Consider the following 224,261-nt stretch of genomic DNA (forward strand, 5'->3'; position numbering starts at 1 on the left):
GAATGCGTGTGCACCACACCACCGACCTCCGGCATGTTCCGGTACACGTAGGCGTGCGCCGCCGTGTCACTCGACGGGGAACGATCACTGCCGGGCGTGCCGGGGACCACGTTGCCGTCCAGGTCGCACAGGATCATGTTCTCCGGCGCCAGCTCGTCGTAGGACACCCCCGACGGCTTGATCACGAACAGATCCGCCCCCGGCACCCGGCCCGACACGTTCCCACCCGTCCACACGACCAGCCCGTACCGCACCAGCTCCGCATGCAGCCGCGCCACCTCCTCACGCACCCGCGCGATGGCGACCTCGGTCTTCACACCGTCGACGTAGGCGTCGCGCTGGGTGGCGTTCTGGGACCGGTTCAAGATGAGACCTCGTTGTCGTGCAGCTCGTGTGATGGTCGATGTGACCGTTCACATTGCGACACTATAGCCAGGCGCCGGGCGCCGGTGTCAACTCGGATTGATCTCGGATCGGTAACGGCACTCAGCGCAGCGCGGGCGCGGTGGACCCCCGCACGATCAGCTCGGGCGCGATCGTGCCCGGCACCGGGTCCGCCCCGTCCTCCGGTCCGAGCAGCAGCGCGACGCAGCGGCGCCCGAGCTCCGTGAAGTCCTGCCGGACGGTCGTCAGCGGCGGCCAGTAGTGCGCGGCCTCGGGCACGTCGTCGAAGCCGACGACGCTGATGTCGCGCGGGACGTCGAGCCCCTCGTCGCGGATCGCGTGCATGAGCCCGAGCGCCATCTGGTCGTTCGAGGAGAACACCGCGGTGAAGTCCCGCACGCGCAGCAGCTCGCGGCCGGCGTAGTAGCCGAACTCCGCCGTCCAGTCGCCGAGGATGGGGGCGGTGGTGGGGATGTCGTGCGCCCCCATCTCCTCCAGGAACCCGCGCATCCGCGCCTCGGCCTCGATCCAGTCCTGCGGACCCGCCAGGTGATAGATCCCCCGGTGACCGTGGGAAATAAGGTGACGGGTGGCGAGCCGCGCGCCGGCCACCTGGTCGACCGAGAGGGTGTGCTGCTCGTCGAGCACGGTCGACTGCAGCGTCACGTACGGGACATCGAGCTGCTGCGAGGCGAGGGCGCGGAACACCCGCACCTGCGGCGCGATCACGACGAGCCCCTCGACCGACTGCGCCATGAGGTGCGCGATCCCGGCGGCGATCGACTCGGGCTCCCGCGGCTCGATGTTCGCCGTGCTCACCCAGTACCCGCGGGCGCGGGCCGCCGCCTCGATCGCCGCGATGCTCGAGGCCGGCCCGTACTGGGTGCTCGACGACGACAGGATGCCGATGGTCTGCGACCGGCTCGTGACGAGGGCGCGCGCGGCCCGGTTCGGGCGGTACGACAGGTCGTTCATGACCTGCAGCACCCGGTCCTTCGTCTCCGGCCGGATGCTGGGGTGGTTGTTGATCACGCGCGACACGGTCTGGTGCGAGACCCCCGCGAGCCGCGCGACATCGCGGATGCTAGGTCGCCTGCCCGTCGCGTCGTCGCTCATGCCACCGACCCCTTCGTGATGCGCACGGTCACACGTGTTCTTCGGAAATTATGCACTGCGCGGGATCGGAACGGGATGTGACGTCACATTCCGGGTCGCGCGCGGGCCACCGCCGTGTGACACGTCACATCGCGGCCCCGGGGTCCCCGCGGCCAGCATCCCGGACCGCCCGCGCTCGCACGCGCTGCGACACGCAGGGCGGATGCCGGCGGTACGCTCTGCGCATGGCGGATTTCGCCCGTTTCCTCCCCCTGTCCCAGCGACGCGCCGACGACGAGTCCGAGGTCACCGCCGACCGGCGCGCCCAGGTGGCCGCGCTGCTCGACGAGGCCGCGCGGATCCTCGGCGACGCCGATCCGGGTCGCGCCGCCGAGTTCCTCGATGCCACCGGCCTCCGACAGGGCGGAGACCTGACCGCGGCCGCGGCGGCGGTCCGGGCCGGGCGGCGCCGCAGCATCCGCGACCTCGTCCGGACCACCCGCGCGCTCCTCGTCCTCGCCGACGGGCTCGGAACCACCGCGCAGCTCCCGCCCGCGGTCTCCGGCGCCGTCGCGCTCTATCAGGCGACGAGCGGCCCGTTCGACCGCCGCACGGTCGTCCGCGGCCACACCGTCCGGGCGAGCGACCAGGACTGGGCGTTCGGGCGCGGCCCCGTCCTGGAGGGCAGCGCCGACGCCGTGCTCCGGTTCCTGCTGGCGCTGTCGGACGATCCGCCGCGACCGGCTGTCGCCGCGTCGGACCCCGAGACTACGGTGGAGGGATGAGCGACTCCTCGCCCGGCCTGCGCTGGGGCATCCTCGCCACGGGCGGCATCGCCCAGGCGTTCACCTCCGACCTCCGCGTCGCCGGGCTCGACGTGCGCGCCGTGGGTTCCCGCCGCGCGGGCGCCGCCCGCGCGTTCGCCGACGAGTTCGGCATCCCGAACGTCCACGCCTCCTATGAGTCGCTCGTCGCCGACGCCGAGGTCGACATCGTCTACGTGGCGACACCGCATCCGATGCACGCCGAGAACGCGCTGGCCGCGATCGCGCACGGCAAGCACGTGCTCGTCGAGAAGCCGTTCACCCTGACCGGCGACGAGGCGGCGAAGGTGCGCGACGCGGCGCGCGAGGCCGGAGTGCTCGCCATGGAGGCCATGTGGACGCGCTACCTGCCGCACATGGTCCGCATCCGCGAGCTCGTCGGGTCGGGCGCGCTCGGCGAGGTGCGCACGGTGTTCGCCGACCACACGCAGCGCCTCCCCAGCGACCCGGCACACCGGTTGAACGCCCTCGAGCTCGGCGGCGGGGCGCTGCTCGACCTCGGGATCTACCCGATCTCCTTCGCGTGCGACCTGCTCGGCCTGCCGGTCGAGGTGACCGCCCGCGGCCGTCTCTCGGAGACCGGCGCCGACACCGAGGCGGCGACGATCATGCTGCACGACGGCGGTGCACTGTCCACCTCGATCTCCTCGTCGCGGGCGGCCGGTCCCACGACCGCGCACATCGTCGGCACCGAGGGGCGCATCGACGTCGACCGCACCTGGTACACGCCGACCTCGTTCCGGCTGACGGCGCCGGACGGCACCGTGCTCGAGGAGTACGTGTCGCGCGTCGAGGGTCGCGGCATGCAGTACCAGGCCCTCGCGGCGGAGTCCTACGTCGCCGCAGGCCTCACCGACTCCCCCGTGCTCCCGATCGACGACTCGGTCGCGATCATGCGCACGCTCGACGACGTCCGGGCGCAGCTCGGCGTCCGCTACCCGCAGGAGGCCTGATGGCGGGCACCGCCGATCCGCGCGTCGCCGTCTACCTGGACTTCGACAACATCGTCATGAGCTGGTACGACCGGGTGCACGGCCGCAACAGCTACTCCCGCGACCGGCAGAAGATCGCCGAGCAGCCGGTCGACCCCGAGATCGCGCAGAAACTCACGGCCGCGACCGTCGACGTCGGCGCGATCATCGACTACGCCGCGTCGTTCGGCACGCTCGTGCTCACCCGCGCCTACGCGGACTGGTCGTCGCCGGTGAACGCCGAGTACCGCACCCAGCTGGTCGCGCGCGCCGTCGACCTCGTGCAGCTGTTCCCCGCCGCCGCGTACGCCAAGAACGGGGCGGACATCCGGCTCGCGGTCGACGCGGTCGAGGACATGTTCCGCCTGCCCGATCTCACCCACGTCGTCATCGTCGCGGGCGACTCGGACTACGTCCCGCTCGCACAGCGCTGCAAGCGGCTCGGACGCTTCGTGGTCGGGGTCGGCGTGGCCGGCTCCACCGCGAAGTCGCTGGCCGCCGCGTGCGACCGGTTCGACACCTACGACTCCCTCCCCGGCGTCGCCTCGCCGGAGAAGGCCAAGAAGGAGAGCACCGGCACCCGGCCCCGCGCCCGCAAGCGGTCGGTCGACCCGGCGGCCGACCTGCTCGAGCGGGCGCTGCGGCTCGAGAACGACAAGGACCCGTCGCAGTGGCAGCACGCCTCGGCGGTGAAGAGCCTCATCACCCGGCTCGACTCGTCGTTCAGCGAGAAGGCGCTCGGCCACCGCAGCTTCACCGACTTCGTCGCTGCGCACCCCGACATCGCCGAGATGGACGAGACCGACAACATCGTCCGCGTGCGGCTCGTCGCCGACAAGCGCTGACGCCCGTCCGCGCAGGGACTGGTGCGCAGCATCCGCGTGTCCGACCATGGGGTGCATGCGACGTCTCGTCTACGGCATGAACGTCTCGCTCGACGGGTACGTCAGCGCCGCCGGTGGCGGGCTCGACTGGAGCGCGCCGAGCGACGAGCTCTTCCGGTGGTGGCTGCAGGAGGAGCAGGCGGTGACGCTGTTCGTCTACGGCCGCGGGCTGTGGGAGACCATGAGCTCGTACTGGCCCACCGGCGATCTGCAGCCGGGGGCGACGCCCGACGAGATCGCGTTCGCCGAGAACTGGCGCGAGACGCCCAAGGTCGTGTGCTCGTCGACCCTCGGCGCGGTCGGCTGGAACGCCCGCCTGCACACCGGTGACGCCGTGGCCGAGATCGCGCGGCTGAAGGCCGGTGAGGGCGGACGGATGCGGGTGGGCGGCGCGACGATCGCCGCCGCCGCGATCCGGGCCGGGCTCGTGGACGAGTACGAGATCGTCACGCACCCGGCGTTCACGGGCGGCGGCGGCATCCCGTTCCTCCCGCCGGAGCTCGATCCGGCCCGCCTGCGGCTCATCGAGACGCGGACGTTCCCCGGCGACGCGGTGCTCTCCCGCTACGAGACGGTGCGCTGAGGGGTCAGCGGCGGGTCGACCAGAACGCCCATGCCATGAGCACGGGCTGGAAGAACAGGCGCACCAGGCGCTTCACGTCGGTGTCGAGCCCGAACCCGTCCCGTCGGTGCGTGTACTGCGACCAGTTGCCGGGGAACACGGCGGCGAAGAAGAGCGCCAGCACGGTGCCGACCCGGGGTCGGAGCGACGCGGGCGCGGCGGCGAGCGCCGTCCCCAGCGCGATCTCGGCGACGCCGGAGGCGAGCACCACCTGGTCCTTGTCGAGCGGCGTGCGCTCGACGGTCCAGTCCGGCACCTGCGCCTGGAACTCCTTGCGCGCCCAGAACAGGTGGCTGACACCGGCGAACACCATGTTGGCGGCCAGCAGCCACCGTGCGAACGTCCTCATCGGCCCATTCCACCCGGGCGGGCGGGCGGATGCGGACGGCTTGACGCCGCGGCGATCAGCTGATCATGCCGCGCGAAGCATCGCCCCCGCCGCCTCGACGAACGTGCGGTAGGCGTCGGCGGTGTCCTCGGCGACGATCGCCCGCAGCACCACCTCGTCCACCGCGTCGCGGTAGGCGTCGAGCCCCGACTCGACCCCGGGACCGGTGAGCACCGTGTCCGTCACGTCCGCTCCGATGCGGGCGAGGTTCGCGCCGTACTGCGGCAGGGCGGCGTAGCGCTCGGCCTCCCGCCGCAGCCGCTCCGATCCGGCGTCGTCCAGCGCGGTCCGCACGTACAGTGCGGCGTGCGCGCCGTCCGCGACCTCGTGCGCCTCCTGCGCCTGGGCCGCGGCGTCCGCGGGCGGCAGCCAGCTGAGCAGCACGCCGTCGGCGTGCGCCGCGCCGAGCCGCCGCATCCGCGGTCCGAGCGCGCCGACGAGCACGCGGCATCCGGTCTCCGCCCGGAGCACGCGGACGCCGTCGCCGACGAGGCGGAGGGCGCCCACGCGGGTCTGCCCCGATCCGACGCCGAGCGTGGTGCGGCCCGCCGGGAGCGCAGCCGCCGCGGCGGCGATCTCGGCTGCCGGGCGCCGGTCGAGCGGCAGGACGCCGGTGGCCAGCCCCAGCGTCGTGGTCGCGTCGGCGGCCGCGGCGAGCGCCGTCAACGCATCGCCGGTCGGGGTGTCGTTCACCCACAGCGCGTGGAATCCGGCGGCCTCGGCCGCGACGGCGATCTCGGCGATGAGCCCGGGGCCGAGTGCGCCGGCGACGCCGAGGGAAACGGGGGCGGATGCTGCGGTCACACCCCGAGCCTGCCCGTTCCGCGACGCCGACGCCACCCGGGGTCCGTGTCGGCGTGCGAAGACAGGCCTCACCTGGGTATTCGGGCATCGGGTACAGTGGCGCCTGTGGCACGTCGCACCCCACCGCCGGGATCGCAGACCTCGCTCCGCGAGGCCAATCGCGCGCGCGTGGTCGACGCCCTGAAGCGGCACGGCCGACTCACCCAGGTCGAACTCGCCGGCAGCACCGGCCTCTCCCCCGCCACGGTGTCGAACATCGTGAAGGAGCTCACCGCCTCCGGGCTCCTGCACACCTCGGTGACCTCCCGCAGCGGCCGCCGCGCGACCCTCGTGTCGCTGGCCCGCCGGCTCGGCCTCGTCGCCGGTGCGCACTTCAGTTCGCGCCAGCTCCACATCGCGATCGCCGACACCGCGCGCGCGGTCGTCGCGGAGACCTCGCTCCCCCTCGCCCTGGACCACCGCCACGACGCCGAGCTCGACCGGCTCGCGCTCCTCCTCGGCGACATGATGGAGTCGCTCGGCGGCACGCTCGACGGCCTCCTCGCCGTCGGGCTCGCGCTGCCCGCACCCATCGACCCGCGCACCGGGATGATCTCCACCCCCGGCCTCCTCCCCGGCTGGGAGGGGGTGGACGTGGCCGCGCGGCTGTCGGAGCGCATCGGGCGGCCGGTGTTCCTCGACAGCGAGGCGAACCTCGGCGGCCTCGCGGAGGCGCGGGAGGGCAACGGCCGCGGCGCATCGGCGTCGGTCTACATCCGCGCCGGGCACACGATCAGCGCCGGACTCGTCGTCGGCGGCGACCTGTTCCGCGGCGTGAACGGCAAGGCCGGGCAGATCGGGCACGTCACGATCGACGAGAACGGCCCCCTCTGCCGGTGCAGCAACCGCGGCTGCCTGGAGACCTACGCCGGCGGCCCCGCCCTGCTCTCGCTGTTCCCGCATGCGGAGGGCATGCGACGGCTCAGCGACCTCCTCCACGCCGCAGAGCGCGGCGACGGCAGTGCCCGCCGGGTGATCGCCGACGCCGGCCGCCACATCGGCATCGCCGCCGCGAGCCTGTGCAACCTCGTCGACCCGGAGCTCATCGTCATCGGCGGTGAACTGGCCCAGGCCGGCGAGATCCTGTTCTCCCCCATGCGGCACTCGCTCGAGCGATCCGCGCTGCCCGCGGCCGGCGGCCTGCCCGAGATCGTGGGTGCGGCGTTCGGCGAGTGGGCCGAGTCCCGCGGCGCCATCGCCATGGCGCTCGACCACGTCACCGTCGACGGACAGGCGCTCGCCGTCCCCGCCTAGGAGCCCCATGCCCCACCGCGTCCGTCGTCCCCGACCGCTCCGGCGGATGCGGATGCGGGCGGTCGCGCTCGGCGCCGCGGCCGCGCTCGCGCTCCCCGCGTGCGCACCGCAGACGGCGGCGCCGTCCGAGACCGTGGCGCTGCTGCTGCCCGACGTGCTGACGGCCCGGTACGAGACGTTCGACCGGCCGATCTTCGAGGAGCGCATCGCGGAGCTCGGCGACATCCGGGTGCTCTACGCCAACGCCGACCAGGACGCGGCCAAGCAGCAGCAGCAGGCCGAGTCCGCGCTGGCCTCGGGGGCCGGGGTGCTCGTGCTCGATCCGGTGGACGCCGATGCCGCGGTGGCGATCGTGGCCTCCGCGAACGCGAAGGGCGTGCCGGTGATCTCCTACGACCGGCTCGTCGCGGGCGGTGACCTCGCCTACCACGTGTCGTTCGACAACGAGAAGGTCGGCGAGCTGCAGGCGGCTGCGATGGTCGAGGGGCTGCGGGACGCCCGCCCCGGCCAGGGGGTCCTCATGGTGAACGGGTCACCGACCGACGGCAACGCGGAACAGTTCCGCACGGGCGCCCGCCGCATCCTGGCCGACGCCGGCATCGAGGTGCTCGCCGAGTACCGCACCCCCGACTGGAGTCCGGACAAGGCGCAGGACTGGGTCGCGGGACAGATCGCGCTGCACCGCGACCGCATCGCCGGCGTCTACGCGGCGAACGACGCGACCGCCGGCGGCGCGGTCGCGGCGCTCCGAGCGGCCGGGGTGACGCCGTTCCCGATCGTGACCGGGCAGGATGCGGAGCTCGCGGCCCTGCAGCGCCTGGTCACCGGCGACCAGTACATGACCGTGTACAAGGCGATCCGGCCGCAGGCCGAGCTCGCCGCCGACGTGGCGGTCGCGCTGCTGCGCGGTGAGGAGGTCACCGCCCCCACCGAGGTCGACGGCGTGCCGACCACGCTCCTCGACCCGGTCGCGGTCACGGTCGACGACATCATGTCCACCGTCGTCGCCGACGGCTTCTGGAGCGTCGCCGACATCTGCACGCCGCAGTACGAACAGGCGTGCGCCGCGGCGGGGATCGGGTAGGGTCGCCATCCTGGCCGGGAGAGTGTGACGAGGATGTCGACGACAGAGGCGGTGGGCGGGCGCCCCCACGAGCGGGTGCTGACGATGCGCGGCATCGGGAAGCGCTTCGGCGCCGTGAAGGCGCTCACCGACGTCGAGTTCTGGGTCGACGCGGGCGAGGTCGTCGCCCTCATCGGCGACAACGGCGCCGGCAAGTCGACGCTCGTGAAGGTGCTCGCCGGGGTGCACCAGCCGGATGCGGGCACGATCGAGTTCGACGGCGGCCCGGTGCACATCGGCAGCCCCGCCGACGCGCAGGAGCTCGGGATCGCGACCGTGTTCCAGGACCTCGCGCTGTGCGACAACCTCGACGTGGTCGGCAACCTCTGGCTCGGGCGGGAACTGCGCGCCGGCCGGGTGCTCGACGAGGTCGCCATGGAGCAGCGCACCTGGGCGCTCCTGCGCGAGCTGGCCGCGAAGATCCCGTCCGTCCGCACACCGGTCGCGTCGCTCTCCGGCGGGCAGCGGCAGACCGTCGCCATCGCCCGATCCCTCATCGGCGACCCGCGCGTCGTCATCCTCGACGAACCCACCGCGGCGCTCGGCGTCGCCCAGACGGCGGAGGTGCTCAACCTCATCGAGCGGCTGCGCGAGCGCGGACACGGCGTCGTGCTCATCAGTCACAACATGGCCGACGTGCTCGCCGTCGCCGATCGGGCGGTCGTGCTGCGGCTCGGGCGCAACAACGGCGTCTACGACATCGCCGACGTCACGAGCGAGACCCTCATCGCCGCCATCACCGGCGCCGTCGGCACGGGGCGCCAGGCCCCCGCGCCGCAGCCGCCGCATCCGGAACCGGCGCCCGAGACGCCGCCGCACGAAGCGCCGATCATCCCGCTGCAGCCGCGCCGACCCGGACGGCGCCGGTGAGGCCGGCATGAGCGTGTCCGAGCAGGCCGACACCGGTGCCGCGCCGGTGACACCCGGACGTGCCGGTCCGCGCGAGCTGCTGGCCCTGGGCCTGGCGAGGGTGCGCAGCGGCGACCTCGGGCCGGTCCCGGTGGTGCTGGGGCTGGCGGTGGTGTGGATCGTGTTCCAGCTCCTGAACCCGGTGTTCCTCTCGAGCGAGAACCTCGTGAACCTCACGATGCAGTGCGCGGGGACCGGCACGATCGCGCTCGGCGTCGTGCTCGTGCTGCTCCTGGGCGAGATCGACCTGTCGGTCGGATCGGTGTCGGGCCTGGCCGCGGCCGTGCTCGCCGTCGGGTTCGTGCGGCTGCAGTGGCCACCGGTGCTCGCGATCGCCGCGGCCGTCGGCGTCGGCGTCGCGGCGGGGCTCCTGTACGGGGTGCTGCGCACGCGGTTCGGGCTGCCGAGCTTCGTGGTCACGCTCGCGGGACTCCTCGGGTTCCTCGGGCTGCAGCTCTGGGTGCTCGGCGACGACGGCACCATCGCGATCCCCTTCGACTCCTGGATCGTGCAGTTCGCGCAGCAGCTGTTCCTGCCGTGGTGGGCGTCGTACCTCGTCGTCGTGCTCGCCGTCGGCGCCGCCACCGTGGTCGCGGTGCGTCGGGCGAGGCGGCGGGCGGCCGCCGACCTCGACAGCGAGTCGTACCTGCGCATCGGGCTGCGCTCCGCCGCGCTCCTGCTGGCGCTCCTCGCCGGCGCCTGGTACCTGAACCTGCAGCGCGGTGTCGGCGTCATGTTCCTGCTGTTCGTGATGCTCGTGGTCGGGATGCACCTCCTCCTCACGCGCACCCGCTGGGGCCGGGCGGTGTACGCCGTCGGCGGTTCCGTGGAAGCGGCAAGGCGCGCCGGCATCCGGGTCGACCGCATCTACCTGTCGGTGTTCGCGCTGTGTTCGGGTCTCGCAGCCCTGGGCGGCGTGCTCGCCGCGGCGCGCCTGGCCTCGGCCGGCCAGGCGTCCGGCGGCGGCGACACGAACCTCGTCGCGATCGCCGCCGCCGTCATCGGGGGTGCGAGCCTGTTCGGCGGGCGGGGCACCGCCTTCTCCGCGCTGCTCGGCATCCTGGTGATCCAGTCGATCTCCTCCGGTCTCACCCTGCTGAACCTCGACTCCTCGGTGCGGTTCATGATCACCGGGGTGGTGCTCGTGCTCGCGGTCATCGTGGACTCCGTCTCGCGCCGTGCACGGGCCGCCGCAGGCCGCGCCTGAGTTCACGTTCGGAACCGGGAACCCGCCGCAACCAAAGCGTTACGTTCAACTCTTGACGCCAAGCATGGATGCGGTCAGGATCGCTGCAAGGCGCGACGGCTGCAGCGACGCTCCTGACATCACGTGTTTCAGCGACGAAAGGCGAACGATGAAGAAGACATCACTCCTCGCTGTGGCGGCCCTCTCCGGCGCCGCGGCGATGATCCTGTCCGGGTGCGCCGGGGGCGGCGGCGGGGGCGACGAATCCGGTGGCGGGGGCGGCGAGGCCGCGGACCGCGCGTGCGTCATCCTCCCCGACGCGGCCTCCTCCCCCCGCTGGGAGAACTTCGACCGCAAGTACCTGCAGGAGGGACTCGAGGCCGCCGGTTTCGAGGTCGACATCCAGAACGCGCAGGGCGACAAGGACAAGTACGCCACGATCGCCGACCAGCAGCTCACCCAGGGCTGCGGCGTCATGCTGCTCGTGGACTATCAGGGCGCCGCGGAGACGGTCGCCACCAAGGCGAAGAGCGAGGGCATCCCGGTCATCGCCTACGACCGGCCGTTCGCCGGCGCCGACTACTACGTCTCGTTCGACAACACCGAGGTCGGCCGGCTCCAGGGCCAGACCGTCCTCGACGGCCTCGAGGCCGCCGGCAAGGACCCGGCGAGCGCCGTGGTCGTCTACATGGGCGGCGACCCGACCGACGGCAACGCGAAGATGTTCCACGACGGGGCCGTCGAGGTCATGGAGGCGGCCGGGATCGTCGCGGCCGCCGAGCCTCCCGGGATCTGGGACCAGGCGAAGTCGCAGACGAACTTCGAGCAGGCGCTCACCTCGCTCGGGGGCACCGTGGACGGCGTGTGGGCCGCGAACGACACGAACGCCGCCGGCGTCATCAAGGTGCTGCAGGACAACAACCTCACCGGCGTCGCCGTGTCCGGCCAGGACGCGAACGTCGCGGGGCTGCAGAACATCCTGCTCGGCTGGCAGACCGCGACGGTGTACAAGCCCGTGAAGGACGAGGCCGACGCCGCCGTCGAGGTCGCGATCGCGCTGCTGCAGGGCGAGAGCGTCGAGACGGATGCCGAGCTCGACGACGGCACGCCGTACATCCAGGTCACGCCGATCCTGGTCGGCCCGGACGAGGTGAAGACCGTCATCGAAGCGGGCGACGCCGCCTACGACGACGTCTGCACCCCGGACGTGATGGCCGCCTGCGAGCAGTTCGGAGTGACGAAGTAGCCCGGCCGGAGGGCGCCGCGTCAGCCGGCGCGGCGCCCTCCGCGCGTCACCACCTCCGCCCACGCCGCAAGGAAGCGAGCATGTCAGAGACCATCACCGCATCCGAGCCGATCATCGAACTGGTCGGCGTGAAGAAGTCGTTCGGCCCGGTCAGCGTCCTCAAGGGCGTCGACCTCAAGGTGTACCCCGGCAGGGTGACGGCCCTCGTCGGCGACAACGGCGCCGGCAAGTCGACGCTCATCAAGGGGCTCGCCGGCGTCCAGCCCTACGACGAGGGCGAGGTACGCATCGACGGGGTGCACCACGATCTGCACACCCCGCGCGAGGCGGCGGCGCTCGGCATCGAGGTCGTCTATCAGGACCTCGCACTGTGCGACAACCTCGACATCGTCCAGAACATGTTCCTCGGCCGGGAGGAGCTCTCGGTCGGCACCTTCGACGAGGGGCGGATGGAGAAGGAGGCGTCCGAGACGCTCCGGTCCCTGTCCGTGCGCACCGTGAAGTCGGTGCGGCAGAAGGTCTCGTCCCTGTCCGGCGGGCAGCGGCAGACGGTCGCGATCGCCCGTGCCGTGCTGAAGAAGGCGCGGGTGGTCATCCTCGACGAGCCGACCGCCGCCCTCGGCGTCGCGCAGACCGAACAGGTGCTGAACCTCGTCGAGCGACTCGCGGCGCAGGGCGTCGCCGTCATCCTCATCAGTCACAACCTCGTCGACGTGTTCCAGGTCGCCGACGACATCGCCGTGCTCTATCTCGGTCAGCTGGTCGCCCAGATCCCCACGGCCGAGACCACCCGCGACGACGTCGTCGGCTACATCACCGGCACGAGGACCCTCGGCGGTGTCGAGATCATCAACACGTCCACCATCCGCACCGAGGAGGGAACGGCATGACCACCGACGCACCCCGCACCGAGGCCGCGCCCGACCCGGTCACGAGCGACCTCATCGGCAGCGGCGTCGAGGGCGGGCTCACGGAACAGATCCGGGCCTGGTGGCAGCGGGTGCGCAGCGGCGACATGGGGGCGCTCCCCGCCGTCGGCGGGCTCGTCGTCCTGGGCGGGCTGTTCGCATCCCTCAGCCCCTTCTTCCTCACCGAACGCAACTTCGCGAACCTGCTGAACCAGGCCGCGTTCCTCGTCATCCTCGGGATGGCGCTCGTCTTCGTGCTGCTGCTCGGCGAGATCGACCTGTCCGCGGGTGTCACCGGCGGCGTCGGCATGGCGCTGTTCGTCGTGCTGCACGCGCAGTTCGACGTACCGTGGCCGCTGGCGCTGCTGGCGGGCTTCGGCTTCGGCGCCCTCACCGGGGCGTTCATCGGCTTCTTCGTGGCGAGGATCGGCATCCCGTCGTTCGTGGTCACCCTCGGGCTCTTCCTCGGGTTCCAGGGGCTCGCGCTCGTGATCATCGGGCCGGGCGGGCTCTTCCGGATCGAGGTGCCGGAGCTCATCGCGCTGCAGAACGGCAACCTGCCGGTGTGGGCGGGCTGGACGATGCTCGCGGTCATGCTGCTCGTCTCGGCGGGCACGTCGTTCTGGGACCGCAGCCGCCGCGCGCGGGCGGGGGTGCCGAACCGCACCATCTCCCTCGTGTTCATCAAGCTCGCGGCGATCGCGGTCGTCGGCGGGATCGTGGTGTTCATCCTCAACCAGGACCGCGGCCAGTCGGTGGTCGCCGTGCAGGGCGTGCCCGTCGTCGTCCCGGTCGTGCTCCTCATCCTGTGGATCGGCACGTTCGTGCTGGACCGCACGAAGTTCGGCCGCTACATCTACGCGATCGGCGGCAACGCCGAGGCCGCGCGCCGCTCCGGGATCAAGGTGCGCTGGGTGAAGTGGTGGGCGTTCGTGATCGCCTCGAGCCTCGCCGTGTTCTCGGCCCTGCTGAGCGTGGCGCGCGTCGGCACGGTCGACGCGACGGTCGGCCGCGACATCGTGCTGAGCGGCGTCGCCGCGGCGGTGGTCGGCGGGGTGAGCCTGTTCGGCGGTCGCGGGCGGCTCATGCACGCGGCCATCGGCGCGCTCGTCATCGCGGTCATCACGAACGGGCTCGGCCTGCTGCGGCTCCCCGCCGGCATCAACCTCCTCGTCACCGGCGGCGTGCTCATCCTCGCAGCGACGGTCGACGCGCTCTCCCGCCTCCGGTCGAACGGCGCCAGGACCTAGCCGGCGGGTGTCCCGGACTCGGCGACGGGATGCGGGGCGTCACGGGATGCGGGGCGTCACCGGATTCGGGAGGTCACCGGGTTCGGAGATGTCACCGGATTCGGGCGGATCCCCCGCATCCGCTCCGATGCCCGTGACATCCCCGAATCCCGTCACCGCCCGAACGCCGTGACGGCCCGAAACCGGTCGGATGCGGCGGGCCGGGGCGGCGCTCAGGCGTGGCGGAGTGCGCGCAGGGCGTCGATCGTGTCGGCGTCCTGCGGTGCCTTGTCGGGCCGATAGCCCTTCACCCGTGCGAACCGCAGCGCGACCCCGCCCGGGTACCGCGACGAGCGCTGCACCCCGTCGATCGCGATCTCCACCACCGTGACCGGGCGCACGTGCACGGCGTACGCCGAGCGGCCCGTCTCGATCGTCGGGAAGTACCCGGTCTGCCAGCGCAGCGTCTCGTCGGTGAGCCCCTTGAAGGTCTTCCCCACCATGACGAACCCGCCCGGCTCGCCGTACGCGCCCTCGGGGTCACGGGCACCGAGATGGAGGTTCGACAGCATCCCGGTGCGCCTGCCCGAGCCCCACTCCACGGCGAGCACGACGAGGTCGAACGTGAGCACCGGCTTCACCTTCAGCCAGCTCTTGCCGCGCCTGCCCGCGGCGTAGGGCGCGTCGAGCGCCTTCACCATGACGCCCTCGTGTCCCGCGGCGAGCGCGTCCCGGGCGAACGCCTCCGCCGCAGCCGGGTCGCCGGTGACGAGGCCCGGGATGAGGGCGGGGCCGACCGCCGCCGCAAGCGCCTCGCGCCGCACCGCGAGCGGTTCGTCGAGCAGGTCGCGACCGTCGAGGTGGAGGATGTCGAAGAACCACGGCCGCAGCAGCTCGGCCGTGGGCGCGCCGGCACCGAAGCGCGCCATCGTGTCCTGGAACGGCCGCGGCCCGCCGTCCTCGTCGAGCGCGAGCGTCTCGCCGTCGAGGATGACCCGCCTGGCCGGCAGTTCGCGGACGGCGGCGACGATCTCGGGCACGCGCGCGGTGATGTCGGCGAGGGTGCGGGTGTGGATCCGCACGTCGTCGCCGTCGCGGTGCACCTGGATGCGGGCGCCGTCGAGCTTGTACTCCACGGATGCGGTGGTGCCGAGGGTCGCGAGCGCCTCGGCGACCGAGCCCGCGGTCGACGCGAGCATGGGCAGCACGGGCCGCCCGACCTCGAGCCCGACGGCGGCGAGCTCGTCGGGGGTGCCGGTGAGGGCGAGCACCGCGGTCGCGCCGAGGTCGCCGCCGAGCATGGCCGCGCGGCGGACGAGCGCGGCGGGCGATCCGGATGCTGCGGCGAGCGCGTCGAGGAGCACGCCCTCGAGCGCGCCGGTGCGCAGCTCACCGCGAAGCACTCGGGCGAGGAAGTCCCACTCCGCGTCGGTCGCGCGTGCGGCGAGCGCCGTGAGCTCGTCGCGGCGGACGGCGGCCGACCCCGCGCCGGCTGCGACGGAGAGCCGCGTGAACGCCGCGTCGACGGCGGCGACCGTCAGCGTCGGCTCGGATGCGTGCGGCACCTCCAGGGCGAGGAGGCTCCGCCAACCGACGCCGACCCGCCCCTGCCGCGGCTTCGCGAGCAGGAACCCGGCCGCCGGCGCGATCTCCTCCGGGGGGAGCCGTCGCAGCACGGCGGCGAGCGCCGCGATCTTCTGCAGCCGCGACCTGGTGGCGGCGACCGTGTCGGCGGCCTCGACGATCTCGCGCAGCAGCATGTCCCGCATCCTGCCACCGCCCGCCGACCCCGCACCCGGGCTTGCGCCGCCCCAGCCGCGGTGCGTTCAGAACTCAGGACATTTCGCCACGGTCTCCCCGCGACCCGCGAGATCCGGCATCCGTCGCCGGAATGTCCTGAGTTCTGCGCACATGAGGCCGGGTCAGGATGCGGCGGAGGCCGCCACCCGGGTGGGGTGACGGCCTCCAGGTGCCAGCCGCGAAGGGTCGCGGCGCGGGGCCGCGCAGGTCAGGCGGCGTCGGCCACCACGACGGCTGCGCGCACCGCGAGCTCGCCGCCCTCGACGTCGACGACGACGCGGCCGCCGTCGGCGAGGTCGCCGCGCACGAGCAGCTCGGCGACGCGGTCGTCGACCCGGCGCTGGATGAGCCGGCGGAGCGGACGGGCGCCGTACTCCGGCTCGTACCCGGTCTCGGCGAGCCACGCCACGGCGGCGTCCGAGACCTCGAGCGCGATCTCGCGGCGGGCGAGCCGCGCGCGGGTCGCCCGCAGCAGCAGGCCGACGATGTCGCGCAGCTGCGCCTTCTCGAGCTTGCGGAACAGCACGATCTCGTCGATCCGGTTCAGGAACTCCGGCCGCATGGCCTCGCGGAGGCGCCCCATGACGCGGTCGCGCAGGTCCTTCTCCGAACCGAACCCGGTCTCGCCGCCGCCGTCGGCCACGAAGCCGATCGCGCCGGAGCGGGATGCCAGGAACTCGCCGCCGATGTTGCTCGTCATGATGACCACCGTGTTGCGGAAGTCGACCGTGCGGCCCTGCCCGTCGGTGAGCCGGCCGTCGTCGAGCACCTGCAGCAGCAGGTTGAACACGTCGGGGTGCGCCTTCTCGATCTCGTCGAACAGGAGCACGGCGTACGGGTTCCGCCGCACCCGCTCGGTGAGCTGCCCGGCCTCGTCGTAGCCGACGTAGCCGGGAGGGGCGCCGACGAGCCGCGACACGGTGTGCCGTTCGCCGAACTCGCTCATGTCGAAGCGGATGACCGCGCCCTCGTCGTCGAACAGCGACTGCGCGAGCGCCTTGGCCAGCTCCGTCTTGCCCACGCCGGTGGGTCCGAGGAAGAGGAACGACCCGACCGGGCGACCCTCGTCGCCGAGGCCGGTGCGGTTCCGCCGGACGGCGGTGGCGACGGCGGTGACGGCGTCGTGCTGCCCGACCACGCGGGCGTGCAGCTCGTCCTCCAGGTGCGCGAGGCGCTCCCGCTCGGTCGCGGTGAGCCGGGTGACCGGGATGCCGGTGGCACGGCTGACGACCGCGGCGATCTCGGCCTCGTCGACGACGGCGGACGTGCGGCCGGTGGCCTGCGTCGTCGCGTCGGCGATGCGCGCCTGCACCTCCTGGATGCGGTCGCGCAGCCGGGATGCGTCCTCGTACCGCTCCGCGGCGACGGCCGCGTTCTTGTCGGCCTCGAGGGTCGCGAGCTCGGCCATGAGGGCCTGTACGTCGACCGCGACGCCGAGCCGCAGCCGCAGCCGGGCCCCCGCCTGGTCGATGAGGTCGATGGCCTTGTCCGGCAGCACCCGGTCGGTGAGGTAGCGGTCGCCGAGCTCGACGGCGGCGCGGAGCGCGGCATCCGTGAAGCTCACGCCGTGGTGGTCCTCGTAGGCACCGCGGAGGCCCTGCAGGATGCGGACGGCGTCCTCGACGGAGGGCTCGCCGACCTTGACCGGCTGGAAGCGGCGTTCGAGCGCCGGGTCCTTCTCGATCGTGCGGTACTCGGCGAGCGTGGTCGCGCCGACGAGGTGGAGCTCGCCACGGGCGAGCCGGGGCTTCAGGATGTTGCCGGCGTCCATGGCGCCGTCACCGCCCGCACCGGCACCGACCACGGTGTGCACCTCGTCGATGAAGACGATGAGCTCGTCGGTGTGCTCGGCGATCTCGCCCATGGTCTGGGTGAGCCGCTCCTCGAAGTCGCCGCGGTACCGGGCGCCGGCGACCATGGCGGGCAGGTCGAGCGAGACCACGCGCTTGCCGCGCAGCTGCTCGGGCACCGCGTCCGCGACGATCGCCTGTGCAAGGCCCTCGACGATGGCGGTCTTGCCGACACCGGCCTCGCCGATGAGTACGGGGTTGTTCTTCGTGCGCCGGCTGAGGATCTCGATGACCTGCTCGATCTCGTCGTCGCGCCCGATGACCGGGTCGAGCCGGCCGTCGCGGGCGCGGGCGGTGAGGTCGGTGCCGAACCGCTCGAGCATGGGGGTGTCGGAGGACGACTCGCCCGCCGCCTCGGCGGTCGCACCCTCCTCGGTGCCGACGGTCTCGCGGATGCCCTGGGTCAGCGCCTCGGCGGTGACGCCGGCGTCGGCGAGCACCTGCCCGGCCGGGGTGTCCTGGGCGAGCACGAGCGCGAAGAAGAGGTGCTCCGGGCCGACGTAGGTCGATCCCGACGAGCGTGCGACCTGGAAGCCGTGGAACAGCGCCCGCTGTGCGGAGGGCATGATGACCGCCCCGTCGACGTCGGCGGTGCCGGATGCGGCGGGCAGCCGCTCCTCGACGGCGCGCACGATCCGCGCGGGGTCCGCGCCGATGCGCGTGACGGCCTCCCGGACGGGCGAGGCGCCCACGAGCTCGTGGAGGATGTGGAGCGCGTCGAGCTCGCGCTGACCCCGCTCGATCGCGTAACGGCCGGCGGCCTGCAGGATCTCCTGCGTACGCGCGGCGAGGAACCGGCTGAGGTCGATCGACCGCGCAGCGCGGGCGCGCTCACCTTCGAGATAGCGCGCCAGGAACTCGTCGAACGCGCCACGACCGTCGAACCCCGAGTCGGGGGTCATGTCTTCGGGCATGAAGTCTCCTGTATCTGAGTCGATGTGCCTCAAGGTTACAAAGTTGAGGCGATACGTATCAAGGTAAACGTCACCCGCGGCCGGGTATTCCCACCGGATACGCTCGACGCAGCCGACCCGGGAGAATCACGCATGTCGCCCACGCCCCTCGTCCCCGACGCCCCACCCCCGCTCGACGACGAGTCGGCCGCGCGGATCGCCGCCGCGGTCTTCGGCGTCACCGCATCCGCCCGGTCGCTCGGCAGCCACCAGGACCGGAACGTGCTGCTGACCCCGGCCGACGGCGGCCCGCGGATGCTGCTGAAGATCGCGAATCAGGCGGTGCGCGAGGCCGAGCTCGAGGCGCAGTCCGACGCGGCGTCGCTCATCCACGCGCGGGGCGGCATCCGGGTGCCGCTCGCGCGCCGCGCGGCGGACGGCACGAGCGTCCGGCCCGTCGGGATCGGCGGCGTCACCGCCCGCGCGCGGCTGCTCGACTTCCTCGAGGGCGACACGCTCTCCGGAGACCGGTACCTGCGGCCCGCGGTCGTCCGGGCGCTCGGCCGGCTCGCGGCCCAGACCGACCTCGCCCTCGTGGAGTTCTCGCACCCGGGCGTGGAGCGCGCCCAGCAGTGGGACCTCCGCCACGCGACGGCCGCGCTCGACGAGCTGCTGCCGTCGGTGACGGACGGGACGCTCCGCAGCCGCATCGCCGACGCGGCGACCCTCGCCCGCGCGCACCTCGACGAGGTGGCGGCGGACCTGCCGATGCAGCCCATCCACGGCGACCTCACCGACGACAACGTGGTCACGGGCCCCGACGGACTGCCGGACGGCCTCATCGACCTCGGCGACCTCACCCGCACCTGGACGGTGGGCGAGATCGTCATCACCTGCTCGTCCCTCCTCCACCACGACGGCGCGACCCTGCCCAGTGTCATGGCGGCGGTGCAGGCCTACGCCGACCTGCGTCCGCTCAGCGACGCCGAGGTCGCCGCGTTCTGGCCGCTGCTCGTCCTCCGCGGCGCGACGCTCGTCGCGAGCGCGCACCAGGTGATCGCGGCCGACCCCGGCAACGCCTACGCGGCGGGCAACCTCGCCGGCGAACTGCGCATCCTCGAGCAGGCGCTGTCGGTGCCGATCGAGGTGGGCACGGCGCTCGTCGCCGCCGCGGTGGGCCGGCCGCGGCACCCGCTGCACCTCCCGCCGGCCGGGCGGCTCCTCGCGGATGCGACCGGCCGCGGCATCCGGGTGCTCGACCTGTCCGCATCCTCGCCCGCGCTCGACGAGGGCCACTGGCTCGATCCGGATGCGGAGGACGCGCTCGTCGCCGAGGCGCTGGCAGACGGCGCCGACCTCGTGCTGACGCGGTTCGGCGAGAGCCGGCTCACCCGCTCCCCCGCCCCGTCGCCGGAGGAGCCGGCCAACACCGCGCTCGACGTCACGATGCACGTCGCGGCCCCGGTGGCACTGCAGGCACCGTGGGACGGCGCCCTCACGTTCGACGACGACGGCGCCCTGCTCGTCGGCGGACCGGTGCCGCTGCACGTGGCGGGCCTCGCCGACCAGGCGCACGGTCCGGTGCGCGCAGGCGACCGCATCGGCACCGTGAGCCGTGCGGCCCGCGTGCGGGCGGGAGCCGTCGACGCCCCGGCGTTCGTCGAGCGGTCGATGTTCGACGCCTGGCGCACGGTCGTCGCCGACCCCACCGCGCTCGTCGCCGATGTGCCGCCCGCACCCGGCCCGGTCGACGCCGCAGACCTCCTCCGCCGCCGCGACGCCGTGTTCGCCACGGTGCAGGAGCACTACTACGACGACCCGCCGGTCATCGTGCGCGGCTGGCGCGAGTACCTCGTCGACCAGCACGGCCGCGTCTACCTCGACACCCTCAACAACGTCACCGCGGTCGGCCACGCCCATCCCGGCGTGGTCGCGGCGAGCACCGCGCAGTGGCGGATGCTGAACACGAACTCCCGCTTCCACTACCCCGCCGTCGTGGAGTACGCCGAGCGGCTGGCGGCGCTCCTCCCCGACCCCCTCGACACCGTGTTCCTCGTCAACAGCGGCTCCGAGGCGGTCGACCTGGCGCTCCGGCTCGCGCAGGCGGCCACCGGTCGGCGCGACGTCGTGGCCGTCCGCGAGGCCTACCACGGGTGGACGTACCTCTCGGATGCGGTGTCCACCTCGATCGCCGACAATCCTGCGGCGCTGGAGACCCGGCCCGCCTGGGTGCACACGGTCGACGTGCCGAACGCCTTCCGCGGGGCGCACCGCGGCGCCGACGCCCACCGGTACGCGACCGAGGCGGCCGACGCGATCGTCCGCCTCGCCGCGGACGGCACGCCGCCGGCCGCCTTCATCACCGAGGCCGTCATGGGCAACGCCGGCGGCATCGCGCTCCCGGACGGCTACCTGCGGGAGGTGTACGACGCGGTCCGCACGGTCGGCGGCCTCGCGGTCGCCGACGAGGTGCAGGTCGGCTTCGGGCGCCTGGGCGAGGTTTTCTGGGGCTTCGAGCAGCAGGGCGTCGTCCCCGACATCGTCGCGACGGCGAAGGCAATGGGCAACGGGCACCCGATCGGTGCCGTCGTCACGACCCGCCGGATCGCGGACGCGTACCGCGCGGGCGGGTACTTCTTCTCCTCCGCCGGCGGCAGTCCCGTCTCCTGCGCGGTGGGCCTGGCCGTGCTCGACGCGATCCGCGACGAACGGCTGCAGGAGAACGCGGCCGCGGTGGGCGCGTACCTCGTCGCGCGGTTCGCGGAACTCGCCGCCGAGCATCCGCTGATCGGCACGGTGCACGGATCGGGCTTCTACCTCGGACCCGAGCTCGTGACCGACCGCGACGCGTGGACGCCCGCGACCGCCGAGACCGCGGCGATCTGCACCCGCCTGCGCGAGCGCGGCATCCTCGCGCAGCCGACCGGCGACCACCAGAACATCCTCAAGGTGAAGCCGCCGATGTGCTTCAGCCGGGCGAGCGCCGACGCGTTCATCGCGCAGCTGCGGCACGTGCTGGAGACGGGATGGTGACGCCCGCGGCCCCGCGTCGCCCGTGGACGCGGGAGTTCGCGGCCGGCGCGGCGTTGCTCGGACGGGGTTTCGGCTGGTGGCGGCGGCGCCCGGGTCTCATGCTCCTCGGTCTCGTGCCGGCGGCGATCGTGAGCGTCGCCCTCGGCGCGGCGCTCCTCGCGCTCGCGCTGCAACTGCCCGCGCTCGCCGAGACGCTCACCCCGTTCGCCGCCGGCTGGCCGGACGTGTGGAGCGTGCTCCTGCGCGTCGCGGTCGGCGCCGCGGTGTTCGGCGCGGCCCTCGCGATCACGGCGGTCACGTTCACCGCACTGACCCTCATCGTGGGCGAGCCGTTCTACGACCGCATCTGGCGGGCGGTGGAGAGCGAGGGCGCAGGTGCCGTGCCCGATGCCGGTCCCGGCTTCTGGCGGTCCGTCGGCGACGGGGTCGACCTCATCGTCCGCGGCGCGGGGGTCGGCGTGCTCGCGTTCCTCATCGGCCTCGTCCCGGTCGTCGGCGGCGTCGCCGCGACCGTGGTGGGCGTCATCCTCACCGGGCGCCTCCTCGCGGACGAACTCGCCTCGCGCGCCCTGGCCGCCCGCGGGCTCGGCCGACGGGCCCGTCGCGCGCTCCTGCGGGCCCGCGGCGGCCGCACCCTCGGGTTCGGCGTGGCCACCCAGCTGTGCTTCCTCGTCCCGCTCGGCGCCGTGATCACGATGCCCGCCGCGGTGGTCGGGGCGACCCTGCTCGCGCGGGATGCGGCGGCCTCCGGCGCGGCGAGCACGTGAGTGTCGCGACCAGCCCTCCGGTACCGGTATCCTTGAGGCAATCTTCTCTGAAGGAGCGCCATGCTGTTCGTCGTCTCGCTGCTGTTGTTCCTGGCCGGGATGGCCGCCATGGGCATCGCCTTCTCGCTCGACACCATCTGGTCGGCCCTGCCCGCCATCTCGTTCATCGGCGGCATCCTGCTGATCTCGCTGGCGATGGCCCTTCCGATCCACGTCAAGGCGAAGTAACCACAGACATCCACGAAGGCCCCGTCGAGTCCGCTCGGCGGGGCCTTCGGAGTGTCTGACCTTCAGTCGAGCTGAAGGTTCTCCCCGAACGGCTCCTCGTGCAGGCCGCGGAGGGCGGCGGTGAGCTCCGGGACGCCGGAACTCAGGATCCCGTCGAGTCGGGCGAGCTGCGCGTCCGCCTCCTCCAGTGCACGCTCCCCTGCCGGGGTGACCGTGAGGTCGGATGCGGCGCCGGCGTGCGCCGTGCCGTCCTTCACGAGCCCGTCGACCACGAGCGAGCGCACCGCGGTGTGCGCGGTCTGCACGGTGATCTGCGAGCGCCGCGCGAGTTCGGAGAAGGAGATCCCGGGCGTCGCCTTGATGTGCGCGAGCAGCGCGTACTTGCGCGTGGTCAGGCCGATGCGCTTCAGCGCCGCCGCCAGCTGCCCCTCCCAGACGCCGGAGACGGTCAACAGCGAGATGACCGGGCTGAACGGTGGCCGACGGGTGCCTGCCGGACGTGCCGCCTCGTGCTCCATCACCCCATCGTATCGACGGGGGCGCTCAGCGCCCGAGCGCCGCGGCGACGACCTCGGCGATCCGCGGCGGCACCGTCTCGTCCTGCAGCGACGTGGTGTCGCCGAGGGGGCGCCCGTCGACGATGTCGACGAGCAGGCGCCGCATGATCTTGCCGCTGCGGGTCTTCGGCAGATCGGGCACGAGGAAGACGTGCTTGGGCTGGGCGACCGGGCCGATCACCTCGCGCACGTGGCGGCGGAGGGCCGCCGCATCCGCATCCCCGGTCACGAACGCGGCGATCGCCTGCCCCGTGACGGCGTCGGTGACCCCGACGACCGCTGCCTCGCCGACCGCCGGGTGGGCCACGAGCGCGGACTCGATCTCGATCGTGGACAGCCGGTGGCCGGAGACGTTGATGACGTCGTCGACCCGGCCGAGCACCCACACGTCACCGTCGGCGTCGAGCTTCGCGCCGTCGCCGGCGAGGAAGTAGCCCTGCTCGGCGAAGCGCTTCCAGTAGGAGTCGCGGTAGCGCTCGGGGTTCCCCCACACGGTCCGCGACATGCCCGGCCAGGTGCCGGCGACGACGAGGAGGCCGCCGCCACCGGGACCGACCTCGCGGCCCTCCGCGTCGACGACCTTGATGGACAGTCCCGGCAGGGCGGTGAGCGCCGAGCCGGGCTTCAGCGTGGAGACGCCCGGGAGGGGCGCGGCGATGGACGCACCGGTCTCGGACTGCCACCAGGTGTCCACGATCGGGCACTCGCCGCGGCCGAGGTTCGCGTGGAACCACACCCACGCCTCGGGGTTGATCGCCTCCCCCACCGTGCCGAGCAGGCGCAGCGTGGACAGGTCGTACCGGGCGGGCGGGCCGTCGGGGAACCGGCTCATGAGCGAGCGGATGAGGGTGGGCGCCGTGTAGTAGGTCGTGACGCCGTAGCGCTCGATGATCTCGAAGTGCCGTTCCCACGTCGGGGTGTCGGGCGTGCCCTCGTAGATGACGCTCGTCATGCCGTTCAGGAGCGGGCCGTAGGTCTCGTAGCTGTGCGCGGTGACCCAGGCGAGGTCGGCGGTGCACCAGTAGACGTCGGTCTCGGGCTTCGCGTCGAACACCGCCCAGTAGCTCCACGCGACGTGGGTGAGCCAGCCGCCGGTGGTGTGGACGAGGCCCTTCGGCTTCCCGGTGGTGCCGCTCGTGTAGATGATGAACAGCGGCGTCTCGGCGTCGAAGAACTCCGGCTCGTGCACGTCGGGGGCGACGTCGACGGTGTCGTGCCACCAGACGTCGCGGCCCTCGGTCCAGGCGATGTCCGAGCCCGTGCGCCGGATCACCAGCACGTGCTCGATCGTGTCGACACCCTCGACGGCGGCGTCGGCCTGCGCCTTCACCGGCACGGCGGTACCGCGGCGGAACTGCCCGTCGGTGGTGACGAGCAGCTTGGCGCCGGTGTCCTCGACGCGGAACCGCACCGCATCCGCGGAGAAGCCGCCGAAGACGAGCGAGTGGATGGCGCCGATGCGGGCGGCGGCGAGCTGGATGATGATCGTCTCGAGCAGCACGGGCAGGTACACGACGATGCGGTCGCCCTTGCCGATGCCGAGGGCGAGCAGGGCGTTCGCGGCCTTCGCCACCTCGCGCTGCAGCTCGGCGTACGTGAGGGTGCGGCGGTCGCCCGGCTCCCCCTCGAAGTGGAACGCGACCCGGTCGCCGTGGCCGGCGGCGACGTGCCGGTCGACGGCGTTGACCGACGCGTTGAGCGTGCCGCCCTCGAACCACGTGGCCCGCGGGATGGACTCGCCGTCGGTGGGCGCCCAGGTGTGCGCGGTGTGCCACGGCTCGTGCCAGTCCAGCACCTCGGCGGCGCGGTGGGTCCAGAAGGCCTCGGGGTCGGCGCCGGCGCGCTGGATCCATTCGCGCTCGATCCACGCGGGCGTCACGTTGGCCTGCGCCGCGAACGCCGGCGGCGGCGGGAAGGCGCGCCGTTCGTCGAGGAGGCTGTGGATGGTGTCGTCGTGCGCGATCGTGCTCATGGGGTTTCCGTGTCCGGGGGCGTGGTGCTCCCAGCATCCGTTCCCGCGCCGCCCGCGCAAAAACGGGTGACGCACTGTGACGCTCAGCGCCCGCGCTGCCGCCCCGGGTGCTGCGCCGCGGCTGCACCGGATCAGGTGATTCGGCGGGATCAGGTGGTTCGGGCGCCGCATCCGCCTGCATCCGCCGAATCACCTGTCCCGGTTCGGGATGCGGCGGCGGCCAGCGCCCCGCGCGAGTACCGTGAACAGGTGGATTTCCCCTTCGATGCGCTGCGCCGGTCCCCCGATGTCGAGGGGCCCGGCCTCGTCGCCTCGGATGCGGCCGACCGGCTGCTCCTGGACGAGTCGCTCGACGCGCGCACGCTCGCAGGCCCTGGCGAGCTGGTCGTCATCGGCGACGGCTACGGCGCGCTGACCCTCGCGGCGGCCCACGCCGGCGCCCGCGACATCCGGGTCCATCAGGACCCGCTGACCGGCGAGCGCGCGCTGGCACGGAACGCCGCCGCGCTCGGACTCACCGACGCGTTCACCTCGTCACCGCTGTCGGCCGGGCTCGTGCAGGACGCGCGGCTCGTCCTGCTCCGCCTCCCCCGCTCGCTCGACGCGCTCGACGACGTCGCCGGGCTCGTCGCCGCGTATGCCGCATCCGACGCGGTCGTGTACGCCGGCGGCCGGATCAAGCACATGACCCTCGCGATGAACGACGTGCTCCGGCGCCACTTCGGCCGGGTCGATGTCACGCACGCACGACAGAAGTCCCGCGTGCTCATCGCGTCCGACCCGCAGGAGGGTGCGGAGCCGCGGCCCCGCCGCGCCGAGGTCGACGGCATCACGGTGTGCGCGTACGGCGGGGTGTTCGCGGGCGCCGGCATCGACATCGGCACCCGGATGCTGCTCGCGAACCTGCCCGCCCAGGTCCCGGCCGACGGGCCCCTGGTCGACTATGCCTGCGGCACGGGTGTCGTGGCGACGGCGTTGGCGCTCCGGCATCCGGGACGCGCGGTGCACGCGTCGGATCAGTCTGCGGCGGCGGTCGCGTCGGCACAGGCCACCGCGGCGGCGAACCACGTGGACGACCGGGTGCGGGTGGTCCGCGACGACCTCCTCGGGAGCCTGCACGACGGCAGCGCGGCGTTCATCGCCTTGAACCCGCCGTTCCACTCCGGCGCGGCGGTGACCGATTCGGTGGCGCCGCGGATGTTCGAGGACGCCGCGCGCGTGCTCCGCGAGGGCGGCGAGCTGTGGACGGTGTGGAACTCGCACCTGCGCTACCGGCCGCTGCTGGAGCGGATCGTCGGCCCGACGCGGCAGGTCGCCCGCGACGCGAAGTTCACGGTGACCGCGTCGGTGCGCCGGGCCTGAGACGGAGACCGCCCCCGGCGCTTCTGGAGGAAAGGCCGGGGGCGGTGTGGGGGAATCCGTTGCAAGACCGATGCCATCACGTCGGCGGATGCCGCCGCGTCCCCCAAACGGGTGGTCCGTCACTCTATGAGAGAAGTCTCATGACAGGATCGGGCTTCGGCGTCGCGCCAGGAGTGCTGCGGCTCGTAGCCGAGGAGCCGGCGCGCCTTGTCGATCGAGAGCAACGTCGTGTGCTCGCCCAGGTCGCCGCGGGTCTCGACGCCGGGGAACACCTCGGCGACCAGCTCGGCGTTGGGCCGGGTCATGACGGTGTCGGCGGCCGCGATGATGAAGGTGTCGAAGCCCGCGGCCGCGTGCTCGAGCGCGCGCTGCACCGCCTGGGCACCGTCGCGCGCGTCGAGGTAGCCCCACAGGTTCCACTTGCGGGTGCGGGCGTCCGCGTCGAACGGGAAGTCGGCGTAGTCCTCGGGCACCATGACGTTCGAGAACCGCAGCGCCGTGATCGACAGCGCCGGGTTCCACCGCACGAGCTCCCGCGCGAGCTGCTCCTCGAGGGTCTTCACCAGCGAGTACACCGACTCGGGCCGCGGCGCGTACGCCTCGTCGACGGGGATGTACGGCGGCGGCACGTCGAAGGGCAGCCCCAGCACGGTCTCGCTCGACGCGTACACGATCTTCTCGATGCCGAGGCGGGTGGCGGCCCAGAAGACGTTGAACGTGCTCGTCATGTTGTTGTGGAACGTGGCGACGTCCGAGCGGATGCCGGGCGCCGGGATGGCCGCGAGGTGCACGAGTGCGTCGACGCCGTCGTGCTGGTCGTTCACCCCCGCGAGTGCGTCGACGACCTGGCCGTAGTCGGTCAGGTCGACCTGCACGAACCCGGGACCCCGGGTGCCGTGGATGTCCAGGCCGATGACGTCGTGGCCGGCGGCGCGCAGCTCGCGCGCGACCACCGAACCCAGCTTGCCGGACGAACCGGTGAGGGCGAGCTTCATGGGGGTGTCCTTCTCGGTCGGCTCGAACCGCGATCGTCGATCGCGGCGGCGCGGGTCGAGTGTAGCCGCGGCCGGTGACGCCGAGGCCGCACTCGGCGCGCCGGTGGAGCGCCACTACGATGCGGAGCATGCCGCTGCTGCGATCCGTGGTCCTCCCGGCGCTCGGCGCGGTCACCGTGCTGGTCGCGGCGGGGCGGCCGCTCCGGCTGCTGGGCGGCGACGCCCCACGCGAGGACGCGGTCGTGCGCGCCCTCCAGCGCATGACGGGGCACCTCCCGGACGAGGATGTCGGCACCGTCGGCGACGCCTCGCGTCCACGGCGCGAGCCCGTCGACCGGGTGACCGCGCCGCTCTCCTGGTACTCGGGTGTGCCGCAGACCATCGCGAACGGTGCGATCTGGTGCGGCGTCACCTGGGTGCTGACGCGACGGCCGCGTTCGGCGATCGCCCCCGCTGCGGCACTCGCCCTCGAGACCGCGTGCTTCACCTGCGCCGCCGCGCTCGTGGGGCGCCCGAGACCCCTCGGCGTCTGGCGGCCCGAACGGCCGCACGCGACGTCGTCGTTCCCGTCCGGGCACACGGCGGCCGCGTTCGCGCTGCACGGCACGCTCGCCGACCTCCTCGAGCGCCACGGGGTCGGCGGGGCACGGGGTTTCGGCCCCGTCCTGCGATTCGTCCTTCCCGGCGCGATCGCGTTCTCCCGGGTGTTCCGCGGTCAGCACCACCTCTCCGACACGGTGGCGGGCGCCGTGCTCGGACGCTGGAGCGCCGCCGTGGTGCGGCGCGGGCTCCTGGCATCCGAGTGAGCGGAGGCCGCCCGCGGTGTGAAAGCCGGGTGAGCCTTCGGGTGAGGTGCGGGAGGAGCAGCCGGGCGATTTCTCGACGACGCCCGGCAACCGCCTCGGCACGCGCCCTAGTCTCGCGGCCATGACGCACCGTCGGTGCGGGACCGGCGCACGGTGAGAACCGAGAGAGGACACTGACACGATGTGCACACGAGTTGTTTGGCCCGACGCGAACGGGACGGTCATCGTCGGCCGGAACATGGACTTCCACATGGATCTCCTCACCAACCTCTGGAAGCTCCCCCGCGGCGTCGAGCGCACCGACGGCGCCAACGGCACGCTCACGTGGCAGGCGAAGTACGGCAGCATCGTCGCGACCGCGTTCGACCTCATCGCCACCGACGGCATGAACGAGGAGGGGTTCGCCGGCCACATCCTCTGGCTCGCCGAGTCGGACTACGGCAAGCCGGACGCCGACGCCGTACAGCTCAGCCAGGCCGTCTGGCTGCAGTACTACCTCGACAACTTCGCCACCGTCGCGGAGGCCGTCGCGTGGACCGAGTCCACACAGGTGCAGATCGCGCAGCTGTTCGACCCGACCGGACACCTCGTGCCGACGCTGCACCTCGCCATCGACGACGCCACCGGTGACTCGGCGATCATCGAGTACACCGACGGCAAGCCGAAGGTGTACCACGGGCGGGAGTACCAGGTGATGACGAACTCCCCCACCTTCGACAAGCAGCTCGAGCTGGTGAAGCAGATCGACGGCCTCGGCGGCGACAAGCCGCTCCCCGGTTCGACGCTGGCCAGCGACCGGTTCGCCCGCGCGTCCTACTACGTCACGCACCAGGTGCAGCCGAAGACGCAGATCGACGCGATGTCGGCCATGTTCAGCATCATCCGCAACGCCGCCCAGCCGTTCCGCACCCCCGAGCCCGGCAAGCCCGACGCCTCGCAGACCATCTGGCAGGTCGTCCTCGACCTCACCAACAAGCGGTACGCATTCGAGTCGACCACCCGGCCGAACATCGTCTGGGTCGACCTGGACGAGCTGGACTTCTCCGAAGGCGCCACGGTGCAGAAGCTCGACCTCATCGGACGCCTCGCCCTCGAGGGCGGCCTCGTCGGCAACGCCGGCACGGAGTTCCGCGACGAGAGCAAGCTGCTCCACGCCTTCCGGACCACCGGCGTCGACGCCCTGGAATGGGTCGCCCGCGAGCAGGACGAGTTCACCGCCGTGAAGGAGGCCGTGCAGAAGGCCGTCGGCCACAAGAAGCAGGCGAGCTGACAGGCTGAGGAGCGCGCCGGCGGCCCCGTAGGATCGCTCCGACCCGCCACCCGGGAAGGAGACCCCGATGTCCCGTCGCCTCACCGCGACCGCGTTGCTGCTGGTCGCGCTCCTCGCAGGCTGCACACCGGCGCCGGCGGCCGACACCGCGGCGCCGGCGGAATCCGCCTCCGCATCCGTCTCCGCCTCCCCCGAGACGCTGCCCGAGGGGTTCGTGCACGTCGCCGACGCGGTCCCCGACGCCGTCCAGGAGATCCGGTACGCGAGCACGTACAACTTCGTCGGCGAGCGCATCGACGGGTACGACGTGCCGACCGCGATCCTCAGCGTGGAGGCCGCGGCGGCGCTCCGCGAGGCGGCCGAGGCGCTTGCCGCGCAGGGGTATGTGCTGAAGGTCTTCGACGCGTACCGCCCGCAGCGCGCCGTCGACCATTTCGTCCGGTGGGCGTCCGATCCCGGCGACGAGCGGATGAAGCAGGCGTTCTACCCGGAGGTCGACACCAGCCGGCTGTTCGCCGACGGGTACATCGCCGAGCAGTCGGGGCACTCGCGCGGCAGCACGGTCGACGTCACGCTCGTCGACGCCGCCACCGGCCGCGAGGTGCGGATGGGCACGCCGTTCGACTTCTTCGGCCCGCCCTCGCACCACGGCGCGGGCGCCGCCGAGGGGATCGATGCGGATGCGGCCGCGAACCGCCTCATCCTGCTCGACGCGATGACCGCCGCCGGCTTCGTGCCGTTGCCCGAGGAGTGGTGGCACTACCGGCTCGAGGACGAACCGCATCCCGACACGTACTTCGACTTCCCGGTGCGCTGAGGTCGCGCGCCCAGCGTGCACGCTGACCGGGGCGTCAGAACGGTGCGAGGTCGGCGTCGTCCGGGAGGAACCGTACGCCTGGGGCGGGAACGTCGTCGGGCGTGATGTCGCCGAGTGGCGAGGTCCATTCCAGGCGGCCCTCGCCGATGTGGCGCACGGTCCAGCCGGCGAATTGCTTCATGGAGTGGTGCCGCTGGCAGAGCATCTGGCAGTTGTCGAGGGTGGTGGGGCCGCCGAGGGCGTGGTCGATGATGTGGTCGGCTTCGCAGTTCTTGGCGGGGACCCGGCATCCGGGCCATCGACATCGTCGGTCGCGTGCCCGGAGGCGGTTGCGCAGTGGACCTTGCGCGAATCGGGTGTCGGTGTCGAGCACTGCGCCGGTGATCGGGTGGGTGAGCACGCGGATCCAGGCCTCGTCGGTGGCGCCGGCGATGGCGCGGGCCGTGTCGGCGTCGATGGGGATCATCCCGTCGAGTTCGGCGGGTTGTTCGTCGAGGCCCATCAGGGTGAGTGCCGAGACGACGACCTGCACCTTGGCGCGGATGGCACCGAGCGCACCGTGACCGTCGCCCGTCTTCGTCGGGTCGAGGGTGGGCCGGCCGGTGAGGACCATGTCCATGAGCAGGTCGGCCCGGAGTTGGTCCATCGTGCGGGTGTCGGATGCGACGAGCGCGTCCATGCAGCCGCACTCGCTGCCTTGGCAGTCCGGTGGACATACGTCGCCGGGTGCCTGCGCGGACTCGTCGCGCACGGCACGTGCCCGCATCCGGTCACGCGCCTGCGTTCGTGCGTCGACGGTGGCGACGGCTTGCCGGGTGAGCCGGTCGTACGCGGCTTCGATCTTCACGACGGTGTCGATGATGGTGAGTCCGCCCATCCCGTCGCGGGTGCGGAACGTTGAAACGGTGCGAGTCTGCACCGCTTCGGCGTGGCGTTCGGTGAGGGTGCGCGGATGCAGCCGCTGCGCGAGCTGCTCGAGCTCGCCGCGCAGCCGCCCCGGAACCTCTTGCTCGCACCGGTTCAGCGCTGCCGCCTCGAACCGCTCTCGTGTCTCGAGCGGGAGTCCGGTTCCGATGTCGGTGACCAGCAGCGTGTGCGCGCGGGTGATGTCGCCGCGTTCCCACGCCGCGAAGGTCGCCGGGAACTCCTCGACCAGCGTGACCGCGTCGCTGATGCGCCGCTGGACCGCGCGATCGGTGCTGCCGACCGCGCCGGCGATCTCTGCTGCGATGCTGCGGAGCGTCATGTCGCGACGTTTGACCGATGCGCTGACCCCGGCGTTCATCGACGTCGCGAGCGCATACGCCTTCGCGTGCGCGCGGGCGAGCCTCGCCTGCGCGGCTTCGACCTCGGCCTGCGCCGCCTGCACGTCGTGGACGATCTCAGCGAGTGTGGAGCGGTCTCCGTCACTGAATCCGACAACGCCGTTCGAATACATGCTCCAAGGCTAGCGACAGCCTCCGACATTCAGTTCGAACATATTGGCCCTCTGCGCATCGCGCTGCGAGCGAGAGTTTTCGGTTCACCATGCCTCTCCCTTCTCCCGCTCGAATTCGGTCAGCGGGTTCCATCGCTGGCCTGACATGTCGACGAAGAAGGGCATCAGCCAGTCGCCGAGCACCAAGAACGCACGGAGATCCAGCCGCTGCAATCGAGTTCGCCCCGACACGTGTTCCACGACCAACCCGGATTCGCGCAGGCAGCGAAGGTGGTGCGACGCCGTGAACCGGTTGACTTCGATCGCGGCGGCGATGTCGGAGATCGCCATGCCCCGGGGACGCGCTGCACGGGCCGCCACCATGACCTCGAGGATCTCTCGACGAAGCCCGTTCGCGAGGGCGGAGAACAGCGCGTCGAGGTCAGCGTCCATCTCGACTGACACCGCTCCGGGTTCAGCGGAACCGGATCCGGATCGGCAGCGCGGCCACGGCCGCCGCCGCGGCATCCTGCGCATCCGACGAGGCGAGCGTGATCTCGATGGCGAGCGCACCGTCGTCCGACACTGCGTCGACGGAGGCGACCCCCGCCACCTCGGCGAGTGCGTCGGCGTACGCCGCTTGCGCTTCACGCGCCCGCAGCGGGACCTTGTGCGGTTTGCCGACCGCAGTGACCGGGATCGCGTCGATGACGACGACACGCTTGGGCACTGCGGCGGGTTCGCCGACGTGGTCCTTGGCCCAGCGGACAAGGTCGTCCTCCGTGACCGCAACTGTCTCGCTCAGCGAGACGTAGACGACGGGGAGCTCGCCGGCATACGCGTCGGGGCGGCCGACCGCGGCGGCGCCCGTGACGGCGGGATGGGCGAGCATCGCATCCTCGATCGGTCCGGGATCGATGTTGTGGCCGCCGCGGATGATGATGTCGCTTGAGCGTCCGACGAGGGAGATGAACCCGTCTTCGTCGATCGTCGCAAGATCGCCGGTATTCAGCCATCCGCCGTCGACTTTCCCGAGCCCGTCGAGCATGAACCCACCGTCGTTCCGACCGACGACGTACCCGGGGAAGACCGTCGGTCCTTGCACGAGGAGCGTGCCCACCTGTCCGATCGGGGCATCCGACCACCCGCCGGCGTCATCGGCGATGGCGACGCGGACGCGTAGATACGGCATCGGGGTGCCGACGGCGCCTCGCCGGGTGGACTCCGGCAACGAGATCAGGGTCGCGCACGTTGCTTCGGTGAGGCCGTACCCCTGCAGCAGCTCGACACCGGTCCGCTCCTTGAATGCATGCTCGACCGCGACGGGCAGTGGCGCCGCGCCGACGATGGGGGCTTTCAGGCTGCTGATGTCGGCGGTGACGGGGATCGCGGCGAGCGCCTGGTACACGGTCGGCACCGCGCTCATTCCGGTGATGCGGAACCGCTCGATCAGGCGCCAGAGATTGCCGAGCAGGTGCGGGTCGCGATAGCCGAGGGGTGGTGCCCACACCACCCGCATCCCGCGCAGCAGCGGGCCGAGCACGGTGACGATGAGGGCGTTCACGTGGAAGAGGGGCAGCGCTGCGAGGAAGGTCGCGCCGTGATGGAAGAAGGACGGCGCCGTGACCATCCAGGCGTTTGCGACCTCATTCGCATGGGTGTGCGCGGCGAGCTTCGGCGCGCCGGTCGTTCCACCGGTGTGGAAGAACGAGGCGAGGTCGTTCGCGGACGGCGGGATGCCGTCGAAGCGATCGCTCGGCAGCCTCGACGCCGCGAGGAACAGGTCGGAGACCTCGACACCGCCCACCTCCCCCAGGTCGGTTGCCGATGATGCCGCGTCGACGAGCGAGGAGCGGAGCGCGAACAGCGTGGTGATCGTCGGTGAGGTGGCGGCCAGCGTCTTGGCCTTCTCCCACAGGTCACCGTCGAGGTCGGGGCCGGCTGCGATCAGGACGCTCGACCCGGTGGTGTCCATGAGCCGCCGGATGTGCTCTGTGCTGAGGCCGGGGTTGATCGGCGCGACGATGCCGGCGGCCTGCGAAGCGAGCGTCGCGACGATGAGTTCGTAGCAGTTCGAGGACATGAGCGTCACCGCATCCGTGCGTGCGACGCCGCTGCTGCGCAGGAGGTTCGCGACGCGGGTGACGTCACTCGCGAGTTCCGCGAACGTCGCCGAGCGGTGCTGCTCGGGATGTGCGGCGTCACCGAGGATGACGACGGCCTCCGTGTCCGGCCACTCCGCTGCGGCCCGGGTCAGTGCATCCCAGGTCGTTGCCGGCACACCGCGATCGCCGTAGTCGATCGCGGTGATCTCCTGGACGTCGGCCGGATGCAGGTATCGCTCGGGCCAGATCGGCGTCGTCGCCGATCCACCCTTGAGGTGAGGGGTGGTCGTGGTGGAGTTCATACTCTTCTCCTTCGAAGATCCGCCGGGTGTGCGGTCGCCCGGCCCTCCCGCACATGGATCGCAAGGGCACAGGATCCATGTGCAGGAGCGGCGGGCAGGTCGCTCGGGTGGCGCGGACCGGGCTGCGTCAGTGCAGCCCGTCAGAGTGCTTCGATGCGCGCCTTGAGATCGGCGACCGTCTCCGCCGGGAGCTCTGCGGACGCCAGGTTGATCACAGCCGCGGCGGGCATGCCCTTCACAAGCCCGATCATCGGCTTGTTGGGCAGATCGGGGACGAGCTCGAGGATGATCGCGCTCGCCTCCGGGTCGTTGAGCAGTTGTCGCAGCGTCGTCTTCTTCAGGTCGAACCTTCCGGCCATGAGGGCCTCCTTCGGTGATGGTGATGAACGGCGAATGGTGTTGGTGATGGGTGGGAAGGGCGTCTGGTCACACCAGATCCCGGGTGATCGCACTGTCGAGCCGACCGATGCCTTCGATCTCGACCGATACCGTGCGACCGATCCGCCCCAGGTCGAGGTGGCGGATCGTGGGGAACCGATCCGGCTGTGCCGGCCGGAAGGCGGTCCCGAAGTGGACGACGTCGCCGACGTCGAGCGTCATGTAGCTCGTGAGGTGGACGAGCACCTCGGCAACGGAGAACGTCAGGTTCGCGGTCGTGTCGACCAGGACGAGTTCGTCGTCGAGGTAGCAGTTGACTGCGAGCGCGTTCGGCTCGGGCACCTCATCCGCCGTCACGAGCCAGGGCCCGAGCGGCGCGAAGGTGTCCGTGCCCTTCGAGCGCGCGTGGTAGGTGAGGTACATCGAGTGGTCGTCGTCACCGCGCCGCTCACGCCAGTTGATGTCGGGATCGATGGCGCCGGGGATGACGAGCTCCATGCTGTCGCGGTCCTTCAGCCCCGGAGAGGTGATGTCGTTGATGATCGTGTAGCCGAACACCGAATCGAGCGCCTCCGCCGGTGTCAGGTGCTTCGAACGGCGACCGATCACCGCCGCCAGCTCCGGCTCCGGGTGCGTCAGCCCGTACTCCGACGGCACCACGATCGCCTCTTCATGCCCGATCAGCGCGGACGAGGGCTTGATGAAGTACGCGGGCTCCGTGGGAGGCCGGTGTGCGAATCGGTTTCCCATCGAGTTGTTGATGGCGACACCCACGATCTTCCCCGGCCGCGGCACGGGTGCCGCCCAGGTCGCCGTCCCCGCATCGAGGGTGCCCTGCTCCCCGACTTCTCGAATGCGTTCGCGGATGAGAGCGAGGATCCCCGGGGATTCCCGGATCACGCCCTCCATGCTCAATTCGGTTCGGCCGAGCAAGGCCGCGACGTCGATCAGCGAGCCGTCCGCGCCGGGCGCGACGATCCGGTCGCGCCCGGCGATGTGTACGGTTGCGAGTCTCACCCGCGCCCCTTAGAAGGTGCCTTCGGGAGCCGCGACGCCCGCGAACGCGGCGCCCGCCGTCTGGGCGGCGACGTCGTAGTCGGAGTAGGCGTGCGATGCACCCGTGTGCAGGTCCCGCCAGAAGCGCTGCATCGGGCTCTCGTCGCGGACGGCGCCGCCGCCCGATGCTTCGAAGAGCCGGTCAGCCGCCCGAACGATGGTGCGGGTGGCGAACGCCTGGTTCCCTCGCCAGTCGGTGATGTCCATCGGCCCGATCGGGCGGTTCGACTCGACGAAGTCGAGCATCGCTCGCCAGTCGTTCTGCAGGAGGAGTGCCGCTGCGCGGAGTTCATGGGTCGACTCCGCCAGCCGCATGATGGCCGGCGAGGACTCTGCGACCTTGGCTCCGGTGTAGGCACGGACGCGACCGGAGAGCCGCTCACGGTAGAGATCGCGAAGTCCTTCTGCCGCCCCGAGGCTGACCGCCGAGAACCCGAGCGAGAACACCGGCATGAAGGGCAGCTTGTAGATGGGGTTGGCATGCGTGCCGAAGCCCTGACCGAGGCCCAGGTTCAACGCGACGACGGTCTCGATGCGGTAGTCGGGGACGAACACGTCATCGACGACGATGTCATGGCTCCCCGTGCCACGCAGGCCCATCACGTTCCAGTGTTCTTCGATCTCGTAGTCCTCGCGCGGGACGACGGCGAACATCTGGATCGGCTCGCCGTCCAGGTCCTTCCCCTGGAAGCCGAGGATCGCCCAGGTGGCGTGCTCGCACCCGCTGGACCACTGGAAGCGGCCGCTGAGTCGGACTCCTCCTTCGACCTCGGTCGCCCGCCCGATGGGCGCGACGGAGGAGCTGACCAGCGTGTCGGGGTTCTCACCCCAGATCTCTTCCTGCAGCTGAGGGCTGAAGCTTGCGATCGCATGGTTGTGCGCTGCCAGCAGGGATGCAACCCAACCGGTCGACATGCACGCGGAGGCGAGCAGCCGCGCCGACTCGGCGACCTCCGCCGGGGACAGCTCGAGACCCCCGTACGCAGCGGGCTGGTAGGCGCGGAAGAAGCCGATCTCACGAAGTTCGGCGATCGTCTCGGCGGGGATGCGGCGCTCCGCCTCGGTGCGGCTCGCTCGCTCGCTGATCGCGGGAAGAAGCTCCCGCACACGGTCACGCAGGGCGCCGGTGTGCACAGCAGTGCTGGACATGGTTCTCTCCTTTGAGGATGGGGTGTGGCAGGTGGGGTTCGGTGGGCGGCGCGGAACGCCGCTCAGGAAGCGAAGATCAGGACCCAGGCGACGATGAGGACGACGCTCATGATGCTGAACGTCAGGACGTTGAGGTCGATCGGGAGCTTGTGTCGACCGACGGGGATCTCGAATCGCGGGTAGCCGTTGACGTCTTCGAGCGAGCCGCCGTACGCGGGCCGCGCGATCACCGCGGCGAAGAACCCGCCGTACGCGCACGCTGCGAGCACCGCCGCGATGTGGAGCGTCGTCTTCTCACCGTCGGCGGTCCAGATCAGGACGAGGGCGAGCACGGCCATACCGACGTAGCTCACGACCTGCCAGACGACGTGGAACCGTGCATGCGCGGTCCACAGCGGGTTCTTCGCATGCGTCTCGTTCAGGTCGGCTCCCACGGGTACCAGGCTGTAGCCGAGGGTGGCGACGGTCAGCAGGATCTGTGCGGTTAGGTACATGTCAGCCTCGCTTCACGATGGAGGGAACGTCGCCGAAGACGAGCGAGAGCTCGCGGCGCGCGAAGCGCAGGCTTCCGTCCGCCTCGGCACGGAACTCGTCGATGTAGTCGGCGACCATGAGCGGTGTCGCCGGAAGGGGCTCGTCGCCGTGCCCCGCGAAGAGGGTCAGGACGGAAGACCCGATGGTCGTGCCGGCAGGACTCTGCGTGACCCGGATGTTGCCGAAGAGATGACGCGAGGTGCGCGGACCACCGGCTCGGCGAGCGTCGTAGAACTCGCGGATCTGGTCGCGGCCGGTGATCGCACCCTGGTCCTGGAACGCGTAGACACCGTCCTCGGCGAAGAGTTCTTCGACGCCGACGCCGTCGCAGCGGTCTACGCGCCAGGCGAACTCCGCATGCAGTGCGGTGACAGCAAGCCGGAGGGCGTTCAGATCCACAGCGATTCCTCCGACATGTCGAAGCGTCCGAGCGACGTCCACCGCTTGGACGCGTGCAGCACCGAGTAGCGCCCGTCGTGGAAGCCGAGGGTGTCCCCGTCGCGCTGATCCAGCGCCACGACCTCGCCGAGGTACAGGGTGTGGTCCCCCGCATCGACCGCCTTGTACGGCATGCAGTGCATCCGCGCGACAGTGCCTCCCAGCGCGGGCCCGACAGCACCGTCGAGCCACTGCGGCGTTCCCGCGCCGGACTGCCCGGCGAAGTGTCGCGCGACCGGCTGCTGATCGCCGGCCAGGATGTTGATCGTGAACGGGGTACCGGCGAGATAGGCGTGACTCCGGGAGGTCTTCCCGATGCTCACCAGCACGAGTGCCGGTTCGAGTGAGACGGAGATGAAGGAGTTCAGGGTGATCCCGCGGGCGCCGTCAGCGGTGTCGTAGGTGACCACCACGACGCCGGAGCCGAAGCGGCCCGCGCACGACCTGAGGTCCCGATCCGAGAAGGTTCGTCTGCCTATCGTCCTCGACATTGAGGACTGTGATTCAGTCATGGAAGAAACTTTATGGAGTGCTCAAGTTTCTTGTCAATGCCTTGTCATAAATTACTCGGCGCGCCGAAGAGCCGCACGGCATCACGCCGCACGGAGACCATCCCACCACCGGGATTCGGGCCGACCGCTTCAGCCGGCAGCGGCGGAAGCCTCGCGGCGGATCTCGGTGATCCGTTCCACCACGAAGCTCGCAAGTCGATCGAAGAGGCTGAAGAAGGCAGCCGCATCGAGCTCGAGCTGCCGCGCGACGAACGCGCCGTCCCAGAAGCAGAGGAGCGTCAGCCCAAGATCATCGATCCGTGCCCGATGATCGGCTGTCAGGCCGGGCCCGGCGAGGTCGAGCAGCCACTGCTGCACCATCGCCCGTCCGTGAGTTCGCACCTGCTGCGCCGCTGCCATCAGGGCAGGACTGTCGTTCCCCCGCTCGAGGACCAGCATGATCAGCAACCGGAGGAAGCGCGGATGGGATTCGAAGGTCTCGGCCATACTGCGCATGGCCGAGTGGACGTCAGTCGAGACCCCCATGGCTTCGAGCAATCCGAAGAACTCCTCACCCGCGGCTTCGGCGACCGCTGCGAGCAACCCTTCCTTGCTTTCGAACGCGTGATAGATCGACGCAGGCTTGACCTCGGCCGCGACGGCGATGTCGTTGATGCTCGTCCCCGAATACCCCCGCTGGGCGAACAGTTCGGAGGCGGCCGCGAGCACGCGGGCTTTCGTCGCTTCGCCGCGCACCCGCCGGCCATCCGTTCGCGGCGGCACGTCCTCTTGCGGCATACCGGCCAGCATATCGCCGGGCAGCGAGCGCCCTGCGGGGCCCAGACACTGCAGCGACATTTGTGCATGCATCAAGGACCGGTCATGTCTCGCCTCGCAGTGCGGAGCCGTGCAGGCGCCCGAGCGCGATGAGGGTTCCCTGGTCATCGTGCACCTCGACGTCGACGACGATGTTGCGCCCGAACGCCGCGGTCACCGTGCCCCGCGCGTCGAGGAACGCGGCGTCCGTGACGGCGCTCACGAAAGTGAAGTCCGCGTGCCGCGTGACCGCGGGAAGTCCTGCCGCCATGCAGGTGTACGCGAAGGCGGTGTCAGCCAGCGCGAAGGTGTAACCGCCATGGAGGACCTCCCATGCATTGCGCATCCCGTGTCGTACGGTCAGGCGCATCGTCGCGCCGGTCGCATCCACGGTCACGAGGGACACCCCGAGGCCGACCAAGGAGGGGTCGTCGACGGCCCGACGCTGAAGCATCATCATCGTCCCGTCATCCGGGTGTTCGGGGGTTCCCGTCATGACCCGCTCCAGACCGGTCGGCGCTTTTCGACGAATGCCCGCGCACCCTCGACGGCATCCGCGGACGCCGCGATCTCGGCGAACATCTCGTCGGAGACCTGTTGCAGCCGCGTTTGCGCAGTGTCACCCGCTTCCATGAGATGCCGCGCGATCTGCTTCGTCGCAGTGACGGCGAGGGGCGCGTTCGCGGCGATCCGCTCTGCGATCTCCAATGCCTCCGGGATCGCCTCGCCCGGATCGACCAACCTGCTGAACAACCCGAGCGCCGCACCACGCTCTGCGGTGATCGGTTCACCGGTGCACAGCAGGTCGAGCGCGACGGCCGGTGGGATCGCCCGCGGGAGTCGGTACGCGCCGCCGGCGGCTGCGAAGATGCCGCGTTCGACCTCCGGCAACCCGAAGACCCTCCCCCGCTCGACCACGGTGATGTCGGCAGCCAGCAGGATCTCGAATCCTCCCCCGAACGCGGACCCGTTCGCCGCGACGATCAGCGGCACGCGGGAGGTCCTCCCCGTGCATCCCCCCAGCCCGTACGCCGCACGCTCCCCCTCGGTCGACACCACGCGTTCGCCACGCGCCAGCGCCTTGAGGTCGGCGCCGGCGCTGAACACCTTGTCGCCACTGCCGGTGAGCACGATCGCCCGCACGTCCATGTCGGTCTCGACCTCGATGAGCGCGTCCGCGATGGCATCGGACACCTCTCGGGTGATCGCGTTCATCGCGTCCGGACGATGGATCTCGATGACGAGGACGTGCGCACGTCGCTCGAGACGAACTGCATCACTCGTAGTCATGGAAGCCCTTCCCCGCCTTGCGCCCCAGACGCCCCGCCGCCACCATCTTCGACATCAGCTGCGGCGGCTTGTACCTCGCGTCGCCCGTCTGCTCGTACATCACTCGTCCGGCATTGAGCGCCACATCGAGTCCGGTCAGATCTGCGGTGGCGAGCGGCCCGAGCCTGTGGCCGAAGGCCAGCTCACACGCGCGGTCCACGTCCGACGGCGACGCGATCCCCTGCTCCACGATGCCGACGGCCTCCTGGATCAGCACGGTGATCAATCGTGAGGTGACGAAGCCGGCGTCGTCGCGGTTGACCACGATGGCCTCCTTGCCGAGCGCTTCCGCCAGCGCAACGGCGCGCGCCACGGCGGCATCGGACGTGAGCAACCCCCGCACGATCTCACACAACGACATGGCCGGCACCGGGGAGAAGAAGTGCATGCCGATGATCCGCTCCGGCCCACCGCTCGACGCCGCGATCGCCGTGATCGGCAGGGCGCTCGTGTTCGTCGCGAGGAGCGCGTCTGACGTGACCACACCGGCGAGCGTGGCGAAGATGCGCCGCTTCACGTCGAGATCCTCGACGACTGCTTCGATGACGGCATCCGCCTCGCGCAGCTCGCCCAGATCGCGGACTGGCCGGAGCCTCGCCAGCGCCGCATCCCGTTCTTCCTCTGTGATCCGTGCTCGTTCGACCTGCCCGGCCAGCCGCGCCGCGATCGCATCAATCGCCTTCCCCGCAGCGCTGGGCTCGGCATCGAAGATCCCGACCTCCATGCTTGCGCGCGCCGCGACCTGGGCGATCCCGCCGCCCATGAGTCCCGCACCGACGATGCCGAGCCGTGATGGTGGGCGCGTCGTCACCGACGCCCCGCCTGAGGTGATTCCGTCATCCATGCGTTGAACTATAGTCAATGCATTGACAATCGAGGAGGATGCAATGACGGAGCATGCCGTCGACGATGCGTTCATCGTCTCCTACGCCCGCACCCCCATCGCGCGGGCGTTCAAGGGATCCCTGGTCGGGGTCCGGCCGGATGATCTGCTCACAGCGGCGGCCGGCGCTGCGCTCGAACGTGCCGGCGACCTGCCGGTGGACGCGATCGAGGACTTCATCGCCGGCTGCGCCGTTCCGCAGGAGGAGCAGGGGCAGAACATCGCACGTCGGGTGAGTGTGATGCTGGGCCACGACGGCCTCCCGGGCGTCACCGTCAACCGGTTCTGCGCGTCGAGCATCCAGGCAGCTCGAATGGGGTTCCACGGGATCCGCGCGGGTGAGGGGCAGGCCTACCTCATCGGGGGTGTCGAGTCGACCACGCGCATCTCGCACCGCGACGAGTTCGTGCATCCCCTCTTCAGCGATCCCGCTGGGCGCACGTCCCGTCTCGCCGCCTCGGATCAGGATTGGTCCGACCCTCGCCAGCGTGGCGAGGTTCCCGACTACTACGTCGCCATGGGGATCACGGCGGAGTTCGTCGCGCGTCATCACGACGTCAGCCGCGCCGACCAGGACGCATGGGCCCTGCGTTCGCAGCAGCGCGCGGCGGCCGCTGCGCTCGACGGCTACTTCGCAGAGGAGGTCACGCCGGTGAGCGGCGCGGACGGCCAGCTGCTCGATCAGGACGAATCACCCCGAGCGGGGACGACGCTCGACGCCCTCGCTGGGCTGACGCCGGTCTTCAGCGAGCACGGCACGGTCACCGCCGGCAACGCGTGCCCGCTCAACGACGGAGCATCCGCTCTCCTGCTCGCCTCCGGTCGCGCCGTCGACGAGTACGGACTTGCGCCGCAGGCCCGCGTCGTCGCTTCGGCGGTCAGCGGGCTGTCTCCCGAGATCATGCAGCTCGGGCCGGTCGAAGCCAGCCGTCGCGCCCTGGATCGGGCGGGGCTCACGATCAATGACATCGACATCGTCGAGATGAACGAGGCGTTCGCCGCACAGGTCGTCCCGTCGATGCGGATGCTGGAGATCGACCCGGACAAGCTCAACCCCTTCGGCGGCGCGATCGCACTCGGCCATCCCTTCGGCGCCACCGGCGCACGCCTGCTCGGCACGCTGGCGCACGGTCTGAAGGTGAAGGACGGCCGGTTCGGGCTGGCGACGCTCTGCGTCGGCGGCGGCCAGGGCATGGCGGTCATCATCGAGCGGGTGGTGTGACGTGAGCGACATCGAACTCGCAGCCGACTACTTCCACGTCGCTCGGAGACTCAGCCCGCGCGAATCGGAGTCGATCGAAGCCCTGCGCACGTACCTCGAACGCGATGTGCGGCCGCAGGTGAATGCACTGTGGTCCGCGGAGGAGTTCCCGCGCGACGTCGTGAAGCCCCTCGCCGCTCTCGGCGTCTTCGGGCCCGCGTTCCCCGAGGTGCGCGCATTCGAGAGCTCTGCGCTCTACCGAGGATGGCTCATGCTCGAACTCGCACGGGTGGACGCGTCGCTTGCCACGTTCGCCGGTGTGCAGACCGGCCTCAGCATGGGCTCGATCGCGCACTGCGGCTCGGAGGAACAGGTCGCGCACTACCTTCCACGTATGGCTTCCGGCGACATCATCGGCTGCTTCGGCCTGACCGAACCGAAGAGCGGCTCGGACTCGGCCCGGGGCCTCACTGCAACCGCGGAACGCCGCGGTGACAACTGGGTACTCAACGGCGAGAAACGATGGATCGGCAACGGCACCTGGGCCGACATCTGCATCTTCTGGGCGAAGGATGTCGCAGACGGCGAGGTCAAGGGCTTCATCGTCCCGACCTCCACGCCGGGCTTCCACGCGACCAAGATCGTCGACAAGCTCAGTCTCCGGATCGTCCAGAACGCGGACCTGCGCCTCACCGACGTGCGGGTCTCCGAGGCCGACCGGCTGCAGCGGGCGGACTCGTTCCGTGACGTGTCACGGGTGCTGCGTCACACCCGCTCCGAGAACGGCTGGATCGCCGCCGGTCTGCAGATCGGCGCGTACGAGGCGGCGTTGGCCTACGCGAAGTCGCGGCATCAGTTCGGGCGTCCCATCGGCGGGTTCCAGCTGATGCAGGATCTGCTCGTGAAGTCGTTGTCGAACATCACTGCGACCCTCACGATGATGAGTCAGCTCGCCGACGTCACCGACCGCGGCGACCTCGCCGATGAGATGGCGTCGCTCGCGAAGGCGTTCACCACCTCCCGCGCCCGCGAGACGGTCTCATGGTGCCGCGAACTCGTCGGCGGCAACGGCGTCGACCTGGTATACGACGTGGCGAGGTACTTCGCGGATGCCGAAGCGGTTCACACGTATGAGGGCACTCGAGAGATGAACACCCTCATCGTGGGCCGCGACATCACCGGCATTCAGGCCTTCGTCTGATCACCGGCGCGAGGGCGGCACGTCATGTGACCGTCGTGCTGTCCTCGCGCTGCGATTCGGGAAGCCCCCGCTGCGCCATGAGCTTCGACAGCAGGCGGCTGAGTTCTCGTCGCTCCTCGGACGACAGGACGGAGAACCAGTCGTCGGCCAGCGCGAGCTGCTCCTGCAGCACTTCCTTCGCGACACGCTCCCCCGCATCCGACAGCGAGATCGGCACGATCCGCCGATCCTCCTCAGTCGGCGCATCGCGCAGGACATACCCATCCCGTTCGAGGGTCGCGAGGACGAGGGATGCCGCTTGGCGCGTGACGCCCGTGAGACGCGCGACCGTGCGGGTCTCCAGGCGGCGGTAGACCATGAGCAGGAACATGATCGTGAACCCCGCCCACCGCAATCCGCGCGGCCGGTGCACCTTCTTCTCCGATACCTGCGTGAACGCGTTCCCCGCGCGCACGACCTGGATGCCGAGGAACATCGAGGACTCGTCGTGGCCGGCACCGAGCGACCTCAGCGCCTGCTCCGTCGCCCTCCCGAAGTCATCGGTCTCGGCACTGACAGGCGGAGCGGGTTGCTGATCGTCCATGAGACGACGCTACGCGAGCGAGGCGCCCCACCGCACAATGCCGCATCGGCCGACGGATCCGTCAGCACGAACGGCGACTCGCGCCGCCGGTCAGCCGCGAGGATCGTCCGCGGCGCCGGTCGGCGCGAGTCGTTTGAAGTGAACTGCTGGTCTCAGAAGTCCCAGTCCTCGTCCTCGGTGGCGACCGCCTTGCCGATGACGTAGGACGAGCCGGAGCCCGAGAAGAAGTCGTGGTTCTCGTCCGCGTTGGGCGAGAGCGCCGACAGGATCGCCGGGTTCACGTTCGTGACCGAGGCGGGGAACATGGCCTCGTAGCCGAGGTTCATGAGCGCCTTGTTCGCGTTGTAGTGCAGGAACTTCTTGACGTCCTCGGTGAGGCCGACGGCGTCGTACAGGTCCTGCGTGTACTGCACCTCGTTGTCGTAGAGCTCGTACATCAGCGAGAACGTGTAGTCCTTGATGTCCTGCTGCTCCGCCTCGGAGACCTTCTCGAGGCCCTTCTGGAACTTGTAGCCGATGTAGTAGCCGTGCACGGCCTCGTCGCGGATGATGAGGCGGATGATGTCGGCGGTGTTGGTCAGCTTCGCCTTGCTGGACCAGTACATCGGCAGGTAGAAGCCCGAGTAGAACAGGAACGACTCCAGCAGGGTCGAGGCGACCTTGCGCTTGAGGGGCGAGTCGCCACGGTAGTAGTCCATGACGATCTGCGCCTTCTTCTGAAGGTTCTCGTTCTCCACCGACCAGCGGAACGCATCGTCGATCTCGGCGGTCGAGCACAGCGTCGAGAAGATCGACGAGTAGCTCTTCGCGTGCACCGACTCCATGAACGCGATGTTCGTGTAGACGGCCTCCTCGTGCGGGGTCACCGCATCCGGGATGAGCGAGACGGCGCCGACGGTGCCCTGGATGGTGTCCAGCAGGGTGAGGCCGGTGAACACGCGCATCGTGAGCTGCTGCTCGTCGGGGGTGAGCGTGTTCCACGACTGGACGTCGTTCGACAGCGGCACCTTCTCGGGCAGCCAGAAGTTCCCGGTCAGCCGGTTCCACACCTCGAGGTCCTTCTCGTCCTCGATGCGGTTCCAGTTGATGGCCTGGACGCGGTCCAGGAGCTTGAGCTTCTCGGTCATGGTTTCTTCCTCAACGTGGGGCGGTCGGCGTCACAGCGTGCAGCTGACGCAGCCCTCGACCTCGGTGCCTTCGAGCGCCATCTGACGCAGGCGGATGTAGTAGATCGTCTTGATGCCCTTCTTCCAGGCGTAGATCTGGGCCTTGTTGATGTCGCGCGTGGTGGCGGTGTCCTTGAAGAACAGCGTGAGCGACAGACCCTGGTCGACGTGCTGGGTGGCGGCGGCGTACGTGTCGATGACCTTCTCGTAGCCGATCTCGTACGCGTCCTGGTAGTACTCCAGGTTCTCGTTCGTCATGAACGGCGCCGGGTAGTAGACGCGGCCGAGCTTGCCTTCCTTGCGGATCTCGATCTTCGACGCGATCGGGTGGATCGACGACGTCGAGTTGTTGATGTACGAGATCGAGCCGGTCGGGGGCACCGCCTGCAGGTTCTGGTTGTAGATGCCGTGCTCCTGGATGGAGGCCTTCAGCTCGCGCCAGTCGTCCTGCGTGGGGATGTGGTGGCCGGCGAAGAGCTCCTTCACCCGCTCGGTCTGGGGCACCCACTCCTGGTCGATGTACTTGTCGAAGAACTCGCCGGTGGCGTACTTCGACTCGCGGAAGCCCTCGAAGGTCTGCCCGCGCTCGATCGCGATCCGGTTCGACGCGCGCAGGGCGTGGAACAGCACCGTGTAGAAGTAGATGTTCGTGAAGTCCAGGCCCTCTTCGGACCCGTAGTGGATGTGCTCGCGGGCGAGGAACCCGTGCAGGTTCATCTGGCCGAGGCCGATCGCGTGCGAGCGGTCGTTGCCGTCCTCCACCGAGCGGACCGAGCGGATGTGGCTCTGGTCGCTCACCGCGGTGAGGGCACGGATGCTGGTCTCCACGGTCTGCGCGAGGTCGCCGCCGTCCATCGCGAGCGCGATGTTGAGCGAGCCGAGGTTGCAGGAGATGTCCTTGCCGATCTCCTTGTAGGAGAGGTCCTCGTTGAGGGTGGTCGGCGTGTTCACCTGCAGGATCTCGCTGCAGAGGTTCGACATGTTGATCCGGCCCTTGATCGGGTTGGCCCGGTTCACCGTGTCCTCGAACATGATGTACGGGTAGCCCGATTCGAACTGGATCTCGGCGAGCGTCTGGAAGAACTGTCGCGCGTTGATCTTCGTCTTCTTGATGCGCGGGTCGTCGACCATCTCGCGGTACTTCTCGGTGACCGAGATGTCACCGAAGGGCACGCCGTAGACGCGCTCCACGTCGTAGGGCGAGAACAGGTACATGTCCTCGTCGTTCTTCGCGAGCTCGAACGTGATGTCGGGCACGACGACGCCGAGCGAGAGCGTCTTGATGCGGATCTTCTCGTCGGCGTTCTCACGCTTGGTGTCGAGGAACCGCATGATGTCGGGGTGGTGGGCCGACAGGTACACCGCGCCGGCGCCCTGACGCGCACCGAGCTGGTTGGCGTAGCTGAAGCTGTCTTCCAGGAGCTTCATGACCGGGATGATGCCCGACGACTGGTTCTCGATCTGCTTGATCGGGGCGCCCGCCTCGCGGATGTTCGAGAGGAGGAGGGCGACGCCGCCGCCGCGCTTGGAGAGCTGCAGCGCGGAGTTGATGCCGCGGGCGATCGACTCCATGTTGTCCTCGATGCGCAGTAGGAAGCAGGAGACGAGCTCGCCGCGCTGCGCCTTGCCGGCGTTGAGGAACGTCGGGGTCGCCGGCTGGAAGCGGCCGGTGATGATCTCGTCGACGAGCTTCTCGGCCAGGCCCTGGTCGCCGTCGGCGAGCGCGAGCGCGGTCATGACGACGCGGTCCTCGAACCGCTCCAGGTACCGCTTGCCGTCGAAGGTCTTCAGCGTGTAGCTCGTGTAGTACTTGAACGCACCGAGGAAGGTCGCGAACCGGAACTTCTTGTCGTACGCGCGCTGGTGCAGCCGCTCGACGAACTCGAACGGGTACTGCTCGATGACGGCGCCCTCGTAGTACTCCTTCTCGACCAGGTAGTCGAGCTTCTCCTTGAGGGAGTGGAAGAAGACGGTGTTCTGGTTGACGTGCTGCAGGAAGTACTCCCGCGCGGCACGCTTGTCTGCGTCGAACTGGATGTGTCCCTGCTCGTCGTACAGGTTCAGCATCGCGTTCAGCGCGTGATAGTCGAGCCCATCGAAGCGGGCGTCCGTCTTGAACGCCGTATCGGTCAGTGCTGCCTCCACCATCGTTCCAATCCGACGCCGATGCGTTCGACGTCCTCGGGCGTGCCGAACAGTTCGATCCGATCCAAGTGCGGCACGTGACACTTGCGGCTGATGATGTCCCCGGCGACGCAGTACGCGGTGCCGAAGTTCGTGTTGCCCGCGGAGATGACCCCGCGGATCCAACGCCGGTTTCGCTCATCGTTGAGGAACCGGATGACCTGCTTGGGTACCGCACCCTTCTCCTCGCCGCGTCCCTGGCCACCCCCGTAGGTGGGGGTGACCAGGACGAACGGTTCGTCGACGCGGAGTGGGGCGTCAGTGGCGTGCAGCGGGATGCGGATGCTGCGCATCCCGAGCTTCTCGATGAAGCGCGCCGTGTTGCCGGACACGCTGGAGAAGTAGACCAGCAGCGGAGCCGCGGTCCCGTTCTCCCCGACCGCGGTGCCCGAGGCCGTCGCGGTCGTCATGGCGGTCAGGCCAGACGGGCGGCGAGCTCGTCGATCTTGTCCGGACGGAAGCCGGACCAGTGGTCCTCGTCGGTGATGACGACGGGGGCCTGCAGGTAGCCGAGCGACTTGACCTGCTCGAGGGCTGCCGGGTCCTCGGAGAGGTCGTGGATCTCGTACTCGATGCCCTTGGAATCCAGCGCGCGGTACGTCGCCGTGCACTGGACGCAGGAAGGCTTGGTGTAAACGGTGATCGCCATGTTCGGGCCCGCTCCCCTCTCTCGTTTCGTCTGTTCCGGCCGCTCTCGCCGCCGGGATCTCAATACTACATATGGGGATGGACACTCGGAAGCACCACAAGGGGTAGTAGTTACATCCGTGTGATTTTTCCACCGTCCTCCCCATGTACAACACAGGTTGTCCACCGATTCATCCACAGACCTCCGACATTCCCGAAGCCTGGAAAACGGCTGGACGAGGGGCCATTCCGGCGTCGGCGGGACCGACTTCCCACAGGTCCGGCGCAGCGCGCGGTCTTCCCGTCCCGGATCTTCGTCCCGGCGTGTCGTCGGCGTGTCCCGCCGGGGCCGGCGGGACACCCTTCTGGTGCTCAGGAAGCGGAGCCTACGATTGATGTCCGTGGCGGCTTACGGCGATCTCCTTCGGACACCCGGTGTGGGTCGGATCATCGCCGCACAGTTGACGGCGCGCTTCCCGAGCGGGATGACGAGCCTCGCGCTCCTGCTCCACATCGAGCACCTGACCGGCTCCTACGGCGCCGCGGGCCTCGTGCTCGCCGCATACTCGATCGGGCAGGCCGTCGCCGGGCCCATCACGAGCCGCTGGATGGGCCGCTGGGGCATGCGGCAGGTGCTCACCCTCACGACCGCGGTGTGCGCGCTCGCACTCCTGGCGATCGCGCTCGTCCCCCTGACGCTGCCCGCGTACCTCGTGCTCGGCGCCCTGGCGGGGCTGTCGATGCCGCCGGTGCAGTCCGCGGTCCGCACCATCTACCCGAAGCTCGTCAACTCCCGGCAGCTCACGCCCCTGTACTCGCTCGACGCGTCGCTGCAGGAGATCATCTGGATCATCGCGCCGGTGGCCATCACGTTCGTCGCGACACAGGTCGGCACCTGGGAGGGCCTCCTCCTCGTCGTGGCGATCCTCATCGGCGGCGGCGCCTGGTTCATCCTCTCCCCCGAGGTGGGCCGCGTCCGCATCCCCCGCAGCAAGCGGCGGTTCGGCAAGGTCCTCACCCGGCCGCCGGTCATCCTCGCGACGGTCGTCGGCTTCCTCGTCGTGGGCGCCTGCGCCGCGGTCGAGGCGGGGGTCGTCGCGACCTTCGGCGAGTCCGGGCTCGAGGCAGGCATCGTGCTGGCCGTCTTCTCGGTCGGCAGTCTGGCCGGCGGCCTCGCGTTCGGCGGCATCCCCATGGGACGCGGTGCGATGGCCCGCCGGATGCTGATCGTCGCCGTCGGCCTCAGCCTCACGATCGTCTCGCTCAACGTCTGGTGGATCGGCGGCACCCTGCTCATCGCCGGCATCGGCGTCGCACCGGCGCTCGCGGTGCTGTTCGCGATGACCTCTGCGAGCGTGAAGTTCTCCGACACCGCCGAGGCCTACGGCTGGGTCGGCACCGGGCAGCTCATCGGGTCCGCGATGGGGTCGGCGATCGCCGGGTTCCTCATCGACGGCGTCGGCCCGACGGGCGCGTACATCGCGGCCGCCGGCTTCGCCGTGGTGGGCGTGCTCGTCGCCGTCGTGTTCCTCCGCGGCTTCCCCGACCTGCGGCACCGCGACCCGAGCCCCATCCCCGACACGGAGCCGACGCCGATCATCACGTGAGGCCGTCTGTGACGCGACCCGGCCACCCGGGGCCGCGGCGCTCCTAGGCTATGGGCCATGGTCACGACGGTCACCCTCCCCACCACGAGCTGGGGCTCCCCCGACGCCGGGCGTCACGCCCTCCTCATCCACGGCCTCGGCTCCACCGGCGCCCTGATGTGGCGGTACGCCACCGCGCTCGCGGAGGACGGATGGTACGCCGTCGCCGTCGACCTCCGCGGTCACGGCACCGCGCCGCGGACCCTCGACTACTCCATCGCCGCGTACGCCGCCGACGTCGCGGCGGTGCGCGCCGCATCCGGCCCCTGGGACCTCGTCGTCGGCCACTCGCTGGGCGGCGCCGCATCCACCCTCGCCGCGGCGGACGACCCGGCCTGGACGACGCGGCTCGTGCTCGTCGACCCGGCCCTCCACCTGCTCGACCACGACCGGGAGGTGGTGCGCCGCAGCCAGGAGGAGTCGTTCGCCGACACGTCGGTCGAGGCGGTGCGCCGCGCGCACCCGACCTGGCACCCGCAGGACGTGGAGCTGAAGGCGCTGTCCGCCCAGCAGGCCTCGCAGTGGGCGGTCGAGCAGACCAGCATCCAGAACCCGGAGTGGAACGTGGTGGAGGCGGTCGGTCGGCTGGCCGTGCCGACCCACGTCATCGCCTCCGACCCGGCCGTCTACAGCATCTACGCGGGCAAGATCGACGCCGACGTGCGTGCGGCCAACCCGACGATCACCGAGTCCGTCGTCGCCGGTGCCGGGCACTCGCCGCACCGCGACCTCCCCGACGAGACGATCCGCGTCTTCCGCGAGGCCCTCCGATGAGCTTCGACCCGGCGGCGCACCTGCCGGACGACCTGCTCGAGCGCATCCGGAGCCGCGCCGCCGGCTACGACGCCGAGAACCGGTTCCCCGAGGAGGACCTCGCCGAACTCCGTGAGGCCGGGTACCTGTCGGTGCTCGTCCCGGCCGACCGGGGCGGCGCCGGGCTCTCCCTCGCCGAGGTCTCGCTGCTGCAGCAGCGGCTCGCGGGCGCCGCGCCCGCCACGGCGCTCGCGGTGAACATGCACCTGGTGTGGACGGGCGTGGCGAAGGTGCTCCGGGACCGCGGCATCGACGACCTCGCCTTCGTGCAGACCGGCGCCGCGGCCGGCGAACTGTTCGCGTTCGGGATCAGCGAGGCGGGCAACGACCTCGTGCTGTTCGGCAGCGACACGGAGGCGCGGCCGCTGGAGGACGGCGGGTACGCCTTCACCGGCACGAAGATCTTCACCTCCCTCGCCCCGGCGTGGACGCAGCTCGGCCTCCACGGCCTCGACACGTCCTCCCCCGACGGGCCCGCACTCGTCTACGCGTTCATCCCGCGGACGGATGCGGTCACCACCCTCGACGACTGGGACACGGTCGGGATGCGGGCGACCCAGTCCCGCACCACGAGGCTCGACGGTGCGGTCGCCCCGGCGGACCGCGTCGTGCGCCGCGTCGCACCGGGACCGAACCCCGACCCGATCGTGTTCGGCATCTTCAGCGTGTTCGAGCTGCTGCTCGCATCCGTCTACACCGGCATCGCCCGCCGCGCACTCGACCTCGCGGTCGAGACCGCGCACCGGCGGCGGTCGAAGAAGACCGGGCAGCCGTACAGCCAGGACCCCGACATCCGGTGGCGGATCGCCGACATGGCGATCGCCTTCGACGCGCTCGGTCCGCAGCTGGCGTCGCTCGCCGCCGACGTCGACGCGCTCGTCGACCACGGTCCGCGCTGGTTCTCGCTCCTGTCCGGTGTGAAGCACCGCGCCGTGACCACGGCGAAGCACGTCGTCGACCAGGCGGTGCTCGTCGCCGGCGGCTCGTCCTACTTCGCCGGCGCCGAGCTCGGGCGCCTCTACCGCGACGTGCTCGCCGGCGTGTTCCACCCCTCCGACCCCGAGTCCGCGCACGCCACCGCGGCGACCGCGTGGCTCGGCCCGATCGACCCTGCGAGGACCCAGCAGTGACCGCACTCCCCACCGTCGCCCTCGGCGACGACCTCCGCGTCAGCGCCCTCGGCTACGGCGGCATGAGCCTGTCCGACGTGTACGGCTCCGTCGACGACGACACCGCCCTCGCCACCCTGACGCACGCCGTCGACGCCGGTGTCACCTTCGTCGACACCGCGAACATCTACGGCGCCGGCCGCAGCGAACGGATCATCTCCCGCTTCGTCGGGAGCCGCCGCGACGACATCGTGCTCGCCACGAAGTTCGGGATCGCCGGCGGCCCGATCGGCGCGCGCACCGTCTGCGGCCGCCCCGAGTACGTGCGCGAGCAGATCGACCTCAGCCTCGGCCGGCTCGGCACCGACCACGTCGACCTCTACTACCAGCACCGGGTCGACCCCGACGTGCCGATCGAGGAGACCGTCGGCGCCATGGCCGAACTCGTGCACGCGGGCAAGGTGCGCCACCTCGGGCTGTCCGAGGCGACGGCCGACGAGATCCGCCGCGCGAACGCCGTGCACCCCATCGCCGCGGTGCAGACCGAGTGGTCCGTCGTGAGCCGCGACGTGGAGGCATCCGTCGTGCCGACCGCTGCGGAGCTCGGCATCGGCTTCGTGCCCTACTCGCCCCTCAGCCGCGCCTGGCTCACCGACGCGTTCGCACCGGAACAGATCGGCGAGGGCGACGGACGGCCGAAGTTCCCCCGCTTCCGCCCCGAGAACCTCGCCGCGAACGCGGCACTGCGCGACGAGTACCTCGCGGTCGCCGCCGACGCGGGACTCACCGGCGCCCAGCTCGCGCTGGCATGGCTGTACACGCGAGCCGAGGCCCTCGGCATCCGTATCGCCCCGATCCCCGGGTCGCGGTTCGCCGCGCACGTCGACGAGTGGCTGCCCGGCGTGGGCGTCCGGCTGGATGCGGAGACGATGGCGCGGCTGGAGCCGGTCGCCGCGCGCATCAGCGGCGACCGCAGCTTCGACCGGGGATGGACGAGCCAGCGCGGCGAGGCCGCTGCCTGAGACTCACGTGCCGCCCGGGGCTACTTGCCGTCGAAGTCGAACGCCTTCAGGAGTTCGGCGACGGCCTGTTCGCGGTCGTCGCCGCCGTGCTCGAACATGTGCGTGACGTGCGTGCGCAGGTGGTTCTCCAGCAGCAGCCGGTTGAGGGATTCGAGGGACCGCTGGATCGCGCGGGACTGCGTGATGATGTCCATGCAGTAGTCCTCGGACTCGATCATCTTGGTCAAGCCGCGCAGCTGCCCCTCGAGGATCCGCGCCCGGTGCAGTGAACGCTTCTTGATGTCGTCGATCACCGGTTCAGCGTACGCCCCGGGACATGCGAGGATGGCCGCATGTCCCGCATCCCGCCGGCTCTGCTCTCCGCCGCGGACCGGGAGCGGCTGCGCGGACTTCGCGTGATGAAGTCGATCGCGCTGGGCGCCCTGGTGCTGCTCGCCGTGGTGTTCCTCGTCGCGTTCGCCCTGCAGGACCGCTACCCGTGGCTGGCGTACGTGCGTGCCGCCGCCGAGGGCGGCATGGTCGGCGCCCTGGCGGACTGGTTCGCGGTCACCGCGCTCTTCCGCCGGCCGATGGGACTGCCCATCCCCCACACCGCGATCATCCCGCAGCGGAAGGACGAGATCGGGCGCACCCTCGGGGAGTTCGTGGAGACGAACTTCCTCTCCGCCGAGGTGGTGCGCACGAAGCTCGCGAGCACGCCGATCGCGGCCAGGCTCGGCGAGTGGCTGCGCGAGCCCGTCCACGCCGACCGCGTCGCGACCGAGGGCGCGGCGATGGCCGCCGGCGTGCTGCGGGCGCTCAGCGACGACGAGGTGCGGGAGCTCCTCGCCGACCTCGCCCGCGAGCACCTCATCGTCCCCGAGTGGGGACCGCCGCTCGGCGGCTGGCTGGAGCGGCTCGTCGGAACGGGCGCCCACCACCAGGCCGTCGACCTCGCCGCCGACAGCATCGCCGGCTGGCTCGCCGCGAACCGTGCATCGTTCAGCGGGCTCGTCTCCGGGCGTCTCCCCTCGTGGGTGCCGTCGATGGTGAGCGGGCTCATCGACGAAGCCGCGTACCACGAGGCCGTGAAGTTCGTCGACGCCGTCCGCGCCGACCCGCAGCATCCCGCCCGGCACGCGGTCGACCGGTACCTCGCCAAGCTCGCCGACAACCTGCAGCACGACCCGGCGACGATCGGGCGGTTCGAGGACGCGAAGGCGAACGTGTTCGACTCGCCCCGGGTGCGGGAGCTCGCCGGGGAGGCGTGGGACACCGCGAAGAACGGGCTCGTCCGCACGCTCGAGGACCCGACGAGCCCGCTCCGGGTGCGCGCCGTCGAGGCGCTGCAGCAGGTGGGCGAGCGGCTCGGCACCGACGACACGCTGCGGCGCCGCATGGACGAGTGGGTGACGGATGCGGCGGTGTTCCTCGTCGACCGGTACCGGCACGACATCGCGTCGGTCATCACCGACACGGTCGAGCGATGGGACCCCGAGGAGACCTCGCAGAAGATCGAGCTCATGGTGGGCCGCGACCTGCAGTACATCCGCCTGAACGGCACCGTCGTCGGGTCGCTCGCCGGACTCGCGATCTTCACCGTCGCGCATCTGCTGCTGGGGCGCTAACCGGGGGTACGGTGTCGCCATGACCGAGGCGACCGAGCTGCTCTTCGTGTACGCGATGCTGCTGCGACCCGACCTGCAGGCCGACACGTTCGGGCGCCGCGTGGTCTCCGAGCCCGATGTGCTCCCCGGCTACCGCCTGGGCTACGCCGAGTTCGCGCTGCCGCAGGTGGCGGCGCTGAGCACGTCGCGGCAGCATCCGGTCGCACTTCGCACCGGCGACCCGCGCGACAAGATCGTCGGCGAGGTGCTGCAGGTCACCCTCGCCGAACTCGAGGCCGCCGACGAGTACGCCTCCCCCGGCTACCGGCGGGCTGCGGCGACCCTCGCGAGCGGTGCCCGTGCGTGGGTGTACGTGCACGAGACGCCGCACGGCGTCGCGGACTGAGCGGCCTCAGTCGACCTTCATCACGGTGCCGCCGGTGAGGGCGACGAGCTGGTCGAACGTGAGCGGGAACACGGTCTGCGGCGTGCCGCCCGCGGCCCACAGCTGCGGGTGGGCGGCGAGCGCCTCATCGACGATCGTCTCCAGCGGAGCCGGGTGCCCGGTGGGCGCGACGCCGCCGATGACCTGCCCGGTGGCCTCGCGCACGAGGTCCGCCGACGCCCGGGTGATCTTGCCGCGGCCGAGTCGCTGGGCGAGGGCCGCGGTGTCGACGCGGTGCGCGCCGCTCGTCATGACCAGCAGCGGTGCGCCGTCGCATTCGAACACGAGGCTGTTCGCGATCGCTCCCACCTCGACGCCCACGGCCTCGGCCGCGGCGACGGCGGTGTGCGCGGCATCCGGGAGCACGACGATGTCGCCGGTGATCCCGACGGCACGGATCGCGTCGTGCACGAGTCTGCTCTTGGCCGGGAGGTGCGCGGGGGCGGTCACGGTCTGCGCTGCGTCGTTCACGGCCGCCAGCATAGCGATCCGCCGCCGCGCTGCGCGTTGCGCCCTGCGCGCGCAGGCGCCCTGCGCGCGCCGCCACGGGTGCGCCCGGCCGCCGAGCTCGGTGCGCCCGTGCGCTGCGCAAAACTCAGGACGGATGCTCCGCCGAACCGGAACCCCGCGGCCGGCGGCGTCACTCCCCCGGAATGTCCTGAGTTCTGAACGTGGGACGCGGTGCGCGCCGGAAGGACCGTTCAGCGGCGGTGTCGCAACAGTCCGCGGATCGCGGCGAGCACATCGTCGTGGTGCCAGAGGATGTCCTCTGCGATAGGACGATAGGTGACCAGGCCGAGCGCCGCCGCGTGCTGGTCCCGCCGGAGGTCGCGCCTGCGGTGCTCCCATGTGCCGTGGAACGCCTCGCTGTCGCACTCGATGATGAGCCACCCCTCGACCAGGAAGTCGACGACGCCCACCCCGTCGATGCGCACCTGCACGTCGAAGCTGCACCCGAGCGTCCGGAGCAACAGCCGCACGAGCGACTCGGGACCTGAATCCGCCCGCGGATCCAGCAGCCGACGCAGCACACCGTATCGCCGCGGGAGCGCGGCGAAGATCGCATCGAGGTCGATCTCGTCGATCAGCCGCTCGTGCAGACCGGAATCGAGTGTCGCGACCGCCGCACGCGGACCCTGGCACCGGACCGCGTCGATGAACGCCTGGCGGATGTCGACCGAAGCATCGCGGGAGTCCTTCCGCCCCTGCCGCGAACGGTGACGACGCACACTCCGTGGGAGCTCGCGGAAGCGGCCGTCGCCGCGGTCACACCGCAGATGCAGCGTGGAACGGTCGAGCACGAAGACGCCCCACCGCGCGAGTTCCGAGACGCACGCCAACCTTCCTCCCGCCCGGCATGCGTCGACGCAGTCTTGATCCGCATCCGGATGCAGGTACTCGCCGTTGCGGGCGCGGACGATCCGGCCGGCACGGACCTCGACGGTGATCTCCCTGGGTGCAAGTCCCGCACCGAGCAGGTCGTGGCGCGTGAACACGCGCCAGCGCTCGGGCACAGGGTGCCCACGCCCCGCCCGGCGCCGAATGTACGCGGGTGGTACGTCCCGGGGAAGCGTCGGCCACAGCATCCTTCGACCGTGCCGCCGCCCACGGTTTGAGGGGAACGGTCGCCGCGAACGGTGTATCACCGCGTCCCCCGGTGGCGCTGGGGAGGAGACGCCGCACCGGTTCAGAACTCAGGACATTTCGGCCTCGCCCCCGCCACAGCCGCGAGACCGCGGTGGGCGCCGGAGAATGTCCTGAGTTCTGAACGCGGGACGCCGGATGCGGGGTCAGCCGCGGGCGAGGATCTCGGCGTGCGGCATGAGCAGCCAGCCGTCGTCGGCGGCGGCCCACTCGCGCCAGCCGTCGGAGATCCGCTCCAGCGCGGCGCGGTCGGCGAAGCCGAGCTCGAGCGCGTGCGTCGCGAACGACGACGCGACCGCGCGCTCGGCCCACGCCCCGCCCCACCACTCGCGGTCCTCGGGCGTCTCGAACAGCCACACCGAGGCGGATGCGGTCACTTCGGTGAACCCGGCCTGCAGCGCCCACGACTTCAGCTGCCGTCCCGCGCTCGGGACGCCGGCGACGGCACGGTGCACCCGCAGGTACACGTCGCGCCACTCGTCGAGTCCGGGCACCTGCGGGTACCAGATCGCCCCTTCGTAGTCGACGTCGCGGGCGGCGACGACCCCTGCGGAGACACGGCGGAACTCCCGCAGCGCGTCGATCGGCCGCGCGAGATGCTGCAGCACCTGGTGCGCGTGCACGACGTCGAACGAGCCGTCGGCGAAGTCGAGTGCGTACGCGTCGCCGGTGCGGAACTCGAGGTTCCCGATGTGCTCCGCCGCGGCGTTCGCGGCGGCGATGGCGTCCTCCGACGCGTCGATGCCGATGACGGGGGCCGGCGCGACGAGCCGCGCGATGTCGGCGGTGATGGTGCCGGGACCCGCACCCACGTCGAGCACCGAACACCCCGGCACCAGCTCGGGGAGCAGGTACGCGGCGGAGTTCTCGACGGTGCGCCAGCTGTGCGTGCGCAGCACGCTCGCGTGGTGTCCGTGGGTGTAGCTGTCGGCCATGTCGAAGACTGTAAGCATCCGCCCCCGCCCTCCCGCCGAATATGACGATCGGGGCCTCGGCGGGGCCTCTGGAAGCCCCTGTCGTCATATGACGACGACGCCCGGATGCGGCGTTCCGGCCGGAGCGTGCTAGGCTGGCCCTTCGACTCGAACCGAGTCCCTTCGTCATCAGGCCACCGATCCTCCAATGTCGGAGCAGATCGATCGGCCCCGTCCCGAACCGTCACATCGTTCGCGGACCGTCAGCACCCGGACCACCACGGTCCATCGAAAGTAGTCTTGTCTTCTCATCACCCCGCGCACACCTGTGCGCGCCCCGTCGACTGGCGCCAGGCGGACGACGACGTCTTCGTCGCCACCCGCGCCGGCGAGTACGCGGGTTTCGTCCACGGCACCCTCCGCGGGTACGCCGCGCAGAGCGCCACCGGCGCCGACCTCGGCGTGTTCGCCACGCTGTCCGAGGCGCAGGATGCGGTCGCCGACCGTCCCGCGCCCGCCCATGATCCCGACCGCCCCCGCGGTCTGACCACACGTCCGTCGCGCAGCCTGCGCGTCGGATCACCCGGCCGCTCCCGCGGCCCGAAACACCGAAGGAAAGACACGATGGCCACTGGCACCGTGAAATGGTTCAACTCCGAGAAGGGCTACGGCTTCATCGCTCCCGACGACGGCTCCGCCGACCTGTTCGCGCACTACAGCGCGATCGCTGGTAACGGCTTCAAGGAGCTCCGCGAGGAGCAGAAGGTGGAGTTCGACGCCGAGCGTGGCCCCAAGGGCATGCAGGCCGCGAACATCCGCGCTCTCTGACGCTTCCCGGAACGCCCTCGGCCCTCGTGGTCGGGGGCGTTCCGCGTGTCCGGGCTCAGTCGGCGCCCGCGTAGACGGTCGCCGTGAGGCGGGATGCCACTTCCCGCCGTGACGAGACGCCGAACTTCGCGAAGATCGACTTGAAGTGGTCCTGCACCGTGTACGGCGACAGGTGCAGCGCCTGCGCGATGGCGTGGGTGGCCTCGCCGCGCATCATGGCCTGCACGATGCGCGTCTCCCGCTCGGTGAGTCCGTAGGCCATCATCAGCAGCGGCACGATGTCGGGCGGGGCTGCCGGCTCGATCGTGACGGCGTACTGCGACACCCGTCCGTCGGCGTCGCGGAACCGGGCCGCCTGGAACACGTACCACTCGCCGTCGCGGTGCTGCGCCCGCAGCCGTGGCGCGCACTCCTCGCCGTGCCGGAGCCGCGAGAGGACCGCCGCGACCGGGGTGGCGAGATCGGCGTCGAGGTCGCCGTCGAACCCCGCGACCCGGGCTCTGGCCGTGTCCGTGGCGAACTGCAGCCGCCCGTCGCGGTCGAAGACGAGGATCGCCGGCCCCTGGTCGTTCCGTGCCGTCTCCGCCGTCGAGGTCGCCATGCCGGCGCGGAGGCCGTCGGCGAGCGTCCGCTCGAGCCGGTGCATGAACTCCGCCTCGGCGGCGTTGAACGGCGGGCTCCCGGCGGTCCGGTAGAGCGCGAACGCACCCCACGTGGTGCCGCCCCGGCGCGCGACGCCGCGCAGTTCGTGCTCGGCGCCGATGACCGGACGCACGAGGTTGCTGTAGCGGGTGCTCCGCGCCGGATCGCCGCCGGTCTCGTCCCGCAGGATCCCGACGCCGAACGTGCGCCGGGCGAGGTCGGCGAAGAGTGCGACGTCCTCCCCCACGGCGTACTCGTAGAAGAAGAAGTCCGCGCCGCCCGAGTTCTCCAGGTCGTGGCGGTGCGAGGCGCTGAGCATGACGGTCGAGGGGTCGACCGTCGCGAAGCAGGCCGCGTCCGCGGGGACGGCACGACGGATGAGGACCAGCGCCTCGTCCATGTACTCGTCGAGCGCGAGCCCGGCGCCGGTCAGCGACTCCAACCCGGCGCGTGCACTCTCGGCCCGATACTCCCGCATGCTGCGATTGTGGCCCCGCATCCCGCGCGTGTCACCCCCAGATTGTTGGGGAGGTCGGGCACCGGGCCCGTGGGGCGATGATCCACCAGCGCTGCGGGATGGTGGCGCTTCCCGCCACGCACGACGGTGGTGTGGTCATCCCACCGAAGGAGAACCCCATGACCACCGTCATCACCCCCGTCCGTGCCCCGTTCGGCGGCACGCCGCTGGCCGAGCTGCGTGCAGCGGTCCGCGGCGAGGTCCGCATCCCGATGGATCCCGACTGGGATGCCGCGCGCGCCGCCTGGGCGCTCGCGGTCGACCAGCGCCCGGCGATCGTCGTGCGTCCGGCGGATGCGGCCGACGTGCAGCACGCGATGCGCTTCGCCGTCGCGCACGGTCTCCGTGTCGCGGCGCAGGGCACCGGCCACAACGCCGCGCCGCTGGGCGATCTGTCCCGCACGATGCTCGTGCGCACCGACCTGATGCGGGGCGTCCGCATCGATCCGGCGACGAAGTCGGCCCGCGTGGAGGCGGGCGTCTGCTGGGTCGAGGTGACCCGGCCGGCCGCCGGCCACGGTCTCGCCGCCCTCGCCGGTTCGTCCGCCGACGTCGGCGTCGTCGGGTACACGCTCGGCGGCGGGGTGAGCTGGCTCGCGCGTTCGCACGGGCTGGCCGCCAACAGCGTGACGGCGATCGAGCTCGTCACCCCGGACGGCGAGCTGCGCCGCGTCGACGGCGCCCACGATCCCGACCTGTTCTGGGCGCTGCGCGGCGGCGGCGGGTCGTTCGGCGTCGTCACTGCGATCGAGTTCCGCCTGTACCCGATCACGTCCGTCCACGCCGGCGCGCTGTTCTGGCCGCTCGAGCATGCTGCCGACGTCATGCACGCCTGGCGCGAGTGGACCGAGGGACTGCCCGCATCCGTCATGACGGCGGCGCGGGTGCTGCGCTTCCCGCCGCTGCCCGATGTGCCCGAGCCCATGCGCGGCCGCGCGTTCGTCGTGGTCGAGGCGGTGATCCAGGATGCGGCGCCGGTCGCCGATGCGCTGCTCGCGGAACTGCGGCGGCTCGAGCCCGAGATCGACACGTTCGCGGCGACGCCGATGCCGGCGCTGAGCCTGTTGCACATGGACCCGCCCGGGCCGGTGCCGGGGATCGGGGACGGCGCGGTGCTCGGCCCGCTCGACCCGACCGGTGTCGACGCCTTCGTGGCGGCGGCCGTCCGCGGCGAGGCGCTGATGTCCGCCGAGCTGCGGTGCCTCGGCGGGGCGCTCGCACCCGGGTGCGTCGAAGGCGGCGCCGTGTCGGGGATCGAGGGCGCGTACCTGCTGTTCGCGGGCGGGATGGCGCCGGACCGCGAGGCCGCGGCCGTGACGACGGCGGCGCTCGACGACCTGCTCGACGCGGTCGCGCCCTGGCGTGCCCCGGTGGACTACCTCAACTTCTCCGAGCGGCCGGCCGCCCCCGAGCGCGTGTTCGGCCCGGCACTGGAGCGGCTCCGCACGGTCGCCGCCGCCGTGGACCCGAACGGCGTCATGCACGCCAACCACCCCGTGCGCCGCCGCACGTAACCCCGCCCCCACCGGTCGAGTTGCCTCAGATGTACGCGAACCACCCGCTCACGCGTACATCTGCGGCGACTCGATCAGTGGATGCAGCTCACATGAGCTTCGTGGAGTGCAGCATGGCCTCCATCTTCTCGTTGAACCCGACGAGCGGCTTCCGGAGCGCGAGCCCCAGGAGCGCCATCGGCACGAGGAACGCGAGCAGCCACCCCAGCGAGATCCAGTAGTCGGCGTGGTAGATGCCGGCCAGGGCCGCACGGAAGGCGTCGATCGCGTGCGTCGCGGGCAGGAACGGGCTCACGTTCTGGAACCACTCCGGCAGCAGCGACAGCGGATACGCGCCGCCCGCGCCCGCCACCTGGATCACGAGCACGAACACCGCGAGCGCCTTGCCCGCGTCGCTGAACGAGACCACGAGCGTGTAGATGATGAAGGTGAACACGAGCGAGGTGCACCAGCCGAGCAGCATGAACAGGAACGGATGCACGGGGTCGAGGCCGACGAGCAGGATGTTCCCGAGGAACACGAGCGTGCTCTGGGCGAGGCCGAGCGTCGCGAAGATGAGGTACCGGCCGAGGAACTGCTGGTGCAATGCGAGCTCCGGCCCGCCCTCGGACGCACGCTTGGGCGGATCGACGCGCAGGGTCACGGCCATGAGGAGCGCCCCGACCCAGAGCGACAGGATCGTGTAGAGCGGGGCCATGCCCGCCCCGAAGCTCACCACCGGGTAGACCGCGATCCGGTCCACGCCGATCGGCTGTGCGAGGGCCTTGGCGAGCACATCCGGGTTCGACCCGATGATCCGCCCGATCTGGGTGAGGTCGCCGGACGAGATCGCCTCCGACAGCATCCCGTGCACCCGTTCGACCTCGTCCGCGGCGGTGGCCAGCGAGTCGGCCAGTTCCCGGTTCTGCGCGGCGGCGCCGTCGAGCAGGGAACCGGCGCCGGCCGCCGCACCGGAGAGCCTGCCGACCTCCGCGCCGATGCCGTCGAGGGTCCCTGCGACGCCGCCGAGCACGACGCCGAGCTCGTCGAGCACGGGCTTCAGGTCGTTCGCGTAGATGCTGTCGGCGTTCGACAACGACGACATCGCGGCGTCGATGCGGCTCTCGATCTGCCCGCGCGACTGCTGCGCCCGCTCGTTGCCGTTCGCGATGTCCGCGGCGGTGCGGTCGAGCACCGACTGCACCGACTGCTCGTTGGCGATCGCGCGGTCGAGGTCGTCGAGCACGGCGTCGAAGACCGGCAGCCGGTCGTCGGGCACGTGGGGCTTCACGTCGTTCACGAGCCGGTCGCGCAGCGCCTGGTGCTTCGCGATGAGCTCGCCCAGGTCGCCGCTCATCCGCTCGAGCACCACGACGCTCTCGTTCGCGTCGTCGCCGATGCGCGAGAAGATCCGGTCGACCTCCGTCTGGAACCTCGCCAGCTGCTCGGTGCTCGCACGGAACCCGGCCGAGAGCGACTCGGTCGCGCGCGCGATCGCGCCCTCGGCGGCCTCCGCGGCGGAGATCCCCTCACGCACCTGACCGGCCGCGGCGTCGAACTCCTGCTCGACGGAGCCGAGGAGGCCCTGCGCGGAGTCGACGAGCGGCACCGTCCCCTCCAGCAGCGAGGTGAACATCCCGGCGGTCCCCGATGCCGCGCGCAGCTGCACCGCGAGCTCGCCGATGTGGTCCTCGAGACGGGTGAACGTGGCCTGCGCCTCCGGGTCGCTCAGCGAGTCCGCGAGCGAGGAGACGAGGCTGAGCGCGACGTTGCTGAGCTCCTCGGTGAAGGTGGCGTTGATCTTCGCCGACAGGTCGTCGGCGCCCTCGCTGGTGATGAGCGGGGCGAGCGGGTTCGACTTGTCGTTCATGTAGAAGTCGACCTTGGTGCGTTTCGAGCCGTCCATGTAGAACGTCAGCATCCGCTGGCTGAAGTCCTTCGGCAGCACCATGGCCGCGTAGTACTCGCCGGAGGTGGTGCCGGCGATCGCGTCGTCCTTGTCGGTGATCACCCAGTCGAGCTTGTCGTTCGCCCGGAGGGTCGATTCGACCATGCTGCCGATGTTCACGTGGATCGGGATCATGGGGCTCGTGTAGCCCTCGTCGACGCTCGCGACCGCGACCTTGAGGTTCTTGGTGTTGTCGAACGGTTCCCAGCTGCCGATGACGTTGAACCAGGTGAACGCCGACGGGATGACGATGAGGCCGCAGAGCACGATCATCGACATCACGTTGCTGGTGGCACGCCGCAGGTCGGCGCGGTACAGCTCCCAGATGCCCCTCACCGGTGCGCCTCCAGTTCTTCGATCTCACGGCGTAGCTCCGCCTCGGGCATCTTCCCCACCTCGCTGGAGAGCCGGAGGCTGTACCGGATGTACTCGAGCGTGATGAGCGCGGCGAAGACGATGACGAGCCAGAGGATCCACCAGCCGACGAACGTGGTCTTCTCGTCGGGGAAGATCATCGCGAGCGCCGCGAGGAAGAGGATGCCGGCGAGCCCGATCGTGACGACGGCTGCGCGGACCTTCCGGTAGGAGCGCGCGAACGGCAGCGCCCGCCTCGAGAGCCGCTCGTTGTAGCGCGCCCGGTCCGCGAGGGCGCGCAGCAGGTGGCTGAGCCGGTAGCCGGGACCGGAGGGCGCGCCCTCCTCCGAGGTGAACAGGTCGGTCGCCCCGACCTGCTGCGTGAACAGCCGGGTGAGGTTGGAGACCGCCCGGCGGAGCACCAGCCCGAGGAAGAACGCGCCGGCGACGAACAGCAGCAGCGTCCCGAAGTAGCGCCAGTAGGCGAATCCGTCGAAGCCGCTGACGACCTCGCGCATCATGTCGATGCCGTAGGTGAACGGGAAGAACGGGTACAGCGACTGGAAGAACTCCGGCATGAGCTGGATCGGGTAGATGCCCGACGCTCCGGGGATCTGCATGATCACGAGGATCACCGCGAGGCCCTTGCCGATGTAGCCGAACGTCACCGAGAGCGCGTAGATGATGCTGAGGTAACTGAGGCCGATGAGGATCGGCGTGAGGATGAACACGAACGCGTTCACGTGCTGCACCCCGATGACGAGGTTGCCGATGCTGAGCGTCACCGCCTGCGCCACCGCGATGCAGGCGAAGAGGAGCCAGCGGCCCAGGTACGCCTGCCGGTCGGTGAGATCGGGGATCTCCTCCCGGTCGACCTCGATCTTGAGGATCACGACGAGCACGAACGCGCCGATCCAGAGGGACAGGTTGATGAACAGCGACCCCATGAGGGAGCCGTACGAGTCGGTCGGGAAGATCGTGTGCTGGTCCACCTCGACCGGCGTCGCCATGAACTCGGCGATCTGCGTCGGGTCGAGCGTGATGAGCGTCTCCAGCTCCTGCCACGCCGCCGCGCTGCCGATGGTGCGCAGGTCGTTGATCGCGACGTCCATGTCGCCCTCGAGCGCCGCCAGGTCGCCGTCCAGGCTGCCGAGCGCGTCCGAGGTCAGCGCGAGCTGGCGGTCGAGGCCCTGCAGCAGCTCCGCCGCCTGCCCGAGGATCGTGACCTGGCCGTCCACCGCGGCCGACAGCGCCTCGGTCGCGGCAGTGACCCGGGCGATCGCCGCGATGGCCGCGGCGGCGCCCTCGGCGACCTCCGCGGAACCGATGACGTGCCCCGTGGTGGCGGCGTCCGCCAGCCGCACGAGCTCGTCCTGCGCGCGTTGCGCGAGCCCTCTCGCCTCGCCGAGGGTGCCCTGCACGCCGCTCAGTGCGGCCTCGACGTCCCCGACGGCCGCGATGTCACCCGAGATGCCCTCGCGCGTCTGCGCGATGCCCTGCTGCAGCTCTGCGAGGTGCGCGCGTGTCTCGGCGATGACCGTCGCGGCCCGTTCCAGGTCACCGATGATCCGGGCCTCCGCCTCGACCAGGTCCTCCTCGGCGGTGCCGGCGCCGGACTTGATCGCGGTGGCGACCGCATCCGCCACCTGCTGCGTGAAGGCGTCGGTCATCTGCGTCTGGACGGTGGTGGCACCGGTGTCGGTGATCTCCGGTGCGACCCCGTTCAGCTTCTCGTTGACGTAGTACTTCAGCTTCGGCTGCGTGAAGTCGCCGGTCGTGATGCTGAGCAGGTTCCTCGTGAAGTCGGCGGGCACCACGAACGCCGCGTATGCCTGGCCACTCTTGACCGCATCCAGCGCCGCGTCCTCGGACAGGAACTCCCATCCGAGATCGTCGTTGTCCTTCAGCTGCGCGACGAGCTGGTCACCCACGTTCACGTCGCCGGTGAGCGGGGTGGATCCGCCTTCGTCCTCGTTGACGACCGCGATCGAGAGGTTCTTCGTGTTGTCGAACGGGTTCCAGAACGCCGCGATGTTGAACCAGGCGTAGAGGGACGGCGTGATGAGCGCACCGCCGATGATCACCCACGCGAGCGGGACACGACCGAGTCGTTTCAGATCGCGGGTGAAGACGCGCCAGACGTTTCGCATACCCCAGTTGCCTCTCGCGAAGAGCTGTTCTGTTGCACCCGGTCACGAGTCCCGAGGAGCGGCGAACGGCACGGCCGGGCCCGCTGCGGCCCACGATAGCGGCGCCTCCGCCCCGGGGAAGTCCGGGGTCGGCGACCGCTGCGCGGCGACCCCGCCGATCCCGCTCCACGACTGGGATCGCGGCCCGGGTGAGGGGCGGGTGAGGCGGGGATGAATTTCCCCGTCACCCACCCCGACCGCCACCGGTAATCGAGTCGCCTCAGCTGTACGCGGAACGCCCCCTGCGGCGTACATCCGAGGCAACTCGACCGGGGTTCACGCACAAACGAATCAAGCCCCCGACGAGCGGGGGCTTGATGATTTCGGTGGACCTGAGGGGATTCGAACCCCTGACCTCTTCATTGCGAACGAAGCGCGCTACCAACTGCGCCACAGGCCCTTGAACGACATCTAACTTAGCATGCCGCGAGGGGTGCTGCTGTCACCCGGCCGCCCGGCGACGGGTCAGCAGGTCGCGCACGTGCGCCTCGATCTCGGCGTCGTCGACGTAGCCCATGGCGGCGAACGGGGATGCCGCGGCGGGCCGCTGCTCCTGCTCGCGCTCGGCACGGGCGACCGCGATGGACGGCGGGGCCGTGCGGGCCGCGCGCTCGCGCTTGGCCTCCTCCAGCGCCGCGTCCCGGAGCGCCTGCCGTGCGGCGGCGCCGTCGAGGACCGCAGCGGCCCGGGAGCCGGCGGACGCCGTGAGGGGACGCGGAAGGCGACGGGGTTCCCACGTGGGCCGGGCGGGCGTGACCGGGAGCTCGACGTCCTGCACCTCGGCGACGCGGACCGTGCGCTGCACGGGCACGGCACCCGCACGGGCGGCGACCCGCGACATCCGGTGCAGCACGACGAGGCCGAGGAGCGCGAAGGCCCCACCGGCCCAGACCAGTGGCTGCGAGCCGGTCGCCAGCAGCATCCAGGTTCCGAACCCGGCGGTGACGAGCCCGGTGAGCAGCACCAGGGTCGCTGCGAGCCGCACCCGGCGGCGGGCACGGGCACGCCGTGCGGCCGGTTCCGCGCGGGCGGCCGCGGCGGCCCGCTCGGCGGCCTCACGGTCTGCCGCAGCCTTCGCCCGGACGGCCGCGAGTTCCGCGCGCGCCTGGGCGAGCTCGGCCTGCTCGCGCTCGGCGAGCGTCTGCTTGGCGAGGCGCTGCTGGGCGAGGGCGGTGCGGGCGTTGAGCTCGAGCCGCACCTCCTCGGGCGTCTCGCTCGTCTCGGCGAGCACCCGCAGCGCCTGGTTCAGCCGCACGGCGTTGCGCTCGGCGGCGTTGAACTGGTGGCGGCTGTGCCAGGACGGGAGCAGGTACAGCATCCACAGCGCGACGGCGACCAGTACGATCAGCCCGCCACCCCAGATCTGCCCACCCATGGGGACCACGGTAGGCGACCGGAGCGGGTTCGACCCAACCGGCGCCCGCGTGTCGCGCGCGGATGTGGGTCGAGCGGGCGTATCAGGACGGTCCGGCCGCCGCGCCGCCCGGCTCGGGCACGTCCGCGGCGTGCCGCGGCACCTGCCCGGTCACCCATCGGGCGAGCACGCCGTGCGGCACGTCCTCGCGCACGAGCGCGAACGCGTGATGGTCGCGCCAGTCGCCGTCGATGTGGATGTACCGGCGCCGGAGCCCCTCGTACTGGAACCCGAGCTTCTGCACCACGCGGAGGCTCGCGTGGTTCTCCGGGCGGATGCAGATCTCCACCCGGTGCAGCCGGAGGTCGGTGAAGCACAGGTCGGTCGCGAGGGCGACGGCCGTCGGGGTGATGTCGCGGCCGGCGTACTCCTGGGCGATCCAGTAGCCGATCGTCGCCGACGAAAGCGACCCGCGGGCGATCCCCCACACGTTCAGCTGCCCGACGACGGTGCCCTGGTATTCCATGACGAACGGCACGCCGCCGCCGTCACGGTACTGCTGGAGCAGGCGGCGGATGCCGAGTCGCATGTCGAGCGAGACCGGACCGTCGGGGCTCGTCGCCTCCCACCGCTCAAGCCACGCGCGGTTGGCCATGAGGTGGTCCTGCAGCGCACGCGCGTCGCGGTTGCGGACCAGTCGGATGCCGACCGGCCCGTGCTCTCGCGGAACGCTGAGGTCCATGCGATTCCTCAGAGGCCGGCGGCGAAGTCCTTCAGCCAGGGCCGCAGATCCGGACCGAGGTCGTCGCGATCACTGGCGAGCTGCACGATCGCCTTGATGTAGTCGAGCTTGTCGCCGGTGTCGTAGCGGCGGCCGCGGAACACGACGCCGTAGACGCCCTTCTCCGGGTCGGCTGCGAGCTCCTGCAGCGCGTCGGTGAGCTGGATCTCACCGCCCTTGCCGGGTTCGGTCCGCTCCAGCACCGGGAACACGTCGGGCCCGAGCACGTACCGGCCGATGATGGCGAGGTTCGAGGGGGCGTCCTCGCGCCGGGGCTTCTCGACCAGGCCGGTCACCTTCACGACGCCGTCGGTGTCGGTCTGCTCGACCTCGGCCACCCCGTACAGGTGGATCTGCTCCGGGTCGACCTCCATGAGGGCGATGACGGCCGCGCCGCGCTTGTCGTACTCGGCGAGCATCGCCGGCAGCAGCGGGTCGCGCTCGTCGATGAGGTCGTCGCCGAGGAGCACCGCGAACGGGTGGTCGCCGACATGCGCCTCGGCGCGGAGCACGGCGTGCCCGAGCCCCTTGGGCTCGCCCTGACGCACCATGTGCACGTCGGCGAGCTCGGAGGCGCGCTCGACTTTGGAGAGCTTGTCGTCGTCGCCCTTCTCCCGCAGCTTCTGCTCGAGCTCGGGCATGGCGTCGAAGTGGTTCGCGATGTTGTTCTTGTTGCGGCCGAGGATGATCAGCACGTCCTGGATGCCGGCCTTCGCGGCTTCCTCGACGACGTACTGGATCGCCGGCTTGTCGACGACGGGCAACATCTCCTTCGGCATCGCCTTCGTGGCGGGGAGGAACCGGGTTCCGAGACCTGCAGCAGGGATGACGGCCTTGAAGGGCTTGTGCGACATGCGCCGATCCTATCCGGCACGGAAACTACAATCGTCCACATGGCCGACCTCGTAGATAATGCGAAGCGCGCCCTGCGCGCCGACCTGCGCGAACGCCGCGCGATGCTCGCCGGCCCTGCGCGGGAGGCGGCGACCCGGGGGCTGACGGCGCAGCTCGACGCCCTGGTGGACGAACTCGGCGCCCGCTCGGTGTCCTGCTACGTGTCCACCTCGGCCGAACCCGACACGCGCGAGTTCATCCGCGGGGCCGTTGCCCGCGGCATCCGGGTCCTCCTTCCGGTGACCCGGGTGGACGGCCTGCTCGACTGGGCGGTCGCGACGCCCGACGGCGACTTCGAGGAGGGGCTGTTCGGCCTGCCCGAACCCGTCGGCGAGCTGCTCGGCCCGATCGCCGTGAACGACGTGGACCTCATGCTCATCCCGGCGGCCGCGGTCGACCGGGCCGGGATGCGGCTCGGCTGGGGTCGCGGGTACTTCGACAAGACCCTGGGTTCGATGGAGAACTGCCCGCCCGTGTACGCCGTCATCTACGACTCCGAGCTGCTCGACGACATCCCATCCGAACCGCACGATCAGCCGGTCTCCGGCGTCGTGACACCCACCCAGACGATCCCGCTCGCTTCGGCGAAGCGCTGACCCACCGGGAGCACCATGCCCACCTACGCCTATGCCTGCAAGCAGTGCGCGCACCGCTTCGAGACGGTGCAGTCCTTCTCCGAGCCCGCACTCACCGAGTGCCCCGAGTGCAAGGGCACGTTGCGCAAGGAGTACGGCTCGATCGGCGTGACCTTCAACGGGTCCGGTTTCTACCGCACCGACTCGCGCGGCGGCTCCGCCGGTGGTGGCGCCTCGTCCGAGTCGGCGTCATCATCGAAGAGCGCGACCGCGTCGGCCGCCTCCTGACCACCCCCCAAGCGAACAGGATCACGCTCATGCTCAAGGGCTTCAAAGACTTCATCATGCGCGGCAACGTCATCGACCTTGCCGTCGCGGTCGTCATCGGCTCCGCCTTCACCGCGATCGTCACCGCCGTGGTCGACAGCATCATCACGCCGCTGATCGCGATCTTCTGGAAGGCGGATGCCGCCGGCATCCCCGGCATCCAGGTGCCCGACCTGTACGGCGGCTCCGTGACCTTCCCGATCGGCACGCTCATCAGCGCCGTCGTGAGCTTCCTCGCGGTCGCGGTGGTCGTCTACTTCGTGTTCGTCATGCCGATGAACACCTGGAAGGCCCGCCAGGCGGCGAAGGCCGGCGTCCAGGAGCCCGAGGAGGAGAAGCTCCCCACCGAGCAGGAGCTGCTCATCCAGATCCGCGACCTGCTCGAGAAGCAGCAGCAGACCCCGCGCATCTGACGCGCACCCGCAGCGCCCGGCCGGTCCCCGACCGCCGGGCGCTGTCGCGTTCCCGGGCGCCGGACGTTCCGGAGCGCCGAATCGCCCCGGTCAGTAGTGCGGGGGCTTCTCGCGCCGCATCCGGTCGTCGTTCGGGCCGCGCTCGCCCGACGGGGCGGATGCGGGCTCGTCGGCGTCGACCGGAAGCTCCGGCGCCGTGTCGGTGCCGGGGACGGGGGTCAGTCGGGCGCGGCGCGAACCCGGGACCTTCTCGACGTGCTGGCGCTCAGACATCGAGCGGCTGCGTGGTCACCTCGACGGTCGAACCGCCGGCGGCACCGAGCATCCCGGCCACGCGTGCGGCCACGGCCGCCGGGTCGCTGTACAGATCGAACGAGTGCACCCGGAGGTAGTGCCACCCGAGGCGTCGGAGGATCTGGGGCCGCAGCCGCAGCGACTCCCGGAGCGACTCGTGGCGCGTCTCTGGGTCGCTCTCCACCACGATCGCCTTGCCCTCGTGGCGAGCCACCAGCGGCAGCAGGCCGCGGTAGTCGAGTTCCACCTCGACCCCGAGCCGGCGCAGCTCGCGGGCGAGGGCGCGCGTCAGCGGGTCGGAGAGGTCTTCCAGGTGCGAGTCGCGGGCGCGGGCGGCCACGCCGCCGAGGATGCCCATGAGCGTCGCCGCGCCGTGCTCGAGCCGGCCGTCCTCGAACGCCGTGGGCCGGATCGACGACACGATCACCATCGAGCGACGCGCGCGGGTCATCCCGACGGTCAGCAGCCGCTCGCCGTCGGGAGTGGACAGGTCGCCGAAGTCCGAGAGCACCCGGCCGTGCTTGGTGAGCCCGAAGCCGAGCGAGAAGATCACCCGGTCGCGGCTCTCCGCCACCGACTCCTCGAGGGTGAGCACGGCGAACGGCTCGGCGGTGTCGCGCGAGATGAACCCGGCGACGTCGGAGCGTCCGGCGAAGGCGGCGCCCACGGCGGCGCGCACACGCTCCGCGTGGCGGCGGCTCGCGGTGACGACCATGAGCGACTCGGTTCCGCGGTTGACCGCGTGCTCGATGACGAGCGTCACGACGCGCTGCAGTTCCGCATCCGGGCTCTCCACCGCACCGCTGACCGGGTCGGGATTGCCCGTGCCGCCCTCGACGTAGTCCACACTGAGGCTGCCGCGTCCGAGGTACGAACCGGCCCACGGCAGCGAGGCGATCTCGCCGCCGTAGAACGCGTCGTTCACGAGCTCGGCGAGGTCCTCGCCGCCCGCACGGTAGCTCCGGGTCAGCGTGGCGACGTCGATGAGGTCGCGTGCGCGTTCGAAGACGCTCGTCTCGTCGAACGGCTCGTCGAACTCGTCCTGTTCGGGTGCGGCTCCTGCGGCGACGGCGAACGGCGTCGGCTTCTGCGTGACCGGATCGCCGAACAGCACGATCTGCCGGGCCCGGCGGAGCGCGGGCGCGGCCTCGGCGACGCACAGCGACCCGGCGTCGGCGATGATGACGACGTCGAACTCGGGCCAGTCGGGGATGTCGGGCACCTCGTACGGCGACGCGATCCACACCGGTGCCAGCACGCCCATGAGCGTGGGCGCGGCGCGCAGCAGCTGCTCGGGGTCGTCGACCCCGGCACGCATGGCCTGCTTCAGCGCGTCGGACTCGTCGGCGTGGTCGACGATGCCGATGCGCCAGCGGGTGGCGAGCTCGTGGGCGAGCAGGGGCCCGGATGCGGCGGCGTGCGCCTCGTCGACGAGGCGGAAGTCGCGTTCGAGCCGGTCGAGGACGGCCGTGTTCGCGCCGAGGAGCGCGCGGTCCGTGCGCAGCAGGTGCTCGAGCGCCGACTGCCACCAGGCGAACTCGAGCTCGGCCCCCACCTGCGACTCCGGCACGTGCCGGACGGAGAGGTCCGTCAGCAACGACTCGAGTCCGAGGCCGGCCAGTTCGCCGCGCAGCTCGGTGCGCTCGACGAGGTTCTCGAAGTAGGAGGACTCCGCGGCGAGCGCGGCCAGCGTCCGCACGAGCGCCTGGATCGGCATCGCCGAGAGCCGCCCTGCCTCGCTGCGGTGGAGGATCGTGTCGAGTTCGGCGAGTTGCGCGTGCACCCGCTGCCAGGCGACCAGCACGTCAGCCAGCCCGACCGGCACCTCGGGGATGATCCCGACCTCGACGAGCCGCTGCCAGTCGGCGCGCTGCTGGTGGATGCGCACGAGCGACTCGTACATGTCGGGTACGTGCACGCCGGGGCGCACGTACTCCCGCGAGAGCCGCTTCAGGCGACGCCGGTTGGCGCTCGACATGGTGCCGGCGTCCTTCTTCGGCGCATGCGCCTGGATGAGTTCGACCAGCGGGCGCTCGAAGACGCTCGGGCTGAACCGGTCCAACGTCTCCCGGATGCCCTGCAGCAGGCGCAGGTACTCCCCCAGCTCGTCGATCGTGCGGAACGGCCGCATGCGGGTCTGCGCGATGAGCTCGTACCCCCGCTCGAGCAGGCCCGGGACGTCCTGCGCGTTGAGGCGTCCGGCCAGTGCGTGCGCCGAGCGGGCCGCATCCGTCGAGTCGAACGCCACGCCGTACCAGGGCGAGTCGTCGGGGCCGAAGCGGAACTCGCCCAGGCGCGCCGCGTCGGCGAGCCTGCGCGCCGCAGCGGGACGGCGGTCGCGCAGCACCTCGAGCGTCGCGATGTCGAAGCGGGCCGTGGTGGAGGGCGCTGGCGACGCCGCGGCGAGTTCGGTGAGCTTGCGGACCACGTCGAGTGCGGAGGCGCCGAGCGTCGGATGCTGCACGGTCAACGCGCCACGGTAATCCCGGAGGACGGTGCGCAGCCGCACGAGCGCGTCGTCGATGTCGGCGACCTTGGGCGCCGTCGCCTTCTCGTTGCGTCCGATCGCGCGGATGAGATCGCGGCGCAGGTGGCGGGGCGTCACGGCGAGGGCCTCGAGGCCGATGCCGGCGAGACGGTGCCGGATGCCGTCGAGCGTGGAACGGCGGGCGCTGACGACGAGCACGCGCTTGCCTGCCGCGACGAGCGCGCCCATCGCGTTGATGACGGTCTGCGTGCCGCCCGTGCCGGGCAGCGTGTGCACGGCGAGGGAGTGCCCGGCCGCGATGCGGGCCAGCACGGCCTCCTGCTCCGCGTCGGCGTCGAGCAGCAGCGTGTCGGCCGCCGGGGTGCGGTCGTCGGGGCTCGTGACGGTCGGGAGCGCGGGGCGGGTCGAGACCCGCTCGCGGTCGGCCGGGTGGCCGGCGAGGGCGTTCAGGAACGGCCGGTCGAGATCGGCGGTGTCACGGGTCATCCCCGAACCGACGTCGACGAAGTTCGACACGACGAGGCGAGGCACCACCGTGAAGGTGGGGATGTGCGTGGTGAGCGCCCGGAGGTGGTCGATCACGGGCTGCGGCTTGAAGACGTTGCCGTCGTAGGCCAGGCCCGCGAGTGCGGCGCTGTCGAGGTCGATGCCGAAGTGAGTGGACAGCGCACGCAGCAGCTCGGGGTTCACCCGGAACCCGCCGTGGAGCTTCAGCTCGAAGTCGGTGTGGTGCCGGCGGATGCCGAGCGGTCGCAGCAGCACCGGTGCGGTGAACGGGACGCCACCGATCTTCCACGACGCCATGCCGACGGCCAGGTGCACGGATTCCAGGCCGCGGGCGGTGCGGAGCTCGACGTTCTTCGCGGTGATCCGCTCGGCCGCGATGCGCGCCGTGCGCAGTGCGACCTCGTCGCGGTACAGGTTCGACAGCAGGGTGGAGCGCCCGGTGAGGAACTGCGGGAGGCTGCCCGGGTGCGCCTTGTTGATGTCGATCCCACGCTCCGGCGTGTCGTCGTAGGAGAGGAGCGTCGAGCGCCCGCCGAGGAGCGCCGCCTGCGCGCGGATGCGGGCGCGCTCGGCGTCGGCGATGTGTCCGACGTCGACGCCCGGCTCGGCGACGTTCAGATCGCCGGGACGCACAGCCGTCTCCGACTCGTCTGCACCGGCCACCGCCGTTCCGTCTCCACGCCACACACCAGTCACTGTAGGTGCGGAAGCTGTGCATTCCGGGCAGCGCGGGCCGAGTTTCGCATGATCGGCGGACACGCGCGTGATCGGCCGTTCCTCCCCAGGCCCCGGCGAAGGCGGCTTCGTACACAGTGCGAGGCCGCCGAGGACCGTCCTGGACCCCGCCCGCCAGGATGGGGGGCATGATCCGCTCCCGCTTCACCGTCCACCCCACGCCCGTCGGCGACGCGCTCCTGCTCCGCTCCGACGAGGGCCTCATCGGCCTCGAGCTGCTGCACGATCCGCTGGGTGCGGCGCTGGAGCGTTGGGCACGGCGGCTCGGCGCCGCATCCGAACCCGACGACGCGGGGTTCGAGCAGGTGACGACCGAGCTCGACGAGTACTTCGAGGGCGCGCGCAGGGCGTTCGAGGTGCCGCTCGATTGGCGGCTGACCCGGGGCTTCCCGCGCGAGGCGCTGCAGGCGACAGTGGGGATCCCCTACGGCGAGACCGCCGGATACGGCGAGGTCGCGCTGCTGGCCGGTCACCCCCGCGCCGCTCGCGCGGTGGGCACCGCCTGCGCGACGACGCCGTTCTCGATCGTGGTCCCGGTGCATCGCGTGGTGCGGGCGGACGGGTCGATCGGCGAGTACGGCGGGCATCCCGAGGTCAAGCGGTTCCTGCTCGACCTCGAGGCACAGGCCGTCGCCGGCGTGTAGGCCGCCGGCGACGATCGGGCCGCCCCGCAGGAGTGCCGGGGCGGCCCGATGTTCGATCAGTGCTCCGTCGCCTTCTCGGCGCCGAACCCGGTGAGCGAGCGGACCTCCATCTCCGCGGCCTTGCGCGGATCCTCCTTGCGGCTGCTCGTGACCGTGCCCAGCCAGCCGAGGAAGAACCCGAGCGGGATCGAGATGATCCCGGGGTTGTTCAGCGGCCAGATCGCGACGCCCACGTTCTTGAAGACGCTCGTCTCGGTGCCCCAGAACACGGGCGAGAGCACGATGAGGATGATCGCCGCGGCGAGTCCCCCGTACATGCTCCACACCGCGCCGCGGGTGCTGAACTTCCGCCAGAACAGCGAGTACAGGATCGTCGGCAGGTTCGCCGAGGCGGCGACCGCGAAGGCGAGCGCCACGAGGAACGCGACGTTCTGCCCCTGCACCCCGATCCCGCCGATGATCGCGAGGATGCCGATCACGATGACCGTCCGGCGGGCGACCTTCACCTCGCCGTCCGGCGGCACGTCACCCTTCTTCACGACGTTCGCGTAGATGTCGTGGGCGAAGGACGCCGCAGCCGTGATGGTGAGGCCGGCGACCACCGCGAGGATGGTCGCGAACGCCACCGCCGAGATGAACCCGAGCAGCACCGGGCCGCCCAGGTACAGCGCGAGCAGCGGTGCCGCGGAGTTCACACCTCCTGGTGCGGCGGCGATCGTCTCGGGACCGACCAGGGCACCCGCGCCGTAGCCGAGCACGAGGGTGAGCAGGTAGAAGATGCCGATGAGCCAGATGGCCCACACCACCGAGCGACGCGCCTCCTTGGCCGTGGGGACGGTGTAGAAGCGCATCAGCACGTGCGGCAGACCCGCGGTGCCCAGCACGAGTGCGAGTGCGAGGGAGATGAAGTCCCACGGGTTCGCGCCGTACTGCAGCCCCGGTCCGAGCACCGCTTCGCCCTGCGGCGAGGCCGCGACCGCGCCCTCGAGCAGCGTGTTCAGGTTGAACCCGTTGATCGCGAGCACCCAGATCGTCATGACGACGGCGCCGCCGATGAGCAGGAACGCCTTCACGATCTGCACCCACGTCGTGCCCTTCATGCCGCCGACGAGCACGTAGACGATCATGAGGACGCCGACGACGGCGACGACGATGGACTGCCCGATCTGGTCGCCGATGCCGAGCAGCAGCGAGACGAGTCCGCCGGCACCCGCCATCTGCGCGAGCAAGTAGAAGAAGCAGACCGCGAGCGTCGTGATGGCCGCCGCCATCCGCACCGGACGCTGCTGCAGCCGGAACGACAGCACGTCGGCCATCGTGAACCGGCCGGTGTTGCGCATGAGCTCGGCCACGAGCAGCAGCGCGACGAGCCAGGCGACGAGGAATCCGATGGAGTAGAGGAACCCGTCGTACCCGTTGATCGCGATCGCGCCGCAGATCCCGAGGAACGACGCCGCCGACAGGTAGTCGCCGGCGATGGCGAACCCGTTCTGCGGACCGGTGAACGACCGCCCGGCCGCGTAGTAGTCGGCGGCCGTCTTGTTGTTGCGGCTGGCGCGGATGACGATGAACAGCGTCACCGCGACGAACGCCCCGAAGATCGAGATGTTCAGGACGGGGTTGTTCTCGACCGTCTGGACGGCGGCATGGATGGCACCGAAGACCTCGTTCATGCGGCACCTCGTTCGCGTCGCTCGAGCTCTTCCCGGATCGCCTCGGCCTGCGGATCGAGCCGCCGGTTCGCGAACGAGACGTACGCCATCGTGATGGCGAACGTCGTCACGAACTGGCCGAGCCCGAACAGCAGCCCGACCGTGATGTCACCCCAGACGCGCTGGGACATGAAGTCCGCCGCGAACGACGAGAGCAGCACGTAGACGAAGTACCAGATCAGGAACGCGGCGGCGAGCGGGAAGACGAACCCGCGCCGCGACCGCTTCAGTCTCCGGAACGCTGCGGTGTCCTCCACCGCGATGTAATCGATCCCGCTGGATGCAGGATCCCGTTGCACATTGGTCATGTGGCCTCCTCGCCTCATGCCTGGCGCGTCCTCGCGCCGTCGGGGGGATAACGCGTGCCGCTGGATGCGGCGGTGTTATCCTCGACGCTACGAAGGCGGCGAGGACGCCGTCACCCCCGGAAGTAGGTAGGCGGATCGTGGTGCACTCCACATCTCCGAGCGACCTGACATTGCTCTCGCGAGCGGTGCAAGACCTTGCGCGCCGTTCGCGGTTCCCGGTCGCCTTCGGCGGGATCGCGGATGAGGGTGCGATCCACGTCTCCGCGATCGTCGGCGCCCGCAGCCGCAGCATCGAGGGACTCGTCGTGCGCCCCCAGCGCGGCCTCGGCGGTCGCGCGTTCGTCGAGAACCGCCCGCAGCTCGCGCTGGACTACCGCACCGCCCGCGGCATCACGCACGACTACGACCGCGCGATCCTCGGCGAGGGCATCGTGACGCTGTTCGCCGTCCCGGTCGTCACCGCCGGCCGCACCCGCGGCATGCTCTACTGCGGCTCCTGGTCGCAGTCTGCGGTCGATGCGGAGGTGGCCAAGCCCGCGCTGAAGATTGCGGAGGACCTGGCCACCGAGTTCCGCATCCGCGACGAGGTCGAGCGCCGTCTCGCGGTCGCCCGCCCGCAGGTCGCAGCGCCCATGCTCGACCCGTCCGCCAGGGAGGAGCTGCGCGAGAGCTTCGCGCAGCTGCGAGCGATCGCCGCATCCATCACCGACCCGGCCCTGCGCTCCCGGATCGGCGCCGTCGAGCAGCGGCTCGCCGCCATCGGCTCCCCTGCGGACGACGGCGATCGGCTGGACGTGCGGCTCTCTCCCCGGGAGCTCGACGTGCTCTCGTGCGCTGCGCTGGGGGCGACGAACGCGGAGATCTCCGAGAGCCTCGCGCTCCGGGAGACCACGGTGAAGTCGTACCTCGCGACTGCGATGTCGAAGCTCGGCGCCTCGACGCGTCACGCCGCGGTCGCGAACGCGCGTCGCGCCGGCCTCCTGCCCTGACGCACGGGGCCCCCGTCACAGCCCGAGCTGAGCCCGGAGGGCGTGCCCGTCGACGAGGCCCGTCGCCTCGACGATCCGACCACCGGCGACGCGGTACAGGGCGAATTCGGCGACGTTCACGTGGCGGCGGGTGGGCGCGACGCCGAGGTAGGGGCCGGCGTGGGTGCCGCTCCCCCGCAGGTGCACCGCGATGCGGTCGTCCTCGGCGACGAGGTGGATGCGGCGCCACTTCCAGTCCGGGAAGCCGGTGAAGAGCATGGCGAGGTCGTCGAGCCAGGCGTCCGCGCCCGCGGGCAGGTGGGCGCGGCGCACGTCGGGAGCGATGAACGACGCGAGGTCTGCGAGGTCGTGCCGGTTGGCTGCGTCGAGGAAGTCCGCGTACCACTCGTGCAGTTCCCACGGCTCCATGCACCGATTATCCGTCGCCGATGGTGGGGGTTGTCGCGTGCGGGCGCCGGGTCGACACTGAGGCCATGACCGGTCGGTTCGTGTACTGGATGAACGTCTCGGTCGACCTGCGCATCGAGCAGACCGCCGGCGAGGACGGCGGCGGCTCGTGGATGCGGATCGGCGAGTCGCTCCACCGCGAGTTCAACGCGCGCGCGGCGGCGCTGACCCTCATGGTCCAGGGCCGGACGGTGTACGAGATCATGGAGTCGTTCTGGCCGGCGGCCCGGGAGAACCCGTCGTATCCGGCGTACATCCGCGAGTACGGGGAGATCTGGACGACCAAGCCGAAGGTGCTCGTCTCCCGCAGCCGCACCGAAGCAGGCCACAACACGCGGGTGGTGACCGCGGACGATGCGGTGCCGGAACTCCGCCGCATCCGGGACGAGACCGACGGTGACATCGGCGTCGGCGGGGCGACGGTCGCGACCGCGCTGCTGCATGCCGGCCTGCTCGACGAGCTGTTGCTGTTCACGCATCCGGCGATCCTCGGCGAGGGACGCCCGCTGTTCGACGGCGACCACCATCCGCTCGACCTGGAGCTCCTGGAGTCCGCGGTCTACGAGGGCGGGGTCGTGCTGGGTCGCTACGCGGTGCGCGGGTGAGCGTCATCGAGCGTCGACGCGGCTTGGGGATGGCGGCGTCGCTACACCCTGGGCGTCGTGCGCAGTCCTCTCGGTCGTCGTGGCGCCCCGGTTAAGGCTCACACGAGCGGCGGAGCGGATGCCTCGAACCGCCCTGCGGACTCCGTCACCGGTGCCGCCAGCATCCCGACGACGGCATCGATGAGGAACGAGCCGACGCCGCTCCAGCTGCCGCTCGCGGTGCCGGCGTTGCGTTGCACCTCGTACTCCGCGAAGACCCCCAACACCATGTGGCCCAGGATCCAGGATCGACCCCGGATGACGCTGCGTGAGATGCCCTCGAGTTCCGGGGACGCGAAATCCTCCGCTCCGAGCGAGCCTGCGACGCTGTCTGTCAGCACCGACACCACCGATGGCGTGGAGCGGACCTGATTGAGGAACTGCGCGCGCCAGCTCGGCCGCGGGAGCGAGTCCATCAACTCGACCAGCGGCAGCAACCTGCAGCGCACGACGTCGTGCAGCGTCGGGGTGCCATCCAGCTCGTCCAGGAGCTGTCGGCGTCGTGCGGTGAGCGGCTCAGCGTAGCGGGTGACGAGCGCCTGCAGCAGCTCGGGGCGCCCGCCGAAGTGGTACGCGACCGCCGAATGGTTCGCGGAGCCGGCCTGCTCGGCGATCCCACGATTGGACACGGCATCGATGCCGTGGCGCGCGAAGAGTTCCTCGGCAGCATCCATGAGCGCTTCGCGCACCCGATCGCTCTGCTTGCCCATGCCGTCTCCGTTTGTTGTGGATTCACTGTGACATGACCGTCGTGATTTCGCTCATCTAAGTCACGTGACTTAAATTGTAGCCAACCCCGATCGACGGTGATCGGCCGCCCAGCCATCGATCAGGAGCGCACCCGTGAGCACGACCCCACCTCCGACCCGTCGGGCGACGCGCAACGACCGCCCCGAGGCCGACGCGGCATCCACGCCGTCGCCCGACCTCGACGACGTCGCCGCGAAGGCCGCGAAGCGCGCCAAGGCGGAGAAGATCGGCCGGACGGTCGCCGTGTTCGTGATGCCGCTCATCATCGTCGGCATGATGATCACCGGCTACCTCGCGACCATGCACTCCCCGACCGCGAACCACATGCCGGTCGCGGTCGCCGGCCCGGATGCGGCGACCACCGCGGACGCACTCGCCGACGCGGAGCCCGACGCGCTGGAGGTGACGACGGCGGACAGCGCGTACGACGCGAAGCAGCAGGTCGTGGACCGCGACGTGGTGGCGGCCGTCGTGCTCGAGGGCGACACCGCCGTGCTGTACACGGCATCGGCGGCCGGCCTCACGCAGGCGACGCTGGTGAGCGGCCTGGTGACCCCCGCGCTCCTCGACGACGGGTACTCGGTCAGCGCCGAGGACCTGGTGCCCCTGCCGGACTACGACCCTTCCGGTCTCGCGGCGGTGTTCCTCGCGACCGCGCTGGTCATGGCCGGATATCTGCCGTTCAGCGTGCTGCGCTCGAACTCGCCCGAGCTGCTGAAGTTCCGCCGCATCGTGCCGCTCATCGCGGGGTGGGCGGCGCTGATCGCCGCCCTCGTCTGGGTCGTGACCGGTCCGATCATGGGCGTCGTCTCGAGTGAGCACTACCTTGCCGTCGCCGCGGTCGCGTGGCTCGGCGTGTTCGCGATCTCGTGTGTCCAGCTGTTCATCACCAGGCTCATCGGCCCGCTCGGCGTGATCGTCGGGATGGGGCTGCTGATGGTGCTCGGCATGCCCGCGTCCAACATGAGCATGTCGGTGTACACGATGCCGTCGTTCTACCGGTTCCTGCACGAGATCCTGCCGATGCCCGCGATCGGCGAGGCGATGCGGTCGGTGCTCTACTTCGACGGCATCGGCGTGACGCGGCACCTGTTGGTGCTCGCGATCGGCGCGGTCGCCGGGCTCCTCGCGACCGCGCTCTACGACAAGCTCCGCGGGCACAAGTACCCCGAGGGCGTCGCCATGGATGTCAACATCCCGTCCCTTCACGGCGGTCCGCGGCCGAAGAACGACATGTGGCGGTACGTCTCACTGGTGTTCTTCCCGCTCGCGATGGTGACCATGATGCTGAGCTGCCTGCTCGGCGCCATGCACCAGCCGACGCCGCGTGACATGCCGGTCGCGGTCGTCGGGGCGACGGCGGAGCAGGCGGAGCAGACCGCCGCAGCGCTCGAGGAGAACCTCGACGACATGTTCGTGTTCTCCACATACGGAGCCGAAGACATCGACGAGGTCGAGGCACTCGTCGAGGACCGCGCGCTCGTCGCCGCGCTCGTGCTGCCTTCGCAGCAGAATCCCGCGTTCACACTGGTCGGCAACCAGGCCGGCAGCCCGAGCGCCTACCAGGTCGCGACGCGGGTGTTCACCCAGGTCGCCACGGCGCAGCAGATCCCGTTCGAGGTCGACGACCTCCACCCCCTCCCGGACAGCGACAGCCAGGGCATCGTCACGATGTACGTCGCCATGGGGTGGGTGCTCGCCGGGTTCATGGTCGTGATCGTCGGCGCGAACGCGGCACCCGCCACGCGCCCGCTCAAGACGATGCTGCCGCTCACCGCCGTCTATGCCGCGTTCATGTCCACCGTCATCTGGCTGATCGCCGACCCGATCACCGGCTCCGTCGACGGGCATTTCGGCGCGCTCTGGGGCGCCGGTGCGGTGACCATCTTCTGCGTCGCCATGTTCGCGATGGTGTTCGAGCGGTTGCTCGGGATGCTGGCGGTCATCCCCGCGGTCGGCATCCTCATGTTCCTCGGCGTCCCGTCGGCGAACGGCCCGTTCTCGATCTACATGGCCCCGGACTGGTTCCGCACCCTGCACGATTTCCTGCCGATGCCCGCAGCGGTCGAGACGGTCCGCTCGATCCTGTACTTCGACGGTGACACCGTGTGGGACCACCTGCAGGTGCTGGGCCTGTGGGGGCTCGTGTCGCTCGCGCTGGTGATCCTCATCGACGCGATCAAGCCCGTACGCACCGAGCACGACTTCGGCGACCTGCACACGACACCGGATGCCGACGTCAGCGCTGCTGCGGAGGTGGCTGCGGACCCCGAGGATGCTTCGGCCTCGGCGGACGGAGCGGCTCGCGACGAGCGCGAACTGGTCGGCGCCGGCCGCTGACGCACGCGGTCGATGGTGCGGGCGCGGGACGACCGAATCGCCCGCCCGTCGTCAGTCGGTCTCGCAGGCCCAGCCGTCCTTGTCGCGATCGAGACCGTAGACATCACGTCCGACCACCTGGGCGACACCGGAGAAATAGGACGGACCGTCGCCGCTCCCGCCGGCGCAGTCCACGTCCGAGTCGATCGGGACGCACGCTCCGGCATAGTTCGGGTCACACCCCGACGCGGGCTGCGCGGGCGCAGGCGCGGGTGCCGGCGCCACGTACGTGCCGTTCGCCACGACTTGCGTGACCGGTTCCCGGGTCACTACCTCGGATGTGAGTTCACGGCCGACTTCCTGGCCGTCGACGAGATGCACGGTGTAGGTCAACGTCTTCTCGCCGTTCTGGCCGTACGTCCGCACCTGCGTCTGGCCGGACGGCAGACCACCGTCGTCGACCCAGCTTTCGGTGAACGCGATCTCCTCGACCACCGTCTCTTCCCGCGTACTCTCCACCGGGGTCGGCGTCGGCGTGGCCGTCCGCTTCGGGGACGGTGAGGCTGACGGCTCCGCTGTGCTCGCACTCGGCTCGCCGGTCGGCGTCCCGACCGGATTCGCCGCCAACTGCCCGGTTGTGCCGCCACCGAGCGACCCCACGCTGATCGGCCCTGTGAGCAGAAGCAGGACGGCCGCAGCGGCGGTGAAGATGCCGGCGGCCTTCCGCGATCGGAAGCGGAGCCACGTTCGTCGACCGGTCGTGAGCGCAATGGTCCCGGTGATGAGCACGACGATCGCCGCGACCGCGATGATCGGCGACAGGAGCAGGATCGGCACCAGTGCGATCACACCGACCACGATCCAGGCCCAGATCGGGATCCGCCTCGCAGGTCCGGGTGACGCGGTCGGACCGCTGAGTGGGACCAGCGGCACGGTCCGGATCTCGCCGTCGACGGCGACATCGTCGCCCCACGCGTTCCCGTCCCACCAGCGGTACCGCGTCGGTGCGATCGGATCCGGATACCAGCCAGGCTGCTGCGCAGACATCGATTCCCCCCAGAATCCCCCAGTGGCCCGACCATACGGCACGCACCCGGCGGGATCCACCCCTCCAGCCGCAGACGCGCCCGGCGGCGACGGCTATCCTTGGGGGACGCCCTCGTAGCTCAGCAGGATAGAGCGGCCCTCTCCTAAAGGGCAGGTCGCAGGTTCGAATCCTGTCGGGGGCACCGAACCCCTGGGATCAGGAGCGCGCCGCATCCGGCGCCCGTCGCAGTCCCGCCACCGCGATCACCGCGGCCAGCACACACCCTGCGGCGACGAAGGCGACCACCCCGCCCCAGCCGAGCCCCGCGAACGCGAAGCCGAGCGCCCACCCGAGCGCGCTCGAGCCGGCGTAGTAGGCGAGGTAGTAGACCGACGACGCCTGCGCGGACGTGCCGGCCGGGGCGGATGCGGGCGTCCACCCCGACGCGACGGCGTGCGCGCCGAAGAACCCCGCGGTGAACACCACGAGTCCGACGAGGATGACCGCCAGCACCGGGACGAGGGTGAGCAGGAGCCCGGCCACCATGACGACCGTCGACCCGAGGAGCACCGGCAGCCGGCCGTGGCGGACGGCCAGCGCGCCCGCCCGGGGCGAGGCGACCGTGCCACCGAGGTAGGCGAGGAAGAGGAGGCTCACGAGCCACAGCGGCAGGTACAGCGGCGGCCCGGCGAGTGCGAACCCGAGGTAGTTGTAGACCGCGACGAACCCGCCCATGAGCAGGAATGCCTGCGCGGAGAGCGCGAGCTGCGCGGGCGTCCGCACGACGGCGAGGAGGCGGCGGGTGAGCGCCGCGGGACGCACCGACTGCGGCGTGAACCGCCGGGCGGACGGCGACAGCCACAGGAACAGGGCCGCGCAGACCGCGCAGACCACGGCGGCCGCGAAGACCCCGATCTCCCAGTTCCCCCACTCCGCGAACGGCCCGGCGATGAGCCGGCCGGCGAGACCGCCGACCGTCGTGCCGGCGATGTAGCTCCCGGCCGCCCGCGCCGCGTGCCCCGCGTGCACCTCCTCGTTGAGGTAGGCGAGCGCGATCGCGGGCACCGCGCCGAGCGCGACACCCTCCGCGAAGCGCGCCGCGAAGAACAGCTCGATCGTCGGCGTGAACGGGGCGACGAGCCCGAGGACGGTGGCGACCGCGACGCCCGCGCCCATCGTCGCGCGACGGCCGAACCGGTCCGCGGCGATCGACCACGGGATCACCGCCAGCGCCAGCCCCAGGGTGGCGGCCGAGACGGCGAGCGCGGCGGTCGCCGGCGGGATGCCGAAGTCGGCGGCGAGAAACGGCAGCACGGCCTGCGGCGAGTACAGCTGCGCGAACGTCGCGACGCCGGCGAAGAAGAGGCCCGCGATGAGCCGACGGTACGCCCGGTCGCCCGGCCGGTGCCCCTCGAACGTCACCCGGCTACGCTAGCGGCTTCCACCCGGCGCACCGCCGCGACCCCTCCCTCGGCGAGCGCCGCCCGCTCCGCCGGACGCTCGAGGTAGTACCGCACGATCGCGGCGACCTGGTTCGGGTCCGATCCGAGCGCGAGCGTCGGTGCGAGCACGGGGCGGCCCTTCCCGCCTCGCGGCACGAGGGAGAGCTTGGCGGCGCGCCCGGCGACGACACTCACCTGGGCGAGCTCGTCCCAGCCGAGGTCGAGGTGACCCCGGATGCCGCGCAGCCGCTCCGGAGTCAGCTCCAGACCGGCCGGGATGCGGCGGCGCCACAGCTGCACCGTGAGGATCGCCAGGCCGAGCACCCCGAGCAGGTAGGGCGCACGGGTCAGGAGGACACCCCCGGCCATGGTGGGGAGCCCCTGCGTGTCGACCACCAGCTGCGCGACGGCGGGAAGCAGCAGCGCCACGGCGATCGCCGATATCGGCCACACCGCCGCGGCGGGCGGCACGAACCGGAGGCTGCGGGCGTCCGTGTCCACCCGCACCACCCGGGGTTCGATGACGCCGAACATGACCAGTAGCGCCACCCCGGCGCTGACGACCGTGACGGCGAGCGCCGCCATCACGAACCGGAATCCGAGCCTGTCGTCGAAGACCGCGAGGGCCGCGGGCAGCAGCGCGACCCCGATCACGACCCACCCCAGCATCCGTGGGTTCCTGCCGTTCGGAAAGACCGGCACCTGCTCCGCCGACGGGATGCGGGGGTGCAGCCGTTGCAGACTCATGCGCGGCCCGCTCAGCTGAAGATGCGGCGCCACACGTTCGTGTCGGCGAGGTCGAGCAGCTCGTCGCCGCGCCCCGAGAGCACGGTGCGCAGCGCCCACAGGCTGAACCCCTTCGCCTGCGCGGCGGTGATCGTCGGCGGGATCGCCATCTCGTCACGCGCGACGACGACGTCGACGAGCACCGGACCAGGATCGGCGAACGCCCGCTGCAGCGCCGGTTCGAGGTCGGCGCTGTTCTCCACCCGGATGCCGGTGAGGCCCATCGCCGTCGCGACGGCCGCGAAGTCGGGGTTGACGAGGTCGGTGCCGAAGTTCACGATGCCGGCGGCCTTCATCTCGACCTCGATGAACCCGAGCGCGGAGTTGTTGAACACGACGATCTTCACCGGCAGGTCGTTCTGTCGGATCGAGATGAGTTCGCCGAGCAGCATCGCCAGCCCGCCGTCGCCGGCGAGCGCCACCACCTGCCGGTCGCGGTCGACCGCCTGCGCGCCCAGCGCCTGGGGCAGCGCGTTCGCCATCGACCCGTGGGTGAACGATCCGAGGAGCCGCCGCTGCCTCGTCATGGTCAGATAGCGGGCGGCCCAGATGACGGGCGTGCCGACGTCGGCGGTGAAGACCGCATCCTTCGCCGCGTGCTCGTCGATCAGGCGCGCGACGTACTGCGGGTGCACGGGGGTGCGGCCGTCGTCGTCCGCGAGGCCGTCGAGGTCGCGGCGGGTCTTCGCGTAGTGCTTCAGGGCGTCGCGCAGGTGCTTGTCGTCACGGTCGGTGCGCAGGAGCGGGAGCAGGGCGGATGCGGTCTCCCCCACGTCGCCGACGAGGCCCACGTCGATCGGCGTGCGGCGACCGAGCTGCTCGCCGCGCACGTCGACCTGCACGATCTTCGCCTTCTCCGGGTAGAACTGCCGGTACGGGAAGTCGGTGCCGAGCATGAGGAGGGTGTCGCACTTCTCCATGGCCCGGTAGCCCGACGCGAAGCCGAGGAGCCCCGTCATCCCGACGTCATAGGGGTTGTCGTACTCGATGTGCTCCTTGCCGCGGAACGCGTGCACGATCGGCGCCTGCAGCCGTTCGGCGAGTGCGAGCACCTCGGCGTGGGCACCGGCGACCCCCGCGCCCGCGAGGATCGTCACCTTCTTCGCCCCGTTCAGGAGGTCGGCCGCGGCCTCGAGCTCGTGCTCGGCCGGCACGATGCGCGGTCTGCTCGCCCGGATGGGTGCGGAGCTCCGGCGCGACGGCGCGTCCTGGAAGAAGATCTCACCCGGCACAACCACCACCGCGACGCCGCGCTGCTCGACCGCCGTGCGCATGGCCGTCTCGATGACCCACGGTGCCTGCGAGGCCTCGCCGATCATCTCGCAGTAGACGCTGCACTCGCGGAACAGCTCCACCGGATGCGTCTCCTGGAAGTACCCGCTGCCGATCTCCGACGACGGGATGTGCGACGCGATCGCCAGCACCGGCACGCGGGAGCGCTGCGCGTCGTAGAGGCCGTTGATGAAGTGCAGGTTGCCGGGGCCGCAGCTGCCGGCGACGACGGCGAGTTCGCCCGTGATCTCCGCCTCCGCGCCGGCCGCGAACGCCGCACCCTCCTCGTGCCGCATGTGCAGCCAGCGGATGCGGCCGTCCTGCCGCAGGGCGTCGGTGACGGCGTTGAGCGAGTCGCCCGGGAGCCCCCACATCCGGGTGATGCCCGCGTTGGCCAGGGTGTCGATGAGCAGGTCCGCGATCTTCTGAGCCATGAGGGCAGGCTAGGCGCGGGCGAGCCCCCGCGGGCGGGGGTTGCGCCGCATCCGCCCTCCCGCATCCGCCGTCCCGGCGCGCTACCGAGGCCCGCCGCATCCGCCGAGCCCACCCTCCTGCCGCCGCCCGGATCAGGTGATTCGGCGAGTGCAGGTGGTTTCGGGCCGCGAGTCTCCTGATTTCGCCGAATCACCTGTTTCGGCGCCCCGGCCGTGCCCGATGAGTTCAGCGGATGCGGTGGAGTCCCTGTGCCATGGCGTGCACCACCGTGTCGCGCACCTGCGGCCAGTCGAACAGGATCTGCTGGTAGTCGAAGCGCAGCACCGTGTACCCGAGGAGGGCGAGCCGCGCGTCCGCGTGGATGTCGCGCCGCCGATCCGCAGCCGACGAATGATGGGCGAAGCCGTCGACCTGGATGACGAGGCGGTCGCCGATGAGCCCGTCGACGCGGTGGCCGTCGACCCAGACCTGCTGACGCACGGCGATCCCCTCCGCCCGCATCCCGTGCACGAATACGGTCTCGCCGCCCGCGTCCGAGAGGAGGGACGCCGCTCGCGCGAGTTCACGGGCTTCGGCATTGCGCCACGCGATCCGTTGCAGGTGCGCGCGTTCCACGAGGCCTTTCCGGAGCGCCGATTCCCAGATGGGCAGTGCCTCCCGCCGCCCGAGGCACCGCGCGGTGTGGAACAGGACGTTCACGAGATGGTCGTCCACGCCGTTGCGCGCGACGGGCGCCGGCCCGGAACCCCAATGGAGCACGAGCCCGTCGGCGTCCAGGCGCCCGGCGTTGCCCGGCACCGCCACGTGCACGCCGTCGTGCGCCGGGGTCCACAGGCCGAACATCGCCGCGGCGCTCGCGCAGGTCACCCGGCCGCCGACCGTCACGGCGGCGGCCCGCCGCGGGTCGCACTCGGGCGCGACCAACCACGACCGTCGCACGCGGATGCACACCCCAGCACCGACCGCCGCGGCCATGACCCCCGCCGGCCATCCCTCGGCGCGGGCGTCGGAACTGTGCGCGACCCCCGAGCGCTGCGCGAGCCATTGTCCGAATTCGGCGACCGTCCGCATCCCCCGATGCTCGCCCGCTGCGCCGCCGCGCGTACCGCGCTCCGGCCGCCGGTGCATGACCCCGAGGACCCCGCACGCTGGGGAGGAACGGATGCCACCCGCATCCGCCGCACCGGATCAGGTGATTCGGCGGATGCAGGTGGTTCACGGCACAGAACAGCCTGCTGCCGCCGAAACACCTGATCTGGATGCGGGCCAGAGCGCGCGGGGGCCGCACGGCGTGCGGGGAGCCGCAGGTCCGCGCGGAAACGCACATTCCACAAGAAGTATTGCACAACAGTTCTTGTGCACCTAGGCTGAACGCATGAGCGAACACCCTCCCCGCAGTGACGCCGCCCACCTGCGCGTGCTGGTGCACCCCACGCGGGTGCGGCTCCTCGGACTGCTGCGCGAGCACGGGCCGCAGACGGCGTCCATGCTGGGCGCGCACGTCGACGAGGCCCCGGGCACCCTCAGCTACCACCTGTCCAAGCTCGCCGAGGCCGGGTACATCCACGAGGAGGAGCGCCCGGGCGACCGGCGGCAGCGGTGGTGGTCGGCCACCCATTCCGCGACCGTGTGGGACGATGCGGAGCTCGCCCGCGACCCCGACTCGCTCGCCGCCTCGCGCGACTTCTCCCGCGCCGTCATGCAGGAGTACGCCCGCCGCTTCGACGCCTACCTCGCCGGGACGCCAGAGCTCGGCGAGGACTGGGTGCGGGCTGGGATGTCCACCGACCGACTGCTGCACCTCACCGCCGAACAGCTGCAGGGACTCCGGGAGGACCTCCTCGCCGTGGCCGCGAAGTGGCAGGCGGTGAGCGACACGGCGACCCCGGATGCGGCACAGGTCACCGTCGTGCTGCAGGCCTACCGCTCGGCACCATGACCGTCACGACCCGCCGGGCCGCCGGATCGCTCACCGCCCTCGTCGTGAGCCACGCGCTGTCGCGCACCGGCAACGTCGTAACGGTCTTCGCCGTCCCCTTCACGGTGCTCGCGCAGGGCGGCGACGCCGTGCAGGTCGGGATCGCGGCGGCCGCGGCCACCGCACCGATCGTCATCGGCGGGCCCTTCGGCGGCGTGCTCGTCGACCGCATCGGCGCCCTGCGGTCCTCCGTCGCCGCCGACCTCATCAGCGGCGCGACGATCGCCCTCATCCCGATCACCGCGATGCTCGGGCTCTCGTCCTTCCCGCTCCTGGTCGCCCTCGTGTTCCTCAGCGGCCTGCTCGACGCCCCGGGCGAGACCGCGCGGCGGATCATGGTGCCGGGCCTCTCCCTCGAGGCGGGTATCCCGCTCGAACGCTCCGTCGGGTTCCTCGACGGCGCCACCAGGGCGTCCTCGCTGCTCGGCGCGCCGCTCGCCGCCCTGCTCGTCGCGACGATCGGTCCCTTCCCAGCGCTGTTCGCGACGGTCGGACTGTTCGCGGTCGCCGCGTTCCTCACCGCTGCGCTCGTCCGCCCGCCGGGCACAGGCCCTGCCCCCACGCCGGCCCGGTCGGGGTACATCGCCGACCTGCGCGAAGGACTCCGATTCGTCGTCACCGACCCGCTGCTGCGCAGTCTCGTCCTGCTCGTGCTCGTCACGAACGCACTCGACGCCGCACGCTCGGCGACCCTCATGCCGCTGTACGCGGCCGAGCGACTCGACGGCGCGGCATCCCTCGGCTTCATCGTCGCGGCCTTCGGCGGCGGCGCATTGGCGGGGACCGTCCTGTTCGGTCTCATCGCCCACCGGCTCCCCCGCCGCATCCCGTTCGTGATCTGCTTCAGCCTGGCCGGCGTCTCGTTGTGCGCGCCGGCACTCGGGTTCGACACGTTCTGGCTCGTGGTCGTCTCGCTGGTGGCGGGCTTCGCGGCCGGCGCGATCAACCCGATCATCGGTGCGGTCGAGCTCGAGCGCATCCCGGGTCCCATGCGTGCGCGCGTGCTCGGGCTCATCACGGCCGGGGCGTGGGCCGGGATGCCGCTGGGCGCCGCCCTCGGCGGGCTCGCGGCCGAGGCATGGGGGCTGACGACCACCTTCGTCGTGGCCGCCGTGATCTACCTCGCCGCCACGCTCACGCCGCTCCGCGGCGGACCGTGGCGCCTCATGGAGCGGCGACCGTCGGACTGACCGCGCTGCGACCGCGCCGGGCGGATGCTGCGACGACCGCGCCGTCAGCCGCGTCCGCGGGACGCGGCATCCACCACGCCCTGCGCGCTGCGGGCCAGGAACGCCACGATCTCCGAAGCATCCGCCTCGGTGCCGAGCGCGAGTTCGATGAGCACCTCTTCGGCGAACGCGATCCATGCGCGCAGCGACACCCGCAGCAACGGGGTGTCGGCGACCCCGAGTTCGAGGAAGACCGTGATGATGCGGTCAGCGTGCTCGTCGCGGGTGCCGTCGACGATCGTGCGCACGACCGGGTCGCCGCTGGCGACGCCGCGCACGAGCGAGTAGAACGTGCCGCGGTGCTCGCGCACGAAGGCGACGATCCGCTCGAGCGTGTCGGCGAGCCGCTCGCGCGGCGCGAGGTCGGGCCGCGGCGTGGATGCTGCGAGCATGCTCGCCCCGGCCGCCGTCACGACTGCGCGGTGCAGCCCCTGCCGAGACCCGAAGTAGTGGAAGACGAGTCCGCGGGAGACCCCGGCGCGGGCGGAGAGCTCCTCGATGGTGAGGTCGTCGAGGGGCCGTTCGGCGAGGAAGCCGACGCCGAGCGCGAGCAGTTGCGCCCGCCGCTCCTCGGGCGTCAGGCGCCGCCGCCGCTCGCTGTCCACCCGTCCGACCCTACGCGGCAGGGCTTCAGGAGGTGGCGATGAGACTCCTCTCATGCCCTATTGACCGACTGTCAACACTGCTTAGCCTCGAAGGGCGACGGCATCGTGGCCGTCCCTCACCCCCGGAGGATTGATGAAGATCCGTACCCTCACCCGTTCCCGCGCCGGCCGCGTCACGCTGGCCGCCGTGCCCGTCGGCGTGGTCGCCGCATGCCTCATGGGCGGCGTCGCGCAGGGCTCCGTCCCGGTGTCGTTCGCCGTCTCCGGCAGCCAGTTCCAGATCAGCGCGGCGAGCCTCGACGGCACCGGGTTCTCGCAGTACGGCGGGGTCACGCAGGACACGGCGGGCGGCGAGCACGCGGTCGCGATCGCCAACATCAAGGACGCGACCCTCGTCGACCTGTGCCAGTCGGTCGTCACCGAGACCCCGCTCGGCACCGTCGGCGTGCTCATCAAGGCCGGCGGCGGCGAGACCCCCGTCACCGCGACCGACCTGCAGCTGGGCATGACGGGCCTGCGCGGCGACTCGTCGTTCAGCAACATCCGCATCGGCGTGGACGCCTCGACCGTGAACACCGAGGCGAAGGGCGACGCCGGCGACTTCGCGCAGGACGCCGACACCGTGCGGATCACGAACCTGCAGCAGACCGCCTGGAGCACGCAGGCGGGGGTGTTCAACCTCGCCGGGATGTCGCTGGAGCTCACGGACGGACAGACATGCTTCTGACCGCTGCGACGAGGCGGACCGCCATGACGGCACGACACCGCGCATCCGCCACCGGGCGACGCGCGCGGTTCCGTGCCTGGCGACGCCGGCGCCCGTTCGTGGGGGGCCTGCTCATCATCCTGGCCGGGCTGGAGGTGTTCGCCTCGAGTCAGCTCGACGTCGGCGAGCTGCACATCCAGCTGGGCATCGAGGGCCTGCAGGCGACCATCATCCCGCTCGCGCTCGTGCTGCTCGGCGTGCTCATCATCGCGATGCCTGCGCACCGCATCTTCTACGGCGTCCTCGCCCTCGCCGTCGGGCTGTACTCACTCATCGGGGTGAACCTCGGCGGCTTCGTCGTCGGGATGCTGCTCGCCGCCGTCGGCGGCGTCATCGCGGTGTCGTGGATGCCGAAGGACGCCGCTCCCACCGCCGAGACGCCGGACGCGGACGGCGCACCGCCCGAGGAGCGGGCATGATCCGGTTCGCCCGTGCAGGGGCGGTCGTGGCGGCGGCGGTGCTTTCCGCATCCGCGCTGTCGGGTGCCGCGGCGGCACCGGCGTCGATGTCCGCGACGACCGCCGCGTGGTGGTGCGTGCCCATCCCGAAGATCTGGGAGTGCGACGAATGGGGGAAGCAGACGCCCGCGCCCACACCGAGTGCCACGGCGACCGACGCACCGTCGGCCGAGGACCCGGGCGACGACACCGCCAGTGATGCGGACGGCGACGAACCCGGCGCGGACACGCCGCCGGCGGAGGACGCACCGCCGGAGGAGGGCGAGCCGGCCGAAGCCGTCGCCGACGACACGGCACCGGTCTTCACCCAGCCGCCCGCGCAGATGGGCTCCGAGTCGCTGTCGTTCACGGGACTCAAGGGCATCAGCCTGGTGAAGGTGCCGCTCGCCGACGGATCCGAGGCGACGGCGCTGAAGATCTCGGCCGAGACCATCACGGTCGACGGCTTCGCCCTGACGGTCGGACACTTCGACGCCCCGGGACTGGTGACCACCGCCGACCGGATGACGCTGTCGGGCGACGTCTCGGTGTACCTCAACTCGCTCACCGCGACCACCGCGGGCGGACAGTCGCTCACCCTCGGCGCGGACACCCCACCCCCGAAGGACGGCATCGAGCCGACCCTCCTGCGCGTCACGTTCGGCCTCGTCGGCGCGACCGCCGACAGCATCACCTACTCGAACACCGACCAGCGCATGGTGGAGTGACACCCCATCCCCCTCCCCTCCCTCCGGGTCGAGTTGCCTCAGATGTACGCGGCACCCCGTGCGCGGCGTACATCTGAGGCAAGTCGACCGGTGGGGGCGCGGACGGGACGGCAGGTGGGAGTTCCCTGGCAACGGCACGGATGCGGTTGCATCACGCCGCGATTCTCGGAATCGTGGCCGACTCCGCACCATCGATGGAAGGAGAGCACCAATGCTCACACTGACGGAGAACGCGGCCACTGCGGTCAAGACCATCACGGCACAGATCCCTGTCGTCGGCGCCGGCCTTCGCATCCGCGACACCGGCCCCCAGACCGGTTTCGAGCTCGCCCTCGTGCAGGAGCCGGAACCCACCGACACGGTCGTGGAGACCGACGGCGCACGCGTGTTCGTCGACGAGGTCGCCACCACGGCCCTCAGCGACCGGGTGCTCGACGCGGAGATGGGTGCCGACGGCTCGGTGCGCTTCGCGCTCGGCGTCGTCGCCTGACGACCTGACGATGTGGCCCGGGGTGGATCCGCTCCGGGCCACACGCATGTCCGGGCCCGGGGCGCACGTGGGCCGACCCCATCGCGAGTAGGCACGGCCCGGTCGCGTGTGCGCCGGCCCGGTCAGCGGAAGTCGCGGGACCGGTGCTGCACCCCGACCCGCAGGTCTTCGAACCCGTCCGCGACGAGGTTCGCGACCCCCTCGGCGGTGCGCTCCAGCATCCCCCGCACGATGAGCGCGGGCGCGTCCCGCGCGACCCGGCGGTAGCGGTTCCACACCCCGACCGAGCAGATGACGTTCACGAGACCGTGCTCGTCCTCGAGGTTGAGGAATGTGATCCCGGATGCGGTCGCCGGCCGCTGCCGGTGGGTCACGAGGCCTGCCACCTCGATGCGGCGGCCCGATTCGCCGGCGTGCATCTCGCGCGAGGTCAGCACCCCGCGGGCGTCGAGCGCCGACCGGTAGTGCGTGAGCGGGTGGTCGTCGGTGCTGATGCCGGTCGCCCACAGGTCGGCGGCGAGCACGTCGTACGCGGACTGGTCGCCGAACAGCGGCGGCTGCACGAACGCGAGCGAGTCGGGCAGGTACTGCGCCCGGTCCTCCGCGGCGGCGCCGGCGAGCCAGATCGCCTCCCGCCTGCTGAGGCCGAAGCAGTCGAACGCCCCTGCCGTGGCCAGCGCCTCCAGCTGCGTCACGTTCAGGTCGGTGCGGCGCACCAGGTCGCGCATGTCGCGGTAGGGGCCGTTCGCCGTCCGCTCGGCGACGATCCGGGCGGCGACCTCGTCGCCGATGCCGGTGATCTGCCCGAGCCCCAGTCGCACCGCGAACGCGCCGTCGCGCCGGTGCTCGGCGCTCCGGTCGGGCGCCTGCCGGTCGAACAGCCCCGGATGTGGCTGCTCCGGGTCGAGACAGGAGTCCAGGCCGGTGGGCGGGCGCCGTGCACCGGCATCCGCCGCATCCGAAGCATCCGAAGCATCCGAAGCATCCGAAGCATCCGAAGCATCCGAAGCATCCGAAGCAGGTGATTCGGCGAGAACAGGCTGTTCGAAGGTCGGGGCTTCCTGATCTCGCCGAATCACCTGATCTGGCGCGGGTGAGGGTACGGGTGCGGACGCGGGCGCGGCGGGCACCACGTCGACCGGTTCGAGGACCGCCTGCACGCCGGAGCACTGCAGGTGGGGGCGCCGCACCTGCACCCCGTGGCGGCGGGCATCGGCGGCGAGGGTCGCCGGCGAGTAGAACCCCATCGGCTGCGCCCGCAGCAGCCCGGCGAGGAAGGCGGCCGGGTAGTGCAGCTTGAGCCAGGAACTGGCGTAGACGAGCAGCGCGAACGACAGCGAGTGCGACTCGGCGAACCCGAAGTTCGCGAACGCCTGGATCTTCGCGTAGATCGCGTCGGACTGCTCCTGGTCGAGTCCGTTCTCGGCCATACCCCGGTACAGCTGTTCGCGCACCGACTCGATGCGCTCGAGGCCCCGCTTCGAGCCCATCGCCCGGCGCAGCACGTCGGCCTCCTCGGCCGAGCAGTTGCCGATCGCGACGGCCATCTGCATGAGCTGTTCCTGGAACACCGGCACCCCGAGCGTGCGCTCGAGCACCGGCACGAGCTTCGGATGCGGATAGGTCACCGGTTCCTGCCCCATCTTGCGGCGCACGAACGGGTGCACCGCGCCGCCCTGGATCGGCCCCGGCCGGATGAGCGCGATCTCGATCGCGAGGTCGTAGAACGCCCGCGGCTGCAGCCTCGGCAGCAGGCCCATCTGCGCGCGGGACTCCACCTGGAAGACACCCACCGCATCCGCCCGGCACAGCATGTCGTAGACGCCGGGCTCCTCCTTCGGCATGCTCGCGAGGTCCCACTCCTCCCCCGTCGACTCGCGGATCATGTCGAAGCAGTGCTGCAGCGCGGCCAGCATCCCGAGCCCGAGCAGGTCGAACTTCACGAGTCCCATCCAGGCGGCGTCGTCCTTGTCCCACTGGATGACGGTGCGCCCCGGCATGCGGGCGTGCTCGATCGGCACCACCTCGCCCACCGGCCGGTCGGTGAGCACCATGCCGCCGGAGTGGATGCCGAGGTGCCGCGGCGCCTTCAGCAGCTCGGTGGCGTACGCGATGACCTGATCGGGGATGTCGTGCCCCTCGGCGGACTCGGTGAGCGCGCCCCACCGCTCGACCTGCTTCGACCAGGCGTCCTGCTGGCCGGGCGAGAAGCCGAGCGCCCGCGCCATGTCGCGCACGGCGTTCTTCGGCCGGTACTGGATCACGTTCGCGACCTGCGCCGCCCGCTCCCGCCCGTAGGTCGCGTACACCCACTGGATGATCTCCTCGCGGCGGTCCGAGTCGAAGTCCACGTCGATGTCGGGCTCCTCCTCGCGCATGCTCGAGAGGAACCGTTCGAACGGCAGGTTGAACCGGATGGCGTCGACGGCGGTGATGCCCAGCACGTAGCAGACGGCGCTGGATGCGGCCGAGCCGCGGCCCTGGCAGAGGATGCCGCAGCGACGGGCCTCGGCGACGATGTCGTGCACGATGAGGAAGTAGCCGGGGAAGTCCTTCTGCTCGATGACGTCGAGCTCCCTCGCGATCCGCGCGCGGTGGCCCTCGGGCATGTCGGGGTAGCGTTCGGCCGCGCCCCGCCAGACGAGCTCCCGCAGGTACGACATGGGGGTGTGCCCGTCCGGCACGCGCTGCTTCGGCAGCGCCGGTTTGGCGCGCCGGAGCGGGAACGCGAGTTCGTCGGCGAGCTCGACCGTGCGGGGCACGGCGCCCGGGTAGCGGGTGAACCGGGCGGTCATCTCGGCCCCAGACCGGAGGAACGCCCCGCCGTGCGCGGGCAGCCACCCGTCGAGCTCGTCCATGCTGCGGGTGGCGCGCACGGCGGCGATCGCCGCGGCGAGCACCCGTTTCTCCGGCACCGCGTAGTGGACGTTGCCGGTGGCGACGACGGGCAGGCCCCGCTTGGCGGCGAGCGCGGCGAGCACGTCGTTGTCGCGGCTGTCGGCCGGGCCGCCGTGGTCGAACAGTTCCACCTGCACCGCATCCGGGCCGAAGAGGTCGACGAGCAGGTCGAGCTGCTCCCCCGCGGCCTGCGGCCCGGATGCGGCGAGCGCCTGCCGCACCGCGCCCTTGCGGCAGCCGGTGAGCACCGCCCAGTGCCCGTCGGCCTGCTCGGCGAGCTCGCGCAGGTCGTACAGGGGCCTGCCCTTCTCGGCCCCGCGCAGCTGCGCCCGGGTGAGGGCGCCGGCGAGCCGGTGATACCCCTCCTCCTGCCGCGCGAGCACGACCAGGTGCGTGCCGGCGGGGTCGGGTTCGCCCTTCTGCGGCGCCGGGAGGCCGAGCGACAACTCGGCGCCGAACACGGTCTTCAGCCGCCGACGCTCCGCCGCCTCCGCCATGCGGACGATGCCGTAGAAGCCGTCGTGGTCGGTGACGGCGAGCGCGTGCAGGCCCAGCCGCTCCGCCTCCTCGACGAGCTCCTCCGGCGAGGAGGCGCCGTCGAGGAACGAGTAGGACGTGTGCGCGTGCAGTTCGGCGTAGGGCACCGCGTCGACGGGGCGCTCGATCGGCGCCCCCAGGTAGGGGCCGCGGTGGGCCGAGAACGCCGGGCCGTCGCCGCCGTCGGCAGCCGGCGTCGCGGGCCGCCGGGTCGCGCTGAGCGCCCGTTCGAGCTCCGACCACGACACGGAGGGGTTGTTGAAGCCCATTAGTCGTACCTCGCCTCGGCGCTCCAGCGGCCGTCCTCGCACACGAGGAGCCACGCGCACTGGTGGTCGTCGACCACCTGGAACCGGTGCGCCACCCGGCGACGCGCCGCATCCCATTCCCGCTCCGCCACCGGCCACGGACCCGCCCACGACAGCACACCGCGGTCGTGCCCCTCGGCGAGGAGCCGCGCGGGCGGGGCGGTGAGCGTGCCCCGGGCGTCGACGACGACCGGATCGCCGTGCGCGTCGCGGACCGCGACCGCCGGAGTCCGCGCGAACACGGTCGCCGGCAGCGGCGCCGGCAACGACCCGGGCCACGGCCGGTCGGGGTCGCGCTCGCGCACCAGGCGGTCGCCCCACGGTACGAGCACCTGCCGTTCCTCGAGCCAGCGTCCGCCGCCGACCGCCGGAGTGAGCACCTCCCGGTGCCCGAGCATCGCCTGCACCCGCGAGAGCGCATGGTGCACCTTCTCCTCGCCGCCGCCGCCGAACAGGGTCGGCACGTGCCCGGATGCGGCGTCCACCGCCTCGGGCGCGATCCGCACCCGCGACACGCCGCTGGAGAGCATGGGCGATTCCGCGAGCTGCCACCGCACCCGGTCGACCACCGCGGCGGCGTCGAAGGTGCCCGGATGCAGCCACACCCGTTCGCTGTGCTCGTGCCGCTCCGTCTCGAGCTCCACCCGCAGCTCGGTGCACACCAGGCGCAGGGCGTCGAGCCGGGCGATGAACTCCTCCGCGACCACGCGCAGCCCGAACGCCACCTGCTCGGCGAGTTCCACCGGCGGGTCGAACCACACCTCCCGGTCGAGTTCGGGCGGGGGCGTGCGCGGCCGCAGGTCGCTGCCGTCGCGTCCGGCGGCGAGGCCGTGCAGCCGCATCCCGTGCGGGCCGAGCCGCTCCTGCACCCGCTCGGACGGCATCTCGGCGAACCTGCCCAGGGTGTGCACGCCGAGCCGGGCCAGCAGGTGCGCGAGGGAGGGGTCGTCGAGCACGGTCACCGGCAGCGGCGCGAGGAAGGCCGCGGTCTCGCCCGGTGGCACCACGTGCACCGGCCGGTCGGGGGCGGTCGCCCGCGCGGCCTGCTCGGCGGCGAACGGACCGTCGGCGATCCCCACCCGCACATCCGCCACCCCGAGCTCGGTCAGCCCGTCGCTCAGCACCTCGGCCGCGGTCTCCTCGCCGCCGTAGAACCGGGCGGGGCCGCGGGCGCGCAGCGCGCACAGTCCCGCCCGCACGATCTGCACGTGCGGTGCCCGCTGCTCGACCGCGGCGACCAGCGGCGCGAACATGCGGTGGTCGCGGTCCTCGTCGGCGGCGACGATCCGCATCCGGGCGCAGCGTGCCTGCGCGTCACGCCTGCGCTGCCCGCGGCGCACGCCGTCGGCCCGGGCGGCGGCCGAGCACGCCATGACGACGTTGTTCCCGACCACCGCGACCGGTTCACCAGCCGGCACCTCGCCGGCACGTTCGAGGGCGACGACGGGCCAGTCCGGCACCCACACGACGATGCTGCGCGGCGCGGACATCAGCCCACCGCCCGCAGCGGCATCGGCGGCGCGGTCCGGGTCGGCACCTGCGTGACCGCCCCGGCCTGGTCGGGCAGCAGCATCCGTGCCCGGCGCGGGACGGGGCTGCGCCGGGAGTGCACCGTGACGGTGACCTCACGCCCGGCGAGGTAGCCGTGCCCCTGCCCGAGGCCGGTCCAGCGCGGATCGGCGATCTCGAACGCCGCCTCCGCCTGCGGCCACTGCCCCTGCACCAGCAGCGCCGCACCGCGGTCGCGCAGCCGGGCCTGCAACCGTGACGCGTCGGCATCCGACACGCGCCCCTGCGGACGCACCGCGACGATCGTCATCACCTCGGCGAGGGTGGCGGCCACCGCGAGCCACCGGGGACCGGGATGCGGCACGAGCACGAGCCGGTCGAGCACCACCCCGAGCCCGGCCGCCGCCTCCGCCCCCAGTTCGGGCATGCCGACCGCGGCGCACCACGATCCGGCCTTCGTCGGCGGCGCGAACAGCGACAGCAGGAGCGTCGACGACGGCGCGAGCGAATAGGCGGCACCGGCCCGCAGCCCGCCGCCCGGCAGGAGGTCGCCGAGGGCGGGCGGGGTCGGCAGCAGCGGCGCGTCGAGCCGCCGCCCCTGCACCCGCTCGAGCTGCGCGCGCAGCCGACGGACCTCGGCCGCAGCATCACTCCGCACGATCGCCCTCACTCCGACAGGTTAGAACGCATGTTCTGTGCCTTCAATGTCAGAGTCGAAGATATGCTCGACCTCCGACATCCACGTCGGAGCCCGTCGCCGCGGTCAGCCCACGAGGGATGCGGTCGTCGCGACGCGGGCGAACCCGCCCTCCGCGAGGACGAGCGCGGTGGTGCGCATGAGCTCCTCGGCGCTGCGGCGCACCTCGCCCACGCCGGGCAGCTCGCCCACGAGGTCGAAGGTGCGCGTGGCGTCGATCACCACGGTCGTGTCGTAGCCGAGGTTCCCCGCCATCCGGGCGGTGGTCTCGACGCACATGTTCGTCTGGATGCCGCAGAGCACGAGCTCGCGGATCCCCTGCTCGCCCAGCCAGGCGTGCAGGTCGACGTCGCCGTAGAAGGCGGAGTTCACGTGCTTGCGGACGAACAGCGCCGGTTCGACCGCCGCGACCGGGTCGACGAGGGCGTTGCCCGCCGCATCCGGATGCAGCGGCGACTCCGGCGAGCGCGAGTCGTGCCGCACGACGACGACCGGCTCGCCGGTGCGCGCCCAGGCGGCCAGGAGCGCGGCGACGTTGCGTTCGCAGTCGGGGTTCGCGGTCGGCCCCCAGAAGTCGAGGTCGTCGAAGCCGCGCTGCATGTCGATCACGATGAGGGCTCTGGTCACGATGCCATCCCATCACGGCACGGGCGCCGCCGGGGCGATGTGCAGAACTCAGGACATTCCATCGTCGCCGCCGCGGACATGCGGCAGAACCGGGCATGCGCCACAACGGTCCTGAGTTCTGAACAGCCGACGGCCGATCAGCCCGGTTCGGAGGCGACCCCCGTCGCCCGCGCCCGCGGCCGGAGCACCCCGAGCACGACGCCGCCGAGCACGAGCACGAGGCCGATCGCCTGCGCCGGGCCGAACGCCTCCCCCGCGAGGAACACGCCGAGCACCACGCCGGTCACGGGGTTGAGGAGCCCCACGATGCCGACGACCGAACCCGGGAGCCGGGAGAGCCCCGCGAACCAGGCGGCGTAGGCGAGCGCGGTCGCGATGAGGATGACGTAGGCGAACCCGGCGATGGCGGGTCCGTCGAGCACGGGCGGCGCCCCCTCGAAGACCACGGCGAACGGCAGCACGACGAGGGAGCCGGCGATGAGCTGCCATGCCGTCATCGACAGCGGCGGCACCTCGGCCCCCCACTTGGCGGTGAGCACGAACCCGAGCGAGGACGACAGCATCGCGCCGATCGAGGCCACGATCCCCCACGGGTCGACTGGCCCGGCGCCGGGGCCCATCATCACGACGACGCCGACGATGCCCACGAGCGCGCCGAGCACGGCGGCGAGCCGCGGCCGCTGCCGCAGCAGGAGCCAGCTGAGCAGCAGCATCGCCGCGGCCGACGTGGACATGAGCGTCGCGGCGAGACTCGTGGGCAGTCGCTGCGCGACGATGTAGACGAGCACGTTCAGGCCGCCAACGGTGAGCGAGCCGAGCACGAGCGAGCGCCACCACCACGAGCCCCGCGGGAGCTTCCGCACGAGCAGCAGCACGAGCAGGCCGGCGGGAAGGCATCGGATGACCCCGCCCCAGAGGGCGGCGTCCGGCGGCAGCACCTGCCGCGTCACGAAGTACGTGCTCCCCCACGCCACCGGGGCGATCGCGGTGACGAGCGCCCACCGAAACCATTTATCTTCCACGGAAAGCACTTTAGCTTACGAGGAAGATATCCTCGACCCCATGACCGATCACCCCGACCGCGTCGACCGCATCCAGGAGGAGTGGCGCACGGCGCGCCCCGACCTCGACCCGTCGCCGCAGGGCGTCATCGGGCGCCTCCACCGGGTCGCGATGGCCCTCACCGCGGAGCTCACCACCGTCTACGCCGCCCACGGCCTGACCGAACCCGAGTTCGACCTGCTCGCCTCGCTCCGCCGCAGCCCGGGACGGAGCCTCCCGGCCGGTGAGCTCGCGGCGCACACGATGGTCACCAGCGGCGGACTGACCAAGCGCGTCGACCGGCTGGTCGCCCGCGGCCTCGTGGAGCGCCTGGGCACCCCGGAGGACGGCCGCCGCCGCATGATCCGGCTGACGGATGCGGGCGGCGAACTCATCGACGAGGCCTTCACCGCGCACATGGCGAACGAGCGCCGGCTGCTCGACGAGCTCGGCGAACACGACGCCGCGGCGCTGGAGCCGATCCTCCGACGCTGGCTGGCTCTCCTCGAGGACGATCAGGCCGCGAGTGCCAGGTAGGGCTCCCAGCAGGGATCGGCCCGTTCCGCCCCGCGCACCATCCAGTGCGATCCGCGCGGCATGCCGGGCACGAGCCGCAGGGTCCACCCCATCTCCTGGGGCGTCCGGTCGCTCTTGAGGTTGTTGCACCGGAGGCAGCAGGCCACGAGGTTCTCCCATGTGTCCCTGCCGCCGCGCGAGCGGGGCAGCACGTGGTCGATCGTGGCGGCGGGTTTGCCGCAGTAGCCGCACCGGTGCGCGTCGCGGCGCAGCACGCCGCGCCGGGTGACGGGCACGTGGTGCGACATCGGCACACGCACGTAGCGGGTGAGGATGATGACGGCGGGCCGGTCGTAGGTCTCACGACTCGCCCGCACGGGTTCACCCTCGACGCGTTCGATGATCGTCGCCTTCTCGTTCATCACGAGCACGAGCGCTCGCTTGAAGGAGACGACGGCCAGGGGCTCGTAGCCCGCGTTCAGCACCAGAGTGCGCATGTCCATGTCCTCTCGAATGGCCGGGACGGCTTCGCGGTTCTTCGATTTCCAGCGGCGCTCGAGCGGAGAGGACATGAAAAAAGGCGCTGTCTACAGACAGCGCCTCGGACGCACGGCGATCCCGTGGCATCCGCTCTCATGATGCCGGTGTCCGGGCAGTCCGATCGCACCCGTGGTTCGGGTGCGTGGAATGCCGTTCATCGGCGACCTCCGTGTCTCTCGGGCGTCGAGACACAGAGTAACCCACCGGGACACGCCCGGGATGCAGCGAGGGGACGCGACGTGTGTCGCGTCAGCCGGCGTTGGAGTAGAGCCAGGCCATCGGGTCGACGAGACCGCCGTTGACACGCACCTCGAAGTGGAGGTGGTTCGCGGTCGAGCGACCCGTGCTGCCCATGAGGCCGATGATCTGCCCGGCGGACACGGTCTGCCCGGGCGAGACGAGGATCTGGTTCATGTGGCCGTACAGGGTGGAGACGGTCACGCCGTTGATGACGTGGTCGATGACCACACCGTTGCCGTACCCGCCGAACCAGCTCGCGACGCGCACGGTGCCGGCGGCAGCGGCGAACTCCGGGGTGTTGGCCGCGCCGAGCAGGTCGACGCCGTCGTGGGAGCCGCTGATGCCGCGACCGATCTTGATGGCGGACATGTCGAGCGGCCAGCGCACCTGGCCGCTGCCGGGGGCGACGAGGCTGAGGTCGACGGAGGAGAGCACGGCTCCCCCGCCGCCGCTGGAGCGCGCGATCTGCGCGGCGCGGGCGGCCGCGGCCTCGGCGGCCTTCTTGGTGGCCACTTCTTCCGCGGTGGTCGCCGCGTAGCTGCTGCGCGAGAGGTCGGTGGTGACGACGTCGGACGCCACGACGAGCGACTGCGCGTTGTCGGCGGCGACCTGCTCGATCGTGGGCACGTCGCCCTCGGGGTTCCAGGCGGCGTAGGCGGGGAGCGCGACGGTGGCGACGAGACCGCCGACCATCGCGAGCACCACGACGCTGCGCAGCGGCTTCTTCGCGTCGAACGTGCGGGGACCGCGCGGCGTGCGCGCGGGACGGGTCTTCGAGCGGGTCGCCTGACGCAGTCCGCGTCGGGCGGGCGTGGGGGTCGCAGCCTCGTCGGGCTCGCGGGGTTCCGCATCCACGTGTTCAGCCAAAATGTCCTCCGGCGCCTCCGCGCGGTGATCGCGCTGGCTCGTCAGCACTCGGTGTTCGGGGCACGATGTGCGGTGTCGGCACCGTTCCGGACGACGAGCCTGAAAGGCAATCCGGACGGGGTCCTTCGGCGGGCTTTCACCTGTGGACCGGACCAGGCTACCCGAAGGTAACGAATAAGTCACATTCCTCCACAGGCCACATCCAGCCTTTCGGAGGTGGGGAGGAACGGATGCGGCGCGCTCAGGCCGCGACGAGGAAGATGTGCGCGGCGACCTCGACGGGCAGCTCGAGTCCCTCCTCGACGCCGTCCATCTGCACCAGCACGTACCCCTCGCTGTACTGGAACGTGCCGGTCGCGCCGGGCACGACCCCCGCTGCACGCAGCTGCTGCAGCAGCTCGGGGTCGACCTGCGCGGGCTCGGCGAGCCGGCGGATCACCCCGGTCGTGGGGCCCCCGACCGCGTCGAGGTGGCGGACAAGGCCGACCACGCCCTCATCGAAGGTCGTGGACGGCAGGTCGCCCAGCTGGTCGAGCCCGGGGATCGGGTTGCCGTACGGCGATTCCGTCGGGTGCCCGAGCAGCTCCACGAGCCGGCGCTCCACCTGCTCGCTCATGACGTGCTCCCACCGGCACGCCTCCTCGTGCACGTACGCCCAGTCCAGGCCGATGACGTCGCTGAGCAGCCGCTCCGCGAGCCGGTGCTTGCGCATGACGTCGACGGCCTTCTGCCGGCCCGCGTCGGTGAGTTCGAGGGTGCGGTCGTCCGAGACGACCACGAGACCGTCGCGTTCCATGCGGCCGACGGTCTGCGAGACGGTGGGGCCGGAGTGGCCGAGGCGCTCGGAGATCCGCGCGCGCAGGGGGGTGATGTTCTCCTCCTCGAGCTCGAGGATGGTGCGCAGGTACATCTCGGTGGTGTCGATGAGATCGGTCATGGCGGTCCTCGGGCGAGATTTCGGGAGTGTCGGTCCAGCCTATCCAACGTGTGACGGACCGAGGCGGTGCCCGGCCCCGCGGCCCCCTCCGGGCGATGGGGGCGCCCGGCGGGTCGCCCTAGAATCATCCCTATGCCCCACGTCGTGCTTCCCACTGAGCTCCTGCCCGCTGACGGACGGTTCGGATGCGGCCCGTCCAAGATCCGTCCCGAGCAGGTGCGCGCGCTGGCCGAGTCCGGCGCGACGCTGCTGGGCACGTCGCACCGGCAGAAGCCGGTCAAGAACCTCGTGGGCAGCGTGCGCTCGCGACTCGCGGACCTGTTCCGCCTCCCGGACGGCTACGAGATCATCGTCGGCAACGGCGGCTCGACCGCGTTCTGGGATGCTGCCGCGTTCGGGCTCATCGAGCGCCGCGCGCAGAACCTCGTCTACGGCGAGTTCGGCGGCAAGTTCGCCAAGGCCGCCGCCGCCCCGTGGCTCGAGGCGCCCGACGTGCGCAAGGCCGAGCCGGGCTCCAGCATCGCCGCCGACCCGGTCGAGGGCGTCGACGTCTACGCGTGGCCCCACAACGAGACCTCCACCGGTGTCGCGACCGCGATCTCCCGCGTGCACGGCGACGAGGGCGCCCTCACCGTCATCGACGCGACGAGCGCCGCGGGCGGCATCGACTTCTCGGTCGCCGAGGCCGACGTGTACTACTTCGCGCCGCAGAAGAACCTCGGCTCGGACGGCGGCCTGTGGTTCGCTGCGGTCTCGCCCGCCGCGATCGAGCGGATCGAGCGGGTCGCCGCATCCGGCCGCTACATCCCCGACTTCCTCAGTCTGAAGAACGCGCTCGACAACTCGCGTCTGCAGCAGACGCTGAACACCCCGGCGGTCGGCACCCTGGTGCTCCTCGACGAGCAGCTCGGCTGGATCCTCGAGCACGGCGGCCTCGCGTGGGCCGGCGCCCGCACCGCCGAATCGTCGAACGCGCTGTACGAGTGGGCCGAGGCGTCCGCGGTCGCGACCCCGTTCGTGGCGAACGCCGCCGACCGCTCCCCCGTCGTGGTCACGATCGACTTCGACGAGTCCGTCGACGCCGCCGCGGTCGCCGCGAGCCTGCGTCAGAACGGCATCGTCGACACCGAGCCGTACCGCAAGCTCGGCCGCAACCAGCTGCGGATCGCGACGTTCGTCTCGATCGACCCCGACGACGTGCGACAGCTCATCCGCTGCATCGACTACACGCTCGAGCACATCTGAGCCCACATGACGAAGGGCCCGCCGGCACCGGACGGTGCGGGCGGGCCCTTTCCCGTGCGAGGTCAGTCCTCGGCGTCGTCTCCGTCGGGCTCGTCGTCCGAGTCCTCGTCGTCGTCCACGTCCTCGTCGTCCTCGTCGTCGTCGTCCTCGTCGTCCTCGTCGTCGTCGGCGTCCTCGTCGTCCGAGTCGTCGGCGTCCTCGTCGAGTTCGTCGATGTCGACCCCGTCGACGTCGCCGGCGTGCAGGATCGGCGAGCCGTCGGTGTCGAAGTCCGCGGCGTCGAGGTCGTCGACGTCGTCCAGGTCGTCGTCGAGACCGGCATCATCGTCTGCGTCGTCGTCCGCGTCGTCGTCCGCGTCCTCGCCGCCCTCCGCCTGCGCGGCGGCCGCCGCGGCCTGCTGCGCGCGGTATTCGGCGAGCCGCACGGCCCACGGCACCCACTCGGGTGCGAGCAGGGCCGACTCGCCCGGCAGCAGTTCCGCCTCGAGCACAGTGGGCTCCTCGCCCTCGACGCGCGCCACGCTGACGGTCCAGTACCAGCCGGGATAGCCGGCGAGACGGTTCTCGAACCGCAACGACACCACCCCGTCGGGCTCCACGGTGTACCCGGCGGCCGGGCCGATCGTGGACTCCGGGGTGATCTCCTTCAACCCGGCGAGCGCCAGGTCGTGGGCGGCGACGAGCTGCGCGTCGGCGGGGGGCGCCGGCACGGCCTCGGGGGCCGCGTCGACCGGCTCGTCGACCGCAGGCGCGTCGTTCACGGCATCGGGATCAGGCATCGAGCTCGTCCGCGACCTTCCGCAGCACCGCGGCGACCTTCTTCGCGTGGCCGCTCGAGGGGTACCGCCCGCGACGCAGGTCGCCGCCGACGTTGTCGAGGAGCTTCACGAGGTCCTCGACGATGACCGCCATGTCGTCGGCGGGCTTGCGGGAGCGCTTCGCGAGGCTGACCGGCGCCTCGAGCACGCGGACCGAGAGCGCCTGGAGGCCTCGCTTGCCGTCGGCGACCCCGAACTCGAGACGGGTGCCGGGCCGGAGCGACGTGACGCCGGCGGGGAGCGCGGTGGCGTGGAGGAAGACGTCCTGGCCGTCATCGGTGGTGATGAAGCCGAAGCCCTTCTCTTCGTCGTAGAACCTGACCTTGCCGGTGGGCATGGACACCTCACTGAATCGTTGGCCCGCGGGGCGCGGGCGCGACGGAATCGGGGCGGATCGACCCCGTCACCAGCCTAGTCGCTCCCGTCGAGGCGGTAGGCTGGAACGGATGAGCAAGACGAGCGACGGCGACGTGCCAATCCAGCGACTGGACCGCATCCTCGCGACGATGTCGCTGGGCCTGCTGGTGCTGTCCGTCGGCTGCTTCTTCGCGATCATGATCGGCTCCACCGCCGGCGCCGATTTCGGCGCGGGGGCATGGCCCGCCGTGAGCATCGTCGTCTACTTCGCCCCGCTGCTGGCCTTCGCGATGATGCTGACGGTCATCATCCGGGCCTTCGTGCGGAGGGGCCGGGCGAACCGAGCCCGCTGAGCGTGGTCGCCTCCTCGGACGAACGGTCGCTGGCGGGGGCACTTGCGCGCCTGGACGATGCCGCACTGGCACACGTCCTGACCCTCCGCGGGGTCTCCCCCGACGCCCCCTGGCACGACTTCTTCGACGTCGCCGAGGCGCTCCTCGCCCCGGCCTCCGTCGACCGGGCGCTGATCGGCCTCCCGCGGCCGCTGCTGACCGCGCTGGTGGACGGCCGTGACGACCCGGGCCTGCTCGAACGGATGCTGCGGCATCCCGACGGCGACGGGTTCGCCGCCGTGAACGCCCGGGTGCGCGAGCTCACCGCCGACCTCCCCCACGCCGCACCGACCGACGACCCCCGGCCCGCCGACGACGCCGCCGTCGCGGCCGCCGCCGAGCACGCGTTCACCGCGGTCGCCTCGCTCACCGACCTGCTGCTGTGGACCCTGGTCACCCCGATCGCACGCACGGGCGCGGGCACGGTGGGCGTGGCCGACCGACGCCGCCTGGTGGAGGCCGGCGCGGTGGCCGACGCCGAGGAGCTGGAGGACCTGCTGGCGATCGCCGCTGACGCGGGTCTCGTCCGCGACCTCGACCGGGCCTGGCACGCCACGGCCACCGCCGAGCACTGGGTCGCGCTGCCGACGCCGGAACGGTGGGCCACGGTGGCGGACGCGTTCGTCGCGGCGCTCCGGCCGGGGCTGCGGACCCCCGACGCGGGGGTGCTCCCACCGTCGGCGTGGGCCGACGCGTACCCGCTCGACGCCGGCTGGCCCCAGACCGCGGCGCGGCTGCTCACCCGCGCCGAGCGCCTCGGCGTGCTCGCCGCCGGCCGCACGGAGCCGCCCTGGAGCGCCCGCCTGCGCACGACGGGGTCGTTCGAGCTCGCCGCGCTCGCTCCCCACCTCCCGGCCGAGATCGACCGGATCTACCTGCAGGCGGACCTCACCGCGATCGCGCCGGGGCCGCTGCTGCCCGTCATCGAACAGCGTCTGCGCACGATGGCGGTGCGCGAGAGCCGCGCGCAGGCGTCGACCTACCGGTTCAGCGCCGAGTCGCTCGCCGCCGCGGTGGCGACGGGCGAGACCGCCGAGTCGCTCCGCGGATTCCTCGGCGAGGTGTCGCTGACCGGCATCCCGCAGCCGCTCGCCTACCTCATCGACCGCGCCGCCGCACGGCACGGCGGCCTGCGGGTGGGCGTCGACCCGGAGACCGGCAACACGGTCGTGGACGGCGACGACCCCGACCTGCTCGCCACCGTCGCGGTCGACCAGGCGCTCCGCGCCGTCGGTCTCGTCGCGCACGGCGACCGCCTCGTCTCGCGCGCGTCCCGGGACGCCGTCTACTGGAGCCTCTTCGACGCCCGCTACCCCGTCATCGCGGTCGACCACGACGGCGATCCGCACGCCCTCCGCCGGCACGGCACGAGCGCGGCGGATGCGGCGCCCACCGCGCTGGAGCGCTACGCCCCGCTCATCGCCGAGCTGCGTGCGCACCAGGGCCCCGACGCCGAGGGCGCGTGGCTCGAGCGCGAACTGGAGCAGGCGGTGAAGACGCGTGCGGTCGTGGAGGTGACCGTGCGGCTCCCCGACGGCACCGCTCGGACCTTCCAGCTCGAGGCCACCGGGCTCGGCGGCGGGCGCCTGCGCGGCCGTGACCGCGGCGCGGACGTCGAACGCACGCTGCCGTTGTCGAGCATCGAGAGCGCCCGTCCGGTCTGACCGACCCGGACCCACCCCGTGCTGCGGACGGTAGACTCGGCGGTTATGTCAGACGGCCCCCTGATCGTCCAGAGCGATCGCACGGTCCTGCTCGAAGTCGCCCACCCCGACGCCGAGAACGCCCGCCACGAACTCGCCGTGTTCGCTGAGCTCGAACGCGCCCCCGAGCACATCCACACCTACCGGATCACCCGGCTCGGCCTCTGGAACGCGCGCGCCGCCGGACACGACGCAGAGGACATGCTCGGCACGCTCGACCGCTGGTCGCGGTTCCCCGTGCCGGCATCCGTCTCCACCGACATCCGCGAGACCGTGTCGCGTTACGGCCGCCTGGTCATCGAACGCGGACCGTACGGCGACGACGAGAAGGCGCTCATCCTGCGCTCCAGCGACCGGGCCGTCCTCACCCAGGTCGCCGCGAACAAGCGCATCCAGCCCCTGCTCGTCGCGCACCCGACGCCCGACACGTTCGTCGTCGACGCGTGGGCACGCGGGCAGATCAAGCAGGAGCTGCTGAAGCTCGGCTGGCCCGCGGAGGACATCGCCGGCTACACGCCCGGCACCCCGCATCCGATCGACCTCGACGAGGACGGCTGGCAGCTGCGGCCGTACCAGCGCAAGGCCGTCGACATCTTCACCGACGGCGGCTCCGGCGTCGTCGTGCTCCCCTGCGGCGCCGGCAAGACCCTCGTGGGCGCCGCCGCCATGGCCGACACGAAGACCACCACGCTCATCCTCGTGACCAATGCAGTGAGCGCCCGGCAGTGGCGCGACGAGCTCCTCAAGCGCACGACGCTCACGCCCGAGGAGATCGGCGAGTACTCGGGCCAGGTGAAGGAGGTCAAGCCGGTCACGATCGCGACCTACCAGATCCTCACCGCGAAGCGGAAGGGCGCCTACGCGCACCTGGCGCTCCTCGACGCCCTCGACTGGGGCCTCGTGGTCTACGACGAGGTGCACCTGCTCCCGGCCCCGGTGTTCAAGCTCACCGCCGATCTGCAGGCCCGCCGGCGTCTCGGGCTCACCGCCACCCTCGTGCGCGAGGACGGTCGCGAGGGCGACGTGTTCAGCCTCATCGGGCCGAAGCGGTTCGACGCGCCGTGGAAGGAGATCGAGGCGCAGGGCTTCATCTCCCCCGCCGCGTGCTACGAGGTGCGCGTCGACCTCCCCGCCGACGAACGGCTCGAATACGCGGCCGCCGCCGACGAGGAGCGCTACCGCCTCGCCGCGACCGCACCCGCGAAGATCGACGTCGTCCGTGCCCTCGCCGCCCGCCACGCGGGCGAGCAGATCCTCGTCATCGGCCAGTACCTCGACCAGATCGACACGCTGGCGGACGCCCTCGGCGCCCCGAAGATCACCGGCGCGACCCCGGTCGACGAGCGTGAGCAGCTGTACCAGGCGTTCCGCGACGGCACCGTGCCGCTGCTCGTCGTGTCGAAGGTGGCGAACTTCTCGGTCGATCTCCCGGAGGCATCCGTCGCCATCCAGGTCTCGGGGTCGTTCGGCTCGCGGCAGGAGGAGGCGCAGCGCCTGGGGCGGCTGCTGCGACCGAAGACGAACGGGCACACCGCGAGCTTCTACACGCTCATCGCCCGCGACACGGTGGACCAGGACTTCGCGCAGAACCGCCAGCGCTTCCTCGCCGAGCAGGGCTACAGCTACACGATCCTGGACGCCGACGACCTCGTCGCGCCGGTGTCCTGACACGGCCCCGGAACCCGCCCCACGCAGCCGTTCGCGACGCGCGTACCCGCCGCATGCAGCCATCCCATGGGAACGGTCACCATAATGGCCCTATGACCGCACCGCGCATTCTCGTCGTGGACGACGAGCCGAACATCCGCGACCTGCTCATCACGAGCCTGAAGTTCGCCGGCTTCCAGGTGCGCGCCGTCTCCAACGGCGCCCAGACCATCTCCGCCGTCCTCGAGGAGGAGCCCGACCTCATCCTCCTCGACGTGATGCTGCCCGACATGAACGGGTTCAGCGTCACCAAGCGGCTCCGCGAGGCCGGATACACCGCCCCGATCCTCTTCCTCACCGCGAAGGACGACACCGAGGACAAGATCACGGGCCTGAACGCCGGTGGCGACGACTATGTGACCAAGCCGTTCTCACTGGACGAGATCGTCGCCCGCATCCAGGCGATCCTCCGCCGCACGATGCAGGCCGACGAGGACTCCGTCATCCGCACCGGCGAACTGACGATGGACCAGGACACCCACGACGTGTTCGTCGGCGACACGCAGATCGAACTCAGCCCCACCGAGTTCAAGCTGCTGCGCTACCTCATGCTCAACCCCAACCGGGTGCTCAGCAAGGCGCAGATCCTCGACCACGTGTGGGAGTACGACTTCAACGGCGACGCCGGCATCGTGGAGAGCTACATCTCCTACCTGCGTCGCAAGATCGACCCGCACGCCTCGGAGTCGCTCATCCAGACCAAGCGCGGCTTCGGCTACATGCTGAAGGCGGGCAAGTCCGCCTGAGCCGCCTCGCATGCCCGAGCCGCAGCCGCGCCACGCCTCACCCGACGGGTTGACCCGCTGGTGGCGCAGCGTCAGCCTGCGCGCCAAGGTCACCGGGGTCACGGTCGGCGTGCTCGTGGTGGGGCTGTTCGCCACCGGACTCGGCACCATGCTGTTCCTGCGGACGGCGCTGCTGGCGAACCTGGACACGACGCTCACCCCGCTGACGCAGGGCAACGTCGCCGCCACCGCGCTGCTGGAGACCGAGGTGACCGCCGACGGGCTCGTGTTCACCCCGCGTGAGGACGTCGCCCCCACCGACTACGAGGTCGCGGTCTACGACGCATCCGGGATGCTGGTGCTCACCGCCGGCGGTGAGGCGAGCGACACCGTCGCGGTCTTCCCGCGCTCGTTCCCGCTCGACTACGCGTACACCCACCAGCTCGAGCCCTTCGACCTGGACGGCGCCCCGGCCGGGTCGTACCGGGCGATGGCGATCGTCACGCAGTTCGACGGCAACCCGTTCTTCACGCAGGTGGTGGCGATCCCCACCGCCGAGACCGAACGGGTCGTGGCCACCTACCTCGGCATCTACACGCTGCTCGCGCTGGTCGTCGTGATCGCCGCCGCCGTGCTCGTGCGCTGGGTCGTCACGCTCACCTTCCGCAGCCTCACCCAGGTGGAGCGCACCGCGGACGCGATCGCGGGCGGCGACTTCAGCCTCCGCCTCACCGACCTCGAACCGGAGACGACCGAGGTCGGCCGCCTGAAACGCGCGATCAACGCGATGCTCGGCCGCATCGACGCGTCGCTGTCGCAGCGCGACGCCACGGTGCGTCAGATGCGCCGGTTCATCGGCGACGCGAGCCACGAGCTGCGCACCCCGCTCGTCACGGTCCGCGGCTACGCCGAGCTGTACCGGATGGGCGCGATCCCGGATGCGGACGCCACCGGGCAGGCGATGGAGCGCATCGAGAAGGAGGCGATCCGGATGACCACCATGGTCGAGGACCTCCTGGCGCTCGCGCGGCTGGACGAGCGCCGGGGCATCGTGCCGGTGCCGGTCGACCTGCGCCCCATCGCCAGGGATGCGGCGATGGACGTCCGCGCCTCCTCGCCGCAGCGCCGGGTCACGGTCGTCGACGTGAGCGGCGACCGCACGGTCGTGCAGACCCCACCGATCGAGCTGCCCGCGACGCAGCCCACCCCGACGACCGCGCGCCGCCGCGGCCCGGTGCCGACCGCGGCGATCAACCTCGCCTCGCGCCTGCGCCGCAAGCCCCGCGCGGACCAGAGCGGCCTGACGGGTGAGGTGCCGACCCTCACCGCCCCGTTCGCCCTGCCCTCTCGGCCGCCGATCGTGCTCGCCGACGAGAACAGCGTCCGCCAGGTCGTGGCGAACCTCCTCGGCAACGCCCAGCGCTACTCCCCCGAGGACGCCCCGATCGAACTGCGCGTGGGCACCGACGAGGAGCGGCAGGTCGGCTGGATCGAGATCGTCGACCACGGCGAGGGCGTGCCCGAGCAGATCCGTGAACAGATCTTCCAGCGGTTCTGGCGGGCCGACACCTCACGCACCCGGGAGACGGGCGGGTCGGGCCTCGGCCTGTCGATCGTCGCCTCGCTCGTCGACGCGCTGCACGGCGACGTGCGCGTGGGCGACACCCCGGGCGGCGGTGCGACCTTCCGGGTCTCCTTCCCCCTCGCCGACGACGACGCCGTCACGTCCGCCGGCGACGCCCCGGCGTCGGCCGCCACCGAGTAGCGCGTCCGCCGCTCAGTCGCGTCCGAGCGCGTCGCTGACGGCCGCCAGCGCCTCGACGGCGGACACCGCATCCGCCAGCGCCTCGGCGGGCGCCTGCGCGAGGCGCTCCGCCCAGTAGGTGTGGATGCGGGCGACGTGCTCGGCCGCCTTCGCCGTCGGCGCGAGCGTCACCGAGCGCGCGTTGTCGGGCACCCGCCCCCGCACGACGAGCCCCCCGGCTTCGAGCGTCCGCACCGCCGTGCTGACGTTGCTGCGCTGCAGCCCGGTCGCCTCGGCGATCTGGGTCGGCGTGGAATGCGGATGCCGGTGGATCTCGCGGATCACCGCGACCTCGGTGCCGGTGAGCGGCACCACGTCGCGCAGATCCGGATGACGGATGTCGAGCTGACCGGCGAGGTGGGTCACGACGTCGGCCAGCCGGGCGAGGTCGACGGGACCGGGGCGACTCGTGCTCGTCATGGCACCATCCTACGTCGATGTTATGATTCTATAATCATAACTAGCACTCACGGAAGCAGGATCTGTTGACCACGGACACCGTCGCGCCCCCGTCCGCCCGCCGCAGCCGGAAGGGAAGCCCGGGACTCACCCTCGTCGCCGTCTGCTTCGGCCTGTTCATGGTCGGGCTCGATTCCACCGTCGTCCACATCGCGAACCCCGCGATCCAGGCCGACCTCGGCGCCACCTTCGGCGAACTGCAGTGGATCATCAACACGTATCTGCTCGCCCTCGCCGTCTGCCTCATCCCGGCGGGCAAGCTCGGAGACCGGTACGGCCGCAAGAAGCTGTACGTCGTCGGCGTCGTGCTCTTCGGTGTGACGAGCGTCGCGATCGGCCTCAGCGGCACCGTGACCGCGGTCCTGGTCTTCCGCATCCTGCAGGGTGTGAGCGCCGCCCTGCTCATGCCGCAGACCCTCGCACTCCTGCGCGCCACGTTCCCGCGGGAGAAGTTCGGGATGGCCGTCGGCATCTGGGGCGGCGTCTCCTCCGTGGCGATCGCGGGAGGCCCGCTCGTCAGCGGGCTGCTCGTCGGTTCCCTCGGCTGGGAATGGGTGTTCTTCATCAACGTGCCGTTCGCGATCGCCGGCGTCGTGATCACCGCGCTCGTCGTCCGCGAGACCGAACGCGAGCACGGCGGACGCATGGACGTCACGGGGATCCTGCTGCTCGCCGGTGCGCTGTTCGCCATCGTCTTCGGGGTCGTGCAGGCACAGGTGTGGGGCTGGGCCAGCGCCGCGACGATCGGGGTCTTCGTGGCCGCGGTCGTGCTGCTGGCGCTGTTCATCGTGGTCGAGGGCAAGGTCGACTCCCCGCTCATCCCGCTCACGCTCTTCCGCTCCGCAGGCGTGAGCGTCGGCGGCATGGTGTTCATCGCGAACTTCTTCGCGATCCTCGGTGTGACCTTCCTGCTGACCCTGTTCCTCATGAACTCGCTCGGCCGGTCGACCGCGATGGCAGGCCTCATGATGCTCCCGATGAGCGCGTTCTCGATCCCCTCCGCCCCGATCGGCGCGGCCCTCACCGCGAAGATCGGCCCGCGCAAGGTCGCGGCGATGGGACTCGCGCTCATGGCGGTCGGCCTCGCCGCACTGACCTTCGTCACGGTCGACACGTCCTACTGGCTCATGGCCGTCCCGTTCGTCGTCATCGCCTTCGGTTCCGGCTTCGCGATCCCCTCCGGCGCCGACCTCATCGTCGGCGGGTCGCCGGTGCACCTCGCCGGCGTCGCGAGCGGCTTCCAGACGACCTGCATCCAGGTCGGCGGTGCGATCGGCACCGCGGTGCTCTCCGCGATCGTCGCGGCGAAGGTCGTGCCGGCGGTCGCGGCGACGCCGCTGCCGGCGGAGAGCGTGGAAGCGGCGTCCGCCGGCGTCGTCTTCGACGCCTTCCCGGGGGTCAACGCCGCCTTCGTGGACGGCATGCACGTCGGCCTCTGGGTCGCCGCCGGGCTGTGCGCGGCCGTCGCCGTGCTCGTGCTGGCCGCGGTCCGCGAACCGAAGCACCACGACACGGCGACCGTGCTCACCGAGACCGTGGAGGGCGAGGCCGGGCACATCTGACCCGCGACCGCGTCATGCGAGGACCCGGCGGCCATCGGTCGCCGGGTCCTCGTGCATCCGTTCCTCCCCCGGACGACCGTGCCGGGTGCGTTGTCCACGACGGGATGCCGCGGGGCGGGCGCCGCGGTCGGCGGTCGTAACGTCGGGGGCTCCGAGGAAAGGAAGCCCCATGTCCGTCTTCTCCGTCGACCCGGACGCCGTCTTCGGCGCCACCGCCGCCCTGCGCGGCACCATCGACCGTCTGCAGGGCGAGTCGGCATCCCTGTCCGCCCAGCTCGTGCAGCTGCAGTCGAGCTGGACCGGGACGGCCGCGGCGATGTTCCAGGACACCGTCGACCAGTGGCGCGCCACGCAGCATCAGGTCGAGGAGTCCCTCGCCCGGATCGGCACGGCGCTGGATGCAGCCGGGCGGCAGTACCGCGATGTGGAACAGGCGAACATGACCCTGTTCCACTGACCCGTGCGAACGGCGGAAGCCCCGACCCTTTCGGGCCGGGGCTTCCGGTTGCAGTGCGTCGGACTCAGAAGTCCATGCCACCCGTCGGGTCGCCCGCGGGAGCGGCGGCCTTCTCGGGCTTGTCGGCGACGACGGCCTCGGTCGTGAGGAACAGACCGGCGATCGACGCGGCGTTCTGCAGCGCCGAGCGGGTCACCTTGGCCGGGTCGATGATGCCCTGGGCGAACAGGTCGCCGTACTCACCGGTCGCGGCGTTCAGGCCGTGACCGACCGGGAGCTCCGAGACCTTGTGGGCCACGACGCCCGGCTCGAGACCGGCGTTGAGGGCGATCTGCTTCAGCGGGGCCTCGATGGCGACCTTGACGATGCTCGCACCGGTTGCCTCGTCACCCGTGAGCTCGAGCCCGTCGAAGGCCGACTTGCCGGCCTGGATGAGCGCGACGCCACCACCGGCGACGACACCCTCCTCGACGGCGGCCTTCGCGTTGCGGACGGCGTCCTCGATGCGGTGCTTGCGCTCCTTGAGCTCGACCTCGGTGGCCGCGCCCGCCTTGATGACGGCCACGCCGCCGGCGAGCTTGGCGAGGCGCTCCTGGAGCTTCTCGCGGTCGTAGTCGCTGTCGGTGTTCTCGATCTCGCGGCGGATCTGGGTCACGCGGCCCTCGATCTGCGCAGCGTCACCGGCACCCTCGACGATGGTCGTCTCGTCCTTGGTGATGATGACCTTGCGGGCACGGCCGAGCAGGTCGAGGGTCGCGGTCTCGAGCTTGAGGCCGACCTCCTCGGTGATGACCTGGCCGCCGGTGAGGATCGCGATGTCCTGCAGCTGGGCCTTACGACGGTCGCCGAAGCCGGGGGCCTTGACGGCGACCGACTTGAAGATGCCGCGGATCTTGTTGAGCACCAGCGTCGCCAGCGCCTCACCCTCGACGTCCTCGGCGATGATCAGGAGCTCCTTGCCCTCCTGGATCACCTTGTCGACGATCGGGAGCAGGTCCTTGATGTTGGAGATCTTCTGGTTGGCGATGAGGATGTACGGGTCCTCGAACACCGCCTCCTGGCGCTCCGGGTCGGTGACGAAGTAGGGGTTGATGTAGCCCTTGTCGAAGCGCATGCCCTCGGTGAGCTCGAGCTCGGTGCCGAAGGTGTTGGACTCCTCGACGGTGACCACGCCCTCCTTGCCGACCTTGTCGATGGCCTCGGCGATGAGCTCACCGATGGCGGGGTCAGCGGCCGAGATCGAGGCGGTGGCGGCGATCTGCTCCTTGGACTCGACCTCCTTGGCGTCGGCGAGCAGGGAGTCGGTGACGGCCTTGACGGCCTTCTCGATGCCCTTCTTCAGCGCGATGGGGTCGGCGCCGGCCGCGACGTTGCGCAGGCCTTCCTTGACGAGCGCCTGGGCGAGGACGGTGGCCGTCGTGGTGCCGTCACCGGCGACGTCGTCCGTCTTCTTCGCGACCTCCTTGACGAGCTCCGCACCGATCTTCTCGTACGGGTCCTCGAGCTCGATCTCCTTGGCGATCGACACACCGTCGTTCGTGATCGTGGGGGCGCCCCACTTCTTCTCGAGCACGACGTTGCGACCGCGGGGGCCCAGGGTCACCTTGACGGCGTCGGCCAGCGTGTTGAGGCCGCGCTCGAGGCCGCGACGGGCCTCTTCGTCGAAAGCGATGATCTTTGCCATGTGTGTGTCGTCCCTCCCGGACGTTGGACGGTCTTTAGCACTCCACGATGTTGAGTGCTAAGTCATTCTGGCACTCGCCCCCGGGGAGTGCAAGCGCATGGCGGACGACGATCACCCCCCTGGCACTCAGTCCCAACTAGACTGCGACTACGTTTCACCTGAAGGAACAGGAGCACCGGCATGGCCGAACCGTCCTCGTACCGCCCGCCCGTCGCGGACTACGCGTTCATCCTCGAGGAGGTCTTCGGCACGGACGTCGCCGCCCGTGCCACGGAGGGCGCGCTGACCGCGGCCGACGCGGAGGAGATCCTCGCCGCCGCGGGCGACTTCGCCGCGCAGGTGCTCGCGCCGCTCTCGACCGTCGGCGACCGTGTCGGCGCGAAGCTCGAGGACGGCACCGTGCGCCTCCCGGAGGGCTACGCCGAGGCCTACCGCATGTTCACCGAGGCCGGCTGGATCACCGCCGAGGCACCCGAGTCGGCGGGCGGTGACGGCCTGCCCGGCGTCGTCCGCGCAGGGCTCGGCGAGATGTGGAACGCGTCGAACGCCGCGTTCGCGCTGTGCTGGCTGCTCACCGCCGGCCAGATCCACGCGCTCGACGCGAAGGCGTCGGACGAGCTCCGGGAGACCTACCTCACCCGGCTCGTCTCGGGCGAGTGGACCGGCACCATGAACCTCACCGAGCCGGATGCGGGCACCGACCTCGGCGCCATCCGCACCGTCGCGACACCCCGACCCGACGGCACGTGGGCCGTGCGCGGGCAGAAGATCTTCATCACGTGGGGCGACCACGACGTCGCCGAGAACATCGTGCACCTCGTGCTGGCGCGCACCCCGGACGCGCCGGAGGGCGCGAAGGGGCTGTCGCTGTTCGTGGTGCCGAAGTTCCTCCCGGACGCCGACGGCAACCCCGGCGAACGGAACGCCGTCACGACCGTCGCGGTCGAGCACAAGCTCGGCATCCACGGCAGCCCCACCTGTGTCCTCTCCTACGAGGACGCCGTCGGCCACCTCGTCGGCGACCTGCACGGCGGCCTCGCCGGCATGTTCGTCATGATGAACTCGGCCCGAGTGGGCATGGGCTTCCAGGCGACCGGCATCGCCGACCGTGCGTACCAGGCCGCCGCCGCATACGCCGCGGGGCGCCTGCAGGGCCGCGTCATCGACCGCCCCGCGGGCGCGCCGATCGCGGAGCACCCGGACGTGCGGCGCCTCCTGCTCTCGATGTCGAGCCTCGTGTTCGCCATGCGCGCGATGGGGGTCTACGCCGCAGACCTGCTCGACGGCAAGGAGGGCGTCGACGCCGCGCTCGGCGAGTTCTTCGTCCCCATCCTCAAAGGCTGGGCCACGGAGGAGGCGATCGGCGTCACGAGCGACGCGATCCAGGTGCACGGCGGCATGGGCTACATCGAGGAGAGCGGGGTCGCGCAGCACTACCGCGACATCCGCATCGCCGCGATCTACGAGGGTACGACCGCCATCCAGTCCAACGACCTCGTCGGGCGCAAGGTGCTGCGCAACGACGGCGCGGTCGCGGCCGAGCTCTTCTCCCGCATCGAGGCGACGGCATCCGCGCTGCGCACCCGTGGCGACGAGATCGCGCTCCGCACCGCCGAGCGGCTGGAGCGCGCGGTCGCCGCGGCCCGCCGCGCGACCGAGGCGCTGCTCGCCTCCGCCGCGACGCCGCGCGACGCCTACGCCGTGAGCGTCCCGTACCTGATGCTCCTCGGCACCCTCACGGGCGGCTGGATGCACGCGCTCGCGGTCGACGCGGTGCTCGGTCACGCCGAACGCTCGGAGACGGACACGGCGCGGCTCACCGCCGCCGACTTCTACGGCGCCCACCACCTCCCCCGCGTGCACGCGCTGGCGGAGGCGGTCACCCAGGGCGAGATCGCCTGACCCGCGCCCCGCGCACGCACGGACGGCCCCGTCCGCCGCATCCCGGGTCGAGTCGGGATGCGGCGGGCGGGGCCGTGCTGTGCGTCGAGGACGCTCGTCACCCGCGGCGCCGTCGGCGCGGGTTCGGTCTCGGTGGGTTCAGACCACCCGCACGGCTTCGGCCTGCGGGCCCTTCTGCCCGGAGCCGACGGTGAACTCCACCGACTGCCCCTCTTCGAGCACCCGGAATCCGGTCATCTCGATGTTCGAGTAGTGGACGAAGACGTCCTGTCCGTCGCCGGAGGTGATGAATCCATACCCCTTCTCAGCGTTGAACCATTTGACGGTGCCCTGGGCCATGTGACTCTCCTGAAGCTGTGGAACGTCGCCATCGTATCCACGCGGATCCGCGTGATTCCGCCGTTTCAGCGACTGTTGACACGGCCGTGGCGAACTGTTTACGCCGCGGAAACACGGCCCCCGGAGCGGCCCTATTCGGTGGGTTCGGGCGAGGAGAGCTGGCCCGTGCCGAGCACGACCGTGAGCTGCGTGGGCGAGGTGCCGGGCAGCGGGTAATCCGGGTTGAACTGCACCTCGGTGGCACCGACGATCTCCGCCAGGCCGAGCGCCGCCGGGTACGCGTCCTCGGAGGCGTAGTAGACCGTGGTGATCTCGAACGTGCCGCCCGCGCCGCCGGCCGTGACGTCCTGCTCCGCCCAGCCGTAGGTGAGCAGCGTGTCCTTCATCCGGGTCGCGAGGCCCTGCTCCTCGGTCGCGTTCAGCACGAGCACCGTGTACGAGGGGTCCACGACGGGCTCGACCACGACGGTCGGCTCGGGCTCGGGCGTCTCGGCCGGGCTGAACGTGATGCGACCGGATGCGATGAGGCTGCCGAAGATGCCGACCCCGACCAGCACGATCGTCGCGACGACGGCCCACAGCAGCACGATGCCGGCACGCATGCGCGGGTTCTCCGCACGGTGGGCGCCCACACGGCCTGCGGACGAGGAGAGGTCGTCGAAGCGGTCGCGGGGGAAGGTCTGACGCGGCACCCCACGATGCTACCGGGCGCGGGCTCGGAGTCCGTTCAGGATGCGGCGCTCATCCGGCGCGCCCGGTCACGGCGCCGGTCGTCGCGGCCTCGGCGCAGGCGCCCGATGAGCAGCGGGTCGTGCGCGAGGGCGTCCTCACGGTCGATGAGCCGCCCGAGGAGCTGGTAGTACCGGGCCGGCGCGAGGTCGAGACGGGTGCGGATCGCCTCCTCCTTCGCGCTCGTGTGCCCCGGCCACTGCGCCTCGAAGTCGAGGAGGGCACGGTCGAGGTCGGTGAGCACGGTGCCACGCTATCTCGCTCGGGCCGCCCCGTCCGGGAGCCACTCCACGAACCGGCCGAGCGGGTCGGCGACCGCGAGCACCTCGCCGTCGAGGGCGACCGCGAACGCGCCGTCACCGCGGTCCGGCACGGGCCCGCGCCATCCGTCGTGGGTCGAGGGGGCGTCGATCGTGAGCCATCGTCCCGCGCGCCGCGCTTCGTCGATCGCGCGGGCGCGCAGGGCGCGCGGCACGTAGATCAGCACACCGGGGGTGCTCACCACGAGGGTCGCACCGGCGGGGGCGTGTGCCGCGAGTCGCGCGACCGCGTCCGAGGCCGCGTCGCCGGCGACGAGCACCGGCGGGTCGGCGGCGGCGATGTCGAGCGCCGCGGCGATGCGCGCGGCACGGCCGGTCTCCCCCGGCCAGACGAGCCCGGTGAGCCAAGCGCGCGTCGCGGGATCGGCCGGCGGCAGCGGCGTGAGGTCGATCCCGGCGCGCCAGACGATCTCCGGCAGGCGCGTGGGCGGCGCGGCGCGGCCCCGCCAGGCGCTCTCGAGCAGCACCCCGCTCGGCCCGTCCGCCGGGTCCAGCCACACGGCCGCGCCGTCGTCGGTCGTGTACGCGTACGAGTACCGGTCGGGGTACAGGCACAGCCCGGCGCTCGCACCCACCTCGAGCAGCGCGATCGGCCCGTCGATCACGGCGAGCGCCGGCATGAGCGCCGCGCACCGGAGCGGTTCGTTCGTCTGGATGCTGCGCGCCCCGCACTCCGCAGCGACCTCGTCGGCGTGGGCCAGCACCCACGCCCGCCACGGCGCGCCGGGCGTCTCGGGCGCCCCCAGCATCCGCATGACGGCGAACACGAGCGGCGGCTGCCGGTGGGCGGCGGGCGCGGCCGCGATCACGGCGGCGAGCGCCGGGTCGGCGGCGACGTCGCGGGCCCACGCCTCGTACAGCGCAGAGCGCCCCGGGGCCTCCTCGTCGGCGAAGCGGGCGTAGCGCGCGGCGACGGCGTGCAGCGCATCCGGATCGGGCATTGGACCATTCTCGGGTAACAGTGGGAACACAGCACGACCGGACAGGGTTGAATTGAGCAGTACCCCGAGGAGGATGCAGTCATGAGCTATGCCGTCAACAAGTCCGAGGAGCAGTGGCGCGAGGAGCTCGGCCCCGAGCAGTACGCGGTGCTGCGTGAGGCCGCGACCGAGCGGCCGTGGACCGGCGAGCTGCTCGACGAGAGCCGCGCCGGCCTCTACACGTGTGCCGGCTGCGGCGCCGAGCTGTTCAAGAGCGGGACGAAGTTCGACTCCCACTGCGGGTGGCCGAGCTTCTACGAGTCGGTCCGCCCCGACGCGGTCGAACTCCTGGAGGACAACAGCCACGGGATGGAGCGCACCGAGGTGCGCTGCGCGAGCTGCGGCTCGCACCTGGGGCACGTCTTCCCCGACGGGTTCGGCACGCCGACCGGCGACCGCTACTGCATGAACTCGCTGTCGCTGAACTTCACCCCCGAAGCCGGCGAATGAGCGCGCTGGACGCGATGCGGCGACGCCGCTCGTGGTCCAAGGTCACCGACGACGCACCGGATCACGACGAGCTGGTGCGTCTCGTCGGCGCCGCGGGACGGGTGGCTGACCACTCGTCCCTGCGGCCGTGGCGGCTCATCGAGATCCGCGGCGACGACCGCGAGCGGCTCGGCCGCGCGATCCACGAGGCCGAGCACAAGGACGGCGCCTCGACCAAGCCGCTGCGCGCACCGCTGCTCATCGCGGTGGTCGCCCGCATCCGCAAGAGCGAGAAGGTGCCGGACTGGGAGCAGGAGGCCGTCGCGTCGGGTGTCGCGCACGCGCTGAGCCTGCTGCTCGACGAGGCGGGCTGGGGCGTCATCTGGCGCACCGGCGGCTACACCCGCTCGAAGGCGGTCGCGAAGGCGCACGGGCTGCGCAAGCGCGAGCGGCTCATGGGGTGGCTGTACGTGGGCGGCAAGCCCGAGGGCGCCGACCGCAAGGGGCACCCGCGCGAGGTCGACGGCGAGAAGTTCCTCTCGACGCTCCCGGACGACTGAGGTCAGCGCCGGCGACCGCGCCTGGGCACGACCGCCACCAGCACGCCGACGAGCGCGACGCCCACGGCGATCACCGCGATCACGAGCGGCGCGCCCGCGGGTGCCGGCCAGACCGCGTCGATCACGACCGAGGTGGCGAGCAGCCCCACGACCGACCCGAGGCCGAGCTGCAGCACGCCGGTGTGCCGCACGAGGGCGGCCGACAGAAAGATGTAGACGACGCCGGTCGCGCCGCCGAGGTACATCCACACCTCGGTCGGGAAGCGCTCCGGCGGCCCCGCGATCCCGATGCGGATGCAGGTGGCGACCAGCAGCGCGAGGGTGCCGGCCGCGAAGTTCACGAGGGTGGCGGTGAGGGCGCTGTCGACCGCTTGCCGCAGCCGCCCGTTCGTGGCCTGCTGCCAGGCGATGCCCGCCCCGGCGAGGAACGGCAGCACGAACATCCACCACGGCGCCTCCGTGGGGCCCTCGCCGAGGAGGGCGATCACGACGGACACGACCGCGAGCCCCGCGCCGATCAGGCGTGCGACCGTCACGCCGACGACGCCGCCAGGGCCGTACCCGACCCGGTCGAGGACGATGCCGCTGACGGTCTGCCCGGCGACGACGCCGACCGTGAACGTCGCGACGCCGATGACGGCGACCGTGAGGGTCTGGGTCGCGACGGTGAACGCGCCCGCGAACCCGGCCACCAGCATCCACCACCGCACCCGGTGCGCGCGGAGCCCGGTGACGAGCCGGCCGAGGCCCGCCCGGCCGGTCGGCGTGGACAGGCACAGCACGAGCAGGATGAGGAACCCCGACCCGAACGAGATGAGCGACGCGACGGCGCTGTCACCGAGCGCGGCGCTGAGCGCGCCGTTCAGCTGCGCCTGCACGGTGGTGAGCACGCCCACCAGCACGGCACCGCCGACCGCCACCGCCGCCGGCAACCGTTTCGGGGAGGTCGTGGGCGTCGGCACCCTCCCACCCTAGGCGTGCCCCGCCGCCCCGGTCGTCGCCCCGCGGCCCCGTGCGCGCCCGTGCCAGGGCCGCGAGACTGCATCTGCGCGACGAGACTGCATCCAATGTCAGCGGTCTCGTCACGCAGATGCAGTCTCGCGGTTCGCAGCCAGCTGGCGGGCCGGGGCGCGGGGCGACGCACGAGAACAGGTGATTCGGCGGGATCAGGCTGTTTCGCGGGCGCGGGCGCCTGATCTCGCCGAATCACCTGATCCGGTGAGCGAGCGAGAGGCGCCGTCGGGCGCGGGACGGATGGTGCCGGCTACAGGACTTGAACCTGCAACCCCCTAATTACAAGTTAGGTGCGCTACCAATTGCGCCAAGCCGGCAGAGTGCCCAGTCTAGCCAGGCGCCAGGTCACTCCGTGGGTTCGGCCGTCGCGGTCGGCGTCGGCGACGGGGAGTTCTTGTAGTACGAGGCGCTGGCCGTGGTGAGCACGAACTGCGCGAACTCCTTCGGGTCGTCGAGCGAACCCTGGTACACCTGCCCGTTCACGAGCACGAGCGGGGTGCCGGTGAGGGTGAGGCCGTCGGTGCCGGGGATGTCGACGAGCGCCGCGTCCGTCGCGCCCCGCGCCCACGTGATGAAGTCCTCGCCCTCGATGCAGGCGCGGACCTCCTTCGGCGAGGTGGCGCCGGTCGCGATGGCGAGGGCGGCGAGGTCGGAGTCGGGGATGCCGGCGGAGTCCATGTCGGGCTGCTTCGCCAGCAGTTCGTGGTTGAACGCGAACACCGAGTCGGGCGAGTACGTGGCCACGCATGCGGCGGCGCTCGCGGCGCGCAGCGAGTACTTCGTGCCGTTCGACTTCGCGGTGAGCATGGCGACCGGGTGGTAGGTCAGGGTCGCGGAGCCGGCGGTGAACCACTTCGACAGCTGCGCGGCGTTCGCGAGCTCGAACGTCTTCGCACCGGCGGCGAGGTAGTCGACGTAGATGCGGATGTCGACGGTCGAGGCAGAGGTCGCGGTCGGGGTCGGCTCGGCGGACTCCGTCGGCGTCGCGGTCTCGTTCAGCGTGCTGGTGCCGGTGGAGACGCCGGCGACCGAGACGATCGGGATGCCGCCGTCGTCGGTCACGTTCTGCGGGGTCGCGACGGGGGTGGATGCGGCGGAGTTGACCGCGATCGTGACGCCGGTGATGACGGCCACGACGAGGACGAGCGCGAGCGCCCCGAGACCGGCGAGACGGAGTGCACGCAGGCGGGCGTGCTTCGCCTGCACCTGCTGCGCCTTCTCGCGGACCGCCTCGCGACGGTCGCGCGATGCCGGGACGTTCGAATCGTCGTCGTTGGACATGAGACCTCTAAGACTGCGGAGAGCCGGTTCGCAACCGGCGGGCCGCCCGGGTGAAGCGACCCCGACGATGCTAGTCAGACAGCCTGTGAAATGCCCAGACGGCCATGCCATACTGAACGGGCGCCCGATGGTGGGCGTGCGGGCACAGCCCCCGCAATTCCATTCACTACGGATCGTCCGGCACGTACCTGCCGGTGAAGGAGAACACAATGGCGTCCGTCACTTACGACAACGCGACCCGTCTGTACCCGGGCGGCACCCGCCCCGCGGTCGACAAGCTCAACCTCGAGATCGGCGACGGCGAGTTCCTCGTCCTGGTCGGCCCCTCGGGTTGCGGAAAGTCCACGTCCCTGCGCATGCTCGCCGGCCTCGAAGAGGTCAACTCGGGCGCCATCCGCATCGGTGAGCGCGACGTCACCGACATCCCGCCGAAGGACCGCGACATCGCGATGGTCTTCCAGAACTACGCGCTGTACCCGCACATGACGGTCGCCGAGAACATGGGCTTCGCCCTGAAGATCGCCGGCGTCGGCAAGGAGGAGCGTGCCCAGCGCGTCCTCGAGGCGGCGAAGCTGCTCGACCTGGAGCAGTACCTCAACCGCAAGCCGAAGGCCCTCTCGGGCGGTCAGCGTCAGCGTGTCGCCATGGGCCGCGCGATCGTCCGCCAGCCGCAGGTGTTCCTCATGGACGAGCCGCTGTCGAACCTCGACGCCAAGCTCCGCGTCCAGACCCGCACCCAGATCGCGTCGCTGCAGCGTCGCCTGGGCGTCACCACGGTCTACGTCACCCACGACCAGACCGAGGCGCTCACCATGGGCGACCGCATCGCGGTCCTCAAGGACGGCGTGCTCCAGCAGGTCGGCACCCCGCGCGACCTGTACGAGCGGCCCGCCAACGTCTTCGTCGCCGGCTTCATCGGCTCCCCCGCCATGAACCTGTTCCCGGCCGACCTGGCCGAGGGCGGCGTCCGCTTCGGCGACATGGTGGTGCCGGTCGAGGCCGACGTCATCGGCAAGGCCCACGGTTCGGAGGTCACCATCGGTGTCCGCCCCGAGGACATCCAGGTCGCGCCGGCCGACGGCAAGGGCCTGTCGGTCGTCGTGGACCTCGTCGAGGAGCTCGGCGCCGACGGCTACCTGTACGGCCACGCCGAGGTCAACGGCAAGCGCACCGACATCGTCGCGCGCGTCGACGGCCGCCGTCACCCGAACGCGGGCGAGACGGTCGTCCTCGCCCCGGTCACCGGTCACGTGCACGTCTTCGACCTCGAGACGGGCGAGCGCCTCACCGACAAGGCCATCGCCTCGGCCTGATCCATCCCTTTCGAAGACGCGGCGCGGCGGGTTCCTCAGGAACCCCCGCGCCGCGTCCGCTTCCGGAGAACGATGAGCGATTCCCTGACCATCACCGCGTCCAGCGTCGATCCGGCCCTGCTGAGCCTGCCGTGGAACGTGCCCCTGGGCGAGTGGCCGAGCTCGGCGATCGTGTCGCTGCCGAAGGGGCTCTCGCGCCACCTGGTGCGTTTCTCGAGCCTGTCGGGCAAGGTCATCGCCGTGAAGGAGACCACGGCCGAGATGGCCCGGCGCGAGTACGACATGCTCGGCAACCTGGGCCGGCTCGACGTGCCCTGCGTCGAACGCGTCGCGGTGATCGCCGGGCGCACCGACGCGAGCGGGGAGCCGCTGCCCGCCGCGCTCGTCACCGCGCACCTGAAGTTCTCGCTCCCCTACCGCGCCCTGTTCACCCAGGTGCTGCGGCCCGACACCGCATCCCGGCTCGTGGACGCGCTCGCGGTGCTGCTCGTGCGCCTGCACAACGTCGGGTTCTTCTGGGGCGACGTGTCGCTGTCCAACACCCTGTTCCGACGGGATGCGGGATCGTTCGCCGCGTACCTCGTCGACGCCGAGACCGGCGAGCTGCACGAGAGCGGACTGACCCCGGGCCAGCGCGCGCACGACCTCGATGTGGCCCGCACGAACATCGCGGGCGAGATCATGGACCTCGCCGCCGGCGGTCGCCTCGAGGGCGGGGTGGATGCGGTCGCCATCGCCGACGGCATCGTCTCGTCGTACCAGTCGCTGTGGGGCGCGCTCACCGACAAGGAGTCGTTCTCGGTCGACGAGACGTGGCGCATCACGGAGCGGGTGCAGCGGCTGAACGCGCTCGGCTTCGACATCGACGAGATGTCGATCAAGACCACCCCCGACGGCACGACGGTGTCGATCCAGCCGAAGGTCGTCGACGCCGGCCACCACCAGCGGCGGCTGCTGCGGCTCACCGGCCTCGACGTCGAGGAGAACCAGGCCCGCCGCCTGCTGAACGACCTGGACGAGTTCCGCGCCCGCATCTCGCGGCTCGGCGACGACGAGGAGATGGTCGCGCACGAGTGGCTCACGCGGGTGTTCGAGCCGGTCGTGAAGGCCATCCCGTTCGAGCTGCGCAGCAAACTGGAGCCCGCGGAGGTGTTCCACCAGGTGCTCGAGCACCGCTGGTACATGTCGCAGGCCCGCGGCCGGTCGGTGCCGCTCGCGGAGGTGCTCACCAGCTACATCGACGATGTGCTGCGCCATCGTCGCGACGAGGCGACCGTCATGGGACCGCCCACCGAGACCGTGTCGATCCCGGTCATCCGCGATGGGCAGCTCCCGCCGGACGACGACGAGGACCTCGACTGGCGCGACCTCGTCTGAGGCCGCGGACGACGAAGGCGGATGCCGCAGCCTCGGGGCCCGGCATCCGCCTTCGTGTCGTGGTCAGTAGCCGATCGTGAACCGGTCGCGCACGTGCGCGGGCTGTTCGATCTCGTCGACGACGGCCAGTGCCAGGTCGGGGCCGGAGATGAACGACTCGCCCTGCTCGTCGGTGACGAGCACCTCGCCGCCGGTGCGGTAGGTGCCGCGGCGTTCGCCCGGGTTGAACGAGCCGAAGCCGCCCGCGGGGTGCACGAAGAACCAGTCGCGGCCGGACTCGTCGGCCTGCAGGTCCTGCAGCACGCCGTAGGCCTCGCGCGCCTCGGCCTTGAACGGCTCGGGGAACTCGGGGGTGTCGAGCAGCAGCGGGCCGTCCGGGGCGACGCGGCTGCCGCCGGCGCCGCCGATGACGCCGAGGCGTACCTGGCCCGGGAGCACCGAGTTCAGCTCGGCGATCGCCGGGCGGACCTTGCCGGCCATGTCGCCGCGGGGTGCGACGGAGAGGACGACGACGTCCGCCCCCTGCAGCTGCGCGACGAGGTCGGGGATGTCGAGCAGCGACGCCTCGAGGTAGCTGGCCCCGGGGACCCGCTCCGCGGCGACGTTGCGCGCGATCGAGAGCACGGTGTGCCCGCGGTCGACGGCCTCCTTGACGATGTGGCGACCGGCGTACCCGGTGCCTCCGATGACGGCGATGACGGCCATGCGTTTCCTTTCGCGGTTATTCGCGCGTGGCGCGCAGGGTGGACACCTGGTAGAGCGCGACGGATGCGGCGATCCCCGCGTTCAGCGATTCGGTCGCGGCGGAGATCGGGATCGACACGATCTGGTCGCACGTCTCGGTGACGAGGCGCGAGAGCCCCTTGCCCTCGGAGCCGACCACGATGACGACCGGACGGTCGGCGAGCTCGAGCGAGGGCAGCGACACGTCGCCGCCGCCGTCGAGGCCGAGCACGAACACGCCCTGCTTCTTGAAGTCCTTCAGCATGGCCGTGAGGTTCGAGGCGAGGGCGACCGGGATGCGGGCTGCCGCACCGGCGCTGGTCTTCCACGCCGCGGAGTTGACGCTCGCGCTCCGGCGCTGCGGGAGGATGACCGCGTGACCGCCGAAGGCCGCGGTGGAGCGGATGATGGCGCCGAGGTTGCGGGGGTCGGTGATGCCGTCGAGCGCGACGAACAGCGGCACCTCGCCGCGGTCGATCACCTGCTCCAGCACGTCCTGCGGGTGGGCGTACTCGTACGGCGGCACCTTCAGCGCGACGCCCTGGTGCACCCCGTCGAATCCGGCCATGCGGTCGAGCTCGGGGCGGGTGACCTCGAGCACGGGGATGCCCCGGTGGGTGGCCGTGGCGAGCATCTCCTTGACGCGGTCGTCCATCTCCACGCGCTGGGCGATGTACATCGCGGTGGCGGGGATCCTCGTGCGCAGCGCCTCGAGCACGGAGTTGCGCCCGGTGACGATCTCGGTGTCGTCGGCGGCCTTCGCCCGCGGGGCGCGGTTCTGCTGCTGCTGCGGCTTCTGGCCGGGCTTGCCCTTGCCGCCGGCGGCGGCGTAGCGCTCCGCGGCGGCCTTGCGCTTGCCGGCGACGTGCCAGGCGCGGTCCTCGGCCTTGGGGGTCGGGCCCTTGCCTTCGAGCGCCTTGCGGCTGTGTCCGCCGGTGCCCTTCGTGGGGCCCTTCTTCTTGCTCTTGCCGGCGCCGGGGCGTCCTGGTTTAGTCATTTCCGTCTCCAAACTGGCCCATCGGGCGTGTCCGTTACGAAAACACCCAGTTCATCCAACTCCGCACGGACTTTGTCGGCCCGTTCCCAATTTCTTTCGTTTCGCGCGCTTTCTCGATCAGCAATCAGCTGTTCGACACGGTCCGCGAATCCGCTCGGTCTCCGTCCCGCTGTCTTTGGGCGCAACGTGAATCCAAGTCGTTTCATAAACGCTCTGATATCCGCGGCAATGTGCTCCACTTCGTGTTCACGCCCGAACATTGATGTGGACTGGCCAGTGTCCATCAGCCGGTTCGCGTACGAAATCCGCGTATGGATCGCTGCGAAAGCCGCCGGGACGTTTAAGTCGTCATCCATCGCTTCAGCCAGATCATCAGCAATGACCGTCGAGGTCGGGATATTCCCGCCAAACTCTCGCGCACGGCCGAGGAACCTCTCGATCCGCTCCACTGATCTCCTTGCTTCCAAGAACGTGTCGTTTGAAACGTCAAGCGAAGAACGATAATGCGCGGCAAGGAGACCGTACCGGATGGTGTTACGCGACCAAGCCCTTCGAAGGTCTCGTGCCAGCAGAAAGTTGCCCAGAGATTTCGACATCTTCTGGCCGGAGACGTTCACTAGTCCGTTATGGATCCAGTACCGCGCGAACGGATCCCCAGCAGCCCTGGACTGTGCCAGTTCGTTCTCGTGGTGGGGGAAGCGCAGGTCGAGGCCGCCGCCGTGGATGTCGAACGCGGGGCCGAGGTAGCGCCGGCTCATCGCCGAGCACTCGATGTGCCAGCCCGGGCGCCCGGAACCCCACGGGGTCTGCCAGGTGGCGTCGGCGGGTTCCCAGGGCTTCGCGCTCTTCCAGAGGGCGAAGTCACGCGGATCCCGCTTGCCGCGCGAGTCGGCGTCGGCGGCTGGCTCCATCGCGTCGAGTTCCTGGTGGGTGAGCGAACCGTACGACGGCCATGAGCGCACGTCGAAGTACACGTCGCCGGAGCCGTCCAGCGCGGGGTAGGCGTGTCCGGCCTCGATGAGCCGCTCGATGAAACCGATCATCTCCGGGATCGCCCCGGTGGCGCGGGGTTCATACGTCGGCGGGCGAATGCCGATCGCGGCGTACTCCGAGTCAAACTCCTGCTCGGTACGGTACGCAAGTGCCCACCAAGGCTCTCCGTTGGTCGCATTCTGAAGGACTTTGTCATCAATATCGGTGACGTTGCGCACGTAAGTCACTCGACCAAAGCGGTACTCGAGCCAGCGTCTGAGTACATCGAAGGCAAGACCGCCACGCAAATGGCCGACGTGCGGGCCGGACTGGACCGTTGGACCGCACACATACATGGTCACGTTCTCGGGGTCGAGCGGTGTGAAATCGCGCAGCGTCTGCGTCTGGGTGTCGAAGAGCCGGACCGTCACCGTCCCAGCCTACCGGCGCGCCCTGTCACAGCGCCGTCATACGGACACGCTAGAAGTGGAGGATGCTGCCTGTCCTCGCCGTGGTCGCCGCCGCGGTCCTCTTCGGTACCACCGGCACGTCCCAGGCGTTGGGTCCGGCCGACACGTCGCCGCTCGGCGTCGGTGCGATGCGGCTCGTGATCGGCGGCACCGGGCTCGCCCTGCTGGGGTTCGCGCTCGCGCGGCGCCGACGGGCCGCATCCGCTGCTCCCCCGCCCAGGCTCGACCGCCGCGCGTTCCTGCTCATGGCGACGACCGGCGTCTGCCTCGCCGTGTACCAGCCGCTGTTCTTCCTCGGCACCGCCCGCAACGGCGTCGCCGTCGGCACGGTGATCGCGCTCGGGTCGGCGCCGGTGCTCGCGGGGGTGATCGAGTGGGCGCTCACCCGGCACGTACCCCGCGCGGCCTGGTTCGGCGCCACGGCGCTTGCGACGGCCGGGGTCGCGCTCCTCGCGTTCGGCGGCGGCGATGCGGGCGCCGGCGGGACCGACCCGCTGGGGCTGCTGGGCTCGGTCGGCGCGGGCGCGTCGTTCGCCGTGTTCGCGAACGCGCAGCGGCGGCTCATGGACGCCGGCTGGGACCCGTTCACGGTCGCCGGTGCCATGGGACTCGGATCGGCCCTGTGCTCGCTCGCGATGCTGCCGTTCGCCGATCTGTCCTGGCTCGCCGAACCCTCCGGGATCGTCATGGCGCTGTGGCTCGGCCTCGCGACGATCTCGGTCGCGTACACGCTGTTCACCTGGGGGCTCGAGCGGCTGCGCGCCGCGACGGCCGCGACCCTCACCCTGGCCGAACCGCTCACGGCGTCGCTGCTCGGCATCCTGCTCCTCGGCGAGCTCCTCTCCCCCGCCGCGGTCGCCGGACTGGTCGTGCTGGGCGCCGGGCTCGTCCTGCTCGCCTGGGGCTCACGCGCGCCGCGGGACCCCCGGCCGTTCGCGGTGGAGGGCTGACATGGAACTGCGGGTCGACGACCTCACGCATCCGGCCGTGCAGCGGCTCATCGGCGAGCACCTGGACGACATGCACGCGGGCTCACCGCCGGAGAGCGTGCATGCGCTCGCCCTGTCGGCGCTGACGCATCCGGACATCACCGTGTGGTCCGCCTGGGAGGGCGACCGGCTCCTCGGCGTCGGCGCGCTGAAACGGCTGGATGCGCGGGGCGGCGAGGTGAAGTCGATGCGCACGACGCTCGAGGCGCGCGGCACGGGTGTGGGCCGCGCGATCCTGCGCCGGATCGTGACGGCCGCGCGCGCCGAGGGGATGACGGCGCTGTGGCTCGAGACCGGCAGCGGCCCGCAGTTCCTGCCCGCGCGGCGGCTGTACGAGTCCGAGGGGTTCGCCCGGTGCGGCCCGTTCGCGGACTACACCGACGATCCGCTGTCGGTGTACTTCACACTCCCGCTCTGACCCGGTGGTCAGGCGGGGACGACGAGTGCAACGGCGGTCGCCGCCACGCCCTCGCCACGGCCGGTGAAGCCGAGCCCGTCGGTCGTGGTGGCGGCGACGGAGACGGGTGCGCCGCCCAGCGCCGCCGAGAGCACGGCCTCGGCCTCCTCCCGGCGACCGCGGAACCGTGGCCGCACGGTCTGCACCTGCACCGACACGTTGCCGACCGCCCACCCGGCCTCCGACAGGAGCGCGCGCGTCCGGGCGAGGAACGCGTCGGCGTGCGCACCGGCGTACTCCGGGCGGTCGGTGCCGAAGTGGGTGCCGATGTCGCCGAGCCCGGCCGCCGACAGCAGTGCGTCGACGATGGCGTGCGCGACCGCATCCCCGTCCGAGTGCCCGGACAGCGCGGGCTCCCCCGGCCATTCGAGCCCGGCCAGCCACAGCGCCCCTTCGCCCCCGAAGGCGTGCACGTCGGTGCCGACGCCGACCCGCGGCAGTCCGGCGGGGGTGCCGGGATGCGGGGACACGCGGACTGCGGGTTCGGGGGTCACGAGGCTCCTCGCGCGGTCGAGGTCGTCGGGGGTGGTGATCTTGAACGCGAGCGCCGCCCCCTCGACGGCCGCGACGCGGTGGCCCGCATCGGCGACGAGCGCCGCGTCGTCGGTGAAGTCCGCCGTGGCTGCGGCATACGCCGTCTCGAGCACGTCGCGCCGGAAGCCCTGCGGCGTCTGCGCGGCGGCGAGTTCCGACCGGTCGACCGGACCGATCACCGCGGCCCCGTCGACGCGCTTCAGCGTGTCGACGACCGGGAGCACCGGGATGACGCCGGGGATGCCGTCGTCGACGGCCTCGACGACGCGCTCGAACACGGCGGGCGGGGTGAGCGCGCGGGCGGCATCGTGCACGAGCACGACCTCGACGCTCGGCAGGAGCGCCGCGAGCCCGGCCGCGACCGATCGCTGGCGGGTGTCGCCGCCGACGACCACACGGGTCAGTTCGCTGCGGTCGCCTGCCACGGCCCGTAGATCGGTGAGGGCCTCACCCTCGTACCCCGCGGGCGCCACGACGACGACCTGGGCGTACGGGCCGTCGAAGACGTTCCGCAGGGCGTGCCGCAGCACGGTGTGTCCGTCGATGCCGACGAACGCCTTCGGCGCCCCGGCGTTCAGCCGCGTGCCGGAACCGGCCGCGACGACGATGACCCCGACGCGGGGCGGGGGTGCGACGTCCACGAGGGCCGTCTCAGCTGGCGAGGACCTCTTCGAGGAGGACGCTGGCCTTCTCCTCGTCGGTCTTCTCGGCGAGGGCGAGCTCCGAGATGAGGATCTGCTTGGCCTTCGCCAGCATCCGCTTCTCACCCGCGGACAGGCCGCGGTCCTGGTCGCGGCGCCACAGGTCGCGGACGACCTCGCTCACCTTGATGACATCGCCCGAGGCGAGCTTCTCGAGGTTCGCCTTGTACCGGCGGGACCAGTTGGTGGGCTCCTCCGTGAACGGTGCGCGCAGCACCTCGAAGACGCGCTCCAGGCCGTCCTTGCCGATGACGTCGCGGACGCCGACCAGGTCGACGTTCTCTGCCGGGACCTCGATGATCAGATCGCCTTGGGTGACGTTGAGCTTCAAGTACTTCTTGGTCTCGCCCTTGATGACGCGTTCCTTGACCTCGATGATGGTCGCCGCCCCGTGGTGCGGGTAGACAACCGTTTCGCCAACCTCAAAAAGCATGGAGTTATGTCCTTTCGGCAGCTACTAGGATACCACAGGCGTTCTGCGCTAAGGTATGCGCCCCCACCGCCGCGGCCGTCGGCATCCCGCGCGCGAACCCCATAGAATGCTGGGAGAACCCGTCAGCCCTCTGGGAGGTACCGTGAAATCGCGTCTCATCGCGTCCCTGGCCGTGGGCGCCGCCGTCGTCCTCGGGACGACCGGCTGCGGCCTGATCGCCCCCCAGAGCACGACCGTGCAGTATCAGCCGTCCGACGGCATGAACGTGCCCGACTCCTCGGGCCCGCTGCTCGTGCGCAACGCGCTCATCGTCTCGGACGACGAGGGCGTCGACGGCAACTTCATCGCCGCGGTCGTCAACGCGACCGACGATGACCACACGCTGAACCTCGAGATCGGAGAGGGCTCGGACGCGGTCAAGAAGACGATCCGCGTCAGCGCCGGCACCACCAAGAGCCTGGGCGTCGAGGACATCGACGGTGTCGAGAACCTCGAGGGCGCGGAGCCGCTGCTCATCGAGGGCCTGAACGTGAAGCCGGGCGCGACCGTCTCGGTCTACTTCCAGTCCGGCGACGGCGAGGGCGCGAGCGTCCCGATCCAGGTCGTGGACGGCACGCTGGAGCACCTCGGCGAACTGGTCCCCTGACCCGACCGACTTCGAAGGAGGGCGGCATCCGAACGGGTGCCGCCCTCCTTCGTGTGCGGGCTCAGTCCTCGAAGCGGTACCCCAGGCCGCGCACCGTGACGAGCATCTCGGGTTCCTTCGGGGTGCGTTCGATCCGGGACCGGATGCGTTTGATGTGCACGTCGAGCGTCTTCGTGTCGCCGAAGTAGTCGGCGCCCCACACCCGGTCGATGAGCTGGCCGCGGGTGAGCACCCGCCCGGCGTTGCGCATGAGGAACTCCAGCAGCTCGAACTCCTTCAGCGGCATCGCGATCTCCCGCCCGTCGACCGCGACGGTGTGCCGGTCGACGTCGAGCGCCACCCTGCCCCCGCGCAGCACCCGTTCCTCGGGCTCGCCGCCGGCCTGCTCGGAACGGCGGAGCACCGCCCGCATCCGGGCGAGCAGCTGCCTGGTCGAATACGGCTTCGTCACGTAGTCGTCGGCGCCGAGTTCCAGGCCCACGACGATGTCGACCTCGCTGTCCTTGGCGGTGAGCATGATGATCGGCACGGACGACTCGGCGCGCAGGCGCCGGCAGACCTCCGTGCCGGGAAGCCCCGGCAGCATGAGGTCGAGCAGCACGATGTCCGCGCCGTGGGCGTGGAAGGCGGTGAGGGCGGCCGAGCCGTCCTCGACGGTCTCGACCTCGAACCCCTCCCGGCGCAGGAGGTACGCCAGCGGGTCGGCGATGTCGGGTTCGTCCTCGACTATCAGGACGCGGGTCATGCGGTGGCTCCGGTCTCTCGCGGCTCGGCCGGGGTGGGGTCGGGTCGGGGGTCCTGCGCGGAGGCGGCGGGCCCAGGCGGTGCGGCGGGCCCAGGCGGTGCGACGGGCTCGGCGGGCGCGACGGGCCCGGCTGCCACGCGCGCGGCCTTCTTCGCCTTCTTCTTGTCCTTTTTCGGCTTCGACCGCCGCTCGGCGTCGGCGCCGGGCGGCGGGTCGGTGAGCGGCAGGCTGATCGTGAACGTGGAGCCGTGGCCGGGGCGCGACCACACCCGCACCTCTCCCCCGTGCCGCTGCACCGCGTGCTTCACGATCGACAGGCCGAGGCCGGTGCCGCCGGTGCGGCGCGACCGGGCCTGGTCGGCCCGGTAGAAGCGTTCGAAGATCCGCGCCTGTTCCGCCTCCGGGATGCCCACGCCGTGGTCGGTGACGGCGATCTCGACGCGCTCGTGCACCTTCTTCACCCCGACCCCCACCTGCGCGCCCGCCGGCGAGTAGGCGATGGCGTTCGCGACGAGGTTCCCCACCGCGTCGGCGAGGACCGCCGGCTCACCGAGCACGTGCAGTCCGCGTTTGCCGCCGCGGACGAGCGTCACGTCGGCGCCTGCGGCGATCGTGCCGTGCGCGTCGAGCACCTCGGCCAGCACGGCGTCGACGGCCACCACCCGCATCCGGGACGCACCGTCGGACGACTGCAGCCGGGAGAGGTCCATGACGCGCTCGGTGAGTTCGGCGAGCCGCGTGGCCTCCGCACTCATGCGGGCGGCGAACACCCGCACCTGCGCGGGGTCGTCGGCGGCGGACTCGATCGCCTCGGCGAGCAGCGAGATCGCACCGACCGGGGTCTTCAGCTCGTGGCTGGTGTTGGCGACGAAGTCCCGCCGCATCCGCTCCACCCGCTCACGCTCGGTGATGTCGCGGAGCACCACGAGGGTGAGCCGGGGGGAGATCGTCGCCGCCCGCGCGGCCACCTGGCGCTGCTCGGACGGCACGTCCACGCGCCGGAGGGTGAGCAGCTCACCGGCCGACCCCGCGTCGCGGGCAGCTCGGACGAGCGCCCGCACGTGCTCGTCCGTGACGACGTCGCCCTCCCGCATCCCGAATCCGGATGCGGCCGCGGAAGCGGCACGCACGGTGCCCGACTGGTCGACCACGGCGGCGGCGTCGTCCATGGCCTGCAGCACGTCGTGCACACCGTCCGGCGTCGTGGACGCGGCCTGCGCCCGCATCCGCCGCCGCGCCTGCACGGACACGACGACGAGCGCGGCGACGCCACCACCGATGACGACGCCGACGAAGAGTTCGAGCAGCGCGAGCTGCATCGCGTCCATGGGCATCAGCGTAGGGTGCCCGCCTGGGTGCGACCGGCCGGAACCGGGGCCGCGGACTACTATTCACCAACGCGGCACCGTTCGTTCACCTTCGCCCGGGACACTCGGTTCCGGCCCGTGTGCCGTGCCGTCGACCCGGAGGTCCGTGTTCCATGCGTGAGGTGTTCCAGCAGTCCCTGGACGAGGTGCGCGTGCGCCTGGTCGAGATCGCCGAGCTCGTCGAGGAGGCCATGTCGAAGGCGACGCGCGCCTTCGGGTCGAGCGACGTGGGCCTGGCCGAGGAGGTCATCGAGAACGACTCGGTGATCGACGACAAGGCGATCGAGCTGGACGAGCTGGCCATCGACATCCTGGCCCGCCAGCAGCCCGTCGCGAGCGACCTGCGCACCGTGGTCTCGGCGCTGCGGATCAGCGCGTCGCTGGAGCGCATGGGCGACATCGCCGAGCACATCGCGCAGCTCACCCGCATGCGCTTCCCCGACCGGGCGATCCCGAAGGGGCTGAAGGGCACGTTCACGAAGATGGGCGAGATCGACGTCGCCCTTGCCGGCAAGCTCGCCGAACTGCTGCGCACGCGCGACCTGGAGCTCGCCGAACAGATCCGCAACGAGGACGACAAGCTCGACGAGCTGCACTTCAGCGTGTTCGAGAAGGTGCTCAGCGACTCCTGGCAGGGCGAGGCGTCGGCCACCGTCGACGCGACGCTCGCCAGCCGCTACCACGAGCGCTTCGGCGACCACGCGGTCTCGGTGGCGAAGAAGATCGTCTACCTCGCGACCGGCGACTGGGCCGGCGCCGACGACTGACCCCGTCGCCGTTCACTCGGGGACGCGAAGAGGGGCGGATGCCGCAGCATCCGCCCCTCTCGTGCGTCAGGGTTACTTCTTGCCCTGCGAGGCGACCGCGGCGGCGCCGGCGGCGGCGGCCTCGGGGTCGAGGTACTCGCCCGGGCCGAGGGGCTTGTTGTCCTCGTCGAGGCGGTAGACGAGCGGAATGCCGGTGGGGATGTTCAGCTCGGCGATGTCGTCGTCGCTGATGCCCTCGAGGTGCTTCACCAGGCCGCGCAGCGAGTTGCCGTGGGCGGTGACGAGCACGGTCCTGCCGGCCTGCAGGTCGGGGACGATCTCGGCGTCCCAGTAGGGCAGCAGCCGGTCGATGACGAGCTTCAGCGACTCGGTGCGCGGCACCTCGCCGTCGATCCCGGCGTACCGGGGGTCGTTCACCTGGCTGAACTCGGAGTCGTCGGCGAGGTCCGGCGGCGGCACGTCGAACGAGCGACGCCACAGCATGAACTGCTCCTGGCCGTACTGCTCGAGCGTCTCGGCCTTGTCCTTGCCCTGCAGGGCGCCGTAGTGGCGCTCGTTGAGGCGCCACGAGCGCTTCACCGGGATCCACAGGCGGTCAGCGGCGTCCAGCGCGATGTTGGAGGTCTGGATCGCGCGGGACAGCAGCGAGGTGTGCACGACGTCGGGCAGGATGCCCGTCTCGGCCATGAGCTCGCCGCCGCGGGCGGCCTCGGCCTTGCCCTGCTCGGTCAGGCGCACGTCGACCCATCCGGTGAAGAGGTTGAGCTCGTTCCACTGGCTCTGGCCGTGGCGCAACAGGATGAGGGTACGTGGCGAAGTCATGGCCCGATTCTATCGAGGCGGGCGTTCAGGTCGTGTTTGGCATCATTGCCTGGTGCCCGCCTCCCTCGCCCCCATCGGACGTGCCACGCGGGGCACCACGGGGACGAACCGGCTGCGTCGCGTCGACCGCTGGATCGCGCGGCATCCGGTGCTGCGCACCGCGGCCGCGGAGCCGCTCGTGGTCGACCTCGGCTTCGGCGCCAGCGGGGTGACCGCCTTCGAACTCGAGGAGCGACTGCACCGTGCCCGCGCCGACGTGCAGGTGCTCGGGCTCGAGATCGACCCGGCGCGGGTGGCGACCGCCCGGGCGCAGCTCGCCGACGTCCGCGACGGCGCCGCGCGCTTCCGCCCCGACGCCCGGGTCACGTTCGCGACCGGCGGCTTCGAGGTGCCGGCACCGCGTCGACCCCGCGTCATCCGCGCGATGAACGTGCTGCGCCAGTACGACGAGGCCGACGTCCCGGACGCGTGGGCGCGGATGGCGTCCCGCCTGGAGCCGGGCGGGATGCTGGTGGAGGGCACCTGCAACGAGGTCGGGCGGGTGTCGACGTGGGTCGCGGTCAACGCGCAGGCGGTGCCGGAGACGTTCACGGTCGCCCTGCGGCTCGCGGAGCTCGAGGCTCCGTCGATCGCGGCGGAGCGGCTCCCGAAGGCGCTCATCCACCGGAACGTGCCGGGCGAACGGGTGCACGACTTCCTGCGCGCGCTCGACCGCGAGTGGGAGCGCGCGGCGCCGCTGTCGGCGTTCGGTCCGGTGCAGCGGTGGCGCGCGGCGATGCAGGCGATGGCGGATGCGGGATGGCCGCTCCTCGACCGTGCACGCTGGCGGCTCGGCGAGGTCACCGTGCCGTGGTCGGCGGTCGCCCCGGCCTGACCGGCGGCGCCCGGCGGGTCAGCTGCGGCGGGACAGCCGAGTGAGGCGCGGGACGGATGCGGTCGCCCCGGCATCCGGTGCGACGATGACCTGCGCGGTCGCGGCGATCTCCCCCGCCGCGGTCTCGACCCGGTACTCGCCGTCGACGGATGCGGTGCGCTTGATGAGCGCGAGGGCGATCGGGCCGTCCTCGTAATGCCGCGCGACGGAGGTCACCGCACCGACGGCCGTGCCGTCGACCGTGACCGCGTCGCCGCGCTCGGGGAGCACCGCGTCGCTGCCGTCGAGCTGCAGCGCGACCACGCGCCGGGGCGGGTGGCCGAGGTTGTGCACCTTCGCGACGGTCTCCTGCCCGCGGTAGCAGCCCTTGTCCAGGTGCACCGCGGTGCGCAGCCAGTCCACCTCGTGCGGGAGCAGGCGCTCGTCGGCCTCGGCCGACCAGCGCGGCCGCCAGGCGGCGATCCGCAGTGCGTCGGCGGCGAGCGTCCCGGCGAGCTGGCGTTCCCCACGGGTGGCGGCCTCGACGAGGGCGCGTGCGTCCTCCGTGCGGACGAGCACCTCGTTCCAGCGGCGCTCGGCACCGGGATGCGGCGTGGCCGCCGTGTAGGTGGTGCCGCCGACCGAGATCTCGGGCCACGGGTCGCGCCAGACGAGCGGCACCCCGGCCGGGTCGGCCGCGGTGACGGTGTCGAGCGCGTCGTCGGCGACGCCGACCACGACGAGGTCGTCGGCGGCGTGCGGGTCGACGCGCAGGCGGAACCGCATCCGCTGCAACCAGGTGAGCAGGGCGTCGGCGTCGCCGCGGTCGACGACGAGCCAGGTGGTCTCGCCGTCGTCGAGGACGGCCGCCGCGTGCTCGACGCGGCCCTGCGGGTCGAGTACGAGCAGCTCGGTCGAGACACCGGGGTCGAGCTGCTTGAGCGCCTGCGACGAGACGGAGTCGAGCCAGGTGCGCCGGTCTTCACCGGTGACGGCGAGCACGGCCCGGTCGAGCAGGAGGGCGACGGCCTTGCCGGTCGCGAGCGCGCGCTGCTCGGTGAAGGGGTTGCCGACGTGGAGCAGGACGCCGGCGTCGTCGGTCACGGCGCCCGGCAGTCCCTGCAGCAGCTCGGTCATCACTGCACCTTCGCGAGGCGGGCCGATGCGTGCGACCCGAGTTCCTGCCCGAGCGCAGCGATGTCCCACGCCCAGAGCAGGTGTCCGTCGACGAGCCCGTACAGGCGGGTGGCGGCGGCGTACGGCTTGCCCCCGGGCGGACGGACGACCGCGTCGGTCGCGATGTCGATGCGGGGCCCTCGGACCTGGCCGAGGTATAGCTCGCTGAGTCCGTCGGCGTGCACGATCGCGGCCTGCACCTCGAAGCCGTTCTCGGCGGTGCGGAGGGCCTCGACGTCGTCGGCCGTGCGCGGTGCCGCCTGGGCGGATGCGGGCAGCAGCCCGGGACCCGGGTCGGTGTCGGCCGCGGGTCGCGCGAGCCGCCAGAACCCGACCTCGGAGACGAGGGTCTTCGGGGTGTCGCCGTCCAGCAGCTTCGCCGTGGCGGAGTAGTTCAGTGCACCGCCGCCGTCGTCGCTGAAGCTGACGCGGTGCGAGAACTCACCGGTGAACCGGTGACCGTCGGCGGCCTCGTAGTCGATGACGCCGGTGCCCTCCCAGACCCCGATGAGCCAGGAGAGCGGGACGAGGTCGGCGGGCAGATCGGTCGGAAGCTCGATCACGGCCCGGCCCGTCAGCGCTGGCCGCGGTAGAGGTTCTTGAGCACGACGCCCGAGATGAAGACGATGGCCAGCGAGGCGAGCCCAAGCAGACCCACGAAGAAGAGTTCGAGCGCGAGGAGGTCCATGCGCACCATGTTATCCCTGCGCGCGACACACCCGGTGCACGGCCGTCATCCGGAGTCGGATGCGGGCGGGTCAGACGATGCGCAGGAGCGTGGTGAGCGCGGCGACCGCGGTGATGACGCCGAGGATGAGGAACGACCCGACGACGGTGAGCGCCATGCGCTGGATGAACCGCTGCGGCCGGCCGTAGGCGAGCTGCACCACGAACCCGTCCACGAGCGAGGCACCGAGCACGACCGTGACCCACGGGATCTGCCATTGCGCGGGGACGAACAGCACGATGGCCAACCCCGCGAGCGCGGTGCCGATCCAGACGCCGACGATGCCGCCGATCGGCCGGCGGGGCACCAGTTCAGGAGCGCTCATGCGCCCATTCTCGCGCACGCGGCGGCCACCGTCGGCATCGCCGCGAAACGTGCGCGCGGCGCACTCCCACCGTGACCGTATGATGAACCCCGTTACGGTGAACCGCCGGGAGGACCCATTTGGCACAGCTACTCGTCTTGAGTTCGGCACCTGCCGGGGCCGCGGCGCTGCCGTCCCTCGAGCTGCTGAGCCACCGCGTCCGCCAGATCCCGGCTGAGGCCGCGCAGCTGGTGAACGCCCCGAACGCAGACGTGGTGTTCGTCGACGCGCGCCAGGACCTCGTCGGCGCCAAGTCGCTGTGCAAGATCCTCACCACCACGGGCCTCGACGCCCCGCTCATCCTCGTCGTCACCGAGGGGGGCCTGACCGCGGTCTCCCCCGACTGGGGCGTGGACGACGTGATCCTCACCTCCGCCGGTCCTGCCGAGGTCGACGCCCGCATCCGTCTGGCTGTCGGCCGGGTCTCGAAGGAGCAGGTGTCCACCCGCATCCAGACCTCCGGCATCACGATCGACGAATCCTCCTACTCCGCGAAGGTGCACGGTCGCCCGCTCGACCTCACCTACAAGGAGTTCCAGCTCCTGCACTTCTTCGCCACCCACCCGTCGCGGGTGTTCACCCGTGAGCAGCTGCTCAGCGAGGTGTGGGGCTACGACTACTTCGGCGGCACCCGCACGGTCGACGTGCACGTGCGGCGCCTGCGCGCGAAGCTCGGTGACCTTGAGCAGCTCATCGGCACGGTGCGCAACGTCGGCTACCGCTTCAACGTGTACGAGGACGACCAGGTGCCGCCCGCCAAGGAGCGCGCGGAGTCCTGATCGCGCGCAACCCGTCACCCGTTCGGCACGTGCTGCTGCAATGATGAGGTGATGATCGAACAGGACGTGCTCGACGCCGGACTCGGCGACGCGGACGACGACGACTTCGACGCCACCGAGACGCCGGACGCGGAGCTCCCCGAGGGGCGCTACCTCGACCGTGAGCTGAGTTGGCTGGCGTTCAACCAGCGGGTGCTCGAACTCGCGGAGGACCCGGCGATGCCGGTGCTGGAGCGCGCGAACTTCCTGGCCATCTTCGGCAGCAACCTCGACGAGTTCTTCATGGTGCGCGTCGCCGGGCTCAAGCGCCGCATCATCACCGGTCTCGCGGTGCCGAGCAACGTGGGCCGGGCGCCGGCCGACGTGCTCACCGACATCTCGGATGCGGCCCACGAGCTGCAGCTGCGGCATGCCGAGGTGTGGCAGCGACAGGTGAAGCCCGCCCTCGCCGAGGCGGGCGTCGAGGTGCTGTCGTGGACCGACCTGGACGAGCAGGACCGCGAGAAGCTGTACGAGTACTTCCAGACGCAGGTGTTCCCGGTGCTCATGCCGCTCGCGGTCGACCCGGCGCACCCGTTCCCCTACATCTCCGGCCTCTCGCTCAACCTCGCGATCCGCATCCGCAACGCCCGCACCGGCCGGCAGGAGTTCGCGCGCCTGAAGGTGCCGCCGATGCTCCCCCGCTTCGTGCAGGTGTCGCGCAGCGGCGACGGGGTCCGCTACATCGCGCTCGAGGACCTCATCGCGAACAACCTCGACGACCTCTTCCCGGGCATGGAGATCCTCGACCACCACGCGTTCCGCCTCACGCGCAACGAGGACATGGTGATCGAGGAGGACGAGACCGAGAACCTCATCCAGGCGCTGGAGGCCGAGCTCATGCGCCGCCGGTTCGGTCCCCCCATCCGGCTCGAGATCACCGACGACATGGACGAGCTCACGCTCGACCTGCTCCTGAAGGAGCTCGACATCACCGAGCAGGAGGTCTACCGCCTCCCCGGCCCGCTGGACCTGCGCGGCCTGTTCGACCTGTCGCGCCTCGACCGGCCCGACCTGAAGTACCCGCCGCACGTGCCCACCACGGCGCTGGCGTTCCAGCCGGGCGACAACAACGAGCGCGCCGACGTGTTCGCGTCCATCCGCAAGGGCGACGTGCTCGTGCACCACCCCTACGAGTCGTTCGCGACCAGCGTCCAGGCGTTCCTGGAGCAGGCGGCGAAGGACCCGCACGTGCTCGCCATCAAGCAGACGCTGTACCGCACCTCCGGCGACAGCCCGATCGTGCAGGCGCTCATCGACGCCGCCGAGGCGGGCAAGCAGGTGCTGGCGCTCGTCGAGGTGAAGGCGCGGTTCGACGAGGCGAACAACATCGTCTGGGCCCGCAAGCTCGAGAAGGCGGGCGTGCACGTCGTGTACGGCCTGGTCGGGCTGAAGACCCACTGCAAGCTCGCGCTGGTCATCCGCCAGGAGGGCGGCGTGCTGCGCAGCTACTCGCACGTCGGCACCGGCAACTACAACCCCAAGACGAGCCGCATCTACGAGGACTTCGGCCTGTTCACCGCCGACCCGGTGGTCGGCCGCGACCTCACCCGCCTGTTCAACGAACTGTCCGGGTACGCGATCGAGAAGAAGTTCAAGCGCCTGCTCGTCGCGCCGCTCCACCTCCGTAAGGGGCTGGTCCGGCTCATCGACAAGGAGCGCCGGAACGCGCTCGCGGGCAAGCCCGCCCGCATCCGGATCAAGGTCAACTCGATGGTCGACGAGCAGATCATCGACGCGCTGTACCGGGCGAGCCAGGCCGGCGTGCCGGTGGACGTGTGGGTGCGCGGCATCTGCAGCCTCATGCCCGGGGTGCCCGGGATGAGCGAGAACATCACGGTGCGCTCGATCCTCGGCCGATACCTCGAGCACTCGCGCATCTTCGCATTCGCGAACGGCGGCGACCCGATCGTCTACATCGGCAGCGCCGACATGATGCACCGCAACCTCGACCGCCGGGTCGAGGCGCTCGTGCGCATCGCCGACCCGGCGCAGATCGCGGAGCTGAACGACCTGTTCGACTTCGCGATGCGCGACGACACCAGTTCGTGGTGGCTCGGCCCCGACGGGGTGTGGACCCGCCACGCGCAGGATGCGGACGGCAACCGCCTCGTCGACATCCAGGACGCGACGATGCTGCAGGTGCAGCGGCGCCGTCGGCCGCGGGCGGTGCGATGAGCTCGACGGCCGTCTACGCCGCGGGCGGTGTCGTCTGGCGCGTGGTCGAGGGGAAGCTGCGCATCCTCCTCATCCACCGCACCCGGTACCGCGACGTCACGCTCCCCAAGGGCAAGGTCGACCCGGGCGAGACGCTCGTGGAGACCGCCGTGCGCGAGATCTTCGAGGAGACCGGCATCCGCGTGCACCTCGGCCTGCCGGTCGGGGTCTCCCGCTACACCCTCCCCAAGGGCCGTGAGAAGGTCGTGCACTACTGGGCCGCCGAGGCCACGGATGAGGCCGTGCGCACCTCCGCGTTCGTGCCGAACAAGGAGATCGCCGCGCTCGAGTGGGTCACGCCGAAGAAGGCGCTGAAGCACCTCAGCTACCCGGTCGACGTGGAGATCGTGGAAAGCTTCCTCGCGTTCGCCGACGACGGGGTGCTCGAGACGTTCCCGATCATCGCGCTCCGGCACGCGAAGGCCGTCGCCCGCGACCAGTGGGACGGCTCCGACGCGTCGCGCCCGCTCACCGACCGCGGTGCCAAACAGGCGAAGTCGATCGTCGGGCCGCTGCGCGCCTACGGCGTCCGGCGCATCGTCTCGAGCGACGCCGTGCGGTGCGTGTCGACCGTGAAGCCCCTCGCGAAGGCGCTGAAGCGCAGCATCCGCGAGACCGAGCTCCTCAGCCAGGACGCCTGGGAGGACGGCCGCTCCGACGTGCGCACGGTCGTCGGCAAGCGGGTACGGGCGCGGAAGCCCGCGGTCCTGTGCAGCCACGGACCGGTGCTCCCCGACATCCTCAGCGAGCTCGCCCTCGCCACCGGCACCCTGAAGGGGTCGTACCTCGGCAGCGCGTCGAGCCTCGACGTCGCCGGGTTCTCCGTGGTGCACCTGTCGCGCACGAACCCCGGCTCCGGGATCGCCGCGATCGAGACGATGCTCCCCCAGGTCTAGGGTCACTGCGCTGCGGCTGCCGCAGGCGGTGGCTGCCGCAGGCGGTTGCTGCCGCATCCGATACCAGATCAGGTGTTTCGGCGAGGCCGAGCCCACCGGATCAGGTGATTCGGCGAGAACAGGACGTTTGCGGGCCCGAACCGCCTGTGTTCGCCGAATCACCTGTTTCGGCGCGAGCGCGAGGGTGCGGGCGGCGGGCGAGCGCGGGCGCGAGGGTGGCGGGTGGCGGGCGCGAGCGCGACGGCACGCAAGCGCGCGGGCGCGCGGTGCGGGTGAGGCGCTGGAGCAGGCGCAGGCGCAGGTCGGATGCTGTTCACCCGCTGTTCACCGGCGCACACCATGCTGGTCAGCACACGTGGTTAGCGTCATCGCGGGTTCCGACCCGGACCCGCACCCTGACCTGTGAAGGACTCGCACACTGTGAAGATCTCTCGCCTCGCCCGCGCGGGCGCACTCGCGGCCGTCGCCGCCCTCGCCCTCGCCGGCTGCGCCGCGAACGAGAGCGGCGCCGACAACGCCGGCTCGACCGCCGCGGCCCTCTCCGGCACGCTGAACGGCTCCGGCGCCACCTCGCAGCAGGTGGCGGTGCAGTCGTGGTCCCAGCTCATCCAGCAGGCCAACAGCGGCGTGACCGTGAACTACGACCCGCAGGGCTCCGGCACCGGTCGCGAGTCGTTCCAGTCCGGCGCCGTGCAGTTCGCCGGTTCCGACCGGGCGTTCAAGCTGGAGGAGATCGAGGCCGGCCCGTTCGACGCCTGCGCCCCCGACTCCGAGATCGTGGAGCTGCCGGCGTACGTCTCGCCAATCGCGATCATCTTCAACCTCGAGGGTGTCGACGAGCTGAACCTCGACGCGACCACCCTCGCCGGGATCTTCGCCGGCACGATCACCAGCTGGGACGACCCCGCGATCGCCGCGACGAACCAGGGCGTCGACCTGCCGGCCGTCGCGATCACGCCGGTGCACCGCTCCGACAAGTCCGGCACGACCGGCAACTTCACCGACTACCTCGCCGCGAACGCCGAGGACGCGTGGACGTACGGCTCGGTCGAGGAGTGGCCGATCGACGGCGGCGAGGCCGCGCAGGGCACCTCGGGCGTCGTCAACGCGGTCAAGGGCGGCAACGGCACCATCGGCTACGCCGACTCCTCGCAGGCCGGGTCGCTGTCGTCGGTGGCGGTCAAGGTCGGCGACGCGTTCGTCACCCACTCGGCCGAGGGCGCAGCGATCGCCGTCGACGCCTCCCCCTTCGAGGAGGGCCGCGCCGACACCGACCTCGCCATCGCGATCGACCGCACCACCACCGAGGCGGGCGCCTACCCGGTCGTGCTCATCAGCTACCTCATCGGCTGCGTGCAGTACGAGGACGCCGCGACCGCCGAGCTGGTGAAGGCGTTCTTCTCCACCGCGGTGAGCGTCGAGGGGCAGGATGCTGCCGCATCCAACGCCGGCAGCGCACCCATCTCGGACTCGCTCCGCGAGAAGGTGACCGCAGCAGTCGACGCCATCAAGTGACCCGCGGGCGGTCCCGGGGACGCACCCCGGGACCGCCTCCCCGACCCGAACGAGGAACCCGACCCGCATGACATCGACCACCGCCCCCGCGCCGGTGCGGCCCCGCGCCGCCCGCCGAGCGGGCGACATCTGGTTCTCCGGCACCGCGCTGTTCGCGGGGTCGATGATCCTCGTCACCCTCGCGGCGGTGGCGATCTTCCTCATCGTCCAGTCACTGCCGGCGCTCGGCGCCGACAGCACCACCGCGAGCCTGCTGAAGACCGACTTCTGGGCCTACGTCTGGCCGCTGCTGTTCGGCACGGTGTGGGCGGCGTTCCTCGCGCTCCTGATGGCGGTGCCGCTCTCGCTCGGGGTGGCCCTCTTCATCACCCATTACGCGCCGCGCCGGCTCGCGCAGGGGCTCGGCTACGTCGTCGACCTGCTCGCCGCCGTGCCCTCGGTCGTGTTCGGTCTCTGGGGCATCCTCGTCCTGGCCCCGGCCGTGCAGCCCGCGTACGCCTGGCTCACCGACAACGTCGGCTGGTTCCCGCTGTTCTCCGGCCCCGTCTCCGCTACCGGTCGCACGATCTTCACCGCCGCGATCGTCCTCGCGGTCATGGTCGTGCCCATCATCACCGCGATCTGCCGCGAGGTGTTCCTGCAGACCCCGCGCCTGCACGAGGAGGCGGCACTCGCCCTCGGAGCGACCCGTTGGGAGATGATCCGCATGGCCGTGCTGCCGTTCGGCCGCTCCGGCATCGTCTCGGGCGCCATGCTCGGTCTCGGCCGTGCACTCGGCGAGACGATGGCGGTCGCCATGGTGCTCTCCACCACCGGCGTCGTGACCCTCGACCTGCTCACCTCGTCGAACCCGTCGACGATCGCCGCGAACATCGCGTTGACGTTCCCCGAGGCGTACGGCACGAACATCAACGTGCTCATCGCGACCGGGCTGATCCTCTTCGTCGTCACCTTCGCCGTCAACGCCGTCGCCCGCTGGATCGTCAGCCGGCGCAAGGAATTCTCGGGGGCGAACTGATGACCCTGACCACCGCACCCCGCGTCGTCACCGCGCCCGCCACCCGCGGGATCACGAACGGACGCCTCCCGAAGTGGGCGCCGTGGGCGCTGCTCGCAGCATCCGTCGTCGTGTTCCTCCCGGTCTATGCCGTACTCGCCGCCGTCAGCGGCGACGGGTTCAACGCGGCCGGCTGGCTCGTCACCGCAGCGCTCGTCTACCTCGCGCTCGTCTTCACCGTCTCGGCGATCGTCGAAGGGCGCCGGAAGGCGGTCGACCGGCTCGTCACGGGCGTCGTCACCTCGGCGTTCCTCATCGCGATGGTGCCGCTCGTCTCGGTCGCGTGGACCGTGATCCAGTACGGCGTCGTGCGCTTCGACGCGATGTTCTTCTCGAACTCGATGCGCAACGTCGTCGGCGAGGGCGGCGGCGTCGTGCACGCGATCTGGGGCACGGTGCTGGTGACCCTCGCCGCGGCGGTCATCTCCATCCCGATCGGCCTGCTCACCGCGATCTACCTCGTCGAGTACGGCCGCGGCAAGCTCGCGCGTGCGATCACGTTCCTCGTCGACGTGATGACCGGCATCCCGTCGATCGTCGCGGGCCTGTTCGCCTACGCGCTGTTTGCCCTCTTCTTCGGCGCGGGCGTGCGGCTCGGGTTCATGGGGTCGATCGCGCTGGCCGTGCTCATGATCCCGGTGGTCGTCCGCTCGAGCGAGGAGATGCTGCGCCTCGTGCCGAACGAGCTGCGCGAGGCGTCCTTCGCGCTCGGGGTGCCGAAGTGGCTCACGATCGTGAAGGTCGTGCTGCCCACTGCGATCGCGGGCATCACGACCGGTGTCATGCTCTCGATCTCGCGCGTCATCGGCGAGACCGCGCCGCTGCTCATCACCGCCGGCTTCACCGACTCGCTGAACCTGAACCTCTTCGAAGGCCGGATGCAGACCCTCCCCGTCTTCGTCTACTCGCAGTACGCGAACCAGGGCATCCCGCCCGAGGCGTACTGGGACCGCGCCTGGGCCGCGGCGCTCACCCTCATCCTCATCGTCATGCTGCTGAACCTCATCGCCCGGCTCATCGCGAAGCTGTTCGCGCCCAAGACCGGCCGCTGACCCACCCGGAAGAACACACGTGTCCAAGAGCATCGAAGTCAACGACCTCAACGTCTACTACGGCGACTTCCTCGCCGTCGAGGGCGTCTCCCTCGAGATCCAGCCGCGCAGCGTCACCGCGTTCATCGGCCCGTCCGGATGCGGCAAGTCCACGTTCCTGCGCACCCTCAACCGCATGCACGAGGTCATCCCCGGCGCGCGTGTCGAGGGCGAGGTGCTGCTCGACGGCGACGACCTGTACGGCCCGTCGGTGGACCCGGTGCTGGTGCGACGGCAGATCGGCATGGTGTTCCAGCGTCCGAACCCGTTCCCCACCATGTCGATCCGCGAGAACGTGCTGGCCGGGGTGAAGCTCAACAACCGCCGCATCTCGCGCTCGGACGCCGACGATCTCGTCGAGCGGTCGCTGCGCGGCGCGAACCTGTGGAACGAGGTGAAGGACCGCCTCGACAAGCCCGGGTCGGGCCTGTCCGGCGGTCAGCAGCAGCGTCTGTGCATCGCACGTGCGATCGCCGTCTCGCCCGACGTGCTCCTCATGGACGAGCCCTGCTCGGCCCTCGACCCGATCTCGACGTATGCGATCGAGGAGCTCATCGACGACCTGAAGACCGAGTACACGATCGTCATCGTCACCCACAACATGCAGCAGGCGTCGCGGGTGTCCGACAAGACCGCGTTCTTCAACATCGCCGGCACCGGCAAGCCCGGCAAGCTCATCGAGTACGACGACACCTCCACGATCTTCACCACCCCGTCCGTGAAGGCCACCGAGGACTACGTCTCCGGCCGCTTCGGGTAGGGGGCGGGGGGGTCCGCCTCGGGCGTTTGCTCGTTTCCGCGAGCACAACTGCGGAGATCATCACCGACACGCCGCGCCCACCGCATCCGGAACCGGCATGTCGCCCACCGACTCCGCAGTTGTGCACGCCGCATTCGGTCCGGAACACGGATGCCGCCACCACCGGCCGCACCCCGGCGCGCCGCGACCGACGCCTCCGTCCGCGAGCACAACTGCGGAGATCGTCGCCGACACGCCGTGCCCACCGCATCCGGAACCGGCGTGTCGCCCACCGACTCCGCAGTTGTGCACGCCGCATCCGGCCCGGAACACGGATGCCGCCACCACCGGCCGCACCCGGGCACACCGCGACCGCCCTCTCCGCCCGCGAGCACAACTGCGGAGATCATCACCGACACGCCGTGCCCACCGCATCCGGAACCGGCGTGTCGCCCACCGACTCCGCAGTTGTGCACGCGGCATCCGGTCCTCCCCAGGGGCGGGGAACGGATGCGGCGTCCACCGGCCGCGACCGGAGCTCCGGGCCGGGACGACCGCGGGCGAGGCTGCGGAGGTGTGCACCGCAGCCGACAGCATCGTCACGTACACCGGACTCCGCGCGTCGGGGATGACGCGGAGGCAGCTCTCGCAGCACCTCGAGATGGGTCTGATCCGGCGCCTCTATCGCGGCACGTACGCGTGGGTCACCGCGTGCGACCCGGTGGTCGAGGCAGCAGCGCACGGCGGAACGCTCGCGTGCGTCAGCGCCGCGCGGCACCTCGGCATCTGGGTCCTCGACGAGGAGCCGGTGCTGCACGTGCGGGTCCGCGGCGACGGGCACTTCCGGCATCCGGTCGCGGAACCGGGATGCCGCTGCATCCCCCACTGGGACGACCTCGACGGCGCCTTCGGTTTACCGTCTGTGCCGGTCGTGCTGCGGCAGATCCTCGCCTGCCTCGGCCTGGAACAGTTCTTCGTCGCCCTCGAGTCCGCACGCCGACAGGGGCTCCTCAGCCAGCGCGGGATGCTGTGGCTCCGCACCCACACGAGCGCCGCAGCCCGCGACGCCATCGCGTTCTCACGGTCCGACGCCGACAGCGGCCTCGAGTCGCTGCTGCGGTGGCGGCTGCGCCGGCACGGGTTGCGGGTGCGCACACAGCTGGTCATGGCATCCGTCGGCCGCGTCGACCTGCTGATCGGTGACCGGCTGCTCGTCGAGACCGACGGCCGTGAGAATCACGACGGCCTGACGCTCCGCCACAAGGACCTCGCCCGTGACGCGAACGCCGCAGCCTGGGGCTACGTCACCCTGCGGTTCGACTACGCGCTCGTCGTCCACGACTGGGACCTCGTCGAACGCGCGATCCTCGGCCAGGTCGCCGCCGGGCACCACCTCGTCCCGCAGCGGTGACCCCGCCGCATCCGCCGCCCAAGACGGCCCGCCCCGCGTGCACAACTGCGGAGATGACACCCGACACGCCGCCCACCCCGGCCCGCACCCCGGCGTGTCGCCCACGAACTCCGCAGTTGTGCACGCACTGTCACCGACGGCCAGGTCGCCGCCGGGCACCACCTCATCCCGCAGCGGTGACCCCGCCGCATCCGCCGCCCAAGACGGCCGCCGCGCGAGCACAACTGCGGAGATCACACCCGACTTGCCGCCCACGGCGGCCCTCGCTCCGGCGTGTCGCGCACGAACTCCGCAGTTGTGCATGCGAAGCACCGAAACCCAACCGCCAGTCGCCCCCAGGGTTGCGCTGCGCGCCCGGACCTGCCCACCTACCATCGAAGGACCCCCGGAAGGAGCCACGCATGCCGCTGGACCCGTTCTTCGCCGAGCGCCTGCGGGTGCACCGCCGGTATCTCCTGGGGCAGTGGCTGAAGTCCCTCCGCACCCGCCTCACCGACCTGCGCGACCGGACGACGAAGCGCGACGCGCCCGCACCGAAGCCCGACGCGAAACCGCAGTCCCCGAGCACCAGGGCGCGCGCCAAGCACCGCCGTGCGGCGCTGAAGTGGGACCGCACCGAGCTCGAGACGGTCGGCACCCCCGGACCCGACGTGCACGTCGAGGAGCACACGGTCGAGGTGCCCGGTCGTCCCGCCGTGACGCTGCGCATCTACTACCCCACCGCGCGGGGCGGCCGTCCCGACGCTCCCGTCCCGGTGTGGCTGTCGTTCTTCGGCGGCGCGTTCCGCATCGGCGGCATCGACTACCCGACGACGGATGCGGCCAACCGCCGCCGTGCCGCCGACGCCGGCGTCGCGATCGCCGCCGTGGCGTACTCGCTCGCCCCGGAGCACCGGTTCCCGACGCAGATCGAGCAGGCCGAGGCGGCGCTGCGGTGGCTGCACGCGAACCCCGCCGACCTGGGGCTCGACCCCGACCGCATCGGCGTCATGGGCACCTCCGCCGGCGGGTCGATCGCCGCCGCCCTCACGCTCGTCAACCGCGACCGCATCGGCCTCCCGATCCGGATGCAGCTGCTCGAGGTGCCGGTCGTCGACCTCACCGGCCGGCACATCGACCTGCGCGCGACGTGGGCGCTCGGCATCCCGAGCGTCATCGCGCTGCGCGAACTGCGCTCGGTCGCGCGCACCTACCTGCCGCAGCGCTCCGACGCGTACGACCCCCGTGCGTCGCCGATCCGGGCGGAGTCGCATGCGGGGCTGCCGGAGGCGGTGATCCTCACCGCGGAGTACGACCCGCTGCGCGGCAACGGCGCGGCCTATGCCGCGAGGCTCCGCGCGGCCGGGGTCGAGGCGACGTGCGTGCGGTACCTCGGCGTCACGCACGACGTGCCGATCTTCACCGGCGCGCTCCCCGCGTCACGGCACTGGCACCGCGACGTGGTCGCCACGCTCGCGCGGCTCCGCGAGCTGCCGGTCGATCAGTCGCGGGGCGAGAGCAGGTAGCGGTTCACGGATGCGGTGAACTCGGCGTCGTAGGGCAGCGGGGCGCCGTCGACCTCGGTGATGCCCGCCGCGAGCCGCACGCTCGAGAGCAGCCATGCGGCGTCGGCCTCCCGCAGCGCGGCGACCGGCAGCGAGTCGTACCCGGTCTCGTACCCGTGCTCGGCGAGCCAGGCGAACAGGCTCAGCTGGGTCGTGCCGTGGAGGATGCCGGCGCCGGGCTCGGGCGTGACGAAGCGGTCGCCGATGCGGAGCACGAGCGATGAGGTGGGGCCCTCGAGCAGCATCCCGTCGCTCGAGACGAACACGGCGTCGTCGGCGCCGCGGCGTCGCGCCTCGCGGATCGCGGCCATGTTCGTCGCGTACGAGAGCGTCTTCGCACCGAGCAGCAGCCACGGCGCCCGGGCGGGGGCGCCGGCGTCGTAGCCGCGGTCGAGCGTGACGACGCGGATGCCGTGCTCGCGGACCGCGCTGTTGTCGGCCGCGGTCGCGACCGTGACCCATGCGGTGGGGGTGGGGCCGTGCTCGACGCCGCGGCTGAGGATGAGTTTGATGACGCACTCCCCCGGCGGGCACTCGGCCGCCGCGGCGGTCACGGCCTGCCGCCACTGGGCGAGGTTCGGCGCCGGCAGTTCGCACAGACGTGCCGAGTGCGCGAGCCGCTCCAGGTGTGCCTCGACCTCCTGCGCGTGCCCGTCGACGACGCCGATCGACTCGAAGACGCCGTCGCCGCGCTGCGTGCTGAACTCGCCGACGCTGAGCGCGGGCGCTTCCGGGTCGATCGCGGTGAACGTGTCGGTGTAGTCCGCGCGCGCGTCGTCGGATGCGGCGGGGATGAGCAGGAGCGCGTGACGCCAGGCCATGGTCAGAGCCTAGAGGGAATGTGGACGACGGGAATCCCCGCCGCTGACCCTCCGTTACACTTGAACGGCCGGGCCGCAGTAACCCCGGGCTCCAACTTCTGCCGCTGCGAGCGGCCTCGCGCCGAGAGGCGTTTCTGCGGCCCGGTTCTTCTTTGCCCGGTCGGCCTTCGGCCTGTGACGGCGCGTCCCCAGCCCGAGCGGGTCGCTGCCGAGCGAGCCTCGGTCAGGTGAGCGAGTCGCGGCGCCAGAGCCCCGCCGCAGCCGCAAGGTCCTCGGCGTACCGCGCGAGTCGCAGCGCCCGCGTCGTCAGCGCCGACGCCCGCTCCGGCTCGGTGGCCTCGTAGTCGTCGGCGACGTGCGTTGCGCCGGCCGACTGGATGCGGCAGAACGCCGCCGCGCGCTCGAGCGCGATCGCGAAGTCGCCCTGGAACAGCCCCCGCAGGATCATGTCGATGAGCGTCACGAGCTCGTCCGGGCTCGCCGGCGCCGGCGCCCCCACGACGACCTCGTCAGACGACCCGGTCGCCGTGCGCCCGCGCTCGTAGAGGAGCGCGGCGGACGCGGCGTCGTCGTGGATCATGAGCTGCAGCAGGTACAGCCGCCACAGTGCGCCCGGCAGAGAGCGCGCGGGTGCGCGCGACCAGAGCTCGGCGATGTCGTCGATGCCGTTCTCGTCGGTGAAGGTGACGAGCCGGTCGACCACGGCCGCATCCGGGTTCTCGCGAACCCGCGACAGCAGCGCCTGCGCGGTCGAGTGCGCGACGCGCGAGACCTCGGCCGGGTCCTCCGCGGAGAACAGCCGGTCGAAGAGTTCGGCGGGTCGCCGGACGGGCTTGTGGAAGGGCCGGGGGTCGTCTGTCACCGGATCCAGGGTACTCGCGCCCGGCCCGCCGGGAGCGGTTCAACTCGTCTCGACGGCGAGGATCGGCGGGCCGGACGGGTCGCCGCTCGGCGAGCCACCGGCGGGCTCGATCGTCACGGCGATGACGTCGCCCTCGTGCATCTCGCCCGACAGCTCCGCCGTCGCCTCGTCGCCCTCGGCGACGAACACGCCGGCCGAGATCGGCACCCCGTCGCGGATGAACCACAATTCGAAGTCGCGGTCCTCCGGCAGCACCGGTAGCCCGTCGCTGACGAGCACGGCCTCGCCGAGCATGGCCGACCAGTGCGCGGTGGCGGTGCCGCCGTCGCCGAATGTCGCGGTCGCCGACTGCGCGTCCTCGGCGGACTCGATGCGCTCAAGCGCCACGAGGCCGGCGGTCGGCCGGGTCTGGTCGAGGAAGACGGTGATCCCGGCACCCACGGCGACGAGCAGCGCGAGCCCCGCGACGAGCGCGAGCCAGGCCCGGGCGGTGCGCGATGGTCCCCACTTCGGCGGGTCGACCCAGGTCTCGCCGTCGATCTCCTCGGCGAGCGCGGGGGTGGCCTCGCCGTCGTCCGGCTCGTCATCGCGCTGCGGCGCAGCATCCTGCGCCACCGACGCGATGCGTGCGAGCAGGGCGTCCTTCAGCTGCGGCGGCGGCACGACCTCGGGCACGGCGTCGCCGAGGAGCGCGGCGGTCTCCTCGTCGGCCTCGGCGCGGGCACGGTGGTCGGGGCGCGCCATGAGCGCGCGGCGGAACGCGCGTTCCTCCTCCTCGGAGAGCGCGTGGAGGGCGTGGCCTGCCGCCAGTTCGTCGAAGTCGCGTTCGTTCATGCCTCCACCCCCATGCTCGTCCTCAGGCGGGAGAGTCCGTCCCGCATCCGTGTCTTCACTGTGCCGAGCGGCGCGCCCACCATCGCCGCGATCTCGCTCTGAGAGTAACCCCCGTAGTAGGCGAGGGTGATGGCCTCGCGCTGCGGGTCCGGGAGCTCCCGCAGCGCGTCGACGATCCTGGTGCGTTCCAGCCGCAGCTCCGCCAGTTCGGCGACGCCGTCGTGCGGCACCTCGAGGTCGCGGATGCCCGTGCGCACGTCACGGTCCGTGCTCGCCTGCGACGCCCGCACACGATCCACGGCCCGACGGTGTGCCATGGTGAGCACCCACGTCCTGCCTCGACCTTTCTTCGGAGCGAAGCGGGATGCGGATTGCCAGATCTCGAGGAAGACCTCCTGCAGCACCTCCTCGCTCTGCGACCGGTCGACGAGCACGCGGAGGATGAGGCCGAACACCCGCGCGGAGAGCGCGTCGTAGAGCTCGGCGAAGGCGGACTGGTCTCCGTCGCCGATGCGGACGAGGAGGTCGCCGACGTGGTCGACCGGGTCGGCCCCCGCATCGGGGACGTCGAAGCCGTCGATCACCATGGCCCCAGCATGACCCCTCGCGCGCGCGGGCACGAGACGGGGGTGGGGGCTTGACGCGGCGCCGCGGCTCCCCTTCCCGCCGCGACACGCCGGGTGCGGATTGCGTCCAATCCGATCCCGACGGGGTGCCGAACGACCTGACAACACGCCACACCGGGTGGCGCTCACACCACAGGGAGATGTCATGCGCACTTCGAAGAAGATCACAGCAGGTCTGGCTCTTGCCCTGGCGGGCGCGTTCGCGCTCACCGCGTGCTCGAGCGGTGCCGACACGAGCTCCGACGAGATGGAGTCGTCGACGCCGGCGCCGATGGAGAGCGAGTCGGCCATGCCGACGGACGACGCCCTCGCGGGCCTCGTCGGCCCCGGATGCATGGACTACGCCGAGGCCGTGCCCTCGGGGGCGGGTTCGGTTGAGCAGATGGCGATGGAGCCCGTCGCGACCGCCGCATCCGGCAACCCGCTGCTCACCACGCTCACCGCCGCGGTCAGCGGCCAGCTGAACCCGAACGTCAACCTCGTCGACACGCTCAACGGCGGCGAGTTCACGGTGTTCGCGCCGGTGGACGACGCGTTCGGCAAGATCGACGCGGCGACCCTCGAGACGCTGAAGACCGACAGCGACCTGCTGACCTCGATCCTCACGTACCACGTGGTGCCCGGCCAGATCATGCCCGCCGACATCGCCGGCACGCACACGACCGTGCAGGGCGCCGACCTTGAGGTGACCGGCAGCGGTGACGAGTGGATGGTCAACGGCGAGTCCATGGTCATCTGCGGTGGCGTGGAGACCCAGAACGCGACCGTCTACCTCATCGACACGGTGCTGATGCCGCCGGCCGCCTGAGCCGACAGCGAGCGCGGGGCCGCCGGCTCGACCGGCGGCCCTTCGTGTGCGCGCACCCCCGCGTCAGGCCAGTAGGCTTGACGGACGGGCCTCTAGCTCAGTCGGTAGAGCATCGGACTTTTAATCCGCGGGTCGTGGGTTCGAGCCCCACGGGGCCCACCAGGTTTCATGTGCCGCGTTCCCTACTCTCGACTGGGATCGCGGCATATCGTTTCTCGGCGGAATGGTCGCGTGAAGCCAATCACAACACCTGATCACTCGCGGCGTCATCCAACGCCGCTGAAGCAGAGGACAAGCTCGTCGTCGAACAGGTCGGCGTAGGTACCCAGGTTCCCACGGCGGACTCGTGGCGTGAGCATCCGCTGCACCGGCTTGACGTTCGGTCCGGCGGAGATCGCGAGAGACGCCGCGGGGGGCGTGAGCGTGCCGCGCGGGAAGAGGCCGGGCCCCTCGAACCCCGTCTCGGGGCGACCGCGATGGATGCCGTCGTCGAGGCTTGTGCGCGAGCCACGGCGCTGTTGAACAGCCCGTCGTCGACTTGGGCCGGCGCATGTGGATCTGGACGTCGCCGAACACGATCTGGTCCCGCGTCTTGCCGCCGACCATGCGTTTTATCGCGTCTGCGAAGAACGCCGGGTACGGGGACCCTTCGCTTCTCGTGGCACTTGGGTGTGCCGATCTCGATGAAGCTTCCGACTTCCACGGCGTTCTCCTCCACGCTCACGCACCGCCGTGTGAGATCGACGTGCTTGACCCGCAGCCCGGTCGCCTTTCCCCGGCGGAGCCCCGTGTACGCGAGGAACACGACAGTTCGGGATGGCTGGACGCGCGGTCAGTGTGGCGACCTGGGTGTGGTCGAAGTACGCGCGGCTTGGACGTCTTGCGCGGGAGTTTCACGCCGCGAGCGGGGTTCGCCGCGATCCGCCGGTCGCGCATCGCGACGTCGAGGATCCCCGCGAGCACTTCGTGCACGCGTCGCACCGCCGTCAGGCTGTGGGTCGTCATGACGCTTGCGATCCAGGCCTGGATCTCGGAGTGGCGGATCCCGCCAACCTGTCGAGAGTCCCACTTGGGCTGAACGTGGATGCGCCAGCCGGAGTCCGTGCTGCGAAACGTCGAGGGCTAGAGGTCGGCGCCGTGACGCGATCCACTCCTCCCCCAGAGCACCGATCTGATGCGAGAGACCCGCTTGCCGGCGGCCGTCCGGTGGGATGGATGCTGCCCATCGTGTCCCCCTCATCTCTCCGCGACGAGACCATCGTCAGCGCCCTCTATCTGCTTCACAAGACGGGCCGCTCGTTGGGACGCGATTCGGCACGGTCGCGTCTTCCTCCCTCCAAGCTTTCGGCGGGGCCGGAACACAAAGCGGCCGAATCGGCGGAGCCGGCGCAGTGCCCGGCGGGAGCGGCCAACGCCAAGCACAGCGTCCTCGACATCTAGCACCAGGATCGAGCCCGCTGAGGGCCCCGCCTCCGCACACATCTCAAAGGATGACGCCGCACGCGCAGCCGACGCCCCCGCCGGCGTCGTCGAGCCCGACGTCGCGGTCGTGCAGGAAGACGCGGAGCTAACGAATGAGCCCGCCGATAGAGTGCCGGCGTGGACTACGCCGCGCTGTACATCAACATCGGGATCTTCGTCGCGACCGCCGGAGCTGCAGCCGTCGCGTGGTGGCAGGCGATCCAGGCCGATCGCGCCAGCGTAGAGTCTCGGCAGGCCCAGATCGCTGCTCTCACCGCTTGGCAGGAGTCGGCCACCGCGCTAACGCGTGCCAATGACATTGCGGGCATGTCTGCACGGGCCGGCTACGCTTCGGTCCTCAATGAGCTCGCCGCGGGGCTCGTCGGAGCGCGATTCGCGGGCAAGCCAAAGCAGGAGGTCGTCCAGGAATACACGTTCCGGCTCAACGAGGCCGCGTTCCTCGCCGGGCCCGAAGCCGACAATGGGATCGCGCGATGGGTGACGAGGTTCGCTGATTCCATCGACGCAAAGAGCACCCTCGCCGCTGGCTCCATGGAATTCTTCGAGGCGATGCAGCTGCTGGGCGATCGCATCCGGCTCTGGCATCGTGACCCGGCGGCAGCCGCGGCGCTCATCCGTGAGGATCCCCGCCTCCCCGACGGCTGGGACAACTGACCCCGCTATCCCGCCAGTCGACACGAGAATCAGCGCGCTCACCGACCGCCCCTCGCGCGGCCCTAACAGAGGCGCTCGGTGCAGCGGATCCCGTGACAGATCCCGCGCGATCGATGGCGTGCACCGCGTAACCACCGCCATGTCGCTTGCCGCCGATACTGATGGGCATGGGTCGCTATCTCGTAGAGTTCGAAAAGGTCTCGGGCGCGAGGAGTTCAATGCCCGCACGGAGCAGTTGCACCAGCAGCGCGCGGTTCCGTCAGAGTTGCCACCGGTTTCTCACGAAGGCGAAACCGAAATGATCGATTACCTGAATCAAGGGCTCGCCCTGGTGAAGCTCGAGCCGGGGTCTTGCTGACAAGCACTGGTCCGGCTCCTCCGTCAATCCGCACGCGCTCGAGTAGGCTCTCGGGTCTCCCACCGACTCCTCTTGGCTACGGTTTTGGGTGGCGAAACCCGCACGCTAGCCCACCGGCGTTCGGGCCGTCGCTACCGGTAGTCAGAGTCGTCCTCGAGCCTGCTCTCTACGTAGTCGGCTACGAGGGACCACCAGCTTGAGAACCTGTCGGCACTCGACAGCCCGAGGACGAGAGAACCAGGCGGCATGTCGGACATCTCCGCCGGTATCGACGCTATCTCGATGAACGGAATGTCAACCGCGGCTTCGCTCAGATCGGGAGCATCCGCCAACCAACCCTCGTGGTCGTGAACCGGAGGTCGGAGGAGATCGAGGATCGCCGGCAACGTCTGCCGCACTAGGTTGTCCAGGTCCTTCGAGTGCCCGCGCTTCTCGAAGAGGATCATCGAAATGCCGCTCCGGGCGCGCAGGGGCAGCAACGCGGGGAACTGTTCTCGGCGGTCTTCCAGTATCTGGCGAAGGCGGCGTTCGAACACGGCAGTTTCTCCTCGTTCCGGGAGCGTGCCGACATTGAAGATATAGGGGCAGTGAGCCAGGCGCGCGCTCGCTCGCCGCCAGACGCCGAAGCGGTCGACGGGGAGGTCGGTTAGCAGCGATGAGAACACCAGGTCTACATGCTGTTGCTGCTGCGTCTGATCCAGATAGTCGATCTGATTCTCAAGCTGCTTGATCTTCCGCTGGGTTTCCTCGATGGTGGGGTCGAGCATCGACCGCCACTCGCGCAGTTCGTCTCGTTCGAAGTCCGACTCGTAGGTCGAGCGTCGGCCTCTGCCGTAGACGGCCTTGAAAGGATCCCACCGCTCGTCAAGGTTGCCAGCGACTCGGAGATCCTCAAGGACGCTGGCTCGCGGCTGTGCGGTAATCCAGATCTCGGGCGTTTCTATCGCCCGATCTGTCGCGACGGGTGGCGAGGATGGATCGCCCCAGGACGATCCGGGATCCGTCATAGGTCGACCGATGCGGGCGAAGAGCAACTTCACCTGCCGGTCATCCTGGTACACGAGGCCGTTCAGTTCGTCGAGTAGCCACTTGCAAACGCTGTCGATTCGTGCGCCGTTCCTTGCAGCGCTGGTCACGGATATGTCGAGCGCGATGTGCGCGCGGGGCTTTGGCCAGTTGGTCTTCTCTCGCGCGTAGCGGACCAGCGGGTCATCCTCGAAAGCCGCATGGAGCGCTTGCCTTGCCCGCTCTCGTGTCGCCCGACGCGTCTTCTTGGTCGGGCCCTCGATGGGCACGACGACTCTCAGCGATGACATCCGCCGCCTGAACATCCGGATGCGCTCGCCGGCGCCGCTCTGCCAATAATGCGTCACGTCATGATTCTGGACGAAACTACTGCAGTCATGGCGAGTTTGGCCCGGGGGCTACGTAGACACGATAAGTATGGACCGCTTGAGCTACAGGGTTTTCTGGTCTGTTATTGCAAGACGCCCTCCGCACACCGCCGGCTCCATTCCACGAAGCCTAAGTAATCAGAGAGACGTCAAGCGGCTGGCGGGAAGTTCGATCATCGAACGGCTTACGGGATCATCGAACGGCTTACGGAAGGTGGGCGCCCGTTCCCGCTCGTGCAGTACGGTCGGGCCATGAGGCTGCTCTCCGAAGGGTGGTGCGAGCGCGGCCCGTCCATCTCTGAGGCGGCCGCCGAATTATCCTCGCCCGCTAGAGCTTGGTGGGAATCCGACGAGTTCCGAGGCGCTCCGACTGACGACCTGCGAGCCGCGATGAACGTGTGGTTTCTCACTGGAGCTACGCCCTCCCGCCGCGACGTAAGAGGAGTCGACGATGGGCTCGTCGACCTTGTACTGCGTGCCGCCGACGCAGCCTGAGCCCCTCGAAATCCTGGCGACGATTGACTGGAGGGAGGTATCAGGCTGCCTCGCGCGGCAGCTCTCGTCGCCGAGCTGAAGCGGGATGAACCCCCGAAACGCTACATCCCGGTCCACCTGCAACGCGGGTGGCAGCCGCCTCTGGCCAAGGACCGAAAGGCGCGCGATACGGGCGACCTTTGGCTGGAAGCCGTCGAACGTGTGCGTCACGAGGCACGGGTAGGCGCGATCAGCGAAGATGCCGCAGCCGCGATGCAAGCAGTCTTACCCGGGATCAAGTTTGGCGCCCCGGTCGCAGCCGCTAGGCAGTCGGGCTTGTGCTCGAATCATGGAACGCCGCAGTCGACTCCGTTGACATGCCCCACTTGAAACGGCTATCCGCGTACCTCTCGACTGAGGAACGCCCAGTGCGCCACCTCGCGAAGCTTGAGCGCAAGGCGGTCGCGCTCGGCGCCCAGTGAAGACGCCTGTAGCCGGCCGCTGGGCAACCTCCTACCCACGTCACCAAGCTGGTTTACCGACGGCACGTTTACCGCTCCGGCCGGTTTGACTGATCTCTGGCTGGATGGTGGGACCGGGTACATCATGCGCTGGGGACGCGAGAGCGGCTGGACCTATCACGAGACTGACTGACGCCCTGCGGTTGCAACGGCTCATTGAGTGATCAACCCGAAACGAACACTTCTCTGTGGCAACCGTGCGGTGAGCACACGCGAGATCCGGTGGGGCGGACCGACTCCTTCGTGACTGATCAGCGAAGGACGAATCGAACGTTTGAACTCAGGCAATCGGTTTTCGCACACTAGGTTGAGCGCATGGCAAATGCGAAGTATCCGCCATTTGGAGCGTTGGATTTCGGGCGCCTCGACGCCCGGGAGGAAGCACAGCGCGCGCCGGAACTGCTCCTCCAGGGGTTCTTTGACTTTGAGAATGCTGCCTACGATGTCGCATCAGGCCAGGCGTGGGTCCTGATCGGCCCCAAGGGTGCGGGTAAGTCCGCCTGCCTAGAGCACCTCGGACTCACTTGGGAGGGTAACCACGACCGGTTTCTGTCCCGGTGGGATCTCGCAAGCTTTCCGGTAGCTGACGTGACGAGAATCCAGGTGGGAAGTTCGCTGGGACCGACTAGCACGCGAGCGGCCTGGCAGTTCCTTATTTTGCTGCGCGTCTTCGAGTCCCTCATGCGTGACCAGAGTGCTCGATACCCCGGCGAAGTCACGGGATTCCACAAATCGCTCATCTCGGCCGGCCTCATCGGCGGCCCCGATTTGCGGACAAAGTTCTTCGACTGGTCCAAGACGACGGTGAAGTTCAATGTGCTCGTCTTCGGTGTGGAAGGAAGCACGCAGGAGGCTGAGGCAACCCCGCTCCAGGTGGTCGAGCTTCTTAGACGCGCTATCGCTGATATTCATACCGAATCGCGCCACATTCTGTCAGTCGACGGACTGGACTCTTTTTTCGCCCAAGCGCAGGATCAGAGGGAGTCACTTGGTGCACTCCTGGATGCGTCACATGAGGTGAACCACTTTCTCATCGAGACCCAGACCCGATCCTCTGTAGTCATTGCCATCCGGCACGACATGTTCGTTGCGCTGCCGAGCACTGATTCGGCAAAACTTGGGGACCACGCCGTCGAACTCGACTGGAGCCGGGGCGGCACCAGCAAGGGGGACGACCTCTGGAGCCTGATCAACGCTAAGGCTCGCGCCTCGGTTCCCGCCTCTCATGTCGGCCTCACTCTTGGGGACGTGCGCAAGGCGTATCTCGCTGAGCCAATCGGCGTCGGTCCACACAACGATCTTCCGTCCTACTTCCTCGCGCAGACTCGGCTCATCCCGCGCGACTTGGTCGCTCTCATGACGACACTTCAAAAGTCACACACGGGCGCCGGTCAGGTGCGCGAACAAGCCGCCGTTGCCGCCGTGAAGCGATACTCGGACACCTACTTCATTCGAGAGATGCGCAACAACCTGAGTCACGTCCTCCCTGGGCAGAGCGATAAGGTCGCCGCCTTCTTCGACGCACTGAGCGTCCTGCCTTCTCGGGAGTTCAACGCGAACTCTCTTCGCGCCGAGCTGGACGGGATCGTAGACAAACCGGAACTGCGAGCGTTACTCAATCAACTGTTCCTGGCGGGCGGTCTAGGCGTTCGTTCGCGACGTGGGGGTTCAGTGCACACCAACTTCATCTTTCGCAAGACGTCCGGGGGAGGCTTCTCATTCGTTGCGGACTACGTTCTGCACAACGCGCTTGTCTCCGCACTCAATCTCCACTGGTGACGCGCGCCTGCTCTGAGGCGCCACCGGAGCAAATTGCGACGCGAACGCAGGAGCGCACCGCCCCCCGCGAGCCGGTGCCTAGCTACGCGTCCTGGCATACAGCCCTCTCTTCGGTATTCGGGATCTACCTCATGACCGACACCTGCATAACCGACACCCGCGACGGCCGAAACTACGTCGGCAAGGCAGACGGCGACGCAACCGGCAGCTGGAGCGCATATGCGACAAACAGGCACAGGGAAATGTCGAGCCTCGTGGGTCGAGCCCGGCCTCTTGCGCTTCTCGCTGCTCCGAGCCTCGACCCGTCAACACCCACCAGGGACATCGACACAGCCGAGAGCCACTCCAAGGACGCAGTGGACTCGCGACGTCACGGGCTCAACAGGAACCGGACCCACACCGGCGACCAGCTACTTCGCTAAGCCCAGGCGGAACCTCCATAGCACCGCTCCCGGCCCGCCCGCGACGCCCCATAAGTGCGCATCGCCCGCAGCGGGGTCCATACAGGCTCGGTGTAGCCATCGTCAGACGACGCCGCGTATGTCGGTGATCCCTGGACGGCACGAAGGAGCATCGGATGGGCAAAGCAGACAAGCTGATGGAGCAAGCCAGGCAGCACCTGGAATCGGACGAGGTCGTCGAGGCTGCGGAGATGGGAGCCTACGAGGCCAAGTTGATGGGGAAGGATACCGTTCGCAACGGCGTGCTTATCGCGACCGATCGCCGAGTCGTGTTCTACGCAAAGAAGCTCGGGCGATTGATCTGGAGTCGTTCCCGTTCGGCAACATTTCATCTTTCGAGCACGGCAAGTCGATGATGGGTCATCACGTCACTTTCCACGCGTCTGGTAGCCGGGTCAACGTGAAGTGGCTCCAGCCACCGAACGAGTGCGCTGCGTTCCTCGACGCCGTCAAAGCCGCGATGAACGCGAAGCACCGAGTACCGAATGCTTCGCCCAATGCGCCAACCGCACCCCCGTCTCCGCCGGTCCCGCCCAGTTCAGCCGACGAAATCGTCGCGACGCTCCACAAGATCGGCGAGCTCCGCGATGGCGGGGTTCTCACAACCGAAGAGTTCGAGGCGAAGAAGGCTGAGTTGCTCAGTCGTCTGTAGACGACGAAGGTTCCGAGTCTGGTCACTCCGAAGTTGAGACGCGACCGGCGCCCCGTGAGAGCACGACCTGCGGGCACCGCCCGGTTGCCGATCGCCAATAGCGCTGACTCAATCGAATCGGTAGTCGTCCACGGCGCCACCTTCCAACACTGCCCGGATTGCCTCGCGCTTCCACACTCGCCCGAGGTCCGAAGTATTCGTTATGCGCCCCGAGTAGACCCCGAGAAGCTCCCAGGACTCGGCGGAGCCGATCTGAATGCTCCCCCGCTGCGTGAGCTTAGTCCGCTCCGGCGTCCAGTACGCGATGACTGGCGAACCCGACTGACCAGGACGAGCCTTCGCGTCTACGAGGAAGCAAGGCTTCCCCTCGAAGTTCAACTCGGGTTCGGTTGCGATACTCGCACGTGTCCAGACAGGCAGATCGATTCGTTGATCGAGGTCGAACGGAAAACCAACGATGCTCACTTCCGAAGTCGGGGTGAACGCCGCAGGGTCGGCCGGCTCCGACGCGTCGTACGGCATGAAATCCTCGGTGCGAGCCGGGTAGGCCGGACCAAATTCAAACGCGACGACGTCAACCGCTCGACCAAGCGTTGGGTGGACGAGCCACCGCGCTCGCCCCTCGTCATCGTAGAGCCGCAAGTCGTAGCGCACCTTGCCGAGTCGTTGATCGGCAGCCGACTCGACGATTACATGGGCCTCGATGTAGCTCGGCTTCGCGGATGAACTCCCCGTCGGTTCATCGGTCAGCGGGTCCCGCCCCGTCATCACGTGCCAGTTGGTCACGAGATACGACCTCTTGTGGCTGAAGACCACGAAGCCGGTTCCTGTACCTAGCACCACCCACTCGTCCGAATCGGCGCGCTGGCGAATCGCGCGGAGGTACACGGACATCAGAGATGGTGCGGAGAGGCGGATCACCCCATCAGGATAGGGACGCACCAGAAAATGCTGCCGCGACCTAAGCCAGCGTGTACCGCCTCGTGCCGGCGACGGAGCCTCAACCGGACAGCCACAGACGCGCGCTACCCAGCCCCCGCGCGCACTGCCCGGATGAGGATCAAGCCCGACCCGGCGCAGGCCGTGCGAACTAACGGACTGGGGCCCCGAGCCGACCGGAGCTGTTGAGCCGCATGTCCCCGCGGCCCCCTCGACCGGCGTCGCTCCAAACGGCGCTCGTTCGAACCGTGAGACGTGGCTGCCCGTCGTAGCCGAGAGGTTCGTCCCGCAGCGGAAGGCATGACAGGTCGACATCGAAGCCACGCCGGCGCGACCAAAGGATCTCGCCGGGCATGGCTACGTCGCTCCCCGCCGCGTTTGATGCCACAGGAGCCGGTAGGGCTGTGACACGTTGATCACGATCGCCGTCTTCAATACCATCGCGCTAGTAGGGTGACGGCGTCGTCGCTCACCGCCGACTCATGCCCAGTTAGGAACGGGCGGACTTCGGTTCAAGCAGGGACATCCACTGCTATTGCAATCCGTGCAGACCTTCCCGTCGACCAGTGACGTGCCAGGGAAGGGCGCATGCTGGGATGCCCGAACCGGGTGGACTACTTCTTCATCACCCTCACAGATTCTGCGGGACGTGACCTGAACGTTGGCGAGGAGTACATGAGCCAGCTTGGGACTGCACTCAATGAAGTACTTCCTGCCCTGCGAGTCAGATAGAGACTCGATGGGGCACTGGCGGCGGGCGACGACCAGAGATCGGTCGTCCCTACCCTGGTAGGTCGCCGACGACTGCGAGGGCAGTCTACGTTCTTGAGCATGTCCCGATGTCGAGCAACGGCACGTTGAACTCGACGAGGGCGGTGACTGCTTGCGGCAGCTCCCCGATCGCACGCACCGTCCCCTGCCGCAAACCTCCCCATCCGGCCGCTCCGCGAAACGGGATCCGAATCGGGCCAGATCGAGGACACGTGCCGTGGCGGCCGATGCAACCTTTGCCGCGCTCGGTGCGGACACCCTCGCTGGAGCGCTCCACTGAACCGTTCCCTCGCGCGACCGCCGCGGATACGCTGGCGCCGGGAGGCATCATGACCGACGACGCACGTGATCCCGAACTGGATGCGGCCATCGACCGCGCCCTGCAGTCCGCCGGTCTCCGGCCGGGCGACGCGACGACGACCGCGGCGCTCATCGTCGTCGACGACGAGACCCCGACCGTCGACGCCCCCGGCGGGCTCGACCTCGACGGCGACTGACCTAGACGCCCGGCGTCGCGTGCAGGTCCTGCGCGAGCATCACGATGATGCCGCTCGGCCCGCGCAGGTAGGTGAGCCGGTAGTGGTCCCCGTACTGCGCCACCCCGCGCAGCGGGTGGCACCCATGCTGCGCGGCGATCGCGAGCGCCGCGTCGATGTCGTCGACCGCGAGCGCGACCCGGTGCATGCCGATATCGTTCGGCCGCGCCGGCGGCACCTCGTTCGCACCCGGAGGGTCGAGGTACTCGAACAGTTCGATGCGGCCGCTCTCGTCGGGGGTGTCGAGCATCGCGATCCGCGCGTGATTGCCGTCGAGCCCCACGGCGGTGTCTGCCCACTCGCCGCTCACCGTGTCCTCGCCGACGAGGAGCATCCCGAGGTCGGTGAAGAACGCCACCGCCTCGTCGAGATCGCGCACCGCGATACCGACGTTGACGAACGAGATCGCCATCAGGATGCGGCCCGGGCGGCGCGCTTGTCGGCCTGGTACGCGCGGAGCGCCTCATACCGGTCGGCCGAGCGGGCGCGGCGCTTCGCGGCCTCCTCGTCGCGGTCCTTCGGCGGGGCGGGCGAGACGAGCCCGTCGAGGAGCGCCCGGGTCGCCCGCGCGATCTCGTCGACGGCACGGTCGAACACCGCCTGGTTCGCCTTCGACGGCTTCGTCGACCCCGAGATCTTGCGCACGAACTGGAGCGCGGCGTCGCGGCACTCTTCGTCGGTGGCGGGCGGGGCGAGGTTGTTCAGCGGCACGATGTTCCGGCACATGCGGTCAGGCTAGGCCGCCGCAGGGCCCGTTCCAAGGGGTGCCTCATGCGCACCGAGCCCCAGGGCGATCGCCTCCGCGATGACCCCCCGCACACCGCCGCGGGCGTGCGCGGCGCGCTGCCGTGCCGCGCCCGACCCGCGCGCAAGGATCCGCGCCACCCCCGCATGCGCCCGTGCCCGTTCCGCGTCGTCCGTGAACCCGCTCGCCGCGTGCCGCAGCAGCACATCGACGGCGTCCGCGGCGGGCACGATGCGTCCGGTGTCCGGATGCAGCAGGTCGCCCTCGACGCCCCACCGGCTCGCGCGCCAGCTCGCCGCGCGCAGGATCGCGGACGGCATGGCCGACGGTGCGACCCCGGCACGCCAATCTGCCGCTGCCCGCGTCACGAGCGCGCGCACGAGCAGGCCGATCGTGACCGCATCCTGCGCCTCGAGGCACACATCGGCGATCCGCACCTCGACGGTGGGCACGTGGCTCGACAGCCGGGCGTCGAAGTAGACCATCCCCTCGTCCATGGTCACGCCGCCCGCGATGAGGGCGTCGACCGCGGCACGGTAGGCCTCGGCGGTGCCGAAGAGCTCCGTCGGCCCGGTCGTCTGCCACCGCCACCACAGCTGCTGGCGGTAGCTCGCGAACGACGTGTCGTGTCCGCCCCAGAACGGCGAGTTCGCGCTCAGCGCGAGGATCAGCGGCAGCCACGGGCGGATGCGGTCGAGCACCCCGACCCCCTCGTCCGGCGAGGCGATCGCCACATGCACGTGACAGCCGCCGGTGAGCTGCTCGTCGAGCACGACACCGAACGGGTCCTGCATGGCGAGGAAGCGCGAGGTCTCGACCAGGTGCGTGCGGCAGACCATGGGCGGGGTGGCGAGCGGCACCGCCCGGGCGCCGACGGCACGGGCCGCGGCGTCCGCGATGCGCCGAGCCTCGTCGATCGCCGTCGCGAGCTCCGTGTGGTGGCTGACGGGCGGGGTCGCCACCTCGATCTGCTCCTGCTTGAGCTCGTGCCGCAGCCACGCCCCATCGGCACCGGCCGCGGCGAGCGCCTCGGCGATCAGCGGAACGGGTTCGAAGGTCGCCCTGTCGACGAGCAGCAGCTCCTCCTCGACCCCCATCGTGCGTGGCGTGCGCATCGACCTGTCACCCCCTCGTGGACGTGCCGTCAGGCTAGGACGCCGGCATCCGGTCCGGAAGGGGTTGCGCCGTCACGCGACCCCGAGGTCGCGGGCGATGAGCAGCAGCTGTACCTCGTTCGTGCCCTCGCCGATCTCGAGGATCTTCGAGTCGCGGAAGTGCCGCGCGACCGGGTACTCGTTCATGAACCCGTTGCCGCCGAAGATCTGCGTGGCGTCGCGGGCGTTGTCCATCGCCGCGTCGCTCGCGGTGAGCTTCGCCATCGCGGCCTCGACCTTGAACGGCTTGCCGGCGTCGCGCAGGCGCGCCGCGTGGTGCCAGGCGAGACGGGCGACGTGCACGCGCTGCCGCATCCGCGCGAGGAGGAACTGCATGCTCTGGCGGGTCGACAGCGGCTCGCCGAACACGGTCCGCTTCCCGGCGTAGTCCACCGCCGCCTCGAGACACCCCTCTGCGGCGCCGGTCGCGAGCGCGGCGATCGCGATGCGGCCCTCGTCGAGGATGTGCAGGAAGTTCGCGAACCCCCGCCCGCGCTGCCCGAGCAGGTTCTCCTCCGGCACGCGGGCGTCCTGGAACGTGAGCGGATGCGTGTCGGAGGCGTGCCAGCCGACCTTGTCGTAGGCGGGCTCCACCGTGAAGCCGGGGGTGCCGTTCGGCACGATGATCGTCGAGATCTCGTTCCGGTCGCCGGTGCGGCCGGTCACGGCGGTGACGGTGACGAACCGGGTGATGCCGGTGCCGGAGTTCGTGATGAACTGCTTCGACCCGTTGACCACCCACTCCCCGTCGCGGAGGTCCGCCGTGGTGCGGGTGGCACCCGCATCCGATCCCGCCTCCGGCTCGGTGAGCCCGAACCCGGCGAGCGCACGCCCGGCGAGCAGGTCGGGCAGCAGCTGTTCCTTCTGCGCGTCGGTGCCGAACCGGAACACCGGCATCGCGCCGAGGCTCACCCCCGCTTCGAGGGTGATCGCGATCGACTGGTCGACGCGGGCGAGCCCCTCGATGGCGAGGCCGAGGGCGAAGTAGTCGCCGCCCTGCCCGCCGTACTGCTCCGGGAACGGCAGGCCGAACAGGCCCATCTCCCCCATCTGCGCGACGACGTCGAGCGGCAGGGTCTTCGTGCGGTCGGCCTCGTACGCCTTCGGGGCCACGACCTCGTCGGCGAACTCGCGCACCATCCCTGCGAGCTCGGTCTCCTCGTCGGTGAGGGCGTAGTCGGATGTGTAACCGGTCATGCCTGTGCCTCTTTCTGTCGTGCCTCGTGGGCGAGGGTGCGCCGCGCCTGGCGCAGCACGGGTTCGTCGACCATGCGGCCGTGGAAGCGGAAGACGCCCGGTTCCCCGGCGGCGGCGTCGAGCACCGCACGGGCGTCGGCGACCTGCTCCGCGGTGGGCGCGTAGGCCTCGCGGATGACGGCGACCTGCCGGGGGTGGATGCAGACGGATGCGGCGAAGCCAGACGCCGCGGCGTCCTCGGCCTCGGCGCGCAGCCCGTCGATGTCGTCGATGTCGAGGTGCACGGCGTCCCAGGCGACCGCGCCGGCGGCACCCGCCGCGATGAGGACGCGGGCGCGGGCGTAGCGGGCGACGTCGCGGTACCGCCCGTCGGGGAACCTGCTCGAGGTGCCGCTGAGGCTCGCGACGAGGTCCTCGGCGCCCCACATGAGCGCGTCGACCGCCGGGTGGCGGGCGAGCTCCGCCGCGCGTTCGACGCCCGCGGCAGTCTCGCAGAGCGCGACGACCCGGAGCCCCGCCTGGTGGAGCGCGTCGCACTGCGCCGGGTCCTCGGCCTTCGCGAGCATGACCGTGCGGAACCCGGTGTCGGCGAGCGCCGCGAGGTCGGCGTCGTGGTCGGCGGTGCCGGCCGGGTTCACCCGCACGATCGTCCGGGCGGGGTCGAGCCCGGCGCCGGCGAGGTTCGCCCGCGCGGCCGGCTTGTCGGCCGGGGCGACGGCATCCTCGAGGTCGAGGATCACCGCATCCGCGGCGGCGGCCGCCTTCGCGTACCGGTCGGGCCGGTCGGCGGGGCAGAAGAGGATCGCGGGGCCGAGGTCGATCATGACGCCTCCGGGGAGACGAGCATGAGGGTGGCCCTCGTGGCGGTGGCGACGACCGTGCCGTCCTGGTTGCGCATCGTGTGCGCGAACTCGACGATCCCCTGCCCGGGCCGCGACGACGACACCCGCTTCGACGCGATCCGGGTCTCGGCGTACAGCGTGTCCCCCACCCGCACGGGCGCGGGGAACGAGACTTCGGAGAACCCGAGGTTCGCGACGATGGTGCCCTGGGTCAGCTGCGAGACGGAGAGCCCGACCATCGTGGAGAGCGTGAACATGCTGTTCACGAGCCGCTCGCCGAACTCCGTCTCGGCCGACCACGCCGCATCCAGGTGCAGGGACTGCGTGTTCATGGTGAGCGTGGTGAACAGCACGTTGTCGGCCTCGGTGACCGTGCGCCCGGGTGCGTGCACGTAGACCGCGCCCTCGACGAGTTCGTCGAAGTACAGGCCCCGCTGGACGATGCGTTCGTTCATGCCGCGTGCTCCTCTGCGTTGTCGGCGACGATGACGGCGAGGCGTTCGCCGCGTGCGACGGTGGCCCCGGTGCGGGTGTGGAGCGAGACGGTGCCGGCGACGGCGGAGCGGATGACGTGCTCCATCTTCATCGCCTCGACCACCACGATCGGGTCGCCCGCCGCCACCCGGTCACCGTCGGCCACATGCGTGAGCACGACCGTGCCCGGCATGGGCGAGGTGAGCGTCGGGTCGGTGTCGGCCTCGCCCTCGGCGCCGAACGCCGGGCGGGCGAGCGTGTGCCGGAGCACCGCACCGTCGCGGAGGAGCTCGACCGTGTCATGCCCGATCCAGGCCGGGAACGTGCGCCCCGCGCCGTCGATCGCCACGTGCGCGATGCCGTCGGCGAACGAGACGGATGCGGCGACCGGCCCGTCCGGTCCGAGCACGCGGAGCGCGTCGCCCCGGCCGAGGAGCCGCACCGGCTCGTCCGCGCCGGCGAAGCGGTAGGCGCGCACAGCGGGTGCGCCGAGGCGCCACCCGTCGCCGCGCGCCCACGGGCCTTCACCGCGCGTGGCCGCGGCCTCGAGGAGCAGCGCGGCCTCCTGCCGGCTGCGGTCGTCGGGGGCGGCGAAGCGGATGCGGTCGAGTTCGCGGGCGATGAGTCCGGTGTCGAGGTCGCCCGCGATCACGGCGGGCACCTGCAGGAGCACCCGGAGGAACTCCACGTTCGTCGGGAACCCGAACACGGCGGTGTCATCGAGCGCCGCGACCATGCGGCGGCGGGCCTCCTCCCGGTCGGCGCCGTGCGTGATGAGCTTCGCGAGCATCGGGTCGTAGTCGGTGGAGACGACCAGGCCGTCCTCGATCGCGGTGTCGACGCGGATGCCGGTGCCCGCGGGGTGCCGCACGTGCTCGACGAGCCCGCCCGTCGGGAGGAACCCGGCCGCAGGGTCCTCCGCGTAGAGGCGCACCTCAATGCTGTGTCCGCGCAGCGCCACGTCGTCCTGGGTCAGTGCGAGCGGCTCCCCCGCGGCGATCCGCAGCTGCTGCTCGACGAGGTCGACGCCCGTCACCTCCTCGGTCACCGGGTGCTCGACCTGCAGGCGCGTGTTCATCTCCATGAAGAAGAACTCGTCCGGGCGGTCGGCGGCGACGATGAACTCGACCGTGCCGGCGCCGCGGTACCCGACGCTCCGGGCGGTCTCGCAGGCGGCCTCACCGATGCGGGCGCGGGTCGCCGCATCCAGCAGGGGCGACGGCGCCTCCTCGATGACCTTCTGATGCCGCCGCTGCAGCGAGCACTCGCGTTCGCCGAGGTGGATCGTGGTGCCCGCCGCATCGGCGAGCACCTGCACCTCGATGTGCCGGGGCGACGAGATGTAGCGCTCGAGGAACAGCGTGTCGTCGCCGAACCCGGCGGCCGCCTCGCGCCGGGCCGCGCCGATCGCGGCGGCGAGGTCCGCCTCGCGCTCGACGACGTGCATGCCCTTGCCGCCGCCGCCCGCCGACGGCTTGATGAGGAGCGGGTACCCGACCTCGGCCGCGGCGGCGATGAGCTCCGCATCCGTCATCGCCGGGCGCGCGACGCCGGGGACGGTCGGCACACCGCGGCGCGAGACGGCGAGCTTCGCGGTGATCTTGTCGCCCATGGTGCGGATGGCGTCCGCATCCGGGCCGATGAACACGATCCCCGCGGCCGCGCACGCCTCGGCGAACGCGACGTTCTCGGCGAGGAACCCGTACCCGGGGTGGATCGCCTCGGCGCCGGTGGCCTGCGCGGCACGGATGACGCGGTCGATGTCGAGGTAGCTCTGCGCGGCGGGCGCGGGGCCGAGTCGTACAGCGGTGTCGGCGAGCCGCACGTGGCGGGCGTCCGCATCCGCGTCGCTGTAGACGGCGACCGACCGGATGCCGAGGCACCGGAGGGTGCGGATGATGCGGCAGGCGATCTCGCCGCGGTTGGCGATGAGCACGGTCTGGAACATGACACTCACATCCGGAAGACGCCATGGCCCGGCGCGTCGAAGGGGGCGCGCAGGCACACGTCGAGGGCCATGCCGACGACGTCGCGCGTCTGGGCGGGCTCGATGATGCCGTCGTCCCACAGGCGGGCGGTCGAGTAGTACGGACTCCCCTGCTGCTCGTACTGTTCGCGGATCGGCGCCTCGAACGCGGCCTGCTCGGCCGCGCTCCATTCGCCGCCCTTCGCCTCGATCTGGTCACGCCGGACGGTCGAGAGCACGGATGCGGCCTGGGGCCCGCCCATGACCGACACCCGAGCGCCCGGCCACAGCCAGAGAAACCGCGGCGAGTACGCACGGCCGCACATCGAATAGGTGCCGGCGCCGAACGAGCCGCCGACGACGACCGTGAGCTTCGGGACGGATGCGGTGGCGACGGCGTTGACCATCTTCGCGCCGTGCTTGGCGATCCCGCCCGCCTCGTACTCCCGTCCGACCATGAACCCGGTGATGTTCTGCAGGAACAGGAGCGGGATGCCGCGCTGGTCGCAGAGCTGGATGAAGTGGGCGCCCTTCAGCGCGGACTCGCCGAACAGGACGCCGTTGTTGGCGAGGATGCCGACGCGGCGGCCGTGCACCCGGGCGAACCCGGTGACGAGGGTCTCGCCGTACTCTCGCTTGAACTCGTGCCACGTGCCGCCGTCGACGACACGGTCGACGATCTCGCGGGCGTCGTACGGCGCGGTGAGCTCGACCGGCACGACCTCGGTGAGGGTCTCTGGGTCCGCCGCGGGTGGGACGACCGGCGCGGGTTCCTCCGGCAGCGGGCGCGCGGCCGGCAGCGTCGCGATGATGTCGCGGACGATCTGCAGCGCGTGCTCGTCGTTCTCGGCGAGGTGGTCGGTGACGCCGGAGACACGGGTGTGCACGGCCCCGCCGCCGAGGTCCTCCGCGCTCACGACCTCACCGGTCGCGGCCTTCACCAGCGGCGGCCCACCGAGGAAGATCGTGCCCTGGTTCCGCACGATCACCGTCTCGTCGCTCATCGCGGGCACGTAGGCGCCACCCGCCGTCGACGACCCCATGACAGCGGCGATCTGCGGGATGCCGTCGCGCGACATGCGAGCCTGGTTGTAGAAGATGCGGCCGAAATGGTCGCGGTCGGGGAACACCTCGTCCTGCATGGGGAGGAACGCGCCGCCGGAGTCGACGAGGTACACGCACGGCAGCCGGTTCTCGGCCGCGATCTCCTGCGCCCGCAGGTGCTTCTTCACCGTCATCGGGAAGTACGTGCCGCCCTTGACGGTCGCGTCGTTCGCGACGACCATCACGTGCCGCCCGTGCACGAGCCCGATCCCCGCGATGACGCCGGCGGCGGGCGCGTCGCCGCCGTACATCCCGTAGGCGGCGAGCGGCGCCACCTCGAGGAACGGGCTGCCGCGGTCCAGGAGCGCGTCGACGCGGTCGCGGGCGAGCAGCTTGCCGCGCGCGACGTGCTTCTCCCGCGCGGGCGCCGGCCCCCCCGCTTCGACCAGGGCGCGCCGCTCCCGCAGCTGCTCGACCAGGTCGGCGTACGTCGTCGTCTCCACCGCCACCATCCACTTCGATGAATGCTCAGTAACCGAAATCAGGTTAGCGACCGTTCACCGGAAGATGCAAGGAGCAGTTCGTTCGCCCTAGGATGAGCGGGACGACGGGAGGACGCATGACCGCGACCTGGCGGGCGACGCAGAAGGCGCAGCGCAGGGCCGAACTCATGACGGCCGCGGCCGCGCTCTTCGCGGCACGCGGGTTCGCCGCCGTCTCGACCGGCGACCTCGGCGAGGCGGTCGGCATCAGCGGCCCGGCGCTGTACAAGCACTTCGCGAGCAAGGACGCCCTGCTGGAGGAACTCCTCGCCGACACGTCCGAACGACTCCTCGACGGCGCCCGGCAGCTCACCGCCGAGATCGACGACCCACGACGGCTCCTCGAGGCGCTCATCGGGTTCCACGTGGACTTCGCCCTCAGCGAGCCCGACATCATCCGCATCCAGGACCGGGAGCTCACCGCGCTTCCGGATGCCGCGAACCGCCGCATCCGCGCGCTCCAGCGCGCCTACGTGCAGGCGTGGGACGCGCCGCTCGCCGAGCTGAACCCCGGAATGCGGGCGGACGAGCGCCGCACGCTGCTGCACGCGCTGTTCGGGTTGCTCAACTCCACGCCGCACAGCGCGGGGACGAGCCGCAAGCGGACGGCCGCTGTCCTCACCGCGGCGGCCGAGGCGGTGCTGTTCGCCTCGGCGGTCGCCGTCCCGTAGCGAGCAGGCCATGGCGCACCGGGCCATACGCACCGCGGCGCGTCCGCGCAAGGGGCGTCCGCCGCAGCCCGCCGCGTGCCACAGTGACCGTGGCCGCGCACACCGACCCTGGGCACGGCCGCCGCGATCATGACCGAACCGTTCACGACCGATGCACCCGACGTCGGCGACCTCGTCGCCGAGCGATACCGGCTGCACTCCCTGCTCGGGCAGGGCGGCATGGCGCGGGTCTACCTCGCCACCGACGAGCACCTCGACCGCGACGTCGCGATCAAGCTTTTCCGCGCCGGCGCGGGCGACGACGACGACCTCGCACGTGCACGCTCCGAGATGCGGCTGCTGGCGTCGGTGAGCCACCCCGCCCTCGTCACACTGCACGACGCCGTGCTGCTCCCCGACGGGCCGCAGTTCCTTGTGATGGAGCACGTGCCGGGTGTCACGCTGCGCGAGCACATCGCCGCCGGCCCCCTGCCACCCCGCGAGGTCGCCGCCGCGGCGGCCGAACTCGCCGAGGGCCTCCACGTCGTGCACGCGGCGGGCGTGGTGCACCGCGACCTCAAGCCGTCGAACATCCTCACCTGGCCCTCGACGCTCCCCGACCGCGCGTTCCGGGTGAAGCTCGCCGACTTCGGCATCGCCTACCTCTCGGGCGCCACCCGGCTGACGACGCCGGGCACCCTCATCGGCACCGCCGCCTACCTCGCCCCGGAGCAGGCGCGCGGCGACGCGGTGACACCGGCGACCGACGTGTACGCCATGGGCCTGGTGCTCCTCGAGGCGCTCACCGGCGAGCGGGCGTTCCCCCAGCCGAGTGCGCCCGAGGCGGTCATGGCGCGGCTCAGCGGGCCTCCCCGCATCCCCGACACCGTTCCGGCCGCGTGGCGTACCCTCCTCGCCTCGATGACGGCGACCGACCCGGCGGAGCGGCCGAGCGCCATCGAGGTCGCCGCCGAGGCGGCGCGGCTCCCCCACGCACCGGCCGTCGGCGCCGCATCGGCACCTGTCGCCCTCGTCGACACCGCGCCGCTCGACCCGGCGCAGACCGTGGCCGCGCATCGCGTCCCGGTGCCGACCGCGGAGACCGTTCCCGTCGCGCCGGCGGACGATCAGGCCGGCCGGCCGCCCTCCGGGACGGACGCGTCGGAGCCCACCTCGACGGAGGTCCTGCCCCCAGTCCACCGCCGTTCCCGGAGGCCGCTCCTGGTCATCGGCAGCCTCGTGGCCACGGCCGTCGTCGCGGCAGGGATCGCCTGGGCCGCGCGGTCGCCGCGCCCGAGCGACGATGCGCCGCCGACCCTTCCCGCCGTCGAGGAGCCGCTCGGCGGACACCTCGACGACCTCATGGAGGCGGTGACACCGTGATCCCCGACGGATGGATGCAGGGGCTCCGGGCGGGCGCGCTCGCGACCGTGCTCACACTCGGGCTCGCAGGATGCGCCGGCGGTACCGACCTGAACACGTCCACCGCCGATCGGCTGCAGGACGAGGTGGCCACGATCGCCGAACTCGCCGCGGCGGGCGATCCCACGAACGCCCTCGCGACCGCAGACGCCCTGCAGACGCACCTCACCGCAGCCCTCGAGGCGGGGACGGTCAGCGCGGCGCGGGCCGACCGCATCCGGACCGCCCTCGACCTCGTGCGCCAGGACCTCGCCGCGCTGCTGCAGGCGGCGACCCCGGCGCCCGAGGCGACGGCACCGATCGTGGAACAGCCGACGGGCGATGATTCCGGTTCCGGGGATTCGGGCGACGATGATTCCGAGAATCCCGGTGGTGGGAACGAGAATCAGGGGCCGGGGAACAACAACGGGAACGGCCCGGGAAACAGCAATGGGAACGGTCCCGGGAACAACAACGGCAACGGGAAGGGAAAAGGAAAAGGGAACGGCGGGTGAGGACCGTTCCCTTTTCCTGAAGCGAGCTCAGTTCGCGGCGTCGTACGCCTCGAGAATGCTCGCGGGAATTCGACCGCGGTCCGAGACCGTGTGGCCGTTCTTCCGCGCCCATTCGCGGACGGCGGTCAGATCGTGCCCGTTGGACGCCGGCTTCGATGCCGCACGGGCCCGCGGTGCCGCTGCCGCCGCCGACACGACGCGACCGGCGTCGATGTAGGGCGCGAGCGCGTCGCGGAGCTTGTCCTGGTTCGCGTCGGAAAGGTCGATCTCGTAGCTCTTGCGATCGATCGAGAACACGACGGTGCCGCCTTCCCCTTCGGGAATGGGCGTGCCGTCGAGGTCGTCCACGAGTTGAACCGTGACCTTCTTTGCCATTGGTTCCTGCTTTCAGTTGGGGGTGCATTGGAATTCCGGCATTCGGGGGTCGGTATTCCGAAACCCAGAATAGTGGGAATTCCATGCAATTCCGCAACAACAAGCCGCAGGAAAAGCCCCGGGGCCTCACCCCCGATATCACCCGCCCGGATGAAAGGGCCGACTATTGCTCGGCGGACAGGAGTTCCCCGCCGGCGTGGGCGATCTCCGCAAGCGCCTTCGCGCTCGAATCCGGATGCACCCCGGCGATGAGGTCGGTGAGGATGCGGACGTGCCGGCCCGCCGCGATCGCGTCGAGGGCCGATGCCCGCACGCAGTAGTCCGTCGCGATCCCGGCGATGTCGATGTCGAGGATCCCGTGCTCGTCGAGCAGCTGAGTGGCGGTCCGCCCGTCGTCGCCGACACCCTCGAAGAGGGAGTAGGCGGGCTTGCCCTGCCCCTTCTTCAGGTGGTGCGTGACGCGTGCCGTGTCGAACCCGTCGTCGTACTCGGCGCCGGGTGTGCCGGCGACGCAGTGCACCGGCCAGGTGTCGATGAAGTCGGGCGCGTCCGAGAAGTGGCCGCCGTTGTCGTCGTCACCGTGATGCCAGTCCCGCGACGCGACGACGATCTCGTAGTCGTCCGCATGCGATGCCAGGAAGGCGGTGATGCGGCCTGCGACCGCGTCACCGCCTTCCACGCCGAGCGCACCGTGCTCGGTGAAGTCGTTCTGGACGTCGACGATGAACAGTGCTCTGGTCACGACTCCACGGTACGCCGACGTTCCGCCCGCGTGCGCGTGTCCGCAGCATCCGTGGATTCGGGGTCGTCCGGCATCCGCGAGAGCTTCGACGGCCACCAGATCTTCTTGCCGATGTCGTACGCGAGGGCGGGGACGAGCAGCGACCGGACGATGAAGGTGTCCAGCAGCACACCGAACGCCACGATGAACGCCAGCTGCGCGAGGAACAGGATCGGGATGACCCCGAGCGCTGCGAAGGTGGCCGCGAGCACGAGGCCCGCCGACGTGATGACCCCGCCGGTCGCCACGAGGCCGCGGAGGATGCCGCGGCGCGTGCCGTGCACGATCGACTCCTCCCGCACCCGCGTCATCAGGAAGATGTTGTAGTCGATGCCGAGCGCGACGAGGAAGACGAACCCGTAGAGCGGCACCGCGGGGTCCGCGCCGGGGAAGTCGAACACGTTGTTGAACACCAGCGCGCTCACGCCGAGCGCCGAGGCGAACGACACGATGACACTGAGGATCAGCAGCACCGGCGCGAGCACGGCGCGCAGCAGCAGCATCAGGATGATGAGGATCACCACGAGCACGATCGGGATGATGAGCGTGCGGTCGCGGATCGACGTGTCGTTGGTGTCGACGTCGGTCGCCGTCACGCCGCCCACGAGGGCGTTGCCCTCACCGAACGTCTCGTCGAGGTCCACGCGCAGCTGCCGCACGGTCTCCTCGGCCGCCGCGGAATCCGCCTCGTCCGAGAGGGTCGCGAGCAGCATGACGTCGCCGTCGCTGACGGTGGGCTTCGGGGCCTCGGTGCCGGGAGGACCGAACGCCGTGAGCACGACCGCGCCGTCCTCGATCGTCAGCGGCGCCTGGCCGCTCGGGGAGTCCTCGGAGAACACCGCGAGGCTGTCGATGCCGGCCTCGTCGTCGAGCAGGGTCGCCGCCTCGTCGAGGTCGCCCTCGGGGACGATGACGTAGGCGGGGCTGCCCGAGCCGCCCGGGAAGTGCTCGGCGAGCACGTTCTGGCCGTCGCGGGCGTCGGACTGCCCGAGCACGAGTTCGCTCGACGGGACGCCGTCGGCCTTCAGCTGCAGCACGCCCGCGGCGGCGACGAGCAGCACCACCGTGGAGACGATCCACACCGGGCGGGCATGGCGGGCGACGAACCGCGCCTGCTTCGCCCAGACGCCCTTGACCGGCTTCTCGAAGTCGTCCGGGATGCGGTTGCCGTCACCCTTGGGGATGAACGGCCAGAACGCGGCACGGCCGAAGATCGCGAGGAGTGCGGGGAGGAACGTGAGCGCCGAGAGCATGGCGAACACGATCCCGATCGAGGCGATCGGGCCGAGCGCACGGTTCGTCGCGAGGTCGGAGAGCAGGAGGCACAGGAGACCCGCGATGACGGTGCCGCCGGACGCGATGATCGGTTCGAACGCGCCCTTCCATGCCGTGAGCGCCGCGGGCCAGCGGCGCGCGCCGGTGCCGACGGCCTCCCGGAAGCGGGCGACGTACAGCAGTGCGTAGTCGGTCGCGGCACCGATGACGAGGATGAACAGGATGCCTTGCACCTGGCCGTTCAGCACGACGATGCCGGCCTTCGCGAGCCACCAGACCGTCAGGAGCGCGACGCAGAGCGCGAACACCGAGGTCATGAGCACGAGCAGTGGCAGGAGCGGTGACCGGTAGACGATGACGAGGATGACGAACACGGCGAGGAGCGCGACCCCGAGGAGCAGGCCGTCGATGCCGGTGAAGCCCTCGACGAGATCGGCGGTGAAGCCGGCGGGACCGGTCACCCATCCCTCGAGACCGGTGGGGAGCTCGTCGCCGAGCAGGGTCCGGACCTCCGCGACGATGTCGCCGATGTCGCCGGAGCTGTCGAGGGGCACGATGAGCTGCACCGCCTCGCCGTCCTCCGACGGCACGGGCGGCGAGATCTCGTCTGCGACGCCGTCGATCTCGACGAGGTCGTCGGCGACGGTCTGGATGTCCGCGAGCTGGTCCTCCGTGAGCTCGCCGTCACCGGCGATGACCACGATCGCGGGGATCGAGTCGCCCCCGGCGAAGTCGCTCAGGCGGTCCTGCACCTGGGTCGAGGCGGCGCTGTCGGGCAGGTAGGCCGAGGAGTCGTTGGTGGACACCTCGCTGACCTTGCCGAAGTACGGACCGCCGATCCCGCCTCCCACCAGCCAGATGAGCACGAGCAGCACGGGGATGCCGATACGCAGCCACCGGGTGGGCTGTCGATCGCGAGATCGTAGGTTCGTCATGTAGATAGCTTATCTAGCAATCTGCATGTTTGGGAAATCGCTCAGTCGCGCAGTTCCGCCAGGTCGATCGACTCTCCGAGCACGCGCTCGGCCGCACGCGCACCCGACAGCAGCGCGGTGTGGACGGTGGCGGGTTCGTCGGTGGCCGCCTCACCCGCGAAGTGCAGCACGCCGCCGACCGGACCCGCGAGGCGGTCGTGGTCCTCGTACGACCCGCCGCGCGCCACGTACGAGTACGACCCCATAGCGAACGGATCCACACCCCACTCCGTGAGGTGGACACCGACCGGCTCCGGCACGGCGTCGCCGTAGATGGCGCGGAGCGCGTCGAGGGCCGACGCGACCGTCGCCGCCTTCCCCTCCTCACGGGCGAGCTCCGCCCAACGCCCGGCGGCGAACGTGAGCAGCATCGGGACACCGGCGTTCCGGGTCACGTCGTACCAGGAGTGCCAGCGCAGCCCGCGCTCGCCCTGCTGCCGGACGGCGTAGACGTCCGCATCCCAGAACGGTTCCGCGAACTCCAGGAAGAGCTTCTCGAAGCGCCCGAAGCCGAGCCGCTCGATGGGTCCCGCGACCTCGTCGGGGAGTGCGGGCTCGAACCGGATGGCGTCCGTCTTGAGCACGCCGAGCGGAACCGTGACGATCGCCTGCGCGGCACGGAACTCGGCGTCGTCGGTGCGCACCACGACACCCTCCTGCGCCCACACGACCTCGCGCACGATGTGCCCGAGCCGGATGTCGAGCCCCTCCGCCAGCGTCCGGGCGAACACGTCGTACCCGTTCGGGAAGACGACCTCGTCGCCGTCGATGGCGTCACCGTCGAGGCCGTGCGCGTCGAGGTCGCCGATCCAGCCGCCGCACTGCTCCTCGATGCGGTGGCGCAGGAACTCGCGCACCCGCTCCTGCCGCTCCGCGTCCCAGCCGGTCGCGGCGAGCGCCTGCTCGGCGACGACCTCGAAGGAGGTACCGGGAGGCAGCGGGGCGACGAGCTCGGCGACGGCCGCATTGATCGTCTCGATGTCGGCGACCCACTGCGCGGCCTCGGCCTCGTCGAGGCGGTGCCCGTCGGGGCCGTAGGTCGCGATCGGGCGGCCGTCGGGCTGGAAGCTGCCGACGGTGAACTCGGTGGTCGCGACGTCGAACGCCTCGACGAGCGGCATGAGCGGGTTGCCGTCGATGCCGTGGATCCACGACGCACCGACGTCGATCGGGCGGCTCACGCCGGTGTGGTGGTCGGTGAAGGTACGACCACCGACGCGGTCGCGCGCCTCCAGCACGACGACCTTGCGGCCGCGGCCCGACAGCAGGTTCGCCGCCGTGACCCCGCTGATGCCCGCACCGACGACGATCGTGTCCCAGGTTTCCATGGCTCAACTCTGGCAGAAGCGCCACCCTCCCCCGCGTGCCGCTCGCGGTTCCGCGCGCGTGTGCGTCCCGCATCCCGCGCCCTTCCGCCGAGCCACCCCTCTTTCTGCGAGCCACCCCTCTTTCCACCGCGGAAAAGGGGGTGGCTCGCAGGAAAGGGGGTGGGTCGGCGCGGGCTGCGGTCGGTCGCGCGGGAGCGAGGATGTCAGCGCCGGAACGACGAAGACCGCGGATCCCTCCGCGGTCTTCGTGTGCTGAGCCACCTAAGGGAATCGAACCCTTGACCTATTCATTACGAGTGAATCGCTCTGCCGTCTGAGCTAAGGTGGCGCGCTTCGCACGAGGCGATGCACGATCAACGATCTTACATGGTCGAACGGGTGCCCGCGAACGCGCGGGTCACTCGCAGCGGAGGCCGTCCTCGGGGACGACGCCGTCGAGCAGGTAGGCCTCGATCGCGTCGTCGACGCAGGCGTTGCCCTTGTTGTATCCGGTGTGGCCCTCCCCCACACGGGTGACGAGCACCCCGGAGCTCAACTGCTCGGCGAGGGAGACCGACCACTCGTACGGGGTGGCGGGGTCGCCGGTGGTGCCGAGGACGACGATCGGCGCGGCACCCTCGGCCGCGATCGGCTCGCGGACGCCGGTCGGCGGGTACGGCCAGGAGGCGCACCCGTCCACGTCGGACTCCCAGTACGGCGCGACCGTCGGCGCCTGCTGGGCGAGGAGCTCGGATGAGGCCGCCTCCTCCTCGGCGTCGGCGACCGGGTAGTCCATGCAGTTGTACGCGGTGAACGCCTCGGTCGAGTTGTCCAGGTAGCCGCCGCCGGAGCGGGCGTTGTAGAAGTCGGCGAGCTGGAACGCGACCGCGGGGTCGCCCTCCGCGACGTCGGCCAGCGCCGTGGTCAGGTAGGGCCAGTTGCCCTGCGAGTAGAGCGCCGTGACGATAGCGGTCAGGAGTGTGTCGCCGCCCAGCATCCGGCCGTCGGTGTTCTTCAGCGGTGCCGCGTCGACGGCCGCGAGCATCTCACCGAGCTGCGCCATGGCCTGGTCGACCGAACCGGTGAACGGGCACGAGCGCCCGGCCAGGCAGTTCGCCATGTACGCCCGCAGCGACTGCTCGAAGCCGACACCCTGCGCGGTGCCGACGCCCGTGCCGGAGACCGCCGGGTCGATCGCGCCGTCGAGGACGAGCCGGCCCACACGCTCCGGGAAGAGCTTCGCGTAGGTGGCGCCGAGGAAGGTGCCGTAGGAGTACCCGAGGTAGTTGAGCGTGTCGTCGCCGAGCACACCGCGGAGGAGGTCGAGGTCGCGGGCGGCCTGCTCCGTGGTGATGAATTCGAGGATGCCGTCCGAGTTCTCCTCGCACGCGTCGGCGAACATCGCCGCCCGCTCCTCCAGCGCCGCGTTCCACTCGGCCGAGTTCCGCGTGCCCGGCGGGATGTCGTACAGGTACGCGTCCATCTCGGGCGCGTCGAGGCATTGCACGGCGGTCGAGTCGCCGACCCCGCGGGGGTCGAAGCCGATGACGTCGTACCGGGCCGGCAGCTCGGTACCGACGGCGAAGTCGAGCGAGTCGCGGACGAGCTCGATGCCGCTCGCGCCCGGGCCGCCCGGATTCGTCAGGAGCGACCCGATCGGGTCGCCCCCGGTCGCGCGGTGCCGCACGACGGCCAGGTCGATCTCGCCGAGGTCGGGGTCGGCCCAGTCGAGCGGGGCACGCACGGTGGTGCAGTCGAAGCCGTCGCCGCAGTCGGTCCACTCCAGCCGCTGCTCGTAGAACGGGAGCAGGTCTTCGGCGATCCCGTCCGTGGCGGCCGGGGCGCTCGTGCCCGTCGTCTCGGGCGCCTCCTTGAGCGAGAACAGGCACCCGGTGAGGGTGAGACTCGCCGCGGCGAGCCCTGCGACGACGGCGACGAGGCGGGCGGTGCTGCGACGGAGCGTGCTCATGGCGTCCTTCCGGTGGCGACCGTGATCAGCAGGCTCTCCACGGCGAGCACGGGCGCGACGTTGCGTTCGAGGTTGCGGCGGGTCACGGCGAGCTGGTCGAGCACCGCGAGGGTGCGGGTCGTGGGCCAGGTCTCCGCGAGCGCGGTGAGCTCGGCGGCGAGTTCTTCGTTGACGAGGTCGTCCGCGCGGCCGAATTGCAGCATGACGACGTCGCGGTACAGCGACTGCAGGTCGGTGAGCACCCGGTCGATGCCGTCGCGCAGGCTCCGTGTGGCCCGGCGCTTCTGCTCGTCGGCGAGGGCGTTGAGCTGCGACCGCACGGCCGGTGGCACCGCGGCACCCTCGGGCACCCCCACCATGCGCAGGAGTTCCGCCCGCTCGGCCTCGTCGCGTTCGGCGGTGAGCGCCTTCGCGTCCTCGGTCGCGACCTGCACGATCTGCCCGGCCACCTCGACGGCGTCACCGACGCCGCGCACGCCGAGCACGGCCCGCAGCGTCCGGTCGCGGCGCTCGCGTGCCGCCTCGTCGGTTGCGAGGCGCCGCGCCATGCCGATGTGGCGCTGCGCATGGCGGGCCGCCTGGCGGGCGATCGCGGGCTCCGCGCCGGTGCGCTGCGCGACCAGCCGCGCGACGTCGTCGACGTCGGGGTCGCGCAGCCGCACGGTACGGACGCGGGAGCGGATGGTCGGGAGCAGGTCGGCGTCGCTCGGTGCGCACAGGATCCACACCGTGCGCTCCGGCGGCTCCTCGAGGGCCTTCAGCAGCACGTTCGACGTGCGCTCGGCCATGCGGTCGGCGTCCTCCATGACGATGACGCGGTACCGGCCGATCGACGGGGCGTAGTAGGCGCGCTCGACGAGGCGCCGCGCCTCCTCGATGCGGATGACGACCTGCTCCGTCCGCAGCGCGGTGAGATCCGGATGCGTGTGGGCGAGCACCTGGCGCATCGCGTCCTCGTCGCCGGGCTCGGCGATGAGCGCCGCCGCGAACGCGTAGGCGAGCGTGGAACGGCCCGATCCGGGCGGGCCGGTGATGAGCCAGGCGTGGCTGGCCGCGCGCGGGTCGGCGGCGGCCTGCTGCAGCATCCGCACGGCGTCGGGCTGCCCCCAGACCTCACCCCACGGCACGTCCGTCTCGATCGCCGTGGAGGTCATGCGACCAGCCTAACCGTGGGCTCCGACGCCCGCGTGGGCGGAGTGCGGATCAGAGGATCGCTGCGACGCGCGCACGCACGGCCGCCGCGATCTCGGCGACCGGACGGGATGCGTCGACGACGACGAACCGGTCGGGCTCGGCGTCCGCGAGCGCCAGGAACGCCTCCCGCACCCGGGAATGGAACTCGGCCGCCTCGGCCTCCAGCCGGTCGAACGGCTTGTCGGCGGCGTCGAGCCGGCGCCGCGCGACCGACGGGTCGAGGTCGAGCAGCACGGTGAGGTCGGGCAGCGCACCCTCGGTCGCCCAGAGCGACAGCCGGCGCACCTCCTCCGCATCCAGCACGCGGCCTGCCCCCTGGTACGCGACCGAGGAGTCGAGGTAGCGGTCCTGCAGCACGACCTCGCCACGGGCGAGCGCCGGCCGCACGAGCGTCGCGACGTGGTGCGCGCGATCGGCCGCGTACAGCAGCGCCTCGGCGCGCGGCGCGACCTCGCCGCGGTGGTGCAGCACGATGTCGCGCACCAGCACGCCCACCTCGGTGCCACCGGGCTCACGGGTGCGCACGACCGTGCGCCCCTGCCCGACGAGCCACTCCTCGAGGAGCGCGGCCTGGGTCGTCTTGCCCACGCCGTCGCCGCCCTCGAGGGTGATCCAGACCCCTCGGGGTGCGGATGCGGCCTCGGCGCTCACTTCTTCTTCGCCGCCGGCTTGCGGGTCGTGGTGCTCTTGCGGGCGGGCTTCTTGGCCGGTCCCTTGGCACGCTTGTCCGCGAGCAGCTGCTTGGCACGCTCGAAGTCGACGTCCTCGACGGTCTCGCCGCGCGGGATCGTGGCGTTCGTCTCACCGTCGGTGACGTACGGACCGAAGCGGCCGTCCTTCACCTTGATCGGCTTGCCGCTGACCGGGTCGGCGTCGAACTCCTTCAGGGCGCTCGATGCACGGCGAGCACCGTACTTCGGCTGCGCGTAGCGCTCCAGCGCCTCCTCGAGGGTGAGGTCGAAGATCTGCTGCTCGTTGTCGAGCGAGCGGGAGTCCGTCCCCTTCTTCAGGTACGGGCCGTACCGGCCGTTCTGCGCGGTGATCTCCTCGCCGGTGGCGGGGTCGACGCCGACGACGCGGGGCAGGTCGAGCAGCTTGAGCGCCGTCTCCAGGTCGACGGTGTCGACCGACATGCTCTTGAACAGCGACGCGGTGCGGGGCTTGGGCGCGTCCTTCTTCGCCGTCTTCTTCTTCGGCTTCTCCTCGACCTCACCGGTGGCCTCGTCGACCGCGTCGGGGTCGACCGGGTCGGTCTCCTCGACGTACGGTCCGAACCGGCCGTCCTTCACGACGACGAGCTTGCCGTTCGCGGGGTTCTCGCCGAGCACGCGGTCGCCCGCGACGGGGGCGTCGATGAGCTCCTGCGCCTTGGCGGGGGTGAGCTCGTCCGGCGCCAGGTCCTCCGGCACGTTCACGATCCGGCGCTTCTCCGGGTCGTTCGGGTCGGGCACCTCGAGGTAGGGGCCGTACTTGCCGAACCGGAGCGTCGCGACGTCGCCGATCCGGGTCGAGTTCAGTTCCCGGGCGTCGATGTCGCCGAGGTTGTCGACGATGTTGCGCAGGCCCACGTGCGACTCCGATCCGAAGTAGAAGTCGCGCAGCCACTCCTCACGGCGCTGCTCGCCGCGGGCGATGGCGTCGAGGTCGTCCTCGAGCGCGGCGGTGAAGTCGTAGTCGACGAGGTCGGAGAAGTGCTCCTCCAGCAGGCGCACCACGCTGAACGAGAGCCAGCTCGGCACGAGCGCCTGCCCGCGCTTGGTGACGTAGCCGCGGTCGAGGATCACGTCGATGATGCTCGCGAACGTCGAGGGGCGGCCGATGCCCTTCTCCTCGAGCGCCTTCACCAGGCTCGCCTCGGTGTAGCGCGGCTTGGGGCTCGTGGTGTGGCCCTTGGGCTCCACGTCGCTCGTGCGGAGGGTGTCGCCGACGGCGAGGGCGGGCAGCGACTGGTCGTCGGCCTTGTCCGCATCCGACCGCTTCTCGTCGCGGCCCTCCTCGTAGGCCTCGAGGAAGCCCTTGAAGGTGTAGACGGTGCCGGATGCGGTGAACTCGAGCTTCTTGCCGTCGGCGTCGACCGCGAGGGTCACGGTGGTGGTCTCGTACTTCGCGTCCGACATCTGGCTGGCGATCGTGCGCTTCCAGATGAGGTCGTAGAGCCGCTGCTCGTCGCGGTCGAGCTGACCGGCGACCTCGCTGGGCGTGCGGAAGGTCTCGCCCGAGGGACGGATCGCCTCGTGCGCCTCCTGCGCGTTCTTGCTCTTGCTCTTGTAGACGCGGGGGTTCGCCGGCACGGCCTTGTCGCCGTAGAGGGCGACGGCCTGCGCACGGGCGGCCTGGATCGCCTGGCTCGACAGCGAGGCCGAGTCGGTGCGCATATAGGTGATGTACCCCTTCTCGTAGAGACGCTGCGCCACGCTCATGGTGTGCTTCGCGCTCATCGAGAGCTTGCGGCCGGCCTCCTGCTGGAGGGTCGAGGTGATGAAGGCCGCCTTGGGGCTGCGGGTGCCGGGCTTCGACTCGAGGTTCGACACGGTCGCCGTGCCGGCGGCCGTGACCGCCGCGGCGAGCGCGCGGGCGTCGGACTCGCTCAGCACGACGACGGCCTTCTTGAGCTTGCCGAGGTCGTCGAAGTCGCCGCCGCGGGCGAGCGGGGCGTTGTCGATGCGGGCGAGCCGGATCTGGAAGGTCTCGTCGGCGCGGTCGGCGTGCGCGGCGAGCGCCTGGATGTCCCAGTAGGACGCGGCGACGAACGCCATGCGCTCGCGCTCGCGGTCGACGACCATGCGGGTGGCGGCGGACTGCACGCGGCCGGCGCTCAGCGCCGCGCCGTCGCGGCCGCTGCCGACCTTGCGCCACAGCACGGGCGAGACGTCCCAGCCGTACAGGCGGTCGAGCACGCGGCGGGTCTCCTGCGCGTCCACGAGCGCGGTGTCGAGCTCACGGGTGTTCTCGGCGGCGCGGCGGATCGCGTCCTTGGTGATCTCGTGGAACACCATGCGCTTGACCGGCACCTTGGGCTTCAGCACCTCGAGGAGGTGCCACGCGATGGCCTCGCCCTCGCGGTCCTCATCGGTGGCGAGCAGGACCTCGTCGGCGTCCTTCAGGGCGCGCTTGAGTTCGGCGACGGTCTTCGTCTTGCGGTCGTTGACGACGTAGTACGGCTCGAACCCGTTCTCGACGTCGATCGAGTACTTGCCGTAGGCGGCCTTCTTGTCCGCCGGGATGTCCTTCTTGCTCGCAAGGTCACGGATGTGGCCGACCGAGCTCAGCACCTGGTAGTCGTCTCCGAGGTACCCCTGGATGGAGGTCATCTTGGTCGGCGACTCGACGATCACGAGCTTCTTGCCGTGTCGGGTCTTCGTCTTCTCGCCCTGTGCCAACAGTGGGTCCTTTCGTCGTTGCACACCATACACACCCGTCCGGCGGCCCCGGCTGGGAGGCGACGTCATGGGGATGGGGGCGGACCCGCGCGGGATGTCGCGGCGATCCGCCACCGCAGCACCCGCGCCTCGACCGTGACGGTGGCGGTGGCTCCCTCAAGTATGCAGTCCCGCAGCCCGGCCCCGCCCGCGGCCGCCACCTCTGCGGCGCGCGTGCACGGGATCCCGGGGACGGCGCCGGATGCGGCGTCGGCCGCGGCGAGCGCCGCCGCGTCGGCGGCGCCGGTCAGCCGCTGCGCGCCGGCCGCGGCCCCGCCGACCGCGGCGAGGCCGGCGGTGAGCACCAGCCCGGCGGCGACCGCCGCGACCGCGGTGACGGTCCCGGCCATCACAGGCCTCCGGCCAGCGCGCAGGAGCGTGCCCGCAGGGTGAGCCCCGGGATGCCGGCGCCAGCGGTCGCGGTGACGCAGACGAGGTCGCCGGGCCGGTCGGTCGCGATGGCGGCGCCGGGCACCGCCGTCTGCAGGACGCCGTCCGCCCTGGCGGGGTCCTCCCCGCGGGCGAGCAGGCGCGCGGCGTCGGCCGCCGCATCCTGCAGCCGCACCTGCCGGGCGCCCGCGGCGAGGGCGCCGACGCCCAGCACCACGACCAGCAGGACGGCCGGGAGGGTGACCGCGAACTCGGCCGTGACCGAGCCGCGGTCACCCCACCGCCGGGTCATTCGACCGTGAGCGCGCGGCGCACGAGGTCTTCGAGGATGCCGCGCACCTCGTCACTGCGCATGATCAGCACGAGCATGCCGGCGAATGCGACCGCGGCCATCGTCGCGATGGCGTACTCGGCGGTGGCCGCGCCGGTGTCGTCGGCGAACAGCAGCGCGGCGCGCCGCCGGGTCAACGCCGGCAGCGCCCGGCCGGGCTTGATGGGTCGGATGGTCATGGTTCCTCCTTGGGTATCGGGGCACGTGGTGGGCACGGTCAGGGGTCAGAGCGTCAGCTCGGTCGTGCCGAGCACGCTGAGGAGCATCGGCGCGACGCCGAGTGCGAGGAAGGCGGGGAGCACGCACACGCCGAGCGGCAGGAGCAGGCGGGACGAGAGGGTGGCCGCGCGCAGGCGCCCCTCGACCCGTGCGCGGTGACGGGCGAGCGCGGCGGAGGCCCGCAGGAGTTCGACCGCGGGGACGCCCGCTTCGCGGGAGAGCACCAGCAGCCGCTCGGTCTCGCCGTCCGCCTCGTCCGCACCGGCCTCGGCGACCAGCATCCGGGCACGGTCGAGCGAGACGCCGCCGGTGAGCGCGATCGCGAGGAGTTCGGGGACGAGTCCCGGCACGCCCTCGGCGGGCCGGGCGGACCGCACCAGGCGACCGGTCCAGGCACGTGCGCCGACCATGAGGCCCACCCCGGCCACGCCGCAGGCGATGCCGACGGGGTTCGTGAGCAGCGTCCCGAGCGGGTCGAAGCCGAGGAGCAGTCCGAGCCCCACGGCGACGAGCGGCAGCCAGCTCATGAGCCGTGCGGTGGCCGCGGGCTCGGCGAGCGCGATGCGGACCTCGTCGCGGCAGTCGTCGCTCTCGCGGAGGGCCGCGGCGATGGCACGGAGGGTGTCCGCGAGCGGCGCGCCGGAGCGCTCCGCGATCGCCCACGCCGCGGTGAGCGGCGCCCAGGCGGGCCCACGCCGCGCGATGGCCGCGGCCAGTTCGCCCCGCGGGTCGGCCTCGAGCGCGGCCACCACCGCGCCCGCGTCGGCGTCGTCGCGCGCCAGGTGGCGCCAGGCCGCCGCAGGCGCGAGGCCGGCCTGCAGCAGCACGGCGAGCCGCAGCACGAGGTCCGCCGGCGGGCGCCCGTGGTCTTCGCGACGCCGTCTCACGGCGTGGCCTCGATGACGAGCCGGTCGCCGACGAGTCGGGGCGTGCCGATCCCGGCGACCCGACGCGTGCCGTCGGCGTCGCGGGCGAGGTGGACGACGGCCCCGATCGCACTCACGACCTGCCGGGCGAGCGCGCGGTCGTCGAGCCCGGCGAGCGCGCCCAGCGCCTCCAGCCGGGCGGGCACGTCGTCGAGTCCGTTCGCGTGCAGCGTGCCCGCACCGCCGTCGTGACCGGTGTTCAGCGCGGAGAGGAGCTCGCGCACCTCCTCGCCGCGGCACTCCCCCACGACCAGCCGGTCCGGCCGCATCCGGAGCGCCTCGCGCACGAGGCGGGCGAGCCCGATCCCGCCGGCGCCCTCGAGGTTCGGCTGCCTCGCCTCGAGCCGCACGTGGTGGGGATGGTCGATCCGCAGTTCGGCGACGTCCTCGATCGTGACGATCCGCTCGGTCGCCGGCGCCGTCGCGAGGAGCGCGGCGAGGAGCGTCGTCTTGCCGGTGCCGCCGGCGCCGGTCAGCAGCAGGTTCGTCCGCGCCGCGACGAGCGACTCGAGCCTCGTGCGGACGCCGGGGCCGAACATGCCGCGGCGCTCGAGCCCGTCGAGGCCGACGTCGCCCGTCCGCGGGATGCGGATCGACACCGACGTGCCCGACGCGGCCACGGGCGCGAGCACGGCGTGCACCCGGATGCCGTCGGCGAGCCGCACGTCGACGCACGGCGTGGCCTCGTCGAGGTGCCTGCCGCCGAGCGCGACGAGGGAGACGGCGAGGCCGCGCACGAGCCGCTCGTCGGCATCCCATCCGGCGATCGGTACCGCGCCCTCGCCGCGGTCGACGAACAGCCCGCCGCCGCCGTTGACGAAGACGTCGGTCACCTCGGGGTCGGCGATCCAACCGGCGAGCGGCCCCCACGCCGGATGCGGGTCGCGACGCCCCACGGACGGCGACGCGCTCCGCGGGCGGACGACGAACGGCTGGGACATGCCGGCGACGCTATGCCGCGGCCCGGCGCGATCGAGGCGGCGGACGCGGTGCTGTGCACGGCCGGCTGCGGGCGTGCGGCTGTGGAGGAGAGATCCCCCGGAAAACAGAGACGGGCGGCATCCCAGATGGGGGATCGGGATGCCGCCCCCGCCGGGCCTCGCAGTTGGGGGACGCGAGGCGCGGCGGATCCCTACAGAGAGTGGGACAGCACGAGCTTACGCGTCGGCACACGGGTCGCAAACTCGCGCCGGGGCGTGTCCGACGGGTCGGGCGCGCCGGGTTCGGCCGGCCGCGCATCACCGACTATCGGAGGTAGTCGCCTTCCACCGGCCGTGGATACAGTGACCGAGCGCGGAGCGTGCCGCGCGGTCGCCGGGCGAAGAGGCCCGGGAGTCGTAAAGGATGCACATGACCAGTCAGATCGATCACCTGTTGAACGAGACCCGTCGGTTCGCCCCGAGCGCCGAGTTCGCCGCGCAGGCGGTGGCGACGCCCGAGCTCTACACCGAGGCGGGCGCCGACCGAGTGGCCTTCTGGGGCCGGCAGGCCCGCGAGCTGCTGACCTGGCGCACGCCCTTCACCGAGGTGCTCGACTGGAGCAACCCGCCGTTCGCGAAGTGGTTCGCCGACGGCGAGCTCAACGTGGCGGAGAACTGCCTCGACCGGCACGTCGCGGCCGGGCACGGCGACCGCGTGGCGATCCTGTGGGAGGGCGAGCCGGGCGACGAGCGCCGCATCACCTACGCAGAGCTCACCGACGAGGTCAAGCGCGTCGCGAACGTGCTCGCCGACCTCGGCGTCGGCGAGGGCGACCGGGTCGCGATCTACCTGCCGATGATCCCCGAGGCCGTCGCGTCCATGCTCGCGGTCGCGCGCCTGGGCGCGATCCACTCGGTCGTGTTCGGCGGGTTCAGCGCCGACAGCCTCCGCGCCCGCATCGACGACGCCGGCGCGAAGGTCGTCATCACCGCCGACGGCGGCTACCGCAAGGGCAAGGTGTCGCCGCTGAAGCCCGCCGTCGACCTCGCCCTCGCCGACCGGAACGGCGCCGGCGTGCAGGAGACCGTCGAGCACGTGCTGGTGGTCCGCCGCGGCGGCAACGACGTGGAGTGGACCGAGGGACGCGACCTCTGGTGGCACGACGTGGTGCCCGCCGCATCCGCGGAGCACGAGCCGAAGGCGTTCCCCGCCGAGAACCCGCTGTTCATCCTCTACACCTCGGGCACCACGGGGAAGCCGAAGGGCATCCTGCACACCTCCGGCGGCTACCTCACCCAGGCGGCGTACACGCACCGGAACGTGTTCGACCTGCATCCGGAGTCCGACGTGTACTGGTGCACCGCCGACGTCGGCTGGATCACCGGCCACACCTACGTGGCGTACGGTCCGCTCGCCAACGGCGCCACGCAGGTGATGTACGAAGGCACGCCGGAGACCCCGCATGCCGGACGCTGGTGGGAGATCATCCAGAAGTACGGCGTGACGATCTTCTACACCGCGCCGACCGCCATCCGCTCGTTCATGAAGATCGGCCGGCAGGTGCCCGCGGAGTTCGACCTGTCGTCGCTGCGCGTGCTCGGGTCGGTGGGTGAACCCATCAACCCCGAGGCGTGGGTCTGGTACCGCTCGGTCATCGGCGGCGACCGCACCCCGATCGTCGACACCTGGTGGCAGACCGAGACCGGCGCGATCATGGTGTCGCCCCTCCCCGGCGTGACGGAGACCAAGCCCGGCTCGGCACAGGTGCCGCTTCCCGGGATCTCCGTCGACGTGGTCGACGACGCGGGCGACGAGGTGGGCAACGGCAACGGCGGCCTGCTCGTCATCACCGAGCCCTGGCCCAGCATGCTCCGCGGCATCTGGGGCGACCCGGACCGCTTCGTCGAGACGTACTGGGAGAAGTTCGCCGACCGCGGCTACTACTTCGCCGGCGACGGGGCCCGCCTCGACGAGGACGGCGACGTGTGGCTCCTCGGCCGCGTGGACGACGTCATGAACGTGTCCGGCCACCGGCTCTCGACGGCGGAGATCGAGTCCGCGCTCGTCGCGAACGAGGCGGTCGCGGAGGCCGCGGTCGTCGGCGCGTCGGACGAGACGACCGGCCAGGCGGTGGTCGCGTTCGTGATCATGAAGCAGAGCTACCTCGACGAGCACTCCCCCGAGGGCCTCGCCGGCTCGCTGCGGGCGTGGGTGGGCGAGCAGATCGGCCCGATCGCGCGCCCCCGCGACGTGTACATCGTCGGCGAGCTGCCGAAGACCCGGTCCGGCAAGATCATGCGGCGCCTCCTCCGCGACGTCGCGGAGGGCCGCGAGGTCGGCGACACCACGACCCTCGCCGACACCGCCGTCATGAGCGTCATCTCCGCACAGGTGAAGTAGCCGCATCCCGCGCTCCCCGGGGATTCCGCGCGCCGCGCATGCCTCCGCCCCTTGCGCATGTCCCGCTTTCTGCCGGAATGGGCACCCCAGAACGGCAGGAAGTGGGACATGATCCGCCGAAAGTGGGACATGCCGGAGGAGGATGCGGCGAAGCGGCGCGGATGCGGCGCGGAAACGACGAACCGGCACGGTCCCCAGGGGCCGTGCCGGTTCGCGTGGGTGCCGGTTCGCGTGAGTGCGGGTTCGCGTGGGTGCGGGTCAGGCGTGGGCGAAGACGACCTCGACCTCGACGGGGCTGTCGAGCGGCAGCACCGGGACGCCCACCGCTGCGCGGGCGTGCCGGCCGGCGTCGCCGAAGATCTCGCCGAGCACCTCGCTCGCGCCGTTGATGACGCCGGGCTGACCGGTGAACTCCGGCACGGACGCGACGAAGCCGGTGACCTTGAGGACGCCGGTGATCCGCTCGACACCGCCGACCACGGCCGCCGCGGCCGCGAGCGCGTTCAGCGCGCACTGGCGGGCGAGCGCCTTCGCGTCTTCCGCGGGGACGAGCCCATGGGCGTCGCCGACCTTGCCGGTCTGCGGCAGGGCGCCGGCGACCATCGGCAGCTGGCCGGACGTGTACACGAGGTCGCCGTGGACCTTCGCGGGGACGTAGGCCGCGACCGGCGGCACCACGTCGGGCAGGTCGATGCCGAGCTCGGCGAGGCGGGCGCCGACGGAGGTCACTGCTGCTCCCCCTCGAACTGCTGCTCCCCCTCGAACTGTCGGGCGGCCGTGGCCGCCGCGCCGAGGCCCGCGTTCTCCGCGCCGCCGCCGACCGGGCGCTTGAAGTACGCCACGAGGCCCCCCTCGGGACCGGTCACGACCTGCACGAGCTCCCAGCCCTGCTTGCCCCAGTTGTTCAGGATGGCCGCGGTGTTGTGGATCAACAGCGGCGTGGTGAGGTATTCCCAGGTCGTCATCGCGGCTCCCTGCGCGTCGAGGATGGATTCCGGGCGCACGGATGCGGGCGATGTCGAGGCTTCCCCCAGCATCCTGGCCTACGATCAACCCTATGCCCGACAACAAACGGACAGCCAGCGGTGTGCTCTCGGGCCTTGCCGGCCTGGTGGGCCTCAGCGCCGTGGCAGGTGTGCTGATCACCGCGACCGTCACCCCGGCCATCGCCGTGACGAGTGCCGCCGCCTCCAGTGCGATCACGATGTTCGACGAGCTGCCGAGCGTGCTCGAGATCGACGAGCTCATGCAGCCGACGACGCTGTACTACTCCGACGGTCAGACCGAGCTCGCGACGTTCTACGACCAGAACCGCTCGCCGGTGACGTTCGACCAGATCGCACCGGTGATGTACGACGCGATCCTCTCCAGTGAGGACCCGCGGTTCTACGAGCACGGCGGCGTCGACCTCATCGGCACCACGCGCGCCGTGATGTCGAACCTGTCGGGCGGCAGCAACATCCAGGGTGGCTCCTCGATCAGCCAGCAGTACGTCAAGAACATCCTCATCCAGCAGTGCGAGTGGAACGCCACCGACGACGAGGAGCGTCAGGACTGCTTCGTCGCCGCCACGCAGTCCGACGGCACCGAGGGCATCGAGCGCAAGCTGCAGGAGATGCGCTACGCCATCTCGCTCGAGCAGCAGTACTCGAAGAACGACATCCTGCTCGGATACCTGAACATCGCGAACTTCGGCGGCACCACCTACGGCGTCGACGCCGCCGCACGCTACTACTTCGGCGTGCCGGCCGCGGAGCTCTCGCTCGGCCAGGCGGCCGTGCTCGCCGGCATCGTGCAGAACCCGAACACCTACCGCATCGACCTCTCCGGCGGTACGACGACCTACGAGGACGGGACGCCCGCCAACGGCGCCGACGACGGGTACGCGCTGACGAAGAAGCGCCAGACCTACGTGCTCGGGCGCATGCTCGCCGACGGCAAGATCACGCAGGAGCAGCACGACGCCGCCGTCGCCGAGCCCATCACGCCGAACATCACGCGCGCCGCCCAGGGCTGCGCCGCGAGCCCGGCCCCGTACTTCTGCCAGTACGTCGTCTCCGTCATCCGGAGCGACCCCGCCTTCGGTGAGACGAGTGACGACCGCATCGTCGCACTCCGCCGCGGCGGTCTGCGCATCACCACCACGCTCGACATGAACCTGCAGAACTCGGCTGCGGGCACGATGTCCGAGCTCGCCCCGACCTCCATCGAGGGCATGAACTTCGGCGCCGCGAGCGTCAACGTCGAGACCAGCACCGGCCGCATCCTGTCGATCACGCAGAACACGGCGTTCAGCGAGTCGTCCGCCGACGCCGCCGACCCGAACTACAGCTCGCTCGTCTACGCCGGCGACCTGAAGAACGGCGGCTCGATCGGGTTCCCCGCCGGGTCGACGTTCAAACTGTTCACCCTGGTGAGCTGGCTCGAGAGCGGGCACTCGGTCAACGAGGTGCTCAACGGTGTCAACCGCGTGTTCAAGCGGATGAAGAACAGCTGCACCGGCGACTGGGTCAACACGGAGAACTGGAAGATCGGGAACTTCAACGGGTCCGGCGGGTTCACCGGCACCCCGATGCAGTTCACCGCGCAGTCGCTGAACTCGGGCTACGTCGCCATGGCGGAGAAGCTCGACATGTGCGACATCGCCAAGGTCGTCGAGAAGATGGGCGTCACCAAGGGCGACGGCACGCCGGTGCCCATGTCGGTGGCCAACGAGGTCATCGGTTCCGACAACATCTCCCCGCTCGCGATGGCCGGCGCCTACGCGACCGTGGCCAACAACGGCATCTACTGCCAGCCCCGCGCGATCGACCGGGTGACGGATGCGGACGGCAACGACCTTCCCGAGAAGGTCCCCGCGCGCTCCTGCAACCAGGTCATCAGCCCCGAGGTCGCGGCCACCGCCGCGCACGCGCTGAAGGGCGTGATGGCGAGCGGCGGCACCGGTTCGCGCGCGAACCCGAACGACGGCACGCAGGTGATCGGCAAGACCGGTACCCACGAGCAGTGGCAGTCGTGGATGATCGAGTCCAGCACCGCCGTCACCACCGCGGTCTGGGTCGGCAACTCCCAGGGCGAGGTGCAGCTGTCCCGCAAGTACGCGAACGGGTATGCGGTGTCCGACCTCCGCTACCCGATCGCCCGTGCCATCCAGCGCACCGCCGACGAGCTGTACCCCGGCGGTGCCTTCCCGGCCCCGGACCAGAACCTCACGAAGGTCGTCTACGTCGACCTGCCGAGCGTCGTGGGCATGTCGATCGAACAGGCGCAGGCGACGCTCGAGGCCGCCGGCTTCGAAGCGGTCGTGGGTGACCCGGTCGACTCCGACCAGCCGACGAACATCGTCGCGGCCCAGAACCCCGGCGCGGGCCGGGTCGCGGGCGGCACGACCGTCACGCTGAACCCGAGCAACGGGCAGGGCGGCACGGTGCCCTCGGTGAGCGGCACGGTACAGGCCGCGCAGGGCCAGCTGAACGGTGCCGGCTTCGCGAACGTCACGCTCGGGAGCTGCACGCCAGACGACTCGTTGAACGGGAACGAGACGAAGGTCACGGGCACGGACCCCGCCGCCGGCACCGCGACGAACCGCGGCACCCAGATCCGGATCAACTACCTGAAGAAGGAATGCTGAGTTTGACCCCGTCCAGACCCGGGATGGCCGCCCTCACTGCGCTCGGCGCGGTGGGGGCGGCCGGTCTCGGCGCCGCCGCGTGGGGCGTCGGGGTCGAACGCCACCTCTACACCGTGCGCCGGCACACCCTCGCGGTGCTCCCGGCGGGTGCGGCACCGTTGCGCGTGCTGCACATCTCGGACGCGCACATGGCGCCCTGGCAGCACCGGAAGCAACGGTGGATCGCCTCGCTCGCGGCACTCGAGCCCGACCTCGTCGTCAACACCGGCGACAACCTCGGGCACGCCGAAGGCCTCGAGGGCGTCCGTCGCGCGCTCGCCCCGTTCGCCGGCGTGCCCGGCGTGTTCGTGCACGGGTCCAACGACGTGTCGGCACCGTCGCCGCGGAACCCGCTGCGCTACTTCCTCGGCCCGTCGAAGCGGCACCACACCGAGACGCCGCTCGACACCGATGCGCTCGACCGGTTCCTCATCGAGGAGCTCGGCTGGCACGACCTCGACAACGCCGCCGCGACCCTGGATGCGGCTGGCCTGCGCATCGACACGTTCGGCGTCGACGACGCCCACCGGCACTGGGACGACCTGAACGCGCTCCCGCCGCTGCGCGAGGCGCAGCGAGCCGCCGGCACCGCCGACCTCGTCGTCGGGGTCTCGCACGCCCCCTACCGGCGCGTGCTCGATCGGTTCACCGACCTCGGCGCCGACGTGCTGTTCGCCGGACACACCCACGGCGGGCAGGTCCGCATCCCGTTCTCGCCGAAGGCGCTCGTCGCCAACTGCGACGTGCCGCTCGACCAGGCGCGCGGCCTCAGCACCTGGACGCACGGCGGCCGCAGCGTGCCGTTGAACGTGAGCGCCGGCATCGGGCACTCGATCTACGCCCCGGTCCGGTTCGGTTGCCGCCCGGAGGCATCGCTCCTGCAGCTCGTCCCCGCCCGCTGAGCCCTCGCCCTGGCGTGGGCGCCGCTGTGCGCGCAGGCCCGTATCGCCGAGCGACCCCCTTTCCTGCGACCCACCCCTTTTCCTGTTGCAGATACAGGGGTGGCTCGCAGAAAGAGGGGTGGGTCGGCGGAGTGAGGCAGACCGCCGCTGCGCGTAACCGCATCCGTGCGTGACCGCATCCGTGCGTGACCGCATCAGCGACTGACGACGGCCCCTGCGCCCGCGGCTGCGCGTGCACAACTGCGGAGATCGTGGCCGACACGCCAGGTGCGGATGCGGCGGGGCGGCGTGTCGCGCGCCGTCTCCGCAGTTGTGCACGCCGACGCGACCCCATCGCCGAGCGACCCCCTTTTCAGCGAGCCACCCCTATTTCTGCTGCAGAAAGAGGGGTGGCTGGCAGGAAAAGGGGTGGGTCGGCGGACGAGCGGGGGCAGCGGCGCGCGCGGGCGCGGGCGAGGATGCGGCGCGCGGCAGCATCCGCTCCTCCCCAGCCCGGCACGCGGCGCCCGCCGTCCACACCGGCGGGGGGCACCGCACCTGCGCGGGGTGCCGGCGCCGAGGGTGGGACGCATGAGACGTGCCCTCGCCGCCATCCTGATCCTGCTCGCCGTCGTCACCGGCGGGATCGTGCTGAGTCCGCCCGCGCAGGCCGCCTCCCCCGGTGCGGGCTTCGGCACCTGGGCACCGACCTCGACGTACGGCTGGCACGGGTCGATGCTCGTCGGCGGCGTGCACACCTACTGCATCTTCCCCGGCCGGCCGCTCCCCGTCGGGGAGAGCGCCGACCACGGGGTGTCCTTCGACGCGGCGGGCCTCGACCCGCAGCGGCTCACCGCCATCAACATGCTCGTGAGCACGTACGGGCAGACCGACGACCCGGTGCAGGCGGCGAGCGTCGGCTGGGCGGTGAAGGCGATCGCGAACTGGGACGAGACGCTCCACCACTTCGGCTACCCCGGCGACTCGCTGGAGGGCGCCATCCACTGGACCTTCTCCGCGCTCGCCCCCGAGCACTCCGCCGCCGTACAGCACCTCGCAGCGGCCTACTACGCGGAGGCGACCGCCATGGCCGCGGGCAGGGCATCCGGCAGCGGCGCGCTGCGGTTCACCGCAGCATCCGACGACCCGTCCCGTGGCACGGTGACCGTCGAGACCGACACACCGGATGCCCGCGGCACGGTCACGCTCGAGGGCGCCGTCTTCGCCGACACCGGCTCCCCCACCCGAACGGATGCGGTCTCCGGCGGCGTCTACGACATCGTCGGCGCACCCGAACCCGGGGCGAGCTCATACACGGTCCGCGGGAGCGGCACGTTGCACGCCGGGTTCCTGCCCGCGGTGCGCCACTTCACGACGCCGGGCGGGCAGGACACGGCCGGGCCGGGCGGTCAGCTCGAGTTCCCGGTCGAGGGCGCGGACGAGGCGCCGCGCACCACGGTGTTCGCACCGGAGGTGCACACGCAGGTGGTGAGCCGCTACGTGCCCGGCGGCGCATACGTCGACGACGTCACCTTCACCGCCGTCCGCGGCGCCTGGGGCCGCACCGTCGACGGCGGCCACGTCCCCGTGACGGCGACGGCGGTCGTCTACCGGACGCCGGCCGAACCGGTCACGGCGGACCGCGTACCAGACGACGCCGAGGAGGTGGGCACCCTCTCGGTCACCACGGATCCGGGCGTCGGCCCGACCGCACCGTACCGGGTCGAAGCGCCCTGGCCGCTCCCCGGACCGGGGTTCTACACCGCGGTGTGGCGCATCGACGCCGACGGTCAGGCCCCGGAGACCGTGGCGGCGCTGGAGGAGGGCTACCGGTGGGTGGAACGCTTCGGCGAACGGAGTCAGGTCATGGCGGTCACCGAGGTGCGTTCCGAGGCCGAGCCGGTCGTCGCGGTGGGCTCGACCATGAGCGACGTCGTGATCGTCGCCGGCGCAGTCCCCGCGGCCGGGCTCGACGTCGGCACGGAGGTGTTCCGGGTGCCCGACGGGGTCGAGCCCGCCGACGCGTGCCGCCCGGAGCACCGGGTGTGGGGGTCGGCGCCGACCCGCGTGGCCGCGGCGGGATCCGTGTCGTTCACGGCGCCGGCGGTGCCCGGGTTCGGCACGTACGTGTGGCGGGAGTGGGCGACGGACGCGGACGGTCTCGCGGTGCACACGGGTGTCTGCGGCATCCCGAACGAGACGACGCGGGCACCGTTGCCGACCGTCACGACACTCGCGCAGGCCGGCGTCGGGCTGGGCGGCGAGGTGACCGATCTCGCCACGGTGACCGGCCCGGTCCCCGTCGTCGGGAGCACCGAGCTGGTCTTCGAGGTGTTCCGCTCGCCGGGCGGCGACCCCGCCGCGGCCTGCACGCCCGAGACCCTCGTCGCGACGACCGAACCGGTGGCGGTGACCGGTGCGGGCGAGTTCCGCTCCCCCGCGGTGCGGCTGTCCGCGCCCGGCACCCATTTCTGGGTCGAGTCGCTGTGGCACACGACGCCCGAGGGCGAACGGATGCTGCTCGCCCACGGCACGTGCGGCGTCCCCGATGAGACGACCGAGGTCGAGACCCCGCAGGTGGTCACCGCGGCCGATCCGCACGCGGGGATCGACGCCCCGTACGCCGACACGGCCGAGGTGACCGGGCTCGGTGACGGCGTGGACGCCGAACTCGTCTTCACCGTGCACCACGTGGCATCCGGTGCGGAGCCGGTGTGCACCCCGGAGAACCTCGAGGCGACCACCGCGGCCGTCCCCGTCGACGGCCCCGGGCGATACCGCTCCCCCGAGGTGCGCTCCGGCACCCCCGGCACCAAGCTGTGGATCGCCGAGCTCCGCATCCGCACCGCGCCCGGCGCGGAACCGATCGTCGTGCACCGCGGCGGCTGCGGGGAGGACGGCGAGAGCACCCGGGTCGAGCGGCTCGCGGTGACCGGCACCGGCGACGCCGGTCCGGTGCGGCTGTGGGCGGGGGCCGGTCTCGGCACGCTCGCGGTCGGGGGTGCGCTCACGCTGTGGGCGGCACTGCGGCGGCGGCACCGCGACACGCTCGGGGGTCCTCGATTCGGTCTCCGGCGCAGAACACGGTAGACTTGGAGGGTTGCCACGGGGTGTGGCGCAGCTTGGTAGCGCGCTTCGTTCGGGACGAAGAGGCCGCAGGTTCAAATCCTGTCACCCCGACGCGATGAGGCTCCGCCTTCGGGCGGAGCCTCCGCTGTATTCGGACACCGGCCCAGCCCCTCAGCACACGGGAGCACACATGACCGCAACCCCGAAGCTCGTCGCGTTCGACCTCGACGACACGCTCGCGCCGTCCAAGCAGGCCGTCGACCCGCGCATGGGTCGGCTGCTGCTCGACCTCGCCGCCCGCGTCGAGGTCGCGATCATCTCCGGCGGCCAGCTCGCCCAGTTCACCAGCCAGGTCGTCGAACGCCTCCCCGACGCGTCCGCCGACCTCCTCTCCCACTTCCACCTGCTGCCCACCTGCGGCACCCAGTACTACCGGATCGAGCCCGACGGCATCCGCACCGTGTACGCCCACTCCCTCAGCGACGACGAGAAGACCCGCGCCCTCGCCGCCGTCGAGGAGGAGGCCCGCCGCCTGGGCCTCTGGGAGGAGCAGACCTGGGGGCCCATCCTCGAGGACCGTGGCTCGCAGATCACCTTCTCCGCCCTCGGCCAGCAGGCGCCCCTGGACGCGAAGACCGCCTGGGACCCGACCGGTGAGAAGAAGAACACCCTCCGCGAGGCCGTCGCCGCCCGCATCCCCGACCTCGAGGTCCGCTCCGGCGGCTCCACCAGCGTCGACATCACCCACCGCGGCATCGACAAGGCCTACGGCATGCAGCGCCTCGTCGAACAGACCGGCATCCCCCTCGACGACATGCTCTTCGTCGGCGACCGCCTCGACCCCGACGGCAACGACTACCCCGTCCTCGCCCTCGGCGTCACCTGCCACGCCGTCCACGGCTGGGAGGACACGGCCGCCCACCTGGACGCCCTGATCCCCACCCTCCCGCCGCGCTGACACTACGCTGACGGCCATGGAAGCCGTCGCCCTCTCGGTGGTCGTCGCCCTCGCCGCAGCTGTCAGCGCCGCGTGCTGGGTGCTCTCGCTCGTCACCAAGGACACGTCCTGGGTCGACCGCGCCTGGTCGATCGTGCCGGTGCTGTACGTGTGGGTGTTCGCCGGGTTCGGCCTCGCCGCCGGTGTCGACGCCGCGAGACTCGTCCTCATGGCCGTGCTCGTCACCCTGTGGGGTGCGCGGCTGACCTTCAACTTCGCCCGCAAAGGCGGGTACACCGGCATGGAGGACTACCGGTGGGCGATCCTGCGCGCGAAGATGCCGCCGGCCTGGTTCCAGCTCTTCAACGTCGGCTTCATCGTCCTGTACCAGAACCTGCTGCTGGTGCTCATCTCGCTGCCCGCCCTCGTCGCCCTCGCCCACCCCACGCCGCTCGGCGCCTGGGACGCCGTGCTCGCCGTGCTGTTCCTCGGGTTCCTCGTGGGCGAGTCCGTCGCCGACCAGCAGCAGTGGGACTTCCACCAGGCCAAGCGGCGCGCCGGCGGGCACCTGGAGCCCGGCTTCCTGACGACGGGCCTCTTCCGCTACAGCCGTCACCCGAACTTCTTCTTCGAGCAGGCGCAGTGGTGGGTGCTCTACGGCTTCGCTGCGGTCGCCGCATCCGCCGCCGGCTTCTGGGCCGGAGTGCTCAACTGGTCGGTCGTCGGGGCGGTGCTGCTGACGGTGCTGTTCACCGGGTCGACGATCTTCACCGAATCGATCTCCGCCGGCAAGTACCCCGCCTACGCCGAGTACCGCCGCCGCACGTCGATGCTCGTGCCGTGGCCACCACGGCGGCCCGTCACGCAGGACGCGACGGTCTGAGCCGCCCGGTCAGCCGAGCCGGCCCCCCGACTCCCGCAGATAGCAGTCGGCGCACATCGATTCGTAGGTGACCGTCTCGGCGCTCAACTGGTCGATCGCGACCTGGTCGCCGTCGAAGACGAACCGGCCACCGACCAGCCGCGCGTTGAACAGCGCCTTCCGCCCGCAGCGGCAGATCGTCTTCAGCTCCTCGAGGCTGTGCGCGAGCTCCATGAGCCGCTCCGAACCGGGGAACGCGCGGGTGCGGAAATCCGTCCGGATGCCGTAGGCGAGCACCGGGATGCCGTCGAGCACCACGATCCGCAGCAGGTCGTCGACCTGCTCCCGCGTGAGGAACTGGGCCTCGTCGAGCAGCAGGCACGCCACGTCCGCGCCGGTCTCCGTCTGCACCCGCCGACGGTAGGTGCCGAACAGGTCACGCAGCGCGGCATCCGGCGGGATGAGGAAGTCGACCTCGCGCGTGACGCCGAGACGACTGGCGATGTGCTCCGCCCCCTTGGTGTCGATCTCCGGCTTCGCGAGGAGCACGTGCTGGCCGCGCTCCTCGTAGTTGTACGCGGCCTGCAGCAGCGACGTCGACTTGCCGGAGTTCATCGCCCCGTAGCGGAAGTAGAGCTTCGCCATGGCCTCAGGCGGGCAGGTGCAGCACGTCGGCCGTGCGGGCCATGACCTCGCGGGCCTTCTCCGGGTCGTCGTTCAGCGTCTCGCCGTAGGTGGGGATGAGCTCGGTCAGCTTCGGCTTCCAGCCCTCGATCTGCTCCGGGAAGCAGGTCTTCAGCAGGCCCAGCATGATCGAGACGGCCGTGGAGGCACCCGGCGAGGCGCCGAGGAGCCCGGCGATCGTGCCGTCGGATGCGGCGACCACCTCGGTGCCGAACTGCAGCTTGCCGCCCTTCATGACCTGTGCGCGCTGGCCGGCGTTCAGCAGCTCCCAGTCGCCGCGCTCGGCGGTGGGCATGAACTCGCGGAGGCTGTCGACCTTGCGCTTGTGCGACTTCAGCAGCTCGCTGACCAGGTACTTCACCAGGTCGAGGTTCGTGACGGCGACCTTCAGCATGCTGCCGAGGTTCGAGGGACGCACCTGCGCGACGATGTCGACCATGCGCCCCTTCTTCAGGAACTTGGGGCTGAACGTGGCGAACGGGCCGAACAGGAGCGACGGCTCACCGTCGACCACGCGGGTGTCCAGGTGCGGGACCGACATCGGCGGGGCACCGATGGCGGCCTGCGAGTACACCTTGGCCTTGTGGCGCGACACGATCGCCGGGTCGCTGGTCTTCAGCCACTGCCCGCCGATCGGGAAGACGCCGTACCCCCTGATCTCGGGGATGCCGGCCTTCTGGAGGAGCTTGATGGCCCAGCCGCCGGCGCCGACGAACACGAAGCGGGCGTTGACGCGGCCGGGGGTGGAGCCCACGCGACGACGGAAGTCGACGCGCCAGGAACCGTCCTTCTGCTTGGTGAGGTTGCGGACCTCGGTGTCGGTGAGGACGTCCGCGCCCTTGTCCTTCAGGGCGCGCAGGAGCTGGTGGGTGAGTGCACCGAAGTCGACGTCGGTGCCGCCGACCACGCGGGTCGCGGCGAAGGGCTCGTCGGCCTTCTTGCGCTTGTCCATGAGGAGCGGCGCCCACTGGTTGATGACGCGGGAGTCCTCGGAGTACTCCATCGCGGAGAACAGCGGCTGCTCCTTGAGCGTCTCGTACCGGCGCTTGAGGTAGGTGACGTCCTTCTCACCGCGCACGAACGTCATGTGCGGAGCGGAGTTGATGAACGTCTCCGGCGCGTCGAGGATGCCGGCCTGCACGAGCGACGCCCAGAACTGGCGGCTCTGCTGGAACTGCTCGTTGATCGCGACGGCCTTCGCCGGGTCGTCCGGGTTCGGCATGTAGTTGAGCTCGCAGAGCGCGGCGTGGCCGGTGCCCGCGTTGTTCCACGCGTTGGAGCTCTCCTCCGCCACGTCGCCCAACCGCTCGAAGACGGCGATCTTCCAGTCCGGCTGCAACTGCTGCAGGAACGTGCCGAGGGTGGCGCTCATGACGCCGCCGCCGATCAGAACGACATCGTAGGTTTCACTCACCCGACAATCTTAGTTCGCGCACGGGTGTGCCCCGCCCCGGGGAGGGCCCCCGGAACGGCAACAACCGCGGTTCTTGACTGGGTGCGAAACGCTCAGACGGTGGCGCCGAGGCTCGCGGCCACGAGCTCCGCGATCTGGACGGCGTTCAGCGCGGCGCCCTTGCGGAGGTTGTCGTTCGAGATGAACAGCACGAGGCCCTTGCCCTCCGGCGCGGACTGGTCGCGACGGATGCGGCCGACGAAGCTCGGGTCCTTACCGGCGGCCTGCAGCGGGGTCGGGACCTCCTCCAGCACCACGCCGGGGGCCGACGCGAGGATCTCGCGGGCGCGGTCGGGGGTGATGTCCTGCGCGAACTCGGCGTGGATCGTGAGCGAGTGACCGGTGAACACCGGAACGCGCACGCAGGTGCCGGCGACGCGGAGGTCGGGCAGTTCGAGGATCTTGCGGCTCTCGTTGCGGAGCTTCTTCTCCTCGTCGGTCTCGTTGTCACCGTCGTCGACGAGGTTGCCGGCGAACGGGATCACGTCGAACGCGATGGGGGCGACGTACTTCTCCGGCTGCGGGAAGTCGACGGCGGACCCGTCGTGCACGAGCCGGAGGGTGTCGCCCTGGGCGAGCACGCCCTCGACCTGGCCGAGGAGCTCCTGGGCCCCCGCGAGCCCGGAGCCGGAGACGGCCTGGTAGGTGCTCACGATGAGCCGTTCGAGGCCGGCGGCCGCGTCGAGCGGCTTCAGCACCGGCATGGCGGCCATCGTGGTGCAGTTGGGGTTCGCGATGATGCCCTTGGGGCGGTCGGCGATGGCGTGCGGGTTGACCTCGCTGACCACGAGGGGCACCTCGGGGTCGTTGCGCCACGCGCTGGAGTTGTCGATGACCACGGCACCGGCCTCGGCGAAGCGGGGGGCGTGCGCGCGGCTGCCGGTGGCGCCGGCGGAGAAGAGGGCGATGTCGACACCGGCCGGGTCGGCGGTGGCGACGTCCTCGACGAGGATGCTGTGGCCGCCGAACTCGATGGCACGGCCGGCGGAGCGGGCGGTGCCGAACAGGCGCAGCTCGCGGATCGGGAACGACCGCTCGGCGAGGATCTCGCGCATGACGGTGCCGACCTGGCCGGTGGCGCCGACGACGGCGACGGAGAGTCCGGAATCGGAGATGCGGGTCATGGCGGTTCCTCAGGGTGTGTGACGGCGCGACGGATCCTCATGGACCGGCGTCGGGGTTGCCCGATTCTATCGCGGCACGCCCGCCGCATCCGCCCCGATGACGGTCAGGGACCGACCGCATCCCGCCATCCGCGGCCGTTTCGCGCCGTCCTCGCCCTCCCGAAACAGGAGAAATCCCCGAGACCGGACGATTCGGCGGGAATCGTCCTGATCCGGGGATTTCTCCTGATCCCGTGCGGGACGGGACGGATGCTGCTGGCGCGGGTCAGCGACCGGTGCCGGCGTAGACCGTGGCCTCGGTCTCGGCGTCCAAGCCGTACGCGGTGTGCACCACGCGGGCGGCCTCGGCGACGTCGGCCGCGCGGAGCACCACGGAGATGCGGATCTCACTGGTGGAGATCATCTCGATGTTGATGCCGGCGGTGCTCAGCGCCTCGAAGAGGGTGGCGGAGACGCCGGAGTGGGTGCGCATGCCCGCGCCGACGACCGACAGCTTGCCGATCTGGTCGTCGTGGACGAGGCTCTCGAACCCGACCTCGGCCTGCTCCCCCGCGAGCGCCTTCAGCGCCGTGGCGGCATCGGTCTTCGGCACCGTGAACGAGATGTCGGTGCGCGCGGTGGCGGCGGCCGACACGTTCTGCACGATCATGTCGACGTTGGCGCCGGACTTCGCGACGATCTTGAAGATCTCGGCAGCCTTGCCGGGGACGTCGGGGACGCCGACGACGGTGATCTTTGCCTGGCTGAGGTCGTGGGCGACCCCGGCGACGATCGGCTCTTCCATGTGCTCTCCCAAGGGGACGTGGTGGGGGTGTCGACCGGTGCCGACCCACGTGCCCTCGGCGGAGCTGAACGTGGACCGGGCGTGGATGAGGACGCCGTGGCGTCGAGCGTACTCGACGGCGCGGATGTAGAGGACCTTCGCGCCGTTCGCGGCGAGCTCGAGCATCTCCTCGCTGGAGACGTGGTCGAGCTTGCGCGCACGCGGGACGACGCGGGGGTCGGCGGTGAAGATGCCGTCGACGTCGCTGTAGATCTCGCAGACGTCGGCTTCGAGCGCTGCGGCGAGCGCGACGGCCGTGGTGTCGGAACCGCCGCGGCCGAGGGTCGTGATGTCGCGGGTGTCGCGGTTGAAGCCCTGGAAGCCGGCGACGATGACGATCGCGCCCTCGTCGAGCGCCTCGCGCAGCCGCACCGGGGTGACGTCGACGATGCGCGCGGCGCCGTGGGTGGCGTCGGTGATCATGCCCGCCTGGCTGCCGGTGAACGAGCGCGCCTCGAAGCCCATCGAGTGGATGGCCATCGCCAGCAGCGCCATCGAGATGCGCTCACCCGAGGAGAGCAGCATGTCGAGCTCACGCGGCGCCGGGATCGGCGCGACCTGACCGGCGAGGTCCAGGAGCTCGTCGGTGGTGTCGCCCATCGCGCTCACGGCCACGACCACGTCGTGTCCGGCTCGACGCGTGTCGACGATGCGCTTCGCGACGCGCTTGATGCTCTCCGCGTCGGCGACCGACGACCCGCCGTACTTCTGCACGATCAACGCCACAGTGGAACTCCCCGGGGATACGGGCACGCGAGTGTTGTGCCCGAGGATCCATTCTACGGAGCCTGGAATGCGTCACCGGACATGTGTCGGGCCGGACCCCGACCGGATGCGGTTCAGCCCGCGACGGGCGGGAGGTCGCCGTGGACGCGGCGACTGCGGAAGCCGCCGGTGGCCGCCAACCAGCATCCGACGACCACGAGCGGGAAGCCGAGGAGGAGTCCAGGGGTGATCGGCTCGGACAGCACGATCGCACCAAGGATGACCGCGACCACCGGGTTCACGTACGTGAACAGGGGCGCCCGTGCCGGGCCCACTTCGCGGATGAGGGCGAAGAATGTGATGAACGCGACCGCGGTGCACAGCACCCCGAGCGCGACGAGCGAGACGGTGCTCGTCACCGTCGGGGTGCGGTCCTGCGTGAGCAACCCGATCGGCAGGTAGAAGATGCCGACCGCGCTGAGCGAGACGGTGATGGCACCGAGCGTCGGCACGTCCTGCAGCTTGTGCACGACGATGAACGGCGCGACCGCGTAGCAGACCGCCACCAGCAGCACCTCGCCGACCGCGAGCAGGTGGTCGCCGCCGGAGCCCATGCCCGGCCCCATGACGACGAGCGCGACGCCGACGAACCCGAGGCCGAGGCCGATCGCGCGCGCCGGGCGGAAGACGCCGCGGTCGCCGCCGAAGAACGCGATGATCGCGCCGAACAGCGGCACGGTTGCGACCAGGAGCCCGGCGAGGCCGGAGTCGATCGTCTGCTCGGCGTGGCTGAGCAGCATGAACGGCCCGCCCATCTCGAGGGCGCCGAACAGCAGCACCCACCCGATCCGCCGGAACGCGGGGCCGAGCGCCTTGCTGCGGAGCGCGAACGGCAGCAGTACCAGCGCGCCGAGCAGAGTGCGGCCGGCGACCACGGATGCGGGCGAGTACCCGTCGAGGGCCTGCTTGATGAACAGGTACGGCATGCCCCAGAGGATCGACATCGCCCCGAACAGCATCCACCCGCGCGCCCCGATGCGCGCTGCGACCGGGTTCATCTCAGAGGGTCCGTCGCCCTTCGAACGCGCGGCCGAGGGTCACCTCGTCCGCATACTCCAGGTCGCCACCGACCGGCAGGCCCGACGCGAGCCGGCTCACCCGGATCTCGAGGGTCGTCAGCAGGCGGCTGAGGTAGGTGGCGGTCGCCTCCCCCTCGAGGTTGGGGTTGGTGGCGAGGATGACCTCCTGCACCGAGCCGTCGGCGAGCCGCTGCATGAGCTGTGCGATGCGCAGGTCGTCCGGCCCGACGCCGGCGATCGGGCTGATCGCGCCGCCGAGCACGTGGTAGAGGCCACGGAACTCGCGGGTGCGCTCGATCGCCGCGACGTCCTTGGCGTCCTCGACGACGCAGATGAGCGAGCCGTCACGGCGCGGGTCACGGCAGATGCTGCAGCGCTCCTGCTCGGACACGTTGCCGCACACCTCGCAGAACCGCACCTTCTCGCGCACCTCGCCGAGCAGCTGCGAGAGCCGCTGCACGTCGAAGTTCGGGGTCTGCAGGATGTGGAAGGCGATGCGCTGCGCCGACTTCGGTCCGATGCCGGGGAGGCGCCCGAACTCGTCGATCAGTTCCTGGACGATGCCGTCGTACATCAGGCGAACCTCGTCGGGGCCGAGTACGGCTCCTCACGGATGAAGCGGGCGCCGAGCATCTGCCGCACGACCGCCTCGCCGTAGCGCTGCACGCCGCCGGGCGCGGGGCGCACGGGCTGCGGGACCACCGGCGGCACCTGCGCCTGGGCGGCGGGCGGGTCGACGACGTCGAGGTCCTCCTCGTCGCCCTCGTCGGACGGCGCGACCTCGGATGCGGGCAGGATCGCCCCCTCGCGGACCGGGAACACGGTGGCACGGGGCGCCGCCGCATCCTCCGGGTCGTCGTCGACCGCGAACTGGGCGGGCGGGACGGCCGGGTCGGAGGTCGGGATCTGCGCGACCGCCCACTCGGTGACGGGCGCGGCCGTGGCGAGGCGGGCACCGCCGGGTGCCGGCGCGGCGGCACCGGCGGGACGAGCGGATGCGGGCGGCGCGGCCGGCGGGGACGCCTCTGCGCCGCCGCGGGGCGGGGCGGGCGGGGCGGGCGGCGCCGGCGGCCCGTCGTCGCCGTCCTGTCGGGCGATGTACTTCACCCGGATGCCGAGCACGTGCTGGATCGCCTGCCGGAGGTCTTCGCTGGGGCCCTGGCCGGCGGCCCGCTTCTTGAACGCGGCGACGTCGGAGGCGCTCTGGAACCCGAGCGTGAGGATGTCGCCGTCGAGCGCGACGACCCGCGCCGACGTGGCGATGAGCCACGAGGACCGGCTGATCCCCTCGAGGGCGGCGAGGACCTCGGGCCATGCGTCGCGCATGTGCTCGACGGTGACCGGTCCGACCGGGCGCGCGGGCGCGGGGGTCGTGGGCTCGGGCTGCGGCTCGGCGGGCGCCTCGGTGACGGGCGGCGCCGCGGCGGCTGCCGCGGGCGTCGCCGCCGTCGCCTGCGCGGGGGCGGGCTGCGCGGCGGGGGCGGCGGGGGGCGGCGCGGGGGCGGCGGGCGGCGTCGCGCTCGGCGCGGCGACCGGCGCGGCGGCGAGCGACGGGGCCGGGACGCCGACGGGGGCGGTGCCGGCGCCCGTCGCGGGCGCGGCGGTCTGCGAGAGCACGCGGGCGACCATGAGCTCGAGCTGCAGGCGCGGCGAGGTCGCACCGGTCATCTCGTCGAGCGTCGCGATGACGATGTCGGCGGTCTGCGAGAGGCGGTCGGCCCCGAAGGCCGTGGCCTGCGTCGCCATCCGCTCGAGCTCGTCGGCGGGGACGCCGCGGAGCACGGCCGATGCACCCGCGCCGGTCGCGGCGACGACGATGAGGTCGCGGAGGCGTTCCAGCAGGTCTTCGATGAACCGGCGGGGGTCCTGTCCGGTCTGCACGACGCGGTCGACCGCGCCGAACGCACCGCCGGCGTCGCGTGCGGCCAGCGCGTCGACGATCGCGTCGAGCAGCTCGCCGTGCGTGTAGCCGAGCAGCGCCACGGCACGCTCGTACGCGACGGAGGTGCCCTCCGACCCGGCGATGAGCTGGTCGAGCAGCGACAGCGTGTCACGGGGCGAGCCGCCGCCGGCGCGGACGACGAGCGGGAGCACGCCCGGCTCGACCGCGACGCCCTCGGTCTCGCACAGCTGCTGCACGTACTCGAGCATCGCGGCGGGCGGCACGAGCCGGAACGGGTAGTGGTGGGTGCGGGAGCGGATGGTCCCGATCACCTTCTCCGGCTCGGTCGTCGCGAAGATGAACTTCACGTGCGCGGGCGGCTCCTCGACGAGCTTCAGCAGCGCGTTGAACCCCTGCGGGGTCACCATGTGCGCCTCGTCGAGGATGAAGATCTTGAACCGGTCTCGGGCCGGCGCGAACACGGCGCGCTCGCGGAGGTCGCGGGCGTCGTCGACACCGTTGTGGCTCGCGGCGTCGATCTCGACGACGTCGAGCGATCCCCCGCCGCCGCGGCCGAGCTCGACACAGCTGTCGCAGACGCCGCAGGGGGTGTCGGTCGGACCCTGCGCGCAGTTCAGGCAGCGCGCCAGGATGCGGGCGGACGTGGTCTTGCCGCAGCCGCGTGGCCCGGAGAAGAGGTAGGCGTGTCCGACGCGGTCGGCGCGGAGGGCCGTCATGAGCGGGTCGGTCACCTGGGACTGCCCGATCATCTCGCCGAACGCCTCGGGGCGGTAACGGCGATACAAGGCGGTGGTCACCCGTCAAGCCTACGGGGTGCCGCCGACATCACGGCAGGCCGCCGCATCCGTCCGCACCTCCCCCGGATCGACGAACCGCGGGGTCAGCCCTCGGCGGGGAGGGCGCCGCGCAGCACGTGGAACGTGCAGGTGGTGACGCCCGCCGGCTCCTCAGCCTCCAGGGCGAAGGATGCGGTGTCGCCCGGGCGACGTCCTCCACCACGGCGATGCCGCGGGCGCGCACGTCGGAGGTGTCGTCGATCCACGACACGGTGACGACGGAGTCGGATGCGTCGTCACCGCCGTTCGTGACGGTCCCCTCGACCTGCTGGGCGCCCGGCGCGGTCATGGTGTAGCCGTCGGCCGTGCAGGTCATCCCCGCGCCGCGGGGCGAGGGTGTCCTGCGGGCACGGTCGCCCGCGAGCCGCGGGTCGTCGACCCGCACGTCCGCCACCGGCACGTTGCCGGTGTTCGTCACGGTGACCCGGTACGTGACGAGGTCGCCCACGTCCGGGATGCCGGAGCCGTTCGCGTCCTCGACCGACACGACCTCCTTGACGAGGTGCAGTGCGGCCTCGGGCATCCGGGCCGGGGTGCTGGTCTCGTCCTGCGGGCTGCGCACGGCGCCGCCGTCGGGGTCGACCGCACGGGCCACCGCGGTGTCGTGCACGGCGCCGGCGCGCTCGTCGGCTGCCGTCACGGTGGAGACGCCGGAGACGGTGCACGCACGCGCCTCACCGGGCACGAGCGGGCCCGCGCCGCAGTCGAGCGTCATGCCCTGTCCTGCGAGGAGCGCGTCGTCGACGGCCACGGAGCGCAGCGGCACGTTGCCGGTGTTGCGGACCGTGAACGTGTACGCGATCGTGTCGCCGCGGCCTTCACCAGTGCGATGCCCTGCTGGGGCGTCGTGGTCGGGACTGCGACGGTGTCGGGGACGGACTCGCGCACACCGCCGTCGGGGTCTTTCGCCACGGTGACCGTGACGATCCGCAGCGGGACGCTCCACCAGCGCGAACGGGTGTACAGCTTCTTTCGGCGCACGACGAAAGGCCCTATCTCGAGAACATCGCAGCGACTCCCCAGTCGGCCGCATCAACCTTCGAGCCTAAGCCTGGCTCGGTGAGCGCGGCGACGCGTTCCGGAAGCAGGTGAAGGTCGCCGCGTTGGATCCGTTCGCCGGATACAAGACCCGCGATCGACGACAAGCTCGACGACGCCGTCGCCGTCCTCGACGCGTTCCACGTTGTGAAGCTCGGCACCGCCGCGGTCGACGAGGTCCGCCGTCGCGTTCAGCAGGACACCCTCGGGCACCGCGGACGCAAGGGCGACCCGCTCTACGGGGTGCAGACCATCCTGCGCGCCGGGGCCGAGAACCTCACCGAGAAGCAGCGGGTGAGGCTGACCGCGGCGATGGAAGCCGACCCCGCGCACGACGAAGTGTTCGTCGCTTGGCAGTGCGCGCAGCAACTCCGCTCCGCCTACCACCAGGGCGATCTGGCCGCGGGGCGGCGGATCGCTGAGCAAGTCGTCGACACGTTCCACACCTGCCCGATCCCCGAGATCGCACGACTGGGCCGCACCCTCCGCCGCTGGCGCGACGCGTTCCTGGCGTACTTCACGACGGGGCGGTCATCGAACGGTGGCGCCGAGGCCGTGAACGGGATCATCGAGCTCCACCGCCGCCTCGCCCGCGGCTACCGCAACCGGCACCACTACCGGCTCCGCATGCTCCTCGCCGCCGGCGGACTCACCCCATGACCCCCACCGGATGTCCGAAGAGCCGCTAAAGGACAGCGCCGCGGGCCGTTCGCGGGCCCCCACAACGCGCTCACCGCACCCGTTGTGGGGGCCCGCGTTCAGCGGGGTGCGGGTCGACGGGCTGTGATCTGCAAGACAACCGCAAACACGATGGCCGCGGTAGCAGCGACCGCGATCCACGCTGCTGTTTCCGCTCGGGTACTGAGCGAGCCAGGGCAGAAGGAGAAGCTGTCGGCAGGCTGGGGCATGGGCACGAAAACCGACCCACACACCGATGACACAGGCAGCGCTAGAACTAGCAATGCCACAACAAATAGGAGACCCCCGGCGGCGTAAAGGAGTGCCCACACATAGCGCATGGCTCGAAATGTACAGCCGGTGCTGATGCTCTGGAAAGCTAATCGCGCGTTAACCCCGAACAGCTACGTCTGCTTCAGCTCGTTCTGATACCACTCGTCCCGTTCTGGCGCGCGATCGCGACGGGCGTCACGACGGTGGAGGCGTCGTTGGCGGTTGGCGTGTCGTGGCCGGTGGGTGCCCGCTGGTTTCGCCACGCTGGCGGCATGCCGCCGATCAGCTTGGCCGAGCCCACGGGCCGTTACCTGACCTTCGAGGAGCGTGAGGAGATCGCGAGCCTACGGGCAAAGGACAAAGGCGTGCGGGAGATCGCCCGCTCTCTGGGGCGTGACCCGGGGACGATCTCGCGCGAACTGCGCCGCAATGCCGCCACCCGTGGCGGGAAGCAGGAGTATCGGGCCACGGTCGCGCAGTGGAAGGCGCAGCAGGCCGCGAAGCGGCCCAAGCCCTCCAAGCTCGTGACCAACGACAGGCTGCGCGAGTACGTCCAGGAGCGCCTTGTCGGCACGGTCCGCCGCGCCGACGGCACCCCTGCCCCCGGGCCGACGACCGCGGAGTGGAAGGGCAGGAACAAGCCCCACCGGCAGGACCGACGGTGGGCGACGGCGTGGAGCCCGGAGCAGATCTCGCATCGGCTTGAGATCGACTTCCCCGATGATGAGTCCATGCGCATCAGCCACGAGGCGATCTACCAGGCCCTGTTCATCGAGGGCCGTGGCGCGCTGAGCCTCGATCCACCGATGAGCCTGGGTGTTGAGCGGGTGCCGTGACGCGGAAATGCCCCTCGGATCAGGGAAAATAGAGCTTGTCTAAGGTTCTAGTTCCCGGAAACGAGAGGCATCTCGTAGGTGCAATTCAAGCATGCTCCCGCTGCCGTGTCAGCGGTGTTCGATGATCCGAATCTCGTGTCGGCCGCGGTCGCGTGTTTGCCGCGCGCGAAGTTACGCCGACTCGTACACGGCGGAAGCGATCTCCTCCAGTTTCGGGCCTAGCTGTACTGACCCGGATCGTTGTTGACGTAGGAGAGGCCTCCGGGGTCGAGTTGGAGCTGTCTAGTTCCTCAACTCGTTCACACGGAGGCCTCTCTTGTCCCACGGTAATGCTCGGCTGGCTCCGGCCGGCAGGTTGATCCTTGTCCAGCGCATCCAATCGGGACGCGCGGTCGCGCACGTCGCGGCGGAGATGGGCATCTCTCGAACGACCGCGTGGCGGTGGTGGCGACGGTTCCGCGAGGAGGGTCCGGCGGGACTGACCGACCGTTCCAGCGTCGCCCGCACCCACCCGTCACGGACCGGCCCCTGCGCGGAGACGCGGGTGCGGATCTTGCGGCATCTCACCCGCCGCGGGCCGGTGTTCATCGCGAACAAGCTCGGCATGCATGCCTCGACCGTCGGCCGGGTGCTGCGCCGCCACCGGATGCCGCTGCTGCGGGAGCTGGACCCGGTGACCGGGAGGGTGATCCGCGCCACCCGCCGTTCCGCGCAGCGCTACGAGCACGACCATCCCGGCTCACTGATCCACGTCGACGTGAAGAAGCTCGGCCGGATCCCGGACGGCGGCGGTTGGCGGGCGCACGGCCGCAGCGAGAAGGTCCGTGGGCGCGGGATCGGTTACGACTACGTCCACACCGCGATCGATGACCACTCCCGCGTCGCCTACGCCGAGACCCACGACGACGAGAAGGGCGCCACCGCGGCTGGATTCCTGGAGCGCATGATCGCGTTCTACGCCAGCCTCGGCGTCACGGTCGAACGCGTGATCACCGACAACGCGTTCGCCTACCGCAACTCCACCGCGTTCCACGCCGTGATCGATGCGCACGGCATCAAACAGAAGTTCATCCGACCGCACTGCCCGTGGACGAACGGGAAGGTCGAGAGACTGAACCGCACCCTCGCCACCGAGTGGGCATACGCGCGCCCCTTCACCTCGAACGAGGAACGCCGCGCCGCCTTGCCCGCATGGCTCGACCACTACAACCTAGAACGGCACCACCTCGGCATCGGAGGCATGACCCCCATCGACCGAATCAACAACGGTCGAGGTCAGTACACCTAGCGCTTGAACAGCTTCAACAACGGCAGCGTCGGGTCTCCCCGTCCCCTCGAGAATGTCGCCTGTGTCGCCGGCGATCATGTCGAGCTTGTCACCAATATCGGAGAGGTCGTCCCTGATCTGGGTGAGCAGATCGACGACGTCAGACATTCCCCAGATAGACGCTTCGGAGTTTTCGCTCATACGAGCAGACAGTAGCTCCCGCCGCCCTGCTAGACAAAGGACAAATCTACGGAAGGGAAACGCAGATGTCGTATAGCGATGTGGAACGGTTCGCCAATGCAGCTGGCGCGAGCGCGAACCAGGCTCGATTTGCCACCGGCGACGATGCCACGTATAAGACAGCCGAAGCGGTTGGCTATCTCGCGCAGGCACTCGCCGAGTTAGCAGGCACGCTCCGCCGCTCGGATCGCTAGGTGCTCTTCCTCGTGAGGTTGTGAACGCGTTCGGCTGGGGTTGATCCGCCGATCCCGGTGTGGGGTCTGTGGTGATTGTAGTGATGGAGCCAGGTTGCGTAGGTCGCTGCGCGTTCGGTCTCGGATCGGTAGGTGCTGGCATAGGCCCACTCGGCGGCGAGGGTGCGGTTGAAGCGCTCGACCTTGCCATTGGTCTGTGGACGGTAGGGGCGGGTGCGACGGTGCTTGACGTGCTCGCCGAGTGCGGCAGCGAACGCTCGGGATCGGTAGCAGGAGCCGTTGTCGGTCATCACCCCGGTGACGGTGATGCCTGCGCGGGTGAAGAACGCGTTGGCGCGTTCCCAGAAGCCGGCTGCGGTCTCTTTGCGCTCGTCGGTGAGGATCTCCGAGTAGGCCAGTCGTGAGTAGTCATCGACGGCGTGGTGCAGGAACGCGTAGCCGAGTCCCTGTTTCTTGTTGTTCCGGTTGCCGACCGTGCGCCCGAGCATCCGGTGTCCGCCGCCGTCCGGGATGCGACCGAGCTTCTTGATATCGACATGGACGAGCTCGCCCGGTGCGTTCTTCTCGTAGCGGACGGGCTTCGCCTTGCGCACCGGAAGGCCCGTGGCCTGGTCGACGTGGGCGAGCAGCGGCATCCGGTAGCGGACAAGCACCCGGCCGACCGTTGATCGGGGGACATGCAGGTGGTAGCCGATCCTGTGCGGGCCCCACCGGCGGGTGAACCGGAGCGCGATGATGCGTCGCTCCAGGCGCTGCGACGATCTGGACGGCATCGTTCGCGGCCTGGAAGTGCGATCGGTCAGAGCCAGCCCGGCCCGATACCGGCGCGCCCACCTGGACGCGGTCGCTGGCGAAACCTGGAATCGTTCCGCAGCTCTTCTGAGGGCCCAGCCGTCGTCGACGATCAAAGAAGCCAGCCGGCGACGCCCTTCCGGCGTCAAAGGCGCGTTAGCGTGAGTCACGAAGACCTCCGTGGAATCCGATGTGAGGGTGGTACCCACATCGTCCCGGAGGTCTTCACCTACCTCAGCCGTTCACAACGTGTCGAGGAAGAACAGCTAGGCGACCCCTACCCGGCGGGACGGAGGAGCCGAGCCCACGCGCGGCGCGCCTCGCGGTAGCTGGTGACTCGCTCGTCGCTCACTGCGTCGGAACGCAGGCGATTGACATCAAAGTCATTACCCAGATCGGGCAGGACTTCTGAGTCGCTGATCTTGATCTGGCCTACGGTTTTCATACTGCGATTCTACTCCGCATCGCCGACATTGCTCGGATTGGTCGCGGCGCGACCTGATGACGTCACGAGGGCAACAGCGGGCGCCAGTACGGCGGCGACCAACCGAAGATCGTTCACATTCGATTCGGTAAGGTCGTCCGTCGTGATTGCGTCCATGGTGAGCAAGCCAAAGGCGTTGCCCGTCGACTGGATCGGCATGGAGATGAAGGTGTTGTAACCGTCGCCGCTGCCTTCATAGTCCGATAGCGCCTTCCCTGCTATGTCGTCTTCGAATCGGTGGCGACCACTCGCGAGGAGCTTGAGAACAGAAAGAGTACGTGGAGTCAGCGGAACGAATGGGTTCGGACGGTGTCGGTGACCATTCGCCTTCCACGCGATGGGATCCAGACCGTCGCCGTCTTCGTTGAGCAGGTACACGCAGACACGCACACCTTCGGTCGGCTCCAGGCGGAGCGTGGCGTAGACGCACTGCTCGGCAATGGTACTGAGGCGCTCAACCCTCTTCCCCGGGGTCAGGGAGACCATCTCTGCAACCGCTTGGGAGATCGGCGCAAGAGTGTCGGACAGGAAGGTTCGCTCAATGTGTGCCCGCTTACGGACTACACGGTCACCGGCGTCTCGGACGAGGAAGGTCCCAAACGAGACCAACGTGCCGATAACCCCCGCGGTAAGCCAACCTTGCCCCCAGATTTGCCAGAGACTCAGCCCGAGCGTGCCCACAAGCACGGCGGCGTACTGAACGAACAAGACCGGCTCATAGACCATGCGGAGCAGCGCCGCCATCAACGTCTTCGACGCGTGGATCGCTTCCTTGGATTTCTTCCCCACGCCAAGAACTTAGCCTCGATCCACCGATGAGCCCTTGTCGCGAGACTGCATCGCAGTCTCGCGGTCCGGGAAACGGGTCAGACGTCGAGGGGGGACTCGGCGTCGGCTGCCGTGGGCACCGCGCCGGTCACGACCGGCACGCTCGTCGTCATCACCGGCACGGATGCGGACAGCAGCGTGCCGTCCTCACGGCGGGCGTCGACGAACTGGCGGAGCGTCGGCCGACCGGGGCGCACCGGGCCCTGCGTGGCCAGCGGCACCACGACCTCCTCGCCCGGGGCGACCGAGTAGCCGACGCCGCGGACGAGGAACGGCACCCGCGCACCGTCGCCCTCGGCGCGCACGATCATCTCGTCGCGGCGGAGCGTGATCCGCAGCTTCGTGCCGTGCCAGGTGAGCGTGTACGCCAACTCGGGCCAGGATGCGGGCAGGCGCGGGTCGAAGGTGAGCTCGCCGTAGTGGTCGCGCATGCCGCCGAACCCGCCGACGAGCGAGGTCCACACGCCGCCGGCGGACGCCACGTGCACACCGTCGGCCGCGTTGTTGTGCAGGTCGGCGAGGTCGACGTAGATGCCGTCGAGGAAGTAGTCCAGCGCCAGGTCCTGGTAGCCGACCTCGGCGGCGAGGATCGACTGCACCACGCCCGACAGCGTCGAGTCGCCGGTGGTCAGCGGGTCGTAGTACTCGAAGTCGGCGAGCTTCTCCTCGTCGCTGAAGTGGTTGCCCTGCAGGTACAGCGCGAGCACCACGTCGGCCTGCTTGAGCACCTGGTACCGGTAGATCACCAGCGGGTGGAAGTGCAGCAGCAGCGGACGCTGGTCGTCCGGCGTGTGCTCGAGGTCCCACATCTCCCGCTCGAGGAAGACCTCGTCCTGCGGGTGGATGCCGAGCGCCGGGCTGAACGGGATGTGCATCGCGTCGGCGGCGCGCTCCCAGCCCTCCGCCTCGGCGGGGTCGAGCCCCAGCCGCTCCGCCATGAGGCGGTAGGCATCCGGGGCCTCCTCCGCCATCGCACGCACCGTGCGGGCGGCGAAGCGGAGGTTGAAGCGTGCCATGACGTTCGTGAACAGGTTGTCGTTCACGACGGTGGTGTACTCGTCCGGGCCGGTGACGCCGTGGATGTGGAAGCTGTCCTCGCCGTCGATCTCCTCGCGCCAGAAGCCGAGGGTCGCCCACAGCCGCGCGGTCTCCACCGCGATGTCGACCGCCTCGCGGTAGAGGAAGTCGATGTCGCCGGTGGCGCGCACGTACTTCGCGAGGGCGAAGCTGACGTCGGCGTTGATGTGGTACTGCGCGGTGCCGGCGGCGTAGTACGCGGACGCCTCCTCGCCGTTGATCGTGCGCCAGGGGAAGAGGGCGCCGGCCTCGTTCAGCTGGAACGCGCGCTTGCGCGCGGCGGGCAGCATGAGCACCCGCATCCGGAGGGCGTTCCGCGCCCAGAGGGGCGAGGTGTACGCGAGGAACGGCAGCACGTAGACCTCGGTGTCCCAGAAGTAGTGGCCGCTGTACCCGGAGCCGGTGAGGCCCTTCGCCGGCACGCCCATGGCGTCGGCGCGGGCCGCGGCCTGCGCGAGCTGGAACAGGCACCAGCGGGTCGCCTGCTGCAGGTCGTCCTGGCCGCCGATGCGCACGTCGGAGCGGTCCCAGAAGTCCGCGAGCCAGGCGCGCTGGCGCTCGCGCAGCTCCTCGACGCCGACTTCCGCGGCCCGGTCGAGGGTGCGGCGGCAGCGGTCGATGAGCTCGCGGGCGGGGACGCCGCGGGACGTGTGATAGCTGACGGTCTTGGTGACCTTCACCGGCACACCGGCCTTCGCGTGCACCCGGAACACGTTCTTGGCGATGTCGGGCTCGATGAGCGCGCGCGAGTTGTATTCGTTCTCGGTCTCGATGACGTGGTCGGCGGCCACCGCGACGGTCATGCCGGACTGGTTCACGCGGTAGCTGAGCACCGCACGGTTCTCGTCCTGCCAGTACTCCTGCGGCACGAGCACCCGGTCGGCGACCCGCTCGGCCTTGCGGGGGTCCCACCCGGCCTTCTTCTGCGCGCTCGGCGAGCCGCCGTAGACGTCCTCGCCGTCCTGGCGATTCAGCAGCTGACACGAGATCACGACGGGGGCGTCGGCGTCGAGCACCGTCACCTCGATGCTCATGATCGCGAGGTGCTTCTCCTCGAACGAGACCATGCGCTCGTAGTCGATGCGGACGGTCTTGCCCGACGGCGTCCGCCACAGCACGTGACGGGTGAGCACGCCCTCCTTCATGTCGAGCACGCGCTCGTACTCGAGGATGTCGGCCACGTCGAACGACAGCGGTTCGTCGTCGACGTAGACCTGCATCACCTTCGCGTCGGGGGCGTTGACGATCGTCTGGCCGACCTCGGCGAAGCCGTAGGCCTGCTCGGCGTGGCGGATCGGGAACGTCTCGTGGAACCCGTTGATGAAGGTCCCCTGCTCGTGTCCGAACCGTCCTTCGGGCTGATTGCCCCGCAGCCCCAGGTATCCGTTGGCGACCGAGAAGATCGTCTCGGTCACCCCGGCGTCCTCCAGGGAATAGGACGTCTCCACCAGTCGCCAGGGGTCGACGGGGAACCGGTCGCGATCCATCATGTGCGGGAAAACCTTCTCTCGGGTATGTCGACAGGTCAGTCTACGAATGCGGCGAGGTCGTCGACGACCACGTGTGCGCCGGCCTCGCGCAGCGCATCGGCGCCGGCGCCCCGGTCGACGCCCACGACGAGCGCGAATCCGCCGGCGGATGCGGAGCGCACACCGCTCTCGGCGTCCTCCACGGCGGCGCTGCGGGCCGGGTCGACCCCCAGCATCCGGGCGCCCTCGACGAACACGTCCGGCGCGGGCTTGGAGGCCAGGCCGTCCCGCTCGGCGATGACGCCGTCCATGACGACGGCGAAGCGGTCGCGGATGCCGGCCGCCGCCAGCACCTCCTCGGCGTTCTTGGAGCTCGAGACCACCGCGACCGGCACGCCTGCGGCCACGAGGCGGTCGACGAGGGCGATGGAGCCCGGGTACGGGCCGATGCCCTCCGCCCGCAGCACCCGCGCGAACACCTCGTTCTTGCGGTTGCCGATGCCGCACACCGTGTCGGCGGACGGGTCGTCGGCGGGGTCGCCCCACGGCACCTCGACGTCGCGACTGCGCAGGAGGCTCGCGACCCCGTCGTAGCGCTTCTTGCCGTCGAGGTACCGGAAGTAGTCGTCGTCGGTGTAGGGCGGCTCGATGCCCCAGGCGGCGAACAGCTCCTCGAACATGGTGCGCCAGGCGTGCATGTGCACCTCGGCGGTCGGGGTGAGCACGCCGTCGAGGTCGAAGAGGACGGCGTCGTAGCTCGCCAGGTCGGGCAGGTCGGTCACGGATCCTCCGATGGGTGGGGTGGTCGTCGGGCGGCGTCGCCGCGGGTCGGTCAGGCGTGGGCGACCTGGAGGGTCTGGCGTGCGATCTCCAGCTCCTCGTCGGTGGGCACCACGAGGACGGTCACGGCCGACGCGTCGTCGGACACGACCCGGATGCCGATCGCCCGGGCCGCGTTCCGCTCGGGGTCCAGGCGCACCCCGGCAAAGCCGAGGGTCGCCAGTGCCGCCTCGCGGATGCGGGGCGAGTTCTCCCCCACACCTGCGGTGAAGCTGATGACGTCGACGCCGCCCAGCTGCGCGAGGTAGGCGCCGGCGTAGGCGCGCAGCCGGTGCACGTACACGTCGAGCGCGACCTGCGCGTGCTCGTCGCCGGCGTCGACGCGCGCGAACAGGTCGCGCATGTCGGCGACCCCGGCCAGCCCGAGGATGCCGGAGCGCTTGTTCAGCAGCGCGTCGATGTCACCGATGGACATGTCGGCCCGGCGTGCGAGCTGGAAGACGACGGCAGGGTCGATGTCGCCGGACCGGGTGCCCATGACGAGCCCCTCGAGGGGCGTGAGCCCCATGGACGTGTCGACCGATCGGCCGCCGTCGATCGCGGTGACCGACGCCCCGTTCCCGAGGTGGAACACGATCTGCTTCAGTTCGTCGAGCGGCCGGCCGAGGAACGCGGCGGCGGCCTCGCTGACGTACTTGTGCGAGGTGCCGTGGAAGCCGTACTTGCGGATGCGCAGCGGCTCGGTGACCTCGCGGTCGATCGCGTAGGTGTAGGCGCCGGGCGGCATGGTCTGGTGGAACGCGGTGTCGAACACGGCCACGTGCGGGATGCGGGGGAACGACTCCCGCGCGGCGCGGATGCCCTGCAGCGCCCCGGGGTTGTGGAGCGGGGCGAGCGCGGAGAGGTCCTGGATGTTGATCTCGACGAGCCGGGTGATGAGGGTCGGCTCGAGGAACCGGGCGCCGCCGTGCACGACCCGGTGCCCCACCGCGACCGGCGGGAACTCCTCCAACGACGGACCGTGCAGCGCGAACGCGTCGAGCATGACCTGGAACCCCGCGGCGTGGTCGGGGATCGGGAGGTCGCGGGTGGTCGTCGCGTCGAGCACGGTGGGCGCCGCATCCGCCCTGTCGAACGCGGCCGACGCGACCGTGTGCGCCGCGTGCCCGGTGGGCTCGCCGATGCGTTCCACCAGACCCGAGGCGAGCACCTGCTCGGCGTCCATGTCGAGCAGCCGGTACTTGAATGACGACGAGCCGCTGTTGATCACGAGGACGACGCTCATGCCCGCTCCCCCTGCGCCTGGATCGCGGTGATGGCGATGGTGTTCACGATGTCCTCCACGAGCGCGCCGCGCGAGAGGTCGTTGATCGGCTTGTTGAGGCCCTGCAGGACCGGACCGATCGCGACGGCCCCGGCCGAGCGCTGCACGGCCTTGTACGTGTTGTTGCCGGTGTTCAGGTCGGGGAACACGAACACGGTGGCCCGCCCGGCGACCTCCGACTCCGGCAGCTTCGCGCGGGCGACCGCGGCGTCCGCGGCGGCGTCGTACTGGATGGGCCCTTCGACCGGCAGGCCGGGGGCGCGGTCGCGCACGAGGGCGGTCGCCTCCCGCACCTTGTCGACGTCGGCGCCGGAACCGGACTCGCCGGTCGAGTACGACAGCATCGCGACGCGGGGCTCGATCCCGAACTGCGATGCCGTGGCGGCGGACGAGACCGCGATGTCCGCGAGTTGCGGCGCGGTCGGATCGGGGATCACCGCGCAGTCGCCGTAGACGAGCACGCGGTCGGCGAGCGCCATGAGGAACACGCTCGAGACGACGGAGACGCCGGGCTTGGTCTTGATGATCTCGAACGCCGGACGGATCGTGTGGGCGGTGGTGTGCGCGGCGCCCGAGACCATGCCGTCGGCGAGCCCGGCGTGCACCATGAGCGTGCCGAAGTACGACACGTCGCTCACGGTGTCGGCCGCCTGCGACAGCGTGACCCCGCGGTGGGCGCGCATCGCCGCGTACTCCTCGGCGAACCGCCCGACGAGGGTCTCGTCGAACGGGCTGAGCACCTCGGCCCCGGCGATGTCGACGCCGAGCTCCGCGGCGCGACCGCGGAGCTCCTGCTCGTCGCCGAGGATCGTGAGGTCGGCGATGCCGCGGGAGAGCACGGTGGCGGCGGCGCGGAGGATGCGGTCGTCCCCGCCCTCGGGCAGCACGATGCGACGGCGGTCCGACCGCGCCCGCTCGATGAGCCCGTACTGGAACATCAGCGGCGTGACCACGGTGGGGCGGGCGAGGCCGAGCAGCCGGGTGAGTTCGGCGCCGTCGACGTGCTGCTCGAACAGCGCCAGCGCCGTGTCGTACCGACGCCGCGAGTCGGCGGCGAGCCGCCCGCGCGTGTTCATGATCCGCACCGCGGTGTCGTAGGTGCCGAGCTCCGTCGTGATGATCGGGAGCGTGGTCCCGAGCCCGTCGATGAGCCGGTCGATCTGCTCCGGCAGCTCGAACGGCCCGTTCAGCACGACGGCCGCGAGCGACGGGAACGTGCCAGACGCGTGGGCGAGGAGGGCCGCGAGCAGCACCTCGGTGCGGTCGGCGGCGATGACGACGACCGCGCTCTCGGTGAGCCGGGGCAGCACGTTGACCATCGACATGCCCGCGACGACGACGCCGAGCACCTCCCGGGTGAGCTGCTCGGGGTCGCCCTTGCGCAGCTCCCCGTCGACCGAGCGCAGCACGCCGCGGACGGAGGGGGCGACGAGGAAGCGGTCCTCCGGCAGTGCCCAGACCGGCACCCGGTCGCGGAACACCGCCCGCACGGCGGCCAGCGTCGGGGCGAGCAGGTTCTCGTCGACGCGGTTCGCGACGACCGCGAAGAGGTCGGCGCGTTCGGCACGCAGCTCCGCCATGGCGATCGAGGCGACCTGCGCGACGTCCTCCGGGGTGCGCGGGTCGCTCACCCCCAGCTGGTCGCCGCGGCCGTGCTGCGTCCGACCGCCGACGACGAGGAGCACGGGCACGCCGAGGTTCGCGGCGATGCGGGCGTTGACGGAGAACTCGGCGGGGCTGCCGACGTCCGTGTAGTCGCTGCCGAGCACCACCACCGCGTCGCAGCGGGCCTCGACGGCCTTGTAGCGCTCCACGATGCGCGAGAGCGCCGCATCCGGGTCGGCGTGCAGTTCGTCGTAGCCGACGCCGATGCACTCCTCGTACTCGAGGTCGACCCCGTCGTGGTCGAGCAGCATCTCGAGCACGTAGTCGCGCTCCCGGGTGGACCGCGCGATCGTGCGGAACACGCCGACCCGCTCGGCCGCGTGGCTGAGGGCGTCGAGCACGCCGAGCGCCACCGTCGACTTGCCGGAGTGCCCCTCGGCCGAGGTGATCATGATGGAGTGCGCCACGCATCAAGCCTAGGCGCGTGCGGCCCCGGTTCCAGGGGCAAAAGAAAAGACCCTCCGCGCACCCGACAGAGCCTGGTTACCCTTGCTACGTTTCCGTCCTGGGGGAGTTGGCCGGGATGCCGCCACGCGGAGAGCCGATCCGAGTCTAACGCAGCTGGGCCGTGATCCGCTCCGCCCCACCGCCCCCACCCCCGTTGCGGCGGGATAGCATCGCTCCCACACGCTCGATGCGGAGGTTCCCGACGTGGTGCAGCAGACCGAGACCGAGGCGATGACGGCCGATCGGTTCGCCGCGGTCACGGGCGCGGTCGCCGAGTCGATGGCGCAGGTGATCGACGGCAAGCCGGATGCGGTGCGCGCCGTGCTCACCGCGCTCCTCGCCGAGGGGCACCT

Annotated in this window: 208 protein-coding genes, 6 tRNA genes, 1 other RNA gene and 2 pseudogenes (1 of these 217 running past the window's edge); 91 read left to right on the forward strand and 126 right to left on the reverse strand. The window is 71.0% G+C overall.

All coding sequences use genetic code 11. The features are described from left to right. A partial coding sequence (locus ACWAUO_RS00005) for a class II aldolase/adducin family protein (protein WP_460773264.1) occupies window positions 1–317 on the reverse strand: 317 nt, incomplete at its 3' end. A 169-nt stretch (window positions 318–486) separates the two neighbouring features. Beyond that, window positions 487–1,500 carry a LacI family DNA-binding transcriptional regulator gene (locus tag ACWAUO_RS00010; protein WP_460772021.1) on the reverse strand — a complete coding sequence of 338 codons (1,014 nt, stop codon included), beginning with the start codon at window positions 1,498–1,500 and terminating at the stop codon, window positions 487–489. Between the two features lie 224 nt (window positions 1,501–1,724). On the opposite strand from ACWAUO_RS00010, the gene ACWAUO_RS00015 reads away from it, so the two are divergent. The 4 genes from ACWAUO_RS00015 to ACWAUO_RS00030 are packed head-to-tail and all read left to right on the forward strand — an operon-like array spanning window position 1,725 to window position 4,741. Continuing rightward, a complete protein-coding gene (locus tag ACWAUO_RS00015) occupies window positions 1,725–2,264 on the forward strand; it encodes a hypothetical protein (protein WP_460772023.1) in 540 nt (179 codons plus the stop codon). After that, on the forward strand, window positions 2,261–3,256 hold the full coding sequence (locus tag ACWAUO_RS00020) for a Gfo/Idh/MocA family protein (RefSeq protein ID WP_460772025.1): 996 nt from the start codon (window positions 2,261–2,263) through the stop codon (window positions 3,254–3,256). Before ACWAUO_RS00015 ends, ACWAUO_RS00020 begins: the two co-directional genes overlap by 4 nt. Continuing rightward, window positions 3,256–4,119, forward strand: coding sequence for an NYN domain-containing protein (locus ACWAUO_RS00025; RefSeq protein ID WP_460772026.1), 864 nt, complete (start codon window positions 3,256–3,258; stop codon window positions 4,117–4,119). The genes ACWAUO_RS00020 and ACWAUO_RS00025 overlap by 1 nt, the downstream gene beginning before the upstream one ends. 55 nt (window positions 4,120–4,174) lie before the next feature. After that, window positions 4,175–4,741, forward strand: a complete 567-nt coding sequence (locus ACWAUO_RS00030; protein ID WP_460772027.1) for a dihydrofolate reductase family protein — start codon at window positions 4,175–4,177, stop codon at window positions 4,739–4,741. A 4-nt stretch (window positions 4,742–4,745) separates the two neighbouring features. Here ACWAUO_RS00030 and ACWAUO_RS00035 read toward each other — a convergent pair whose 3' ends face one another. Both ACWAUO_RS00035 and ACWAUO_RS00040 read right to left on the reverse strand, forming a co-directional pair. Continuing rightward, on the reverse strand, window positions 4,746–5,129 hold the full coding sequence (locus ACWAUO_RS00035; RefSeq protein ID WP_460772029.1) for a DoxX family protein: 384 nt from the start codon (window positions 5,127–5,129) through the stop codon (window positions 4,746–4,748). Between the two features lie 63 nt (window positions 5,130–5,192). After that, window positions 5,193–5,972, reverse strand: coding sequence for an LLM class flavin-dependent oxidoreductase (locus ACWAUO_RS00040; RefSeq protein WP_460772031.1), 780 nt, complete (start codon window positions 5,970–5,972; stop codon window positions 5,193–5,195). Window positions 5,973–6,077: 105 nt separating this feature from the next. Here ACWAUO_RS00040 and ACWAUO_RS00045 point away from each other — a divergent pair, with 105 nt between their 5' ends. From ACWAUO_RS00045 to ACWAUO_RS00075, 7 genes are all read left to right on the forward strand, one after another. Continuing rightward, entirely contained in the window at window positions 6,078–7,265 is a 1,188-nt protein-coding gene (locus ACWAUO_RS00045; protein WP_460772033.1) for an ROK family transcriptional regulator, read from the forward strand. A 7-nt stretch (window positions 7,266–7,272) separates the two neighbouring features. Beyond that, window positions 7,273–8,349, forward strand: coding sequence for a sugar ABC transporter substrate-binding protein (locus tag ACWAUO_RS00050; protein WP_460772034.1), 1,077 nt, complete (start codon window positions 7,273–7,275; stop codon window positions 8,347–8,349). Between the two features lie 33 nt (window positions 8,350–8,382). After that, on the forward strand, window positions 8,383–9,258 hold the full coding sequence (locus ACWAUO_RS00055) for an ATP-binding cassette domain-containing protein (RefSeq protein WP_460772036.1): 876 nt from the start codon (window positions 8,383–8,385) through the stop codon (window positions 9,256–9,258). A 7-nt stretch (window positions 9,259–9,265) separates the two neighbouring features. Further along, complete coding sequence (locus ACWAUO_RS00060; RefSeq protein WP_460772038.1) at window positions 9,266–10,504, forward strand: sugar ABC transporter permease; 1,239 nt, start codon at window positions 9,266–9,268, stop codon at window positions 10,502–10,504. A gap of 148 nt (window positions 10,505–10,652) precedes the next feature. Continuing rightward, complete coding sequence (locus ACWAUO_RS00065) at window positions 10,653–11,729, forward strand: sugar ABC transporter substrate-binding protein (RefSeq protein WP_460772039.1); 1,077 nt, start codon at window positions 10,653–10,655, stop codon at window positions 11,727–11,729. An 80-nt stretch (window positions 11,730–11,809) separates the two neighbouring features. Continuing rightward, window positions 11,810–12,619 (forward strand): ATP-binding cassette domain-containing protein, encoded by an 810-nt coding sequence (locus ACWAUO_RS00070; RefSeq protein WP_460772041.1) that lies wholly within the window; start codon window positions 11,810–11,812, stop codon window positions 12,617–12,619. Next, window positions 12,616–13,887, forward strand: coding sequence for a sugar ABC transporter permease (locus ACWAUO_RS00075; protein ID WP_460772043.1), 1,272 nt, complete (start codon window positions 12,616–12,618; stop codon window positions 13,885–13,887). The genes ACWAUO_RS00070 and ACWAUO_RS00075 overlap by 4 nt, the downstream gene beginning before the upstream one ends. 212 nt (window positions 13,888–14,099) lie before the next feature. Here ACWAUO_RS00075 and ACWAUO_RS00080 read toward each other — a convergent pair whose 3' ends face one another. Together ACWAUO_RS00080 and ACWAUO_RS00085 are read right to left on the reverse strand one after the other, a co-directional pair. Next, a complete protein-coding gene (locus tag ACWAUO_RS00080; protein ID WP_460772044.1) occupies window positions 14,100–15,626 on the reverse strand; it encodes an ATP-dependent DNA ligase in 1,527 nt (508 codons plus the stop codon). Window positions 15,627–15,874: 248 nt separating this feature from the next. Further along, complete coding sequence (locus tag ACWAUO_RS00085; RefSeq protein ID WP_460772046.1) at window positions 15,875–18,430, reverse strand: ATP-dependent Clp protease ATP-binding subunit; 2,556 nt, start codon at window positions 18,428–18,430, stop codon at window positions 15,875–15,877. Window positions 18,431–18,562: 132 nt separating this feature from the next. Between ACWAUO_RS00085 and ACWAUO_RS00090 the strand changes: the two genes are divergently transcribed. Genes ACWAUO_RS00090 through ACWAUO_RS00100 form a run of 3 tightly spaced genes read left to right on the forward strand, consistent with a single transcriptional unit; the run spans window position 18,563 to window position 22,437 of the window. Further along, window positions 18,563–21,442 (forward strand): aminotransferase, encoded by a 2,880-nt coding sequence (locus ACWAUO_RS00090; protein WP_460772047.1) that lies wholly within the window; start codon window positions 18,563–18,565, stop codon window positions 21,440–21,442. Continuing rightward, complete coding sequence (locus ACWAUO_RS00095; protein ID WP_460772049.1) at window positions 21,436–22,209, forward strand: EI24 domain-containing protein; 774 nt, start codon at window positions 21,436–21,438, stop codon at window positions 22,207–22,209. Before ACWAUO_RS00090 ends, ACWAUO_RS00095 begins: the two co-directional genes overlap by 7 nt. A gap of 60 nt (window positions 22,210–22,269) precedes the next feature. Continuing rightward, window positions 22,270–22,437, forward strand: a complete 168-nt coding sequence (locus ACWAUO_RS00100; protein ID WP_460772050.1) for a hypothetical protein — start codon at window positions 22,270–22,272, stop codon at window positions 22,435–22,437. A 62-nt stretch (window positions 22,438–22,499) separates the two neighbouring features. Here the strand turns inward: ACWAUO_RS00100 and ACWAUO_RS00105 are convergent, their stop codons facing one another. Beyond that, entirely contained in the window at window positions 22,500–22,955 is a 456-nt protein-coding gene (locus tag ACWAUO_RS00105; RefSeq protein ID WP_460772052.1) for a MarR family winged helix-turn-helix transcriptional regulator, read from the reverse strand. 25 nt (window positions 22,956–22,980) lie between these two features. Next, window positions 22,981–24,966, reverse strand: a complete 1,986-nt coding sequence (gene acs, locus ACWAUO_RS00110) for an acetate--CoA ligase (protein WP_460772053.1) — start codon at window positions 24,964–24,966, stop codon at window positions 22,981–22,983. A 249-nt stretch (window positions 24,967–25,215) separates the two neighbouring features. Between acs (ACWAUO_RS00110) and ACWAUO_RS00115 the strand changes: the two genes are divergently transcribed. Beyond that, on the forward strand, window positions 25,216–26,328 hold the full coding sequence (locus tag ACWAUO_RS00115; protein ID WP_460772055.1) for a class I SAM-dependent methyltransferase: 1,113 nt from the start codon (window positions 25,216–25,218) through the stop codon (window positions 26,326–26,328). A gap of 119 nt (window positions 26,329–26,447) precedes the next feature. Here ACWAUO_RS00115 and ACWAUO_RS00120 read toward each other — a convergent pair whose 3' ends face one another. Further along, window positions 26,448–27,323 (reverse strand): NAD-dependent epimerase/dehydratase family protein, encoded by an 876-nt coding sequence (locus ACWAUO_RS00120; RefSeq protein ID WP_460772057.1) that lies wholly within the window; start codon window positions 27,321–27,323, stop codon window positions 26,448–26,450. A gap of 128 nt (window positions 27,324–27,451) precedes the next feature. On the opposite strand from ACWAUO_RS00120, the gene ACWAUO_RS00125 reads away from it, so the two are divergent. From ACWAUO_RS00125 to ACWAUO_RS00135, 3 genes are all read left to right on the forward strand, one after another. After that, on the forward strand, window positions 27,452–28,129 hold the full coding sequence (locus ACWAUO_RS00125; RefSeq protein WP_460772059.1) for a phosphatase PAP2 family protein: 678 nt from the start codon (window positions 27,452–27,454) through the stop codon (window positions 28,127–28,129). 181 nt (window positions 28,130–28,310) lie between these two features. Further along, on the forward strand, window positions 28,311–29,399 hold the full coding sequence (locus ACWAUO_RS00130) for a linear amide C-N hydrolase (RefSeq protein WP_460772061.1): 1,089 nt from the start codon (window positions 28,311–28,313) through the stop codon (window positions 29,397–29,399). A gap of 67 nt (window positions 29,400–29,466) precedes the next feature. Beyond that, entirely contained in the window at window positions 29,467–30,216 is a 750-nt protein-coding gene (locus ACWAUO_RS00135; RefSeq protein WP_460772062.1) for a M15 family metallopeptidase, read from the forward strand. 34 nt (window positions 30,217–30,250) lie between these two features. On the opposite strand, the gene ACWAUO_RS00140 is transcribed toward ACWAUO_RS00135, so the two are convergent. The 13 genes from ACWAUO_RS00140 to ACWAUO_RS00200 form a co-directional block, all read right to left on the reverse strand. Continuing rightward, window positions 30,251–31,654 carry an HNH endonuclease signature motif containing protein gene (locus tag ACWAUO_RS00140; protein ID WP_460772064.1) on the reverse strand — a complete coding sequence of 468 codons (1,404 nt, stop codon included), beginning with the start codon at window positions 31,652–31,654 and terminating at the stop codon, window positions 30,251–30,253. Between the two features lie 84 nt (window positions 31,655–31,738). After that, window positions 31,739–32,086: an ArsR/SmtB family transcription factor gene (locus ACWAUO_RS00145; RefSeq protein ID WP_460772066.1), complete on the reverse strand. Its 348-nt coding sequence runs from the start codon at window positions 32,084–32,086 to the stop codon at window positions 31,739–31,741. A gap of 22 nt (window positions 32,087–32,108) precedes the next feature. Continuing rightward, window positions 32,109–34,040, reverse strand: coding sequence for an acyl-CoA synthetase (locus ACWAUO_RS00150; RefSeq protein ID WP_460772068.1), 1,932 nt, complete (start codon window positions 34,038–34,040; stop codon window positions 32,109–32,111). 140 nt (window positions 34,041–34,180) lie between these two features. Then, window positions 34,181–34,399 carry a hypothetical protein gene (locus ACWAUO_RS00155; protein ID WP_460772070.1) on the reverse strand — a complete coding sequence of 73 codons (219 nt, stop codon included), beginning with the start codon at window positions 34,397–34,399 and terminating at the stop codon, window positions 34,181–34,183. Window positions 34,400–34,466: 67 nt separating this feature from the next. Continuing rightward, entirely contained in the window at window positions 34,467–35,435 is a 969-nt protein-coding gene (locus ACWAUO_RS00160; protein WP_460772072.1) for a fumarylacetoacetate hydrolase family protein, read from the reverse strand. Window positions 35,436–35,444: 9 nt separating this feature from the next. Then, window positions 35,445–36,623 carry a flavin-dependent monooxygenase gene (locus ACWAUO_RS00165; RefSeq protein WP_460772073.1) on the reverse strand — a complete coding sequence of 393 codons (1,179 nt, stop codon included), beginning with the start codon at window positions 36,621–36,623 and terminating at the stop codon, window positions 35,445–35,447. A 62-nt stretch (window positions 36,624–36,685) separates the two neighbouring features. Then, entirely contained in the window at window positions 36,686–37,117 is a 432-nt protein-coding gene (locus tag ACWAUO_RS00170) for a DUF6640 family protein (RefSeq protein WP_460772075.1), read from the reverse strand. A gap of 1 nt (window position 37,118) precedes the next feature. Then, the gene (locus ACWAUO_RS00175) at window positions 37,119–37,556 is read right to left on the reverse strand and encodes a nuclear transport factor 2 family protein (RefSeq protein ID WP_460772076.1); all 438 of its coding nucleotides are present in this window, start codon (window positions 37,554–37,556) and stop codon (window positions 37,119–37,121) included. Beyond that, complete coding sequence (locus tag ACWAUO_RS00180; protein ID WP_460772078.1) at window positions 37,547–38,107, reverse strand: flavin reductase family protein; 561 nt, start codon at window positions 38,105–38,107, stop codon at window positions 37,547–37,549. Before ACWAUO_RS00180 ends, ACWAUO_RS00175 begins: the two co-directional genes overlap by 10 nt. A gap of 129 nt (window positions 38,108–38,236) precedes the next feature. Further along, window positions 38,237–38,944: a TetR/AcrR family transcriptional regulator gene (locus ACWAUO_RS00185; RefSeq protein ID WP_460772079.1), complete on the reverse strand. Its 708-nt coding sequence runs from the start codon at window positions 38,942–38,944 to the stop codon at window positions 38,237–38,239. Window positions 38,945–38,966: 22 nt separating this feature from the next. Further along, on the reverse strand, window positions 38,967–39,398 hold the full coding sequence (locus ACWAUO_RS00190; protein ID WP_460772081.1) for a PaaI family thioesterase: 432 nt from the start codon (window positions 39,396–39,398) through the stop codon (window positions 38,967–38,969). Continuing rightward, window positions 39,395–40,192, reverse strand: a complete 798-nt coding sequence (locus ACWAUO_RS00195; protein ID WP_460772082.1) for an enoyl-CoA hydratase-related protein — start codon at window positions 40,190–40,192, stop codon at window positions 39,395–39,397. The genes ACWAUO_RS00190 and ACWAUO_RS00195 overlap by 4 nt, the downstream gene beginning before the upstream one ends. Continuing rightward, complete coding sequence (locus ACWAUO_RS00200; RefSeq protein WP_460772084.1) at window positions 40,179–41,075, reverse strand: 3-hydroxyacyl-CoA dehydrogenase family protein; 897 nt, start codon at window positions 41,073–41,075, stop codon at window positions 40,179–40,181. Before ACWAUO_RS00200 ends, ACWAUO_RS00195 begins: the two co-directional genes overlap by 14 nt. A gap of 43 nt (window positions 41,076–41,118) precedes the next feature. Between ACWAUO_RS00200 and ACWAUO_RS00205 the strand changes: the two genes are divergently transcribed. Together ACWAUO_RS00205 and ACWAUO_RS00210 are read left to right on the forward strand one after the other, a co-directional pair. Further along, window positions 41,119–42,336: an acetyl-CoA C-acyltransferase gene (locus ACWAUO_RS00205; RefSeq protein WP_460772086.1), complete on the forward strand. Its 1,218-nt coding sequence runs from the start codon at window positions 41,119–41,121 to the stop codon at window positions 42,334–42,336. Between the two features lies 1 nt (window position 42,337). After that, window positions 42,338–43,516 carry an acyl-CoA dehydrogenase family protein gene (locus ACWAUO_RS00210; protein ID WP_460772088.1) on the forward strand — a complete coding sequence of 393 codons (1,179 nt, stop codon included), beginning with the start codon at window positions 42,338–42,340 and terminating at the stop codon, window positions 43,514–43,516. Between the two features lie 22 nt (window positions 43,517–43,538). On the opposite strand, the gene ACWAUO_RS00215 is transcribed toward ACWAUO_RS00210, so the two are convergent. The 5 genes from ACWAUO_RS00215 to nrdH all read right to left on the reverse strand — a co-directional run bounded on the left by ACWAUO_RS00215 (window position 43,539) and on the right by nrdH (window position 48,098). Next, complete coding sequence (locus ACWAUO_RS00215) at window positions 43,539–44,099, reverse strand: MarR family winged helix-turn-helix transcriptional regulator (RefSeq protein WP_460772089.1); 561 nt, start codon at window positions 44,097–44,099, stop codon at window positions 43,539–43,541. 152 nt (window positions 44,100–44,251) lie between these two features. After that, window positions 44,252–45,226: a class 1b ribonucleoside-diphosphate reductase subunit beta gene (nrdF, locus tag ACWAUO_RS00220; protein WP_460772091.1), complete on the reverse strand. Its 975-nt coding sequence runs from the start codon at window positions 45,224–45,226 to the stop codon at window positions 44,252–44,254. Window positions 45,227–45,256: 30 nt separating this feature from the next. Then, window positions 45,257–47,413: a class 1b ribonucleoside-diphosphate reductase subunit alpha gene (gene nrdE / locus ACWAUO_RS00225; protein ID WP_460772092.1), complete on the reverse strand. Its 2,157-nt coding sequence runs from the start codon at window positions 47,411–47,413 to the stop codon at window positions 45,257–45,259. Beyond that, complete coding sequence (gene nrdI / locus ACWAUO_RS00230) at window positions 47,395–47,859, reverse strand: class Ib ribonucleoside-diphosphate reductase assembly flavoprotein NrdI (protein ID WP_460772093.1); 465 nt, start codon at window positions 47,857–47,859, stop codon at window positions 47,395–47,397. Before nrdI ends, nrdE begins: the two co-directional genes overlap by 19 nt. A 5-nt stretch (window positions 47,860–47,864) precedes the next feature. Further along, complete coding sequence (gene nrdH, locus ACWAUO_RS00235; protein WP_460772095.1) at window positions 47,865–48,098, reverse strand: glutaredoxin-like protein NrdH; 234 nt, start codon at window positions 48,096–48,098, stop codon at window positions 47,865–47,867. A gap of 379 nt (window positions 48,099–48,477) precedes the next feature. Here nrdH and ACWAUO_RS00240 point away from each other — a divergent pair, with 379 nt between their 5' ends. Genes ACWAUO_RS00240 through ACWAUO_RS00255 form a run of 4 tightly spaced genes read left to right on the forward strand, consistent with a single transcriptional unit; the run spans window position 48,478 to window position 52,666 of the window. After that, window positions 48,478–49,683 carry an MFS transporter gene (locus tag ACWAUO_RS00240; protein WP_460772097.1) on the forward strand — a complete coding sequence of 402 codons (1,206 nt, stop codon included), beginning with the start codon at window positions 48,478–48,480 and terminating at the stop codon, window positions 49,681–49,683. Window positions 49,684–49,740: 57 nt separating this feature from the next. After that, window positions 49,741–50,496, forward strand: coding sequence for an alpha/beta fold hydrolase (locus ACWAUO_RS00245; protein WP_460772098.1), 756 nt, complete (start codon window positions 49,741–49,743; stop codon window positions 50,494–50,496). Further along, window positions 50,493–51,665 (forward strand): acyl-CoA dehydrogenase family protein, encoded by a 1,173-nt coding sequence (locus ACWAUO_RS00250; RefSeq protein ID WP_460772099.1) that lies wholly within the window; start codon window positions 50,493–50,495, stop codon window positions 51,663–51,665. Before ACWAUO_RS00245 ends, ACWAUO_RS00250 begins: the two co-directional genes overlap by 4 nt. Further along, window positions 51,662–52,666, forward strand: a complete 1,005-nt coding sequence (locus tag ACWAUO_RS00255) for an aldo/keto reductase (protein ID WP_460772101.1) — start codon at window positions 51,662–51,664, stop codon at window positions 52,664–52,666. Before ACWAUO_RS00250 ends, ACWAUO_RS00255 begins: the two co-directional genes overlap by 4 nt. A gap of 20 nt (window positions 52,667–52,686) precedes the next feature. On the opposite strand, the gene ACWAUO_RS00260 is transcribed toward ACWAUO_RS00255, so the two are convergent. After that, complete coding sequence (locus tag ACWAUO_RS00260) at window positions 52,687–52,959, reverse strand: metal-sensitive transcriptional regulator (RefSeq protein ID WP_460772102.1); 273 nt, start codon at window positions 52,957–52,959, stop codon at window positions 52,687–52,689. Window positions 52,960–52,998: 39 nt separating this feature from the next. On the opposite strand from ACWAUO_RS00260, the gene ACWAUO_RS00265 reads away from it, so the two are divergent. Together ACWAUO_RS00265 and ACWAUO_RS00270 are read left to right on the forward strand one after the other, a co-directional pair. Continuing rightward, window positions 52,999–54,273 (forward strand): DUF445 domain-containing protein, encoded by a 1,275-nt coding sequence (locus ACWAUO_RS00265; protein ID WP_460772104.1) that lies wholly within the window; start codon window positions 52,999–53,001, stop codon window positions 54,271–54,273. 19 nt (window positions 54,274–54,292) lie between these two features. Further along, window positions 54,293–54,658, forward strand: coding sequence for a gamma-glutamylcyclotransferase family protein (locus ACWAUO_RS00270; RefSeq protein ID WP_460772105.1), 366 nt, complete (start codon window positions 54,293–54,295; stop codon window positions 54,656–54,658). A gap of 6 nt (window positions 54,659–54,664) precedes the next feature. On the opposite strand, the gene ACWAUO_RS00275 is transcribed toward ACWAUO_RS00270, so the two are convergent. The 3 genes from ACWAUO_RS00275 to ACWAUO_RS00285 all read right to left on the reverse strand — a co-directional run bounded on the left by ACWAUO_RS00275 (window position 54,665) and on the right by ACWAUO_RS00285 (window position 57,276). Further along, window positions 54,665–55,180 carry a YbaK/EbsC family protein gene (locus ACWAUO_RS00275; protein ID WP_460772107.1) on the reverse strand — a complete coding sequence of 172 codons (516 nt, stop codon included), beginning with the start codon at window positions 55,178–55,180 and terminating at the stop codon, window positions 54,665–54,667. A 218-nt stretch (window positions 55,181–55,398) separates the two neighbouring features. Next, entirely contained in the window at window positions 55,399–56,193 is a 795-nt protein-coding gene (locus ACWAUO_RS00280; protein ID WP_460772108.1) for an endonuclease domain-containing protein, read from the reverse strand. 294 nt (window positions 56,194–56,487) lie between these two features. After that, entirely contained in the window at window positions 56,488–57,276 is a 789-nt protein-coding gene (locus ACWAUO_RS00285) for a methyltransferase domain-containing protein (RefSeq protein ID WP_460772110.1), read from the reverse strand. Between the two features lie 603 nt (window positions 57,277–57,879). Between ACWAUO_RS00285 and ACWAUO_RS00290 the strand changes: the two genes are divergently transcribed. After that, on the forward strand, window positions 57,880–58,083 hold the full coding sequence (locus tag ACWAUO_RS00290) for a cold-shock protein (RefSeq protein WP_460773266.1): 204 nt from the start codon (window positions 57,880–57,882) through the stop codon (window positions 58,081–58,083). A gap of 55 nt (window positions 58,084–58,138) precedes the next feature. Here ACWAUO_RS00290 and ACWAUO_RS00295 read toward each other — a convergent pair whose 3' ends face one another. After that, on the reverse strand, window positions 58,139–59,203 hold the full coding sequence (locus tag ACWAUO_RS00295; protein ID WP_460772111.1) for a helix-turn-helix transcriptional regulator: 1,065 nt from the start codon (window positions 59,201–59,203) through the stop codon (window positions 58,139–58,141). 158 nt (window positions 59,204–59,361) lie between these two features. On the opposite strand from ACWAUO_RS00295, the gene ACWAUO_RS00300 reads away from it, so the two are divergent. Then, the gene (locus ACWAUO_RS00300) at window positions 59,362–60,756 is read left to right on the forward strand and encodes an FAD-binding oxidoreductase (protein WP_460772113.1); all 1,395 of its coding nucleotides are present in this window, start codon (window positions 59,362–59,364) and stop codon (window positions 60,754–60,756) included. An 88-nt stretch (window positions 60,757–60,844) separates the two neighbouring features. On the opposite strand, the gene ACWAUO_RS00305 is transcribed toward ACWAUO_RS00300, so the two are convergent. The 6 genes from ACWAUO_RS00305 to galU form a co-directional block, all read right to left on the reverse strand. Further along, window positions 60,845–63,019: a YhgE/Pip domain-containing protein gene (locus tag ACWAUO_RS00305; RefSeq protein ID WP_460772114.1), complete on the reverse strand. Its 2,175-nt coding sequence runs from the start codon at window positions 63,017–63,019 to the stop codon at window positions 60,845–60,847. Further along, window positions 63,016–65,187, reverse strand: a complete 2,172-nt coding sequence (locus tag ACWAUO_RS00310; protein ID WP_460772116.1) for a YhgE/Pip domain-containing protein — start codon at window positions 65,185–65,187, stop codon at window positions 63,016–63,018. The genes ACWAUO_RS00305 and ACWAUO_RS00310 overlap by 4 nt, the downstream gene beginning before the upstream one ends. A gap of 366 nt (window positions 65,188–65,553) precedes the next feature. Next, a tRNA-Ala gene (locus tag ACWAUO_RS00315) sits at window positions 65,554–65,626 on the reverse strand. A 42-nt stretch (window positions 65,627–65,668) separates the two neighbouring features. Continuing rightward, window positions 65,669–66,601 (reverse strand): large exoprotein, encoded by a 933-nt coding sequence (locus ACWAUO_RS00320; RefSeq protein ID WP_460772118.1) that lies wholly within the window; start codon window positions 66,599–66,601, stop codon window positions 65,669–65,671. Window positions 66,602–66,683: 82 nt separating this feature from the next. Continuing rightward, a complete protein-coding gene (locus tag ACWAUO_RS00325) occupies window positions 66,684–67,322 on the reverse strand; it encodes a GNAT family N-acetyltransferase (protein WP_460772120.1) in 639 nt (212 codons plus the stop codon). Window positions 67,323–67,330: 8 nt separating this feature from the next. Continuing rightward, entirely contained in the window at window positions 67,331–68,215 is an 885-nt protein-coding gene (gene galU, locus ACWAUO_RS00330) for a UTP--glucose-1-phosphate uridylyltransferase GalU (RefSeq protein ID WP_460772122.1), read from the reverse strand. Window positions 68,216–68,254: 39 nt separating this feature from the next. Between galU and ACWAUO_RS00335 the strand changes: the two genes are divergently transcribed. Genes ACWAUO_RS00335 through mscL form a run of 3 tightly spaced genes read left to right on the forward strand, consistent with a single transcriptional unit; the run spans window position 68,255 to window position 69,570 of the window. Beyond that, window positions 68,255–68,851, forward strand: coding sequence for a 5-formyltetrahydrofolate cyclo-ligase (locus ACWAUO_RS00335; RefSeq protein ID WP_460772123.1), 597 nt, complete (start codon window positions 68,255–68,257; stop codon window positions 68,849–68,851). 15 nt (window positions 68,852–68,866) lie between these two features. Next, the gene (locus ACWAUO_RS00340) at window positions 68,867–69,118 is read left to right on the forward strand and encodes an FmdB family zinc ribbon protein (protein ID WP_460772125.1); all 252 of its coding nucleotides are present in this window, start codon (window positions 68,867–68,869) and stop codon (window positions 69,116–69,118) included. A 29-nt stretch (window positions 69,119–69,147) separates the two neighbouring features. Then, window positions 69,148–69,570 (forward strand): large conductance mechanosensitive channel protein MscL, encoded by a 423-nt coding sequence (mscL, locus tag ACWAUO_RS00345; protein ID WP_460772126.1) that lies wholly within the window; start codon window positions 69,148–69,150, stop codon window positions 69,568–69,570. A gap of 90 nt (window positions 69,571–69,660) precedes the next feature. On the opposite strand, the gene ACWAUO_RS00350 is transcribed toward mscL, so the two are convergent. After that, complete coding sequence (locus ACWAUO_RS00350; RefSeq protein ID WP_460772128.1) at window positions 69,661–69,843, reverse strand: hypothetical protein; 183 nt, start codon at window positions 69,841–69,843, stop codon at window positions 69,661–69,663. Further along, window positions 69,836–73,555, reverse strand: a complete 3,720-nt coding sequence (locus tag ACWAUO_RS00355; protein ID WP_460772129.1) for an AAA family ATPase — start codon at window positions 73,553–73,555, stop codon at window positions 69,836–69,838. The genes ACWAUO_RS00350 and ACWAUO_RS00355 overlap by 8 nt, the downstream gene beginning before the upstream one ends. A 167-nt stretch (window positions 73,556–73,722) precedes the next feature. On the opposite strand from ACWAUO_RS00355, the gene ACWAUO_RS00360 reads away from it, so the two are divergent. Beyond that, entirely contained in the window at window positions 73,723–74,238 is a 516-nt protein-coding gene (locus ACWAUO_RS00360; RefSeq protein WP_460772131.1) for a methylated-DNA--[protein]-cysteine S-methyltransferase, read from the forward strand. Between the two features lie 56 nt (window positions 74,239–74,294). Here ACWAUO_RS00360 and ACWAUO_RS00365 read toward each other — a convergent pair whose 3' ends face one another. Both ACWAUO_RS00365 and ACWAUO_RS00370 read right to left on the reverse strand, forming a co-directional pair. After that, entirely contained in the window at window positions 74,295–75,911 is a 1,617-nt protein-coding gene (locus ACWAUO_RS00365; RefSeq protein ID WP_460772132.1) for a solute symporter family protein, read from the reverse strand. Continuing rightward, the gene (locus ACWAUO_RS00370; protein ID WP_460772134.1) at window positions 75,908–76,258 is read right to left on the reverse strand and encodes a DUF485 domain-containing protein; all 351 of its coding nucleotides are present in this window, start codon (window positions 76,256–76,258) and stop codon (window positions 75,908–75,910) included. The genes ACWAUO_RS00365 and ACWAUO_RS00370 overlap by 4 nt, the downstream gene beginning before the upstream one ends. Window positions 76,259–76,443: 185 nt before the next feature. On the opposite strand from ACWAUO_RS00370, the gene ACWAUO_RS00375 reads away from it, so the two are divergent. After that, a complete protein-coding gene (locus tag ACWAUO_RS00375) occupies window positions 76,444–77,247 on the forward strand; it encodes a helix-turn-helix transcriptional regulator (protein ID WP_460772135.1) in 804 nt (267 codons plus the stop codon). A gap of 15 nt (window positions 77,248–77,262) precedes the next feature. Here the strand turns inward: ACWAUO_RS00375 and ACWAUO_RS00380 are convergent, their stop codons facing one another. Then, complete coding sequence (locus ACWAUO_RS00380; RefSeq protein WP_460772137.1) at window positions 77,263–77,655, reverse strand: ester cyclase; 393 nt, start codon at window positions 77,653–77,655, stop codon at window positions 77,263–77,265. 65 nt (window positions 77,656–77,720) lie between these two features. On the opposite strand from ACWAUO_RS00380, the gene ACWAUO_RS00385 reads away from it, so the two are divergent. Further along, on the forward strand, window positions 77,721–78,299 hold the full coding sequence (locus ACWAUO_RS00385; RefSeq protein ID WP_460772138.1) for a dihydrofolate reductase family protein: 579 nt from the start codon (window positions 77,721–77,723) through the stop codon (window positions 78,297–78,299). A gap of 98 nt (window positions 78,300–78,397) precedes the next feature. Here ACWAUO_RS00385 and ACWAUO_RS00390 read toward each other — a convergent pair whose 3' ends face one another. Beyond that, the gene (locus tag ACWAUO_RS00390; RefSeq protein WP_460772140.1) at window positions 78,398–79,048 is read right to left on the reverse strand and encodes a TetR/AcrR family transcriptional regulator; all 651 of its coding nucleotides are present in this window, start codon (window positions 79,046–79,048) and stop codon (window positions 78,398–78,400) included. A 133-nt stretch (window positions 79,049–79,181) separates the two neighbouring features. Here ACWAUO_RS00390 and ACWAUO_RS00395 point away from each other — a divergent pair, with 133 nt between their 5' ends. Next, on the forward strand, window positions 79,182–81,428 hold the full coding sequence (locus ACWAUO_RS00395; RefSeq protein WP_460772141.1) for an ABC transporter permease: 2,247 nt from the start codon (window positions 79,182–79,184) through the stop codon (window positions 81,426–81,428). 51 nt (window positions 81,429–81,479) lie between these two features. On the opposite strand, the gene ACWAUO_RS00400 is transcribed toward ACWAUO_RS00395, so the two are convergent. Beyond that, on the reverse strand, window positions 81,480–82,454 hold the full coding sequence (locus ACWAUO_RS00400) for a G5 domain-containing protein (protein WP_460772143.1): 975 nt from the start codon (window positions 82,452–82,454) through the stop codon (window positions 81,480–81,482). A gap of 108 nt (window positions 82,455–82,562) precedes the next feature. On the opposite strand from ACWAUO_RS00400, the gene ACWAUO_RS00405 reads away from it, so the two are divergent. After that, window positions 82,563–82,636, forward strand: a tRNA-Arg gene (locus tag ACWAUO_RS00405). Window positions 82,637–82,650: 14 nt separating this feature from the next. Here the strand turns inward: ACWAUO_RS00405 and ACWAUO_RS00410 are convergent. The 4 genes from ACWAUO_RS00410 to ACWAUO_RS00425 form a co-directional block, all read right to left on the reverse strand. Next, window positions 82,651–83,856, reverse strand: a complete 1,206-nt coding sequence (locus tag ACWAUO_RS00410; RefSeq protein ID WP_460772144.1) for an MFS transporter — start codon at window positions 83,854–83,856, stop codon at window positions 82,651–82,653. Beyond that, window positions 83,853–84,623, reverse strand: coding sequence for a hypothetical protein (locus tag ACWAUO_RS00415; protein ID WP_460772146.1), 771 nt, complete (start codon window positions 84,621–84,623; stop codon window positions 83,853–83,855). Before ACWAUO_RS00415 ends, ACWAUO_RS00410 begins: the two co-directional genes overlap by 4 nt. Window positions 84,624–84,634: 11 nt before the next feature. Continuing rightward, the gene (poxB, locus tag ACWAUO_RS00420; protein ID WP_460772147.1) at window positions 84,635–86,368 is read right to left on the reverse strand and encodes a ubiquinone-dependent pyruvate dehydrogenase; all 1,734 of its coding nucleotides are present in this window, start codon (window positions 86,366–86,368) and stop codon (window positions 84,635–84,637) included. Window positions 86,369–86,594: 226 nt separating this feature from the next. Further along, window positions 86,595–87,440, reverse strand: coding sequence for an endonuclease domain-containing protein (locus ACWAUO_RS00425; protein ID WP_460772148.1), 846 nt, complete (start codon window positions 87,438–87,440; stop codon window positions 86,595–86,597). A 304-nt stretch (window positions 87,441–87,744) separates the two neighbouring features. Between ACWAUO_RS00425 and ACWAUO_RS00430 the strand changes: the two genes are divergently transcribed. Together ACWAUO_RS00430 and ACWAUO_RS00435 are read left to right on the forward strand one after the other, a co-directional pair. After that, entirely contained in the window at window positions 87,745–88,308 is a 564-nt protein-coding gene (locus tag ACWAUO_RS00430) for an ArsR/SmtB family transcription factor (protein ID WP_460772150.1), read from the forward strand. Next, window positions 88,305–89,537 (forward strand): MFS transporter, encoded by a 1,233-nt coding sequence (locus ACWAUO_RS00435; RefSeq protein WP_460772151.1) that lies wholly within the window; start codon window positions 88,305–88,307, stop codon window positions 89,535–89,537. The genes ACWAUO_RS00430 and ACWAUO_RS00435 overlap by 4 nt, the downstream gene beginning before the upstream one ends. Before the next feature lie 44 nt (window positions 89,538–89,581). On the opposite strand, the gene ACWAUO_RS00440 is transcribed toward ACWAUO_RS00435, so the two are convergent. Next, the gene (locus ACWAUO_RS00440) at window positions 89,582–90,181 is read right to left on the reverse strand and encodes a TetR/AcrR family transcriptional regulator (protein WP_460772153.1); all 600 of its coding nucleotides are present in this window, start codon (window positions 90,179–90,181) and stop codon (window positions 89,582–89,584) included. 133 nt (window positions 90,182–90,314) lie between these two features. On the opposite strand from ACWAUO_RS00440, the gene ACWAUO_RS00445 reads away from it, so the two are divergent. The 4 genes from ACWAUO_RS00445 (at window position 90,315) to ACWAUO_RS00460 (ending at window position 92,602) form a co-directional block, all read left to right on the forward strand. Further along, window positions 90,315–90,908, forward strand: a complete 594-nt coding sequence (locus ACWAUO_RS00445) for a DUF6230 family protein (protein ID WP_460772155.1) — start codon at window positions 90,315–90,317, stop codon at window positions 90,906–90,908. 23 nt (window positions 90,909–90,931) lie between these two features. Beyond that, a complete protein-coding gene (locus ACWAUO_RS00450; protein WP_460772156.1) occupies window positions 90,932–91,366 on the forward strand; it encodes a DUF6114 domain-containing protein in 435 nt (144 codons plus the stop codon). Continuing rightward, entirely contained in the window at window positions 91,363–92,112 is a 750-nt protein-coding gene (locus tag ACWAUO_RS00455; protein WP_460772158.1) for a hypothetical protein, read from the forward strand. Before ACWAUO_RS00450 ends, ACWAUO_RS00455 begins: the two co-directional genes overlap by 4 nt. 211 nt (window positions 92,113–92,323) lie before the next feature. Next, the gene (locus ACWAUO_RS00460) at window positions 92,324–92,602 is read left to right on the forward strand and encodes a HesB/IscA family protein (RefSeq protein WP_460772159.1); all 279 of its coding nucleotides are present in this window, start codon (window positions 92,324–92,326) and stop codon (window positions 92,600–92,602) included. Window positions 92,603–92,724: 122 nt separating this feature from the next. On the opposite strand, the gene ACWAUO_RS00465 is transcribed toward ACWAUO_RS00460, so the two are convergent. The 5 genes from ACWAUO_RS00465 to ACWAUO_RS00485 form a co-directional block, all read right to left on the reverse strand. Continuing rightward, a complete protein-coding gene (locus ACWAUO_RS00465; RefSeq protein ID WP_460772161.1) occupies window positions 92,725–96,306 on the reverse strand; it encodes an error-prone DNA polymerase in 3,582 nt (1,193 codons plus the stop codon). Then, window positions 96,306–97,835 carry a DNA polymerase Y family protein gene (locus ACWAUO_RS00470; protein ID WP_460772162.1) on the reverse strand — a complete coding sequence of 510 codons (1,530 nt, stop codon included), beginning with the start codon at window positions 97,833–97,835 and terminating at the stop codon, window positions 96,306–96,308. The genes ACWAUO_RS00465 and ACWAUO_RS00470 overlap by 1 nt, the downstream gene beginning before the upstream one ends. Further along, the gene (locus tag ACWAUO_RS00475) at window positions 97,835–98,524 is read right to left on the reverse strand and encodes a hypothetical protein (RefSeq protein WP_460772164.1); all 690 of its coding nucleotides are present in this window, start codon (window positions 98,522–98,524) and stop codon (window positions 97,835–97,837) included. Before ACWAUO_RS00475 ends, ACWAUO_RS00470 begins: the two co-directional genes overlap by 1 nt. Window positions 98,525–98,617: 93 nt before the next feature. Next, entirely contained in the window at window positions 98,618–99,178 is a 561-nt protein-coding gene (locus ACWAUO_RS00480) for a cysteine hydrolase family protein (protein ID WP_460772165.1), read from the reverse strand. Between the two features lie 137 nt (window positions 99,179–99,315). Continuing rightward, the gene (locus tag ACWAUO_RS00485; protein ID WP_460772166.1) at window positions 99,316–100,200 is read right to left on the reverse strand and encodes an EamA family transporter; all 885 of its coding nucleotides are present in this window, start codon (window positions 100,198–100,200) and stop codon (window positions 99,316–99,318) included. 40 nt (window positions 100,201–100,240) lie between these two features. Between ACWAUO_RS00485 and ACWAUO_RS00490 the strand changes: the two genes are divergently transcribed. Further along, window positions 100,241–100,756 carry a MarR family winged helix-turn-helix transcriptional regulator gene (locus ACWAUO_RS00490; protein ID WP_460772168.1) on the forward strand — a complete coding sequence of 172 codons (516 nt, stop codon included), beginning with the start codon at window positions 100,241–100,243 and terminating at the stop codon, window positions 100,754–100,756. Here the strand turns inward: ACWAUO_RS00490 and ACWAUO_RS00495 are convergent. The 3 genes from ACWAUO_RS00495 to ACWAUO_RS00505 all read right to left on the reverse strand — a co-directional run bounded on the left by ACWAUO_RS00495 (window position 100,735) and on the right by ACWAUO_RS00505 (window position 103,319). Then, window positions 100,735–101,232, reverse strand: a complete 498-nt coding sequence (locus ACWAUO_RS00495; RefSeq protein ID WP_460772169.1) for an HNH endonuclease — start codon at window positions 101,230–101,232, stop codon at window positions 100,735–100,737. The genes ACWAUO_RS00490 and ACWAUO_RS00495 overlap by 22 nt on opposite strands. Before the next feature lie 292 nt (window positions 101,233–101,524). Next, complete coding sequence (locus ACWAUO_RS00500) at window positions 101,525–102,370, reverse strand: M23 family metallopeptidase (RefSeq protein ID WP_460772171.1); 846 nt, start codon at window positions 102,368–102,370, stop codon at window positions 101,525–101,527. A 253-nt stretch (window positions 102,371–102,623) separates the two neighbouring features. Next, window positions 102,624–103,319, reverse strand: a complete 696-nt coding sequence (locus ACWAUO_RS00505; RefSeq protein ID WP_460772172.1) for a metal-dependent transcriptional regulator — start codon at window positions 103,317–103,319, stop codon at window positions 102,624–102,626. Between the two features lie 132 nt (window positions 103,320–103,451). Here ACWAUO_RS00505 and serC point away from each other — a divergent pair, with 132 nt between their 5' ends. Further along, entirely contained in the window at window positions 103,452–104,564 is a 1,113-nt protein-coding gene (gene serC / locus ACWAUO_RS00510) for a phosphoserine transaminase (RefSeq protein WP_460772174.1), read from the forward strand. Between the two features lie 62 nt (window positions 104,565–104,626). On the opposite strand, the gene ACWAUO_RS00515 is transcribed toward serC, so the two are convergent. Together ACWAUO_RS00515 and ACWAUO_RS00520 are read right to left on the reverse strand one after the other, a co-directional pair. Continuing rightward, complete coding sequence (locus ACWAUO_RS00515) at window positions 104,627–105,343, reverse strand: DUF3027 domain-containing protein (protein ID WP_460772175.1); 717 nt, start codon at window positions 105,341–105,343, stop codon at window positions 104,627–104,629. Then, window positions 105,336–105,719, reverse strand: a complete 384-nt coding sequence (locus ACWAUO_RS00520) for a cold-shock protein (RefSeq protein ID WP_460773267.1) — start codon at window positions 105,717–105,719, stop codon at window positions 105,336–105,338. Before ACWAUO_RS00520 ends, ACWAUO_RS00515 begins: the two co-directional genes overlap by 8 nt. Before the next feature lie 109 nt (window positions 105,720–105,828). Here ACWAUO_RS00520 and ACWAUO_RS00525 point away from each other — a divergent pair, with 109 nt between their 5' ends. From ACWAUO_RS00525 to ACWAUO_RS00545, 5 genes are all read left to right on the forward strand, one after another. After that, window positions 105,829–106,092 (forward strand): multidrug ABC transporter ATPase, encoded by a 264-nt coding sequence (locus ACWAUO_RS00525; RefSeq protein ID WP_460772177.1) that lies wholly within the window; start codon window positions 105,829–105,831, stop codon window positions 106,090–106,092. Between the two features lie 2 nt (window positions 106,093–106,094). Continuing rightward, window positions 106,095–107,795 carry a helicase-associated domain-containing protein gene (locus tag ACWAUO_RS00530; protein WP_460772178.1) on the forward strand — a complete coding sequence of 567 codons (1,701 nt, stop codon included), beginning with the start codon at window positions 106,095–106,097 and terminating at the stop codon, window positions 107,793–107,795. 45 nt (window positions 107,796–107,840) lie between these two features. Further along, window positions 107,841–109,502, forward strand: a complete 1,662-nt coding sequence (locus ACWAUO_RS00535) for a DNA repair helicase XPB (RefSeq protein ID WP_460772180.1) — start codon at window positions 107,841–107,843, stop codon at window positions 109,500–109,502. Between the two features lie 92 nt (window positions 109,503–109,594). After that, window positions 109,595–110,287 (forward strand): response regulator transcription factor, encoded by a 693-nt coding sequence (locus ACWAUO_RS00540; protein ID WP_460772182.1) that lies wholly within the window; start codon window positions 109,595–109,597, stop codon window positions 110,285–110,287. A 10-nt stretch (window positions 110,288–110,297) separates the two neighbouring features. Beyond that, window positions 110,298–112,031 (forward strand): sensor histidine kinase, encoded by a 1,734-nt coding sequence (locus ACWAUO_RS00545; protein ID WP_460772183.1) that lies wholly within the window; start codon window positions 110,298–110,300, stop codon window positions 112,029–112,031. Between the two features lie 12 nt (window positions 112,032–112,043). Here ACWAUO_RS00545 and ACWAUO_RS00550 read toward each other — a convergent pair whose 3' ends face one another. Further along, on the reverse strand, window positions 112,044–112,490 hold the full coding sequence (locus ACWAUO_RS00550) for a MarR family winged helix-turn-helix transcriptional regulator (RefSeq protein ID WP_460772185.1): 447 nt from the start codon (window positions 112,488–112,490) through the stop codon (window positions 112,044–112,046). Window positions 112,491–112,555: 65 nt separating this feature from the next. Here ACWAUO_RS00550 and ACWAUO_RS00555 point away from each other — a divergent pair, with 65 nt between their 5' ends. Further along, on the forward strand, window positions 112,556–114,091 hold the full coding sequence (locus ACWAUO_RS00555) for an MFS transporter (RefSeq protein WP_460772186.1): 1,536 nt from the start codon (window positions 112,556–112,558) through the stop codon (window positions 114,089–114,091). Window positions 114,092–114,260: 169 nt separating this feature from the next. Beyond that, complete coding sequence (locus ACWAUO_RS00560; RefSeq protein WP_460772188.1) at window positions 114,261–114,548, forward strand: WXG100 family type VII secretion target; 288 nt, start codon at window positions 114,261–114,263, stop codon at window positions 114,546–114,548. Window positions 114,549–114,612: 64 nt separating this feature from the next. Here the strand turns inward: ACWAUO_RS00560 and groL are convergent, their stop codons facing one another. Continuing rightward, window positions 114,613–116,232, reverse strand: coding sequence for a chaperonin GroEL (gene groL, locus ACWAUO_RS00565; RefSeq protein ID WP_460772189.1), 1,620 nt, complete (start codon window positions 116,230–116,232; stop codon window positions 114,613–114,615). A gap of 180 nt (window positions 116,233–116,412) precedes the next feature. Between groL and ACWAUO_RS00570 the strand changes: the two genes are divergently transcribed. Further along, window positions 116,413–118,134, forward strand: coding sequence for an acyl-CoA dehydrogenase (locus tag ACWAUO_RS00570; RefSeq protein WP_460772191.1), 1,722 nt, complete (start codon window positions 116,413–116,415; stop codon window positions 118,132–118,134). A 138-nt stretch (window positions 118,135–118,272) separates the two neighbouring features. Here the strand turns inward: ACWAUO_RS00570 and ACWAUO_RS00575 are convergent, their stop codons facing one another. The 4 genes from ACWAUO_RS00575 to ACWAUO_RS00590 form a co-directional block, all read right to left on the reverse strand. Then, complete coding sequence (locus ACWAUO_RS00575; RefSeq protein ID WP_460772193.1) at window positions 118,273–118,473, reverse strand: cold-shock protein; 201 nt, start codon at window positions 118,471–118,473, stop codon at window positions 118,273–118,275. 131 nt (window positions 118,474–118,604) lie between these two features. Beyond that, window positions 118,605–119,165, reverse strand: a complete 561-nt coding sequence (locus tag ACWAUO_RS00580; RefSeq protein WP_460772195.1) for a LytR C-terminal domain-containing protein — start codon at window positions 119,163–119,165, stop codon at window positions 118,605–118,607. A gap of 35 nt (window positions 119,166–119,200) precedes the next feature. Next, the gene (locus ACWAUO_RS00585; protein WP_460772197.1) at window positions 119,201–119,446 is read right to left on the reverse strand and encodes a DUF3263 domain-containing protein; all 246 of its coding nucleotides are present in this window, start codon (window positions 119,444–119,446) and stop codon (window positions 119,201–119,203) included. 9 nt (window positions 119,447–119,455) lie between these two features. After that, the gene (locus ACWAUO_RS00590) at window positions 119,456–120,463 is read right to left on the reverse strand and encodes a DUF2332 family protein (RefSeq protein WP_460772198.1); all 1,008 of its coding nucleotides are present in this window, start codon (window positions 120,461–120,463) and stop codon (window positions 119,456–119,458) included. Window positions 120,464–120,544: 81 nt separating this feature from the next. Between ACWAUO_RS00590 and msrB the strand changes: the two genes are divergently transcribed. Beyond that, complete coding sequence (msrB, locus tag ACWAUO_RS00595) at window positions 120,545–120,952, forward strand: peptide-methionine (R)-S-oxide reductase MsrB (protein ID WP_460772200.1); 408 nt, start codon at window positions 120,545–120,547, stop codon at window positions 120,950–120,952. After that, window positions 120,949–121,491, forward strand: a complete 543-nt coding sequence (locus ACWAUO_RS00600) for a nitroreductase family protein (protein WP_460772202.1) — start codon at window positions 120,949–120,951, stop codon at window positions 121,489–121,491. The genes msrB and ACWAUO_RS00600 overlap by 4 nt, the downstream gene beginning before the upstream one ends. Window positions 121,492–121,493: 2 nt before the next feature. Here the strand turns inward: ACWAUO_RS00600 and ACWAUO_RS00605 are convergent, their stop codons facing one another. From ACWAUO_RS00605 to ACWAUO_RS00615, 3 genes are all read right to left on the reverse strand, one after another. Beyond that, window positions 121,494–122,453, reverse strand: a complete 960-nt coding sequence (locus ACWAUO_RS00605) for a DMT family transporter (protein ID WP_460772203.1) — start codon at window positions 122,451–122,453, stop codon at window positions 121,494–121,496. Window positions 122,454–122,746: 293 nt separating this feature from the next. Continuing rightward, window positions 122,747–122,822 (reverse strand) — tRNA-Thr (locus ACWAUO_RS00610). 28 nt (window positions 122,823–122,850) lie between these two features. Further along, complete coding sequence (locus ACWAUO_RS00615) at window positions 122,851–123,786, reverse strand: DsbA family protein (RefSeq protein WP_460772204.1); 936 nt, start codon at window positions 123,784–123,786, stop codon at window positions 122,851–122,853. Between the two features lie 209 nt (window positions 123,787–123,995). Here ACWAUO_RS00615 and ACWAUO_RS00620 point away from each other — a divergent pair, with 209 nt between their 5' ends. Then, window positions 123,996–125,099, forward strand: coding sequence for an ABC transporter ATP-binding protein (locus tag ACWAUO_RS00620; protein ID WP_460772206.1), 1,104 nt, complete (start codon window positions 123,996–123,998; stop codon window positions 125,097–125,099). A gap of 72 nt (window positions 125,100–125,171) precedes the next feature. Continuing rightward, window positions 125,172–126,476: a DUF4032 domain-containing protein gene (locus ACWAUO_RS00625; RefSeq protein WP_460772208.1), complete on the forward strand. Its 1,305-nt coding sequence runs from the start codon at window positions 125,172–125,174 to the stop codon at window positions 126,474–126,476. A gap of 63 nt (window positions 126,477–126,539) precedes the next feature. Here the strand turns inward: ACWAUO_RS00625 and ACWAUO_RS00630 are convergent, their stop codons facing one another. Genes ACWAUO_RS00630 through cysS form a run of 3 tightly spaced genes read right to left on the reverse strand, consistent with a single transcriptional unit; the run spans window position 126,540 to window position 129,599 of the window. After that, entirely contained in the window at window positions 126,540–127,181 is a 642-nt protein-coding gene (locus tag ACWAUO_RS00630; protein ID WP_460772210.1) for an NAD(P)-dependent oxidoreductase, read from the reverse strand. Window positions 127,182–127,197: 16 nt separating this feature from the next. Next, complete coding sequence (rlmB, locus tag ACWAUO_RS00635) at window positions 127,198–128,196, reverse strand: 23S rRNA (guanosine(2251)-2'-O)-methyltransferase RlmB (RefSeq protein ID WP_460772211.1); 999 nt, start codon at window positions 128,194–128,196, stop codon at window positions 127,198–127,200. After that, complete coding sequence (cysS, locus tag ACWAUO_RS00640; protein ID WP_460772213.1) at window positions 128,193–129,599, reverse strand: cysteine--tRNA ligase; 1,407 nt, start codon at window positions 129,597–129,599, stop codon at window positions 128,193–128,195. Before cysS ends, rlmB begins: the two co-directional genes overlap by 4 nt. Window positions 129,600–129,661: 62 nt before the next feature. Between cysS and ACWAUO_RS00645 the strand changes: the two genes are divergently transcribed. Next, window positions 129,662–130,588 carry a DMT family transporter gene (locus ACWAUO_RS00645; protein WP_460772215.1) on the forward strand — a complete coding sequence of 309 codons (927 nt, stop codon included), beginning with the start codon at window positions 129,662–129,664 and terminating at the stop codon, window positions 130,586–130,588. A 1-nt stretch (window position 130,589) separates the two neighbouring features. Continuing rightward, window positions 130,590–131,045, forward strand: a complete 456-nt coding sequence (locus ACWAUO_RS00650) for a GNAT family N-acetyltransferase (protein WP_460772216.1) — start codon at window positions 130,590–130,592, stop codon at window positions 131,043–131,045. Between the two features lie 8 nt (window positions 131,046–131,053). Here the strand turns inward: ACWAUO_RS00650 and ispD are convergent, their stop codons facing one another. After that, window positions 131,054–132,259, reverse strand: coding sequence for a 2-C-methyl-D-erythritol 4-phosphate cytidylyltransferase (gene ispD / locus ACWAUO_RS00655; protein WP_460772217.1), 1,206 nt, complete (start codon window positions 132,257–132,259; stop codon window positions 131,054–131,056). A gap of 10 nt (window positions 132,260–132,269) precedes the next feature. Then, window positions 132,270–132,752: a CarD family transcriptional regulator gene (locus ACWAUO_RS00660; protein WP_460772219.1), complete on the reverse strand. Its 483-nt coding sequence runs from the start codon at window positions 132,750–132,752 to the stop codon at window positions 132,270–132,272. A 142-nt stretch (window positions 132,753–132,894) separates the two neighbouring features. Here ACWAUO_RS00660 and ACWAUO_RS00665 point away from each other — a divergent pair, with 142 nt between their 5' ends. After that, complete coding sequence (locus ACWAUO_RS00665) at window positions 132,895–133,398, forward strand: DNA modification methylase (RefSeq protein ID WP_460772221.1); 504 nt, start codon at window positions 132,895–132,897, stop codon at window positions 133,396–133,398. Between the two features lie 61 nt (window positions 133,399–133,459). Here ACWAUO_RS00665 and ACWAUO_RS00670 read toward each other — a convergent pair whose 3' ends face one another. Together ACWAUO_RS00670 and ACWAUO_RS00675 are read right to left on the reverse strand one after the other, a co-directional pair. Next, a complete protein-coding gene (locus tag ACWAUO_RS00670; protein ID WP_460772222.1) occupies window positions 133,460–134,143 on the reverse strand; it encodes a response regulator in 684 nt (227 codons plus the stop codon). Beyond that, window positions 134,140–135,471: a sensor histidine kinase gene (locus tag ACWAUO_RS00675; protein ID WP_460772224.1), complete on the reverse strand. Its 1,332-nt coding sequence runs from the start codon at window positions 135,469–135,471 to the stop codon at window positions 134,140–134,142. Before ACWAUO_RS00675 ends, ACWAUO_RS00670 begins: the two co-directional genes overlap by 4 nt. Window positions 135,472–135,623: 152 nt before the next feature. On the opposite strand from ACWAUO_RS00675, the gene phoU reads away from it, so the two are divergent. Further along, window positions 135,624–136,277: a phosphate signaling complex protein PhoU gene (phoU, locus tag ACWAUO_RS00680; RefSeq protein ID WP_460772225.1), complete on the forward strand. Its 654-nt coding sequence runs from the start codon at window positions 135,624–135,626 to the stop codon at window positions 136,275–136,277. A 72-nt stretch (window positions 136,278–136,349) separates the two neighbouring features. On the opposite strand, the gene ACWAUO_RS00685 is transcribed toward phoU, so the two are convergent. Further along, on the reverse strand, window positions 136,350–137,099 hold the full coding sequence (locus ACWAUO_RS00685) for a phosphoglyceromutase (protein WP_460772227.1): 750 nt from the start codon (window positions 137,097–137,099) through the stop codon (window positions 136,350–136,352). 52 nt (window positions 137,100–137,151) lie between these two features. Between ACWAUO_RS00685 and ACWAUO_RS00690 the strand changes: the two genes are divergently transcribed. After that, on the forward strand, window positions 137,152–137,973 hold the full coding sequence (locus ACWAUO_RS00690; RefSeq protein WP_460772228.1) for a methyltransferase domain-containing protein: 822 nt from the start codon (window positions 137,152–137,154) through the stop codon (window positions 137,971–137,973). An 18-nt stretch (window positions 137,974–137,991) separates the two neighbouring features. Here ACWAUO_RS00690 and ygfZ read toward each other — a convergent pair whose 3' ends face one another. From ygfZ to ACWAUO_RS00705, 3 genes are all read right to left on the reverse strand, one after another. Further along, window positions 137,992–139,089 carry a CAF17-like 4Fe-4S cluster assembly/insertion protein YgfZ gene (ygfZ, locus tag ACWAUO_RS00695; protein WP_460772230.1) on the reverse strand — a complete coding sequence of 366 codons (1,098 nt, stop codon included), beginning with the start codon at window positions 139,087–139,089 and terminating at the stop codon, window positions 137,992–137,994. Next, complete coding sequence (locus tag ACWAUO_RS00700) at window positions 139,089–139,691, reverse strand: nitrobindin family protein (RefSeq protein ID WP_460772232.1); 603 nt, start codon at window positions 139,689–139,691, stop codon at window positions 139,089–139,091. The genes ygfZ and ACWAUO_RS00700 overlap by 1 nt, the downstream gene beginning before the upstream one ends. Window positions 139,692–139,886: 195 nt before the next feature. Then, window positions 139,887–140,180: a hypothetical protein gene (locus ACWAUO_RS00705; RefSeq protein ID WP_460772234.1), complete on the reverse strand. Its 294-nt coding sequence runs from the start codon at window positions 140,178–140,180 to the stop codon at window positions 139,887–139,889. 119 nt (window positions 140,181–140,299) lie between these two features. On the opposite strand from ACWAUO_RS00705, the gene ACWAUO_RS00710 reads away from it, so the two are divergent. The 9 genes from ACWAUO_RS00710 to ACWAUO_RS00750 all read left to right on the forward strand — a co-directional run bounded on the left by ACWAUO_RS00710 (window position 140,300) and on the right by ACWAUO_RS00750 (window position 151,468). Then, on the forward strand, window positions 140,300–140,998 hold the full coding sequence (locus ACWAUO_RS00710; protein WP_460772235.1) for a winged helix-turn-helix domain-containing protein: 699 nt from the start codon (window positions 140,300–140,302) through the stop codon (window positions 140,996–140,998). 51 nt (window positions 140,999–141,049) lie between these two features. Further along, complete coding sequence (locus ACWAUO_RS00715; RefSeq protein ID WP_460772237.1) at window positions 141,050–143,215, forward strand: RNA degradosome polyphosphate kinase; 2,166 nt, start codon at window positions 141,050–141,052, stop codon at window positions 143,213–143,215. Further along, entirely contained in the window at window positions 143,212–144,150 is a 939-nt protein-coding gene (locus ACWAUO_RS00720; protein WP_460772238.1) for an NUDIX hydrolase, read from the forward strand. The genes ACWAUO_RS00715 and ACWAUO_RS00720 overlap by 4 nt, the downstream gene beginning before the upstream one ends. 420 nt (window positions 144,151–144,570) lie before the next feature. After that, window positions 144,571–145,665, forward strand: a complete 1,095-nt coding sequence (pstS, locus tag ACWAUO_RS00725) for a phosphate ABC transporter substrate-binding protein PstS (RefSeq protein ID WP_460772240.1) — start codon at window positions 144,571–144,573, stop codon at window positions 145,663–145,665. 67 nt (window positions 145,666–145,732) lie between these two features. Beyond that, a complete protein-coding gene (gene pstC, locus ACWAUO_RS00730; protein ID WP_460772241.1) occupies window positions 145,733–146,683 on the forward strand; it encodes a phosphate ABC transporter permease subunit PstC in 951 nt (316 codons plus the stop codon). Then, window positions 146,683–147,774: a phosphate ABC transporter permease PstA gene (gene pstA / locus ACWAUO_RS00735; RefSeq protein ID WP_460772243.1), complete on the forward strand. Its 1,092-nt coding sequence runs from the start codon at window positions 146,683–146,685 to the stop codon at window positions 147,772–147,774. The genes pstC and pstA overlap by 1 nt, the downstream gene beginning before the upstream one ends. A gap of 19 nt (window positions 147,775–147,793) precedes the next feature. Further along, complete coding sequence (gene pstB / locus ACWAUO_RS00740; protein WP_460772245.1) at window positions 147,794–148,573, forward strand: phosphate ABC transporter ATP-binding protein PstB; 780 nt, start codon at window positions 147,794–147,796, stop codon at window positions 148,571–148,573. A 553-nt stretch (window positions 148,574–149,126) separates the two neighbouring features. Continuing rightward, window positions 149,127–149,963, forward strand: coding sequence for a DUF559 domain-containing protein (locus tag ACWAUO_RS00745; protein WP_460772247.1), 837 nt, complete (start codon window positions 149,127–149,129; stop codon window positions 149,961–149,963). A 401-nt stretch (window positions 149,964–150,364) separates the two neighbouring features. Beyond that, the gene (locus tag ACWAUO_RS00750; RefSeq protein WP_460772248.1) at window positions 150,365–151,468 is read left to right on the forward strand and encodes an alpha/beta hydrolase; all 1,104 of its coding nucleotides are present in this window, start codon (window positions 150,365–150,367) and stop codon (window positions 151,466–151,468) included. On the opposite strand, the gene ACWAUO_RS00755 is transcribed toward ACWAUO_RS00750, so the two are convergent. The 4 genes from ACWAUO_RS00755 to sigK form a co-directional block, all read right to left on the reverse strand. Continuing rightward, complete coding sequence (locus ACWAUO_RS00755; RefSeq protein ID WP_460772250.1) at window positions 151,444–152,328, reverse strand: aminodeoxychorismate lyase; 885 nt, start codon at window positions 152,326–152,328, stop codon at window positions 151,444–151,446. The two genes, ACWAUO_RS00750 and ACWAUO_RS00755, sit on opposite strands and share 25 nt — an antisense overlap. Before the next feature lie 223 nt (window positions 152,329–152,551). Further along, window positions 152,552–153,190: a DNA-directed RNA polymerase subunit beta gene (locus ACWAUO_RS00760; protein WP_460772252.1), complete on the reverse strand. Its 639-nt coding sequence runs from the start codon at window positions 153,188–153,190 to the stop codon at window positions 152,552–152,554. Between the two features lie 39 nt (window positions 153,191–153,229). Then, entirely contained in the window at window positions 153,230–154,024 is a 795-nt protein-coding gene (locus ACWAUO_RS00765) for an anti-sigma factor (RefSeq protein ID WP_460772253.1), read from the reverse strand. Beyond that, window positions 154,021–154,611 (reverse strand): ECF RNA polymerase sigma factor SigK, encoded by a 591-nt coding sequence (gene sigK, locus ACWAUO_RS00770; protein ID WP_460772255.1) that lies wholly within the window; start codon window positions 154,609–154,611, stop codon window positions 154,021–154,023. The genes ACWAUO_RS00765 and sigK overlap by 4 nt, the downstream gene beginning before the upstream one ends. Window positions 154,612–154,795: 184 nt before the next feature. Here sigK and ACWAUO_RS00775 point away from each other — a divergent pair, with 184 nt between their 5' ends. The 3 genes from ACWAUO_RS00775 to ACWAUO_RS00785 all read left to right on the forward strand — a co-directional run bounded on the left by ACWAUO_RS00775 (window position 154,796) and on the right by ACWAUO_RS00785 (window position 157,594). Beyond that, window positions 154,796–155,458: a fasciclin domain-containing protein gene (locus ACWAUO_RS00775; protein WP_460772257.1), complete on the forward strand. Its 663-nt coding sequence runs from the start codon at window positions 154,796–154,798 to the stop codon at window positions 155,456–155,458. An 86-nt stretch (window positions 155,459–155,544) separates the two neighbouring features. Next, window positions 155,545–155,620: transfer RNA gene (locus ACWAUO_RS00780), tRNA-Lys, on the forward strand. 1,437 nt (window positions 155,621–157,057) lie between these two features. Further along, complete coding sequence (locus ACWAUO_RS00785) at window positions 157,058–157,594, forward strand: hypothetical protein (protein ID WP_460772258.1); 537 nt, start codon at window positions 157,058–157,060, stop codon at window positions 157,592–157,594. 489 nt (window positions 157,595–158,083) lie between these two features. Here the strand turns inward: ACWAUO_RS00785 and ACWAUO_RS00790 are convergent, their stop codons facing one another. Next, the gene (locus tag ACWAUO_RS00790; protein WP_460772260.1) at window positions 158,084–159,325 is read right to left on the reverse strand and encodes a hypothetical protein; all 1,242 of its coding nucleotides are present in this window, start codon (window positions 159,323–159,325) and stop codon (window positions 158,084–158,086) included. Between the two features lie 1,331 nt (window positions 159,326–160,656). Between ACWAUO_RS00790 and ACWAUO_RS00795 the strand changes: the two genes are divergently transcribed. The 3 genes from ACWAUO_RS00795 (at window position 160,657) to ACWAUO_RS00805 (ending at window position 163,233) form a co-directional block, all read left to right on the forward strand. Beyond that, window positions 160,657–162,120, forward strand: a complete 1,464-nt coding sequence (locus ACWAUO_RS00795) for a P-loop ATPase, Sll1717 family (RefSeq protein ID WP_460772261.1) — start codon at window positions 160,657–160,659, stop codon at window positions 162,118–162,120. A gap of 577 nt (window positions 162,121–162,697) precedes the next feature. Further along, window positions 162,698–162,937, forward strand: a complete 240-nt coding sequence (locus ACWAUO_RS00800) for a hypothetical protein (protein ID WP_460772264.1) — start codon at window positions 162,698–162,700, stop codon at window positions 162,935–162,937. A gap of 104 nt (window positions 162,938–163,041) precedes the next feature. Beyond that, window positions 163,042–163,233, forward strand: a complete 192-nt coding sequence (locus ACWAUO_RS00805) for an SHOCT domain-containing protein (RefSeq protein WP_460773270.1) — start codon at window positions 163,042–163,044, stop codon at window positions 163,231–163,233. 108 nt (window positions 163,234–163,341) lie between these two features. Here the strand turns inward: ACWAUO_RS00805 and ACWAUO_RS00810 are convergent, their stop codons facing one another. Next, a complete protein-coding gene (locus ACWAUO_RS00810) occupies window positions 163,342–164,154 on the reverse strand; it encodes a trypsin-like peptidase domain-containing protein (RefSeq protein WP_460772265.1) in 813 nt (270 codons plus the stop codon). Between the two features lie 1,118 nt (window positions 164,155–165,272). Here ACWAUO_RS00810 and ACWAUO_RS00815 point away from each other — a divergent pair. Continuing rightward, entirely contained in the window at window positions 165,273–165,440 is a 168-nt protein-coding gene (locus tag ACWAUO_RS00815; RefSeq protein WP_460772267.1) for a hypothetical protein, read from the forward strand. Between the two features lies 1 nt (window position 165,441). On the opposite strand, the gene ACWAUO_RS00820 is transcribed toward ACWAUO_RS00815, so the two are convergent. The 8 genes from ACWAUO_RS00820 to ACWAUO_RS00855 all read right to left on the reverse strand — a co-directional run bounded on the left by ACWAUO_RS00820 (window position 165,442) and on the right by ACWAUO_RS00855 (window position 173,413). Beyond that, a complete protein-coding gene (locus tag ACWAUO_RS00820; protein ID WP_460772269.1) occupies window positions 165,442–165,891 on the reverse strand; it encodes a VOC family protein in 450 nt (149 codons plus the stop codon). Then, the gene (locus ACWAUO_RS00825; RefSeq protein ID WP_460772270.1) at window positions 165,891–166,205 is read right to left on the reverse strand and encodes a DUF2277 domain-containing protein; all 315 of its coding nucleotides are present in this window, start codon (window positions 166,203–166,205) and stop codon (window positions 165,891–165,893) included. The genes ACWAUO_RS00820 and ACWAUO_RS00825 overlap by 1 nt, the downstream gene beginning before the upstream one ends. A gap of 9 nt (window positions 166,206–166,214) precedes the next feature. Continuing rightward, window positions 166,215–167,339, reverse strand: coding sequence for a carboxylate-amine ligase (locus tag ACWAUO_RS00830; RefSeq protein WP_460772272.1), 1,125 nt, complete (start codon window positions 167,337–167,339; stop codon window positions 166,215–166,217). A 72-nt stretch (window positions 167,340–167,411) separates the two neighbouring features. Then, window positions 167,412–168,575, reverse strand: coding sequence for an acyl-CoA dehydrogenase family protein (locus ACWAUO_RS00835; protein ID WP_460772273.1), 1,164 nt, complete (start codon window positions 168,573–168,575; stop codon window positions 167,412–167,414). Further along, window positions 168,572–169,399 (reverse strand): HpcH/HpaI aldolase/citrate lyase family protein, encoded by an 828-nt coding sequence (locus ACWAUO_RS00840; protein WP_460772275.1) that lies wholly within the window; start codon window positions 169,397–169,399, stop codon window positions 168,572–168,574. Before ACWAUO_RS00840 ends, ACWAUO_RS00835 begins: the two co-directional genes overlap by 4 nt. Beyond that, entirely contained in the window at window positions 169,396–169,872 is a 477-nt protein-coding gene (locus ACWAUO_RS00845) for a MaoC family dehydratase (protein WP_460772276.1), read from the reverse strand. The genes ACWAUO_RS00840 and ACWAUO_RS00845 overlap by 4 nt, the downstream gene beginning before the upstream one ends. After that, entirely contained in the window at window positions 169,869–171,839 is a 1,971-nt protein-coding gene (locus ACWAUO_RS00850) for an acetyl/propionyl/methylcrotonyl-CoA carboxylase subunit alpha (RefSeq protein WP_460772278.1), read from the reverse strand. Before ACWAUO_RS00850 ends, ACWAUO_RS00845 begins: the two co-directional genes overlap by 4 nt. 5 nt (window positions 171,840–171,844) lie before the next feature. Continuing rightward, window positions 171,845–173,413: a carboxyl transferase domain-containing protein gene (locus tag ACWAUO_RS00855; protein ID WP_460772279.1), complete on the reverse strand. Its 1,569-nt coding sequence runs from the start codon at window positions 173,411–173,413 to the stop codon at window positions 171,845–171,847. Between the two features lie 107 nt (window positions 173,414–173,520). Here ACWAUO_RS00855 and ACWAUO_RS00860 point away from each other — a divergent pair, with 107 nt between their 5' ends. The 3 genes from ACWAUO_RS00860 to ACWAUO_RS00870 all read left to right on the forward strand — a co-directional run bounded on the left by ACWAUO_RS00860 (window position 173,521) and on the right by ACWAUO_RS00870 (window position 176,009). Next, complete coding sequence (locus ACWAUO_RS00860; protein ID WP_460772281.1) at window positions 173,521–174,114, forward strand: TetR/AcrR family transcriptional regulator; 594 nt, start codon at window positions 173,521–173,523, stop codon at window positions 174,112–174,114. Window positions 174,115–174,243: 129 nt separating this feature from the next. Continuing rightward, complete coding sequence (locus ACWAUO_RS00865) at window positions 174,244–175,476, forward strand: serine/threonine-protein kinase (RefSeq protein ID WP_460772282.1); 1,233 nt, start codon at window positions 174,244–174,246, stop codon at window positions 175,474–175,476. Next, window positions 175,473–176,009 carry a hypothetical protein gene (locus tag ACWAUO_RS00870; protein ID WP_460772284.1) on the forward strand — a complete coding sequence of 179 codons (537 nt, stop codon included), beginning with the start codon at window positions 175,473–175,475 and terminating at the stop codon, window positions 176,007–176,009. The genes ACWAUO_RS00865 and ACWAUO_RS00870 overlap by 4 nt, the downstream gene beginning before the upstream one ends. Before the next feature lie 27 nt (window positions 176,010–176,036). On the opposite strand, the gene ACWAUO_RS00875 is transcribed toward ACWAUO_RS00870, so the two are convergent. The 14 genes from ACWAUO_RS00875 to ACWAUO_RS00940 form a co-directional block, all read right to left on the reverse strand. Continuing rightward, entirely contained in the window at window positions 176,037–176,384 is a 348-nt protein-coding gene (locus tag ACWAUO_RS00875; protein WP_460772286.1) for a histone-like nucleoid-structuring protein Lsr2, read from the reverse strand. A gap of 163 nt (window positions 176,385–176,547) precedes the next feature. Beyond that, on the reverse strand, window positions 176,548–177,126 hold the full coding sequence (locus tag ACWAUO_RS00880) for an isochorismatase family protein (protein WP_460772288.1): 579 nt from the start codon (window positions 177,124–177,126) through the stop codon (window positions 176,548–176,550). Further along, window positions 177,123–179,375, reverse strand: a complete 2,253-nt coding sequence (locus ACWAUO_RS00885; protein WP_460772289.1) for an MMPL family transporter — start codon at window positions 179,373–179,375, stop codon at window positions 177,123–177,125. The genes ACWAUO_RS00880 and ACWAUO_RS00885 overlap by 4 nt, the downstream gene beginning before the upstream one ends. A 41-nt stretch (window positions 179,376–179,416) precedes the next feature. After that, complete coding sequence (locus tag ACWAUO_RS00890; RefSeq protein ID WP_460772291.1) at window positions 179,417–180,742, reverse strand: flavin monoamine oxidase family protein; 1,326 nt, start codon at window positions 180,740–180,742, stop codon at window positions 179,417–179,419. Window positions 180,743–180,997: 255 nt separating this feature from the next. Continuing rightward, window positions 180,998–181,070: transfer RNA gene (locus ACWAUO_RS00895), tRNA-Thr, on the reverse strand. Between the two features lie 69 nt (window positions 181,071–181,139). Beyond that, the gene (locus tag ACWAUO_RS00900; protein ID WP_460772292.1) at window positions 181,140–182,690 is read right to left on the reverse strand and encodes an alpha/beta hydrolase; all 1,551 of its coding nucleotides are present in this window, start codon (window positions 182,688–182,690) and stop codon (window positions 181,140–181,142) included. Then, on the reverse strand, window positions 182,687–183,844 hold the full coding sequence (locus ACWAUO_RS00905) for a DNA polymerase III subunit delta' (protein WP_460772294.1): 1,158 nt from the start codon (window positions 183,842–183,844) through the stop codon (window positions 182,687–182,689). The genes ACWAUO_RS00900 and ACWAUO_RS00905 overlap by 4 nt, the downstream gene beginning before the upstream one ends. A gap of 49 nt (window positions 183,845–183,893) precedes the next feature. Beyond that, window positions 183,894–184,535: a dTMP kinase gene (tmk, locus tag ACWAUO_RS00910; protein WP_460772295.1), complete on the reverse strand. Its 642-nt coding sequence runs from the start codon at window positions 184,533–184,535 to the stop codon at window positions 183,894–183,896. Next, window positions 184,532–187,333: a type I DNA topoisomerase gene (gene topA, locus ACWAUO_RS00915; protein ID WP_460772297.1), complete on the reverse strand. Its 2,802-nt coding sequence runs from the start codon at window positions 187,331–187,333 to the stop codon at window positions 184,532–184,534. The genes tmk and topA overlap by 4 nt, the downstream gene beginning before the upstream one ends. Beyond that, window positions 187,330–187,653, reverse strand: a complete 324-nt coding sequence (locus ACWAUO_RS00920; protein WP_460772299.1) for an Rv3654c family TadE-like protein — start codon at window positions 187,651–187,653, stop codon at window positions 187,330–187,332. The genes topA and ACWAUO_RS00920 overlap by 4 nt, the downstream gene beginning before the upstream one ends. Then, window positions 187,653–187,985: a TadE family type IV pilus minor pilin gene (locus tag ACWAUO_RS00925; protein ID WP_460772301.1), complete on the reverse strand. Its 333-nt coding sequence runs from the start codon at window positions 187,983–187,985 to the stop codon at window positions 187,653–187,655. Before ACWAUO_RS00925 ends, ACWAUO_RS00920 begins: the two co-directional genes overlap by 1 nt. Further along, the gene (locus ACWAUO_RS00930) at window positions 187,982–188,203 is read right to left on the reverse strand and encodes a DUF4244 domain-containing protein (protein ID WP_460772303.1); all 222 of its coding nucleotides are present in this window, start codon (window positions 188,201–188,203) and stop codon (window positions 187,982–187,984) included. The genes ACWAUO_RS00925 and ACWAUO_RS00930 overlap by 4 nt, the downstream gene beginning before the upstream one ends. Window positions 188,204–188,248: 45 nt before the next feature. Then, a complete protein-coding gene (locus tag ACWAUO_RS00935) occupies window positions 188,249–189,130 on the reverse strand; it encodes a type II secretion system F family protein (RefSeq protein ID WP_460772305.1) in 882 nt (293 codons plus the stop codon). Beyond that, entirely contained in the window at window positions 189,127–190,110 is a 984-nt protein-coding gene (locus tag ACWAUO_RS00940; RefSeq protein ID WP_460772307.1) for a TadA family conjugal transfer-associated ATPase, read from the reverse strand. Before ACWAUO_RS00940 ends, ACWAUO_RS00935 begins: the two co-directional genes overlap by 4 nt. Before the next feature lie 409 nt (window positions 190,111–190,519). Here ACWAUO_RS00940 and acs (ACWAUO_RS00945) point away from each other — a divergent pair, with 409 nt between their 5' ends. Next, window positions 190,520–192,490, forward strand: a complete 1,971-nt coding sequence (acs, locus tag ACWAUO_RS00945) for an acetate--CoA ligase (RefSeq protein ID WP_460772308.1) — start codon at window positions 190,520–190,522, stop codon at window positions 192,488–192,490. A 258-nt stretch (window positions 192,491–192,748) separates the two neighbouring features. Here acs (ACWAUO_RS00945) and ACWAUO_RS00950 read toward each other — a convergent pair whose 3' ends face one another. Together ACWAUO_RS00950 and ACWAUO_RS00955 are read right to left on the reverse strand one after the other, a co-directional pair. After that, window positions 192,749–193,219 carry a RidA family protein gene (locus ACWAUO_RS00950; RefSeq protein WP_460772310.1) on the reverse strand — a complete coding sequence of 157 codons (471 nt, stop codon included), beginning with the start codon at window positions 193,217–193,219 and terminating at the stop codon, window positions 192,749–192,751. Further along, window positions 193,216–193,455, reverse strand: a complete 240-nt coding sequence (locus ACWAUO_RS00955; protein ID WP_460772311.1) for a DUF4177 domain-containing protein — start codon at window positions 193,453–193,455, stop codon at window positions 193,216–193,218. Before ACWAUO_RS00955 ends, ACWAUO_RS00950 begins: the two co-directional genes overlap by 4 nt. Before the next feature lie 92 nt (window positions 193,456–193,547). Here ACWAUO_RS00955 and ACWAUO_RS00960 point away from each other — a divergent pair, with 92 nt between their 5' ends. The 6 genes from ACWAUO_RS00960 to ACWAUO_RS00985 all read left to right on the forward strand — a co-directional run bounded on the left by ACWAUO_RS00960 (window position 193,548) and on the right by ACWAUO_RS00985 (window position 201,930). Beyond that, entirely contained in the window at window positions 193,548–196,121 is a 2,574-nt protein-coding gene (locus ACWAUO_RS00960) for a transglycosylase domain-containing protein (RefSeq protein WP_460772313.1), read from the forward strand. 23 nt (window positions 196,122–196,144) lie between these two features. Continuing rightward, window positions 196,145–197,062: a metallophosphoesterase gene (locus tag ACWAUO_RS00965; RefSeq protein ID WP_460772314.1), complete on the forward strand. Its 918-nt coding sequence runs from the start codon at window positions 196,145–196,147 to the stop codon at window positions 197,060–197,062. A gap of 570 nt (window positions 197,063–197,632) precedes the next feature. Next, a complete protein-coding gene (locus tag ACWAUO_RS00970; RefSeq protein ID WP_460772316.1) occupies window positions 197,633–200,131 on the forward strand; it encodes a hypothetical protein in 2,499 nt (832 codons plus the stop codon). Between the two features lie 16 nt (window positions 200,132–200,147). Continuing rightward, window positions 200,148–200,221: transfer RNA gene (locus tag ACWAUO_RS00975), tRNA-Pro, on the forward strand. A gap of 79 nt (window positions 200,222–200,300) precedes the next feature. Further along, window positions 200,301–201,068, forward strand: a complete 768-nt coding sequence (locus tag ACWAUO_RS00980) for an HAD-IIB family hydrolase (protein ID WP_460772317.1) — start codon at window positions 200,301–200,303, stop codon at window positions 201,066–201,068. Window positions 201,069–201,084: 16 nt separating this feature from the next. Then, window positions 201,085–201,930, forward strand: a complete 846-nt coding sequence (locus ACWAUO_RS00985; protein WP_460772320.1) for a DUF1295 domain-containing protein — start codon at window positions 201,085–201,087, stop codon at window positions 201,928–201,930. Window positions 201,931–201,939: 9 nt separating this feature from the next. Here the strand turns inward: ACWAUO_RS00985 and ACWAUO_RS00990 are convergent, their stop codons facing one another. The 8 genes from ACWAUO_RS00990 to ACWAUO_RS01025 form a co-directional block, all read right to left on the reverse strand. Continuing rightward, a complete protein-coding gene (locus ACWAUO_RS00990) occupies window positions 201,940–202,554 on the reverse strand; it encodes a thymidine kinase (protein WP_460772321.1) in 615 nt (204 codons plus the stop codon). Between the two features lie 4 nt (window positions 202,555–202,558). Then, window positions 202,559–204,007 (reverse strand): malate dehydrogenase (quinone), encoded by a 1,449-nt coding sequence (mqo, locus tag ACWAUO_RS00995; protein ID WP_460772323.1) that lies wholly within the window; start codon window positions 204,005–204,007, stop codon window positions 202,559–202,561. A 92-nt stretch (window positions 204,008–204,099) separates the two neighbouring features. Further along, complete coding sequence (locus ACWAUO_RS01000) at window positions 204,100–205,170, reverse strand: aspartate-semialdehyde dehydrogenase (RefSeq protein ID WP_460772324.1); 1,071 nt, start codon at window positions 205,168–205,170, stop codon at window positions 204,100–204,102. A 265-nt stretch (window positions 205,171–205,435) separates the two neighbouring features. Beyond that, window positions 205,436–206,719 (reverse strand): aspartate kinase, encoded by a 1,284-nt coding sequence (locus ACWAUO_RS01005; RefSeq protein WP_460772325.1) that lies wholly within the window; start codon window positions 206,717–206,719, stop codon window positions 205,436–205,438. A gap of 113 nt (window positions 206,720–206,832) precedes the next feature. After that, a complete protein-coding gene (locus tag ACWAUO_RS01010; protein WP_460772327.1) occupies window positions 206,833–207,756 on the reverse strand; it encodes a DMT family transporter in 924 nt (307 codons plus the stop codon). A 1-nt stretch (window position 207,757) separates the two neighbouring features. Continuing rightward, the gene (recR, locus tag ACWAUO_RS01015) at window positions 207,758–208,351 is read right to left on the reverse strand and encodes a recombination mediator RecR (protein ID WP_460772328.1); all 594 of its coding nucleotides are present in this window, start codon (window positions 208,349–208,351) and stop codon (window positions 207,758–207,760) included. Next, entirely contained in the window at window positions 208,351–210,477 is a 2,127-nt protein-coding gene (locus ACWAUO_RS01020; protein ID WP_460772330.1) for a DNA polymerase III subunit gamma and tau, read from the reverse strand. Before ACWAUO_RS01020 ends, recR begins: the two co-directional genes overlap by 1 nt. 28 nt (window positions 210,478–210,505) lie before the next feature. Further along, a complete protein-coding gene (locus ACWAUO_RS01025; protein ID WP_460773271.1) occupies window positions 210,506–211,549 on the reverse strand; it encodes a DUF7507 domain-containing protein in 1,044 nt (347 codons plus the stop codon). A 19-nt stretch (window positions 211,550–211,568) separates the two neighbouring features. On the opposite strand from ACWAUO_RS01025, the pseudogene ACWAUO_RS01030 reads away from it, so the two are divergent. The 3 genes and pseudogenes from ACWAUO_RS01030 to ACWAUO_RS01040 all read left to right on the forward strand — a co-directional run. Then, window positions 211,569–212,214: pseudogene (locus ACWAUO_RS01030) on the forward strand (ISL3 family transposase); the annotation flags it as partial. Between the two features lie 461 nt (window positions 212,215–212,675). Further along, window positions 212,676–213,305, forward strand: a pseudogene (locus tag ACWAUO_RS01035) (transposase); the annotation flags it as partial. A gap of 352 nt (window positions 213,306–213,657) precedes the next feature. After that, complete coding sequence (locus ACWAUO_RS01040) at window positions 213,658–214,629, forward strand: IS481 family transposase (RefSeq protein WP_460772331.1); 972 nt, start codon at window positions 213,658–213,660, stop codon at window positions 214,627–214,629. 409 nt (window positions 214,630–215,038) lie between these two features. Here the strand turns inward: ACWAUO_RS01040 and ACWAUO_RS01045 are convergent, their stop codons facing one another. From ACWAUO_RS01045 to ffs, 8 genes are all read right to left on the reverse strand, one after another. Then, window positions 215,039–216,004 carry an IS481 family transposase gene (locus tag ACWAUO_RS01045; protein ID WP_460772333.1) on the reverse strand — a complete coding sequence of 322 codons (966 nt, stop codon included), beginning with the start codon at window positions 216,002–216,004 and terminating at the stop codon, window positions 215,039–215,041. A gap of 107 nt (window positions 216,005–216,111) precedes the next feature. Further along, on the reverse strand, window positions 216,112–216,279 hold the full coding sequence (locus ACWAUO_RS01050; RefSeq protein WP_460772334.1) for a hypothetical protein: 168 nt from the start codon (window positions 216,277–216,279) through the stop codon (window positions 216,112–216,114). Window positions 216,280–216,288: 9 nt separating this feature from the next. After that, window positions 216,289–217,107 (reverse strand): hypothetical protein, encoded by an 819-nt coding sequence (locus tag ACWAUO_RS01055; RefSeq protein ID WP_460772336.1) that lies wholly within the window; start codon window positions 217,105–217,107, stop codon window positions 216,289–216,291. A gap of 77 nt (window positions 217,108–217,184) precedes the next feature. After that, a complete protein-coding gene (locus ACWAUO_RS01060; protein ID WP_460772337.1) occupies window positions 217,185–219,713 on the reverse strand; it encodes a glycoside hydrolase family 65 protein in 2,529 nt (842 codons plus the stop codon). A gap of 35 nt (window positions 219,714–219,748) precedes the next feature. Continuing rightward, window positions 219,749–220,474, reverse strand: a complete 726-nt coding sequence (locus ACWAUO_RS01065; protein WP_460772338.1) for an HAD family hydrolase — start codon at window positions 220,472–220,474, stop codon at window positions 219,749–219,751. Between the two features lie 50 nt (window positions 220,475–220,524). Then, on the reverse strand, window positions 220,525–221,757 hold the full coding sequence (locus ACWAUO_RS01070) for an acetate/propionate family kinase (RefSeq protein WP_460772340.1): 1,233 nt from the start codon (window positions 221,755–221,757) through the stop codon (window positions 220,525–220,527). Beyond that, window positions 221,754–223,868 carry a phosphate acetyltransferase gene (pta, locus tag ACWAUO_RS01075; protein ID WP_460772342.1) on the reverse strand — a complete coding sequence of 705 codons (2,115 nt, stop codon included), beginning with the start codon at window positions 223,866–223,868 and terminating at the stop codon, window positions 221,754–221,756. Before pta ends, ACWAUO_RS01070 begins: the two co-directional genes overlap by 4 nt. A 42-nt stretch (window positions 223,869–223,910) precedes the next feature. Then, an RNA gene (gene ffs / locus ACWAUO_RS01080) (signal recognition particle sRNA small type) lies at window positions 223,911–224,007 on the reverse strand. 132 nt (window positions 224,008–224,139) lie between these two features. On the opposite strand from ffs, the gene ACWAUO_RS01085 reads away from it, so the two are divergent. Next, window positions 224,140–224,261, forward strand: partial view of an AAA family ATPase gene (locus ACWAUO_RS01085; RefSeq protein ID WP_460773273.1) — the beginning only. The gene runs 844 nt beyond the window's last position; 122 of the gene's 966 nt are visible here — the first part of the coding sequence; it begins with the start codon at window positions 224,140–224,142; its stop codon lies beyond the right edge, outside the window.

Source organism: Microbacterium sp. GXF7504 (genome assembly GCF_054798235.1).

What these genes read in the sequence shown, in the direction of transcription:
- ACWAUO_RS00010 (WP_460772021.1), bottom strand. Translation starts at nt 1,500, where the DNA reads ATGAGCGACGACGCGACGGGCAGGCGACCTAGCATCCGCGATGTCGCG.
- ACWAUO_RS00015 (WP_460772023.1), top strand. Translation starts at nt 1,725, where the DNA reads ATGGCGGATTTCGCCCGTTTCCTCCCCCTGTCCCAGCGACGCGCCGAC.
- ACWAUO_RS00020 (WP_460772025.1), top strand. Translation starts at nt 2,261, where the DNA reads ATGAGCGACTCCTCGCCCGGCCTGCGCTGGGGCATCCTCGCCACGGGC.
- ACWAUO_RS00025 (WP_460772026.1), top strand. Translation starts at nt 3,256, where the DNA reads ATGGCGGGCACCGCCGATCCGCGCGTCGCCGTCTACCTGGACTTCGAC.
- ACWAUO_RS00030 (WP_460772027.1), top strand. Translation starts at nt 4,175, where the DNA reads ATGCGACGTCTCGTCTACGGCATGAACGTCTCGCTCGACGGGTACGTC.
- ACWAUO_RS00035 (WP_460772029.1), bottom strand. Translation starts at nt 5,129, where the DNA reads ATGAGGACGTTCGCACGGTGGCTGCTGGCCGCCAACATGGTGTTCGCC.
- ACWAUO_RS00050 (WP_460772034.1), top strand. Translation starts at nt 7,273, where the DNA reads ATGCCCCACCGCGTCCGTCGTCCCCGACCGCTCCGGCGGATGCGGATG.
- ACWAUO_RS00055 (WP_460772036.1), top strand. Translation starts at nt 8,383, where the DNA reads ATGTCGACGACAGAGGCGGTGGGCGGGCGCCCCCACGAGCGGGTGCTG.
- ACWAUO_RS00060 (WP_460772038.1), top strand. Translation starts at nt 9,266, where the DNA reads ATGAGCGTGTCCGAGCAGGCCGACACCGGTGCCGCGCCGGTGACACCC.
- ACWAUO_RS00065 (WP_460772039.1), top strand. Translation starts at nt 10,653, where the DNA reads ATGAAGAAGACATCACTCCTCGCTGTGGCGGCCCTCTCCGGCGCCGCG.
- ACWAUO_RS00070 (WP_460772041.1), top strand. Translation starts at nt 11,810, where the DNA reads ATGTCAGAGACCATCACCGCATCCGAGCCGATCATCGAACTGGTCGGC.
- ACWAUO_RS00075 (WP_460772043.1), top strand. Translation starts at nt 12,616, where the DNA reads ATGACCACCGACGCACCCCGCACCGAGGCCGCGCCCGACCCGGTCACG.
- ACWAUO_RS00080 (WP_460772044.1), bottom strand. Translation starts at nt 15,626, where the DNA reads ATGCTGCTGCGCGAGATCGTCGAGGCCGCCGACACGGTCGCCGCCACC.
- ACWAUO_RS00085 (WP_460772046.1), bottom strand. Translation starts at nt 18,430, where the DNA reads ATGCCCGAAGACATGACCCCCGACTCGGGGTTCGACGGTCGTGGCGCG.
- ACWAUO_RS00090 (WP_460772047.1), top strand. Translation starts at nt 18,563, where the DNA reads ATGTCGCCCACGCCCCTCGTCCCCGACGCCCCACCCCCGCTCGACGAC.
- ACWAUO_RS00095 (WP_460772049.1), top strand. Translation starts at nt 21,436, where the DNA reads ATGGTGACGCCCGCGGCCCCGCGTCGCCCGTGGACGCGGGAGTTCGCG.
- ACWAUO_RS00100 (WP_460772050.1), top strand. Translation starts at nt 22,270, where the DNA reads ATGCTGTTCGTCGTCTCGCTGCTGTTGTTCCTGGCCGGGATGGCCGCC.
- ACWAUO_RS00105 (WP_460772052.1), bottom strand. Translation starts at nt 22,955, where the DNA reads ATGGAGCACGAGGCGGCACGTCCGGCAGGCACCCGTCGGCCACCGTTC.
- acs (WP_460772053.1), bottom strand. Translation starts at nt 24,966, where the DNA reads ATGAGCACGATCGCGCACGACGACACCATCCACAGCCTCCTCGACGAA.
- ACWAUO_RS00120 (WP_460772057.1), bottom strand. Translation starts at nt 27,323, where the DNA reads ATGAAGCTCGCCCTCACCGGTTCGTCCGGCAAGCTGGGTTCGGTGGTC.
- ACWAUO_RS00125 (WP_460772059.1), top strand. Translation starts at nt 27,452, where the DNA reads ATGCCGCTGCTGCGATCCGTGGTCCTCCCGGCGCTCGGCGCGGTCACC.
- ACWAUO_RS00130 (WP_460772061.1), top strand. Translation starts at nt 28,311, where the DNA reads ATGTGCACACGAGTTGTTTGGCCCGACGCGAACGGGACGGTCATCGTC.
- ACWAUO_RS00135 (WP_460772062.1), top strand. Translation starts at nt 29,467, where the DNA reads ATGTCCCGTCGCCTCACCGCGACCGCGTTGCTGCTGGTCGCGCTCCTC.
- ACWAUO_RS00140 (WP_460772064.1), bottom strand. Translation starts at nt 31,654, where the DNA reads ATGTATTCGAACGGCGTTGTCGGATTCAGTGACGGAGACCGCTCCACA.
- ACWAUO_RS00145 (WP_460772066.1), bottom strand. Translation starts at nt 32,086, where the DNA reads ATGGACGCTGACCTCGACGCGCTGTTCTCCGCCCTCGCGAACGGGCTT.
- ACWAUO_RS00150 (WP_460772068.1), bottom strand. Translation starts at nt 34,040, where the DNA reads ATGAACTCCACCACGACCACCCCTCACCTCAAGGGTGGATCGGCGACG.
- ACWAUO_RS00155 (WP_460772070.1), bottom strand. Translation starts at nt 34,399, where the DNA reads ATGGCCGGAAGGTTCGACCTGAAGAAGACGACGCTGCGACAACTGCTC.
- ACWAUO_RS00165 (WP_460772073.1), bottom strand. Translation starts at nt 36,623, where the DNA reads ATGTCCAGCACTGCTGTGCACACCGGCGCCCTGCGTGACCGTGTGCGG.
- ACWAUO_RS00170 (WP_460772075.1), bottom strand. Translation starts at nt 37,117, where the DNA reads ATGTACCTAACCGCACAGATCCTGCTGACCGTCGCCACCCTCGGCTAC.
- ACWAUO_RS00180 (WP_460772078.1), bottom strand. Translation starts at nt 38,107, where the DNA reads ATGACTGAATCACAGTCCTCAATGTCGAGGACGATAGGCAGACGAACC.
- ACWAUO_RS00185 (WP_460772079.1), bottom strand. Translation starts at nt 38,944, where the DNA reads ATGTCGCTGCAGTGTCTGGGCCCCGCAGGGCGCTCGCTGCCCGGCGAT.
- ACWAUO_RS00190 (WP_460772081.1), bottom strand. Translation starts at nt 39,398, where the DNA reads ATGACGGGAACCCCCGAACACCCGGATGACGGGACGATGATGATGCTT.
- ACWAUO_RS00195 (WP_460772082.1), bottom strand. Translation starts at nt 40,192, where the DNA reads ATGACTACGAGTGATGCAGTTCGTCTCGAGCGACGTGCGCACGTCCTC.
- ACWAUO_RS00200 (WP_460772084.1), bottom strand. Translation starts at nt 41,075, where the DNA reads ATGGATGACGGAATCACCTCAGGCGGGGCGTCGGTGACGACGCGCCCA.
- ACWAUO_RS00205 (WP_460772086.1), top strand. Translation starts at nt 41,119, where the DNA reads ATGACGGAGCATGCCGTCGACGATGCGTTCATCGTCTCCTACGCCCGC.
- ACWAUO_RS00215 (WP_460772089.1), bottom strand. Translation starts at nt 44,099, where the DNA reads ATGGACGATCAGCAACCCGCTCCGCCTGTCAGTGCCGAGACCGATGAC.
- nrdF (WP_460772091.1), bottom strand. Translation starts at nt 45,226, where the DNA reads ATGACCGAGAAGCTCAAGCTCCTGGACCGCGTCCAGGCCATCAACTGG.
- nrdE (WP_460772092.1), bottom strand. Translation starts at nt 47,413, where the DNA reads ATGGTGGAGGCAGCACTGACCGATACGGCGTTCAAGACGGACGCCCGC.
- nrdI (WP_460772093.1), bottom strand. Translation starts at nt 47,859, where the DNA reads ATGACGACCGCGACGGCCTCGGGCACCGCGGTCGGGGAGAACGGGACC.
- nrdH (WP_460772095.1), bottom strand. Translation starts at nt 48,098, where the DNA reads ATGGCGATCACCGTTTACACCAAGCCTTCCTGCGTCCAGTGCACGGCG.
- ACWAUO_RS00245 (WP_460772098.1), top strand. Translation starts at nt 49,741, where the DNA reads ATGGTCACGACGGTCACCCTCCCCACCACGAGCTGGGGCTCCCCCGAC.
- ACWAUO_RS00250 (WP_460772099.1), top strand. Translation starts at nt 50,493, where the DNA reads ATGAGCTTCGACCCGGCGGCGCACCTGCCGGACGACCTGCTCGAGCGC.
- ACWAUO_RS00265 (WP_460772104.1), top strand. Translation starts at nt 52,999, where the DNA reads ATGTCCCGCATCCCGCCGGCTCTGCTCTCCGCCGCGGACCGGGAGCGG.
- ACWAUO_RS00270 (WP_460772105.1), top strand. Translation starts at nt 54,293, where the DNA reads ATGACCGAGGCGACCGAGCTGCTCTTCGTGTACGCGATGCTGCTGCGA.
- ACWAUO_RS00275 (WP_460772107.1), bottom strand. Translation starts at nt 55,180, where the DNA reads ATGCTGGCGGCCGTGAACGACGCAGCGCAGACCGTGACCGCCCCCGCG.
- ACWAUO_RS00285 (WP_460772110.1), bottom strand. Translation starts at nt 57,276, where the DNA reads ATGGCCGACAGCTACACCCACGGACACCACGCGAGCGTGCTGCGCACG.
- ACWAUO_RS00290 (WP_460773266.1), top strand. Translation starts at nt 57,880, where the DNA reads ATGGCCACTGGCACCGTGAAATGGTTCAACTCCGAGAAGGGCTACGGC.
- ACWAUO_RS00295 (WP_460772111.1), bottom strand. Translation starts at nt 59,203, where the DNA reads ATGCGGGAGTATCGGGCCGAGAGTGCACGCGCCGGGTTGGAGTCGCTG.
- ACWAUO_RS00300 (WP_460772113.1), top strand. Translation starts at nt 59,362, where the DNA reads ATGACCACCGTCATCACCCCCGTCCGTGCCCCGTTCGGCGGCACGCCG.
- ACWAUO_RS00310 (WP_460772116.1), bottom strand. Translation starts at nt 65,187, where the DNA reads ATGCGAAACGTCTGGCGCGTCTTCACCCGCGATCTGAAACGACTCGGT.
- ACWAUO_RS00320 (WP_460772118.1), bottom strand. Translation starts at nt 66,601, where the DNA reads ATGGGTGGGCAGATCTGGGGTGGCGGGCTGATCGTACTGGTCGCCGTC.
- ACWAUO_RS00325 (WP_460772120.1), bottom strand. Translation starts at nt 67,322, where the DNA reads ATGGACCTCAGCGTTCCGCGAGAGCACGGGCCGGTCGGCATCCGACTG.
- galU (WP_460772122.1), bottom strand. Translation starts at nt 68,215, where the DNA reads ATGTCGCACAAGCCCTTCAAGGCCGTCATCCCTGCTGCAGGTCTCGGA.
- ACWAUO_RS00335 (WP_460772123.1), top strand. Translation starts at nt 68,255, where the DNA reads ATGGCCGACCTCGTAGATAATGCGAAGCGCGCCCTGCGCGCCGACCTG.
- ACWAUO_RS00340 (WP_460772125.1), top strand. Translation starts at nt 68,867, where the DNA reads ATGCCCACCTACGCCTATGCCTGCAAGCAGTGCGCGCACCGCTTCGAG.
- mscL (WP_460772126.1), top strand. Translation starts at nt 69,148, where the DNA reads ATGCTCAAGGGCTTCAAAGACTTCATCATGCGCGGCAACGTCATCGAC.
- ACWAUO_RS00350 (WP_460772128.1), bottom strand. Translation starts at nt 69,843, where the DNA reads ATGTCTGAGCGCCAGCACGTCGAGAAGGTCCCGGGTTCGCGCCGCGCC.
- ACWAUO_RS00360 (WP_460772131.1), top strand. Translation starts at nt 73,723, where the DNA reads ATGATCCGCTCCCGCTTCACCGTCCACCCCACGCCCGTCGGCGACGCG.
- ACWAUO_RS00365 (WP_460772132.1), bottom strand. Translation starts at nt 75,911, where the DNA reads ATGAACGAGGTCTTCGGTGCCATCCATGCCGCCGTCCAGACGGTCGAG.
- ACWAUO_RS00370 (WP_460772134.1), bottom strand. Translation starts at nt 76,258, where the DNA reads ATGACCAATGTGCAACGGGATCCTGCATCCAGCGGGATCGATTACATC.
- ACWAUO_RS00380 (WP_460772137.1), bottom strand. Translation starts at nt 77,655, where the DNA reads ATGGAGCCGTGGGAACTGCACGAGTGGTACGCGGACTTCCTCGACGCA.
- ACWAUO_RS00385 (WP_460772138.1), top strand. Translation starts at nt 77,721, where the DNA reads ATGACCGGTCGGTTCGTGTACTGGATGAACGTCTCGGTCGACCTGCGC.
- ACWAUO_RS00390 (WP_460772140.1), bottom strand. Translation starts at nt 79,048, where the DNA reads ATGGGCAAGCAGAGCGATCGGGTGCGCGAAGCGCTCATGGATGCTGCC.
- ACWAUO_RS00400 (WP_460772143.1), bottom strand. Translation starts at nt 82,454, where the DNA reads ATGTCTGCGCAGCAGCCTGGCTGGTATCCGGATCCGATCGCACCGACG.
- ACWAUO_RS00415 (WP_460772146.1), bottom strand. Translation starts at nt 84,623, where the DNA reads ATGAGTCTGCAACGGCTGCACCCCCGCATCCCGTCGGCGGAGCAGGTG.
- poxB (WP_460772147.1), bottom strand. Translation starts at nt 86,368, where the DNA reads ATGGCTCAGAAGATCGCGGACCTGCTCATCGACACCCTGGCCAACGCG.
- ACWAUO_RS00425 (WP_460772148.1), bottom strand. Translation starts at nt 87,440, where the DNA reads ATGCGGACGGTCGCCGAATTCGGACAATGGCTCGCGCAGCGCTCGGGG.
- ACWAUO_RS00430 (WP_460772150.1), top strand. Translation starts at nt 87,745, where the DNA reads ATGAGCGAACACCCTCCCCGCAGTGACGCCGCCCACCTGCGCGTGCTG.
- ACWAUO_RS00435 (WP_460772151.1), top strand. Translation starts at nt 88,305, where the DNA reads ATGACCGTCACGACCCGCCGGGCCGCCGGATCGCTCACCGCCCTCGTC.
- ACWAUO_RS00445 (WP_460772155.1), top strand. Translation starts at nt 90,315, where the DNA reads ATGAAGATCCGTACCCTCACCCGTTCCCGCGCCGGCCGCGTCACGCTG.
- ACWAUO_RS00450 (WP_460772156.1), top strand. Translation starts at nt 90,932, where the DNA reads ATGACGGCACGACACCGCGCATCCGCCACCGGGCGACGCGCGCGGTTC.
- ACWAUO_RS00455 (WP_460772158.1), top strand. Translation starts at nt 91,363, where the DNA reads ATGATCCGGTTCGCCCGTGCAGGGGCGGTCGTGGCGGCGGCGGTGCTT.
- ACWAUO_RS00460 (WP_460772159.1), top strand. Translation starts at nt 92,324, where the DNA reads ATGCTCACACTGACGGAGAACGCGGCCACTGCGGTCAAGACCATCACG.
- ACWAUO_RS00465 (WP_460772161.1), bottom strand. Translation starts at nt 96,306, where the DNA reads ATGGGCTTCAACAACCCCTCCGTGTCGTGGTCGGAGCTCGAACGGGCG.
- ACWAUO_RS00470 (WP_460772162.1), bottom strand. Translation starts at nt 97,835, where the DNA reads ATGTCCGCGCCGCGCAGCATCGTCGTGTGGGTGCCGGACTGGCCCGTC.
- ACWAUO_RS00490 (WP_460772168.1), top strand. Translation starts at nt 100,241, where the DNA reads ATGACCGATCACCCCGACCGCGTCGACCGCATCCAGGAGGAGTGGCGC.
- ACWAUO_RS00495 (WP_460772169.1), bottom strand. Translation starts at nt 101,232, where the DNA reads ATGCGCACTCTGGTGCTGAACGCGGGCTACGAGCCCCTGGCCGTCGTC.
- ACWAUO_RS00505 (WP_460772172.1), bottom strand. Translation starts at nt 103,319, where the DNA reads ATGACCGATCTCATCGACACCACCGAGATGTACCTGCGCACCATCCTC.
- serC (WP_460772174.1), top strand. Translation starts at nt 103,452, where the DNA reads ATGCCCCACGTCGTGCTTCCCACTGAGCTCCTGCCCGCTGACGGACGG.
- ACWAUO_RS00515 (WP_460772175.1), bottom strand. Translation starts at nt 105,343, where the DNA reads ATGCCTGATCCCGATGCCGTGAACGACGCGCCTGCGGTCGACGAGCCG.
- ACWAUO_RS00520 (WP_460773267.1), bottom strand. Translation starts at nt 105,719, where the DNA reads ATGCCCACCGGCAAGGTCAGGTTCTACGACGAAGAGAAGGGCTTCGGC.
- ACWAUO_RS00525 (WP_460772177.1), top strand. Translation starts at nt 105,829, where the DNA reads ATGAGCAAGACGAGCGACGGCGACGTGCCAATCCAGCGACTGGACCGC.
- ACWAUO_RS00535 (WP_460772180.1), top strand. Translation starts at nt 107,841, where the DNA reads ATGTCAGACGGCCCCCTGATCGTCCAGAGCGATCGCACGGTCCTGCTC.
- ACWAUO_RS00540 (WP_460772182.1), top strand. Translation starts at nt 109,595, where the DNA reads ATGACCGCACCGCGCATTCTCGTCGTGGACGACGAGCCGAACATCCGC.
- ACWAUO_RS00545 (WP_460772183.1), top strand. Translation starts at nt 110,298, where the DNA reads ATGCCCGAGCCGCAGCCGCGCCACGCCTCACCCGACGGGTTGACCCGC.
- ACWAUO_RS00550 (WP_460772185.1), bottom strand. Translation starts at nt 112,490, where the DNA reads ATGACGAGCACGAGTCGCCCCGGTCCCGTCGACCTCGCCCGGCTGGCC.
- ACWAUO_RS00560 (WP_460772188.1), top strand. Translation starts at nt 114,261, where the DNA reads ATGTCCGTCTTCTCCGTCGACCCGGACGCCGTCTTCGGCGCCACCGCC.
- groL (WP_460772189.1), bottom strand. Translation starts at nt 116,232, where the DNA reads ATGGCAAAGATCATCGCTTTCGACGAAGAGGCCCGTCGCGGCCTCGAG.
- ACWAUO_RS00570 (WP_460772191.1), top strand. Translation starts at nt 116,413, where the DNA reads ATGGCCGAACCGTCCTCGTACCGCCCGCCCGTCGCGGACTACGCGTTC.
- ACWAUO_RS00575 (WP_460772193.1), bottom strand. Translation starts at nt 118,473, where the DNA reads ATGGCCCAGGGCACCGTCAAATGGTTCAACGCTGAGAAGGGGTATGGA.
- ACWAUO_RS00590 (WP_460772198.1), bottom strand. Translation starts at nt 120,463, where the DNA reads ATGCCCGATCCGGATGCGCTGCACGCCGTCGCCGCGCGCTACGCCCGC.
- msrB (WP_460772200.1), top strand. Translation starts at nt 120,545, where the DNA reads ATGAGCTATGCCGTCAACAAGTCCGAGGAGCAGTGGCGCGAGGAGCTC.
- ACWAUO_RS00600 (WP_460772202.1), top strand. Translation starts at nt 120,949, where the DNA reads ATGAGCGCGCTGGACGCGATGCGGCGACGCCGCTCGTGGTCCAAGGTC.
- ACWAUO_RS00615 (WP_460772204.1), bottom strand. Translation starts at nt 123,786, where the DNA reads ATGTCCAACGACGACGATTCGAACGTCCCGGCATCGCGCGACCGTCGC.
- ACWAUO_RS00620 (WP_460772206.1), top strand. Translation starts at nt 123,996, where the DNA reads ATGGCGTCCGTCACTTACGACAACGCGACCCGTCTGTACCCGGGCGGC.
- ACWAUO_RS00625 (WP_460772208.1), top strand. Translation starts at nt 125,172, where the DNA reads ATGAGCGATTCCCTGACCATCACCGCGTCCAGCGTCGATCCGGCCCTG.
- ACWAUO_RS00630 (WP_460772210.1), bottom strand. Translation starts at nt 127,181, where the DNA reads ATGGCCGTCATCGCCGTCATCGGAGGCACCGGGTACGCCGGTCGCCAC.
- rlmB (WP_460772211.1), bottom strand. Translation starts at nt 128,196, where the DNA reads ATGACTAAACCAGGACGCCCCGGCGCCGGCAAGAGCAAGAAGAAGGGC.
- ACWAUO_RS00645 (WP_460772215.1), top strand. Translation starts at nt 129,662, where the DNA reads ATGCTGCCTGTCCTCGCCGTGGTCGCCGCCGCGGTCCTCTTCGGTACC.
- ACWAUO_RS00650 (WP_460772216.1), top strand. Translation starts at nt 130,590, where the DNA reads ATGGAACTGCGGGTCGACGACCTCACGCATCCGGCCGTGCAGCGGCTC.
- ACWAUO_RS00660 (WP_460772219.1), bottom strand. Translation starts at nt 132,752, where the DNA reads ATGCTTTTTGAGGTTGGCGAAACGGTTGTCTACCCGCACCACGGGGCG.
- ACWAUO_RS00670 (WP_460772222.1), bottom strand. Translation starts at nt 134,143, where the DNA reads ATGACCCGCGTCCTGATAGTCGAGGACGAACCCGACATCGCCGACCCG.
- ACWAUO_RS00675 (WP_460772224.1), bottom strand. Translation starts at nt 135,471, where the DNA reads ATGGACGCGATGCAGCTCGCGCTGCTCGAACTCTTCGTCGGCGTCGTC.
- phoU (WP_460772225.1), top strand. Translation starts at nt 135,624, where the DNA reads ATGCGTGAGGTGTTCCAGCAGTCCCTGGACGAGGTGCGCGTGCGCCTG.
- ACWAUO_RS00685 (WP_460772227.1), bottom strand. Translation starts at nt 137,099, where the DNA reads ATGACTTCGCCACGTACCCTCATCCTGTTGCGCCACGGCCAGAGCCAG.
- ygfZ (WP_460772230.1), bottom strand. Translation starts at nt 139,089, where the DNA reads ATGACCGAGCTGCTGCAGGGACTGCCGGGCGCCGTGACCGACGACGCC.
- ACWAUO_RS00705 (WP_460772234.1), bottom strand. Translation starts at nt 140,180, where the DNA reads ATGAGCGCTCCTGAACTGGTGCCCCGCCGGCCGATCGGCGGCATCGTC.
- ACWAUO_RS00715 (WP_460772237.1), top strand. Translation starts at nt 141,050, where the DNA reads ATGATCGAACAGGACGTGCTCGACGCCGGACTCGGCGACGCGGACGAC.
- ACWAUO_RS00720 (WP_460772238.1), top strand. Translation starts at nt 143,212, where the DNA reads ATGAGCTCGACGGCCGTCTACGCCGCGGGCGGTGTCGTCTGGCGCGTG.
- pstC (WP_460772241.1), top strand. Translation starts at nt 145,733, where the DNA reads ATGACATCGACCACCGCCCCCGCGCCGGTGCGGCCCCGCGCCGCCCGC.
- pstA (WP_460772243.1), top strand. Translation starts at nt 146,683, where the DNA reads ATGACCCTGACCACCGCACCCCGCGTCGTCACCGCGCCCGCCACCCGC.
- ACWAUO_RS00750 (WP_460772248.1), top strand. Translation starts at nt 150,365, where the DNA reads ATGCCGCTGGACCCGTTCTTCGCCGAGCGCCTGCGGGTGCACCGCCGG.
- ACWAUO_RS00755 (WP_460772250.1), bottom strand. Translation starts at nt 152,328, where the DNA reads ATGGCCTGGCGTCACGCGCTCCTGCTCATCCCCGCCGCATCCGACGAC.
- ACWAUO_RS00765 (WP_460772253.1), bottom strand. Translation starts at nt 154,024, where the DNA reads ATGAACGAACGCGACTTCGACGAACTGGCGGCAGGCCACGCCCTCCAC.
- sigK (WP_460772255.1), bottom strand. Translation starts at nt 154,611, where the DNA reads ATGGTGATCGACGGCTTCGACGTCCCCGATGCGGGGGCCGACCCGGTC.
- ACWAUO_RS00775 (WP_460772257.1), top strand. Translation starts at nt 154,796, where the DNA reads ATGCGCACTTCGAAGAAGATCACAGCAGGTCTGGCTCTTGCCCTGGCG.
- ACWAUO_RS00795 (WP_460772261.1), top strand. Translation starts at nt 160,657, where the DNA reads ATGGCAAATGCGAAGTATCCGCCATTTGGAGCGTTGGATTTCGGGCGC.
- ACWAUO_RS00800 (WP_460772264.1), top strand. Translation starts at nt 162,698, where the DNA reads ATGGGCAAAGCAGACAAGCTGATGGAGCAAGCCAGGCAGCACCTGGAA.
- ACWAUO_RS00805 (WP_460773270.1), top strand. Translation starts at nt 163,042, where the DNA reads ATGAACGCGAAGCACCGAGTACCGAATGCTTCGCCCAATGCGCCAACC.
- ACWAUO_RS00815 (WP_460772267.1), top strand. Translation starts at nt 165,273, where the DNA reads ATGACCGACGACGCACGTGATCCCGAACTGGATGCGGCCATCGACCGC.
- ACWAUO_RS00820 (WP_460772269.1), bottom strand. Translation starts at nt 165,891, where the DNA reads ATGGCGATCTCGTTCGTCAACGTCGGTATCGCGGTGCGCGATCTCGAC.
- ACWAUO_RS00825 (WP_460772270.1), bottom strand. Translation starts at nt 166,205, where the DNA reads ATGTGCCGGAACATCGTGCCGCTGAACAACCTCGCCCCGCCCGCCACC.
- ACWAUO_RS00830 (WP_460772272.1), bottom strand. Translation starts at nt 167,339, where the DNA reads ATGCGCACGCCACGCACGATGGGGGTCGAGGAGGAGCTGCTGCTCGTC.
- ACWAUO_RS00835 (WP_460772273.1), bottom strand. Translation starts at nt 168,575, where the DNA reads ATGACCGGTTACACATCCGACTACGCCCTCACCGACGAGGAGACCGAG.
- ACWAUO_RS00840 (WP_460772275.1), bottom strand. Translation starts at nt 169,399, where the DNA reads ATGATCGACCTCGGCCCCGCGATCCTCTTCTGCCCCGCCGACCGGCCC.
- ACWAUO_RS00845 (WP_460772276.1), bottom strand. Translation starts at nt 169,872, where the DNA reads ATGAACGAACGCATCGTCCAGCGGGGCCTGTACTTCGACGAACTCGTC.
- ACWAUO_RS00850 (WP_460772278.1), bottom strand. Translation starts at nt 171,839, where the DNA reads ATGTTCCAGACCGTGCTCATCGCCAACCGCGGCGAGATCGCCTGCCGC.
- ACWAUO_RS00855 (WP_460772279.1), bottom strand. Translation starts at nt 173,413, where the DNA reads ATGGTGGCGGTGGAGACGACGACGTACGCCGACCTGGTCGAGCAGCTG.
- ACWAUO_RS00860 (WP_460772281.1), top strand. Translation starts at nt 173,521, where the DNA reads ATGACCGCGACCTGGCGGGCGACGCAGAAGGCGCAGCGCAGGGCCGAA.
- ACWAUO_RS00865 (WP_460772282.1), top strand. Translation starts at nt 174,244, where the DNA reads ATGACCGAACCGTTCACGACCGATGCACCCGACGTCGGCGACCTCGTC.
- ACWAUO_RS00875 (WP_460772286.1), bottom strand. Translation starts at nt 176,384, where the DNA reads ATGGCAAAGAAGGTCACGGTTCAACTCGTGGACGACCTCGACGGCACG.
- ACWAUO_RS00885 (WP_460772289.1), bottom strand. Translation starts at nt 179,375, where the DNA reads ATGACGAACCTACGATCTCGCGATCGACAGCCCACCCGGTGGCTGCGT.
- ACWAUO_RS00890 (WP_460772291.1), bottom strand. Translation starts at nt 180,742, where the DNA reads ATGGAAACCTGGGACACGATCGTCGTCGGTGCGGGCATCAGCGGGGTC.
- ACWAUO_RS00900 (WP_460772292.1), bottom strand. Translation starts at nt 182,690, where the DNA reads ATGAGCACGCTCCGTCGCAGCACCGCCCGCCTCGTCGCCGTCGTCGCA.
- ACWAUO_RS00905 (WP_460772294.1), bottom strand. Translation starts at nt 183,844, where the DNA reads ATGACCTCCACGGCGATCGAGACGGACGTGCCGTGGGGTGAGGTCTGG.
- topA (WP_460772297.1), bottom strand. Translation starts at nt 187,333, where the DNA reads ATGACGTCGCCTCCCAGCCGGGGCCGCCGGACGGGTGTGTATGGTGTG.
- ACWAUO_RS00920 (WP_460772299.1), bottom strand. Translation starts at nt 187,653, where the DNA reads ATGGCCGGGACCGTCACCGCGGTCGCGGCGGTCGCCGCCGGGCTGGTG.
- ACWAUO_RS00925 (WP_460772301.1), bottom strand. Translation starts at nt 187,985, where the DNA reads ATGACCCGGCGGTGGGGTGACCGCGGCTCGGTCACGGCCGAGTTCGCG.
- ACWAUO_RS00930 (WP_460772303.1), bottom strand. Translation starts at nt 188,203, where the DNA reads ATGACCATCCGACCCATCAAGCCCGGCCGGGCGCTGCCGGCGTTGACC.
- ACWAUO_RS00940 (WP_460772307.1), bottom strand. Translation starts at nt 190,110, where the DNA reads ATGTCCCAGCCGTTCGTCGTCCGCCCGCGGAGCGCGTCGCCGTCCGTG.
- acs (WP_460772308.1), top strand. Translation starts at nt 190,520, where the DNA reads ATGACCAGTCAGATCGATCACCTGTTGAACGAGACCCGTCGGTTCGCC.
- ACWAUO_RS00955 (WP_460772311.1), bottom strand. Translation starts at nt 193,455, where the DNA reads ATGACGACCTGGGAATACCTCACCACGCCGCTGTTGATCCACAACACC.
- ACWAUO_RS00960 (WP_460772313.1), top strand. Translation starts at nt 193,548, where the DNA reads ATGCCCGACAACAAACGGACAGCCAGCGGTGTGCTCTCGGGCCTTGCC.
- ACWAUO_RS00965 (WP_460772314.1), top strand. Translation starts at nt 196,145, where the DNA reads ATGGCCGCCCTCACTGCGCTCGGCGCGGTGGGGGCGGCCGGTCTCGGC.
- ACWAUO_RS00970 (WP_460772316.1), top strand. Translation starts at nt 197,633, where the DNA reads ATGAGACGTGCCCTCGCCGCCATCCTGATCCTGCTCGCCGTCGTCACC.
- ACWAUO_RS00980 (WP_460772317.1), top strand. Translation starts at nt 200,301, where the DNA reads ATGACCGCAACCCCGAAGCTCGTCGCGTTCGACCTCGACGACACGCTC.
- ACWAUO_RS00985 (WP_460772320.1), top strand. Translation starts at nt 201,085, where the DNA reads ATGGAAGCCGTCGCCCTCTCGGTGGTCGTCGCCCTCGCCGCAGCTGTC.
- ACWAUO_RS00990 (WP_460772321.1), bottom strand. Translation starts at nt 202,554, where the DNA reads ATGGCGAAGCTCTACTTCCGCTACGGGGCGATGAACTCCGGCAAGTCG.
- ACWAUO_RS01000 (WP_460772324.1), bottom strand. Translation starts at nt 205,170, where the DNA reads ATGACCCGCATCTCCGATTCCGGACTCTCCGTCGCCGTCGTCGGCGCC.
- ACWAUO_RS01010 (WP_460772327.1), bottom strand. Translation starts at nt 207,756, where the DNA reads ATGAACCCGGTCGCAGCGCGCATCGGGGCGCGCGGGTGGATGCTGTTC.
- recR (WP_460772328.1), bottom strand. Translation starts at nt 208,351, where the DNA reads ATGTACGACGGCATCGTCCAGGAACTGATCGACGAGTTCGGGCGCCTC.
- ACWAUO_RS01025 (WP_460773271.1), bottom strand. Translation starts at nt 211,549, where the DNA reads ATGCGGCCGACTGGGGAGTCGCTGCGATGTTCTCGAGATAGGGCCTTT.
- ACWAUO_RS01050 (WP_460772334.1), bottom strand. Translation starts at nt 216,279, where the DNA reads ATGAAAACCGTAGGCCAGATCAAGATCAGCGACTCAGAAGTCCTGCCC.
- ACWAUO_RS01060 (WP_460772337.1), bottom strand. Translation starts at nt 219,713, where the DNA reads ATGATGGATCGCGACCGGTTCCCCGTCGACCCCTGGCGACTGGTGGAG.
- ACWAUO_RS01070 (WP_460772340.1), bottom strand. Translation starts at nt 221,757, where the DNA reads ATGAGCGTCGTCCTCGTGATCAACAGCGGCTCGTCGTCATTCAAGTAC.